General features: G+C 71.3%; 200 protein-coding genes, 13 tRNA genes, 1 riboswitch and 1 other annotated feature (1 of these 215 cut by a window edge). Of the genes, 90 read left to right on the top strand and 123 right to left on the bottom strand.

Annotated elements, in window-relative coordinates; all coding sequences use genetic code 11:
• From ACZ4A5_RS05550 to ACZ4A5_RS05535, 4 genes are all read left to right on the top strand, one after another.
• Positions 1–945, top strand: partial view of an MFS transporter gene (locus ACZ4A5_RS05550; RefSeq protein WP_467578662.1) — the 3' portion only. Its footprint begins 501 nt before the window's first position; only the last 945 of its 1,446 coding nucleotides appear in the window; the start codon falls outside the window, past its left edge; its stop codon occupies positions 943–945.
• A gap of 246 nt (positions 946–1,191) precedes the next feature.
• Positions 1,192–2,400: an L-2-hydroxyglutarate oxidase gene (gene lhgO, locus ACZ4A5_RS05545; protein WP_467578711.1), complete on the top strand. Its 1,209-nt coding sequence runs from the start codon at positions 1,192–1,194 to the stop codon at positions 2,398–2,400.
• 268 nt (positions 2,401–2,668) lie between these two features.
• Positions 2,669–3,481 (top strand): tRNA (guanosine(46)-N7)-methyltransferase TrmB, encoded by an 813-nt coding sequence (gene trmB, locus ACZ4A5_RS05540; protein ID WP_467578660.1) that lies wholly within the window; start codon positions 2,669–2,671, stop codon positions 3,479–3,481.
• Positions 3,482–3,585: 104 nt separating this feature from the next.
• Entirely contained in the window at positions 3,586–4,908 is a 1,323-nt protein-coding gene (locus ACZ4A5_RS05535) for a PrsW family intramembrane metalloprotease (RefSeq protein WP_467578658.1), read from the top strand.
• Between the two features lie 27 nt (positions 4,909–4,935).
• On the opposite strand, the gene ACZ4A5_RS05530 is transcribed toward ACZ4A5_RS05535, so the two are convergent.
• Positions 4,936–6,114: a DNA cytosine methyltransferase gene (locus ACZ4A5_RS05530; RefSeq protein ID WP_467578656.1), complete on the bottom strand. Its 1,179-nt coding sequence runs from the start codon at positions 6,112–6,114 to the stop codon at positions 4,936–4,938.
• A 182-nt stretch (positions 6,115–6,296) separates the two neighbouring features.
• Here ACZ4A5_RS05530 and ACZ4A5_RS05525 point away from each other — a divergent pair, with 182 nt between their 5' ends.
• The 6 genes from ACZ4A5_RS05525 (at position 6,297) to ACZ4A5_RS05500 (ending at position 14,630) form a co-directional block, all read left to right on the top strand.
• Positions 6,297–6,716, top strand: coding sequence for a very short patch repair endonuclease (locus ACZ4A5_RS05525; RefSeq protein WP_467578709.1), 420 nt, complete (start codon positions 6,297–6,299; stop codon positions 6,714–6,716).
• A 112-nt stretch (positions 6,717–6,828) separates the two neighbouring features.
• The gene (locus ACZ4A5_RS05520) at positions 6,829–8,367 is read left to right on the top strand and encodes an ATP-binding protein (RefSeq protein ID WP_467578654.1); all 1,539 of its coding nucleotides are present in this window, start codon (positions 6,829–6,831) and stop codon (positions 8,365–8,367) included.
• Complete coding sequence (locus tag ACZ4A5_RS05515) at positions 8,357–9,334, top strand: PD-(D/E)XK motif protein (RefSeq protein WP_467578652.1); 978 nt, start codon at positions 8,357–8,359, stop codon at positions 9,332–9,334. The genes ACZ4A5_RS05520 and ACZ4A5_RS05515 overlap by 11 nt, the downstream gene beginning before the upstream one ends.
• A gap of 49 nt (positions 9,335–9,383) precedes the next feature.
• Entirely contained in the window at positions 9,384–12,362 is a 2,979-nt protein-coding gene (locus tag ACZ4A5_RS05510) for a Z1 domain-containing protein (RefSeq protein ID WP_467578650.1), read from the top strand.
• A 56-nt stretch (positions 12,363–12,418) separates the two neighbouring features.
• On the top strand, positions 12,419–13,378 hold the full coding sequence (locus ACZ4A5_RS05505; RefSeq protein WP_467578647.1) for a DNA cytosine methyltransferase: 960 nt from the start codon (positions 12,419–12,421) through the stop codon (positions 13,376–13,378).
• A 4-nt stretch (positions 13,379–13,382) separates the two neighbouring features.
• On the top strand, positions 13,383–14,630 hold the full coding sequence (locus ACZ4A5_RS05500) for a DNA cytosine methyltransferase (RefSeq protein ID WP_467578645.1): 1,248 nt from the start codon (positions 13,383–13,385) through the stop codon (positions 14,628–14,630).
• Between the two features lie 4 nt (positions 14,631–14,634).
• Here the strand turns inward: ACZ4A5_RS05500 and ACZ4A5_RS05495 are convergent, their stop codons facing one another.
• The 3 genes from ACZ4A5_RS05495 to ACZ4A5_RS05485 are packed head-to-tail and all read right to left on the bottom strand — an operon-like array spanning position 14,635 to position 18,598.
• Positions 14,635–15,537 (bottom strand): DUF6339 family protein, encoded by a 903-nt coding sequence (locus ACZ4A5_RS05495; protein WP_467578643.1) that lies wholly within the window; start codon positions 15,535–15,537, stop codon positions 14,635–14,637.
• On the bottom strand, positions 15,534–16,505 hold the full coding sequence (locus tag ACZ4A5_RS05490) for a hypothetical protein (protein WP_467578641.1): 972 nt from the start codon (positions 16,503–16,505) through the stop codon (positions 15,534–15,536). Before ACZ4A5_RS05490 ends, ACZ4A5_RS05495 begins: the two co-directional genes overlap by 4 nt.
• Positions 16,502–18,598: a helix-turn-helix domain-containing protein gene (locus tag ACZ4A5_RS05485; RefSeq protein ID WP_467578639.1), complete on the bottom strand. Its 2,097-nt coding sequence runs from the start codon at positions 18,596–18,598 to the stop codon at positions 16,502–16,504. The genes ACZ4A5_RS05490 and ACZ4A5_RS05485 overlap by 4 nt, the downstream gene beginning before the upstream one ends.
• Before the next feature lie 253 nt (positions 18,599–18,851).
• On the opposite strand from ACZ4A5_RS05485, the gene ACZ4A5_RS05480 reads away from it, so the two are divergent.
• A complete protein-coding gene (locus tag ACZ4A5_RS05480; protein ID WP_467578637.1) occupies positions 18,852–19,001 on the top strand; it encodes a hypothetical protein in 150 nt (49 codons plus the stop codon).
• A gap of 429 nt (positions 19,002–19,430) precedes the next feature.
• Complete coding sequence (locus tag ACZ4A5_RS05475) at positions 19,431–19,730, top strand: hypothetical protein (protein ID WP_398869484.1); 300 nt, start codon at positions 19,431–19,433, stop codon at positions 19,728–19,730.
• A 127-nt stretch (positions 19,731–19,857) separates the two neighbouring features.
• Here the strand turns inward: ACZ4A5_RS05475 and ACZ4A5_RS05470 are convergent, their stop codons facing one another.
• From ACZ4A5_RS05470 to ACZ4A5_RS05445, 6 genes are all read right to left on the bottom strand, one after another.
• A complete protein-coding gene (locus ACZ4A5_RS05470; RefSeq protein WP_467578635.1) occupies positions 19,858–20,802 on the bottom strand; it encodes an aldo/keto reductase in 945 nt (314 codons plus the stop codon).
• Between the two features lie 37 nt (positions 20,803–20,839).
• Complete coding sequence (locus ACZ4A5_RS05465) at positions 20,840–22,300, bottom strand: MFS transporter (protein WP_467578633.1); 1,461 nt, start codon at positions 22,298–22,300, stop codon at positions 20,840–20,842.
• 51 nt (positions 22,301–22,351) lie between these two features.
• Entirely contained in the window at positions 22,352–23,638 is a 1,287-nt protein-coding gene (locus tag ACZ4A5_RS05460; RefSeq protein WP_467578631.1) for a M23 family metallopeptidase, read from the bottom strand.
• Between the two features lie 11 nt (positions 23,639–23,649).
• A riboswitch (cyclic di-AMP (ydaO/yuaA leader) is annotated at positions 23,650–23,784 on the bottom strand.
• Between the two features lie 1,250 nt (positions 23,785–25,034).
• Positions 25,035–26,645, bottom strand: a complete 1,611-nt coding sequence (locus ACZ4A5_RS05455; RefSeq protein ID WP_467578629.1) for a DEAD/DEAH box helicase — start codon at positions 26,643–26,645, stop codon at positions 25,035–25,037.
• Positions 26,646–26,886: 241 nt separating this feature from the next.
• Positions 26,887–27,090 (bottom strand): cold-shock protein, encoded by a 204-nt coding sequence (locus ACZ4A5_RS05450; RefSeq protein ID WP_116212685.1) that lies wholly within the window; start codon positions 27,088–27,090, stop codon positions 26,887–26,889.
• Between the two features lie 218 nt (positions 27,091–27,308).
• The gene (locus ACZ4A5_RS05445; RefSeq protein WP_467578627.1) at positions 27,309–28,172 is read right to left on the bottom strand and encodes a DUF6227 family protein; all 864 of its coding nucleotides are present in this window, start codon (positions 28,170–28,172) and stop codon (positions 27,309–27,311) included.
• 156 nt (positions 28,173–28,328) lie between these two features.
• Between ACZ4A5_RS05445 and ACZ4A5_RS05440 the strand changes: the two genes are divergently transcribed.
• Positions 28,329–29,057 carry an SDR family oxidoreductase gene (locus ACZ4A5_RS05440; protein ID WP_467578625.1) on the top strand — a complete coding sequence of 243 codons (729 nt, stop codon included), beginning with the start codon at positions 28,329–28,331 and terminating at the stop codon, positions 29,055–29,057.
• Positions 29,058–29,139: 82 nt separating this feature from the next.
• On the opposite strand, the gene ACZ4A5_RS05435 is transcribed toward ACZ4A5_RS05440, so the two are convergent.
• The 4 genes from ACZ4A5_RS05435 to ACZ4A5_RS05420 all read right to left on the bottom strand — a co-directional run bounded on the left by ACZ4A5_RS05435 (position 29,140) and on the right by ACZ4A5_RS05420 (position 32,960).
• A tRNA-Lys gene (locus ACZ4A5_RS05435) sits at positions 29,140–29,212 on the bottom strand.
• A 131-nt stretch (positions 29,213–29,343) separates the two neighbouring features.
• The gene (locus ACZ4A5_RS05430) at positions 29,344–31,578 is read right to left on the bottom strand and encodes a DEAD/DEAH box helicase (RefSeq protein WP_467578623.1); all 2,235 of its coding nucleotides are present in this window, start codon (positions 31,576–31,578) and stop codon (positions 29,344–29,346) included.
• Positions 31,579–31,954: 376 nt separating this feature from the next.
• Positions 31,955–32,470, bottom strand: a complete 516-nt coding sequence (locus ACZ4A5_RS05425; protein WP_467578621.1) for a hypothetical protein — start codon at positions 32,468–32,470, stop codon at positions 31,955–31,957.
• Between the two features lie 139 nt (positions 32,471–32,609).
• A complete protein-coding gene (locus ACZ4A5_RS05420; RefSeq protein ID WP_398869492.1) occupies positions 32,610–32,960 on the bottom strand; it encodes a metallopeptidase family protein in 351 nt (116 codons plus the stop codon).
• A 158-nt stretch (positions 32,961–33,118) separates the two neighbouring features.
• Between ACZ4A5_RS05420 and ACZ4A5_RS05415 the strand changes: the two genes are divergently transcribed.
• The 6 genes from ACZ4A5_RS05415 (at position 33,119) to ACZ4A5_RS05390 (ending at position 38,182) form a co-directional block, all read left to right on the top strand.
• A tRNA-Glu gene (locus tag ACZ4A5_RS05415) sits at positions 33,119–33,191 on the top strand.
• Positions 33,192–33,230: 39 nt separating this feature from the next.
• Positions 33,231–33,305 (top strand) — tRNA-Asp (locus tag ACZ4A5_RS05410).
• Positions 33,306–33,328: 23 nt separating this feature from the next.
• Positions 33,329–33,402 (top strand) — tRNA-Phe (locus ACZ4A5_RS05405).
• A 213-nt stretch (positions 33,403–33,615) separates the two neighbouring features.
• Entirely contained in the window at positions 33,616–37,563 is a 3,948-nt protein-coding gene (gene hrpA / locus ACZ4A5_RS05400; protein ID WP_467578619.1) for an ATP-dependent RNA helicase HrpA, read from the top strand.
• Between the two features lie 127 nt (positions 37,564–37,690).
• Positions 37,691–37,765, top strand: a tRNA-Asp gene (locus tag ACZ4A5_RS05395).
• Positions 37,766–37,963: 198 nt separating this feature from the next.
• The gene (locus ACZ4A5_RS05390; protein ID WP_398869494.1) at positions 37,964–38,182 is read left to right on the top strand and encodes a DUF6274 family protein; all 219 of its coding nucleotides are present in this window, start codon (positions 37,964–37,966) and stop codon (positions 38,180–38,182) included.
• A gap of 462 nt (positions 38,183–38,644) precedes the next feature.
• On the opposite strand, the gene bldC is transcribed toward ACZ4A5_RS05390, so the two are convergent.
• Together bldC and ACZ4A5_RS05380 are read right to left on the bottom strand one after the other, a co-directional pair.
• Positions 38,645–38,851, bottom strand: coding sequence for a developmental transcriptional regulator BldC (bldC, locus tag ACZ4A5_RS05385; RefSeq protein WP_003949541.1), 207 nt, complete (start codon positions 38,849–38,851; stop codon positions 38,645–38,647).
• Positions 38,852–39,349: 498 nt separating this feature from the next.
• The gene (locus tag ACZ4A5_RS05380) at positions 39,350–40,198 is read right to left on the bottom strand and encodes a DUF8083 family protein (RefSeq protein WP_467578617.1); all 849 of its coding nucleotides are present in this window, start codon (positions 40,196–40,198) and stop codon (positions 39,350–39,352) included.
• 203 nt (positions 40,199–40,401) lie between these two features.
• On the opposite strand from ACZ4A5_RS05380, the gene ACZ4A5_RS05375 reads away from it, so the two are divergent.
• Together ACZ4A5_RS05375 and ACZ4A5_RS05370 are read left to right on the top strand one after the other, a co-directional pair.
• On the top strand, positions 40,402–41,514 hold the full coding sequence (locus ACZ4A5_RS05375) for a Leu/Phe/Val dehydrogenase (RefSeq protein ID WP_467578615.1): 1,113 nt from the start codon (positions 40,402–40,404) through the stop codon (positions 41,512–41,514).
• A 376-nt stretch (positions 41,515–41,890) separates the two neighbouring features.
• Positions 41,891–42,151 carry a DUF3073 domain-containing protein gene (locus tag ACZ4A5_RS05370; protein WP_116212691.1) on the top strand — a complete coding sequence of 87 codons (261 nt, stop codon included), beginning with the start codon at positions 41,891–41,893 and terminating at the stop codon, positions 42,149–42,151.
• A 146-nt stretch (positions 42,152–42,297) separates the two neighbouring features.
• On the opposite strand, the gene purM is transcribed toward ACZ4A5_RS05370, so the two are convergent.
• The 6 genes from purM to purS form a co-directional block, all read right to left on the bottom strand.
• Positions 42,298–43,392 (bottom strand): phosphoribosylformylglycinamidine cyclo-ligase, encoded by a 1,095-nt coding sequence (gene purM, locus ACZ4A5_RS05365; RefSeq protein WP_467578613.1) that lies wholly within the window; start codon positions 43,390–43,392, stop codon positions 42,298–42,300.
• A 40-nt stretch (positions 43,393–43,432) separates the two neighbouring features.
• Positions 43,433–44,950 carry an amidophosphoribosyltransferase gene (gene purF / locus ACZ4A5_RS05360; RefSeq protein WP_398869498.1) on the bottom strand — a complete coding sequence of 506 codons (1,518 nt, stop codon included), beginning with the start codon at positions 44,948–44,950 and terminating at the stop codon, positions 43,433–43,435.
• A gap of 144 nt (positions 44,951–45,094) precedes the next feature.
• Positions 45,095–45,889, bottom strand: a complete 795-nt coding sequence (locus ACZ4A5_RS05355) for a maleylpyruvate isomerase family mycothiol-dependent enzyme (RefSeq protein WP_467578611.1) — start codon at positions 45,887–45,889, stop codon at positions 45,095–45,097.
• A 108-nt stretch (positions 45,890–45,997) separates the two neighbouring features.
• On the bottom strand, positions 45,998–48,247 hold the full coding sequence (purL, locus tag ACZ4A5_RS05350) for a phosphoribosylformylglycinamidine synthase subunit PurL (RefSeq protein ID WP_467578609.1): 2,250 nt from the start codon (positions 48,245–48,247) through the stop codon (positions 45,998–46,000).
• Positions 48,248–48,338: 91 nt separating this feature from the next.
• Positions 48,339–49,019, bottom strand: a complete 681-nt coding sequence (gene purQ, locus ACZ4A5_RS05345; RefSeq protein ID WP_398869501.1) for a phosphoribosylformylglycinamidine synthase subunit PurQ — start codon at positions 49,017–49,019, stop codon at positions 48,339–48,341.
• Positions 49,016–49,270: a phosphoribosylformylglycinamidine synthase subunit PurS gene (purS, locus tag ACZ4A5_RS05340; RefSeq protein WP_116212697.1), complete on the bottom strand. Its 255-nt coding sequence runs from the start codon at positions 49,268–49,270 to the stop codon at positions 49,016–49,018. Before purS ends, purQ begins: the two co-directional genes overlap by 4 nt.
• A gap of 304 nt (positions 49,271–49,574) precedes the next feature.
• Between purS and ACZ4A5_RS05335 the strand changes: the two genes are divergently transcribed.
• From ACZ4A5_RS05335 to ACZ4A5_RS05290, 10 genes are all read left to right on the top strand, one after another.
• Positions 49,575–49,892: an Lsr2 family protein gene (locus ACZ4A5_RS05335; RefSeq protein ID WP_398869502.1), complete on the top strand. Its 318-nt coding sequence runs from the start codon at positions 49,575–49,577 to the stop codon at positions 49,890–49,892.
• A gap of 88 nt (positions 49,893–49,980) precedes the next feature.
• A tRNA-Gly gene (locus ACZ4A5_RS05330) sits at positions 49,981–50,052 on the top strand.
• 56 nt (positions 50,053–50,108) lie between these two features.
• Positions 50,109–50,180: transfer RNA gene (locus ACZ4A5_RS05325), tRNA-Gly, on the top strand.
• Positions 50,181–50,236: 56 nt separating this feature from the next.
• Positions 50,237–50,308: transfer RNA gene (locus tag ACZ4A5_RS05320), tRNA-Gly, on the top strand.
• Between the two features lie 77 nt (positions 50,309–50,385).
• Positions 50,386–50,458: transfer RNA gene (locus tag ACZ4A5_RS05315), tRNA-Gly, on the top strand.
• A gap of 219 nt (positions 50,459–50,677) precedes the next feature.
• Positions 50,678–51,682 (top strand): ABC transporter ATP-binding protein, encoded by a 1,005-nt coding sequence (locus ACZ4A5_RS05310; RefSeq protein WP_467578606.1) that lies wholly within the window; start codon positions 50,678–50,680, stop codon positions 51,680–51,682.
• Positions 51,682–52,488, top strand: a complete 807-nt coding sequence (locus ACZ4A5_RS05305) for an ABC transporter permease (RefSeq protein WP_467578604.1) — start codon at positions 51,682–51,684, stop codon at positions 52,486–52,488. Before ACZ4A5_RS05310 ends, ACZ4A5_RS05305 begins: the two co-directional genes overlap by 1 nt.
• Positions 52,489–52,536: 48 nt before the next feature.
• Positions 52,537–53,964, top strand: a complete 1,428-nt coding sequence (locus ACZ4A5_RS05300) for a sensor histidine kinase (RefSeq protein ID WP_467578602.1) — start codon at positions 52,537–52,539, stop codon at positions 53,962–53,964.
• A gap of 8 nt (positions 53,965–53,972) precedes the next feature.
• Positions 53,973–54,638 (top strand): response regulator, encoded by a 666-nt coding sequence (locus ACZ4A5_RS05295; RefSeq protein WP_467578707.1) that lies wholly within the window; start codon positions 53,973–53,975, stop codon positions 54,636–54,638.
• Between the two features lie 34 nt (positions 54,639–54,672).
• Positions 54,673–54,745: transfer RNA gene (locus ACZ4A5_RS05290), tRNA-Gly, on the top strand.
• A 156-nt stretch (positions 54,746–54,901) separates the two neighbouring features.
• On the opposite strand, the gene ACZ4A5_RS05285 is transcribed toward ACZ4A5_RS05290, so the two are convergent.
• Both ACZ4A5_RS05285 and ACZ4A5_RS05280 read right to left on the bottom strand, forming a co-directional pair.
• Positions 54,902–56,284 carry a HAMP domain-containing sensor histidine kinase gene (locus ACZ4A5_RS05285; RefSeq protein WP_467578600.1) on the bottom strand — a complete coding sequence of 461 codons (1,383 nt, stop codon included), beginning with the start codon at positions 56,282–56,284 and terminating at the stop codon, positions 54,902–54,904.
• Positions 56,281–56,973 (bottom strand): response regulator transcription factor, encoded by a 693-nt coding sequence (locus ACZ4A5_RS05280; RefSeq protein WP_467578598.1) that lies wholly within the window; start codon positions 56,971–56,973, stop codon positions 56,281–56,283. Before ACZ4A5_RS05280 ends, ACZ4A5_RS05285 begins: the two co-directional genes overlap by 4 nt.
• A 150-nt stretch (positions 56,974–57,123) precedes the next feature.
• Here ACZ4A5_RS05280 and ACZ4A5_RS05275 point away from each other — a divergent pair, with 150 nt between their 5' ends.
• The gene (locus ACZ4A5_RS05275; protein ID WP_467578596.1) at positions 57,124–58,311 is read left to right on the top strand and encodes a UDP-N-acetylglucosamine--N-acetylmuramyl-(pentapeptide) pyrophosphoryl-undecaprenol N-acetylglucosamine transferase; all 1,188 of its coding nucleotides are present in this window, start codon (positions 57,124–57,126) and stop codon (positions 58,309–58,311) included.
• 36 nt (positions 58,312–58,347) lie between these two features.
• Positions 58,348–59,358, top strand: coding sequence for an SDR family NAD(P)-dependent oxidoreductase (locus tag ACZ4A5_RS05270; protein ID WP_467578594.1), 1,011 nt, complete (start codon positions 58,348–58,350; stop codon positions 59,356–59,358).
• Between the two features lie 241 nt (positions 59,359–59,599).
• Here ACZ4A5_RS05270 and ACZ4A5_RS05265 read toward each other — a convergent pair whose 3' ends face one another.
• The 4 genes from ACZ4A5_RS05265 to purD all read right to left on the bottom strand — a co-directional run bounded on the left by ACZ4A5_RS05265 (position 59,600) and on the right by purD (position 65,482).
• Positions 59,600–60,499, bottom strand: coding sequence for a phosphoribosylaminoimidazolesuccinocarboxamide synthase (locus ACZ4A5_RS05265; protein ID WP_467578592.1), 900 nt, complete (start codon positions 60,497–60,499; stop codon positions 59,600–59,602).
• Between the two features lie 69 nt (positions 60,500–60,568).
• Positions 60,569–62,038, bottom strand: a complete 1,470-nt coding sequence (locus tag ACZ4A5_RS05260; RefSeq protein WP_467578590.1) for a N,N-dimethylformamidase beta subunit family domain-containing protein — start codon at positions 62,036–62,038, stop codon at positions 60,569–60,571.
• Between the two features lie 197 nt (positions 62,039–62,235).
• A complete protein-coding gene (locus ACZ4A5_RS05255) occupies positions 62,236–63,960 on the bottom strand; it encodes a hypothetical protein (RefSeq protein WP_467578705.1) in 1,725 nt (574 codons plus the stop codon).
• Between the two features lie 262 nt (positions 63,961–64,222).
• Positions 64,223–65,482 carry a phosphoribosylamine--glycine ligase gene (gene purD / locus ACZ4A5_RS05250; protein ID WP_467578703.1) on the bottom strand — a complete coding sequence of 420 codons (1,260 nt, stop codon included), beginning with the start codon at positions 65,480–65,482 and terminating at the stop codon, positions 64,223–64,225.
• 272 nt (positions 65,483–65,754) lie between these two features.
• Here purD and ACZ4A5_RS05245 point away from each other — a divergent pair, with 272 nt between their 5' ends.
• Positions 65,755–66,486 (top strand): SLATT domain-containing protein, encoded by a 732-nt coding sequence (locus tag ACZ4A5_RS05245; RefSeq protein ID WP_467578588.1) that lies wholly within the window; start codon positions 65,755–65,757, stop codon positions 66,484–66,486.
• Positions 66,487–66,544: 58 nt separating this feature from the next.
• Here the strand turns inward: ACZ4A5_RS05245 and ACZ4A5_RS05240 are convergent, their stop codons facing one another.
• From ACZ4A5_RS05240 to ACZ4A5_RS05225, 4 genes are all read right to left on the bottom strand, one after another.
• Positions 66,545–67,195 (bottom strand): hypothetical protein, encoded by a 651-nt coding sequence (locus ACZ4A5_RS05240; RefSeq protein WP_467578586.1) that lies wholly within the window; start codon positions 67,193–67,195, stop codon positions 66,545–66,547.
• 365 nt (positions 67,196–67,560) lie between these two features.
• On the bottom strand, positions 67,561–70,044 hold the full coding sequence (locus tag ACZ4A5_RS05235) for a glycosyltransferase (RefSeq protein ID WP_467578584.1): 2,484 nt from the start codon (positions 70,042–70,044) through the stop codon (positions 67,561–67,563).
• 104 nt (positions 70,045–70,148) lie between these two features.
• On the bottom strand, positions 70,149–70,820 hold the full coding sequence (locus ACZ4A5_RS05230; RefSeq protein WP_467578582.1) for a GntR family transcriptional regulator: 672 nt from the start codon (positions 70,818–70,820) through the stop codon (positions 70,149–70,151).
• A 123-nt stretch (positions 70,821–70,943) separates the two neighbouring features.
• Positions 70,944–72,299 (bottom strand): aminotransferase class III-fold pyridoxal phosphate-dependent enzyme, encoded by a 1,356-nt coding sequence (locus ACZ4A5_RS05225; protein WP_467578580.1) that lies wholly within the window; start codon positions 72,297–72,299, stop codon positions 70,944–70,946.
• Between the two features lie 355 nt (positions 72,300–72,654).
• On the opposite strand from ACZ4A5_RS05225, the gene ACZ4A5_RS05220 reads away from it, so the two are divergent.
• On the top strand, positions 72,655–72,858 hold the full coding sequence (locus ACZ4A5_RS05220) for a cold-shock protein (RefSeq protein ID WP_366001993.1): 204 nt from the start codon (positions 72,655–72,657) through the stop codon (positions 72,856–72,858).
• 92 nt (positions 72,859–72,950) lie between these two features.
• Here the strand turns inward: ACZ4A5_RS05220 and ACZ4A5_RS05215 are convergent, their stop codons facing one another.
• Both ACZ4A5_RS05215 and ACZ4A5_RS05210 read right to left on the bottom strand, forming a co-directional pair.
• Positions 72,951–73,538, bottom strand: a complete 588-nt coding sequence (locus tag ACZ4A5_RS05215) for a Uma2 family endonuclease (RefSeq protein WP_467578577.1) — start codon at positions 73,536–73,538, stop codon at positions 72,951–72,953.
• A 174-nt stretch (positions 73,539–73,712) separates the two neighbouring features.
• On the bottom strand, positions 73,713–74,999 hold the full coding sequence (locus ACZ4A5_RS05210) for an adenylosuccinate synthase (protein ID WP_467578575.1): 1,287 nt from the start codon (positions 74,997–74,999) through the stop codon (positions 73,713–73,715).
• Positions 75,000–75,174: 175 nt separating this feature from the next.
• Here ACZ4A5_RS05210 and ACZ4A5_RS05205 point away from each other — a divergent pair, with 175 nt between their 5' ends.
• Positions 75,175–76,125 (top strand): diacylglycerol kinase, encoded by a 951-nt coding sequence (locus tag ACZ4A5_RS05205; RefSeq protein ID WP_467578573.1) that lies wholly within the window; start codon positions 75,175–75,177, stop codon positions 76,123–76,125.
• A gap of 326 nt (positions 76,126–76,451) precedes the next feature.
• Here the strand turns inward: ACZ4A5_RS05205 and ACZ4A5_RS05200 are convergent, their stop codons facing one another.
• From ACZ4A5_RS05200 to ACZ4A5_RS05140, 13 genes are all read right to left on the bottom strand, one after another.
• Positions 76,452–77,111 carry a response regulator gene (locus ACZ4A5_RS05200; RefSeq protein ID WP_398869525.1) on the bottom strand — a complete coding sequence of 220 codons (660 nt, stop codon included), beginning with the start codon at positions 77,109–77,111 and terminating at the stop codon, positions 76,452–76,454.
• Positions 77,108–78,436, bottom strand: a complete 1,329-nt coding sequence (locus ACZ4A5_RS05195) for a sensor histidine kinase (RefSeq protein ID WP_467578571.1) — start codon at positions 78,434–78,436, stop codon at positions 77,108–77,110. Before ACZ4A5_RS05195 ends, ACZ4A5_RS05200 begins: the two co-directional genes overlap by 4 nt.
• A gap of 75 nt (positions 78,437–78,511) precedes the next feature.
• Positions 78,512–79,291, bottom strand: a complete 780-nt coding sequence (locus ACZ4A5_RS05190) for an alpha/beta hydrolase (protein ID WP_467578569.1) — start codon at positions 79,289–79,291, stop codon at positions 78,512–78,514.
• Entirely contained in the window at positions 79,288–80,490 is a 1,203-nt protein-coding gene (gene kynU / locus ACZ4A5_RS05185; RefSeq protein ID WP_467578567.1) for a kynureninase, read from the bottom strand. Before kynU ends, ACZ4A5_RS05190 begins: the two co-directional genes overlap by 4 nt.
• Positions 80,491–80,506: 16 nt before the next feature.
• A complete protein-coding gene (locus ACZ4A5_RS05180) occupies positions 80,507–81,364 on the bottom strand; it encodes a tryptophan 2,3-dioxygenase (RefSeq protein WP_467578565.1) in 858 nt (285 codons plus the stop codon).
• 325 nt (positions 81,365–81,689) lie between these two features.
• A complete protein-coding gene (locus ACZ4A5_RS05175; protein ID WP_398869530.1) occupies positions 81,690–82,103 on the bottom strand; it encodes a DUF3151 domain-containing protein in 414 nt (137 codons plus the stop codon).
• A gap of 674 nt (positions 82,104–82,777) precedes the next feature.
• The gene (locus ACZ4A5_RS05170) at positions 82,778–84,295 is read right to left on the bottom strand and encodes an MFS transporter (protein WP_467578563.1); all 1,518 of its coding nucleotides are present in this window, start codon (positions 84,293–84,295) and stop codon (positions 82,778–82,780) included.
• 104 nt (positions 84,296–84,399) lie between these two features.
• Positions 84,400–85,422 carry a class II fructose-bisphosphate aldolase gene (gene fbaA / locus ACZ4A5_RS05165; protein ID WP_398869532.1) on the bottom strand — a complete coding sequence of 341 codons (1,023 nt, stop codon included), beginning with the start codon at positions 85,420–85,422 and terminating at the stop codon, positions 84,400–84,402.
• A 189-nt stretch (positions 85,423–85,611) separates the two neighbouring features.
• Positions 85,612–86,151, bottom strand: coding sequence for an orotate phosphoribosyltransferase (gene pyrE, locus ACZ4A5_RS05160; RefSeq protein ID WP_467578561.1), 540 nt, complete (start codon positions 86,149–86,151; stop codon positions 85,612–85,614).
• A gap of 154 nt (positions 86,152–86,305) precedes the next feature.
• Positions 86,306–87,109 (bottom strand): aldose epimerase family protein, encoded by an 804-nt coding sequence (locus tag ACZ4A5_RS05155; RefSeq protein WP_467578559.1) that lies wholly within the window; start codon positions 87,107–87,109, stop codon positions 86,306–86,308.
• A gap of 110 nt (positions 87,110–87,219) precedes the next feature.
• Positions 87,220–88,011, bottom strand: a complete 792-nt coding sequence (locus ACZ4A5_RS05150) for an SRPBCC domain-containing protein (RefSeq protein ID WP_467578557.1) — start codon at positions 88,009–88,011, stop codon at positions 87,220–87,222.
• A gap of 92 nt (positions 88,012–88,103) precedes the next feature.
• Positions 88,104–88,751 (bottom strand): NAD(P)-dependent oxidoreductase, encoded by a 648-nt coding sequence (locus tag ACZ4A5_RS05145; RefSeq protein WP_467578555.1) that lies wholly within the window; start codon positions 88,749–88,751, stop codon positions 88,104–88,106.
• 45 nt (positions 88,752–88,796) lie between these two features.
• Entirely contained in the window at positions 88,797–89,420 is a 624-nt protein-coding gene (locus tag ACZ4A5_RS05140; protein WP_467578553.1) for a DsbA family protein, read from the bottom strand.
• 127 nt (positions 89,421–89,547) lie between these two features.
• Between ACZ4A5_RS05140 and ACZ4A5_RS05135 the strand changes: the two genes are divergently transcribed.
• Positions 89,548–90,465, top strand: a complete 918-nt coding sequence (locus ACZ4A5_RS05135) for a helix-turn-helix domain-containing protein (protein WP_467578551.1) — start codon at positions 89,548–89,550, stop codon at positions 90,463–90,465.
• Here ACZ4A5_RS05135 and ACZ4A5_RS05130 read toward each other — a convergent pair.
• Positions 90,440–92,032 (bottom strand): polyamine aminopropyltransferase, encoded by a 1,593-nt coding sequence (locus ACZ4A5_RS05130; RefSeq protein WP_467578549.1) that lies wholly within the window; start codon positions 92,030–92,032, stop codon positions 90,440–90,442. The two genes, ACZ4A5_RS05135 and ACZ4A5_RS05130, sit on opposite strands and share 26 nt — an antisense overlap.
• A 98-nt stretch (positions 92,033–92,130) precedes the next feature.
• A complete protein-coding gene (locus ACZ4A5_RS05125) occupies positions 92,131–92,649 on the bottom strand; it encodes a DUF2617 family protein (protein ID WP_361521352.1) in 519 nt (172 codons plus the stop codon).
• A gap of 848 nt (positions 92,650–93,497) precedes the next feature.
• On the opposite strand from ACZ4A5_RS05125, the gene ACZ4A5_RS05120 reads away from it, so the two are divergent.
• Positions 93,498–94,706 carry a hypothetical protein gene (locus tag ACZ4A5_RS05120; RefSeq protein WP_467578546.1) on the top strand — a complete coding sequence of 403 codons (1,209 nt, stop codon included), beginning with the start codon at positions 93,498–93,500 and terminating at the stop codon, positions 94,704–94,706.
• Between the two features lie 121 nt (positions 94,707–94,827).
• Here the strand turns inward: ACZ4A5_RS05120 and ACZ4A5_RS05115 are convergent, their stop codons facing one another.
• Entirely contained in the window at positions 94,828–95,358 is a 531-nt protein-coding gene (locus tag ACZ4A5_RS05115) for a type III secretion system chaperone family protein (protein WP_467578544.1), read from the bottom strand.
• A 76-nt stretch (positions 95,359–95,434) separates the two neighbouring features.
• Positions 95,435–98,104, bottom strand: coding sequence for an ATP-dependent chaperone ClpB (gene clpB, locus ACZ4A5_RS05110; RefSeq protein ID WP_467578542.1), 2,670 nt, complete (start codon positions 98,102–98,104; stop codon positions 95,435–95,437).
• A gap of 253 nt (positions 98,105–98,357) precedes the next feature.
• Between clpB and ACZ4A5_RS05105 the strand changes: the two genes are divergently transcribed.
• The 3 genes from ACZ4A5_RS05105 to ACZ4A5_RS05095 all read left to right on the top strand — a co-directional run bounded on the left by ACZ4A5_RS05105 (position 98,358) and on the right by ACZ4A5_RS05095 (position 99,846).
• Positions 98,358–98,936 (top strand): Uma2 family endonuclease, encoded by a 579-nt coding sequence (locus tag ACZ4A5_RS05105; protein WP_467578701.1) that lies wholly within the window; start codon positions 98,358–98,360, stop codon positions 98,934–98,936.
• 24 nt (positions 98,937–98,960) lie between these two features.
• The gene (locus ACZ4A5_RS05100) at positions 98,961–99,365 is read left to right on the top strand and encodes a pyridoxamine 5'-phosphate oxidase family protein (protein WP_467578540.1); all 405 of its coding nucleotides are present in this window, start codon (positions 98,961–98,963) and stop codon (positions 99,363–99,365) included.
• 109 nt (positions 99,366–99,474) lie between these two features.
• The gene (locus ACZ4A5_RS05095) at positions 99,475–99,846 is read left to right on the top strand and encodes a hypothetical protein (RefSeq protein ID WP_467578538.1); all 372 of its coding nucleotides are present in this window, start codon (positions 99,475–99,477) and stop codon (positions 99,844–99,846) included.
• A gap of 67 nt (positions 99,847–99,913) precedes the next feature.
• On the opposite strand, the gene ACZ4A5_RS05090 is transcribed toward ACZ4A5_RS05095, so the two are convergent.
• The 4 genes from ACZ4A5_RS05090 to dnaK are packed head-to-tail and all read right to left on the bottom strand — an operon-like array spanning position 99,914 to position 104,083.
• Positions 99,914–100,375, bottom strand: a complete 462-nt coding sequence (locus ACZ4A5_RS05090) for a heat shock protein transcriptional repressor HspR (protein WP_361521335.1) — start codon at positions 100,373–100,375, stop codon at positions 99,914–99,916.
• 1 nt (position 100,376) lies between these two features.
• Positions 100,377–101,549, bottom strand: a complete 1,173-nt coding sequence (dnaJ, locus tag ACZ4A5_RS05085; protein ID WP_467578536.1) for a molecular chaperone DnaJ — start codon at positions 101,547–101,549, stop codon at positions 100,377–100,379.
• A gap of 42 nt (positions 101,550–101,591) precedes the next feature.
• Positions 101,592–102,233: a nucleotide exchange factor GrpE gene (grpE, locus tag ACZ4A5_RS05080; RefSeq protein WP_467578534.1), complete on the bottom strand. Its 642-nt coding sequence runs from the start codon at positions 102,231–102,233 to the stop codon at positions 101,592–101,594.
• Positions 102,230–104,083, bottom strand: a complete 1,854-nt coding sequence (gene dnaK / locus ACZ4A5_RS05075; RefSeq protein WP_467578532.1) for a molecular chaperone DnaK — start codon at positions 104,081–104,083, stop codon at positions 102,230–102,232. Before dnaK ends, grpE begins: the two co-directional genes overlap by 4 nt.
• A gap of 267 nt (positions 104,084–104,350) precedes the next feature.
• Between dnaK and ACZ4A5_RS05070 the strand changes: the two genes are divergently transcribed.
• Both ACZ4A5_RS05070 and ACZ4A5_RS05065 read left to right on the top strand, forming a co-directional pair.
• Positions 104,351–106,630 (top strand): (Fe-S)-binding protein, encoded by a 2,280-nt coding sequence (locus tag ACZ4A5_RS05070; RefSeq protein WP_467578530.1) that lies wholly within the window; start codon positions 104,351–104,353, stop codon positions 106,628–106,630.
• A 243-nt stretch (positions 106,631–106,873) separates the two neighbouring features.
• Positions 106,874–107,872, top strand: coding sequence for a Yip1 family protein (locus ACZ4A5_RS05065; protein WP_467578699.1), 999 nt, complete (start codon positions 106,874–106,876; stop codon positions 107,870–107,872).
• A gap of 119 nt (positions 107,873–107,991) precedes the next feature.
• On the opposite strand, the gene ACZ4A5_RS05060 is transcribed toward ACZ4A5_RS05065, so the two are convergent.
• The 3 genes from ACZ4A5_RS05060 to ACZ4A5_RS05050 form a co-directional block, all read right to left on the bottom strand.
• Positions 107,992–108,489, bottom strand: a complete 498-nt coding sequence (locus ACZ4A5_RS05060) for a phosphoribosyltransferase (RefSeq protein WP_467578528.1) — start codon at positions 108,487–108,489, stop codon at positions 107,992–107,994.
• Positions 108,490–108,513: 24 nt separating this feature from the next.
• Complete coding sequence (gene dcd / locus ACZ4A5_RS05055; RefSeq protein ID WP_071962992.1) at positions 108,514–109,089, bottom strand: dCTP deaminase; 576 nt, start codon at positions 109,087–109,089, stop codon at positions 108,514–108,516.
• An 82-nt stretch (positions 109,090–109,171) separates the two neighbouring features.
• On the bottom strand, positions 109,172–109,366 hold the full coding sequence (locus tag ACZ4A5_RS05050; RefSeq protein ID WP_390751892.1) for a hypothetical protein: 195 nt from the start codon (positions 109,364–109,366) through the stop codon (positions 109,172–109,174).
• A 255-nt stretch (positions 109,367–109,621) separates the two neighbouring features.
• Between ACZ4A5_RS05050 and ACZ4A5_RS05045 the strand changes: the two genes are divergently transcribed.
• A tRNA-Gly gene (locus ACZ4A5_RS05045) sits at positions 109,622–109,695 on the top strand.
• An 85-nt stretch (positions 109,696–109,780) separates the two neighbouring features.
• Here ACZ4A5_RS05045 and ACZ4A5_RS05040 read toward each other — a convergent pair.
• The 14 genes from ACZ4A5_RS05040 to ACZ4A5_RS04975 form a co-directional block, all read right to left on the bottom strand.
• Complete coding sequence (locus ACZ4A5_RS05040; RefSeq protein WP_467578524.1) at positions 109,781–110,491, bottom strand: hypothetical protein; 711 nt, start codon at positions 110,489–110,491, stop codon at positions 109,781–109,783.
• A gap of 58 nt (positions 110,492–110,549) precedes the next feature.
• On the bottom strand, positions 110,550–111,722 hold the full coding sequence (locus ACZ4A5_RS05035; RefSeq protein ID WP_467578522.1) for a peptidase M23: 1,173 nt from the start codon (positions 111,720–111,722) through the stop codon (positions 110,550–110,552).
• Positions 111,723–111,780: 58 nt separating this feature from the next.
• The gene (locus ACZ4A5_RS05030) at positions 111,781–112,566 is read right to left on the bottom strand and encodes a hypothetical protein (protein WP_467578520.1); all 786 of its coding nucleotides are present in this window, start codon (positions 112,564–112,566) and stop codon (positions 111,781–111,783) included.
• Positions 112,563–114,674: a TrbL/VirB6 family protein gene (locus ACZ4A5_RS05025; RefSeq protein ID WP_467578518.1), complete on the bottom strand. Its 2,112-nt coding sequence runs from the start codon at positions 114,672–114,674 to the stop codon at positions 112,563–112,565. Before ACZ4A5_RS05025 ends, ACZ4A5_RS05030 begins: the two co-directional genes overlap by 4 nt.
• Positions 114,671–115,243 carry a hypothetical protein gene (locus tag ACZ4A5_RS05020; protein WP_467578516.1) on the bottom strand — a complete coding sequence of 191 codons (573 nt, stop codon included), beginning with the start codon at positions 115,241–115,243 and terminating at the stop codon, positions 114,671–114,673. The genes ACZ4A5_RS05025 and ACZ4A5_RS05020 overlap by 4 nt, the downstream gene beginning before the upstream one ends.
• Entirely contained in the window at positions 115,240–117,795 is a 2,556-nt protein-coding gene (locus ACZ4A5_RS05015; RefSeq protein ID WP_467578514.1) for an ATP-binding protein, read from the bottom strand. The genes ACZ4A5_RS05020 and ACZ4A5_RS05015 overlap by 4 nt, the downstream gene beginning before the upstream one ends.
• A gap of 12 nt (positions 117,796–117,807) precedes the next feature.
• Complete coding sequence (locus ACZ4A5_RS05010) at positions 117,808–118,461, bottom strand: hypothetical protein (RefSeq protein WP_467578512.1); 654 nt, start codon at positions 118,459–118,461, stop codon at positions 117,808–117,810.
• Positions 118,458–118,691, bottom strand: a complete 234-nt coding sequence (locus ACZ4A5_RS05005) for a hypothetical protein (RefSeq protein WP_398869568.1) — start codon at positions 118,689–118,691, stop codon at positions 118,458–118,460. Before ACZ4A5_RS05005 ends, ACZ4A5_RS05010 begins: the two co-directional genes overlap by 4 nt.
• Before the next feature lie 93 nt (positions 118,692–118,784).
• Positions 118,785–119,900 carry a conjugal transfer protein gene (locus ACZ4A5_RS05000; protein ID WP_467578510.1) on the bottom strand — a complete coding sequence of 372 codons (1,116 nt, stop codon included), beginning with the start codon at positions 119,898–119,900 and terminating at the stop codon, positions 118,785–118,787.
• A 316-nt stretch (positions 119,901–120,216) separates the two neighbouring features.
• Positions 120,217–121,188 carry a hypothetical protein gene (locus tag ACZ4A5_RS04995; RefSeq protein ID WP_467578508.1) on the bottom strand — a complete coding sequence of 324 codons (972 nt, stop codon included), beginning with the start codon at positions 121,186–121,188 and terminating at the stop codon, positions 120,217–120,219.
• Complete coding sequence (locus ACZ4A5_RS04990) at positions 121,185–121,679, bottom strand: hypothetical protein (RefSeq protein WP_467578506.1); 495 nt, start codon at positions 121,677–121,679, stop codon at positions 121,185–121,187. Before ACZ4A5_RS04990 ends, ACZ4A5_RS04995 begins: the two co-directional genes overlap by 4 nt.
• Positions 121,676–122,350 (bottom strand): hypothetical protein, encoded by a 675-nt coding sequence (locus ACZ4A5_RS04985; RefSeq protein ID WP_467578504.1) that lies wholly within the window; start codon positions 122,348–122,350, stop codon positions 121,676–121,678. The genes ACZ4A5_RS04990 and ACZ4A5_RS04985 overlap by 4 nt, the downstream gene beginning before the upstream one ends.
• Positions 122,347–123,375 carry a hypothetical protein gene (locus tag ACZ4A5_RS04980; RefSeq protein ID WP_467578502.1) on the bottom strand — a complete coding sequence of 343 codons (1,029 nt, stop codon included), beginning with the start codon at positions 123,373–123,375 and terminating at the stop codon, positions 122,347–122,349. The genes ACZ4A5_RS04985 and ACZ4A5_RS04980 overlap by 4 nt, the downstream gene beginning before the upstream one ends.
• A gap of 9 nt (positions 123,376–123,384) precedes the next feature.
• On the bottom strand, positions 123,385–125,217 hold the full coding sequence (locus ACZ4A5_RS04975; protein ID WP_467578500.1) for a type IV secretory system conjugative DNA transfer family protein: 1,833 nt from the start codon (positions 125,215–125,217) through the stop codon (positions 123,385–123,387).
• Between the two features lie 338 nt (positions 125,218–125,555).
• On the opposite strand from ACZ4A5_RS04975, the gene ACZ4A5_RS04970 reads away from it, so the two are divergent.
• Positions 125,556–127,175, top strand: coding sequence for a translation initiation factor 2 (locus ACZ4A5_RS04970; protein WP_467578498.1), 1,620 nt, complete (start codon positions 125,556–125,558; stop codon positions 127,173–127,175).
• Here the strand turns inward: ACZ4A5_RS04970 and ACZ4A5_RS04965 are convergent.
• Positions 127,163–129,256 carry a hypothetical protein gene (locus tag ACZ4A5_RS04965; RefSeq protein WP_467578496.1) on the bottom strand — a complete coding sequence of 698 codons (2,094 nt, stop codon included), beginning with the start codon at positions 129,254–129,256 and terminating at the stop codon, positions 127,163–127,165. The genes ACZ4A5_RS04970 and ACZ4A5_RS04965 overlap by 13 nt on opposite strands.
• Positions 129,257–129,377: 121 nt before the next feature.
• Between ACZ4A5_RS04965 and ACZ4A5_RS04960 the strand changes: the two genes are divergently transcribed.
• Positions 129,378–129,797, top strand: coding sequence for a hypothetical protein (locus tag ACZ4A5_RS04960; protein ID WP_467578494.1), 420 nt, complete (start codon positions 129,378–129,380; stop codon positions 129,795–129,797).
• A gap of 45 nt (positions 129,798–129,842) precedes the next feature.
• On the opposite strand, the gene ACZ4A5_RS04955 is transcribed toward ACZ4A5_RS04960, so the two are convergent.
• The 5 genes from ACZ4A5_RS04955 to ACZ4A5_RS04935 form a co-directional block, all read right to left on the bottom strand.
• A complete protein-coding gene (locus ACZ4A5_RS04955) occupies positions 129,843–130,712 on the bottom strand; it encodes a methyltransferase domain-containing protein (RefSeq protein WP_467578492.1) in 870 nt (289 codons plus the stop codon).
• A gap of 158 nt (positions 130,713–130,870) precedes the next feature.
• Positions 130,871–131,566 (bottom strand): hypothetical protein, encoded by a 696-nt coding sequence (locus ACZ4A5_RS04950; protein ID WP_467578490.1) that lies wholly within the window; start codon positions 131,564–131,566, stop codon positions 130,871–130,873.
• A gap of 211 nt (positions 131,567–131,777) precedes the next feature.
• Positions 131,778–132,224 (bottom strand): rodlin, encoded by a 447-nt coding sequence (locus ACZ4A5_RS04945; protein ID WP_467578488.1) that lies wholly within the window; start codon positions 132,222–132,224, stop codon positions 131,778–131,780.
• Positions 132,225–132,450: 226 nt separating this feature from the next.
• On the bottom strand, positions 132,451–132,849 hold the full coding sequence (locus ACZ4A5_RS04940; RefSeq protein WP_467578486.1) for a rodlin: 399 nt from the start codon (positions 132,847–132,849) through the stop codon (positions 132,451–132,453).
• A gap of 115 nt (positions 132,850–132,964) precedes the next feature.
• Complete coding sequence (locus ACZ4A5_RS04935) at positions 132,965–133,678, bottom strand: DsbA family oxidoreductase (RefSeq protein ID WP_467578484.1); 714 nt, start codon at positions 133,676–133,678, stop codon at positions 132,965–132,967.
• A 272-nt stretch (positions 133,679–133,950) separates the two neighbouring features.
• Here ACZ4A5_RS04935 and ACZ4A5_RS04930 point away from each other — a divergent pair, with 272 nt between their 5' ends.
• Positions 133,951–134,133 (top strand): hypothetical protein, encoded by a 183-nt coding sequence (locus ACZ4A5_RS04930; RefSeq protein WP_467578482.1) that lies wholly within the window; start codon positions 133,951–133,953, stop codon positions 134,131–134,133.
• Between the two features lie 44 nt (positions 134,134–134,177).
• The gene (locus ACZ4A5_RS04925; RefSeq protein ID WP_467578480.1) at positions 134,178–134,747 is read left to right on the top strand and encodes a TetR/AcrR family transcriptional regulator; all 570 of its coding nucleotides are present in this window, start codon (positions 134,178–134,180) and stop codon (positions 134,745–134,747) included.
• Positions 134,748–134,752: 5 nt separating this feature from the next.
• Here the strand turns inward: ACZ4A5_RS04925 and ACZ4A5_RS04920 are convergent, their stop codons facing one another.
• Positions 134,753–135,427, bottom strand: a complete 675-nt coding sequence (locus ACZ4A5_RS04920) for a ScbR family autoregulator-binding transcription factor (RefSeq protein WP_467578478.1) — start codon at positions 135,425–135,427, stop codon at positions 134,753–134,755.
• A gap of 245 nt (positions 135,428–135,672) precedes the next feature.
• On the opposite strand from ACZ4A5_RS04920, the gene ACZ4A5_RS04915 reads away from it, so the two are divergent.
• Entirely contained in the window at positions 135,673–136,734 is a 1,062-nt protein-coding gene (locus tag ACZ4A5_RS04915; protein ID WP_467578476.1) for an alpha/beta hydrolase, read from the top strand.
• A gap of 73 nt (positions 136,735–136,807) precedes the next feature.
• On the opposite strand, the gene ACZ4A5_RS04910 is transcribed toward ACZ4A5_RS04915, so the two are convergent.
• The gene (locus ACZ4A5_RS04910; protein WP_467578474.1) at positions 136,808–137,983 is read right to left on the bottom strand and encodes an alpha/beta hydrolase; all 1,176 of its coding nucleotides are present in this window, start codon (positions 137,981–137,983) and stop codon (positions 136,808–136,810) included.
• A 214-nt stretch (positions 137,984–138,197) separates the two neighbouring features.
• Between ACZ4A5_RS04910 and ACZ4A5_RS04905 the strand changes: the two genes are divergently transcribed.
• From ACZ4A5_RS04905 to ACZ4A5_RS04895, 3 genes are all read left to right on the top strand, one after another.
• Complete coding sequence (locus ACZ4A5_RS04905; RefSeq protein ID WP_467578472.1) at positions 138,198–138,740, top strand: GNAT family N-acetyltransferase; 543 nt, start codon at positions 138,198–138,200, stop codon at positions 138,738–138,740.
• A 144-nt stretch (positions 138,741–138,884) separates the two neighbouring features.
• Positions 138,885–140,231 carry a carotenoid oxygenase family protein gene (locus tag ACZ4A5_RS04900; protein WP_467578470.1) on the top strand — a complete coding sequence of 449 codons (1,347 nt, stop codon included), beginning with the start codon at positions 138,885–138,887 and terminating at the stop codon, positions 140,229–140,231.
• A gap of 254 nt (positions 140,232–140,485) precedes the next feature.
• A complete protein-coding gene (locus ACZ4A5_RS04895; RefSeq protein ID WP_467578468.1) occupies positions 140,486–141,772 on the top strand; it encodes a vWA domain-containing protein in 1,287 nt (428 codons plus the stop codon).
• A gap of 208 nt (positions 141,773–141,980) precedes the next feature.
• Here ACZ4A5_RS04895 and ACZ4A5_RS04890 read toward each other — a convergent pair whose 3' ends face one another.
• The 3 genes from ACZ4A5_RS04890 to ACZ4A5_RS04880 form a co-directional block, all read right to left on the bottom strand.
• Positions 141,981–143,162, bottom strand: coding sequence for a sensor histidine kinase (locus ACZ4A5_RS04890; RefSeq protein ID WP_467578466.1), 1,182 nt, complete (start codon positions 143,160–143,162; stop codon positions 141,981–141,983).
• A complete protein-coding gene (locus ACZ4A5_RS04885; protein WP_467578697.1) occupies positions 143,159–143,812 on the bottom strand; it encodes a response regulator transcription factor in 654 nt (217 codons plus the stop codon). Before ACZ4A5_RS04885 ends, ACZ4A5_RS04890 begins: the two co-directional genes overlap by 4 nt.
• Positions 143,813–144,212: 400 nt before the next feature.
• A complete protein-coding gene (locus tag ACZ4A5_RS04880) occupies positions 144,213–145,418 on the bottom strand; it encodes an RICIN domain-containing protein (protein WP_467578464.1) in 1,206 nt (401 codons plus the stop codon).
• A 230-nt stretch (positions 145,419–145,648) separates the two neighbouring features.
• Between ACZ4A5_RS04880 and ACZ4A5_RS04875 the strand changes: the two genes are divergently transcribed.
• The 4 genes from ACZ4A5_RS04875 (at position 145,649) to ACZ4A5_RS04860 (ending at position 148,461) form a co-directional block, all read left to right on the top strand.
• Positions 145,649–145,846: a hypothetical protein gene (locus ACZ4A5_RS04875; RefSeq protein ID WP_398869596.1), complete on the top strand. Its 198-nt coding sequence runs from the start codon at positions 145,649–145,651 to the stop codon at positions 145,844–145,846.
• Positions 145,834–146,103 (top strand): DUF7848 domain-containing protein, encoded by a 270-nt coding sequence (locus ACZ4A5_RS04870; protein ID WP_467578461.1) that lies wholly within the window; start codon positions 145,834–145,836, stop codon positions 146,101–146,103. The genes ACZ4A5_RS04875 and ACZ4A5_RS04870 overlap by 13 nt, the downstream gene beginning before the upstream one ends.
• A gap of 122 nt (positions 146,104–146,225) precedes the next feature.
• Positions 146,226–147,941, top strand: a complete 1,716-nt coding sequence (gene metG / locus ACZ4A5_RS04865; protein WP_467578459.1) for a methionine--tRNA ligase — start codon at positions 146,226–146,228, stop codon at positions 147,939–147,941.
• Between the two features lie 151 nt (positions 147,942–148,092).
• Complete coding sequence (locus ACZ4A5_RS04860) at positions 148,093–148,461, top strand: DNA-binding response regulator (RefSeq protein ID WP_467578457.1); 369 nt, start codon at positions 148,093–148,095, stop codon at positions 148,459–148,461.
• Between the two features lie 155 nt (positions 148,462–148,616).
• On the opposite strand, the gene aspS is transcribed toward ACZ4A5_RS04860, so the two are convergent.
• Positions 148,617–150,380, bottom strand: a complete 1,764-nt coding sequence (gene aspS, locus ACZ4A5_RS04855) for an aspartate--tRNA ligase (RefSeq protein WP_467578455.1) — start codon at positions 150,378–150,380, stop codon at positions 148,617–148,619.
• A gap of 176 nt (positions 150,381–150,556) precedes the next feature.
• Here aspS and ACZ4A5_RS04850 point away from each other — a divergent pair, with 176 nt between their 5' ends.
• A complete protein-coding gene (locus tag ACZ4A5_RS04850) occupies positions 150,557–152,710 on the top strand; it encodes an ATP-binding SpoIIE family protein phosphatase (protein WP_467578453.1) in 2,154 nt (717 codons plus the stop codon).
• Here ACZ4A5_RS04850 and ACZ4A5_RS04845 read toward each other — a convergent pair.
• Positions 152,671–153,621, bottom strand: coding sequence for a pirin family protein (locus ACZ4A5_RS04845; RefSeq protein WP_467578451.1), 951 nt, complete (start codon positions 153,619–153,621; stop codon positions 152,671–152,673). The two genes, ACZ4A5_RS04850 and ACZ4A5_RS04845, sit on opposite strands and share 40 nt — an antisense overlap.
• Before the next feature lie 111 nt (positions 153,622–153,732).
• Between ACZ4A5_RS04845 and ACZ4A5_RS04840 the strand changes: the two genes are divergently transcribed.
• Entirely contained in the window at positions 153,733–154,665 is a 933-nt protein-coding gene (locus ACZ4A5_RS04840) for a trypsin-like serine peptidase (protein WP_467578449.1), read from the top strand.
• On the opposite strand, the gene ACZ4A5_RS04835 is transcribed toward ACZ4A5_RS04840, so the two are convergent.
• A complete protein-coding gene (locus ACZ4A5_RS04835) occupies positions 154,662–155,114 on the bottom strand; it encodes an SseB family protein (protein WP_116212775.1) in 453 nt (150 codons plus the stop codon). The two genes, ACZ4A5_RS04840 and ACZ4A5_RS04835, sit on opposite strands and share 4 nt — an antisense overlap.
• A 130-nt stretch (positions 155,115–155,244) precedes the next feature.
• Between ACZ4A5_RS04835 and ACZ4A5_RS04830 the strand changes: the two genes are divergently transcribed.
• From ACZ4A5_RS04830 to ACZ4A5_RS04815, 4 genes are all read left to right on the top strand, one after another.
• Positions 155,245–157,071, top strand: a complete 1,827-nt coding sequence (locus tag ACZ4A5_RS04830) for an acyl-CoA dehydrogenase (RefSeq protein WP_467578447.1) — start codon at positions 155,245–155,247, stop codon at positions 157,069–157,071.
• Positions 157,072–157,203: 132 nt separating this feature from the next.
• Entirely contained in the window at positions 157,204–158,490 is a 1,287-nt protein-coding gene (locus ACZ4A5_RS04825) for a M18 family aminopeptidase (protein WP_467578445.1), read from the top strand.
• 1 nt (position 158,491) lies between these two features.
• The gene (locus tag ACZ4A5_RS04820; protein ID WP_467578444.1) at positions 158,492–160,327 is read left to right on the top strand and encodes an AfsR/SARP family transcriptional regulator; all 1,836 of its coding nucleotides are present in this window, start codon (positions 158,492–158,494) and stop codon (positions 160,325–160,327) included.
• Between the two features lie 161 nt (positions 160,328–160,488).
• Positions 160,489–161,139, top strand: coding sequence for a DUF4232 domain-containing protein (locus tag ACZ4A5_RS04815; protein WP_467578443.1), 651 nt, complete (start codon positions 160,489–160,491; stop codon positions 161,137–161,139).
• A gap of 10 nt (positions 161,140–161,149) precedes the next feature.
• On the opposite strand, the gene ACZ4A5_RS04810 is transcribed toward ACZ4A5_RS04815, so the two are convergent.
• Complete coding sequence (locus tag ACZ4A5_RS04810) at positions 161,150–162,967, bottom strand: NHL domain-containing thioredoxin family protein (protein WP_467578440.1); 1,818 nt, start codon at positions 162,965–162,967, stop codon at positions 161,150–161,152.
• 606 nt (positions 162,968–163,573) lie between these two features.
• Between ACZ4A5_RS04810 and ACZ4A5_RS04805 the strand changes: the two genes are divergently transcribed.
• Entirely contained in the window at positions 163,574–163,900 is a 327-nt protein-coding gene (locus ACZ4A5_RS04805) for a transposase (protein WP_467578438.1), read from the top strand.
• Positions 163,858–163,971 (top strand) — a sequence feature (AL1L pseudoknot). (Overlaps the previous gene by 43 nt.)
• Positions 163,957–164,517: a hypothetical protein gene (locus tag ACZ4A5_RS04800; protein WP_467578436.1), complete on the top strand. Its 561-nt coding sequence runs from the start codon at positions 163,957–163,959 to the stop codon at positions 164,515–164,517. It overlaps the preceding feature by 15 nt.
• Here the strand turns inward: ACZ4A5_RS04800 and ACZ4A5_RS04795 are convergent.
• Complete coding sequence (locus ACZ4A5_RS04795; RefSeq protein WP_467578434.1) at positions 164,514–165,293, bottom strand: carbon-nitrogen family hydrolase; 780 nt, start codon at positions 165,291–165,293, stop codon at positions 164,514–164,516. The two genes, ACZ4A5_RS04800 and ACZ4A5_RS04795, sit on opposite strands and share 4 nt — an antisense overlap.
• 144 nt (positions 165,294–165,437) lie before the next feature.
• On the opposite strand from ACZ4A5_RS04795, the gene ACZ4A5_RS04790 reads away from it, so the two are divergent.
• Entirely contained in the window at positions 165,438–166,268 is an 831-nt protein-coding gene (locus ACZ4A5_RS04790) for a maleylpyruvate isomerase family mycothiol-dependent enzyme (RefSeq protein ID WP_467578432.1), read from the top strand.
• On the opposite strand, the gene ACZ4A5_RS04785 is transcribed toward ACZ4A5_RS04790, so the two are convergent.
• The 6 genes from ACZ4A5_RS04785 to pdhA (ACZ4A5_RS04760) all read right to left on the bottom strand — a co-directional run bounded on the left by ACZ4A5_RS04785 (position 166,258) and on the right by pdhA (ACZ4A5_RS04760) (position 173,053).
• Entirely contained in the window at positions 166,258–167,574 is a 1,317-nt protein-coding gene (locus tag ACZ4A5_RS04785; protein WP_467578429.1) for an MFS transporter, read from the bottom strand. The two genes, ACZ4A5_RS04790 and ACZ4A5_RS04785, sit on opposite strands and share 11 nt — an antisense overlap.
• Entirely contained in the window at positions 167,571–168,245 is a 675-nt protein-coding gene (locus ACZ4A5_RS04780; RefSeq protein ID WP_467578427.1) for a GntR family transcriptional regulator, read from the bottom strand. Before ACZ4A5_RS04780 ends, ACZ4A5_RS04785 begins: the two co-directional genes overlap by 4 nt.
• 130 nt (positions 168,246–168,375) lie before the next feature.
• Positions 168,376–169,194: a helix-turn-helix transcriptional regulator gene (locus tag ACZ4A5_RS04775; protein WP_467578425.1), complete on the bottom strand. Its 819-nt coding sequence runs from the start codon at positions 169,192–169,194 to the stop codon at positions 168,376–168,378.
• 258 nt (positions 169,195–169,452) lie between these two features.
• On the bottom strand, positions 169,453–170,895 hold the full coding sequence (locus tag ACZ4A5_RS04770; RefSeq protein WP_467578423.1) for a dihydrolipoamide acetyltransferase family protein: 1,443 nt from the start codon (positions 170,893–170,895) through the stop codon (positions 169,453–169,455).
• Between the two features lie 23 nt (positions 170,896–170,918).
• A complete protein-coding gene (locus ACZ4A5_RS04765) occupies positions 170,919–171,899 on the bottom strand; it encodes an alpha-ketoacid dehydrogenase subunit beta (protein ID WP_366002093.1) in 981 nt (326 codons plus the stop codon).
• Positions 171,899–173,053 carry a pyruvate dehydrogenase (acetyl-transferring) E1 component subunit alpha gene (pdhA, locus tag ACZ4A5_RS04760; protein WP_467578421.1) on the bottom strand — a complete coding sequence of 385 codons (1,155 nt, stop codon included), beginning with the start codon at positions 173,051–173,053 and terminating at the stop codon, positions 171,899–171,901. The genes ACZ4A5_RS04765 and pdhA (ACZ4A5_RS04760) overlap by 1 nt, the downstream gene beginning before the upstream one ends.
• A 361-nt stretch (positions 173,054–173,414) precedes the next feature.
• Here pdhA (ACZ4A5_RS04760) and ACZ4A5_RS04755 point away from each other — a divergent pair, with 361 nt between their 5' ends.
• The 3 genes from ACZ4A5_RS04755 (at position 173,415) to ACZ4A5_RS04745 (ending at position 175,815) form a co-directional block, all read left to right on the top strand.
• Positions 173,415–174,074, top strand: coding sequence for a response regulator (locus tag ACZ4A5_RS04755; RefSeq protein WP_467578419.1), 660 nt, complete (start codon positions 173,415–173,417; stop codon positions 174,072–174,074).
• Between the two features lie 103 nt (positions 174,075–174,177).
• A complete protein-coding gene (locus ACZ4A5_RS04750) occupies positions 174,178–174,630 on the top strand; it encodes a pyridoxamine 5'-phosphate oxidase family protein (RefSeq protein WP_467578417.1) in 453 nt (150 codons plus the stop codon).
• A gap of 108 nt (positions 174,631–174,738) precedes the next feature.
• Positions 174,739–175,815, top strand: a complete 1,077-nt coding sequence (locus ACZ4A5_RS04745) for a phosphotransferase (protein ID WP_467578695.1) — start codon at positions 174,739–174,741, stop codon at positions 175,813–175,815.
• A gap of 48 nt (positions 175,816–175,863) precedes the next feature.
• On the opposite strand, the gene ACZ4A5_RS04740 is transcribed toward ACZ4A5_RS04745, so the two are convergent.
• Positions 175,864–177,477 (bottom strand): protein kinase domain-containing protein, encoded by a 1,614-nt coding sequence (locus ACZ4A5_RS04740; protein WP_467578415.1) that lies wholly within the window; start codon positions 177,475–177,477, stop codon positions 175,864–175,866.
• Positions 177,478–177,776: 299 nt separating this feature from the next.
• Here ACZ4A5_RS04740 and ACZ4A5_RS04735 point away from each other — a divergent pair, with 299 nt between their 5' ends.
• Positions 177,777–179,465: a protein kinase domain-containing protein gene (locus tag ACZ4A5_RS04735; RefSeq protein ID WP_467578413.1), complete on the top strand. Its 1,689-nt coding sequence runs from the start codon at positions 177,777–177,779 to the stop codon at positions 179,463–179,465.
• Between the two features lie 84 nt (positions 179,466–179,549).
• On the opposite strand, the gene ACZ4A5_RS04730 is transcribed toward ACZ4A5_RS04735, so the two are convergent.
• The 3 genes from ACZ4A5_RS04730 to ACZ4A5_RS04720 form a co-directional block, all read right to left on the bottom strand.
• Positions 179,550–180,110, bottom strand: a complete 561-nt coding sequence (locus ACZ4A5_RS04730) for a bacterial proteasome activator family protein (protein ID WP_398869625.1) — start codon at positions 180,108–180,110, stop codon at positions 179,550–179,552.
• A gap of 215 nt (positions 180,111–180,325) precedes the next feature.
• Positions 180,326–181,066 carry a hypothetical protein gene (locus ACZ4A5_RS04725; protein WP_467578411.1) on the bottom strand — a complete coding sequence of 247 codons (741 nt, stop codon included), beginning with the start codon at positions 181,064–181,066 and terminating at the stop codon, positions 180,326–180,328.
• A gap of 257 nt (positions 181,067–181,323) precedes the next feature.
• Positions 181,324–182,301: an NAD(P)H-quinone oxidoreductase gene (locus tag ACZ4A5_RS04720; protein WP_467578409.1), complete on the bottom strand. Its 978-nt coding sequence runs from the start codon at positions 182,299–182,301 to the stop codon at positions 181,324–181,326.
• 51 nt (positions 182,302–182,352) lie between these two features.
• Here ACZ4A5_RS04720 and ACZ4A5_RS04715 point away from each other — a divergent pair, with 51 nt between their 5' ends.
• Positions 182,353–183,477, top strand: a complete 1,125-nt coding sequence (locus ACZ4A5_RS04715; RefSeq protein WP_467578407.1) for a potassium channel family protein — start codon at positions 182,353–182,355, stop codon at positions 183,475–183,477.
• A gap of 7 nt (positions 183,478–183,484) precedes the next feature.
• Here the strand turns inward: ACZ4A5_RS04715 and ACZ4A5_RS04710 are convergent, their stop codons facing one another.
• From ACZ4A5_RS04710 to pdhA (ACZ4A5_RS04690), 5 genes are all read right to left on the bottom strand, one after another.
• Positions 183,485–185,032 (bottom strand): molybdopterin molybdotransferase MoeA, encoded by a 1,548-nt coding sequence (locus ACZ4A5_RS04710; RefSeq protein WP_467578693.1) that lies wholly within the window; start codon positions 185,030–185,032, stop codon positions 183,485–183,487.
• Positions 185,033–185,196: 164 nt separating this feature from the next.
• Positions 185,197–186,156 carry an NTP transferase domain-containing protein gene (locus ACZ4A5_RS04705; protein ID WP_467578405.1) on the bottom strand — a complete coding sequence of 320 codons (960 nt, stop codon included), beginning with the start codon at positions 186,154–186,156 and terminating at the stop codon, positions 185,197–185,199.
• 46 nt (positions 186,157–186,202) lie between these two features.
• Positions 186,203–187,543, bottom strand: a complete 1,341-nt coding sequence (locus ACZ4A5_RS04700) for a dihydrolipoamide acetyltransferase family protein (protein ID WP_467578691.1) — start codon at positions 187,541–187,543, stop codon at positions 186,203–186,205.
• The gene (locus ACZ4A5_RS04695; protein ID WP_467578403.1) at positions 187,543–188,589 is read right to left on the bottom strand and encodes an alpha-ketoacid dehydrogenase subunit beta; all 1,047 of its coding nucleotides are present in this window, start codon (positions 188,587–188,589) and stop codon (positions 187,543–187,545) included. The genes ACZ4A5_RS04700 and ACZ4A5_RS04695 overlap by 1 nt, the downstream gene beginning before the upstream one ends.
• Positions 188,589–189,737 (bottom strand): pyruvate dehydrogenase (acetyl-transferring) E1 component subunit alpha, encoded by a 1,149-nt coding sequence (gene pdhA / locus ACZ4A5_RS04690; RefSeq protein WP_467578401.1) that lies wholly within the window; start codon positions 189,735–189,737, stop codon positions 188,589–188,591. Before pdhA (ACZ4A5_RS04690) ends, ACZ4A5_RS04695 begins: the two co-directional genes overlap by 1 nt.
• Before the next feature lie 180 nt (positions 189,738–189,917).
• Between pdhA (ACZ4A5_RS04690) and ACZ4A5_RS04685 the strand changes: the two genes are divergently transcribed.
• Positions 189,918–190,421, top strand: a complete 504-nt coding sequence (locus ACZ4A5_RS04685; RefSeq protein ID WP_467578399.1) for an Lrp/AsnC family transcriptional regulator — start codon at positions 189,918–189,920, stop codon at positions 190,419–190,421.
• Positions 190,422–190,442: 21 nt separating this feature from the next.
• Here ACZ4A5_RS04685 and ACZ4A5_RS04680 read toward each other — a convergent pair whose 3' ends face one another.
• Both ACZ4A5_RS04680 and ACZ4A5_RS04675 read right to left on the bottom strand, forming a co-directional pair.
• Entirely contained in the window at positions 190,443–191,033 is a 591-nt protein-coding gene (locus ACZ4A5_RS04680) for a TetR/AcrR family transcriptional regulator (RefSeq protein ID WP_467578397.1), read from the bottom strand.
• Between the two features lie 2 nt (positions 191,034–191,035).
• Positions 191,036–192,553 (bottom strand): 3-hydroxyacyl-CoA dehydrogenase, encoded by a 1,518-nt coding sequence (locus ACZ4A5_RS04675; RefSeq protein ID WP_467578395.1) that lies wholly within the window; start codon positions 192,551–192,553, stop codon positions 191,036–191,038.
• Positions 192,554–192,733: 180 nt separating this feature from the next.
• Between ACZ4A5_RS04675 and paaN the strand changes: the two genes are divergently transcribed.
• On the top strand, positions 192,734–194,437 hold the full coding sequence (gene paaN, locus ACZ4A5_RS04670) for a phenylacetic acid degradation protein PaaN (RefSeq protein WP_467578393.1): 1,704 nt from the start codon (positions 192,734–192,736) through the stop codon (positions 194,435–194,437).
• 45 nt (positions 194,438–194,482) lie between these two features.
• On the opposite strand, the gene ACZ4A5_RS04665 is transcribed toward paaN, so the two are convergent.
• The 3 genes from ACZ4A5_RS04665 to ACZ4A5_RS04655 are packed head-to-tail and all read right to left on the bottom strand — an operon-like array spanning position 194,483 to position 197,213.
• Positions 194,483–195,253, bottom strand: a complete 771-nt coding sequence (locus tag ACZ4A5_RS04665; RefSeq protein WP_467578391.1) for a TrmH family RNA methyltransferase — start codon at positions 195,251–195,253, stop codon at positions 194,483–194,485.
• Between the two features lie 41 nt (positions 195,254–195,294).
• Positions 195,295–196,545, bottom strand: a complete 1,251-nt coding sequence (locus ACZ4A5_RS04660) for an HTTM domain-containing protein (RefSeq protein ID WP_467578389.1) — start codon at positions 196,543–196,545, stop codon at positions 195,295–195,297.
• Positions 196,542–197,213, bottom strand: a complete 672-nt coding sequence (locus tag ACZ4A5_RS04655; RefSeq protein WP_467578387.1) for a DUF5819 family protein — start codon at positions 197,211–197,213, stop codon at positions 196,542–196,544. Before ACZ4A5_RS04655 ends, ACZ4A5_RS04660 begins: the two co-directional genes overlap by 4 nt.
• 177 nt (positions 197,214–197,390) lie before the next feature.
• Between ACZ4A5_RS04655 and paaA the strand changes: the two genes are divergently transcribed.
• The 6 genes from paaA (at position 197,391) to ACZ4A5_RS04625 (ending at position 202,463) form a co-directional block, all read left to right on the top strand.
• Positions 197,391–198,353 carry a 1,2-phenylacetyl-CoA epoxidase subunit PaaA gene (gene paaA, locus ACZ4A5_RS04650; protein ID WP_467578385.1) on the top strand — a complete coding sequence of 321 codons (963 nt, stop codon included), beginning with the start codon at positions 197,391–197,393 and terminating at the stop codon, positions 198,351–198,353.
• Positions 198,350–198,637, top strand: coding sequence for a 1,2-phenylacetyl-CoA epoxidase subunit PaaB (paaB, locus tag ACZ4A5_RS04645; protein WP_467578383.1), 288 nt, complete (start codon positions 198,350–198,352; stop codon positions 198,635–198,637). The genes paaA and paaB overlap by 4 nt, the downstream gene beginning before the upstream one ends.
• A gap of 59 nt (positions 198,638–198,696) precedes the next feature.
• Entirely contained in the window at positions 198,697–199,404 is a 708-nt protein-coding gene (paaC, locus tag ACZ4A5_RS04640; protein ID WP_467578689.1) for a 1,2-phenylacetyl-CoA epoxidase subunit PaaC, read from the top strand.
• A 140-nt stretch (positions 199,405–199,544) separates the two neighbouring features.
• A complete protein-coding gene (gene paaD / locus ACZ4A5_RS04635; RefSeq protein WP_467578687.1) occupies positions 199,545–200,021 on the top strand; it encodes a 1,2-phenylacetyl-CoA epoxidase subunit PaaD in 477 nt (158 codons plus the stop codon).
• Complete coding sequence (locus ACZ4A5_RS04630) at positions 200,022–201,122, top strand: 2Fe-2S iron-sulfur cluster-binding protein (protein ID WP_467578380.1); 1,101 nt, start codon at positions 200,022–200,024, stop codon at positions 201,120–201,122.
• Between the two features lie 192 nt (positions 201,123–201,314).
• Positions 201,315–202,463 (top strand): acyl-CoA dehydrogenase family protein, encoded by a 1,149-nt coding sequence (locus ACZ4A5_RS04625; protein ID WP_467578378.1) that lies wholly within the window; start codon positions 201,315–201,317, stop codon positions 202,461–202,463.
• A 44-nt stretch (positions 202,464–202,507) separates the two neighbouring features.
• On the opposite strand, the gene ACZ4A5_RS04620 is transcribed toward ACZ4A5_RS04625, so the two are convergent.
• The 4 genes from ACZ4A5_RS04620 to ACZ4A5_RS04605 all read right to left on the bottom strand — a co-directional run bounded on the left by ACZ4A5_RS04620 (position 202,508) and on the right by ACZ4A5_RS04605 (position 205,692).
• Positions 202,508–202,852 carry a rhodanese-like domain-containing protein gene (locus ACZ4A5_RS04620; RefSeq protein WP_398869647.1) on the bottom strand — a complete coding sequence of 115 codons (345 nt, stop codon included), beginning with the start codon at positions 202,850–202,852 and terminating at the stop codon, positions 202,508–202,510.
• Positions 202,853–202,862: 10 nt separating this feature from the next.
• The gene (locus ACZ4A5_RS04615) at positions 202,863–203,669 is read right to left on the bottom strand and encodes a hypothetical protein (RefSeq protein ID WP_398869734.1); all 807 of its coding nucleotides are present in this window, start codon (positions 203,667–203,669) and stop codon (positions 202,863–202,865) included.
• Between the two features lie 171 nt (positions 203,670–203,840).
• Positions 203,841–205,241 carry a DUF2252 domain-containing protein gene (locus ACZ4A5_RS04610; RefSeq protein WP_467578376.1) on the bottom strand — a complete coding sequence of 467 codons (1,401 nt, stop codon included), beginning with the start codon at positions 205,239–205,241 and terminating at the stop codon, positions 203,841–203,843.
• A gap of 88 nt (positions 205,242–205,329) precedes the next feature.
• Complete coding sequence (locus ACZ4A5_RS04605; protein ID WP_467578374.1) at positions 205,330–205,692, bottom strand: winged helix-turn-helix transcriptional regulator; 363 nt, start codon at positions 205,690–205,692, stop codon at positions 205,330–205,332.
• A gap of 130 nt (positions 205,693–205,822) precedes the next feature.
• On the opposite strand from ACZ4A5_RS04605, the gene ACZ4A5_RS04600 reads away from it, so the two are divergent.
• Together ACZ4A5_RS04600 and ACZ4A5_RS04595 are read left to right on the top strand one after the other, a co-directional pair.
• Positions 205,823–206,473, top strand: a complete 651-nt coding sequence (locus ACZ4A5_RS04600; RefSeq protein ID WP_467578372.1) for an FMN-dependent NADH-azoreductase — start codon at positions 205,823–205,825, stop codon at positions 206,471–206,473.
• Between the two features lie 264 nt (positions 206,474–206,737).
• Positions 206,738–207,082, top strand: coding sequence for a helix-turn-helix domain-containing protein (locus ACZ4A5_RS04595; protein WP_467578370.1), 345 nt, complete (start codon positions 206,738–206,740; stop codon positions 207,080–207,082).
• On the opposite strand, the gene ACZ4A5_RS04590 is transcribed toward ACZ4A5_RS04595, so the two are convergent.
• Positions 207,062–207,844 carry a hypothetical protein gene (locus ACZ4A5_RS04590; RefSeq protein ID WP_467578368.1) on the bottom strand — a complete coding sequence of 261 codons (783 nt, stop codon included), beginning with the start codon at positions 207,842–207,844 and terminating at the stop codon, positions 207,062–207,064. The genes ACZ4A5_RS04595 and ACZ4A5_RS04590 overlap by 21 nt on opposite strands.
• Positions 207,845–208,090: 246 nt before the next feature.
• Positions 208,091–208,177, bottom strand: a tRNA-Leu gene (locus tag ACZ4A5_RS04585).
• Between the two features lie 494 nt (positions 208,178–208,671).
• On the opposite strand from ACZ4A5_RS04585, the gene ACZ4A5_RS04580 reads away from it, so the two are divergent.
• The 6 genes from ACZ4A5_RS04580 (at position 208,672) to pknB (ending at position 216,766) form a co-directional block, all read left to right on the top strand.
• Complete coding sequence (locus ACZ4A5_RS04580) at positions 208,672–209,526, top strand: FhaA domain-containing protein (protein WP_467578366.1); 855 nt, start codon at positions 208,672–208,674, stop codon at positions 209,524–209,526.
• A 10-nt stretch (positions 209,527–209,536) separates the two neighbouring features.
• Complete coding sequence (locus ACZ4A5_RS04575) at positions 209,537–210,067, top strand: FHA domain-containing protein FhaB/FipA (RefSeq protein WP_361523977.1); 531 nt, start codon at positions 209,537–209,539, stop codon at positions 210,065–210,067.
• Positions 210,068–210,142: 75 nt separating this feature from the next.
• The gene (locus ACZ4A5_RS04570; protein WP_467578363.1) at positions 210,143–211,672 is read left to right on the top strand and encodes a PP2C family protein-serine/threonine phosphatase; all 1,530 of its coding nucleotides are present in this window, start codon (positions 210,143–210,145) and stop codon (positions 211,670–211,672) included.
• Positions 211,673–211,712: 40 nt separating this feature from the next.
• Positions 211,713–213,128 (top strand): FtsW/RodA/SpoVE family cell cycle protein, encoded by a 1,416-nt coding sequence (locus tag ACZ4A5_RS04565; protein ID WP_467578361.1) that lies wholly within the window; start codon positions 211,713–211,715, stop codon positions 213,126–213,128.
• Positions 213,125–214,579, top strand: a complete 1,455-nt coding sequence (locus tag ACZ4A5_RS04560) for a peptidoglycan D,D-transpeptidase FtsI family protein (protein ID WP_467578359.1) — start codon at positions 213,125–213,127, stop codon at positions 214,577–214,579. The genes ACZ4A5_RS04565 and ACZ4A5_RS04560 overlap by 4 nt, the downstream gene beginning before the upstream one ends.
• A gap of 162 nt (positions 214,580–214,741) precedes the next feature.
• Positions 214,742–216,766: a Stk1 family PASTA domain-containing Ser/Thr kinase gene (pknB, locus tag ACZ4A5_RS04555; protein WP_467578357.1), complete on the top strand. Its 2,025-nt coding sequence runs from the start codon at positions 214,742–214,744 to the stop codon at positions 216,764–216,766.
• A gap of 82 nt (positions 216,767–216,848) precedes the next feature.
• Here the strand turns inward: pknB and ACZ4A5_RS04550 are convergent, their stop codons facing one another.
• The 6 genes from ACZ4A5_RS04550 to ACZ4A5_RS04525 form a co-directional block, all read right to left on the bottom strand.
• Positions 216,849–217,523, bottom strand: coding sequence for a class E sortase (locus ACZ4A5_RS04550; protein ID WP_467578685.1), 675 nt, complete (start codon positions 217,521–217,523; stop codon positions 216,849–216,851).
• Positions 217,524–217,626: 103 nt separating this feature from the next.
• The gene (locus tag ACZ4A5_RS04545; protein ID WP_467578355.1) at positions 217,627–218,277 is read right to left on the bottom strand and encodes a class E sortase; all 651 of its coding nucleotides are present in this window, start codon (positions 218,275–218,277) and stop codon (positions 217,627–217,629) included.
• Positions 218,278–218,546: 269 nt separating this feature from the next.
• Complete coding sequence (locus tag ACZ4A5_RS04540; protein WP_467578353.1) at positions 218,547–219,185, bottom strand: aminodeoxychorismate/anthranilate synthase component II; 639 nt, start codon at positions 219,183–219,185, stop codon at positions 218,547–218,549.
• Positions 219,182–219,358 carry a hypothetical protein gene (locus ACZ4A5_RS04535; protein WP_366002130.1) on the bottom strand — a complete coding sequence of 59 codons (177 nt, stop codon included), beginning with the start codon at positions 219,356–219,358 and terminating at the stop codon, positions 219,182–219,184. Before ACZ4A5_RS04535 ends, ACZ4A5_RS04540 begins: the two co-directional genes overlap by 4 nt.
• A 92-nt stretch (positions 219,359–219,450) precedes the next feature.
• Complete coding sequence (locus ACZ4A5_RS04530) at positions 219,451–220,308, bottom strand: class E sortase (RefSeq protein WP_467578350.1); 858 nt, start codon at positions 220,306–220,308, stop codon at positions 219,451–219,453.
• A gap of 19 nt (positions 220,309–220,327) precedes the next feature.
• On the bottom strand, positions 220,328–221,092 hold the full coding sequence (locus tag ACZ4A5_RS04525) for a DUF881 domain-containing protein (protein WP_467578348.1): 765 nt from the start codon (positions 221,090–221,092) through the stop codon (positions 220,328–220,330).
• Positions 221,093–221,236: 144 nt separating this feature from the next.
• On the opposite strand from ACZ4A5_RS04525, the gene crgA reads away from it, so the two are divergent.
• On the top strand, positions 221,237–221,494 hold the full coding sequence (crgA, locus tag ACZ4A5_RS04520; RefSeq protein WP_361524004.1) for a cell division protein CrgA: 258 nt from the start codon (positions 221,237–221,239) through the stop codon (positions 221,492–221,494).
• Between the two features lie 285 nt (positions 221,495–221,779).
• On the opposite strand, the gene ACZ4A5_RS04515 is transcribed toward crgA, so the two are convergent.
• Together ACZ4A5_RS04515 and ACZ4A5_RS04510 are read right to left on the bottom strand one after the other, a co-directional pair.
• Positions 221,780–222,652: a rhomboid family intramembrane serine protease gene (locus ACZ4A5_RS04515; RefSeq protein ID WP_467578346.1), complete on the bottom strand. Its 873-nt coding sequence runs from the start codon at positions 222,650–222,652 to the stop codon at positions 221,780–221,782.
• Positions 222,653–222,785: 133 nt separating this feature from the next.
• Complete coding sequence (locus tag ACZ4A5_RS04510; protein WP_467578344.1) at positions 222,786–223,319, bottom strand: peptidylprolyl isomerase; 534 nt, start codon at positions 223,317–223,319, stop codon at positions 222,786–222,788.
• A 310-nt stretch (positions 223,320–223,629) separates the two neighbouring features.
• Here ACZ4A5_RS04510 and ACZ4A5_RS04505 point away from each other — a divergent pair, with 310 nt between their 5' ends.
• Positions 223,630–224,289, top strand: coding sequence for a DUF5324 family protein (locus ACZ4A5_RS04505; RefSeq protein WP_467578342.1), 660 nt, complete (start codon positions 223,630–223,632; stop codon positions 224,287–224,289).
• An 81-nt stretch (positions 224,290–224,370) separates the two neighbouring features.
• Here the strand turns inward: ACZ4A5_RS04505 and ACZ4A5_RS04500 are convergent.
• Positions 224,371–224,443 (bottom strand) — tRNA-Ala (locus ACZ4A5_RS04500).
• A 118-nt stretch (positions 224,444–224,561) separates the two neighbouring features.
• Between ACZ4A5_RS04500 and ACZ4A5_RS04495 the strand changes: the two genes are divergently transcribed.
• Positions 224,562–225,107 carry a helix-turn-helix domain-containing protein gene (locus tag ACZ4A5_RS04495; RefSeq protein WP_301894166.1) on the top strand — a complete coding sequence of 182 codons (546 nt, stop codon included), beginning with the start codon at positions 224,562–224,564 and terminating at the stop codon, positions 225,105–225,107.
• A gap of 14 nt (positions 225,108–225,121) precedes the next feature.
• Complete coding sequence (locus ACZ4A5_RS04490; RefSeq protein ID WP_467578339.1) at positions 225,122–226,312, top strand: serine/threonine-protein kinase; 1,191 nt, start codon at positions 225,122–225,124, stop codon at positions 226,310–226,312.
• The last annotated feature ends 52 nt before the right edge of the window (positions 226,313–226,364 follow it).

The following is a 226,364-nucleotide window of genomic DNA, read 5'->3' as shown; positions in this document are numbered from 1 at the left end:
AACGGCGGCTCCGAGGGCGGTCCGGTGCAGCGCGTGGGCCACAGCGATGTGACCAAGCTGCGGGAGGCGGCGGACGACGCCCGGCGATGGGACTCCAAGTACGGCGGGGGCGACTGGCGTTCGTCGATGGTCCCCGAGTGCCTGCGCGTCGACGCGGCCCCGCTGCTGCTCGGTTCGTACACCGACGAGGTCGGCCGGTCGCTGTTCGGTGCCACGGCCGAACTGACCCGGCTCGCCGGGTGGATGGCCTTCGACACCGGCCAGCAGGAGGCCGCGCAGCGCTACTACATCCAGGCGCTGCGGCTGGCCCGCGCGGCCGCCGACGTGCCGCTGGGCGGCTATGTGCTGGCCTCGATGAGCCTCCAGGCGACCTACCGCGGCTTCGCCGACGAGGGCGTGGACCTCGCGCAGGCCGCGCTGGAGCGCAACCGCGGCCTGGCCACCGCCCGCACGATGAGCTTCTTCCGCCTCGTCGAGGCACGGGCCCAGGCCAAGGCCGGCGACGCCCCCGCCTGCGGCGCCGCGCTCAAGGCCGCCGAGGGGTGGCTGGAGCGGGCGCGCACGGGCGACCCCGACCCCTCCTGGCTGGACTTCTACACCCAGGAGCGGTTCGCCGCCGACGCCGCCGAGTGCTACCGCGACCTGCGGATGCCGCGCCAGGTGCAGCGCTTCACGGAGCAGGCGCTGTCGCGTCCGACGGAGGAGTTCGTACGGTCGCACGGCCTGCGGCTGGTGGTGTCGGCGGTCGCCGAGCTCGAGTCGGGCAATCTGGACGCGGCATGCGCGGCCGGGACGCGCGCGGTGGAGGTCGCGGGGCGGATCTCCTCGGCGCGTACGACGGAATACGTACGTGATCTGCTGCACCGCCTGGAGCCGTACGGGGACGAGCCGCGGGTGGTCGAGCTCCGGGAGCGGGCGCGGCCGCTGCTGGTGGCGCACGGCTGAGGGACGGCTGACATCGACGTGACGGAGGCGACGGAAGCGGTACATCCCCTTCCGCGCCGGCTTCCGATCTTTCCGCCCAACTCGGCATGTTTTCCCCGGCTGTGATCATCTTGCCCCTGCCCCCTGGCTGACCTCGGGTTTCGACCCGTTGTCAGTGGCGCAGGTCATGATGGGGGCGTGGGTGAGGCGCTGAGGGTTGCCGGGTGCTCGGTCGCGGGTGTCCGGTCGGCGCGGGGAGGTGACGTGGTGAAGGCGTACGACTGCGATGTGCTGGTGGTCGGGGGCGGGATCGTGGGCCTGTCGACGGCGTATGCGATCACGCGCGCCGCACCGGGCACGCGCGTCATGGTGCTGGAGAAGGAGGCGGGGCCCGCGCTCCATCAGACCGGGCACAACAGCGGTGTGATCCACAGCGGGATCTATTACCGCCCGGGCTCGCTCAAGGCGCGGTTCGCGGTGCGGGGCGCGGCGGAGATGGTGAAGTTCTGCGCGGAGTACGGCCTGCCGTGCGAGGTCACCGGCAAGCTGATCGTCGCCACGGAGCGCGCGGAGCTGCCCCGGCTGCACGCCCTGGTCCAGCGCGGCCGGGAGAACGGCATCCCGGTGCGGGAGCTGGGCCCCGCCCAGATCGCGGAGTACGAACCGCGTGTGCGGGGCCTCGGCGCGATCCACGTCGGCACGACGGGCGTCTGTGACTACGGCGCGGTGACCCGCCGCCTGGCCGGTCTCGCGGAGGACGCCGGGGCTCACGTGCGGTACGGCGCCCGGGTCGAGGCCATCGGGCGGCGGGGCACGGCGGTCGCGGTCCGTACGGCGCGGGGCGAGGTGCTGCGCGCCCGCGCGCTGGTCAACTGCGCCGGGCTGCACAGCGACGCCGTCGCCCGGCTGGCGGGCGACGACCCGGGCATGCGGATCATCCCCTTCCGCGGGGAGTACTGGGAGCTGGCCCCGGCCCGCGCGGACCTGGTGCGCGGCCTCGTCTATCCGGTGCCGGACCCGGCGTTCCCCTTCCTCGGCGTCCACCTCACCCGGGGCATCGACGGCGGCGTCCACATCGGGCCGAACGCGGTGCCCGCCCTCGCCCGCGAGGGATACGGCCGCGCGACCGTACGGCCCGGCGAGCTGGCCGCGACCGTCGCGTATCCCGGCTCCTGGCACCTGGCCCGCCGCCACTGGCGCTACGGCGCGGGCGAGGTGCGCCGCTCCCTCTCCAAGCGCGCCTTCACGGAAGCGGTGCGCCGCCTGCTGCCCGAGGTGACCGCGGACGACCTGATACCGGCCCCCGCGGGCGTACGGGCCCAGGCGGTCCTGCGGGACGGCACGCTGGTGGACGACTTCCTCTTCGCGGAGTCACCCGGCATGGTCCACGTCCTGAACGCGCCGTCGCCGGCGGCGACGGCGTCCTTGCCGATCGGGAGGGAAGTGGCGAGGAGGGTGCTGGCGGGGTTGGGGTGAGGGGGGAGCGCTCGTTTCGGGGTGCGCGATTCAGCCCGTGTGGCGCTTGAGGACGCGGCCGCAGGCCGCTCCCGCCGCAGGCGGCAACGGATCCGAGGTTTCGGGGTCTGGGGCGGCAGTCCCCCACGCGGCGGAGCCGCACATCAGACGCGGCCGGGAAGGGGCGGAGCTGGGGAAAAAGCCCGCCGCAGGCGCAGCAAGCCGCTCCCAGGACCCCGATCCGTGGCCCGGGCCCACCCCAGAGCCACGCCCGTACTATGGAAGAACTGTGCCTGAGAACCTCGACCCCACCCCAGCCCCCACCGGGACCCCGGCCGCCACCACCGCAGAGCGGCCGACGGCCGCGCGCGAGCCGAAGTTCCCGGCCGGACCCGCCGCCGACCCGGCCGGCTCGCACCACGAGCGCCGGATCCGTTCCTTCCAGCCGCGCCGCAGCCGCGTCACCACCGGCCAGGGCGAGGCCCTGCGCCGCCTGTGGCCGAAGTGGGGCCTGGACATCGACGGTCTGAGCCGCCTCGACCTGGGCGAGCTGTTCGGCGATCCGAAGCTGCCCGTCGTCCTGGAGATCGGCTTCGGCATGGGCGAGGCCACGGCGCAGATGGCGGCCGCCGACCCCGGCACCGGCATCCTGGCCTGTGACGTGCACACCCCCGGCCAGGGCAATCTGCTCGCCCTCGCCGAGCGGAACGGCCTGACCAACGTCCGCGTGGCCAATGGCGACGCGATCATCCTGCTCCGCGAGATGCTCGCCCCCGACTCCCTCGCGGGCCTGCGCGTCTATTTCCCGGACCCGTGGCCCAAGAAGCGCCACCACAAGCGCCGGCTGATCCAGCCGGAGTTCCTGGCGCTGGCCGCCACCCGGCTCGCGCCCGGCGCCGTGCTGCACTGCGCGACGGACTGGGAGCCGTACGCGGAGCAGATGCTCGAGGTGCTCTCGGCCGCCCCGGACTTCGAGAACACCCAGCCCGACGGCGGCTACGCACCCCGCCCGGACTTCCGTCCGCTGACGCGGTTCGAGGGCCAGGGGCTGGACAAGGGGCACGTGGTGCACGACCTGATGTTCCGGCGGCGCGCGGTCTGATCCCCCGGCGGAAGTCCCGGCGGTGACGCGTGTCATGGCCGCCGGGCCGAAGCCGTCGCCGGAACCGCGGGTTACCCACTCCGGCCCTTCGTTAGGGTCATCGAGTGCATGAGTCCCCGTCCCACCAGCCGCCGACAGCCGGGCCCGCGCCCGCCCACGGCCAACAGCCGAGCTTCACCGCGATGCCGTCGCCGGAGGGCTGGCGCTACAGGCCGCGCCGCGCCCTGTGGGACAACAAGGCGGTGCGCGCGGGCGGGCTGATCCTGCTGCTGGCCCTCAGCGGCCTGGTCATCCTCGCGCTCGTCCGCGAACAGACCGGCACCGAGGGCTTCCTGGTGGGCCTGGGCCTGGCGGTGCTGCCCGTACCGCTGCTCGTCGCGGCGTTCCGATGGATGGACCGGGTCGAGCCGAAGCCCTGGCGGAACCTCGTCTTCGCCTTCGCCTGGGGCGCCTGCGCGGCCACCCTCGTGGCCATCATGGCCAACGGTTACGCCACGAAGTGGCTGCTGACCACCGTCGATGTCGCGCAGCGGGCCGACGCCGACAAGTGGGGTGCCACGTTCGTCGCCCCGGTGGTCGAGGAGAGCGCCAAGGCGGCCGCCGTGCTGCTGCTGTTCCTCTTCCGCCGCCGCGACTTCAACGGCATCGTCGACGGTGTGGTCATAGCCGGCATCACGGCCACCGGCTTCGCCTTCACCGAGAACATCCTCTACCTCGGCAACGCCTTCGCCTCCGACCAGAGCTTCGGCTACTCGGGGCTGCAGTCGACGACGGCCGCGACGTTCTTCGTCCGCGTGCTGATGTCGCCGTTCGCGCACCCGCTCTTCACCTCGATGACCGGCCTGGGCTTCGGCATAGCCGCGACCTTCGGCCCGCGGCGCCGTGTGGCCCGCGTCCTCGTACCGACCGCCGCGCTGCTGACCGCGATGGTCCTGCACGCCTGCTGGAACGGTTCGGCGTCGCTGTCGCCCCTCGGCTTCCTCGCCGTCTACAGCCTCTTCATGGTGCCGGTCTTCGGCGTGCTGACCTGGCTGACGATCTGGTCCCGCCAGAACGAACTCCGTACGATCCGCGCCCACCTCCCCGCCTACCAGGCCGCCGGCTGGCTCACCCCGCCCGAGCCGCTGGCCCTCTCCAACATGCGCGCCCGAGGCATAGCCCGAGACCTCGCCCGCCGCACCGCCGGCCCCACGGCGGCCCGCACGGTCGCGGAATACATCTCCTTCGCGACATCCCTGGCCTTCCTCCGCCAGCGCGCCTACAACGGCACGGCGGGCCCGGACTTCCCGGCGCGCGAGCAGGAACTCCTCCACCACTTGTGGCAACGGAGAGCCGTGGCCCAGCCGGCCCTGGCCCAGGCGTCGGCGGCGGTGCCGCGGGGGGTTGTGGCGGGGGCGGTACGGCCGGGGTGGGGGCCTCCGCGTTGACGGGGAGGATGACGGGAGTACGGCCCCTCAGGCGCTCGTGGCCTCGAGGTCCTCGAAGCCGTCCGAAGTCGGCTGGGCGGGCCCAACTATCCGCCGAGGGGACGAGATCAGCATGGGCTCGATCGGCTCGGCGGCCGACATCGACACGGCCTGGGCATCAGGGCGGAGAACCTCCGCTATGGACCTGCCCACGGCCTCCGCGACCGGCGGCGGGAAGGCGTTGCCCACCTGGCGGTAGCGAGCGGTCTTCCTGCCCGCGAACTTCCAGTGGCGCGGGAACCCTTGGATGATCGCGGCTTGTTCCACGGTGAGCATCGGGCCGTTTTCCCTGAAAAGGTCCCGATCCGGATCGTGCGCCTCAGGGTCGTTGGCGACACCCCATCCGTCGACGCCTAGAGCAGCCCATGCCTTCTTTGCCCGGCTGGGCCCAAGGTCGGCACCGCCGTGCTTCTTGGAGCCACCGACGATGGTGGGACCTTCGGTCCCACGCTCCGTCGCCTTGGCCAGCCACTTCTCGAAGGCGGCTTCGCCCTTGGTCCCATGAGGCTCGAACCGTTCCCGCATGGTCTCTTCGAGAGCCTCCGCGACAGTCACGACCTTCTCACTGCCGACAGGCCACCGGAAAGGGGCTTCGAGCAGGTATCCCTTCTGAATCATGACGAGGATGGCTCGGGGACGAAGCTGGGGAACGCCGTAGGAGCACGCCTCCATCAGCTCCCAGCCGCAGAACTCGTACCCATAGCCCTCGAGTTCCGCCACGATACGGTCACGGTAAGGCTTGAACTTGCTGTCAAGGAGCCCGCGGACGTTCTCGATCATCACGGCCTTGGGCCGGAGCTCGGCCACCAGCTCAACCACCCTCGGGAAGAGGTCGCGTTCGTCGTCCTCCCCGAGCTGCTTCCCGGCAACGGAGAACGGCGGGCAGGGCACCCCTCCGGCGAGGAGATCCAACTCGCCCGGCACAAGGCCGAACTTCGCGAGCTGTGGGTGCGCAAAGGGATCAACCTCGGTCACGTCACCCTCGACGACCTCACACCCAGCCCAGTCAGGGTGCTCGCGCACATTGAGCCGAAGCGTCTCGCAGGCATGCTTGTCGATCTCCAGGAGGGCGAGGTGCCGGAACCCGGCGTTGTGCAGACCGAGCGCCTGCCCGCCGGCCCCGGCGCAGATCTCGATCGAGGTCAGCGGATTACCGCTGGAGCTCATCAACCCTCCTGAGTTCGAACCAGAAACGGATGTTCCAGTCTCTCATCGGGGTATGACAACGCCAGGAAATCCGTTCGAGGCCGAGCTGGGCGGACAGCCAAGGCGGACCGCGCGGGAGCACGACGGCGCGGCAGAATGGACGCGTGCCCGTGACGCCCTCCTCGCCCGTCGTTTCCGCCCGCATGAGCCGTCAGGCCCGTCGGGACACCAATCCCGAAATGGCGGTGCGCCGCCTGCTGCACCACTCGGGACACCGCTACCGCCTCCAGCGCCCCGTTCCCGGCATACCGCGAAGGACCATCGACATCGCGTTCCCCGGCCCCCGCATCGCCGTCTTCCTCGACGGCTGCTTCTGGCACGGGTGCCCGGAGCACGCCACCAGCCCCAAGGCCAACGCCGACTGGTGGCGGCAGAAGCTTGATCGCAACATGTCCCGCGACCGGGAGACCACGGAGCATCTGCTCGACGCCGGGTGGACCGTGATGCGCTTCTGGGAGCACGAGGACCCGGTCGCCGTGGCCTCCGACATCGCTGCGGCCGTCGCCTTGGCACGAGCCGTCGACCGACGCCCCCCGGCGATGCCGGATCGGGATCGATCCTGATCGCACGATTTTCGTCTCGGAGTCGGATCTGTGCACTACGGTCACTATTGATCGTGCAAGTCTCGTAACAGCGGGTGAACCCGCCTCGGCGACCTGGACCACAAGGCTGAACATGACCGACTGGAAGTTCGACGTCCCCACCACGGGGAGCAAGCAGCTACCGCCCGACCCCCGTTACGTCGAGGCGTTGAGCAGCCAGGGGTACGGATTCGAGGTCGCCATCGCAGACCTTGTCGACAACTCGATAGACGCCGGCGCGAAGGATGTTGTCATCCACTTCCTCCGGGACAGCGATCGGTTGGTCTCCCTTCTGGTGGTTGACGACGGCCACGGGATGGACGAGGACGCACTCGACGTCGCGATGACCGTCGGCGGCCGCCGGGACTACGCAGCTGGCGCCCTCGGCATGTTCGGAACAGGTCTGAAGTCCGCCTCGCTCTCGCACGCCGACGCCGTCACCGTCGTCAGCACCACCAAACGGACACGAACGGTGGGGCGACGCTGGTTGATGGAGCACGCCCGGTCGGGCTTCCAATGCGACATCGTCGATCCCGCCTACGCGCAGAGCCTGATAGACCGCTACGACAACAACCGACCGATCCAGTGGCAAGGCACAGTCGTCCGATGGGACAGCGTCAAGGACTTCCCCAAGCACGGCGGAAGCGGTCAGACGGACCGCTATCTACAGCGGACCATCAACAAGCTGGGTCTCCATCTCGGCCTGTACCTGCACCGTTTCCTTGCCCGTGACGACTTCAACATCACGATCGCCGTCGAGGACGTCCGTACGCGCACGGTCTATCTGGACTTCGGTGTCGAACCGCTCGACCCGTTCGGCTATCCGGTGACCGGAAGTGCGGACTATCCGCGCCGCTTCACTACGAGCGTGCCAGGGCTCGGACCGGAGCTCGCACTCGATGCCCATATATGGCCGCCCAGATCCAATCTCGACGAATACCGGGCCGTCGGCACCGTACTCGATCGGCAGGGTTTCTACTTCTACCGCAATGACCGCCTGGTGCAGGCCGGCGGCTGGAACAACCTCCGACAGCCCGAGCAGCACCTCTCATTGGCCCGGGTCGCGATGGACCTGCCACCGGCACAGAACGATGTCTTCCGACTCACGGTGAAGAAGGCGGGCGTCGACACCTCCCCGGAGTTCATCACCGCGCTGGAGAAAGCCACCGACCCGACGGGGCGCTTGTTCACCGAATATCTCGCGGCCGCGGACTCTGTCTACCGGGAGGCGCGCAAGCGGTCCGGCACGGTACGCAAGCCGGTGATCGGACCTGGGCGGGGGATAGCTCCCGAGGTGAGATCCACCATCGAGGAGGAGTTGCCGCTGGTGCCCGGTGAGGACCCAATCTCCATCGTGTGGCGGAAGCTGGACAACGATCTCTTCTTCGAGCTCGACCGTGAGGACCGCGTCGTCGTTCTCAACCAGCACTACCGACGGGCCATCCTCGGTGGACGCGACGGCAGCTTCAACGACGCCCCCGTACTCAAATCCCTGATGTACCTGATACTGCATCCCCTCTTCGAGAAGGAGTACAGCGGCTCCAGGGAAAAGGACAATCTCCAGCTCTGGCAGGCGATCCTCGTGTCCGCTGCCCGAAGCGAGCTCGACCGGGTGACCGACCATGACAGCTGACGACAAGGCGGCCTGGTCCGAGATCGAGGAGTATCTGGCCGCCGGCCAAGGCGTCTCGTTCCCCCTGGCCGACCCCAGGTCACCCCGCGTGGATTACGTGGTGTCCGACGACCACGACATAGCCCTCCACCTCCAGCTGGGGCCGAGACAGCGATTGCCCAGATCCCCTCACCCGCTCATACGAGTGGAGGAGATCGCCTACCAAGGGCTCCGAATGGCCCGGTTGCGTACGACACAGAGGGCGTTGCTCCGTGACTTCCACGACCTGCTGTGTGCCGTCGCCGACCGGGTGACGGTCGAAGGCCGGACACCCGAGCAGGCGTTCGGCGAAACTGTACGTGCGTGGCGCGCGCTGCTCGAACGCCCCCGGGAACTCACCACGGAGAAGCGGATCGGTCTGATGGGTGAGCTGGCGGTTCTGGGCAACCTGGCCAAGGCCCACGGATGGGACAGGGCGATCGAGGCGTGGAAGGGCCCGATCGGCGAAGAACACGACTTCAGTGCCGAGGGGTACGACGTGGAAGTGAAGACCACCGCCTCCGAGGAACGTCGGCACACCGTCCACGGGTTCGGTCAACTCACCTCGACCCCTGGTCGCCCCTTGTGGTTCGTCTCCATACAGGCGACCCGCGCAGGCCCGAACGGAAGGACGCTCACCGAGTGCGTCCGGTCCGTACGGAACGCTGTCGCCGACGAGGCACCGGCCGCCTTCGACCACCTCGAAACACTGCTGAGCCGACTTGCACTGCCGCGCGGCCACGACGACGAGCGATGGCGGTTGCGTAACGCTCCGCTCGTCCTGGCGGTCGACGAGGGGTTTCCTGCCATGGACCGGTCGGTTCTGGACGGACTCTCTCGCGAGGTCGCCGCTCGGATCAAGGACATCGATTACCGGATCGACCTCACAGGTCTCCCGGCCTCGCCCGACCCCCCGGTGGCCCTGCGAGAGGTTTTCGATCTCGCATAGTCCGATGACTGGCACCCTCCGTCCCGCAGCCTCTTCCAGGAATGAGCAGATGACGCCCCCCGAGAACACCGACGCCCAGGCACTCCTGGACCTGCACCGGCCCGCCCTGGCCGCGATGAGTGCCGCTCGGCCGATGTCCCTTTCCGGAAGTGTCGCCTTCTACGCCCCACAGGGGCCCACGGACGTGTCCGAGGCCGCCTTCCGGGATGTGATCACCAGCAACAGCGAGGAAGCGGGCGCCCTGCTGCGGCTCTGGCGCAAGCACCTCACCGACTGGGACTACGCGGCCGACGCCGGCACGGACGCTTGGTGCGCGGGCACCGAAGCCCGGACCGACGAACGCCGTGCCAGGGTCTTCGACCTCCTTGGTCTGGAGCCCACGACCCGCAAGCTGCTCGAGGCCGAGATCCCGGTCGACAAACACGCGGGGCCGGTCGTCATCAGCCAGGAGTACGTGCCATGGCGGGGAATCGGGGCTCCACGGGGCGTCGACTGGTACTGGCCCGCGTACGAGCGCTACCTGCGCGAGACGAAGGGCTGGTCGGACGGGACCGTTGCAGACCTGGGCGAAGCAGCCGAGCGTGTGGTGGAACGACTGGCCGACCCGACGTCAGCCGAGGCGTACCAGTCGAAGGGCCTCGTCGTCGGGTATGTCCAGTCAGGGAAGACCGCCAACTTCACAGGCGTCATAGCGAAGGCAGTCGACGCAGGCTATCGACTGGTCATCGTCCTGGGCGGCACGCTCAACCTGCTGCGTGGCCAGACCCAGCGACGGCTGGACATGGAACTCGTCGGCCGGGAGAACATCCTCCGCGGGACCGCAGAAACCGAGTCGGACTACGCCGACGACCGCGACTGGTTGCGCGGCCGCTTCATCTCCCATTCCGGAATGCCTTCCGAACGGGGCGGCTTCGACATCGAGCGCCTGACCACCAGGGAGAACGACTACAAGTCCCTCGCCCAGGGGATCCGTGCTCTGCAGATCGAGAAGCGGGAGAAGTCACTCCCCCTGCACGACCCGCGCAATCTGGACCACGCCGCGGCCCGGCTGATGGTGGTCAAGAAGAACAAGACGGTACTGGCCAAGCTCGTCAAGGACCTCAAGAAGATCAGTGGACTGCTCGGGGAGATCCCCACGCTGATCATCGACGACGAGTCGGACGAGGCGTCGGTCAACACAGTCAACCCCCGTCGGGGCGGAAGCGCGGAACGCACCGCCATCAACGAGAAGCTCTCCGAGTTGCTCAGCTTGCTTCCCCGGGCCCAGTACGTCGGCTACACAGCGACGCCGTTCGCCAATGTGTTCATCGACCCCAGCGACTCCACGGACATCTTTCCCAAGGACTTCCTGATCTCCCTCACCCGCCCGAAGGGCTACATGGGCGTTCAGGACTTCCACGACCTCGACCCGCAGAGTCCCGAGGGCGAACGCACTGTCGCCCACTCGAACGAGTTGGCATACGTCCGCTCCATCGACACCACCGAGGAGGAGGACGACGACCTCTCCCTCCGGCGGGCCATGGACATGTTCGTCCTCACCGCTGCGGTCAAGATCTTCCGTGAGGCCGAGGACCCTCGGGTCCCACCGGAGACCTACCGGCATCACACCATGCTGGTGCACGAGTCCCGCCTCACCGCCGACCACCGTGAGCTCAAGGGCCGCATCCTCAGGCTCTGGGACGACTCGGGCTACACGAGCTCGACGGGACACAGCCGCTTGCGTGAGCTTTTCGAGTCCGATCTGCTCCCGGTGTCACGAGCACGTGCCGACGGCTACGCCGTCCCGGAGTCGTTCGAGAGACTCGCCCCCTACGTGGGCGCCGCGACAGCCCGTATCGGCGGCGACCTCAACCCCGTCATCGTCGTCAACGGCGACAAGGACATCGAGAGCGGCGAGGCCGACTTCGAGCGCCGGTCCATCTGGAAGATCCTGCTGGGTGGGCAAAAACTGTCCCGCGGCTTCACAGTCGAGGGTCTGACCGTCTCGTACTACCGCCGCCGCGCGGGAAACGCATCCACCATGATGCAGATGGGCCGCTGGTTCGGATTCCGCGAGGGCTACCGCGACTTGGTCCGCCTCTGGATCGGCCGCAACGAGACGGCGGGCAGCAAGGAGCTCGACCTCTACGAGGGGTTCGAGGCCATCTGCCAGGACGAGGAGTCCTTCAGGGCCCAACTCGCCCAGTACTCGCTCCTGGTCGACGGCCGCCCCCAGGTCACCCCCGCCCAGGTACCACCCCTGGTCTCCCAACGCCTTCCTTGGCTGAAGCCGACGAGCCCGAACAAGATGTACAACGCCCGCCTGGTCGAGGTGCGTTCTCCGGGTGACTGGCAGGAGCCCACGGCCTACCCGACACAACCGGCGGCGCTCGCGCACAACGCCCGCCTGTGGACACCGGTCCTGGAGAACCTGTCGGTGGAACCGACGACCTTCACCCATCGTGAGCATGCGAATGGCCGGCTTCACAGATTCAGCGCGCTCACGTCTCTCGTAGCCGCGCATGACCTCCTGGAACTGCTGTCGTCGTTGCAGTGGAGCCATGACCACCAGTTCGCCCCACACCTGGCGTACCTCAAAGCGATCACCAAAGCTGGTCAGGTCGACGACTGGCTCGTCCTGGCGCCTCAGCACACCTCGGGGGGGAAGCGTGCGGTTCTCGTCTCGGACCGCGCCTTCTCGTGGTTCGGCCGTGACCGGCGACGTGGACCGCTCTTCGGCGCCATCAGCGAGCCGAAGCACCGCCCGGTGGCCCATCGCATCGCCGGAGTATTTTCCTCCAGCGGTGATCGAGCCACGGAGCAGTTCGTCGGTGAACGCCGCGGAGTGGTCTCCGTGTACCCGGTGGTGGAGTCCGAACACCGAGCAGCGCTCACGGAGACCGGCCGCCTCGACCCCCGGAGGCTCGTGATGGCCTTCTCGTTCGTCGCCCCGGCCTCGGCAGTGGGAACAGATGGAAAGGTGGTCCGGTTCACCACTATCAACTCCTCGGACGAACCGATCATCGAGTTCCAGAACCGAGCCCGGTAGAGACACCGCCGATCCGCCTCAAGGCCGATCCGCTGAGCGACGAAAGTGAGAACAGAATGCCCGCCAGCCGCTTCACCTCCTTCGAGATCTGCGCCGGCGCAGGAGGCCAGGCCCTGGGGCTGGAGCGCGCGGGCTTCGACCCGGTTCTGCTCATCGATACCAACGAGCACTGTTGCCGGACGCTTCGACTGAATCGACCGAGCTGGGACGTGCTGCAGGCCGATGCGGTGGAATTCGATCCCGACGAGTACCGGCAGGTCTACGACGTGGATCTGCTCAGCGGTGGACTTCCGCGTGTGAAATCCGCCGCGACGGCGCAGCGACCGGACTCCGATGTCGAGTGGAAGCTGTTGCAAGCCGGGGTGTGGATGGCCCATTCCGTGCAGCCCCGTGCAGTGCTGTTGGAGAATGTTCCCGAACTGGTCGAATCCGCGAAGTATGCCCCGGAGCGCCGGTGGATCGAGGAGTGCTTGGACGAGCAGGGCTACCGCTGCTCGTGGCAGGCGCTCGACGCAGCCGACTTCGGAGTCCCGCAGCACCGCAGGCAGGGGTTCCTCGTGGCGCTCCGTGAGCCCCATCACTCGACGTTCCGCTGGCCCGAGCCGGTCGGTGTGACCCCACCGACCGTGGGTGAAACACTCAGCGCCTCCATGGCCTCCCGGGGCTGGCCCGGAGCGGAGGCCTGGGCTGCTGCCGCCGACAAGCCCGCACCGATGCTGATCGGAGGCTCGGACAAACGGGGAGGCGCGGATCTGGGCCCGACCGGCCAGAAAAGAGCATGGGCCCGGCTGGGGGTGAACGGAGCCAGCATCGACGACAGCGTCCCCGGGCCCGATGTCCCGATCGGCTTCGTACCAAAACTCAATGTGCGCCAGGTAGCCGCGCTCCAGGCGTTTCCCGACGAGTGGCTCTTCTACGGGCGCAAGACCTCGGTCTATCGCCAGATCGGCCACGCGTCCCCACCGCCGGTGGCCGAAGCGGTAGGCAGGCAGATCGCGCTGGCCCTGGCAGGGTGACCACATGACCAACACCGCTGCCAAGGTGGGTTCGTGCACCTCTCGCATCGCCGGCTACACTCATCGCATGACCGCCGACAGCTCCACCGATCCCATCAGCATTGTTGATCTCTTCGCTGGCTGCGGCGGTTTCACCCAAGGATTTCATTCCCTCACCGCTCCGGGTTCCACCCGTTCAGCTTTCCGCTCCGTCGCCGCTGTCGAGCACGATATCGCGGCGGCATCGACGTACGCACTTAATTTTGCTGAAGAAGCAGGCGGCATCGACCATATCCACGCCGGTGACATCGAGGAGTGGTTTCCCGAGACTCTCGGGATTCAGGCCGAAGTCATTCTCGGCGGGCCTCCTTGTCAAGGCTTTTCCGGCCTCGGTAAGGGGGATGTCGACGACCCGCGCAACAAACTGTGGCGCGAGTACATGCGAATCGTCAATACCATCAAGCCGAAGATTTTCGTCATCGAAAATGTGGATCGGTTCCTCAGGTCTCCCGAATTTGCCCTCCTGCACGCCGCGACGGAGAAGCCCGATGGCGACCTCCACGACTACCGGCTCGTGGAGTTCTCGGTCCTCAATTCGGCGGACTACGGAGTGCCACAGGCCCGGAGGCGAGCTATCGTCATCGCGGTTCGCCGCGACCTCAAGGAGCTGGGCGACCTCCGATATCCACAGCGCACCCACAGCAAGGCCGCAGTGTCGGAGGATTCACTCCTCGCCGATACAGACGCACTGCAACCGTGGGTGAGCGTAGGCCCTGAGGTCTTCGCCAAGACTCCCTACTGGGCCCTGAACACGTCACTTCCCGCTCGGCAGTGCACGCCACTCGGCAAGAGCCTTCCCGGGGTCTTCAGAACCACCGACCTTCATGTGGGGCGCCGCCCCGTCGAGCTGTCGGTCCGGCGCTACATGTCCATCCCGGCCGGCGGCAACAGGCACGATATTCCCGACGAGCTCTCGACACCCAACTGGATCGCCCACAAGACTGGTTCCCACGACGTCATGGGCCGCATGTACTGGGATCGGCCGTCCGTCACCATCCGCACGGAGTTCTACAAGCCGGAGAAAGGACGCTATCTGCACCCGAAGGCTCACCGGCCGATCACCCACTACGAGGCCGCTCTCATCCAGGGGTTCCCGCCCGAATTCAAGTGGTGCGGAAGTAAGGTGCAGATCGGCCGACAGATCGGCAACGCCGTACCTGTCGGCCTTTCACGGGCCATCGCCGGTGTCATCCACCGGGCTCTCCGGGGCTGACGTCCTACTGGTCTTCCCCCTGCGTGCGCTTGCGTTCCCGGAGCGGCGCGTCTGCCGCCAACTCCTCGAAGTAACGCGTCAATGTCTCCACCGAGCCGAGGGGAATGGCGCCGTCGTCCGGACCATCAGGCAACGACTCCTCGTCGACCCACATGCCATCGTCCGCAGCTGCGATCCACGCCAAGACGTCCTCCATGTCCAAACGGATATCCGGCGCAATCACCTCGTACATCAAGGTGCTGCCGGCCGCGTTGACCGCCGACGAGATGGCGTTCATTCTGTCGCCGAGGCGCGATGCCCCGGCCGCCGTGAGATTTTCGAGAACACGAACCAGAGCACGTGCTGTCGGCCGGTGATCGATGACCGAAAGCCGCAAAGTGGTGTTCACCATGTCCTGGTTGCCGCAAGCCACTTCGACCGGGCGGTAGTCCTCGCCGTCACGGAACATCTCAGCCGCCCACCACAGTCTGGCGAAGGCCTGTTTGTAATGAGGCCCGAAGAAGCGATCCGCCGTGGCAGTCGGGCCGCTGCCGTCCTTGCCTGCTGACCCCTTGTGCCGCCACACCACGTAGTCCGGGGCGACGATCATCGCCAGGAAAGCCCACAGCTCGGGTTCCGCTGCCTCGGCCCGTGTCATTCTCAGCGTGGCATGCAAGCGCGGCGCCAGCCATGCGTCGGCTCGCGTGGGTCGGTCCTCGAAGCGCTCCTTCGCTACATTCAAAAGGTGCCGGACAGGGGCGACGGCCCATCTGGCGCCCGTATCGGCCAGTGGTCTACTCGCCCGCCGCAGCGCCACTGTCGGCGGCACCTCGCTTCCATTACGCACGCCATCAGTGAGGTACCTACTCACGATTTGTTGGGGAAGCAGAGCGAGATGTCCTTGTTCAGCTACTTCTTCTCGGCTCATCGACGGCTCCCTTCACGGTGCAGAGCACGCACGGCGTCTTTCAAACCCTTCGGCACCTTGCTGTGACGCGAGGCCGCATATTGGATGGTCGACTGCAACTCGGCCCAGCCCTGGCCGTCGCTGCGCCGAACGTCGACCTCGCACAAGGCATCTTCCAAGGACATCGACGGCACGACGTCCGGAAGCATCGAGGTCAGTACCGTCCCCCTCCAGCCCGAAGGAAGTCGTGGGGTCCTGTTCTCATCGAAGTCGAGGTCCGTCACGGCCGCGTGGAACATCGCCGTCCAGGCTTCCTCGGCAATCTGCGCAGCTACCACCTCCCCCATGGCCTTCTCGACCGGATTGCCCGAGCCGTGCAGGAGCTCGACGAGCCCCTCGAATCCTGTGTTGAGCCACACCGTCGGCATGTCCCCGGTCGCATCCACCAGCCAGGGCGCGCCCTTGAACGGCCGGAGCCAGTCCTCGGGACCACGACGGAAGTCGATCTCGACGATGTTCAACTCACGTTCTCGAACGGGCTCGCGCGCCGTGAGGTCGATGTACCACGGTTTCTCCGTGCTACCGATCACGCGCCCTTCGATACCGTCCACTGTGGCAACCACACTGGCTGTCAGCACGGCCCGACTGCGGTACATGCCCCGCGGCAGGACGACGCTGCCGGTCCATGTCGCCTTCGGACCACGGTCCAGTTGGGTCACCGCTCGCGCGTTGGTCGCCCCCTCGGAAAGCACGACGACACACGTCACCTTCGTCCATTGGTCACTGTCGATCTCACTCTCCGGCAGCGCGACCCGAACGTCGAACCGTGCCTCTCGCCAGTCGGCCCGTCCGGTCCCATGCAGTGCGACCGTCTGTTGCTCCCTGGCAAACCTCTTGCGGTAGTCAAGAAGGTGGCCGTCGATCCTGCCGCTCGTGACATCGAGCTGCACATCGCCCAACAGCGTCGGGTACGGAACCCAGGACTTCATGCCACACCCCGGGGCGTCTGAAGGTCGACGACCAGCCGCGCCAGCGCAGCCTTGACAGGGTGGCTGCTCGCATCCGTCACACCGGAGAAGAAGGCATCCCTCACACCAGGGTTGATTATCAACACCCCATTCTCGATACGGCAGTTCTCTCCTGCGGAGAGTTCCGCCCATGCCAGCACAGGCCTCCCGCCGGAACGCACATCGAACTTCGCGACGGGAGTCACCAGCCAAGGATCGTCACGCTGCGGAACCCGTACTTCTGCCTTGACGTGCCACGCACCAGCCGCATCCACCCTGGCATCCAGCAGATGCACAGTGGGCGGGCTCTCGCTTCGCCGACGGACAGTCCGAACACCCAGTCTCAGCCTTTCCCTGAGAGCCGCCGGCCCCCTGTCGCCCCGGGCCTCCTTGCGGCCGACAACGCTTCGGACTGCGTCGTCCATCGCTACGCGGAACTCGTTGAGCCTGCTCAGGGCCCCACGGGCATACACAGCCGCCAGCTCATCGGTCCGATCCCATCGATCATGCTCAGGAGGTTCGGAAGCCCGTAGGAACGCCTCAGCGAGCTCGACATCTTTCCCCTCGCGCCCGGTGGCATAGCCGGCGAGGAGAACCGCTTGGAATGGATCCGTCCCGAGTGGGATCTCCCGCGGCCGGCGTGTCTGTACTGTCATGCGGCTGCCGCGCATGCACACGACCTTGTTGAATTCGCGGTCTTCACCATCGGCAGGAGTCACCAACAGGACGGCTTCATGCAGCGTGCCCTTCCCTGACGCGACACCCGCGCTACGCAGTGGCGGCACAGTGAGCGGCACTTTGACGAGAGCCACTTGGTCACTCGACGTCAGCACATCCACCGTGTTCTCGTCCAAGTACGCCTGGAGCGCACGGGTCTCGGACGGACGATGCTCACGAGGGTCGACCCGTTCCTCCGGGACCACCACCTGGTGGTTACGCAACGCTGTGACCGAAGCGTGCAGCATGGGCTGTGTGGCTCGGCCAGCCGTCATGGATGCCCAGAAATTCTTCGCCAGCGCGTTCATGAGCTTGGCGTGCATGTCCGCCAGGCTGAGCGAATCCTTCTCGGCGTCGTCCCCCGCGTCATGGGCTCCGACGATCAGAAAGGACGTGCCCGGCTCGGTGTTCTCGCGTTGCAGGTGCAGGCGCTCCGTCGTCTCCTCGTCCGCCCACCAGGATCGTGACACCCCTCTGTACTCGGGCTCCGAATCCGGCTCGCCGAACCAGGCCGGGCCTGCGTACGGCACACCGGCGACCTCACGCCATGGCAGGTCCAACCTTCCGACGACTCGCCGTTCGGACCGTCCCTTGTACGGCCTCGAGAGCGTGCTGTTCATCAGTACCAGCCCTAGTCGGCTCGTCGCCCACAGCGTCGCCTTGCCCAGGCCGTAGGAACCGCCGGCACGCCCCCCGTTCTCCTTGTGGCTGTCGAGCTGCCGACGGACGACAGCGGCATATCTGCCGTCCGCGTACTCGGAGCCGGTCAGCCCTGACGCGTTGTAGTCGTCGATGCGAAGCAGCAGTAGACGATTCGTCTCACGGAGCTGGCGGAGCCCCTCAGCCAGGACTCGTCCGACTTTCTGCGACTGCTGTGCAGCTGTGTCGTAGTGCGGTTCGAGATCACTCCAGTGCAGGGCGTCGAGGAAGTTGTTGAGCGTTTCCCCGCTGAGCTCGTGCAGCGTGAACTTCACCCGTACGGGACGGCTCTTGTCGAACCTCTCGTCCAGGCTGTTCTGGGTGGCTTCCCGCGCGAGGACGGCCAAGTCGGCGTCGAAGGCAAAGGCAGCCGCGTTGCCGTATTCACGGCCACCGTCAGCGTGCGCCTTGCGGTGGTACCACTGGACCTCGACCTCACTCGGCTCGGGCTCCTCCCTTGCCGTGGTGGCCCCTGGCACAAGCTCCAAATAGCGCTCGATAGCACTGAGCTTGTCCGCCCGAGGCATCGCCCGGTTGTTCACCCAGGCCGAGACCGCGGCACGGCTCACGTCGAGCGCGGCGGCCAACTGGCTCTGGCTGACCTCTCTCCGCGTGAGCTGCCGATCGAGCCAGGCCCCGAATGTATTGGTCTCGCTCATGGCGCCCTTCTGCCTCGCTCTGTACCCCACCAGCACCAAGAGGCTAACTTTGACGCCCGACAGGCGTCAATTTTTATTTGACACCCCTGCTCGTCCGCTTGAGGGCGAGAGCCCAGCTCAGCGGGTTTTACGCCGGCGTAACGTCAAACTGCAGTTGACGTTACGCCGGCGATCAAGGTAGCGTTTTCCTGACGTTGACTCAGGTCACCAACTCCAACCCCGCTAAGGGTTCCCGCCTGGAAGGGCTCAGCGCATGGCCGAGCAGAACCGCATGGAGTACACGTTCGAGGTCGACAGCGACGCCCCGGCGTCCGTGTCCATCCAGCACACGAAGGACAGCGCAGCCATCACCGTCGAGCACCCGGCGGGCCCCGTCCACATCTCCATCCACCGCATCAGCTGACCGACCCCGCGGTTGATCAACCAGTAACCGCACCTTCATGGATGCGCCGTCGGGGGGCGGATGCCCATACCTGACAGGTCCAGATCGTCGCTCCGCGCACGCCACGCGGTGCTCCCAAGGACTGCGGCGCCCCATCAACAGCGCCGCCTGCCCCACCGAAGCGGAGCGGGCAGCGCTGTTGATGCCGAAACTTATTCGATCTAACTAATCAATCAAGTTGACGTCGTCTCCCCGTCCCGGCCCCGCCGGCACCCGGACACCTGATCACGTCACAGCTCCTGTCCATGCTCAGACGATCAAGCCGCACTGCTCGCTATCGGGTCGGCCTCTTCGAGCCGCTCGCGCAGACGGGCCCGTAGCCGCCCCCCTCGCACCCCCGGCGTAGCCTCGGGAGGCAAGAGGTTTCTGATGCGTGCGGAGGTTGTGCAGATGGCTGGGATTCCGACATCCGTCGTGGCTGCCGGTGGGCTCGTCGGGGGGTATGGCGTCGCCCGGTGGACCAAGAAGCGGCCGCTCGGTGGGGTCGCGTTGGCCGCCGCCGGGGCCGTGGCCGCCCGGCAGTGGGCCGGGAAGGCCGGGGCCGGGAAGGCTGCCGCGCTGACGGGGCTGTACGTCGCCGCGTTCGCCGGGTCGCACCCGCTGTCGAAGAAGGTGGGCCCCTGGCCGTCCGTCTTCGCCGTCGCGGGCGGCGTCGCGCTGGCCTCCTGGGTCGTGGAGAGCCGCGCCTGAGAGCGTGCGGAATCACCGGGCTTCCGGCCCGGCGTGAGGGCGGCGGTCCTGCCGTGAGGAGCCGGACCACCGCGCCTGGGAGCGTGAGGGGCCGTACCACCGGCCCCTCTGCCTTCTCGGCTCCGCCCTACTCCGACGCCTCCGTCAGAAGCGAAAGCTCCGCCTCCGTGAGCTTCAGATCCGCCATCGCCAGCAGCGCCGGAAGCTGGGCGACCGTCCGCGCGCTCGCCAGCGGGGCCACGACCGTCGGGCGGGAAGCGAGCCACGCCAGGGCCACCGTCGAGAGTTCCGCGTCGTGTGCCGCGGCGACCTCGTCCAGGGCCGCCAGGACGCGGAGGCCGCGTTCCGTTTCGAGGTACTTGCCGGCGCCCTCGGCGCGGGCGCTGTCCACCACCGTGCCCGGGCGGTACTTGCCGGTGAGGAAGCCGGCTGCCAGCGCCCAGTACGGGACGGCGGCCAGGCCGTGGCGGGCCGCGACGTCCGCGAGCGGGCCCTCGTACGTGTCGCGGGAGACCAGGTTGTAGTGCGGCTGGATCGCCGCGTACTTCGCCAGGCCCGCCGAGTCGGAGAATTCCAGGGCCTCCGTCAGCCGCTCGGCCGTGATGTTGGAGGCCGCGATCTCGCGGACCTTCCCCTCCTTCACCAGGGCGTCGAGCGCGGTGAGGAATTCCTCCACCGGCACCGACGGGTCGTCGTAGTGCGTGTAGTAAAGGTCGATGTAATCCGTGCGCAGGCGGCGCAGGGAATCCTCGACGCCGGACTTGATGACGGCCGCCGACAGGCCGCGCGGTTCGGGGACGCCCGCACCGACCTTGGTGGCCAGGACGATGTCGGCGCGGTTGCCGCGGGCGGCGAACCAGTTGCCGATCACGGTCTCCGACTCGCCACCCGTATTGCCGGGCGCCCAGGCGGAGTAGACGTCGGCGGTGTCGATGAAATTGCCGCCGGCCTCCGCGTAGGCGTCGAGGACGGCGAAGGACTCCGCCTCGTCGGCCGTCCACCCGAACACATTGCCACCGAGGGCCAGCGGGTGGACGGACAGGTTGCCGATCTTCTTGTGAATGTCAGCCATGACTCTCTCCAACATCCTTACGGTGAAGGGTATTCCGCTACTTCGCCGTCGCGGGGAGCGGCGCCGCCCGCTCGGTGGACAGCGGGGCCGCGATCGCTTCGAGGGAACGCCCCTCCGCCGGTACGGCCAGGAAGGCCGCGACCAGCCCGGCGGCACACATCAGGGACGCGCCGATCTGGAATGCCAGCACCGTGTCACCGACGACGCCGCTGCTCGTCAGGTCGGAGAAGATCAGCGGACCGGTGATGCCGCCGGCCGCCGTGCCGAGCGCGTAGAAGAAAGCGATGGCCATCGCGCGGGTCTCCATGGGGAAGACTTCCGACACCGTGAGGTACGCGCTGCTCGCGCCCGCCGAGGCGAAGAAGAGGACGACGGCCCAGCAGGCGGTGAGGGTGTCGGCGCTCAGCCGCCCGGCGCCGAAGAGCCAGGCCGTGCCGAAGAGGAGCAGGCCGGACAGCAGATAGGTCGAGGAAATCATGACGCGCCGGCCGACGGTGTCGAAGAGCCGGCCGAGCAGGAGCGGACCGCAGAAGTTGCCCGCGGCGATGACCGCGAAGAAATAGCCGGTCCGGGAAGTGGAGACGCCGAAGAACGTGGTGAGAATGGCGCCGAAGCCGAAAGTGATCGCGTTGTAGAGAAACGCCTGGCCGATGAAGAGGGCGAGGCCGAGCACGGCACGCCGGCGGTACTGGCCGAACACCGTACGGGCGATTTCCCGGAAGGTGATCGCGGACCGCTGGTGAATGGTGATCTCACCTTCGGCGGGCGGCAGCTCGCGCCCCTTCTCCGCCGCGACGCGTTCCTCGATCGAGGTCACGAGTTCCTCGGCCTCGTCCCCTCTGCCGTGGATGAACAGCCAGCGCGGGCTTTCCGGCACATGGCGCCGTACGAGCAGGATGACCAGGCCCAGGACCACCCCCAGCGCGAATGTCAGCCGCCACCCCACGTCCACTGGGAAAACGGCCGTGTCGAGCATCAGGATCGACAGCAGTGAACCGCCGACCGCGCCGATCCAGAAGCTGCCGTTGATGATGAGGTCGACCCGGCCGCGGTAGGCCGCGGGGATCAGCTCGTCGATGGCGGAATTGATGGCCGCGTACTCGCCTCCGATGCCGAATCCGGTCAGGAAGCGGAAGGCGAAAAACCACCAGGAGGAGAACGACAGGGCGGTCAGCGCCGTCGCCGCCAGATAGACGGCGAGGGTGACGATGAACAGCTTCTTGCGGCCGAACCGGTCGGTGAGGCGGCCGAAGAAGAGCGCGCCGGAGCACGCCCCCGCCACATAGAGGGCCGCGGCCAGGCCCGTGATCTCGCCCGAGGTGACCGGCAGGCCGCTGCCCCGCTCGGAGAGGCGGCCGGCGATGTTGCCGACGACCGTGACCTCCAGGCCGTCCAGGATCCAGACCGTGCCGAGGCCGATCACCACCATCCAGTGCCAGCGGGACCAGGGGAGGCGGTCCAGACGGGCCGGTACGGAGGTGGTGATCGCGGCTGTCACGGCATCCGGGTGCCCCTGTCCGTGCCAGATATGCGTGACGGCTGCCGCGGGCTACGGCTCCAGGCCACGCTCGCGCAGCCAGGGCAGCGGGTCGACCGGGGCTCCGCCGTCCGGGCGGATCTCCAGGTGGAGGTGCGGGCCGGTGACATTGCCGGTGGCGCCCACGCGGCCGATCACGTCGCCGCTGTTCACCTTGCCCGAGGTGACCACCATCGACGACAGGTGGCAGAACCACACCTCCGTACCGTCGTCCAGCTTCAGCACGATGCGGTAGCCGTACGCGCCCGCCCACCCGGCGTGGGTGATCGTGCCGCTGCCGATCGCCTTGACGGGCGTGCCGGTCGGGGCGGCGAAGTCCTCGCCGGTGTGGTTCGCGGACCACATGTTGCCCGCCTGGCCGAAGCCGGCGGTCAGGGTGTACGAGCCGACGGGGAGGGTGTACGCGCCCGGGCTGTGCGCCGCGGGCGTGCGTGGCCCGGTGTCGGTGGGGTCGGCGGCGTCCGCCGGGGCCACCGGGTGGGCCTCGGCACGCGCCGCCTCGGCCTGCTCGGCCTCGGCCGCCTTCGCCGCCCTGTCCGCCTCGGCCGCTTCCGCCGCCTTCTTGGCCGCCGCCTCGGCCGCCTCGCGCTGCGCCGCCTCGCGCGTCCGGTCGTCGGCGGAGGTCTGCTGGTGCTCGGCCTGCTGGAGGATGCGGGCACGCAGGGCCTCGCCCGCGTTCGTGGTGCCCTGGGCCGCTTCCTCGGTGCTCAGGCCGGCCTGGGTGAGCGGCTGTTCGGCACCGGGCGCGGCGGGCGCGGCCTGCTCCTCGTGTGTCTGACCGCCGCCGAGGAGGGAGCCGGCCAGGTCGGGTACCGATATCGGTGCCGCCGGGCGGTCCTGCGCGCTCGCCATGCCGCCCGCGCCGACGGCCGCGATGACACCGACGCCGAGGACGGCGCCGCTGCGGGCCATCGTGCCGCCGCGCTGCTTGGCGACGCGGTGCCGGCCGCCGCTCCCGCCACGGGCCGGTACGGGGGCGGGGTGCGCGGCCTCGCCGACGGCCGGCTCCGGCGCCGTCGGCTCAGGCACCGCCCAGTGCGGGACGGTCGGCTGGGGCGCTGCCGGTCGCTGTGCGGCCGGCTGAGGGGGCATCGGCTGAGGCGCCACCGGCTGAGGATCAGTGGTGAAGCCCCGCGCGGGAGGCGCGATCGCCGGGGTGCCGCTTTCCATGGCCGCCGTCTGCGGCGAGGGCGTCGCCATATGGGCGGTCATATACGCGGGCACGATCGGAAGTTCGGGTGCGTAGTGCTCGTTCGACCCGTGCAGAGTGGGGTCGAGGGCAGGCTCGTTGGACGCCACGGGGGCGCACTCCTTTCCTTCCTTCTCGCCTACCGGGTTAGCTGTCGGGTTCGGAGCAGGAAGGTCTCCTACGAGCCGGGTGCGGCCCGATTCACCCCAGGGCGGGTGGTTCCCCGGTTCCCAGATGCTGCTGGTGTATCAGGTCTTGCTGTGCCCGCGGGATTCGGCGAAGGCGCACGGCGCCGCCTCTTGCGGCGGTGATGAGGACCGCACGTCGTTATCGAACGTTAATAGACAGACCGCGTGGTTTCCAAGCCGAAAGGCTGAATCGACCGGCTCCTTGGTCAGGACTTGGCGAGGAGGCCGACTTCTTAATGTGGTCCTTATTCCGACGGAATGCGGAACGATCAAGATCCACTACTGGGTGTGCGGGGGGATTTCGGTGCTGCGGGCCTCTCGGCGTGGCGGTCGATGGCGCCGTCCGCCCGCCGGACGCCCGCCGTACGGGCAGGCGGCTGTGTCGGGGCGGGCGTACCGGAAACGTCGTCGCCCTGGCGGGGACGTCCGTCGCCGGTCGGGTCGGGTCGCGAGCAGGGTCTTGTCGCCCGTGGTGCGGCTGCCCGCGCGTGCGTGGGGGCGCTGCCTCAGCCCCTCGATGTGCGGGTCGGTTGGCCTGCGGCGCTTTTCCCCAGCCCCGCCCCTTCCCGAAACTGGGGCGCTGCCCCAGACCCCGATCTGCGGGCCGGTTCGCCGCCTGCGGCGGGAGCGGCCTGCGGCCGCGTCCTCAAGCGCCGGACGGGCTGGAAAGAAACGCGTACCCGGGCCGGAACGAGCCCCGGACGAGCTGAAAAGAAAAGACGGGCGCGCCCGGCACGGCGACGATCACCCCGGACAGGCTGAAAAGACGGACGTGCCCGGAACGGCAACGAGCACTCCCATGCAGGCTGGGCGAACTGACGCGCCCGGACCAGCAACGAGCACTCCCATGCAGGACTGGGCGACAGCGAGCACCCCGGACGCGCTGAAAGGGAAGACCGGCCCACCCCCACAACCCGATGCCGCTCTCCGGCGGGAGGGGGTGGGGCTGGAGGGTGGGGTTCTGGAACGCGGTGCGAATCCGGGGCACTCAATGCGCCTGACCCGCACCGCACCGCGTTCCAGGTCCCAGCCCGGAAGACCCACCCCCGGCACCCACCACAACCCAAGCCCGGCCGGCGCTTGAGGCCGCCCGCCGCAGGCGCAGCGGACCCGCACCTAGCCAACGGCGAGCCCGCAGGGCGCTCCCGCCGCAGGCGGCAACGAAACCCGCACAAGGCAACGGCGAACCCGCAGGGCGCTCCCGCCGCAGGCGCAGACAACCCGCACCCGGCAACGGCGAGCCCGCAGGCCACCCGAACCGCAAGGCGCGAGCAACCCGCAGAACCCACACGGCAACCCCGAGCCCCCCGGCTACCGGTCAGACCTTCGGCGCCCGCCGAGAGCCCCCGCCCCCACCGCCACGGCGAACCGCGTTGCCCGGCCGCGTGCCGCCCGAGCGGCGGGACGCCCCGCCGCCCTGGCCCTGCCCCGTGCCGCTGCCGAAGCCGCGGTAGCCGCCGCCACCGTTGCCGGCGCTCGGCTCCGTACGCGTACGGCCGCGGCCGGACCCGGAGCCCGAGCCGCGCGAGCGGGACGGCTTCTTCGTGCCCTGCGGCTGCTGCGCGGCGGCCGGCGGCGCTATGACCACCGCGACACCACTGGGCTCACGCGCACCGGTGATCCGCTCCAGCTCGGGGTCGCGGGGGTGCGTCTTGATGACGTTGGGGGTGATCTTCGCCGTGACCATCATGCGGGTCATCTCGCGCCGCTGCTCGGGCAGGACGAGGGTGACGACCGTGCCGGACTCGCCCGCGCGGGCCGTGCGGCCGCCGCGGTGCAGGTAGTCCTTGTGGTCCATCGGCGGGTCGATGTTCACGACAAGGTCGAGGCCGTCGATGTGGATGCCGCGGGCGGCGACGTTGGTGGCGATCAGCGCGGTGACCTGGTCCGTACGGAACAGCTCCAGCGTGCGGTTGCGCTGCGGCTGGCTCTTGCCGCCGTGCAGCGCCCCGGCGCGCACGCCCTCGGAGAGCAGCTTCTTCACCAGGCGGTCGGCGCCGCGCTTGGTGTCCACGAACATGATCACGCGGCCCTCGCGGGCGGCGATGCGGGTGACCGCTTCCTTCTTGTCCGCGTCGGTCACGAAGAGCAGGTGGTGCTCCATCGTGGAGACCGCGCCGACCGAGGCATCGACGGAGTGCGTCACCGGGTCGGTGAGGAAGCGGCGCACGAGGCGGTCGACGTTGCGGTCCAGGGTCGCGGAGAACAGCATGCGCTGGCCGTCCGGGTCGACCTGGTCGAGCAGCTTGGTGACCTGGGGCAGGAAGCCCATGTCGGCCATCTGGTCGGCCTCGTCCAGGACCGTGATCCGCACGTCGCCGAGCTTGCAGTCGCCGCGCTGGATCAGGTCGGCGAGCCGGCCCGGGGTGGCGACCAGGACCTCGGCGCCGCGCGCGAGGGTCTGCGCCTGCCGGCCGATGGACATGCCGCCGACGACGGTGGCGATCCGCAGGTTGACCGCGGTGGCGTACGGGCTGAGCGAGTCGGTGACCTGCTGCGCCAGCTCGCGGGTGGGGACGAGCACGAGGGCGAGCGGACGGCCGGGCTCGGCGCGGCGGCCCGTCGTGCGGGCGAGCAGCGCCAGGCCGAAGGCCAGCGTCTTGCCGGAGCCCGTACGGCCGCGGCCGAGGACGTCACGGCCGCTCAGCGAGTTGGGGAGGGTCGCGGCCTGGATCGGGAACGGCTCGGTGACGCCTTCGCGGGTCAGCGTGGCGAGCAGGCCGTTCGGCATGTCCAGGTCGGCGAAGGAGGCCACCGGCGGCAGGGCCGGGGTGGTGGAGACCGGCGTCTCGAACTCCCCCTGGAGGGGAGCGGCGGTACGGCGGCGGGGCGCCTGGCCGCCGCGGGCGGACTGGCCGCCGCCACCGCGCTGGCGGGGCGGACGGGCGGAGCCGCCGTCGGCGGAGGAAGAACGGGCGTAGCGAGTCATGCGGGGACCTTCCCTCAATGGGGTGGCACGCCCGGAAGAGAGACTTCGCTTCGCGGGACCGGCCGGTACGGACGGACGGCGGAAAAGCCTGGGCGCGCTGGTGCGGGGGCAGCAATGGGGCCCGCACCCAGTGGTGCGGGCCCCATTACGTGGTGCTTCATGCGGTGCCCGGCGAGGACGTCGGACTCACGGCGCGAGGGCCGGAAGTCCCGTCACCCGGACCGGGCGGGCATGTGAATCGTCAGGCAGCGACGATGTTCTCGGCCTGCAGGCCCTTCTGGCCCTGCGTGACGTCGAAGGAAACCTTCTGACCCTCGAGCAGCTCACGGAAGCCGGAGGAGGCGATGTTCGAGTAGTGGGCGAAGACGTCCGGGCCGCCGCCGTCCTGCTCGATGAAGCCGAAGCCCTTTTCCGAGTTGAACCACTTCACGGTGCCAGTAGCCATGTCTATCTCCTTGTGAATGGGATGGGCCCCACACCGGAATAGACCGGCAAAAACAAAAATGCGCCTTCGGCTACATAACCGTCAGGCGCACACGAGTTCATGGGTACCACAACTGCAACTTCCGTCGACCATAGCACACGGGGGCGGCCCCCGTAACCCCCGTCTTTCCCGCCCCGCCGTCCGCCGGCCCCTGGGACCCGCCCGTACCCCGCCCCAGGCTACAGCTCGACGCCCTGGGCGCGGGCGTGCCGGTCCGCCGCCACCTCGGCCTCCGCCTCGTCGAGATAGACCTCGCAGACGAGCCTGCCGTCCGCCGTCATGTTGTGTTCCAGCTCCCACAGGCTGAGCTCGCCGCCGCCCTCCAGCAGGAAGGCGTGCTCGTAGAAGCGGCACCAGGTGGCGTCCCGGCCGGTGCCCCGCCGGCGCGGCTTGGTGATCAGCGCGATGTGGTGACCGAGCGCCTCCTGGAGGAGCTCACGCACGACCTCGCCGGGCCCGTCCTCGTTCTCCGCGCGGCGCAGCAGCCGCCGGGCGTGGTCGGGCGAGGCGTCGGAGACGTACTCCCGGCGGGGCTGGGTGGGGCCCATGGCGAGCAGCAGCTCCTCCGCCAGCCAGGCCGGCAGCTCCTCGGCCTCGCTGCCGGGGCCGATGCCACCGCCGATCCGCTCGTGGACCCGGCGCTCGGCCTGGTCGAGGGCGTCCTCCTGGGCATACAGCTCGTAGAGGAACCGCTCGTCGGGCCCGGTGTCGTGCTCCAGCTCGTACAGCAGCAGGCTGCTGCCGTCGGTGAGCAGGAAGATGTGCCGGTAGGTGTTGCACCGCAGCGGCCGCGTGTCGTCGTTGCGCTGGCGGTACGAGCGGAGCTCGGCCTGGTGCATCAGCGCGGTGCGCAGCCGGGCGAGCACGGCCTCGTCGATCTCGAAGCCGTTCTGCGCCCGGTCCAGCAGCCGCTCCACGTGCTCGGCGGGAGTGAGCTCGGCGCCCGCGCCCCCGCCGCGCCCCTCGCGCCCCCTGGCCTCCGCGCGCTCCGTGCCCTTGCCGCCGCTCCCGCTCCCGCTCTCACCCGCTCGCGAGTTCTCCATGCCGCTCGACCTCCCGACCTCGGCCACACCCCACCCCGCGCACTTACCGTAGCGGCGCGAACACGGCATCGGGGCCGGGTTCGGGCGAACTGGTCGGGTCACCCGACCGGACCCCACACCGGGCGCACCGCGCCCTACGCGCCTGGCGTCCCCGGCATGGACACCCCCTGCGCGCTCGCCGTGGTCACCGGGGCCCGTTCCGGCAGCGGGGCCGCTCGCGCCCGGCTGTTCGCACAGGACGGCCACCCCCTGCTGCTCCTGGGCAGACGGCTCGAACGGCTGGAGGCGCTCGGCCTGCCGCGCGCGCTGTGCCGGGCGGTGGACGTCACCGGCCGCGCCGCCCTCACCCTGGCGACCCGGGAGGCGGAGGACGCGTACGGACCCACGGACGTGCTCGTCAACAACGCCGGGGTGACGCTCACCGGCGATCCGGTGACGCGGGACCCCGCCGAGTGGGACCAGGTGATCGACATCAACCTCCGCGGGGTGTTCGACGGGACGCACGCCGTGCTGCCCGGGATGGCCGAGCGGCGCCGCGGCACCGTCGTCAACGTCAGTCCGATCGCGGGCCGCAAGTCCTTCGGGGCCAACGCCGTCTGCTGCGCGACCGAGTTCGCCGTCCACGCGGCGTCCGAGGCGATCCGCGAGACGGCCGCCCCGCACGGCGTACGCGTCACGGTGATCGCCCCGGGCCACGCGGCCACGGAACTCGGCTCGCCCATCACGGATCCCGGAGTGAAGGCGTCGTACCGGGCCGCGGAGGCCGCTCCGGAAGGCGGACTCGCCGCGGCCGATGTCGCCGAGGCCATTCGTTATGCGTGCCGCCAACGGCGGAATGTCCGCGTCCGCGAGATCGTCCTGGCGGACACCGCCCAGACGGCCTGAGCGCATGTCAGCCGCCCCGCCCCGAGAACGCCGAAACCCCCGCCGACCAGGTCGGCGGGGGTTTCGATACCAGTGGAACCGGTAGGCCGTGTGGGACTCGAACCCACAACCAATGGATTAAAAGTCCACTGCTCTGCCAATTGAGCTAACGGCCCGCACCCGCAGCATAGCCCGGCCGACCGCGTTATCCCGAGTCGTTATGGCCGACTCATCGGCCGGGGCCGCGAACGCGGCGGGGCCCGCACCGCACCGAAGTGCCGTACGGGCCCCAATTCACCTGCGGCGATCAGCCGTTGCGCTTCCAGCGCGGCTTGTCGTCACGGCGTCCGAAGGAGGAACCGGCGCCGCCACCGCGGTGGTCGTCACGACGACCGGCGGGACGGTCGCCACCGGAGCGGTAACCACCGGTGGAGGGGCGGTCGTCGCGGCGGTCGCGGTTGAACGGACGGTCGCCGCCACCGGAGCGGTAGCCGCCGGAGGCCGGGCGGTCGTCGCGGCGGAAGCCACCGGAGGACGGGCGGTCATCGCGGCGGAAACCACCGGACGGACGGTCGTCACGACGCTCGTCACGACGGAAGCCACCGGAGGGACGGTCGTCGCGGCGGAAACCGCCACCGGAGCGGTCGTCACGACGGTCATCGCGGCGGAAGCCACCGCCGGAGGACGGACGCTCGTCACGGCGGAAGCCACCGGAGGACGGGCGGTCGTCGCGACGGAAACCGCCGGAGGGACGCTCGTCGCGGCGGAAACCACCGGACGGACGGTCATCGCGACGCTCGTCACGACGGAAGCCACCGGAGGGACGGTCGTCCCGGCGGAAACCGCCACCGGAGCGGTCGTCACGACGGTCATCGCGGCGGAAGCCACCCGACGGGCGGTCGTCGCGACGGAAGCCACCGGAGCGCTCGTCGCGGCGGTCGTCCCGGCGGAAACCGCCACCGGAGCGGTCGTCACGACGGTCGAAGTTGCCACGGTCGTCACGGCGCTCGTGCGCCGGAGCGGTCTGGGCGGGGACGGCGGCGGCAGCCTCCTCCTCGGCCTTGACCTCGGCGGCGGCGGCCTCGGCAGCGGCGGCCACGGCCGCCTCCGGGTCCTCGCCGCGCTCGCGGGCGGCGCGCGCCAGGAGACGGTCGGCCTCCTCGCGGAACTCGGTCGCGCGGCGCTGGACGCGCTCCAGCTGGCGGGTGAGCTCCTGGACCTCGCGCTCGGCCTGCTTGGCGGAGTTGGCGGCCGAGTCGGCCTGGACCTCGGTCAGCGAACGGGCGCCCGTGATCTTGGCGACGTCCTCGTCGAAGGCGCCGGCACCACCGACGATGTGGCGCGAGGCGTCGACGCCCGCGTCCTCCATCAGGCGGAAGATCTGCTTGCGCTGGTGCGGCAGCGCCAGGGAGACGACCGTGCCGGACTGGCCGGCGCGGGCCGTACGGCCGGAGCGGTGCAGGTAGTCCTTGTGGTCACCGGCCGGGTCGACGTTCAGGACCAGGTCGATGCCGTCGACGTGGATGCCGCGGGCGGCGACGTCGGTGGCGACGAGGACGTTGACGTAACCGCCCTTGAAGTCCTCCAGCACCCGGGTGCGGGCGCCCTGCGTCATGCCGCCGTGCAGCGCGTCGGCGCGGACACCGGCGTCGAGCAGCTGCTCGGCGACGCGGTCGGCGCCCAGCTGGGTGCGGACGAAGATGATGGTGCGGCCCTTGCGGGCGGCGATGGCGGCCGTGACCGGCGCCTTGTCCTTCGGCTTCACGACGAGGACGTGGTGGGTCATGGTGGTGACGGCGCCCTGGGCGGCGTCGACCTCGTGCGTCACCGGGTTGACCAGGTAGCGCTTGACGAGGGTGTCGATCTCGTTCTCCAGCGTGGCGGAGAACAGCAGGCGCTGGCCGCCGGCCGGCACCTGGTCGAGGATCTCGGTGACCTCGGGCAGGAAGCCCATGTCGGCCATCTGGTCGGCCTCGTCGAGGACGGCGACCTGGACCTTGTCGAGCTGGGCGGCACCGCGGTTGAGGATGTCGCGCAGCCGGCCCGGGGTGGCGACGAGGATGTCGACACCGCGCTCCAGGGCGTAGATCTGGTTGCCCATCGACGTACCGCCGCAGACGACCTTCATCTTGAGGCCGAGCACGTCGCCGTACGGCTGGAGGGCGTCCGCGACCTGCATCGCGAGCTCACGGGTCGGGGTGAGGATCAGGCCGCGGGGGCGCTTCTTCTCGGTGTGGCCGCCGGCCAGCGTGGACAGCAGCGGCAGACCGAAGGAGAGGGTCTTGCCGGAGCCCGTGCGGCCACGGCCGAGGATGTCCTTGCCGGCCAGGGCGTCGGGGATGGTCGCGGCCTGGATCGGGAACGGGGTGGTGACACCGTTCTGCGCCAGCTTGCGGACGATCGCCTCGTCGAGGCCGAGGTCACCGAAGGTGATCGTCGGCTCGGCGGCCTCCTCGAGAGGAGTCTCGGTGGCCTCGAGCGCCTCGGTGACGACGATCTCGTCGCCCTCGGGCATGACGGTCTGCTCAGTGGAAATAGACATGCGAAATGCGAAACCTTCCGGAGTTTCGGCACGCGCCCAAGCTCCGTGTCGGCTTCACAAATGACCGCCTCGATGCGGTCAGCCACGGCAAGGTAAGGAACGCGCCACACGGCGCGCTTCTGTCAGGCGCCGGGCAAATGGGATCAAACGATCTACCACCATACGCACCCATCCCCCCTGCGCGCAACCCGCCCCCCGAATGGCCCAGGCCACTCCGGCGCGCCCTGCCGCGGCGGACCGTCAGGCGCAGGCCCGGTGCGGCCTGCGGCGAGGCACCCCCCGGGAGGGTCCCGAGGGCCGCACAGAACCGATTCCGCCGCTCCCGGCACCGCCCCCGCCGGTCCGCCACCACGGCGACGGCGCACGAGCACATGACCTAGGCCACAGGCCCGGCCTGCGGGCCCGGCTGGGGCGCGGGCGGGGGCGAGGAGACGGGCGGCGAGCTCGCCGGGGTCTGGGGCACGGAGCTGCTCGGCGGCTGCGGGGACGTCTGTGTGGGCGGGGGCGTCCTGCCCTGCGTGGGGCCCGTGCCGGAACCCTGCCCGGCCGGCGGCTTGGACTTGCCGCCCGGCTTGCCCGGCTTGGCGGGCGCCGCCGGCTCCTGCGCCTGATCGTCGGCGGGCGAGGCGGACGAGGCGCCGCCGGACGCGCCCTTCGCCGAGGGGCTGCCGCTCGCGCCCCGCGCGGCCTTCGCGTCCGTACGGCCGGGCCGGCTGCCCGGCATCCGCACCCCGCCGTCCGGCTCCGGCCGCGCGTCGCGCTGCTTGCCCGAGCCCGCCGACGGAGCGGGCCGCTCCGGGTCGCTCACGCTCATGCACCCCCCGAGGGCCAGGGCGGCGACGGCCACGGCCGCGATCCGGGTGGCGGCTGTCTGAGCGGGAGAGGGAGGCATGGAGGGGACCGCCTTAGGGTGCGTGGGACAGGCGCCCTGCCCAACTGGCCCCGCCCCGCGCAGGACACGCGCGGCGCGCCGCCACCCGCTCACTCCCGCCCCGGGCGCACCGCCGGGCACACCACCGGTCCCCCAGGGCTCACCCGTAACCCAGCACGTGCAGCCGCGCGTCGTCGATGCCGAAGTGGTGGGCCACCTCGTGAACCACCGTCACTTCCGTCTCGTGCACGGCCTCTTCCCGCGTGGCGCACATCCGGAGCGTCGGGCCGCGGTAGACGGTGATGCGGTCGGGCAGGACGCCCGCGTACCACTCGCCGCGCTCGGTCAGCGGCGTCCCCTCGTAGAGGCCGAGCAGCTCCGGGTCCTCCGCCGGGGGCTCGTCCTCCACGAACACCGCGACGTTGTCCATCAGCCGCGTCAGCTCCTGCGGGATCCGGTCCAGGGCCTCGGCGACCAGTTCCTCGAACTCCTCGCGCGTCATCTCCAGCACGCTCGCCATTGTCCGCCACGCGCGCGCTTCATGCCGTGGTCCCGGGGGCCGCGGGGCGCCGCGAGGGACGGTCGGCAAACCGTTTTGGCGTTATCTCCTTCCATCCCATATGCTTCTCACGTCCCCGAGGCGCTGCGAAGCGCCCAGGTGGGCCATCAGCCCTCATCGTCTAGTGGCCCAGGACGCCGCCCTTTCAAGGCGGTAGCACGGGTTCGAATCCCGTTGGGGGCACGCTTGATCATGTGCGAGACTAGTGCTCGCACATAGCAAGGTCCTGTGGAGCAGTTTGGAGTGCTCGCCACCCTGTCAAGGTGGAGGCCGCGGGTTCAAATCCCGTCAGGACCGCTGCGATTCCTCGCGAATCGCGTGGCTGGGTAGCTCAGTTGGTACGAGCGTCCGCCTGAAAAGCGGAAGGTCGCCGGTTCGACCCCGGCCCCAGCCACGGTGAGCCCCCCGTCTTCGGATGGGGGGCTCAGTGTTTTTCCGGCCCATCTTTTCCCGGCTCACTGTTTTCCCGGGGCGCGCCGGTGTCGCACGCCCCGTTCCTCCGCGAAGCCCGCCGCCCAGGCGTGCGCGCCCCCGTCCGCCCCCGCCCCCGCTCCCGGCGGAAATCGGTTCGCCGGTTTCGTGCGGCTGGTGCGATCCTGGGGTTCGTATGTCTACGCAGCCTGCCTCCGCCACCGCCGACCTCGCCGCGCGCCTGTCCGAGCTCTCCCTGCGCGACGCGCAGCGGCTCGGTCGCAGGCTGGAAGGCGCCCGCCGGATCCGTAAGCCCGAGGCCCGCTCGGCCGTGCACGCCGAGATCGCGGCCGAGATCGAGCAGGCCGAAGGGCGCATCGCGCGGCGGCGCGCCGCCGTGCCCGCGGTCACCTACCCCGATCAGCTGCCGGTCAGCCAGAAGAAGGACGACATCCTCGAGGCGATCCGCGACCACCAGGTCGTGATCGTCGCGGGCGAGACCGGCTCCGGCAAGACCACGCAGATCCCCAAGATCTGCCTGGAGCTCGGCCGTGGCGTCCGGGGCCTCATCGGCCACACCCAGCCGCGCCGGATCGCCGCCCGCACGGTCGCGGAGCGGGTCGCCGAGGAGCTGCGGACGCCGCTGGGCGAGGCGGTCGGCTGGAAGGTCCGCTTCACCGACCAGGTCGGCGGCGACACCCTCGTCAAGCTGATGACGGACGGCATCCTGCTCGCCGAGATCCAGACGGACCGCGAGCTGCGCCAGTACGACACGATCATCATCGACGAGGCGCACGAGCGCAGCCTCAACATCGACTTCATCCTCGGCTACCTCGCCCAGCTGCTGCCGCGCCGCCCCGACCTCAAGGTCGTCATCACCTCGGCGACCATCGACCCGGAGCGCTTCTCCCGGCACTTCGGCGACGCGCCGATCATCGAGGTCAGCGGCCGTACGTATCCGGTGGAGGTGCGCTACCGCCCGCTGCTGGAGGAGGACTCCACCGACGCCGACCGCGATCAGATCACCGCGATCTGCGACGCGGTGGACGAGCTCCAGCGGGAGGGCGACGGGGACATACTCGTCTTCCTCTCCGGCGAGCGGGAGATCCGCGACACGGCGGACGCGCTGGAGAAGAAGAAGCTGCGGTCCACGGAGATCCTCCCGCTGTACGCGCGGCTGTCGCACGCCGAGCAGCACCGGGTCTTCCAGCGCCACTCCGGCCGCCGTGTCGTCCTCGCGACGAACGTCGCCGAGACGTCACTGACCGTGCCGGGCATCCGCTATGTGATCGACCCCGGGTTCGCCCGCGTCTCCCGCTACAGCCACCGCACGAAGGTCCAGCGGCTGCCGATCGAGCCGGTCTCGCAGGCCAGCGCCAATCAGCGCAAGGGGCGCTGCGGCCGTACGAGCGACGGCATCTGCATCCGGCTGTACTCGGAGGACGACTTCCTCTCCCGGCCGGAATTCACGGACGCCGAGATCCTCCGCACGAACCTCGCCTCCGTCATCCTCCAGATGACCGCGGCCGGGCTCGGGGACATCGAGCGGTTCCCCTTCATCGACCCGCCGGACCGCCGCAACATCAAGGACGGCGTCGACCTGCTCCATGAGCTGGGGGCGCTCGATCCGAAGGAGAAGGACCACAAGAAGCGGCTGACCCCGCTCGGCCGCAAGCTCGCGCAGCTGCCGGTGGACCCGCGGCTGGCCCGCATGGTGCTGGAGGCCGACCGCAACGGCTGCGTCCGCGAGGTCATGGTGATCGCGGCCGCGCTGTCGATCCAGGACCCGCGGGAGCGGCCCTCGGAGAAGCAGCAGCAGGCCGATCAGCAGCACGCGCGGTTCAAGGACGAGACGAGCGACTTCCTCGCCTTCCTCAATCTGTGGCGCTATGTGCGCGAGCAGCAGAAGGCCCTGTCGTCGTCGGCCTTCCGGCGCATGTGCAAGTCGGAGTTCCTGAACTATCTGCGGATACGCGAATGGCAGGACATCTACTCCCAGCTGCGGACGGTCGCCAAGCAGATGGGCGTCCACCTCGCCGAGGAGGACGCGCCGGAGGACCGCGTACATCAGTCGCTGCTGGCCGGCCTGCTGTCGCACATCGGCCTGAAGGACACCGAGAAGAACGAATACCTCGGCGCCCGCAGCGCCAAGTTCGCGATTTTCCCGGGCTCGGCGCTCTTCAAGAAGCAGCCGCGCTGGATCATGTCGGCGGAGCTGGTGGAGACCTCGCGGCTGTGGGCGCGGGTCAACGCCAAGGTCGAGCCGGAGTGGATCGAGCCGCTCGCCGAGCACCTGGTGAAGCGCAATTACAGCGAGCCGCACTGGGAGCAGAAACAGGCCGCGGTCATGGCGTACGAGCGGGTCACGCTCTACGGCGTGCCGATCGTGGCACAGCGGAAGGTCAATTACGGGCGCATCGACCCGGAGACCAGCCGTGAGCTCTTCATCCGCAATGCCCTGGTGGAGGGCGACTGGCGCACCCACCATCAGTTCTTCCACGACAACCGCAAGCTGCTCGGCGAGGTCGAGGAGCTGGAGCACCGCGCCCGCCGCCGCGACATCCTGGTGGACGACGAGACGCTCTTCGACTTCTACGACCAGCGGCTGCCCGAACACGTCGTCTCGGGCGCGCATTTCGACTCCTGGTGGAAGCACAAGCGCCGGGACGAGCCCGAGTTGCTCAATTTCGAGCACTCCATGCTCATCAACGAGAACGCCGAGGCGGTCACCAAGGACGACTACCCGGACTCCTGGCGGCAGGGCCGGCTGAAGTTCAAGGTGACCTATCAGTTCGAGCCGGGCGCGGACGCGGACGGCGTGACCGTCCATATCCCGCTCCAGGTGCTCAACCAGGTCTCGGCCGAGGGCTTCGACTGGCAGATCCCGGGTCTGCGCGAGGACCTGGTGACCGAGCTGATCCGCTCGCTGCCCAAGCCGATCCGGCGGAACTACGTCCCGGCGCCGAACTACGCCAAGGCGTTCCTGGACCGCGCGGTGCCCCTCCAGGAGCCGCTGACCACCACGCTGACGCGCGAGCTCCAGCGGATGGTGGGCGTGCGGATGGAGGCGGAGGACTTCGACCTCGGCAAGGTCCCGGACCACCTGAAGATCACTTTCCGGATCGTCGACGAGCGCAAGCGCAAGATCGCGGAGGACAAGGACCTGGAGGCGCTGCGGATCCGCCTCAAGCCGAAGACCCAGGCCGCGATCACCAAGGCGTTCGAGAAGGCCGCCGAGGCCCCGCGCGAGGGCGGCGCGGCGCGCGCCCCGGAGCAGCGCTCGGGGATCACTCAGTGGACCATCGGGACGCTCCAGCGCACCTTCGAGACGCGCCGGGCCGGGCAGCCGGTCAAGGCGTACCCCGCGCTGGTGGACGAGGGCAGCTCGGTCGCGGTGCGGCTCTTCGACACCGAGGTTGAGCAGCAGGAGGCGATGTGGCGGGGCACCCGCCGTCTCATCCTGCTCAACCTCCCCTCCAATCCCGCGAAATTCGCCCAGGACAAGCTCAGCAACCAGCAGAAGCTCGCCCTGTCGCGGAATCCGCACGGCTCCATCCCGGCCCTCTTCGAGGACTGCGTGGCCGGCGCCGCGGACAAGCTGATCGCGCTGCGCGGCGGCCCGGCCTGGGACGAGGAGTCCTTCCGGAAGCTCTTCGACGCGGTGCGGGCCGACATCGTCGACGCGACGCTGGACACCATCCGCAAGGTGCAGGAGGTGCTGGCGGCCTGGCAGGCGTGCGAGCGGCGGCTGAAGGCGACGACGTCGCTGGTGCTCGTGCCGTCCCTCACGGACGTCAAGGAGCAGCTGGCGGCGCTGATCAAGCCGGGCTTCGTGACCGAGCACGGCGTGCGCAGGCTGCCGGACCTGCTGCGCTATCTGGTGGCCGCCGACCGCCGGCTGACGCAGATGCCCACCAACGCGGAGCGGGACCGCGCGCGGATGGCGAAGGTCAAGGACATGCAGGACGAGTACGCCTGGCTGCTGGAGCAGTTCCCCAAGGGGAGGCCGGTGCCGCGGGAGGCGCGCGAGGTGCGCTGGATGATCGAGGAGCTGCGGGTCAGCTATTTCGCCCACGCCCTCGGCACGGCGTATCCGGTCTCGGACAAGCGGATCGTGAAGGCCATCGATCAGCTGGCTCCCTGAGGCGCGCGGGGCGGTCCGGGCGCGCTCCCGGACCGTCCCGCGCGCTCCGCCGGAGAGCGGGTTCGACCACACCCCCTGACCTGCTGTAGAGTCTGTCTCGCAGCACCGCGAGAGCGGGAAAGCACAAGGTCCTGTGGAGCAGTTTGGAGTGCTCGCCACCCTGTCAAGGTGGAGGCCGCGGGTTCAAATCCCGTCAGGACCGCAGTAGAGTCGGAGCCCGCATCCTCGCCGGATGCGGGCTCCGCTGCTTGTGCGACAGCCCTCACGCCAGGGCCAAGTCCCCCTCGCGGCACGCCGTTCGAAGCCCGGATCCCGTCCCCGAGGATCCGGGCCTTTTCGCATCCGACCTTGACGGGGACACGTGCCAGGGGTACCCAGGGCAGTGGAGGTGCTGCGCTCCATGACGACGACCACCCGGACCGAGCCCAAGCGGACCGAGATCATCCGGCACGAGACGAGGGCACTGCTGCGCGCCCATCTGGCGGCCGCCTCGGGGTATCGCCATCTGACCCGGCACTGCGCCGTGTGCCACCGCCTCCTGCGGCTCGCCCAGGAGGCGGCCGGGGCGCCCCGGGGGGACGCCGGGGCCGGCGAGGACATAGGTCCCGCCGAGGAGTGACCAACGACGGCTGCACCGGGGGCAGTCGGATGCGAGGCTTGAGGCAGCACCTGGACCTCCGGCCCAATACCGCAGCAGCACGGTGAGTGACAAGCACGTTGCGCTGTGACGGGAGTCACCGAAAGACTTTCCGTAGTGACGGAACTTACCCCTCACCTACAACGGGTCAATTTAATATGTGCAATTGCACCTCACCCGAAAGGGGCCAGCGGACAACCGGAGTCCGCTCCGCGCCGCGCGCGGGAGGCCGGACGGAGAGCGCTCGGGGACGGTCCGGGGCCGGATACAAAAAGATCGCGCTGGACCCGGCGGAGTCCAGCGCGATCGACGACTCGCCCAAGTCGGTGGGCAAGGAACCTGTTGGGGCAGGTCCCCCTGTCGTGTGAAGCTCTGTGGTGCGTTGTGGGCGTCAGACCGGGTTGGGGGCCCCGGAAAACGCCCGGCAGTGCGCTATACGGTTGTTCAGGCCTCGCTGCGCTGCTGCGGAATGCCCGCCAGCAGTGCGCGGACCTCCGCTTCGCGATAGCGGCGGTGTCCTCCGAGCGTGCGGATGGACGTGAGCTTGCCTGCCTTGGCCCAGCGGGTCACGGTCTTCGGGTCCACGCGGAACATCGTGGCAACCTCAGCCGGGGTCAGCAGCGGCTCGGCATCAGGGGTGCGAGCGGTCATGAGCGGCCTCCTCGGGAGAACCGGACTTGGAGTCGGTTCTTTCCTCTAAATTCTGCACCTTGACCCGCGTTGCCCGAAATGGCAGACGCGGGCCGAGTCGGTTATAGGACGAACGGCTTGTCCTCGGCACTACAACTACACCATCTGTCCAGCCACGTCGGCCAAACCGATGGAATTGCCCTCTCAGGTGTTCAACCTCGACGGAAGCCGATGGACCATGCCATAGCGGACAGTCACGCCACCGTGACGATCAGTCACAGCGGGATCAGGGGTCATCAGACCCGCCAAGGAGCGCAATACCGATCTATCCGCCCTTAGTTGGACGGAAGGAGCCCTTCCCGGACTCCTTGTCCTATTTTGCCACGAGGGTGGGCGATGGGCGCAAGACCTGACGTAAGTGCGTTAGGTCACGGTTGCGGCAATGGCCCGGATCGGGACCTAGGTCCCCCGCACCCGCCTCAGGAGCCCCGGCCTTCCCTCAAGCCCCGGTATGGGACTTCAGTTCGCATACTGACGGTTCCGCACGGCGCTCCAACGCTCCGTCAGCCGTTCGTACGCCTCGCCCGCCCGGGCGCCGTCCCCCTCGCGCAGCGCCGCCAGCCCCTCGGCGGTGTCGCCGGCCGAGTGGTCCCCCGCGAGATCGGCCTCGGGCACCATGTGCACCAGCCCGCCGTAGTCCAGCTCCACCAGGGAGCGCGGGTGGAACTCCTCCAGCCAGCGCCCTACGTCCACCAGGCCGTCGATCAGCGGACCCTCGTCGATCGCGTCCTTCAGCGTCCGCAGGCCGCGCGCCACCCGCCGTCTGGCCTCCACCATGGGCGTGCGGTAGCGCAGGACGAGCCCGTCCCGGCCCGGCTCGCAGCCCTTGCCGTACTCCCGCTCCTCGTCCGCGAAGAGGACGAACCAGCGCAGCGGCACCTGCCAGGTCGCGGTGCGGATCCACGGCCGGGCGTCGGGGTTGCGCTGCTGCCAGCGCTCGTAGTCCGCCTCCGCCTGGCGGCGCACCACGGGCGGCAGCGCCGCGTCCAGGACCGGCGCGGGCAGGCTCTCGGCCAGCCCCTCCAGCGCCAGCCAGCCGCGCAGCCGGGTGCGCCAGGGGCAGACGCACAGGACCCCGTCCTGGAAGGCGACGAACGCGTCGCCGCTCTCGTGCACCGGCACCGGCACGGGAGGCGTGGGCAGCAGATCGGCGAGTGACCTGCGGAGTTCGTCCTGGACGCCCGGGAGCGACTCGCGGCGGGCGTAGCGCGCCCAGTGGCCGCGTTCGGGTTCCGGGAAGGCGCCCAGGGGCTCGTAGACCCGCAGATACGCCGCGTACGGGACGGTCACCGACGACGCCAACCCCACACCCGCTCCCTCGAACCGCCCGGACTCCCCGGGGAGTTGCCCAGCACTCCCCCGTGCTGTCCAGATCGTCCCATGGCGTCGCACCCCGGGAGAGTGATCCTCGGCACCGGACCCGTCCCGCGGCCCCCCAGGTCTTACCCTCGTCCCAACCGGCCCTCCACCACCCCCGGAGGGCGACCTCCGCGACATATGGAGTCACCACAGTGACTGACGTACGTCCCACCAATGGCGTTGATGACGTGCTCCACACTCTGTTCCGGTCCGACCAGGGCGGCCACGAGCAAGTCGTGCTCTGCCAGGACCGCGAGAGCGGCCTCAAGGCCGTGATCGCCCTGCACTCCACCGCCCTGGGCCCGGCCCTCGGCGGCACCCGCTTCTATCCGTACGCCTCCGACGAGGCGGCCGTGCGGGACGCGCTCAACCTCGCCCGCGGCATGTCGTACAAGAACGCCCTGGCCGGGCTCGACCACGGCGGCGGTAAGGCCGTGATCATAGGTGACCCCGAAACGGTGAAGAGCGAGCAATTGCTGCTCGCCTACGGTCGATTCGTTGCGTCTCTGGGCGGTCGCTATGTCACCGCGTGCGATGTCGGCACGTACGTGCAGGACATGGACGTCATCGCCCGCGAGTGCCGCTGGACCACCGGCCGCTCCCCCGAGAACGGCGGCGCGGGCGACTCCTCCGTGCTCACCGCCTACGGCGTCTTCCAGGGCATGCGCGCCGCCGCGCAGACCCAGTGGGGCGAGCCGACGCTGCGCGGCCGCCGGGTCGGCGTCGCCGGTGTCGGCAAGGTGGGACACCACCTCGTGGAGCACCTGATCGAGGACGGCGCCGAGGTCGTCATCACCGACGTGCGCGCCGAGGCCGTCGAGCGAATCACCGCCCGGCACCCGCGGGTCACCTCCGTCGCCACCGCCGACGTGCTCGTGCGCAGCCCCCTCGACGTCTACGCCCCCTGCGCCCTCGGCGGCGCGCTGAACGACGAGACCGTGGCCGCCCTGACCGCCACCGTGGTCTGCGGCGCGGCCAACAACCAGCTCGCCCACCCGGGCGTCGAGAAGGATCTCGCCGACCGCGGCATCCTCTACGCCCCGGACTACGTGGTGAACGCCGGCGGCGTGATCCAGGTGGCCGATGAGCTGCACGGCTTCGACTTCGACCGGGCGAAGGCCAAGGCGACCGAGATCTTCGCCACGACGCTGGCCATATTCGAGCGCGCCAAGGCGGACGGCATCCCGCCCGCCGCCGCGGCCGACCGGCTCGCCGAGCAGCGCATGGCGGAGGCCCGCGCCGCCGCTCCTGTGGGCACCCGCTGAATTACCGGCCGGTAGCCACGGGCCCGTCACGGCCCGTGGCCCGGCCGTGCGCCCGGTCCCCGCACAGCGGTCGGAGGGTTGCCACAGGGACCGCCCCGGCCGGCCACGGGGGGAGAAAGGGAGAGATCCCTCACCACCCATCGGCGGGTCGGCGCACAAGACACGTTAAAATCGCAGCTGACCAGCGGGGACAGGGCTCCCCACGGGTTGTGCGACGTGGCACGTCCTGCGGGCGACGTACCGTATGGCCGCGGAAGCAGGTACCGTTGAAGCCCTACAGGCCGGACACCTCACCGAGGGTCCGCTCTGACTCATGAACGTGAACGCGTGTCAAGACTCTGGGGCCGTCGAGCCCCGTCACTGAGGGGGTCGAGCCATGGGGCGCGGCCGGGCCAAGGCCAAGCAGACAAAGGTCGCCCGCCAGCTGAAGTACAACAGCGGCGGGACCGATCTCTCACGTCTGGCCAATGAGCTGGGCGCATCGCCGACGACGAAGCAGCCGCCGAACAGCGAGCCGCTCGACAAGGACGATGAGCTGGACGACGATCCGTACGCCCAGTATGCGGAGCGTTACAACCACGAGGACGAGGACGAGCAATCGCCCGATCACTCCTCGACATACCGTCGCCGCGCTTGACGCCGTAACACCCACCGACCCGGTCCGGGGCCTGCCCACGGACCGGGTTCTGTGCTGCCCGGCGCCGGATCTCCCGGCCCCGCGCGGGCAGTGACCCACCGGCCCCGGAGCGCCCTGCGGCCCCGGGACCCGTGGGTCCGTGCACGTCAGCTCGCGTACTCACCGGTCAGAGCCACGGCCTCGGTGTGGTCCCCGCGCTCGGTGATCTCGCCGGCGACCCAGGACTCCAGGCCCCGGTCGGCGAAGGTCGCGAGCGCGACGTCCACGGACTCCTGCGGCACGACCGCGATCATGCCGACGCCCATGTTGAGCGTCTTCTCCAGCTCCGGGCGCTCGACCTCGCCCAGTCGGCCGACCAGGTCGAAGACCGCGCCGGGCGCCCACGTGGAGCGGTCGACGGTGGCGTGCAGCCCGGCCGGGATGACCCGGGCCAGGTTGTTCGCGAGCCCGCCGCCGGTGATGTGCGAGAAGGCGTGCACCTCGGCCGTGCGGGTGAGGGCGAGGCAGTCGAGCGAATAGATCTTGGTGGGCTCCAGCAGCTCCTCGCCGAGGGTGCGGCCGAACTCCAAAACCTCGCGGTCCAGCTCCCAGCCCGCCCGGTCGAACAGCACATGGCGGACCAGTGAGTACCCGTTCGAGTGAAGTCCGGAGGAGGCCATCGCGATGACGGCGTCACCCGTACGGATGCGATCCGCGCCCAGCACCCGGTCGGCCTCGACCACACCGGTGCCCGCGCCCGCCACGTCGAAGTCGTCCGCGGCGAGCAGCCCGGGGTGCTCGGCGGTCTCGCCGCCGACCAGCGCGCAGCCCGCGAGGACGCAGCCCTCCGCGATGCCCTTGACGATCGCGGCGACCCGCTCCGGATAGACCTTGCCGACGCAGATGTAGTCGGTCATGAACAGCGGCTCGGCGCCGCAGACCACCAGGTCGTCCACGACCATGCCGACCAGGTCGTGGCCGATGGTGTCGTAGACCCCCATCCGGCGGGCGATGTCGACCTTCGTGCCGACGCCGTCGGTCGCGGAGGCGAGCAGCGGCCGCTCGTACCGCTTCAGCGCGCTCGCGTCGAAGAGCCCGGCGAAGCCGCCGAGGCCACCGACGACCTCCGGACGGGTGGCCTTCTTCACCCACTTCTTCATGAGCTCGACGGCGAGGTCACCGGCTTCGATGTCGACGCCCGCGCTCGCGTAGCTGGCACCGGTGCCCGGCTGCGTAGCGGCCTCAAAAGATTCAGCAGACATGACGTTGAGATCTTTCGTGTCGTTCGGTACTACGGGGGCGTTACGGGCGGCGGAGCGCGTCGGCGGCGTCCGTGCCGCCGGCCAGCTCGGTCTCCAGAAGCTGCTTGCCGAGAAGCTCGGGGTCGGGCAGCGGCATGGGGTATTCACCGTCGAAGCAGGCGCGGCACAGATCCGGCTTGGCGATGGTGGTCGCCTCGATCATGCCGTCGAGGGAGATGTAGGCGAGGGAGTCCGCGCCCAGCGACTTGCCGATCTCCTCGACCGTCATGCCGTTGGCGATCAGCTCGGCGCGGGTCGCGAAGTCGATTCCGAAGAAGCAGGGCCACTTCACCGGCGGCGAGGAGATCCGCACGTGCACCTCGGCGGCGCCCGCCTCGCGGAGCATCCGCACCAGGGCGCGCTGGGTGTTGCCGCGGACGATCGAGTCGTCGACGACCACCAGGCGCTTGCCCCGGATGACCTCCTTGAGGGGGTTGAGCTTGAGCCGGATGCCGAGCTGGCGAATGGTCTGGCTCGGCTGGATGAAGGTCCGGCCGACGTAGGAGTTCTTCACCAGGCCGGTGCCGTACGGGATGCCGCTGGCCTCGGCGTAACCGACGGCGGCCGGCGTGCCGGACTCCGGGGTCGGTATCACCAGATCGGCCTCGACGGGAGCCTCGGCGGCGAGCCTGCGGCCCATCTCCACCCGGGAGAGATAGACGTTGCGGCCCGCGATGTCGGTGTCGGGGCGCGCGAGATAGACGTACTCGAAGACGCAGCCCTTGGGCTTCGCCTCCGCGAAGCGGGAGCTCCGCAGGCCGTTCTCGTCGATGGCGATCAGCTCGCCGGGCTCCACCTCGCGGACGAAGGTGGCGCCGCAGATGTCGAGGGCGGCGGTCTCGGAGGCCACCACCCAGCCGCGCTCCAGGCGGCCGAGGACCAGCGGGCGGATGCCCTGCGGGTCGCGGGCGGCGTAGAGGGTGTGCTCGTTCATGAAGACGAGGCAGAAGGCGCCCTGGACGTCCGGGAGGACCTTGGTGGCCGCTTCCTCGATCGTCAGCGGCTTGCCGTCCGCGTCGGTCTGGCCCGCGAGCAGGGCCGTGACCAGGTCGGTGTCGTTGGTCGCGGCGACCTGGGTGGCCCGGCCGTTCTCCTTGGGGAGGGCGGCGACCATCTCGGCGAGCTGGGCGGTGTTGACCAGATTGCCGTTGTGGCCGAGCGCGATCGAGCCGTTGGCGGTCGCGCGGAACGTCGGCTGCGCGTTCTCCCACACCGAGGCTCCGGTGGTGGAGTAGCGGGCGTGACCGACCGCGATATGGCCCTGGAGGGAGCCGAGGGAGGTCTCGTCGAAGACCTGGGAGACAAGTCCCATGTCCTTGAAGACCAGGATCTGGGAGCCGTTGCTCACTGCGATGCCCGCGGACTCCTGTCCACGGTGCTGCAGGGCATACAGCCCGAAATAGGTGAGCTTGGCGACCTCTTCACCCGGAGCCCAGACACCGAAGACGCCGCAAGCGTCCTGGGGGCCCTTCTCGCCGGGGAGCAGGTCGTGGTTGAGTCGTCCATCACCACGAGGCACACCTCGAGTCTATGGCAGGTGCGAGGTTCATCCGAACCGGGGATGACCAGGGATGGCTCACACCACGGACAGCCACCCGGCGCGCACAGCGCATCACCTTTTCCGCTCAGGTGAGTTATCGCCCGGCCCTGCTCGGATGAGCACTCATGTGAGCAGCGGCAAGTGGTCGGTGAGATCGGCGCGTTCACCGCTCGCGGAGACCGTGGCGGCGTCCAGGGCGGTGGCCCAGTCCGTACGGCCGGTGGCGAGCCGGATCCAGGTGAGAGGGTCGGTCTCGACGACGTTGGGCGGCGTGCCGCGGGTGTGCTTGGGGCCTTCCACGCACTGCACGACCGCGAACGGCGGTACGCGGACCTCCACCGAGCCGCCGGGCGCCTTGAGGGCCAGCGCGTCGGCCAGCAGGCGGGTGGCGGCGGCCAGGGCCTGCCGGTCATAGGGGATGCCCACGCCGAGCGCGGCGGCCAGGTCGTCGCTGTGCACGACGAGTTCGACGCACCGGGTGACCAGCAGGTCGTCCAGGCGCATGGCGCCGGGGCGGGCGTTCAGGAGGCGCTCCGCGGGCACGCCGGAGCTCAGTTCGGCGAAACGGCCCGCCGCGCGGTCGAGGAGGCCCACGGGGTCCTCGGAGGCGGCCACTTCACGTACGGAGGCGTCGACGCGCGCCGCGTGGCCGGCCGTGACGAACGGCCACTCGGCGAGCGTGATCTCCCTTGCCGGGGGCGCGGGTTGCGCGAGCCCGTCACCGACGGAGCGGACGCCCAGGGCGATATGGGTGACCAGCTCCCGTACCGTCCAGTCGCCGAGCCGCGTGGGCAGCGCGAACCGGCCCTCGTCGAGAGCCCCGACGACGGCACGCACATGGTCGAGCTGCGCGAGGACGGCCGTGCGCGTCCTCGCGAGGTCATAGGTCCGGGCGCGCTTGCGCTGAGCGGTGGGCATGGGGGGATCTTTCCCCTGCCCGCCCCTCGGCCACAACCGGGCATCGCCCGGACGGGCTCCGCGGTCGCCGGACGGGCCGGAAAACCCGGCCCGCCCGGCGGCCGTCGGTCAGGCCAGCAGCGCCGGGATGGTCGCCTCGTGCGCCGCGCGCAGTTCGGCGAGCGGGAGCTCGAAGTGACCCTGGATGTCGATCACTTCGCCGTCCACCACACCGATGCGGGCGGCCGGGAGGCCGCGCGCGCCGCACATGTCGCTGAAGCGGAGCTCCTCGCTGCGCGGGACGGCGACGACCGCGCGGCCCGCCGACTCCGAGAACAGGAACACGAAGGGGTCCAGTCCGTCGGGGACGACGATCCGCGCGCCCTTGCCGCCACGCAGGCACGACTCGGCGATGGCCTGGATCAGACCGCCGTCGGAGAGGTCGTGCGCCGCGTCGACCATGCCGTCGCGCGAGGCGGCGATCAGGATCTCGGCGAGCAGCCGCTCGCGCTCCAGGTCCACGGCCGGCGGCAGCCCGCCGAGGTGCTCGTGGATCACCTGCGACCAGGCAGAACCGCCCAGCTCCTCCTTGGTGTCACCCAGGAGGTAGAGCAGGTGGCCCTCCTCCGAGAAGGCCATCGGCGTACGGCGGTTGACGTCGTCGATCACACCGAGCACCGCGACCACGGGGGTCGGGTGGATGGCCGTCTCGCCCGTCTGGTTGTAGAGCGAGACGTTGCCGCCGGTGACCGGCGTGCCCAGCGTGAGGCAGCCGTCCGCCAGGCCGCGGGTGGTCTCGGCGAACTGCCACATGACGGCCGGGTCCTCGGGCGAGCCGAAGTTCAGGCAGTCCGAGATGGCGAGCGGGCGGGCGCCGGTGGCGGCGACGTTGCGGTACGCCTCGGCGAGGGCGAGCTGCGCGCCCGTGTACGGGTCGAGCTTGGTGTAGCGGCCGTTGCCGTCGGTCGCCACCGCGACGCCGAGGCCGGTGTTCTCGTCGATGCGGACCATGCCCGAGTCCTCGGGCTGCGCCAGCACCGTGTTGCCCTGCACGAAGCGGTCGTACTGCTCCGTGATCCAGGACTTCGACGCCTGGTTCGGCGAGGAGACGACCTTGAGGACCTGCTCGCGCAGCTCGTCGGCGGTCGCCGGGCGGGCCAGCTTGTTCGCGTCGTCGGCCTGGAGGGCGTCCTGCCACTCCGGTCGCGCGTACGGCCGCTCGTAGACCGGCCCCTCGTGCGCCACCGTGCGCGGCGGCACATCCACGATCTGCTCGCCGTGCCAGAAGATCTCCAGCCGCTCGCCGTCGGTCACTTCACCGATGACGGTGGCGATGACGTCCCACTTCTCGCAGATCTCCATGAAGCGGGCGACCTTGCCGGGCTCCACGACGGCGCACATGCGCTCCTGCGACTCGCTCATGAGGATCTCCTCGGGCGAGAGGGAGGAGTCGCGCAGCGGCACGGTGTCCAGCTCGACGCGCATGCCACCGGAACCGGCGCTGGCCAGCTCACTGGTGGCGCAGGACAGACCGGCGCCGCCGAGGTCCTGGATGCCGTCGACCAGGTGCTCACGGAAGATCTCCAGGGTGCACTCGATGAGGAGCTTCTCCTGGAAGGGGTCGCCGACCTGGACGGCGGGGCGCTTGGCCGGTCCGGTGGAGTCGAAGGTCTCCGAGGCGAGCACGGAAACGCCGCCGATGCCGTCGCCGCCCGTGCGGGCGCCGTAGAGGATGACCTTGTTGCCCGCGCCGGACGCCTTGGCCAGGTGGATGTCCTCGTGCTTCATCACGCCCACGCAGAGGGCGTTGACCAGCGGGTTGCCCTGGTAGCAGGAGTCGAAGACGACCTCGCCGCCGATGTTGGGCAGGCCCAGGCAGTTGCCGTAGCCGCCGATGCCCGCGACGACGCCCGGCAGGACGCGCTTGGTGTCGGGGTGGTCGGCGGCGCCGAAGCGCAGCGGGTCCATGACGGCGACCGGGCGGGCGCCCATGGCGAGGATGTCGCGGACGATGCCGCCGATGCCGGTGGCCGCGCCCTGGTAGGGCTCGATGTACGAGGGATGGTTGTGCGACTCGACCTTGAAGGTGACCGCGTAGCCCTGGCCGACGTCGACGACACCGGCGTTCTCGCCGATGCCGACGAGCATGGCGTCGCTCTCGGGAGCCTTCTCGCCGAACTGCCTCAGGTGGACCTTGCTGCTCTTGTAGGAGCAGTGCTCGGACCACATCACGCTGTACATCGCCAGCTCGGCGCCGGTGGGCCGGCGGCCGAGGATCTCGCGGATGCGGGCGTACTCATCCGGCTTCAGCCCCAGCTCGGCCCACGGCTGTGCGGCGTCGGGGGTCTCACCGGCGTGCTTGACGGTGTCGAGAGTCATGCTGCGCGCCCTTCATTCGCTTCTCCGCCCGCGCGGCGCAGAGGCGCGGCTTTCGTGTACGTCTGCGGCTGAGCGGCCGCGCGCGCGTCGCTCATGAGTTGACCAGCTTCTTCAAGATCGAAGTGAAGAACCCGAGCCCATCCGTACGGCCGGTGCCGACGAGCGGCTCCACCGCGTGCTCCGGGTGCGGCATGAGGCCCACGACGTTGCCCGCGGCGTTGGTGATGCCGGCGATGTCGCGGAGCGAGCCGTTGGGGTTGACGTCGAGATAGCGGAAGGCGACGCGGCCCTCCGCCTCCAGCTCGTCGAGGGTGCGCTCGTCGGCCACGTAGCGGCCGTCGATGTTCTTCAGCGGGACGGAGATCTCCTGGCCCGCCTCGTAGTCGGAGGTCCAGGCGGTGTCCGCGTTCTCCACCCGCAGCTTCTGGTCGCGGCAGATGAAGTGCAGGTGGTTGTTGCGCAGCATCGCGCCGGGCAGCAGGTGGGACTCGGTGAGGACCTGAAAGCCGTTGCAGATACCGAGGACCGGCAGGCCCTCCCGGGCGCCCTCGACGACCTTCTCCATGACGGGCGAGAAGCGGGAAATGGCGCCCGCGCGCAGATAGTCGCCGTAGGAGAAGCCGCCGGGCAGGATCACGGCATCGACCTGTTTGAGGTCTTTGTCGCGATGCCACAGCGATACGGGTTCGAGCCCGGCGATACGGACGGCGCGCTGGGTGTCGCGGTCGTCCAGAGTGCCGGGGAAGGTGATGACTCCTACACGAGCAGTCATCGGGCTTCTCCGTCGACCTTCACGGTGAAGTCCTCGATCACGGTGTTGGCGAGAAACGTTTCCGCCATCTCGTGGATGCGGGCGAGGGCGGCATCGTCGACCGGACCCTCCACCTCGAGTTCAAAGCGCTTGCCCTGACGGACGTCGGCGATCCCCGCAAAACCCAGGCGTGGCAGCGCGCGCTGCACCGCCTGCCCCTGCGGGTCGAGGATCTCCGGCTTGAGCATGACGTCGACTACGACGCGTGCCACTGGCACTCCCGGTGGTGTGGTGCGTGAGCTGAAGCGGTGGTGCCAGAGTACAGTCCCAAAAAATCTACGCGCATAGATATGGCGGCCGCCCTGTCACGTTTACGCATCGACACAGGAAGAATCCGGGGAAAATCGCGGAAAAAATGTACGGTCCTGATTGCCGGGGCCACGCCGACCGAATTAAGTGGGCTTCCATTTTCAATGGCCTTCGTTGTACAAATGAATAATCATTGATCCGGAACAACCGGAACCCTCGCGTCACCGCAGAACGACGGGGTGACGCCCGCTGAAAGGACCGATATTCGTGGCACAGCGCGTAGTGGTCACGCTCTCCGATGACATCGACGGCGGGGAAGCCGCGGAGACGGTCTCCTTCGGCCTCGACGGCAAGTCGTACGAGATCGACCTCAACACTGCCAATGCGAAGAAACTGCGCGTCACCCTCGCGCGGTACGTGGAGGCCGGCCGCAAGCAGTCCCGCTCCGGCAAGGTCTACCGCCGCACCTCCGTGGCACCCGACCCCTCCGCGGTGCGCGCCTGGGCCCGCTCCCACGGCATGGACGTACCGCCGCGCGGCCGCATCCCCAAGCGGGTCTACGAAGCCTTCAACGCCGCCGACTGACCGAGTTGCCAAGCACCCCTGTTGATCAGCTAGAGTCTGGATCACGCCGAGGGGAACGGACGGGAAACCGCCGGGACTTCGGGGTCACGCGGGTGTAGCTCAGTAGTAGAGCGCCCCCTTTCCAAGGGGGAGGCGCAGTGTGCGATTCCTGTCACCCGCTCTGATCGTTCCGACGGTCGTTCCACATCTGTGGACCGGCCGCTCGTGACGACGCTTGCGGGTGTAGCTCAGTAGTAGAGCGCCCTCTTTCCAAGAGGGAGGCGCAGTGTGCGATTCCTGTCACCCGCTCTGATCGTTCCGACGGTCGTCCCACTTCCGTGGACCGGCCGCTCGTGACGACGCTTGCGGGTGTAGCTCAGTAGTAGAGCGCCCCCTTTCCAAGGGGGAGGCGCAGTGTGCGATTCCTGTCACCCGCTCTCATCACGTACCGACCACTCCTGTGGTTCCGGTACAGTGGTGTTCGCACCGCCCGGTGAGAGCCGGTCGGCAGCATGCGGACGTAGCTCAGTTGGTAGAGCACCACCTTGCCAAGGTGGATGTCGCGAGTTCGAGTCTCGTCGTCCGCTCAGTGAACGAAGGCCCTGGTTATGACAACCAGGGCCTTCGTCGTATCCATGCGCTTACGCCTCGCGGTGTTTGTCGTGCGCGCGTGGTGTCGCGTCTGCGGACGCCCCCCGTGTTCGCGCCCGCGCGCATGCGGCCCGCGGGCCGCCGATGACATTCGTCATCCGAGGTCATGACAGCTCGCACTGCCTCCGGCCCGGATCCGGGGGGAGCCTTGAGACATGGACATCGGGGACAGTGTGATCGAGGTCACGGGGCTGCGGCGGCGCTACGGCCCGGTCGGTGACAAGGGGTTCGAGGCGGTGCGGGGGGTTTCCTTCACCGTGGGGCGGGGCGAGTTGTTCGCGCTGCTCGGCACCAACGGCGCGGGCAAGACCTCCACGGTCGAGCTCCTGGAGGGGCTGGCCCGGCCGAGCGGCGGGCAGGTGCGGGTGCTGGGCCACGATCCGCATGAGGAGCGCGGCGCGGTCCGGCCGCGGGTCGGGGTGATGCTCCAGGAGGGCGGCTTCCCCTCCGACCTGACGGTGACGGAGACCGTGCGGATGTGGGCGGGCTGCACCAGCGGGGCGCGGCCGGTCGGGGAGGCGCTCGGCCTGGTCGGGCTGGTGGAGCGCGGCGGCGTGCGGATCAAGCAGCTGTCCGGCGGTGAGCGGCGGCGGCTCGATCTCGCGCTGGCCCTGCTCGGCCGCCCCGAGGTCCTCTTCCTCGACGAGCCGACCACCGGTCTGGACCCCGAGGCCCGGCACACCACCTGGGAGTTGGTGCGCCGGCTGCGCGAGGAGGGCACGACCGTGCTGCTGACCACCCACTATCTGGAGGAGGCCGAGGCGCTGGCGGACCGGCTCGCGATCATGCGGGAGGGCCGGATCGTGGCGTCCGGGGCGCCCGGTGAGGTCATCGGCGCCTATCCGTCCCGGATCCGCTTCGCGATGCCGGTGGGCTGGTTCGTCGGCGATCTGCCGCCCCTGGCCGAGCTGGGCGTGACGCGGCACGAGGAGGCCGCGGGGCGGATAGAGCTCCAGACACGGGAGTTGCAGCGCACCCTGACCGGGCTGCTGGTCTGGGCGCGCGAGAAGGACATAGAGCTGGAAGGGCTGGACGCGCGGACGGCCTCGCTGGAAGAGGCGTTCCTGGCGATAGCGGGCAGGGGCACGGCCGGCGCGGGTGCCGACGCGGAGCCGGGCGCGGTCATCGGTGCGGGCGCCGGTGCGGGGAGGGGCGAGTGATGGCGGCATCGACAGCGACATCCACAGCGGCATCGGGCACGGCGACCACGCCGGTCTCACGGGTGCTGGCACTGGGCCGGGCGGAGCTCACCCTGCTCGGGCGGAGCAAGACCGCGCTGTACATGGGCCTGCTGATGCCCGCCGTCATGGTCTACGCGATGCACAACGCGATCGCGGGTGTCGATCTCGGCAAGACGGGCATGTCGGTCGCCGCGGTGTCGGTCACCGGGGGCTTCGGCTTCGTCCTGATCTTCGCCGTCTATCAGAACCTGGTCACGGCCTATGTCTCACGGCGCGAGGAGCTGGTGCTCAAGCGGCTCCGTACGGGCGAGGCGAGTGACATGGAGATCCTCACGGGCACCGCGATACCGGCGGTGGTCATCGCGCTGGCCCAGTGCGTGCTGCTGGTGGTGGCCGGTGTCGCCTGGCTGAAGCTGGGCGCGGTGGCCAGGCCCGAACTGCTCCTGGCCGGGCTGGTGTCGGGCATCGCCCTGTGCATCACACTGGCGGCGGCCACGGCGGCCTGGGCCAAGTCGGTCGAGGGGGCGCAGTTCGTGACCACGCCCATGTTCCTGATCTCGATGGCGGGTTCGGGGCTGGTCTTCCCCTTGGAGGCGATGCCGGACGCGATGGCGCAGGTATGCCGGCTGCTGCCGCTGACCCCGGCGATGGAGCTGATACGCGGCGGCTGGCTGGGCGGGCTGGACGCGGGCGGGGTGCTGCGGGCCCTGGTCACGGCTTTGGTCTGGATCGCGCTGGCCGTGTTTGCTGTACGGCGGTGGTTCCGGTGGGAGCCCCGGCGGTGAGCGGGCCGCGAAGGCGGACCACGTAGGAGCAAGGAGGGGGACGGGCGCATGGGCATCTGGGCACGGGCGCGAGGCTGGCGGGGGCGTACCAGGGTCGCCAAGGTCGACAGCTTCACACGGTGGTTGCTGTACGTCCTGATATGCGTCTACCCCTTGTGCAACGGCGCGAAGGCGCTGTTCGGGAGCGAGCCGGTCGCGGCGCGGGCGCTGGGTGTCCTGAGCGTCGTCCAGGTGCTGCTGGGGGTCCGTGTCCTCCAGCGCTCGTTCGACCACTATCTGTGGAAGAAGGCCCCCCCTTGGTGGCCGCTGGCCGGGCAAGTGGCGCTGCTCCTCGGCACGATGGTCGCCATCGTGGCCGCCATCCGGGCCGACAGCGCGCCTCATCCCACGGTGTACGGCGTGCTGCTGATGCACGGCTGGCTGGCGACCTTCGGGCCGTACAGCCTGCTGGTCCGGTTCCGGCGCTATTCGGCGGTCTGCGGTGGTTGCGCGGTGCTGCTGGCGGCCGCGCTCGGCGCTCTCGGCGCGACGTGGGGCGCGATGGCGGTGCTGGCCGCGTCGGTGTTCGGCCTGGGCATGTGGGTCGCCCTGTGTGTGCGGGCCTCCGGCTGGATACTCTCGGTCATGTGGGAGCTGGACGAGGCGAAGAAGGCCCAGGCTCAGCTGGCCGTCGCGGAGGAGCGGCTGCGGTTCGGGCGGGATCTGCACGACGTCCTGGGGCGCAATCTGGCGGTGATCGCGCTCAAGAGTGAGCTCGCCGTGCAGCTGGCGCAGCGGGGTTCGGCGGCGGCGCTGGAGCAGATGACGGAGGTCCAGCGGCTGGCGCGGGATTCGCAGCGGGAGGTCCGCGAGGTGGTCCGTGGCTACCGCGAAGCGGATCTGCGCACGGAACTGGTGGGCGCCCGGGGGGTGTTGTCCGCCGCGGGCATCGACTGCCGCTTCGACGACACGCCGGGCCGCGAGCTGCCGCCGCCGGTGCAGTCGGCCCTGGCCTGGGTGGTCCGGGAGGCCACGACGAATGTGCTGCGGCACGCGGACGCGGGGCGGTGCGCGGTGCGGATGCGGATCGTCGACAACGCGGCGGTGCTCGTCATGGAGAACGACGGGGTGCGGCAGGAGGACCCGGGAGCGGGCACCGACAGGGGTTCAGGGCTGGCGGGGCTGCGGGAGCGACTGGGCGCCCTGGGCGGCACGATCACCACGGAGCGCCCGGGAGCGAGGATGTTCCGTGTGACGGCGGAGGTGCCGCTGACCGGCGGGGGGATGCCCGGGGGTGGCGACACGACGGGTGAGGGTGTGCCGGGAGCCGGCTCGTCCCCGGCGCCTGGTGACTCGGGCCCCTCCGTCCCGTCGGAGGGCGGTCACACCTCGGAGGGCGGCGGTGGCCTCACTTCGCGGGACGGGGGCAGGGGCGGGGACGGCAGCGGTGAGCGGCCGGCGGTGGGCGCCGGTTCGCGGCACGGAGGGGAAGCGTGACGGGCGGCATGGGGGCGAGTGCTGTGGACGGTGGGCCCGGAGTGAGGGACGTCAACGACGGGCCGCGCCCCGTACGGGTGATGCTGGCGGACGACGAGCACCTGATCCGGGGGGCGCTGGCGGCGCTGCTGGGGCTGGAGGACGATCTCCAGGTGGTCGCGGAGGCGGCTTCGGGGCCGGAGGCGTTGGCCATGGCCCGGGCGCACCGGCCGGACGTGGCCGTACTGGATCTCCAAATGCCAGGGGCGGACGGTGTGATGGTGGCCACATCCCTGCGGGCCGAGCTGCCCGGTTGCCGCACCATGATCGTCACCGGTCACGGGCGCCCGGGGCATCTGAAGCGGGCGCTGGAGGCGGGGGTGCGGGGGTTCGTGCCGAAGACCGTCTCGGCGCGGCGGCTCGCCGAGATCATCCGGTCCGTGCACGGCGGAAGCCGTTATGTGGACCCGGAGTTGGCGGCGGACGCGATAAGCGCCGGCGACTCCCCGCTGACCGCGCGGGAGGCGGAACTGCTGGAGCTGGCCGAGGACGGGGCGCCCGTCGCGGAGATCGCGGAGCGCGCCTCGCTGACGCCCGGGACGGTCCGGAACTACCTCTCGTCGGCCGTCGCGAAGCTCGGCGTCGAGAACCGTCACGCGGCCGCGCGCGTCGCACGTGCTCAGGGTTGGCTATAGTGGTGCACGCACCGCACGAGAGCGCGGCGCGAATGCGGACGTAGCTCAGTTGGTAGAGCACCACCTTGCCAAGGTGGATGTCGCGAGTTCGAGTCTCGTCGTCCGCTCAGAGAACGAAGGCCCCGGTCATGGCGACCGGGGCCTTCGTCGTGTGCGCCCCGTCAGGACCGCGGTTGCGGCCCGGACGGGGCGGGCCGCCCGTCCGGGCCGGTCATCCGGTCCGGTCATCCGGTCCGGTCATCCGGTCCGGTCATCCGGTCCGGTCATCCGGCGGGGAAGCGCAGGCGGAAGCGGGCGCCGCCCGTCTCCGCCCGTTCCGCCGTCAGCTCGGCGCCGTGCGCGCGGGCGATCTGGCGGGCCATGGCGAGGCCGAGACCGGAGCCGGGGAGGGCGCGGGCCTGCCGGGAGCGGTAGAAGCGGTCGAAGACGTAGGGCAGGTCCTCGGCGGCGATGCCGGGCCCGTGGTCGCGGACCGTGAGGTCGAGACCGTGGGCCGTGCGCTCCAGCCGCACCTCGACCATCGCGCCGGGCGGGCTGAACTTGGCGGCGTTGTCGAGCAGATTGGACAGCAGCCGCGCGAGGCGGGTGGGGATGCCCGGGACGGTCACGGCGCCGGCCGCGTCGAGGTCGGCGGTGAAGGGCGTGCCGGGCCAGTGGCCGCGCGCGGCGGCCACGCAGCGCGCGGCCAGCAGGTCCAGCCGGACCTGCTCGACGAGTTGCTGCGGCTCCTCGTCGCGGGCGAGCTCGATGAGGTCGTTGACCATGCCGGTGACCTCGCGGAGCTGGCGGCCCAGCGCCGCGGCGGCCCGGTCGCGCTGGGCGGGCGAGAGCCGGTCGGCGCGGGCGAGGAGCTCGGCGTTGGTGCGCAGCGCGGTCAGCGGGGTGCGCAGTTCGTGGGAGGCGTCGGCGACGAGGCGGCGCTGGGCGGCGACGGCCTCCTCCAGTTCGCCCAGCATGGTGTTGAAGCTGGTCGCCAGGCGGGTGATCTCGTCCTGGCGGCGCGCCTCGTAGGGCGGCAGGACGATGCGGTGGGCGGGGTCGCGGGTGGCGGCGATGCGTTCGGCGGTGGCCGTGAGCCGGGTCACGGGCCGCAGGGACGTACGGGACGCGAAGTAGCCCAGCGCCGCGGCGAGCAGCACCCCGGCGCCGCCGACACCGGCGAGGAGCAGCCCCGCCTGCCGTACGCCCTGGTCGACGGTGTCGGAGCGGACCGCGACCTGGAGCGCCCGGTCGTCCCTGAGGTGCGTGGTGAACATCCGCATGTCGCGGCCGCCGAGCTCGATGTCGCTGTAGAACTCCCCGAGCCTGCCGGCCGCGACGCGGCGCGTGGCCCCCGTCACCGGCAGCACGAGGCCGCCCTGGCCCGGCGCCGCGGGGTCGGAGCGGACGATCTGGGCGCAGGCGGGGGCGGCGAGCCAGTTGCACTCGCCGAAGAGGACTCCGGTGCTCTCCCGGTTCTGCTGGTTCATGATCCCGGCCTGCTGCTTCAGCTGGAGGTCGAGCTGGCGCACGAGCTCGTAGCGGATCACGACATACGCGGCGGCGAGCACCCCGAGCGCGACGACCGCGACGGCCGCGGAGGTCACGAGCGCCAGCCGGGCGCGCAGGGGCCTGCGGCCGAGGAGCCGCGCGCGCAGGGCTCTCACCGCTCCGCCAGCCGGTAGCCGATGCCGTGCACTGTGTGGACGAGACGGCAGGCGCCGCCCTCTTCCAGTTTCCGCCGGAGATAACCGACGTAGACGGCGAGGGAATTGGAATCCGGGCCGAAATCGGTGCCCCAGACCCTTTCCTGGATGACCTCGCGGGGCAGCACCTGGCCCGGGTGCCGCATCAGCACTTCGAGGAGGGCGAATTCGGTGCGGGTGAATTCGAGCGGGATTCCGCCGCGCCTGCCGGTGCGGGTCTGCGGATCCACGACGAGGTCGGCGAACGTCAACTCGTCGCTCTCCTCGGCGGGTTCGAGGGGAGCCGCGCGGCGGAGCAGGGCCCGGAGCCGGGCGAGGAGCTCGTCCAGGGCGAAGGGCTTGACGAGATAGTCGTCGGCCCCCGCGTCCAGGCCCGCGACCCGGTCGGAGACGGCGTCGCGCGCGGTGAGGACGAGCACGGGCGTACGGTCGCCGACGCCGCGCAGCCTGCGGCACACCGCCAGGCCGTCGAGCACGGGCATGGCGAGGTCGAGGACGATGGCGGCGGGTGGTTCGGCGGCGACGGCGGACAGGGCCTCCAGGCCGTCCGCGGCGGAGCGCACCGTGTAGCCCTCCACGGTGAGGCCGTCCACGACGGCCGCTCTCACTTCGGGGTCGTCGTCGACGACGAGGACGCTCGTCTCGGCCATTTCGCCTCCGGCGGGGTGCGCGTATCGATCACCTACCTTGTCAGAGGGTGTCTGAGAGGGCTCTTAGGACAGCTCCGTCCGCGCCCGCGAACGCGGGACGCGGCGGCCGGACTTAAAAGCCTCTTAGAGCGCGTCCGCACGCTGCCGGTCATGGCAAACGCATGCGACACCCTTTCCGTCGTCGTCGGTGCCGGTGGGACCGGGGGCCACATCTATCCGGGGCTCGCCGTCGCGGACGCGATCAAGCGGGCCGTGCCGGACGCGGTCATCAGCTTTGTCGGGACCGAGCGCGGGCTGGAGACCCGGCTGATCCCCCGGGCCGGCTATCGGCTGCACACGGTCGACATGATCCCCTTCGACCGCTCGCTCGGCTCGCGCCGCTTCCTGCTGCCCGCCGATCTGCTGCGCTCGGGCATGCAGGCGCGGCGCGTGATCGAGGAGCAGGGCGCGCATGTCGTCGTCGGCATGGGCGGCTATCCCAGCGCCCCCGCGGTGCTGGGCGCGCGGATGGCGGGGCGGCCCGCGCTCGTCCACGAGTCCAACGCGGTGCCGGGCCGCGCGAACCGGTTCGCCACCGCCCTGACCCCGCATGTGGCCCTCGCCTTCGACCGGACCCGCGACCACCTCGCGGCCCGCGCGGGCATCCGTGCCGAGACGGTGGGCATGCCGCTGGTCGGCGCGGTCGCCGGGCTGGACCGGGCGGCGCTGCGCGAGCGGGCCCGGCGGGTCTTCGGGGTGCCCGCCGGGGCGCGGATGGTGCTGTTCAACGGCGGCAGCCTGGGCGCCGCGCGGCTGACCGAGGCGGCGGTGCGGCTGGCCGCGCGGTGGCGCGGACGGCCCGACGTCCACCTCGTGATCAAGACCGGCCCGCAGGCCCTGGAGGCGACCCGGGCCCGGCTGGCCGCCGACGGCGGCGACCGCGTCGCCATCGCCGTCGGCTACCTCGACCGGATGGACCTCGCCTACGCCGCCGCCGACCTCGTGGTGTGCCGCGCGGGTTCCGCGACGGTCGCGGAGCTCGCGACCGTACGGGTGCCCGCGGTGCTGGTCCCGTATCCCCACGCGCCCCACGACCACCAGACCCACAACGCCCGCGTGCTGTCCGACGCCGGGGCCGGGCTGCTGCTCCCGGACGCCGAGACGGACGGCGACCGGCTCGCGGAGCTGATCGAGCCGCTGCTCATGGACCCGGCGCGGCTGGCCGCGATGAGCGCGGCGGCCGACCCGGGGACGCACGCCGTCGCCGCGGACCTGATGGCGGCCTGGGTGCTGCGCCTCGCCGGGCACTCCCCCGCACCGCCCGCCGCCGGGGGCCAGGCGGCCTTCCGGGCGGCGTGAAACCGCGTGAATCCGTTTCCACGAAAGGAATTCCCCATGACCACGACCCTCAACGCGCAGAGCTGGCACGGCCGTACCGTCCTCGTCACCGGGGCCGAGGGGTTCATCGGTTCCACGCTCGTCGACCTGCTGGTGGAGCGCGGCGCGCGGGTCCGCGTGCTCGTGCACTACAAGCCGTACGCCGAGCGCGGCCACCTCGCCCGCTACCTCGGGCCCGGCTCCCCCGTGGAGACGCTGGCCGGTGACGTCCGCGACGCCGGGCGCGTCATGGACGCCGTCGCCGGGTGCGACACGGTCTTCCACCTGGCGGCGCTGATCGGCATCCCGTACAGCTACGCGTCCCCGGAAGCGTACGTCCAGACCAATGTGGCCGGCACGGAGAACGTCGCCGCCGCCTGCCGCCGGCATGGCGTGCGGCGCATGGTGCACACGTCCACCAGTGAGGTGTACGGGACGGCGCTGACCGCCCCCATCGGCGAGGACCACCCGCTTCAGCCGCAGTCCCCGTACTCCGCGTCGAAGATCGGCGCGGACATGCTCGCGCTGTCCTACGCGCACTCCTTCGAGCTGCCGGTCACCGTCGTGCGGCCGTTCAACACGTACGGGCCCCGGCAGTCCGCGCGGGCCGTCATCCCCACGATCCTCGCGCAGCTGCACTCCGGTGCCGACGAGATCCGCCTCGGATCGACGTCCCCGACGCGGGACTTCACGTATGTGACGGACACGGCGGAGGGCTTCCTGGCCCTGGCCGACTGCGACCGCGCGATCGGGCACGCGGTCAATCTCGGGACGGGGCGCGAGATCTCCATCGGCGAGCTCGCGGAGTCCTTGATCCGGGCGTCGGGGCGCGACGCGAAGGTTGTCGTCGACGAGGCGCGGCTGCGGCCTTCGGGGAGTGAGGTGGAGCGGTTGCTCTCGGACAACTCCCGGGCGCGGGAGTGGGCGGGCTGGGTTCCTTCGGTGGACCTGGAGGAGGGGCTGGCCCGGACGTCGGACTGGGTCCGGGAGAATCTGCGGCTCTTCGCGGCGGATCGCTACCAGGTCTGAGGGCGGGGGATTTTCCCCAGCCCCGCCCCTTCCCGAAACCTGGGCTACGTGCTTCCGGCCTCCCGGCTGCGGGGTTCGTTGCCGCCTGCGGCGGGAGCGGCCTGCGGCCGCGTCCTCAATCTCCCCAGCTACCGCTGGGAGGTGCCCCCACGGGCTGGTTGTGCTGGCCATGGCCCGCACAACCAGCCCGTCCGGCGATTGAGGGCCGGGAAGGGACGGGATAGGGGAAAAAGCCCCGCCCCTACACCCAGCTCAGCCCCGTCAACCGCTCGTACGCCTCCACATACTTCGCCCGCGTCCGCTCCACGACCTCGGAAGGCAGCGGAGGCGGCGGCAGCTCGCCGTGGCGGTCCCAGCCCGACGCGTCGGACGTCAGCCAGTCGCGGACGAACTGCTTGTCGAAGGACGGCTGGGCGCGGCCCGGCTGCCATGCGTCGGCGGGCCAGAAGCGGGAGGAGTCGGGGGTGAGGACCTCGTCGGCGAGGACCAGTTCGCCGTTGTCGAAGCCGAATTCGAACTTCGTGTCGGCGAGGATGATGCCGCGGTCCCGGGCGATGTCGCGGGCCCGGCCGTAGACGGCGAGCGTCGTCTGGCGCAGCTGCGCGGCGGTCTCCGCGCCGACCTGCCGGGCGACCTCCTCGTAGGAGACGTTCTCGTCGTGCTCGCCGACCTCCGCCTTCGTCGCGGGTGTGAAGATCGGGGACGGCAGCTCGGAGCCGTCGGTGAGGCCCTCGGGGAGGGCGAGCCCGCAGACGGTGCGGGTCTGCCGGTACTCGGCGAGGCCGGAGCCCGTCAGATAGCCGCGGGCCACGCACTCGACGGGAACCATGTCCAGGGACCGGCAGATCAGCGTCCGGCCCTCCCAGTCGGCGGGGGCGCCGGCGGGCAGGTCGGTGGACAGGACGTGGTTCGGGACGAGATCGGTGAGCCGGTCGAACCACCACAGGGACAGCTGGGTGAGCACCCGGCCCTTGTCGGGGATCTCGGTGGGCAGCACCCAGTCGTAGGCCGACTGCCGGTCGGAAGCGACCATGACCAGCCGGCCGGCCTCGTCGCGGTAGAGGTCACGGACCTTGCCCGTGTGCAGGTGCACAAGGCCGGGCACCTCGACCGGTTCGGGCTTCTCTACGAATCCGGACACGCGTCCTCCTGGGGGTTTGTCCAAGCACCACGATTCTGCCGTACGGCCGGACGCGCGGTCCGACGAGGGTCAGCAGCGCTTGCAGATGCGATCGAGGAGGTTGGCCGTGGCCCGCTGGACGCGGGCGTCGACATGGCCGGGCCGGTCCAGCGCGGGGGACCAGGCGAAGGTGCCGGAGGCGAAGACCAAGGCGCCGCTGGGGGCGCGGTAGAGCGAGGTCTCCTGGTGCCGCACGGTGCCCTCGGCGTCCTCGTACGGCGAGTGGGCCAGCAGGATGCGGCGGGTGTGCTGCGGCAGGGCCGTACGGGGGAAATAGCGGTCGGCCTCCCCCGCGACCAGGCCCGGCAGTTCGTCGCCCTCGCCGGCGCCGGTGGCGTCCCACAGCCAGTGGCCGGCGTTGCGGACGACCATGGGGGACGGCTCGGGCACCCGGCCTCCGTACTGGATGCCCAGCAGTTGCTGTTCGGCGGGCGAGGCGTCGCGCCAGAGGGCGGAGCGGCCGGGCCCGCGACGTTTTCGGCAGGTGAGCAGGCGGTCGGAGCCGGCCGGCGAGGGGGCCAGCTCGCACTGCCAGTACATGGTGTTCGCGGACAGGAACACCAGTGAGGTGCCGGAGTCGCGGGCCAGTTCGGCGGCGCGGCGCATGGCGGGCGACCAGTATTCGTCGTGGCCGGGGAAGACCAGGCCGCGGTAGCGGGAGGGGTCGACGCGGCCCGCGTGCAGATCGCGGGTGTCGGCGTAGGCGAGGTCGTAGCCATAGCGCTCCGCCCAGCGGATGAAGTCGTAGGCGTGCCCCACGTGGAGCGGCAGGCCGGCGCCCGCGAAGGGGCGGTCGAAGGAGACCGTGGTGGCCGCCTCGTCCTCACCCAGCAGCCGCCCCTCCTCGTCCCACGCGTGGTAGAGGCTCGCGCCCGTGCGGCCGTCCTCGGGGTAGAGGTTGTACGCCTGCCAGGTGATGTCGGGCAGCACGAGCAGCAGGTCGGCGGGGCGGCTGTCGCGGACCAGGAAGGGGATGTGGCTGCGGTGCCCGTCGGCGGTGGTCAGGACGGCCACATAGGCGCCGAGGCTCCAGTAGCCGGGGATCTGGAGCCGCCAGGACAGCCACCAGTGGTGGCAGGAGACCGTGCGGTCGACGGTGAGCGGCGGGGGCTGGACGATGCCCGACAGCCGGGGGCTGGTGGTGATCTTCGCGGCGCCGTCGCCCGCGTAGTGACCGACGCGGTAGACGTCCACGCTGAACGGCTGCGGCGGATCCACCGTGATGCGGAAGTCCATGGCCTCGCCGGGGGCCACGGCGCTGTTCGACGCGAAGCCCTTGATCTGCCGGCGCACGTCGTCGGCGGTGCGCGGCACGGGGACGCGCGAGGCGCGCCGCTGGTCGGGGACGTGGCTCTCGGCGTACCAGGCGAGCGTGCGGCCCGACTCGTCGACGTAGGTCTCGCTGTCGCGCAGCCAGGGCAGCGGGCCCTGGCCGAAGGGGTCCGCGACGGCGTGTGCGAGCGCCCCCGACTCCCAGCGGCGGATCCGGTCCGTCCCCATCGCGCTCCCTCCCCGCGCTTCCGACGCGTGCGCGTTTCCGTCATCCGGCCCGGTGCGCCCGGGCCCGCGGCCGCGCCCTTCCACCCCCAGCACACCACATGGCGCACCCGCACCGTCACGGTCTGTCGCACTTTTCCGGCCGGGCGGCCCGGAACGCGGGGATCCGGTCGCACCGGCGAGCGGGGCGGCACGGGCCCTCACACCAGGCGGACCGGTTTCTCGGGTCGCACGCCGACCTCGCCCAGCCAGGCGCGCAGCGGTTCGGCGTCGCCGTCCTCGATCAGGCTCAGGACCGTGCGCGCCAGGTCGGCGCGGCGGGCGCCGCCGACGAGCAGGGCCGGGCCGTCCAGCCAGTCCAGGCCGGGGCGGGCCCCGGCGGTGTCGACGGCGGCACAGCACACCATGGCCGTCACATGGTCGGTGAGCAGCTCCCGGCCGCTGCGGGGCGGCTGGAGCGGGAACAGCGGGGTGAGGCCGTCGAGCCAGGGCTCGGCCGCCGAGCCGAACGCGGCGCGGTCCACGGAGCGCTCCTCCAGGGCGGCCTCCCGGGCCACCTCGGTGCTGAGCCGCGCCTCCAGCTCCTCCGCGACCTTGGTGGCCGCCGCTCCGGTGAGCCGCTCCAGGACCCGGGCCACGGTGGGCGCGGCGGCGGGGGCGAGATCCCGCCCCGGCAGGGCGGCCGGCCCGGCGGCGCGGGCGGGCACGGGCTCGGGGACGGCGTCCGGGACGGGCGGCCCGGTCACGGGGTCCGGATACGGGAGGGGGAGGTCGTCCAGGACGCGGTGCAGGCGGGCCGCCTCCAGCCGCCACTTACGGTCCACGACCTCCTCCGGATACTGGCTCCAGGCGACCGGGGACCAGTCGGGCCCCGCCATGGCGGGGCCGCCGTGGAAGAGGCGGGCGGCCAGCAGGGAGGCCGCCTCGTCCATCACGCCGGGCTCCTCCAGCAGATCGCACGCGGGGCGCTCGCCCAGCCGGGAGGTGAAGCCCTCGGCGAGGCGGTCGCGGCGGGAGAGCTCGGTGAGGGCGGAGACGACGCCGGCGTCGAGCCGGGAGGGCCAGCGGCCCATGCGCCAGGCGGGGAGCGCGACGCGGTTCAGCAGCCGGTCCCAGCCGGCGTAGGCGAGGCCCACCTGCTCCTGGGCGACGACCCGCAGGCCGTAGTCGACGGCCTGGGCGCGCTCCGAGGCGGCCGCCGCCACCCCGCGCTCCATCTCCGCGGCGTGGTTCCGGCAGGAGCGCAGCAGCAGCCGGGCGACGCCCCCGACGAAGGCGAGGGCCGGGCGCCCCGCGGCGACGGCCACGGCGGCATCCAGGCCCCGGACGAAGCGGCGGGCCGCGGCTATGTCGGGGTGCGCGGACGGGCCGGTGCCCGCGACGACCGGGGCCAGCAGGGCGCGCAGCTCGGCGACGCGCATCCACCACAGGAAGGGCGAGCCGATCACCAGCACCGGGGCGGCACCCGTGCGCCGCGAGACGCGCGGGATGCCGTGCGGGGGCCCGTGCGCGGGGTGCGTACGGTCCTCCAACCAGCTGTCGCAGTCCGGGGTGAGGGCCATGGCGGAGGGCGCCGGGACATCCAGCCGCTCGGCGAGGTCGCGGACCATCCGGTAGAGGTCGGGGGCCGTCTCCTCGGGGATCGGGACGGTGGGGCTCAGCGCGGGCCTGGCCCGGACGACCACGGTGCCGACGGCGGCCGCCAGCACCAGGGCCAGGACGGCCGCGCCGACGACGGCCCAGCGGGCCGTGCTCCAGCCGCCGCCGGCCGGGATGCGGCCCATGGCGACGCCCGCCAGCAGCACGACGGCCGCGGCGGCCGGCAGGAGGGCGACGGCCAGCGCCGTGCTGCGGATGCGCAGCACCGCCAGGGCTCGGGCGCGTGCGACCAGCACGCCTGCTTCCGGACCTGCCACGAGACCGATCACCCCCTGTTGCCTTGTCCGGGCTCCGCCGAGGAGTGCGACAGCGGACGCAACGCGGAGCGCGTTGCCTATCCCCCCACTGTGGCACCGGCCACTGACACCGCAATGCCGGTGGGCCAGTTGCCGGATGCACTTGGCTTGCGCCGCACCCTAGTTGGGGGCGCTGCGCGCGTCAGCCAGTTGGACAACTGGTCACCCGATGGAATGGCTTTGGTCAAAGCGGTGGCCGGGGGCGGACGATCTGTGAACCCGTGGCCCGCCCTTACCGCTCGGATGACCGCTCGGACACCCGCTTCGCGATGTCCGTGCGGTGGTGGGAGCCCGCCAGGCGGATCAGGCCGACGCCCTCGTAGGCGGCGGAGCGCGCCGCGGCCAGGTCCGGGCCCGTCGCCGTCACGGACAGGACGCGGCCGCCCGCGCTGACCACGGATCCGTCGGCGCCCTGGGCCGTGCCCGCATGGAGGACGTACGCGTTCTCCAGCGCCGCGACCTCCGGCAGCCCCTCGATCACATCGCCGGTGCGCGGGGTACCGGGGTAGTTGTGCGAGGCGACGACCACCGTGACGGCGGCGCCGTCGCTCCAGCGCAGCGGCGGCAGGGTCGCGAGGGTGCCGGTCGCGGCGGCGTGCAGCAGCCCGGCGAGCGGGGTCTTGAGGCGGGCGAGCACGACCTGCGTCTCGGGGTCGCCGAAGCGCGCGTTGAACTCGATCACGCGGACGCCGCGCGAGGTGATCGCCAGCCCCGCGTAGAGCAGGCCGGAGAAGGGCGTGCCCCGGCGGCGCAGCTCGTCGACGGTGGGCTGAAGGACACTCTCCATGACCTCGTCGACCAGCTTGGGGTCGGCCCACGGGAGCGGGGAGTAGGCGCCCATGCCGCCGGTGTTCGGGCCCTCGTCGCCGTCGAGGGCGCGCTTGAAGTCCTGGGCGGGCTGGAGCGGGACGACGGTCTCGCCGTCGGTGACGGCGAAGAGGGAGACCTCGGGGCCGTCGAGGAACTCCTCGATGACCACCCGGCCGCAGGCGAGCGCGTGCTCACGGGCGGCGGCCAGGTCGGAGGTGACGACGACGCCCTTGCCGGCGGCCAGCCCGTCGTCCTTGACGACATAGGGCGCGCCGAAGGCGTCGAGTGCCGCGTCGATCTCGGCGGGGCTGGTGCAGACGTAGGCGCGGGCGGTCGGGACGTTCGCGGCGGCCATGACGTCCTTGGCGAACGCCTTGGACCCCTCCAGCTGCGCCGCTTCGGCCGACGGCCCGAAGACGGGGATGCCGCGCTCGCGGACGGCGTCGGCGACGCCCGCGACGAGCGGGGCCTCCGGGCCGACGACCACGAGCTCCGCCTCCAAGGAGGCGGCGAGGCCGGCGACGGCCGTGCCGTCGAGGGCGTCGACTGCGTGCACCTCGGCGACCTCGGCGATGCCGGCGTTGCCGGGGGCACAGTGCAGCGCGGTGACGTCGGGATCGATGGAGAGTGAGCGGCACAGGGCGTGTTCGCGGGCGCCGCCGCCGATGACGAGGACCTTCACACCGGTCACCCTATTGCCTCGTCGACTGATCGACTCCCGGGGCCGGTGCGTGACCGTACAGAAACGTCACTTCTCCGGCACGGCGGGGCGGTGCGACGGCGGAGGTCCGGCGACCCCGTCCTGTCCACCCACTCTTTCGGGTGAGTGTGTTTGGCGCCTATACCGGATTCCTCAGCAATTACGGACGGAAAAGCATGGATCTTGTGTCCAAGACCGTCCGTTCGGCGGTAGGAAGGTGGCTCGCGATCCGTAGCGGCAGAGGGAGTGCACGGGTGAGCCAGCCGGAGATGCAGCCCGAGGGGCTCCCCCGCGAGCAGGGTGGGAGGCAGCGGGGCGACCTGCGCGGCCGCGCCTTCCCACTCGGTGACTGGGGGGAGCCCGCGGAGCGTCTCGATGAGCTGTACCGATGGGTGGAGAACGGCGCGCTGTATCTGGTCGACTGGTATCTCGCGGACCGTGCCTGGAAACGCCGCTGGGCACGGGCGCTGCGCATCTGCGCCGCGGTCTGCGCGACGGTGGGCGGGGCGCTTCCGCTGCTCCAGTTGACGAACGTGTTCCGCGCCGGCGCCGCTTGGGGATTCCTCGCGCTGCTCGGTGCGGTGGCCTGTGTGGCCGGTGACCGGTATTTCGGTCTGACGTCGGGCTGGATGCGGGCGGTGGCGACGGCGCAGGCCGTGCAACGGCGGCTGGAGGCCCTGCAGTTCGACTGGGCCTCCGAGTGCGTACGCGAGGTGCTCGGCCCGACCGAGGGGACGGCCAGTGAGGCGGCGGAGCGCTGCCTCACGGTGCTGAGGCGCTTCTCGGAGGACGTCTCGGAGCTCGTGAGGGCGGAGACGGCCGACTGGATGGTGGAGTTCCGGGCGGGCCCGACGCCGCTGGTGACGCAGTCACTGGTGTCGTGGGGGCCGCGCGGTGAGGGCGGCGGTCCGCTGCCGCGCTTCCCGCTGCCACCGGGCACCCGGCCGAACATGCCGAGGCAACGGCCGCCGGAATCACCACGCTGACCTGATACGGAAGAGCCCCGCGGCCGACCGCCGCGGGGCTCTTCGCCTGCCTCCACCGCTAACTGAAGACGATCATCGAGCCCTGGCCCAGGCTGCGGGTGGCCGCCGCGTGCAGCCCCAGCCAGACGTGGCGTTCCCGCGCGAACGGGCTGTCGTCGTGCGGGCCCGGCGCGGCCGGCTCCTCCAGCCCCGTCGGCCGCTCCGGTGCGGCGGGCGCGGCCGGGGGGTTGGCCGGATCGATCCCCAAGGCCGGCGCCACGGCGTGCAGTTCTCTCAGCAGCCCCTGACTGGAGCCCAAGGGGCCGCCGCCTTCGAGCAGTTCGTCGTTGGACAGCGGGTGCGCGAAATCCACCGGCACGTACGCCCCGGCGTGGTCGTAGTGCCAGACCAGGTGCGACTGCTGGGCCGTCGTCTCGAACATCTCCAGCAACTGCTCGTAGTCACCGCCCAGTTCGTCCACCGGCGTCACCGCGAGGCCGCACAGGTTCAGCAGGTGCGCACGGCGCAGGAAGTGCAGCGCGTCGTAGTCGAAGCCCGCGACGGGGGCCACGTCCCCCGCGAGCCCCGGCATGTACCCGAAAACGGGCACGGGCGGCAGTCCCGCCTCGTCGAGCGCCTTGTCATAGGCGGCGATCTCCTCGGCGAAGGGGTTGTCGGGGCTGTGGCACAGCACATCGACGAGCGGAACAAGCCAGAGGTCACAGGCCACGTGAGCTCACTCTCGTTGGGGTCGCGGGGCGGGGCGCTGCGCTGTGCGGGTTGTGCGGGGCGGTGCCGGATGTCGGGCCAGAGTAGTGCGGATGGGGCGGTTGTCATACTGGGCGGTCGCCGTTGTCAGGCGCGGGGTGTCTGTGCTTGCGGTTCGGGTGGCCTCGAGCGCCGGCCGGGCTTTGTTCGGTGGTGGCTGCCGGCGGCGAGTGCGGGGTGTGTTCCAGCCCGTCCGGCGTGTGAGGACGGGCCCCCAGACTTCGTCCGGGGACCCCCAAGGGCGCTCCCGCCGCAGGCGGCGAACCCGCCCGCGGCCGGAGGGCTGGAGCACGCGCCCCGTGCGGGGCCGGGAGGGCTGGAAAGCCCTCAGCGGACCGCCACGTCCCAGACCCACACCCCGCCCCTCTTCACCGGCTCGCGGCCCGTCAAGGACGTCACCGCCTGACGCAGCGCCGCCCCGTTCACCCCCGGGTCCAGAATCAGCGCGTCCGCCTTCCAGAAGCGGAGATCCGCCCGGAATTCGCGGCGCTGCTGGTCCCCGATGGCGGGCAGCGTCCCCGTTTCGTGGACCTTGCGGAGGAGTTCGGACGTGGCGCGCGGCTCCGGACCGTAGATGCCGATGCGGTCCGGGCCCCAGGGGCCGTTGAAATAGCCGCCGGGGAAGGGGAAGCCGAGGCCCGCGCGGACCTGCCAGTGCAGCGCGTCCGCGTCGGAGGGGCTCGGCACGGGGACGGGCACCAGCGAGCGGCCGGGGCGTACGTGCTCGCGCCACGTGCCGTCCGCGACGAACGCGGGGACCGGCGGCCGTTCGACCGTGCGGTACGGCGTGGGGACGAGCGGCAGGAGGGCCACGGCGAGGGCCGCCCAGCCCAGCAGCCGGTGCGAGCGTTCGCGTTCGCTGCGCATCCTGCGCACGGCCAGCCGGTCGCAGGCGAGGGCGAGGAGGATGCCCAGGGCGGGCACGCAGACCATCGCCACGCGGGACTCGATGACCGACTCGAAGAACGGCAGCTTGCCGACGAGCCGCCAGGGGCCGGGCAGCGTCCTGTCCGTACCGAGCAGCGGGATGTCGCGGCCGAGGGAGAGCACGGCGGCGGCGAGCGCGGTGAAGCCGAGGGCGCGGACGCGCGGCTGGTGCCACATCCGTACGACGAGGACGACGGCCAGCACGACGAGGGGCCAGCCGAAGAAGGCGTTCTCCTCGGTCCTGTTGACCGACAGCGAGGCGGCGGTGCGCGCGTCGCCGCCCAGCGACCGGGTGGCGTACTCCAGCAGCGCCATCGGGTTGTTGCCGACGTCGCCGTGCAGCACGCTGTGGTAGCTCTGCGGGCCGAGGAACTGCCAGCCCACCGGGAAGGCGACCAGCGGCACCGCGACGAGGGCGGCGACGCCGAGGCCGCGGAGCAGGCGCCCGGAGACGGCGCGGGCCGCGTCGGGGTCGGCGACCGCGTAGCCGAAGGCGAAGAGCACGAGGCCGGTCACGGCCAGCAGCAGCGCTTCCTCACCGAGGAAGATCTGGTAGGCGAGGAACAGGCCGAGCAGCACCGCGTCACGCGTCGGCCGGGTGCCCTCGCACAGCCGCAGCATCCGGTCGACGATCAGCGGGATCATGAACAGGACGAGGAAGTTGGGGTGCGCGTTGCCGTGCGAGATCATCGGCGGCGCGAAGGCGCAGAACGCGCCGCCCAGCGCGGCCGCCCAGCGGGAGCGGACGAAGCGCCTGGCGATCAGCCAGTACCAGGAGCAGGCGGTGGCGGCCAGGCCGCCGGTCAGCACGATCGCCCAGGTGACGTGGGCGCCGAAGGCGAGCGTCACGGGGGCGAGCGGCACGGAAAGCCCGAGCATGGCGGTGTTGGCCATGAGGTTCACGCCGAGCGGGAAGTTCTGCAGCTCGGTGAAGAGCGGGTTGTGGAGGTGGGCGACGTTGTCGGCGGTGACGGCGAAGAACCACTCCCACTGCGTCTGGTCGGAGCCGGAGTCCGCGAGGTAGCTGTGGCCGAGGCCGCCCCACAGCCCGCCGTAGAGCACGAAGGAGACGAGCAGGAAGAGCGCGGGCACGGCGAGCCGCACGGGGTCGGCCGCGCGCCAGCGCAGGCGCACGAGGTCGGCGAGCACGACGGGGTACGCCAGCGGCCGGATCTTGGAGCCGGGCTGGTGGGACCAGCGGACGGGCACCTCGTCGACCTCCCAGCCCCGCTGGTGGAAGAAGCGCAGCAGCTCGACGTCGTAGCTCCAGCCGTCGAGCCGGGAGCTCGCGAAGGCGGTACGGGCCTTGTCGCCGTCGAAGAGCTTGAAGCCGCACTGGGTGTCCCGTATCCCCGGCACGGCGGCGGCCCGTATCAGCCGGGAGCCGGCCCGGCCCATGAGCTCGCGCACCGCGTGCTGGCGGACGGCTATCCGGGAGCCGGGGAGCGCGCGGGAGCCGATGGCCGCGGTGGCGCCCGCGTCCAGGCTGCGTCCGAGGAGGCCGAGCTCCTCGATGGGGGTGGCCAGATCGGCGTCGGTGACCAGGACGCGGCGGCCGCGCGAGGCGAGCACGCCGGTGCGCACGGCGTGGCCCTTGCCGCGGTTCTCGGGGGTGCGCAGCAGCCGGATGCGGGGCTCGGTGGCGGCGGCGGCCTCGGTGATGGCGGCGGTGGCGTCCGTCGACCCGTCGTCGACGACGATCAGCTCCCAGCGGGCCACGTCGTCCGCGGCGGTGAGATGGGCGCGGATCGCCTCCAGCGTGGGGCCGAGGCGGTCCTCCTCGTCGTACGCGGGGACGATCACCGTCAGGTCGACGACCGCGGTGGTCTCGGGCCGGGAAGCGGTGGGGGCCGGTGGACGGGCGGACGGCTGGGAAGGCGGCATCACGGGGTTTGGACGTCCTCAAACACGTGCCGGTTGCGGGTTCGCGATTGTTTTCATTCCTGATTCCGTCCCCTCAACCGATGGCCATGACCTGGCCTTCGACCCTATTCGGTCAGCTCGCTGATCAATGCCAGGGAATGTTCGTTGTATGCCGCAATGATGCTTTCCGCGGTCGCCGCGTCCTGGGCCGCCACGGCCTCGACGAGCTCGCCGTGCCCGTGCCACAGGCGGCCGCGGAGGCACGGCACGCGGCGCAGCAGCGGCACCATGAAGATCCAGCTCTGCACCCGGATCCGATCGAAGAAGTCCGATATGTAGGGGTTGCCTACCAGTCCGCCCAGCTCGCGCCAGAAGCGCAGGTCGTAGCCGATGAGGATGTCGAGGTCGCCCGCGAGCGCCGCCCGGCTCGCCTCCTCGGCCCGCCGCCGCACGGACGCGAGGGCGGCCGGGGTGGCCTCGCACAGCGCGCGCTCGGCGGAGCGCCGGAAGATGCCCTCGACGATCAGGGCGCGGGCCTCGACCATGCCGCGGAAGTCGGCGTCGGTGAACTCACGCACGCGGTAGCCCTTGTGCAGCTCCACGTCGAGCAGCCCCTGCGAGCAGAGGTCGAGCAGCGCCTCGCGCACCGGGGTCGCCGAGACGCCGTACTGCTCGGCGATCTCCTTGACCGTGAACTGGCGGCCCGCCGGGAGCCGCGCCGCTATCACCTCGTCGCGCAGGGCGTCGGCGATCTGCGAGCGCAGCGTCGTACGTCTGACAGCCTCGCTGCCGGGCATCGTCGTCCGTCTCCCCTTCCGTGACCGCGCGCCCGCATGCGAACGGCCCCCGACCAAGATAGGCGAGGGCCGTCGCGGTGCGTACGGGCGTGCGCGCGGGAAGGAAGAACGCTACCTCCCGCGTCAGGCGGTGTGCGCGTCGGCCACCGTGAGCGCGGCGTCGAGGAGGGCGAGCCCCTCCTTGGCCTCCGCCTCCGTGACGGTGCACGGCGGGACGACGTGAGTGCGGTTCATGTTCACGAAGGGCCACAGGCCGGACTTCTTGCAGGCCGCGGCGAAGGCGGCCATGGGGGCGTTCGCCTCGCCGGAGGCGTTGTAGGGCACCAGGGGCTCGCGGGTGGCGCGGTCCTTGACGAGTTCGAGCGCCCAGAAGGCGCCCAGGCCCCGGACCTCGCCGACGCTCGGGTGGCGCTCGGCGAGCTCGCGCAGGCCGGGTCCGAGCACGGTCTCGCCGAGGCGCGCGGCGTTCTCCACGATGCCCTCCTCGGCCATCGCGTTGATCGTCGCCACGGCCGAGGCGCAGGCCAGCGGGTGGCCGGAATAGGTGAGTCCGCCGGGGTAGGGGCGCTGGTCGAAGGTGGCGGCGATCTCGGCGGAGATGGCGACGCCGCCGAGCGGCACATAGCCGGAGTTGACGCCCTTGGCGAAGGTCAGCAGGTCGGGGGTGACGCCGAAGCGGTCGGCGGCGAACCAGTGGCCCGTACGCCCGAAACCGGCCATGACCTCGTCCAGCACGAAGACGATGCCGTGCCGGTCGCAGATCTCGCGGACGCCCGGGAGATAGCCGGGCGGCGGGACCATGATCCCGGCCGTGCCGGGCACGGTCTCCAGGACGATCGCGGCGATCGTCTGCGGCCCCTCGAACGCGAGGGTGTCCTCGAGGTGGCGCAGCGCGCGCTCGCACTCCTGCTCCTCGCTCTCCGCGTGGAAGGGCGAGCGGTAGAGGAAGGGCGCCCAGAAGTGCACGACGCCGGCCGAGGCGGTGTCGGAGGGCCAGCGGCGCGGGTCGCCGGTGAGGTTGATGGCCGCTGCGGTCGCGCCGTGGTACGAGCGGTAGGCGCTGAGCACCTTGGGGCGGCCGGTGTGCAGGCGGGCCATGCGGACGGCGTTCTCGACGGCCTCGGCGCCGCCGTTGGTGAAGAAGATCTTGTCGAGGTCGCCGGGGGTGCGCTCGGCGATCAGCCGCGCCGCCTCGGAGCGCACGTCCACGGCGAAGCCCGGCGCGATGGTGCACAGCTTCGCCGCCTGCTCCTGGATCGCGGCGACGACCTTGGGGTGCTGGTGGCCGATGTTGGTGTTGACCAGCTGGGAGGAGAAGTCGAGGTAGCGGTTGCCGTCGTGGTCCCAGAAGTACGAGCCCTCGGCCCCGGCCACGGCCAGCGGGTCGATGAGGCCCTGCGCGGACCAGGAGTGGAAGACGTGCGCGCGGTCGGCGGCCTTGACGGCGGCGCCCCGGCGGGGGTCGGGCTGCGTGCTCACGGTCGTTACCTCGGATCGGTGGTGTGCGTCGGAGGGGTGTACGTCAGTGGGGTATGTCGTCGGTGGGGTGCGCGGAAACGTCAGCGTAGGGAGCGCGGCACCGCCGGGGTACCGGCACTGTGTATGGCGCTGGCCACGCCCGCAGACACAGTGCCGGGTGGCCGCGGGCGGCGCCTCGAAAAATAGACCCGGAGAAATTCACCGAAGTTCCCGCTGCGCGTGCTACGGTCATTTTCCGTTGCGGTTTTGGATCCGTTTTCCCCTGTGCGCCTGACGGTCTGTGACCTTCGGGCGCACTTGCATTATTCCGTTGCAGTACGGAATTTCGGCACCGCTCTCTTGTAGGAGATCTGTCTTGGCTACCGGCACCGTTAAGTGGTTCAACTCGGAAAAGGGCTTCGGCTTCATCGAGCAGGACGGCGGCGGCGCCGACGTCTTCGCCCACTACTCGAACATCGCGACGCAGGGCTTCCGTGAGCTCCAGGAGGGCCAGAAGGTCTCCTTCGAGGTCACGCAGGGCCAGAAGGGCCCGCAGGCGGAGAACATCGTTCCCGCCTGACGCGCTCCTGCGCCGAAAACGGCCGGGCCCCCGCACTGTGAAGAGTGCGGGGCCCGGCCGTTCGGCGTTCCGGCCGCGCTCGGCGCGAGCCTTCAGCGCACGTAGTTCTTCAGGATCCCGGTGTCCAGAGTGATGTTCACCGGATCGGGCAGGGTGACCTCTTCGCCGAAGGGGGCCCGGTGGGTGTCCACGTAGTAGCCGCGTTCCGGGTCGGGGTTGGCATGCACGACCACGGTGCCCGCGTCACGGTCGATCAGCAGATAGACGGGAATGCCCGCTGCCGCGTAGGCGGCCGGCTTCTCCTTCCGGTCCCGGCGCTCGGTGTCGCCGTCGTACGAGGTGACCTCGACGGTCATCAGCACGCCCTCGGGGGCCGACCACTCACCGTGGCCGGCGAAGTGCGCCCTCGGCGCCAGTACGCCGTCGGGTCGCGCACGGCCGTTGCGGTAGACCTCGACCTTCAAACCGCGCCCGCCCGCGTACAGCCAGAGGTCGGGGCGGTGCTGCATGCAACGCTCCTGCAGCCACCTGATGATCTCCCCGTGATCCCCGTCCGGCACCGGCTTCTCCTCGATCCGTCCGTCGATGAACTCCAACGTGACGGTCTCGGGTGCGGTGGAGGCGACCTGCTCGAACTCTTCCACCAGCATGTGAGACGTGTGCTCGGCCATAACCGTCATGTTGCCCTCCTTTCCAGGCGAAGGCCAGCCTTTCCGAACTCTGACGGACACCGGCCCTCTTCCCGCACAGCCCCGCCGAACGAGTGAGCGTGGGAACGCGTGCCGGAAACGTGACGGCGCCCCGGTGGTCGGTGACCACCGGGGCGCCGTCACGCGTCGCGTGCCGCTGACGGACTACGACAGGAACGAGTTGATCTCGATCGTCTCCGTGCGGCCCGGGCCCACGCCGATCGCGGAGATCGGGGCGCCGGACATCTCCTCCAGGGCCTTCACGTACGCCTGCGCGTTCTTCGGCAGGTCGGAGAAGGTCTTGGCCTTGGTGATGTCCTCGGACCAGCCCGGCAGCATCTCGTAGACCGGCTTCGCGTGGTGGAAGTCGCTCTGGCTGTAGGGCAGCTCCTCGACGCGCTTGCCGTCGATCTCGTACGCGACGCAGACCGGGATCTGCTCCCAGCCGGTGAGCACGTCGAGCTTGGTGAGGAAGAAGTCCGTCAGGCCGTTCACGCGGGTCGCGTAGCGGGCGATGACGGCGTCGAACCAGCCGCAGCGGCGGTCACGGCCGGTGGTCACACCGCGCTCGCCACCGATGGTGCGCAGCGCCTCGCCGTCCTTGTCGAACAGCTCGGTCGGGAACGGGCCGGCGCCCACGCGCGTCGTGTACGCCTTGAGGATGCCGATCACGCGGCTGATCTTCGTCGGGCCCACGCCGGCGCCCGTGCAGGCGCCGCCCGCGGTCGGGTTGGACGAGGTGACGAAGGGGTACGTGCCGTGGTCCACGTCGAGCAGCGTGCCCTGGCCGCCCTCGAAGAGGACGACCTTGCCCTCGTCGATGGCGTTGTTGAGGACCAGTGTCGTGTCGGCCACGTACGGCTTGATCTGCTCGGCGTAGGTGAGCAGCTCCTCGACGATCGCGCCGGCCTCGATGGCGCGGCGGTTGTAGAGCTTCGCCAGGATCTGGTTCTTGAAGTCGAGAGCGGCCTCGACCTTCTGCGTCAGGATCGACTCGTCGTAGAGGTCCTGGACGCGGATGCCCACGCGGTTGATCTTGTCCGCGTAGGTCGGGCCGATACCGCGGCCCGTGGTGCCGATCTTCCGCGAGCCGAGGAAGCGTTCCGTCACCTTGTCGACCGTGGTGTGGTACGGCGTGATCAGGTGCGCGTTACCGCTGACCAGCAGCTTGGACGTGTCGACGCCGCGCTCGTTGAGTCCGCTCAGCTCGGAGAGCAGGACCGCCGGGTCGACGACGACTCCGTTGCCGATCACCGGGGTGCACCCCGGCGAGAGGATTCCGGAAGGGAGGAGATGCAGCGCGTATTTCTGGTCGCCGACGACCACCGTGTGGCCGGCGTTGTTGCCACCTTGGTAGCGCACCACATAGTCCACGGATCCACCGAGGAGGTCGGTGGCCTTTCCCTTGCCCTCGTCACCCCACTGAGCACCGAGCAGCACAAGTGCGGGCACAGGCGTACACCCCTTCCGGGCGGGGCATGTCCAACGTGCGTGGTGGTGTTCACCCGCTTGCTCAGGGCGTACACCACCGCTAGAGCCGTCGAACCGGTGCCCCGGATAGACGAAGCCCCTGGCGCAACAGCGACAGGGGCTCTTGCACCGAGAGATTACCTGAGGAAGGACCGAGGTGTCGGCTCCAGACTCCACCGAGCAGCCTCTGCTCGTGGTCATCGACCCGGTCGCCCGCCGCGTTGACGGCGAGTCCGTACGGATCGCGAGGGATGTCCTCTGCGGCGGCGCGGTGGCCAAAATCTGTTTCCCCGAGGGGCCGCAGGACGTCGAGCGCGCCCTGGCCCGCAGGGGCCGCAGACGGCCCGTCGTCATTGGCGACGACCGGGCGCTGCTGCGTGTCGTCCAGCTGCTGCACCAGCGCCGTGACCTGCCGGAAGTCCCCGTTTCCCTGGTTCCGGTCGGGGCGCTGCCCGCCGTGGCCCTGGCCCGCTCGCTGGGGGTGCCGCTGGGCACGGTCGCGGCCTCCCGGGCCGTGCTGGACGGCGCCGAGCGGCGGCTGGACGCACTGGTCGACGACGCCGGCGGGATGGTCCTGGGCGAGCTGTGGATCCCGGGCCCGGGAGGTGGCCTGAACCCGCCGCCGGACCCGGTGGAAACCGCTGAGCTGAACGGGTCGCCCGTGGCCCCCGTGCCGGCGGTCGCGGACGGCATAGCCGACGTGGCTGATGTCACTGAGGCCGCCGAGGGCGGCGGCAGTGCTCATCAGTCGTGGTGGTCACCGGCGGCGCGCACCGCGCGTTCGGCCCTGACGCTGCTGACGGGCCCGGCGGCCCGCCACCAGCTGCCGTCCTGCACGCGGCTGCGGGTGGAGGCGGACGGGGTGCTGCTGGTCGATCTGGACGAGCCGGTGGCGCGGGTCGCGGTCCGCGCGGTGGACGGTCATGCGGAGGTGACCGTCCACGCGTACGGCGACGCGGGCGCTCCCCGCTCGGCCCTGGCCGAGCGGGTCTCGGTCTCGGGGCCTTCGTTCCGCTACCGCGCGGACAACGTCCTGGCGGGGCCGGTACGCACGCGGACGTGGTCGGCGCGGGAGGGGGCGTGGGGGCTGGTGCTGCCGCGGGGGTGAGCGGCGGGGTTCGTTCCCCGGCCCGTCCGCTTCCCGGCTGCGTCTGATGTTGCGGCTCCGCCGCAGGGGCGTGCCCCGGCCCCCCGGCTCCGAGTGCACTGCCGCCCGCGGCGGTGCGGCCCGCGGCCGCGTCCTCGAGCTCCCCCGGACTCCGTTGCCCCCGGCGATGCCCCTAAAGGGCTGAATCTCGCGGACCATAGTCAGCGGATTCAGCCCGTCCGGCGGTTGAGGACGCTCCCGAAGCGCGGTGGGGGGCTGGGGGTCTCCCCCAGTTTCGGGAAGGGGCGGGGCTAGGGAAAAAGCCCGCCGCCGGCGACCGCCGAGGGTCATCCGCCCGGCGTCACCAGACCCGCCTCGTACGCGAACACCGCCGCCTGCGTCCGGTCACGAAGACCGAGCTTCACCAGGATCCGGCTCACATGCGTCTTCACCGTGGACTCGGCCACGACCAGACCCGCCGCGATCTCGGAGTTGGAGCAGCCCTGGGCCACCAGGACCAGGACCTCCGTCTCCCGCTCGGTGAGGTCGCCGATCCGCTCCTGCGTGGGCACCTTCGGCGTGCCGAGCCGCGAGAACTCCTGGATGAGCCGCTTGGTGACCGTCGGGGCGAGCAGCGCCTCGCCGGATGCCACGATCCGCACGCCGTCCGCGAGCTGGCGGGCGGACGCGTCCTTGAGCAGGAAGCCGCTCGCCCCGGCCCGCAGCGCTTGGTAGACATACTCGTCGAGGTCGAAGGTGGTCAGCACCAGCACCTTCGCGTCGGCGTCGGCCGCGACGATCTCCCGGGTCGCCTCCAGACCGTTGAGGACGGGCATCCGGATGTCCATCAGGACGACGTCGGGGCGCAGCTCGGCGACCCGCTCCACGGCCTGCCTGCCGTCCAGCGCCTCGCCGACGACCTCGATGTCGGGCTGGGCGTTCAGCAGGACGGAGAACCCCTCGCGGACCATCATCTGGTCGTCGACGATCAGCACGCGGATGGTCATGCGGCGGTCTCCCCCAGGGCCACGGGCAGGAACGCGACGACCTCGTAGCCGCCCTCCGGCGTGGCCTCCGCGGTCATCTCGCCACCGAGCATCGTGACCCGCTCCCGCATGCCGAGCACGCCGTGCCCGGCGCCGGGCGAGGGCTTGGCCAGGCGGTCCGCCGGGCCGTTGGCGACGCGCAGGCCGAGCCCGCCGAGCACGTAGCTGACCTCCACGCGGACGTGGGCGCCGGGCGCGTGCCGCAGCGCGTTGCTCAGCGCCTCCTGCACGATGCGGTACGCCGACAGCTCCACGCCCTGCGGCAGCGGCCGCACCGCGCCCGTGGTGATGTGCTCGACGGCGGGACCGGCCGCGCGGACGTTGTCGATCAGCGCGCCGATGTCGGCGAGGGTGGGCTGCGGCGCCTCGGGCCCGGCGAAGGCGTCGGGGTTCTCCGACCGTACGACGCCGAGGACGCGGCGCAGCTCGGTCAGGGCCGCCACGGCGTTCTCCCGGATCGTCTGGAACGCGGCGGCGAGCTCCGGTGGGGTGTCCTGGACGCGGTACGGGGCGGCCTCGGCCTGGATCGCGACGACCGACATGTGGTGGGCGACGACGTCGTGCAGTTCGCGGGCGATCGTGGTGCGCTCCTCCAGGACCGTGCGCCGGGACCGCTCCACCTCGGTGACGGCCGCCTGCGCGGCGACCTGCTGCTTGGACTCGCGCAGCCCGCGTACGGCCAGGACGACGAAGAGCACGATCCCGGAGAGGGCCATCGTCTCGAACAGGTCGGAGACGAAGAAGCCCTCGCCGTACGGGCGGAACGTCCTGAGGAACAGCTCGACGAAGACGCCGAGCGCGCCGGTGAGCAGCCACATCTCGGCCGCCACGCGGGGGCGGGTCCGCAGGGCCACGAGCAGCATGACGCAGAGGTGGGAGAAGAAGCCGCCGGTGGACGACGGCCCGAGGCCGTAGCCGCTCAGGAGCACCCCCGAGAACAGCAGCGCGGCCACCGACAGCCACCAGGCGCCGACGGGCCGGAAGAGCGTCATGATGATCGGCAGGCCGATGATCAGCGAGATGAACAGCCCGTAGAGACCACCCCAGTGCCCGGCGGCCGCGAGCATGACGACGCAGGTGAAGCCGGCGACGACGGCGTGCGGGAACCACCGGGCGTAGCGCGCGGCGCGCTCCGGCACCCTGCGGACGAGCCAGTGGTCGGCGCGCAGCGGGGGCAGCGGCCGGAAGGCGAAGGCGTCGGTGAAGAGGTCCTTGCGAAGCCCGCCGATGGCGCTCTTCACCAGGCGCGTCTCGCTGCGCAGACTGGGCTCATAGGTGTCGGTCACGCCATCAAAGGTAGGCAAAGGCGCGGGTGCGCCGCGTCCGCACGAATGGGGATCTCCGAGGGTCCGTCTCAAGGACTACGCACGGCTCCACCTGGGGTGACACCCGCGGCCGGGGCTCGCGGCCCGGCCCCGCCAGGGCCCGTCGATCGCCGCGAGAACCTCGTCACACGCCGCCGCTCCCGGTGTCACCACCGCGTAGTGCCCGGCCCCCGGCAGGAGCCGGAGATCCACCGGGCCGCCCACCGCCGCCGCGTACCTCCGGGAGAAGTCCACCGGCACCTCCTCGTCCGCCTCGCCGTGCACCAGCACCGTCGGGACCGGGGGCCGCCCGAGCCGCACCGGGTCCGCCTCCGGGCGGTCCTCGCCGCCCAGCAGTTCGTCGGCCGCCCCGCCGCTCAGGCGGAGGACCCGCGCCCGCCCGAGGTCCGTGACCGCCGCCACGGCGACGACACGGACCACCGTGCCCGGCTCCGTGCTCGCCGCCCACAGCGCGAGGTGGCCGCCTGCCGAGTGCCCGGCGAGGACGTGCCGAGTGCCCGGCACGTCGCGGGCGAGGACCGTGGCCACGTCGTCGAACGTCTCCGGCCAGCCGCCGCCCCCGCCCACCCGGCGGTACTCCGCGAGGGCGACCTCCGCCCCGCGCGCCGCCAGCGCCGCGGCCAGGGGCGCGAGATGGCGCCGGTCGTACGCCTCCCGCCAGAAACCGCCGTGCAGGAGGGTCACGCGGGTGCCGGACGGCTCGGCCGGCCGGTAGAGGTCGATCACCTGGCTGGGGTGGCCGCCGTACGCGACGGTCTCGTCCGGCGGGACGTACTCCAGGGCCAGCAGCGCGTGTGCCTCGGCCGCCCCGGTCATGGGGCCGGCACCTCCGCCAGCACCCGCGCGGCGCGCTCGGCGTCCGCGAAGGATGTGTACAGCGGGGTGAAGCCGAAGCGCAGGACGTCCGGGGGCCGGAAGTCCCCGACGACTCCCCGGCGTATGAGCTCCTCCATCACCGCCCCGGCTCCGGAACAGCGCAGCGCCACCTGGCTGCCGCGCTCCGCGTGCGCGGCGGGCGTGACGCTCTCGACGCGGCCTTGGGGGACGTACTCCCCGACGCAGCGCAGGAAGAAGTCCGTCAGGGCGAGGCTCTTGGCCCGGACGTCCGCGAGCGCCACCCCGTCCCACACGTCGAGCGCGGTGTCGAGCGCGAGGAGGGAAAGGATCTCCGGCGTGCCGACCCGGCCGCGCGCCGCGCCCTCGGCGGGGGCGTAGGCGGGGGACATCGCGAAGGGGTCGGCATGGGAATTCCAGCCGGGCAGCGGCGAGTCGAAGCGGGGCTGGAGCTCGCGGCGGACGTACAGGCAAGCGGGCGAGCCGGGGCCGCCGTTGAGGTATTTGTACGTGCAGCCCACCGCGAAGTCCACGCCCCAGGCGTCGAGTTCGACCGGCAGGGCGCCCGCGCTGTGGCACAGGTCCGCCACGAGGCGGGCCCCCGCCGCGTGCGCGGCGGCGGTCAGGGCGGGCAGGTCGTGAAGGCGGCCCGTGCGGTAGTCGACGTGGTTGACCAGCACGGCGGCGGTGCGCGGCCCGGCCGCCCCGGCCAGCTCCACCGCGGGCACGGCCCGGACGCGGCAGCCCGTCATCCGGGCGGCCGACTCCGCGACATAGCCGTCGGTGGGGAACGTGGCCTTGTCGACGAGCACTTCGTCACGGCCCGGCGCCTCCTCCCGGGCGATGCGGACGGCCGCCACGACCGCCTTGAAGACATTCACGCTCGTGGAGTCGCCGACCACGACCTGGCCGGGCGCGGCCCCGACGAGCGCGCCGATCCGGTCACCGATCCGCTCGGGCGCGGACCACCAGCCGGACTCGGTCCAGGACCGGATCCCCAGCTGCCCCCACTCCCGCCCGATGACATCCGCGATCCGGGCGGACACCGCGCCGGGCAGGGCACCCAGGGAATTGCCGTCGAGATACACGACCTCGTCGGCGAGCGCGAACTCGGCGCGCTTGGCGCGCAGTACATCCGCGGCGTCGAGCTCGGCGGCCTCCCGGCCGAGTGCTCCGCTCATGCCCGCTCCCTTCACGTCAGACATGGCTGCGCGCCGTCCACAGCTCGGGGAAGACGTTCTTCGCGGCCCGCTTCTCCAGCCAGGCCACTCCCGAGGAGCCGCCCGTGCCGGCCTTCGCGCCCATCGCCCGGCGGGTGGCCACGAGATGGTCGTTGCGCCAGCGCCAGACCAGCTCGGCGACCTCGGTCAGGCTCTCGCCCAGACGGCACTCGTCGCTGTGCCGCGGGCCCTCGTAGATCCGCTGCCAGACCCGCTCGACACCCGGATCGGGGGCATACCGCTCGGAGACGTCGCGGTCGAGCACGGACCGGGGTATCTCATGGCCGAGCCGTGCCAGATAGCGCAGCACCTCGTCGTACAGACTCGGCTCGCGCAGCGCCTTCTCCAGCTCGGCGCCCTCGCGGGGCGCGCCGCGATAGGGCGTCAGCATGGCCGCGGACTTCTCGCCGAGCAGGAACTCCAGGCGGCGGTACGTGGCGGACTGGAAGCCGGACGCGTCGCCGAGCGCGCCCCGGTACGCGTTGAATTGACCAGGCGTCAGGTGGGCGATGGGCTTCCAGGAGGCGTTGAGCGACTCCAGCTCGTAGGCCGACCTCTTGAGCGCGGCCAGCGCGGCCTCCAGGTCGTCCCGCCGGAGGGCGTGCCGGGCCGTGCTCCACTCATGCACGAGGACGGTGAACCACAGCTCCATCACCTGGGTGGTGACCAGGAAGGCCATCTCCCCGGGGTCGTCGGAGAGCGGCTCCTGGAGCCTGCTGAGCACCGAGGCCCGGACGTAGTCCTCGTACGGCGTGGTGCCCTCGAAGTCGAGATTCGGGGCGGCCGGACCGGCGGCCTCCGGGCTGGGCGGACAGGGTGACTGCGGCTGCGACATCGCGCTCTCCTCGGCATGACGTGCTTCCGGGTAGCGGTCCGCCCCTTCCCGTCGGCATCGGAGCCCCGGTCCCCTGCCACGCATCATCCGTCCCTGCCGCCGCCTGCGGCAAGGGCTGTGGATAACCCTGCGGACGACCCGCCGACGTCGCCCGTCGACCCGCGGGAACGCCCGCCGGCCTCGCCAACCGACCTTCCGGCCCGCCTGCGGGCCGGCCCGCCTACCGGCCCGCCGACAGCCGGAACGCCCCGCGTGGAGCGGGGCGTTCCGGTCGGTTCCGCCCGGTGCTGCCAGGGGCTGCCCGGGGCGCGAAGGTCGCGCCGGGTCAGCCCAGCGTGCTGGCGGCCGTCGGGGAGCTGTCGCGCAGGAACGCCGAGCAGCGTTCGTACTCCTCCTGCTCCCCGATCGCCTGCGCGGCCCGCGCGAGCGCGTGCAGCGCGCGCAGGAAGCCGCGGTTCGGCTCGTGCTCGAACGGCACCGGGCCGTGGCCCTTCCAGCCGCTGCGGCGCAGGGCGTCGAGCCCGCGGTGGTAGCCGGTGCGCGCGTAGGCGTAGGACTCGACGACCCGGCCGCCCTCGAACGCCTCGTCGGCGAGCTGCGCCCAGGCGAGCGAGGACGCCGGGTATTTGGCCGCCACCTCGGCCGGGGCGGCACCGGAGGCGAGCAGCTCGCGCGGCTCGGGGTCGTCGGGCAGGTGGGTCGGGGGCGGTCCCCCGAGCAGGTTCTCGTGAATGGACATGGGCTCCAGTCTGCCTTGTCGCTGCGCTGGCTGGGCGGGTGTGGGTGGGTGCGGATTCGTCGCCTTGGTTCCGTTGCCGCCTGCGGCGGGGCGCCTCTGCGGGCGGCGGCTTCAATCGCCGGCCGGGATGGGTTGTGGTGGGTTCGCCGTTGTCCGGTGCGGGGCACGCCCTGCGGGCGTGGCCTCAATCGCCGGCCGGGCTTGGGTGTGTGGTGGGTGCCGGGGGTGGGACTTCCGGGCTGAGGGCCTGGAACGCGGTGCGGGCACCGTCACGCGCATTGAGTGCCCCGAACTCGCACCGCGTTCCGGAACCCCACCCTCCAGCGCCACCACCTCCCACCGGAGGGCGACATTCGGTTTCGGGGTGCCCCCGTCTTTTTGTTTTCAGCCCGTCCGGCGCTTGAGGACAACGCGCGAAGCGTGTTGCGGGGTCTGGGGCGGCAGCCCCAGTTTCGGGAAGGGGCGGGGCTGGGGAACAAACAGCCCGTGGGGGCACCTCCCAGCGGTAGCTGGGGGAGATTGAGGACGCGGCCGCAGGCCGCTCCCGCCACAGGCGGCAACGCACCCGCAGCCGGGAAGCCTGGGGCACGCCCCCGGGGGGACCCGCACGTCAGACGCAGCCGGGAAGGGGCGGGCAGGGGAAAAGCCCGCCGCAGGCGCCCCACCCCGGAGATCTACTCCGCATCCCCCGGATCCAGCGGCGGCGCCGAAACCCCGCAGTGATACGCCGCCTCCGGCCGGCACCGCCCACCCGGAGCCCGCACCGTCGACCAGCCGAGGAGCGCCCCCACCACGAGCGCCCCCGCGCACAGAAGCATCGAGCGGTGGAACGCCCCCGTGAACGCGCCGGGATCGCGGTACGTCTCCGGGCCCATGCCCGCGAGCAGCGGCAGCGCGGCCACGGCGATCAGGCCCGCCGCGCGGGCCGCCGCGTTGTTGATGCCGCTGGCGAGCCCCGCGCGGCCGACGTCCACGGAGGCCAGGACCGTCGAGGTGAGCGGGGCGACGAGCGCCACCATGCCCATGCCGAGCACGACGAGGGCGGGCAGGACGTCCCGCCAGTACACCGCGCCCGGTCCGACCCGGGTCATCAGCAGCATCCCCGCCGCGCACAGCAGCGGTCCGACCGTCAGCGGGATCCGCGGGCCGATGCCCTGCGCGAGGCGGCCGGAGCGCGCGGACAGCAGCAGCATCAGCACCGTCGTGGGCAGCAGCGCGGTGCCCGCCTCCAGCGCCGACCAGCCGACCACGATCTGGAGCTGGAGCACCGACAGGAAGAAGAAGCCGCTGAAGGCGGCGTAGACGCAGACGGTGACGGCGTTGACCGAGGTGAACATCCGGTTCGCGAAGATCACGGGCGGCAGCATCGGTTCGGCCCGCCGCTTCTCCACCCGCCAGAACGCCACGCCCAGCAGCACCCCGACGGCCGCCGGCCCGATCACCCAGGGTGACGCGCCCTTCCCGGGGGCGGCGATCAGGGCGTACGTCACCGCGCCGAGCGCCAGCGCCCCCAGCGTCGCGCCCAGGACGTCGAACCGCCCGTGTGCCCTCGGGTCGCGGGTCTCCGGCACGTGCCGGAGGGCCACCGGCACGCACACGGCCGCCAGGGGCAGGTTGATCAGGAACACCCAGCGCCAGCCCGGCCCGTCCACCAGCCAGCCGCCCACGAAGGGCCCGACCGCCGACGCCACCCCGCCGAGCCCGGACCACGCCCCCACGGCCCCGGCCCGGTCGTCCGGGTGGAAGACCGCCTGGATCAGGGCGAGCGAACCGGGCGTGAGCAGCGCCCCGCCGATGCCCTGCAGCGCCCGCGCGGCGATGAGCACCCCGGCGTCCGGCGCCATCCCGCACAGCAGCGACGCGAGCGCGAACCACACGACGCCCACCACGAACACCCGCCGCCGCCCGAACCGGTCCCCCAGCGCCCCGCCCAGCAGGATCAGCCCGGCGAGGGTGAGCATGTACGCGTTGACGGTCCACTGGAGCACGGCCAGGTCGGCGTTGAGGTCGGCGCCGATGTGCGGCAGCGCCACATTGACGACCGTGCTGTCGAGCATCGCCATGCCGGAGCCGAGCACGGCCGTCAGCAGCACGGCCCGCCCCGTGCCCGTGCCCAGCCGGACGCCGCCGGGCTCCTTCGACGACGGCCGCGTGCCGGAGGGACTCAGCGCCTCCCGCGAAGGGTCGCTCATAGCGGAAATCATCCCCGTGCGGCGCGCGGCCGGCCAGCGCAACAGCCGAAAGGGCCCGGCCCCCACTGCGCGAGTGGAGGCCGGGCCCTTGAGCGCGGTGCGGGTTACTTCAGCTTCGTGCCCGTGGCGCGCAGGTCCGCGCACGCCTTGGTGACGCGCTGGGCCATGCCCGCCTCGGCCAGCTTGCCCCAGGTGCGCGGGTCGTACGTCTTCTTCTCGCCGACCTCGCCGTCGACCTTCAGGACGCCGTCGTAGTTCTTGAACATGTGGGCCGCGACCGGACGGGTGAAGGCGTACTGCGTGTCCGTGTCGAGGTTCATCTTCACGACGCCGTTCTCCAGCGCGGTGCGGATCTCCTGCTCGGTGGAGCCGGAACCGCCGTGGAAGACGAAGTCGAAGGGGCTGGCCTTGCCGTACTTGGCGGCCACACCCTCCTGGAGGTCCTTCAGCAGCTCGGGACGGAGGACGACGTTGCCCGGCTTGTAGACGCCGTGGACGTTGCCGAAGGAGGCGGCCAGCAGGTAGCGGCCCTTCTCGCCCAGGCCCAGGGCCTCGGCGGTGCGTAGCGCGTCGTCGACGGTGGTGTACAGCTCGTCGTTGATCTCGTGGCTGACGCCGTCCTCCTCGCCACCGGTCGGGGTGATCTCGACCTCAAGGATGATCTTGGCGGCGGCGGCCTTGGCCAGCAGCTCCTGGCCGATGGCCAGGTTGTCGGCCAGGGACTCGGCGGAGCCGTCCCACATGTGCGACTGGAACAGCGGGTTCTGGCCGGCCGCGACGCGCTCGGCGGAGATGTCCAGCAGCGGGCGGACGTAGCCGTCCAGCTTGTCCTTCGGGCAGTGGTCGGTGTGCAGCGCGATGTTCACCGGGTACTTCTTGGCGACGACGTGCGCGAACTCGGCGAGCGCGACGGCGCCCGAGACCATGTCCTTGCTGTACTGGCCGCCCAGGAACTCCGCACCACCGGTGGAGATCTGGATGATGCCGTCGCTCTCCGCCTCGGCGAAACCGCGCAGCGCGGCGTGCAGCGTCTGCGTCGAGGTCACATTGATGGCCGGGTAGGCGAACTTGCCTGCCTTCGCCCGGTCGAGCATCTCGTTGTAGACCTCGGGGGTTGCGATGGGCATCTGTCCGCTCCTTGTGATGTGCGGGTGGGCGAGGGGGCCCTGACCTAGGGGGCGACGTTCATCGTCGCCCCCATCTTCCCAGACTCGCCGAATTGCTCCACATGGGTCCTCGGCCGGGGAAGCGCGAAGGGCGGGCTGGTTTCACGTGAAACCAGCCCGCCCTTCGGGATGCTTTGAAAAAACCGCAGGTCAGGACAGATCGAGGTCGCCCAGGGAGTAGCCCGTCACATAGCGCAGGCCCGCGCCCTCGATGGCGGAAGCGGCACCGCGGTCGACGATCGTCGCCACGGCGACGACCTCCGCGCCCGCCTCGCGCGCCGCCTCGACGGCGGTCAGCGGCGAGCCGCCGGTGGTCGAGGTGTCCTCGACCACCAGGACGCGGCGGCCCTTGATGTCCGGACCCTCGATGCGGCGCTGCATGCCGTGCGTCTTCTGCGCCTTGCGCACGACGAACGCGTCGAGCTTGCGGCCGCGCGCGGCGGCGGCGTGCAGCATCGAGGTGGCGACCGGGTCGGCGCCGAGGGTGAGACCGCCGACGGCGTCGTACTCCAGGTCGGCCGTGGCGTCCAGCATCACCTGACCGACCAGGGGAGCCGCCTCGGCGTCCAGGGTGATCCGGCGCAGGTCGATGTAGTAGTCGGCCTCCTTGCCGGAGGAGAGGGTCACCTTGCCGTGGACCACGGCCTTGTCCTTGATCTGCTGCAGCAGGGCGTCACGCGCTTCGCTCATACCGACGAGCTTAGGCCGTGTCCGGCGGACCTCGTCCCAGTGCGGGCCGTCCGCCGTCCGCGGCCGGAACGCCCTGCGGGCGCGTCCTCACGCGTCGGACGGGCTTGATGTGGCCGGCCTGGGTGCGTATTTCCGCGGTCCCGCCGGATACGGATCACGCCAACGTCCGCCACGTCCACGTCGTGGAGATCTCCAGAGGGTCGATCGGAGTGACGAGGCGCGGCAGGGTGTTGAGGCCGTTCGGGGGGCCGGACTGCGGTTCGACGCAGACCGCCTCCTTCTCCTCGTCGTAGATCACGACCCACTCGGCCCGGCTGGCCACCTTCAGCTCCAGCAGACCGGGCCAGGTGAGGGTGACGTCCACGCCGTCCGGCATGCCGAAGCAGTCGTCCCAGGGGCCGGGCTGCGGCGCGATGCGGCGGCCCGTCGGCAGATGGTCGTCGCCACGCTCCTCCTGCCACTCCGCGTCGAACGCGAGCTCCGCCTCACCGCCGGAGCCGAGGTCGCGCAGGAACCACGGGTGCCAGCCGGCCTGCGCAGGAAAGGAGTTGTCGTACGTCTCGACGCCCATGGTCAGCGTGAGGGAGTCCGCCGCCAGCTCCACCAGCTGGGTGACCCGGCCGGAGTACGGCCACGGCTCGGCGAGGTCGTACATGAACGCGGCGGAGGTGTCGTCCGCGCGCACCGTGCTCCAGGCGGTGTCGCGGCCGGTGCCGTGAATCGCGTGCGGGGGATGGTTGACGGGCATCTGGTGGCGCTCGCCGCCGTTGCGGAACTGCCCCAGCTCGATGCGACCGCACCAGGGGACCATGGGGAAGGCGCCGTATTTGGCACCCTGCCGCAGGAGTTCGGTGCCGCGGATACGCAGGCTGGTGAGCCTGCACCCGTTCCGGGGATCCACGGTCAGCTCGGCGTCGCCCGCCTTCAGGTGGACCTGATTCGTCTTGTCGGTGCTCACGAAACGACCTTATGGGCCGGACACCGGGATTCGGGGCTCCGCCCCGAACCCGGACCCTCGATCGCCGGTCCGGGCTCTTCGCCGGGCAGCCCGGCTCCGGGCCGCACGGCTCAGCGCCTGCGGCGGAGCGCCCGGCTCACCACGACCGCCGAGGCCAGGGCCACCGCCGCCGCGGGTGCCGCCCAGCGCAGCGCGGCCGCCGTCGCCGAGGCCGCCTCCGGCGCCGGGACGGGCGCGTAACGGCCGCGCGGCGGCGCGTGGTCGACCTCTTCCGCGCTGCGCCCGATCATCGTGCGGCGCGCGTGCGCGGCCTCCGCGGGCGGCTCGTCGTCGACGTCGTCCTCGTCGTCAACGTCGAGTTCGTCGTCCGCCGACGGGTCGAGGGACGGCGGCGGGACCTCCGTGTCGAAGACGCTGCCGCCCTCCAGCCGGGGACCCTCACCCGCGGCGCCCGCCTCCTCCTCCGCGTCCTCCCGCAGCTCCTCCACGAGCGCGGCGGCGAAACGGTCGAGCAGGCGGCGGGCCGTGGCCTCCACGGCCTTCTCGTCGAACTCCGCCAGCCGGCCGGTGCTGCCGACCGTTCCCGTGCAGGTCAGCCGGGAGCCGTCGGCGGTGGGCGCCAGCACGCCGCGCAGCGCGAGCGTCACCGTGCCGGAGCCGCGCACCTCGCTGCCCTCGCCCGACAGTTCGTAGGAGCCGTCGCGCTCGGTCAGGTGCAGCGAGCCCCGGTAGGTGATGGTCGAGCCACCTATGCGCAGCCGGAGGCGTCCGGCCACGAGCGCGCCGGAGGCATCCGCGACGTCCTGCTGGAGGCCGGGGACGCAGCGCACCACGCGGGCGGGGTCGGCGAGGACCCGGCGGACGGAGTCGACGGAAAACGGAACGAACACCTCATGCTCCATAGCAAGCGAGCCTACCCATCAGGCCCCTCACCAGTGCCTCTCAGGCCGAACTTTCCGTCGCGCCCCGCCCGCGGAACCCCGAAGGGCGAATGTCAGTCGCCGACCGTGAAGCGCTCGCCCACGTGCTGCGGACGCTCGATCTCGTCCACGAGCGCGACCGCGTAGTCCTCGGCGGAGATGCGGCTCTTGCCGTCGGCACCGATGACGAGGTCCTCCAGGGCCGTGCGGTACGTGCCCGTGCGCTCGCCCGGCTCGATCAGCCCGGCCGGGCTGATGTTGGTCCAGCGGACGTCGTCGACGGTGCGGTAGTAGTCCAGCGCGTCGCCGTGCGCGTGCATGATCTGGAGCAGGAACTCGGGGAGCCCCTCGGTGTCCCAGACCTGCTTGCCCTCGGGCGTGCGCAGCGAACCGGCGCCACCGACCGCGATGATGCGCGGGGCCGCGTCACCGAGCGTACGGACGCCCGCCACCAGCGACTTGGCCGCGGGCTCGATGGTCGCGATGTGGCCGGGGCCGTCGCCGCCGCCGACCGCGCTGACGACGACGTCCTGGCCCTCGGCGACCGCGGCCACCGACTTCGGGTCGAGGACGTCACCGGTGACGACGGTCAGGCCGGGCGCCTCGGAGAGCTTCGAGGGGTCACGGACGACGGCGGTGACCTGGTGACCGCGGTCGAGCGCCTCGCGCAGGACGCGGCTGCCGATGGTGCCGTTGGCACCGAAGAGAGCGATCTTTGCCATGGGGGCTCCTCAGAGAGAGATAAGGATGGGAAGGGGGGAGAGGGGTCAGTGCTGGTCGAGGGCCCGGGTGAGGGCCGCTGCGGACGAGGTCGGCCCGCCGAGGCGCCGTACGCCGCCGGGGGTGTGCAGCAGCAGCGTGGGGAAGCTGTCGACGCCCAGGCGGCGCACCTCGCGGAAGTCCGCCTCCGCCTCGCGGCGGGCGTCCGGGTCCGCCGCGGCGGCCACGACGGCCTCGCCGTCGACGCCGTCGAGCCCGGCCGCGACCGCGCGCAGGGTGTCCGGGTCGGAGAGGCTCAGCCCGTCGACGTACCAGGCGCGTTGCAGTGCGCCGGCGAACTCCAGTGTCCTCTCGGGCGCCTGTCGGCGCAGCGCGACCAGGGCCGTCGCGGCGTCGGCCGAGTCGAGCACGGCGGTGCCGTCGGCGAACGCCTTGGCGTAGCCGGGGCCGAAGACGGCGCCGGTCAGCTCGCCGATGCGGGCGTCGGCCTGCGGGATGTAGGAGTACGCGGAGACGGGCTGCGCCCGGGGGCCGGTGAAGAGGCCGCCGCTGCGCACGGTCAGCTCGACGCGCCCGGCGTTCGCCGCGGCGAATTCCCGGACGGCCGGTCCGAAGCCGTAGCACCAGCCGCAGTAGGCGTCGAATGCGTAAGTGAGCTTGTGCCGTGCCATGTCTTTCCCTGAAACGGGCAGCCTGTCCCGGCCGGGACGACTGCTGTGGGCCACGCACTCCTTGTGGTGCGTTACGACCAAGCTATGGCCGTTTCCGGGGGCCGACCAGGTACGCTCAGGTCTCCTCATGGTGAAAAATCGACACGCCCGCGAGGAAGAGATCGTCGAGCTCACCTACCGGGCCCCGCCGGGCACGCCCGAGGGGGTCGAGGTGATGACGCTCGCCCAGCTGCGCGCCCGCTCGCCCGAGGGCCTGCTCGCCAAGCCGCAGCGGCTGGACTTCCACCAGATCATCGCCGTCCGCTCCGGGTCCGCGGGACACACCGTCGACTTCACCGGTTACTCCCTGGAGGAGGGGTCGGTGCTGTGGGTGCGGCCCGGACAGGTGCAGCAGTACGGCGCGGTGGAGGGCATCGACGGCGCGGTCGTCCTGGTGCAGCCCGGCTTCCTCTCCCCCGGCACGGCCGTCGCGGCGGTGGCCGACGACCCCTTCCGGCCGGTGCTGTGGCAGCCGGTCGGACAGGACCGGGAGGCCGTCTTCTGCGCGGTGCACCACTTGGAGGCCGATTTCCGCACCAGTCGCGGACTGCCCGCCGACGTGCACTCCGCCGTCCTGCGGCACCTGCTGTCCGTGCTGGTGCTGCGCCTCGCGCACCTCACGGCCCCGGTCGGCAGCAACGTGCCGGCGCCGGGGGACGCCTTCGTGCGCTTCCGGGCGGCCGTCGAACGGGACTTCGCGACCAGCCACCGGGTCGCCGACTACGCCCGCACGCTCGGCTACTCCCCCCGCACCCTCTCGCGCGCGGCCCTCACGGGCGCGGGGGTGGGCGCCAAGGAGTTCATCGACCGCCGGGTGATGCTGGAGGCCAAGCGGCTGCTCGCGCACAGCGAGCTGCCCGCCGCCCGGATCGCCGAGCGGATCGGCTTCGACGACGCGGCGAACTTCTCCAAGTTCTTCCACCACCGCGCCGGTTGCTCCCCGGGCGCCTTCCGCGCCACGTTCCGCCGGCAGCCGGATGTCACTCCCCATAGCGGGGGTGCATGAGGGTCGACGGCAGCAGCCCGGGCTCACGGCTGCGCTCGGCGGCACGGGCGGCCGCGGCCAGCTCGCCGGGCGTCAGGGACTGCAAGGAGGGGCGCACCGGCGGGAGTTGCAGGGATATGGACTCCCGGGACGCCAGGACGAAGCTCCAGTCGTCCCCCTCCTCCGCGCGCTCGACGGCCCGCCGTCCGGCCGCCCGCCCGGGCCCGCCGGGCGCGCCACCCACCCGGTAGGCCCGGGTGCGCAGGCCCAGCGAGCGGATCGTGGCCTCCACCGTCCAGAAGACGCGCGGGCGGGCGTCGACCGTGCCGGCGTGCACGGCGAGCCGCCCGGCGGAAGACAGGCGGCGCTCCGCCAGGCCGTAGAACTCCTGCGAATACAGCTTGGTGCTGGGCGTGATGCCCGGGTCGGGCAGATCGCAGATCACCACGTCGTACGGAGGGTCGTCGGCGGGGCGGCCGCGCAGCCAGTCGAAGGCGTCGCCGACGACCGTGCGCACCCGCGGATCCCGGAAGGCGTCGTGGTTGAGCGCGGTCAGATCGCGGTCGGTGCGGGCCAACCTCAGCAGTGCGCGGTCGAGTTCGACGACGGTGACCGAGGCGACGTCCCCGTAGCGCAGCACTTCGCGCAGGGCGAGGCCGTCGCCCCCGCCGAGCACCAGGACCCTGCGGCGCGGCCCGGACATCGCGGGGTGGACCAGCGCCTCGTGATAGCGGAACTCGTCGTCCCCGCTGACCTTCAGCCGCCCGTCGAGGAAGAGCGAGAGCGGCTTCCCGCTGCCGCCTCCGCCGGTGAGCACGACCTCCTGCACATCCGACTGCACGGCCACCCGCACATCCGAGCCGTAGACCGCCTGGCGCGCGGCCCGCTCGAAGGGGCCGGTGAGGACCGTGCCCGCGGCCAGCAGCGCCAGCACCAGCGCGTTGGCGGCGAGGAGCGCCCAGCGCGAGCGCGCGCTCAGATCGCCGCGGAAGAGCCAGAGCACCAGCGCCCCGCCCGCCGCCGCGTTGACCGCGCCGGTGAACAGCGCGCCCGTCAACTGCCCGAGCACGGGCAGCAGCAGGAAGGGGAAGGCGAGTCCGCCGACCAGGGCGCCCACATAGTCGGCGGCGAAGAGGTCGGCGACCGCGCCGCCCGCGTCCTGCCGCCGGATGCGCTGGATGAGGGTCATCAGCAGCGGCACCTCGGCACCGATCAGCACCCCGATGGTCAGGGAGAACGCCACCAGGGCCGGCCGCGCCTGGCCGAACCAGGCGAAGCAGGCGTAGAGCGCCATGGCCGACAGGCCGCCGGCCAGCGCCAGCACCGCCTCGACGGCGGCGAAGCCCAGGGCGGCCCTGGCTCTCAGCCTCTTGGCGAGCAGCGAGCCGATGCCCATCGCGAAGACCATCACCGACAGCACGACCGACGCCTGGGTGACGGAATCGCCGATCAGATACGAGGCCAGGGCGACCAGCTCCAGCTCGTACACCAGCCCGCAGGCGGCGCAGATGAAGACGGTGGTCAGGACCACGAAGCGGCCGAGCCCGGCCGGTACGGGCAGCCGCGCCGGTACCGGGCGGTAGATCATGATGGGAACGCTACGTCACGATCCGACAACCTTTTGTCACCCACAAGGGTTTATTACAGGTGTTCCATGGCGCGTTTCCGGGCGCCTCGCGGGGTCGCTCAGAGGGTCGCGGCGGCCCGCACGGCCACTCTCGTGCGGGTGGCGACCAACCGCCCCTCCTGCGGATACGCGTGCCAGGTACGCCAGCTGACCTGGCCCTCGCGCCGCTGCGCGAGCAGCGCGGTGAAGGCGTGCGGGCTACCCGGGAACGTGCCGGCCAGTCCGTACGGATGCTCGGCGACCAGCGCCAGCAGCTCCTGCGCCCGGCCCGCGAAGGAGCCGTGCGACAGGGTCTCTATCCGGGCCGCGAACTCGTACTCCCAGGCGCCGACGCGGCGGGCCACGCCCAGCGGCAGCGGGGTGGCGCTGCCCGGCAGACAGGCCACGGTCTCCGAGCAGACACCGCCCTCCTCCTCCAGCAGCACCTGGTGGGAGGCGCCGAGCAGCCGCAGTTGGACGAGGGAGTCGGCGAGCCGCAGGTCGAGGACGGCCAGGGCGGGGAGAGGGTCCTTCCCCAGACACCAGGCGAGGTCGGCGGCACGGGTGTCGGTGTAGGTGGTCTTGAGGGTGGTGAGCATGGGTCGGCTCCGCAAGCACGCAGTGGAGGGTGGGCCGGCCCGCCGAGGAGGACCAGAGTCTTCGAGTGCGCCGGCTCATGCCCACATATGAGTGTTCCGTGGGGTCCGATGACAGTGATGCCGAGGATTCCGTGAGGAGTCGTCTCCGACACGTGTCTCTGAATGAGAGGGAATCATGAATTGACCGGCGCTCACAGCGTTTTTACCCATCTCATCGTGCTTTCCATCCACGCGAGGGCCAGGCAGTTCAACTGTTCAGAATCATTGCGCACGACAGGCCCAGGACAAGCGGCCGGACGCATATGCGATCAGGCCTGAGCCATCTGCAAATCCCCTGCTCAAACAGCCTTTCCGGGCGCTGCCGATGCCATGGACACGGGTTCTTCACCAATACGGAACGAGAAATGCACGACACTGGAGGGCGCATTGGGGCGCGTTACGAAGGCGGGCGCGCGAATGCCCACCACCCCGGCGCGCGAAGGGAGTTCACAGGGAAATCGCACGCCGTCCGGACGCGTCCACGCGCGGACGGCCGGTGGCGGTGCCGGGCGCCTGCCGCGCGCACCGCGGTGACGCGCGCGGCACTCGGCGGCCCGCGCCCCCGGTGGAGGGCGCACACCTCCCTCGGCCCGCCCCTCTGCACACCCGCGCCCCCGTCCCGCGCAGACACTCCGCCGTGCCCGCCGAGCGGGTGGAAGGCGCACCGCTAACGGGCGTTCCGTGTCGCGCGCGTGACGCGCGAGACGCATGGTCGGTATGCCGAACCGCCACCCGTCCGTACCCGTGCCCCGGCCCCCGCACCGCCCCCGCGGCGGACACCGGGCCGCGCCCGCACCGGAGGTGCCCCCGTGTCAGCCGACACCGCCGTGCCCGTACGAGCGCCGGAACCGCACCCCGCGGCCCCGAGCGCCCGTGCCCGCCGCCTCGACCGGGTGCGCGACGCCCTGCGCAGGGCCGGCCCCGCGCTCGCGCTCTACGCCGCCGTCCGGCTCACCGGGATGTCGGTCATGGCGGGCTGGGCCTGGTGGATCGGCCGCCATCCGCGCACGCTGCTCGGCCACTCCTGGGACGGCATCTGGTACGCCGACATCGCCCGGCACGGCTACGGCCTGATCATCCCCTCGCCCACCACCCGCGGGGTGGTCTTCAACGACCTGGCGTTCTTCCCGCTGTTCCCCGGTCTGGTGCGCGCGGTGATGACCGTGCTGCCGTTCACCGCGGTCACCGCCGGGCTGCTCGTCGCCTGGTCCTCGGCCGGCATGGCCGCCTGGGGCATCTACGCGATCGGCGAGCGGCTGCACGGCCGCAAAGTGGCCACCGCGCTCGTCGTCCTGTGGGGGCTGCTGCCGCACGCGATCGTGCAGACCATGGCCTACACCGAGCCGCTGATGACCGCCCTCGCCGCCTGGGCGCTCTACGCGGCGATCACCGGGCGGCGGCTGTGGGCCGGGGCGCTCGCGCTGCTCGCGGGGCTGTCGCGGCCCAACGCCGTCGCGGTGGCCGCGGCCGTCTGCGTCGGCGCCGCCCTCACCCTGGCCCGGGACCGGCCGGCCCGTACGGACTGGCGGGTCTGGGCGGGCGCGGCGCTCGCGCCGCTCGGCTGGACCGCCTATGTGCTGTGGGCCGGTTTCCGCTCCGGCGGCGGGGTGCTCGGCTATTTCGACGTACAGCGGCTGTGGGGTTCGCGGTTCGACTTCGGGCGGGACGCGTTCCGGTTCATCCGGCACCTCTTCATCGGCCGGGACGCCATGGCCTACTACGTCACCCTGGCGATCCTGGGCGTCGCGCTGGTCGCGCTCGTCCTGCTCTTCCTCGACCGGCCGCCCGCGGTGCTGGCGGTCTACGCGCTGGTCCTCTTCGTCATCGCGGTCGGCGGCTCCAGCTATTTCGCGTCCAAGCCGCGCTTCCTGCTGCCGGCCTTCCCGCTGCTGCTACCGGCGGCCCTGGCGATGGCGAGAGCCCGGCAGCGCACCGTCGTCGTGACGGTCGGCGCGCTGGCCGGGCTCTCGTTCCTCTACGGGACGTACCTGCTGACGGTCGCCCGCATGCCGATGTGAGACCGGCCGCGCATGGGCTCCGCCGGTCTCCGGCCGTGGGTCGTTCCGTCCCGCGAGCGACGGGTGGGCTGTGAGCGGCCGAGCTCAGCCGTTCGCAGCCCACCCGTCGAAGCCGGAATCCTCAGGCTTCCTCGTCCGGCTTGTCGTCGCCCGACTCGGCGTCGGCCTCCAGGCCGAGCTGCTCGATGAGCCACTTGTCGAACTCGATCGAGGCGCGCACCCAGCTGACCGTGCTGGAGACGAAGTGCTCCAGGGAGACGCCGACGCCGATCAGCATCTGCGCCTCACCGATCAGACGGACGGTGCCGTCGTCGTTGGTGTGGGTGTAGACCTTCGGCCACAGGGTCCGGCGGTTCCAGTCGTCGACGACCTCCAGGAGCTGTGCCTTCTCCTCGATGCCGTGCGGACGGTCGTAGAACGTCCGCACGGAGAAGACCTGCTGCTCTTCCTCGCCGCGGAACATGAAGTACGTACGGAACTGCTCCCACGGTGCGGCGAGGTCTCCCTCGTCGTCCACGACGTACTTCAGCTCCATCTGCTCGAGGAGCTGCTTGACCAGGTCCTGGTCGGGGATGACGGGGCCGGCCGGGCCCGTCTCCTGCGGTTCGGGCTGGCCCCCGAAATTCGGAATCGAGGACGGGTCGATGCTCACCGTGAATTTCCCTTCGTACGGTTCCCGCCATCCTCCCCCATGCCGGGCGGGGGCTGGCAACCCCCGCCCCTCGGGATCACGCCGCCGATGACGGACCCGCGAGCGCTTCCCGCCGCTCCGGCCCCACCGTCAGGCCGTCCCCGGCCGGATCGACGTCCACCTTCACAGTGTCGCCCTCCCGGATCCCGCCGGCCAGGATCGCCCGCGCGAGGCGGTCGCCGATGGCCGTCTGCACCAGGCGGCGCAGCGGGCGCGCGCCGTAGGTGAGGTCGGGCGTGGCCCCGTCCGGGGCGTCCGGGCTCTGGCCGAGGGTGGCCAGCCAGCGCAGGGCGGGCTCGGTGACGTCGAGGGTGAGGCGGCGGTCGGCGAGACGCCGCTGGAGGTGGGCGATCTGGATCCCGGCGATCCGCTCCAGCTGGCTCACGCCGAGGGCGTGGAAGACCACCAGGTCGTCGAGGCGGTTGAGGAATTCGGGCCGGAAGGAGGCGCGGACGGTCTCCAGCACCCTTTCCTTCTTCTGGTCCTCCTTGAGCAGCGGATCCACCAGATAGGTGGAACCGAGGTTGGAGGTCAGGATCAGGATGGTGTTGCGGAAGTCGACCGTGCGCCCCTGGCCGTCGGTCAGCCGCCCGTCGTCGAGGACCTGGAGCAGGATGTCGAAGACCTCGTGGTGGGCCTTCTCGACCTCGTCCAGGAGCACGACGGTGTAGGGGCGGCGGCGGACGGCCTCGGTGAGCTGGCCGCCCTCCTCGTAGCCGACGTAGCCGGGCGGGGCGCCGACGAGGCGGGCCACCGAGTGCTTCTCGCTGTACTCGCTCATGTCGATGCGGACCATGGCCCGCTCGTCGTCGAAGAGGAAGTCCGCGAGCGCCTTGGCCAGCTCGGTCTTGCCGACGCCCGTCGGGCCGAGGAAGAGGAAGGAGCCGGTGGGCCGGTCGGGGTCGGCGATGCCCGCGCGGGAGCGGCGCACGGCGTCGGAGACGGCGGTGACGGCCTCCTCCTGGCCGATCAGCCGCTTGCCGAGCTCCTCCTCCATGCGCAGCAGCTTCTGCGTCTCGCCCTCCAGCAGGCGGCCGGCCGGGATGCCGGTCCAGGAGGCCACGACGTCGGCGATGTCGTCCGGGCCGACCTCCTCCTTGACCATGAGGTCGCGGGTGGCGGCCTCCTGCTCGGCCTCGGCCTCCGCCTCCGCGGCGGCCGCGAGCTCGCGCTCCAGGCCGGGGATCTCGCCGTAGAGCAGCTTGGAGGCGGTGTCGAAGTCGCCGTCGCGCTGGGCGCGCTCGGCCTGGCCGCGCAGGTCGTCGAGGCGCTCCTTGAGCTCACCCACCCGGTTGAGGGACTGCTTCTCCTTCTCCCAGCGGGCGGTCAGCCCGCGCAGTTCCTCCTCCTTGTCGGCGAGGTCGCGGCGCAGCTTCTCCAGGCGCTGCTTGCTGGCCTCGTCCGACTCCTTGGAGAGCGCGAGCTCCTCCATCTTGAGCCGGTCGACGGCGCGCTGGAGCTCGTCGATCTCCACGGGGGAGGAGTCGATCTCCATGCGCAGCCGGGAGGCCGCCTCGTCCACGAGGTCGATGGCCTTGTCGGGCAGGAAGCGGGAGGTGATGTAGCGGTCGGAGAGGGTGGCGGCGGCGACCAGGGCGGAGTCGGCGATCTGGACCTTGTGATGCGCCTCGTAGCGGCCCTTGAGGCCGCGCAGGATCGCGATGGAGTCCTCCACGGAGGGCTCGGCGACCAGCACCTGCTGGAAGCGGCGCTCCAGCGCGGGGTCCTTCTCGATCCGCTCGCGGTACTCGTCCAGCGTCGTCGCGCCGACCATGCGCAGCTCGCCGCGGGCCAGCATCGGCTTGAGCATGTTGCCCGCGTCCATGGCGGAGTCGCCCCCGGCGCCCGCGCCGACGACCGTGTGCAGCTCGTCGATGAACGTGATGATCTGGCCCTCGCTGGACCTGATCTCGGCCAGGACGGTCTTGAGCCGCTCCTCGAACTCACCGCGGTACTTCGCGCCCGCGACCATCGCGCCGAGGTCGAGCGAGACGAGCCGCTTGTTGCGCAGCGACTCCGGGACGTCGCCCTTGACTATCCGCTGCGCCAGCCCCTCCACGACGGCGGTCTTGCCGACGCCCGGCTCACCGATGAGGACCGGGTTGTTCTTCGTGCGCCGGGAGAGCACCTGCACCACGCGGCGGATCTCGGCGTCCCGGCCGATGACCGGGTCGAGCCTGCCCTCGCGGGCCGCCGCGGTGAGGTCCTGGCCGAACTTCTCCAGGGCCTTGTACGTGCCCTCCGGGTCAGGCGAGGTCACGCGCTGCCCGCCGCGGGCCGCCTCGAAGGCCGCCAGCAGCTTCTTCGCGGACGCGCCCTGCCGCTCCAGCAGCTCACCGGTGCGGCCACCCTTGGCGGCAAGCCCGATGAGCAGGTGCTCGGTGGAGATGTAGGTGTCGCCCAGCTCGCGGGCGCGCTGCGAGGCGTCGGCGATGACGGCCAGCAGCTCGCGGTTGGGCTGCGGCGGCGCGACCGTCGACCCCTGCACGCTCGGCAGCCCGCCCAGCTCCCGCTCGGCACCCGACCGCAGCGCCGCGGCGTCGGCCTCGACGGCGGCGAGCAGGTCCATCACGTTCTCGTTGTCCTGGCCGGCGAGGAGGGCGAGCAGCAGGTGCGCGGGGGTCATGTCGGCGTGCCCCGCCGACACGGCCCGCTCACTGGCACCGCTCAGCGCCTCACGGCTCTTGTTCGTCAGCTCCGCATCCACGACTGTGCACTCCTCCTCTGTCCCGCTCCGATGGCTGCCCTGCTGAAGCCAACGTGCGATAAGTTGAGCGTAGTCCACTCAACCTTGGATTGGCCAGCAGATCCGCCCGGTTCCATGCTCCGCCTGCGGGCCGCCGTCCGCACACGCGTGCCTGGCGCGCTCCTTCGAGTGACATCGCCACGATCACCGCCCACCCCGCCGGTCCGCGGGCATCACTGGCCTTCAACCGCATTGGGGGTGCAGCATGACTGCTATGGCATACGAGCCGACGGCTACGCAGGAAGAACTCCTCCTGGAGAGCTTTCTGGCCCTGGAGACCCCTGAAGGCTTCAAGGCCGAGCTCATCGAGGGGGAGATTGTCGTGTCACCGGCACCGGATGGCGAGCACGAGGACTACCTGAGCACAGTCATCCGTCAGGTGCTGCGCATGTCACGCACCGACATGGACTGCTCCGGCAACAAGGGCCTGCTCATGCCCAGCGGAGGGCGGTGCCCGAAGAACCACGTGATCCCCGACGCCACATTCGCCCCGCGCGAGCTGCGTCTCTTCCGCGGCGCTCCCTCGTGGATGCCCTGCGACGGTGTGGCCATGGTCGTCGAGGTCACCAGCAACAAACCGGACGGCGACCGCATCACCAAGCGCCACTGCTACGCCCGTGGCGGGATCCCGCTCTACGTCCTCGTCGACCGTGAGCAGGGCACCGTCACGCTGCACAGCGACCCCGACCCCGCGATCGACGACTACGCGGAGGTCCACTCCACGGCCTTCGGCAAGCCGCTTCCCCTCCCCGAGCCGTTCGCCTTCGACCTGGAGACGTCCGACCTCGCCTGAGCGGGCCACGACTACGCTTCCGGCATGGCTCACGATCTGCGCAACCTCTCCCCCGCCTACGTCGAGTTCTGGCGGGAGCGGCACATCTGCACCCTGACCACCACCCGGCCCGACGGCAGCCCGCACCTGGTGCCCGTGGGGGTCACCTTCGATCCCGCGGCCGGGATCGCCCGGGTCATCACCAACAAGGACAGCCGCAAGATCGCGAACATCCTGGCCGCCGGAGCGGACGGCGCCCGGGTCGCGGTGTGCCAGATAGGCGAGCGGCGCTGGGCCACCCTGGAGGGCGTCGCCGTCGTGCGCACCGAGCCGGAGGCCGTCGCGGACGCCGTCGCGCGCTACGCCGAGCGGTACGGCCGGACGCCCGCCCCCAACCCCGACCGCGTCCTCGTCGAGATCACCGTCACCAAGGCGCTGGGGCTGGTCTGAACCGACCCCGGTTGGCCCTGTGCTGATGCCGCGCGGCGCGGGCACTCGTACCGTCGGGATGACGGTCGTCCCGACGGCAAGACTCGACGGCAAGAGGAGTACCCACGTCATGAGCGGCGCCGAGAGCGCGGATCACGTCAGCGTCCACCTGACCGGCTGCGGACACCAGGACGCGGGCGCGGTGTTCCGCGCCCTGGAGGCCGCGTTCCCCGAGGGCGCCGGGCCCCCGCGCAGCGAGACGAAGGCGGCGGGCCCCGGGCACCCCATGGTGTGGTGCATGGTCGTCGACGCCCGCACCCGCCGCACGCCCGCGAAGGGCGCGCCGGTGCCGCTGTCCGGCCCGGTCGACGTCGATCTCTTCGGTGCCGCGGACCCCGTGCGCCAGGTCGGCGAGGAACTGGCCACGGCCTTCACCGTGGAGAGCCGCGGCACGGTCCCCGGCGAGCACGAGCTGGAGGTCCGCCTCCGCCTCACCGGCTGAGGCCGTCGGCGAGGAGACACGGAGGGGCCCGGAGAGCATGCCGCTCCCCGGGCCCCTCCGGACCGGCTCAGCCCTGGTCGCGCCTGGGGCGCCAGACCACGAGCGCGCTCGTCTGCTGCACGTCCTGATACGGGACCAGGTCGCGGCGGTACGAAGCGTGCACCGCGGCCTCACGCTGCTGCATGGCCGTGGCGGCGCCCTCGACCGCGCCCTGGAGCTCCGCGATGCGCGCCTTGAGCGCGGACACCTGGTTCTCCAGCTCGATGATGCGCTTGATGCCGGCGAGGTTGATGCCCTCGTCCTGGCTCAGCTGCTGGACCTGCCGCAGCAGCTCGATGTCGCGCGCCGAATAGCGCCGGCCGCGCCCGGCCGTGCGGTCCGGGGAGACCAGGCCGAGCCGGTCGTACTGCCGCAGCGTCTGCGGGTGCAGGCCCGACAGCTGCGCGGCCACGGAGATGACATAGACCGGCGACTCGTCGGTCAGCTGGAAAGGCTGTGCTGGTTCGAAACGCCGTCGTCGGCCGTCCATCTCATGCTCCCTTCGCGGCCTGGAACAGCTCGGCCCTAGGGTCCTGGCCCGCCGTCGCCTCGCGGTACGCCTGGAGGGCGTCCCGCGCCTTGTCGTCGAGCTCCTTCGGCACGGCCACCTCGACGGTGACGAGGAGGTCGCCGCGGGTGCCGTCCTTGCGCACCGCGCCCTTGCCCCGGGCGCGCATCGTACGGCCGTTGGGCGTGCCCGCCGGCAGCTTGAGGGTGACCGGGGGGCCGCCGAGCGTCGGCACCTTCACCTCGCCGCCCAGCGCCGCCTCCGCGAAGGAGACCGGCACGGTGACGGTGAGGTTGTCGTCCTTGCGCCCGAAGACCGGGTGGGTGTCAACGTGGACGACGACATACAGATCGCCGTTCGGCCCGCCGCGCTCGCCCGGGGCGCCCTTGCCGCGCAGCCGGATCCGCTGGCCGTCGGAGACGCCCGGCGGGATGCGGACCTGCATGGTGCGCGAGGACGTGGCCCGGCCGCTGCCCTTGCAGACGTCGCAGGGGTTCTCGGGGATCAGCCCGCGGCCCTTGCAGTCGGGACAGGGGTCGGTCAGCGAGAAGCCGCCGCCCGAGCCGTGCGACACCTGACCGGTGCCGACGCAGGTCGGGCAGACCCGCGGCGTGCCGTTCTTGTCGCCCGTGCCGGAGCACGTCTTGCACGCCGCCGAGGAGGACATCCGCAGCGGGACCGTGGCCCCGTCGACCGCCTCGGTGAAGCTGAGCGACACCTCGGACTCGATGTCCTGGCCCCGCCGGGGCTGCGTACGCGTGCCGCCGCCGCGGTTGAACAGGCCGCCGAAGACATCGCCGAGACCGCCGCCGAACCCGCCGGCGCCCGCCCCGCCCTGGGCGCCCCCGAAGAGGTCGCCCAGGTCGAAGTTGAAGGAGCCGCCGCCCGCGCCGCCCGGCCCGGGACGGAAGCCGCCGCTGCCGAAGAGGGCGCGTGCCTCGTCGTACTCCTTGCGGCGCTTGGGATCGGCGAGGACGTCATTCGCCTCGGAGATCTCCTTGAAGCGCTCCTCGGCCTTGGTGTCGCCCTTGTTGGCGTCCGGGTGGTTCTCGCGTGCGAGCTTCCGGTACGCCTTCTTGATCTCGGCCTCGGTGGCGTCCTTGGGCACGCCGAGGACCTTGTAGTAGTCCTTCTCGACGAAGTCCTTGGTGCTCATCCCCGGCGTCCCTCCTTCCGGTCACTGCGGTCGGTCATAGCGTCAGCCCTTGTCCGGGCCACCGCTCTCGTCGGCCTCGTCGCCCTCGCCGTCGCCCTTCTGCGCGCCCGGCTGGGGCTCGGCGACCGCGACCCGCGCGGGGCGGATCGTCCGCTCGCCGATCCGATACCCCGGCTGCAGAATCTGCACGCACGTGGTCTCGGTGACGTCCGGCGCGTAGCTGTGCATCAGCGCCTCGTGCACCAGCGGGTCGAAGGGCTCGCCCTCCTTGCCGAACTGCTGCAGGCCCATCTTGGCGACGACCGTCTCCAGCGACTCGGCGACGGACTTGAAGCCGCCGACCAGCTCGCCGTGATCACGGGCGCGGCCGATGTCGTCGAGCGTGGGGAGGAGCTCGGACAGGAGGTTCGCGACGGCGATCTCCTTGACCGTGACCCGGTCCCGCTCCACACGGCGACGGTAGTTCTGGTACTCGGCCTGGAGCCGCTGGAGGTCAGCCGTGCGCTCACTGAGCGCCGACTGGGCCTGGTCCAGCTGTGCCTGGAGCCCTACCTCGACCAGTTCTTCCCCGGCCGGGGCCGGGCCCGCCTGGTCGGCGGACCCGGCGCCCTGCGCCGCGTCTTCGGGGGGGGCGTCGGAGGGGACTTCAGGCTTCTCGTCGAAACCCGGGGTCTCCTCGGTCACGCCGCACCGCCCTTGGGCTTCTCGTCGTCGACGATCTCGGCGTCCACGACGTCGTCCTCGGGCTTGGCCTGGCCGGCGCCGGCAGCGCCCTCGGCACCGGCGGCGCCCTGGGCGGCCTGCGCGTCGGCGTACATCGCCTGGCCGAGCTTCTGGCTGACCGCGGCGACCTTCTCGGTCGCGGTGCGGATCTCGGCCGTGTCCTCGCCCTTGAGCTTCTCCTTCAGCTCACCGACAGCGGTCTCGACCTCGGTCTTGACCTCGGCCGGGACCTTGTCCTCGTTGTCCTTGAGGAACTTCTCGGTCTGGTAGACGAGCTGCTCGCCCTGGTTGCGGGTCTCGGCGGCCTCGCGGCGGCGGTGGTCCTCCTCCGCGTACTGCTCGGCCTCCTGGCGCATGCGGTCGACCTCGTCCTTGGCGAGCGAGGAGCCGCCGGTGACGGTCATCTTCTGCTCCTTGCCCGTGCCCAGGTCCTTCGCGGTCACGTGCATGATGCCGTTGGCGTCGATGTCGAAGGAGACCTCGATCTGCGGGACGCCACGCGGGGCCGGCGGCAGACCGGTCAGCTCGAACATGCCGAGCTTCTTGTTGTACGCCGCGATCTCGCGCTCGCCCTGGTAGACCTGGATCTGCACGGACGGCTGGTTGTCCTCGGCCGTCGTGAAGATCTCGGAGCGCTTCGTCGGGATCGTGGTGTTGCGCTCGATCAGCTTGGTCATGATGCCGCCCTTGGTCTCGATACCGAGGGACAGCGGGGTGACGTCGAGCAGCAGGACGTCCTTGACCTCACCCTTGAGGACACCGGCCTGGAGCGAGGCGCCGATGGCGACGACCTCGTCCGGGTTCACACCCTTGTTGGCCTCCTTGCCGCCGGTCAGCTCCTTGACGAGCTCGGCGACGGCGGGCATACGGGTGGAACCGCCGACCAGGACCACGTGGTCGATCTCGGACAGGTTGATGCCCGCGTCCTTGATGACGTTGTGGAACGGCGTCTTGCAGCGCTCCAGCAGGTCCGCGGTCAGCTGCTGGAACTGGGCGCGCGTGAGCTTCTCGTCCAGGTGCAGCGGGCCCTCGGCGGACGCCGTGATGTAGGGCAGGTTGATCGTGGTCTCGGTGGACGAGGACAGCTCGATCTTCGCCTTCTCAGCGGCCTCGCGGAGGCGCTGGAGGGCCATCTTGTCCTTGGACAGGTCGACGCCGTGGCCGTTCTGGAACTGCTTGACCAGGTAGTCGACGACGCGCTGGTCCCAGTCGTCACCACCGAGGTGGTTGTCACCGTTGGTCGCCTTGACCTCGACGACGCCGTCGCCGATCTCGAGCAGCGAGACGTCGAAGGTGCCGCCACCGAGGTCGAAGACCAGAATGGTCTGGTCGTCCTTGTCGAGGCCGTACGCCAGGGCGGCCGCGGTCGGCTCGTTGACGATGCGCAGGACGTTGAGGCCCGCGATCTCACCGGCCTCCTTGGTGGCCTGGCGCTCGGAGTCGTTGAAGTACGCCGGGACGGTGATGACCGCGTCGACGACCTTCTCGCCCAGGTAGGCCTCGGCATCCCGCTTGAGCTTCTGCAGGATGAAGGCGCTCATCTGCTGCGGGTTGAAGTCCTTGCCGTCGATGTTGATCTTCCAGTCGGTGCCCATGTGGCGCTTGACCGACCGGATGGTCCTGTCGACGTTGGTGACGGCCTGGCGCTTGGCGACCTCGCCGACCAGGACCTCACCGTTCTTCGCGAAGGCGACGACGGACGGCGTGGTCCTGGCGCCCTCGGCGTTGGTGATGACGGTGGGCTCACCGCCTTCGAGAACACTGACGACGGAGTTCGTCGTACCCAGGTCGATGCCGACCGCACGTGCCATGTCGATTCCTCCAGCTGACTTGAGTGGAACAGACTCAAGCGTGCAACACAGATCTCCCGCTGTCAACGGAGATGAGTCGAGGGCGCTCAACTCTTATGCGGGTCTTATGCGCAGGGCGGGTCCGGGGAAGGGGCGCCGAGGGGGGTCCGAGCGACACAGATCACCGGCGGTGCGCCTATATCGGGGGCGCGGGAGTGAGTAGTCTCGTACGGACTGGATAAGTTACCCATTAGTAATCCCGCTCGCGCAGGTCCGAGGAGCCCCTCCATGCAACTCGCCGCGATCATCGTGTCGCTGGTAACCATCGCGGTCGGCGTCGCGCTGCTCGGCCGTGCCGTCCTGCAGATCTACCGCCAGCTGCGGCTCGGTCAGCCCATCCCCGCCGGCACCCGCACCGACGAGCCCGTGCGGCGCACGGTCACGGTGGCCAAGGAGTTCCTCGGCCACACCCGGATGAACCGCTGGGGCGTGGTCGGCGTCGCGCACTGGGGCGTGGCCCTGGGCTTCTTCTCGCTGCTGATCACGATCGTCAACGCGATCGGCCAGCTCTTCAAGGCCGAGTGGCTGCTGCCGGTCATCGGGGACTGGCTGCCGTACGAGCTCTGGGTCGAGTTCTTCGCCCTGGTGACGACGCTCGGCATCCTCACTCTGATCGTCATCCGGCAGCTGAGCAAGCCGGGCAAGGCGGGCCGCAAGTCCCGCTTCGCGGGCTCCAACTTCGGCCAGGCGTACTTCGTCGAGGCCGTCATCCTGATCGTCGGCGCCTGCATCATGACGCTGCGCGGCCTGGAGGGCGCCCTCCACGGCGTCGACCACTACGAGGTCGGGTACTTCGCCTCGTACCCGCTGGTCGCGGCCTTCAGGGGGCTCAGCCTCGAGACGCTGCAGAACGTCACCTACCTGGTGGCGATGATCAAGATCGCGACGTCCTTCATCTGGATGATCACGATCTCCCTCAAGACCGACATGGGCGTCGCCTGGCACCGCTTCCTCGCCTTCCCCAACATCTGGTTCAAGCGCGAGTCCGACGGCGGCGTCGCCCTGGGCGCGCTCCTGCCGATGGTCAGCGAGGGCAAGCCGATCAACTTCGAGGACCCGGGCGAGGACGACCAGTTCGGCGTCTCCCAGATCGAGCACTTCTCCTGGAAGGGCCTCCTCGACTTCGACACCTGCACCGAGTGCGGCCGCTGCCAGTCGCAGTGCCCCGCCTGGAACACCGGCAAGCCGCTCTCCCCGAAGCTGCTGATCATGTCGCTGCGCGACCACGCGCACGCCAAGGCCCCCTACCTCCTGGCCGGCGGCGGCAAGGACATGGAGGGCACCGAGAAGGCCACCGCCGAGCAGCTGAAGGACGTCCCCGCGGCGGCCCTGGCCGAGGCGGAGCGGCCGCTGATCGGGACGCTGGAGGAGAACGGCGTCATCGACCCCGACGTGCTGTGGTCGTGCACCACCTGCGGCGCCTGCGTCGAGCAGTGCCCCGTCGACATCGAGCACGTCGACCACATCGTCGACATGCGCCGCTACCAGGTCATGATCGAGTCCTCCTTCCCCTCCGAGGCGGGCACGATGCTCAAGAACCTCGAGAAGAAGGGCAACCCCTGGGGCCTGGCCAAGAAGCAGCGCCTGCAGTGGACCAAGGAGGTCGACTTCGAGGTCCCCGTCGTCGGCAAGGACATCGAGGACCTCACCGAGGTCGACTACCTCTACTGGGTGGGCTGCGCCGGCGCCCTGGAGGACCGGGCGAAGAAGACCACCAAGGCGTTCGCCGAGCTCCTGCACATCGCCGGCGTGAAGTTTGCCATCATGGGCGGCGACGAGAACTGCACCGGTGACTCCGCCCGCCGCCTGGGCAACGAATTCCTCTTCCAGCAGCTCGGCCAGCAGAACGTCGAGATGCTCAACATGGCGTTCGGCGAGTCCGCCGAAGGTGAAGAGGGTGAGGAAGGCGTCAAGGTCGAGAAGGCGAAGAAGAAGATCGTCGCGACCTGCCCGCACTGCTTCAACACCATCGCCAACGAATACCCGCAGCTCGGCGGCGACTACGAGGTCATCCACCACACCCAGCTGCTCCAGCACCTCGTCGACGAGGGCAAGCTGATCCCCGTCACCCCGGTCGAGGGCCTGATCACGTATCACGACCCCTGCTACCTGGGCCGCCACAACAAGGTCTACACGCCGCCGCGCGAGATCATCGCGAAGGTGCCGGGCCTGCGCAACGAGGAGATGCACCGCCACAAGGAGCGCGGTTTCTGCTGCGGCGCCGGCGGCGCGCGCATGTGGATGGAGGAGCGCATCGGCAAGCGCATCAACAACGAGCGCGTGGACGAGGCCCTGTCCCTCAACCCGGACATCGTCTCCACCGCCTGCCCCTTCTGCCTCGTCATGCTGACCGACTCGGTCAACGGCAAGAAGAACGAGGGCAAGGCCAAGGAATCCATCCAGGTCGTCGACGTCTCCCAGCTCCTCCTCGAATCGGTCAAGGCACCGGTCGAGCCCGAGGGCGACGGGGAAACCGCCGACGCACCCGAGCCCGAACCGGTGAAGTAGCCGACTGGCAGGCATCGCGCATTCCTGACGAAGGCCGGTCCCCGCGTGACATCGCGGGGACCGGCCTTCGTCGTCCGGTGTGACGCGCTCTCCATTTGCCGGCGCCGCCGCTTCACACCTCGCCGGGCCCTGAGTTTTCCCCTAAGGGATGTCACAGGACGGCAGCAATGGCGGGGCCGATTCCCCGCCCCCGGCTCCGCACTTCCCAGGAGCGGGTACGTTCGAAGCGTGGCTGGATTCAGGATGGGACGCGGACGGGACTCACACGACCCCGGCCCCGCGCAGCAAGGACAGCGCCCGGGGCAGCGGTACCAGGCCCCGTACGGCGGTCAGACCGGTGCTCAGGGCGGCGGTCAGCAGTGGCAGCAGCCACCGGGGCACGACGAGCCGGAGTACTTCGGCGGTGGCCCGCAGCAGGGCTACGGTCAGTACGACCCCGGCCGCCCCGCCCCGCACCACGGGCGGAGCGCCGACGATCCGGGCCACACACAGCAGTTCAGCGTCGGCGAGGCGCCGGACGCCTACGGCGCGTACAACGGCGGCCCGGCGGGCGGCCCGTACGGCCACGGCCCGCACAACGACGGCTACGGCGACGGCTCCTACAGCGGCGGCACGTACGGCGGTGGCTCCTACGGCGACGGTTCGTACGGCGGCGGCGACACCTACCGCGCGGGGCAGCAGATGCCCGCGCCGCCCGCCGGGCCGCGTCTGCCGTGGAAGGAGCTGCTGAAGGGCATCGTCCTGCGCCCGTCGGCCACCTTCTGGCAGACGCGCGACCACGCGGTGTGGGTCCCGGCCGTGATCGTCACCTTCGTCTACGGCCTGCTCGCCGTCTTCGGCTTCGACAAGGCCCGTGACGACGTCCTGCACGCCACGCTCGCGAACAGCATCCCGTGGGTGCTGATGACCGGCGTGATCGTCGTGATCTCCGGCCTGATCCTCGGGGCCGTCACCCACACCCTCGCCCGGCAGCTCGGCGGCGACGGCATATGGCAGCCGACGGTCGGTCTGTCGATGCTGATCATGTCGATCACGGACGCGCCGAGGCTGCTCTTCGCGATGTTCCTGGGCGGGGACAGCACGATCGTCCAGGTGCTCGGCTGGGCGACCTGGCTGGCGGCCGCCGCGCTGTTCACCTCGATGGTGAGCAAGTCGCACGACCTGCCGTGGCCGAAGGCGCTGGGCGCGTCCGCGATCCAGCTGGTCGCGCTGCTGTCGATCATCAAGCTGGGCACGCTGTAGCGGTCGCCCGTATGTCATGGGGAAGGGCCCCGGTCGCACCACTTCGCGACCGGGGCCCTTCCCTATGCGCTGCTGCCTCTACGCATTTACGCGCACTCGCATTTATGCGCGTAGCAGGCTTACGCGTCGAGGACCTGACCCTCACGCCGGACGACCGGCGGTTCCACGCTCCACGGGAAGTTGATCCACTCGTCGGTGCGCTTCCAGACGTACTCGCAGTCCACCAGGGAGTGCGACTTCTGGTAGATCACGGCGCTGCGCACCTCGGCCACCGTGCCGAGGCAGAAGTCGTGGACGAGCTTGAGCGTCTTGCCCGTGTCGGCGACGTCGTCGACGATCAGGACCTTCTTCTCGGAGAAGTCGATCGCGTTGGGCACCGGCGCGAGCATCACCGGCATCTCCAGCGTGGTGCCCACACCGGTGTAGAACTCCACGTTGACCAGGTGGATGTTCTTGCAGTCCAGCGCGTACGCCAGGCCACCCGCGACGAAGACGCCGCCACGTGCGATGGAGAGGATGATGTCCGGCTCGTAGCCGTCGTCCGCGACGGTCTGCGCCAGCTCACGGATGGCCTGCCCGAAGAGGGGGTAGGTCAGATTCTCGCGCTTGTCACTCACTGTTGCTGTTCGCCTTGTCCCTGCTCAGACCTGTGTGCGGTGAAAGTTCTGGAAGGACCGCGAGGGCGTCGGCCCGCGCTGGCCCTGATAGCGGGAGCCGTGCTTCGCGGACCCGTAAGGATGCTCGACGGGTGAGGTCAGCCGGAACATGCACAGCTGCCCGATCTTCATTCCCGGCCACAGCTTGATCGGCAGCGTGGCCATGTTCGACAGCTCCAGCGTCACATGACCGGAGAAGCCGGGGTCGATGAAGCCGGCCGTCGAGTGCGTCAGCAGGCCGAGCCGGCCGAGGCTGGACTTGCCCTCCAGACGGGAGGCCACATCGTCGGGGAGCGTGATGACCTCGTACGTCGAGGCGAGCACGAACTCACCGGGGTGCAGGATGAACGCCTCGTCACCCTCCGGCACCACCTCACGCGTGAGGTCCGCCTGCTCGACCGCCGGGTCGATGTGGGGGTACCGGTGGTTCTCGAACACCCGGAAGTAGCGGTCCAGCCGCACATCGATGCTCGAGGGCTGCACCATCGATTCGTCGAACGGGTCGATGCGCACCCGGCCGGCGTCGATCTCGGCCCGGATGTCCTTGTCTGAGAGAAGCACGGGTCGAGGATACGCGGAGAAGACGGACAACGCGGGCCCGGTCCGATCGGACCGGGCCCGCGAGGCACTCAGGACTCCTTGATCACCGCTTCTGGACCGCCACCGGCACGGAATGCCGCAGCCGGGCGCAGCGCGGGCAGCGGAGCAGCCGCCCCGGGCCGAGCCGGCCGGGACCGAGGTTCTGCATCGGGAACGAAGCGGTGCTGAACACGTGCCCTTCGGCACAACGAACGACGGTGCGCTCCATCGAGCTCCCTTTCCCCATGGTGTTGCTCATGCGCGCCTCCGGCACGACATGAAAGACAAAAGCCACATTAGGGGATGTATCGCAGCGACCCGCACCCGGCACTCCCGGCCGCCCCCGCCGACTTGTCACCCCCCACCGTACGCCCCAACTCCCGCCCCCCGAGGCCGTGTCCCCACCCCCTTCACCAACCCCGCAAAAGCCGTGAAGACCCTCACGGCACGTGCGCCGGGGGTCTTCGATGGGGTAGAGTGTGCGACGATACGACGCTCCGAAACGGGCGTCCGCGCGGGTGTAGTTTAATGGTAGAACATGAGCTTCCCAAGCTCAGAGCGCGAGTTCGATTCTCGTCACCCGCTCCAATGAGAAAGCCCCAGGCCGTCGGCCCGGGGCTTCTTTGTTGTGCGGATCCCCCGGTCTTGCGGGCCGCGGGCGCGGCACCGCCGGTCATGCCGTCAGGTGCGCGATCCGGCCGAGCTCCGGGCGGAGGGCCGCCGCCGACGCCGGGTCGACCGCGCGCAACAGGGCCCAGGCGGCATGGGCGTTGCGGGCCGCGCGGCGCGTCTCCACGTCCGGGGCCCCGGCCTGGCGGCGGCGCTCGGCGGCGAGGACGTGCAGCCGGGTGGCGGCGGCCCAGTCGTCGCGCAGCAGCAGGGACAGCCAGGCGCGGGTGGCCAGCGCGCCGAGGGTGTGCGGGTGGAGGGGGCCGAGGTCGGCGGTCAGCGCGGTCTCCAGGTCCGCTGCCGCGGCCGCCGCGCCCGCCAGGTCGCCCCGCAGCTCGGCGGTGACGACCCGGCCGAGCAGGGCCGCGTGGCGGGGTTCGAGCGGCCCGGTCCGCTCGGTGAGGGACGCGAGTGGGGCGGCGGGTGCAGGAGGGGCCACCGGCGCGGGGTGCGGAGCGTCCAGCGGTGTCACCGCGCCATCGTGGTCGACTATCAAAGGCCAGACCGAGCCGTCGGGCTCCTTGGCGTTGATCCGCACCGGATGCCCGCGGCGTGCGGCCCGGACGCGGATGTCGGCCAGGGCCGACGTGCGCGCGTCCTGCCCCGGCAGGTTCTCGACCGGCTCCCCGTCGACGGTGGTTTCTCCCGTGGCGCTGATCACGATCGTGTACACGGGTGTCAGCGGGACCGAGTCGAGGTCCGTCACAACAGGCATGGCCAATCCTTACTTCCCGCCGGTCCCCTTCGGTTCGGCGGCACCATCATCACCCGGGTCATCCCGCGTTGGGGTAGTAGGGGGGTGACCAGCCCAGGTACTTCGCACCCCACTTCGTCTCGATGTCGGTGGCGGGCACGATGGATATCTCGCCCGGCGTCACGATGTCGTTGGACGCGACCTTGCCGTCCCCGACATAGATCGCGACATGTCCGGCACGGTGTCCGGTGTCCCAGAACATCAGGGCGCCCGGCGGCGGGTTGCGGTCGCCGTCGTGGCGCATGTCCTTGGGCATGACGTCCGTGTAGTGGTCGATGGCGTAATTGGTGCCGGAGGAGTTCCAGCCGTACGCGATCGAGGTGAAGGCCAGGCACTTCTGGTACCAGTCCGAACGGTGGCTGTCCGCCTCGGCGCGCGCCCACTTGATCGCGTCCTCGGTGGAGTGGCGGTTCTTGACGACGTCGGGCCAGGACGACTTGCCGTCGTGGAACGGCTCACCCGGCTTGCCGGGTTCGCCCGTACCGGACGTGTCGCATGTCTCCGGCGGCTCGTCGGGGTCCTTGCTGCCCTTGCCGTTGTCCGCGGGCTTGCCGCTCGATCCGCTGCTGTCGGACTTGCCGGGGTGGTTCTCGCCCGAGCGCTCCAGGTCGATGCCCGCTTCCTTGGCGATGCTGCGGGCCTGGGTCTCCTTCGGTCCGTAGGCGTCGGCGAAACCGGAGCGCTGCACCTTCTGGGCAGCGTCGTTCAGCGAGAGGTTCTCCCACGGGACGTCGTCGAGCCCCGGCGGGTCGCCGCTGTCACCGCCGAAGAAGAACATGTGGGCCGCGTATTTGGGGTCCAGGATCTGCTCCCTCGTGCCCCAGCCCGACGAAGGCCGCTGCTGGAAGAGACCGAGGGAGTCCCGGTCCCCGTAGTTGATGTTGTCCAGCTGGGACTCGGCGAGCGCCGTCATCAGCGCGATGAGCGTGGCCCGGCCGGGCAGCTTGCCGTCCTTGGCGACCTGGTCGATGATCTTCGCGTTCGCCACCTGGCGCGCGCGCAGCTCCTTGCCCGCCCCGCCCGTCGCGTCCCCCTTGCTGCCGTTGCCCGACGCGCCGTCGTCGGCGGGCTGGCCCGGCTTGCCGCAGCCCATGGCGTACGCACCGCCACTGCCGCCGAGGCCACCGAGCGCTCCGAACAGGATCAGGAAGGCCATGAACAGGGCCGCGACCGGCAGGCCCAGCTTGATCATCAGGGCACGTCGGGCTCCCCCCGCCGCCAGGGCGAGGGCCTCACGTCCGTCCAACGACTCAGACCCCCAGGATCCTGCCCACGCGCCAGCCGTCGTCGCCGCGCATGATCTCGGTCAGCAAGACCTTGGTCTCGGTGTATTTGCGATAGCCCGCGACCGTCGTGTCCACGGTCACCTTGCGCCACACGCGCGTCGGCGTGTCCGCCTGCCGGCTCACCCGGTCGTCGTCGGCCGGGCCTACGGTGACCTTGTCCACCGTGGACACGCCCCCGTTGGAGACCAGTTCGCCCCACGCCTTGTCGTCGAACTGCCGGAGGTTGTCCCGCAGAGCGGAGGTCATCCACGGCGCCGCACGGTCCACCGCCGCCTTGTGTGTCTTGTCCACCGGCGGGTTACGGGCCCAGTAGGCCCGTGCCCAGTCCTCCGCCGTCTTCTCCGGCTTGCCGAGATCCGGCTTGGCGGAGCCGGAGGGGGAGGGCGAGGCGGCCGGGTCGGCGCCGGGCGCCCGGGACGGGGCCTCCGCGGTGTGCGTGTCCGCCTCGGTGCCCGGCTGTACGACCCGCGCCGGAGCGTCGTGAGCCGGCCACCAGTGCGTGGCGGCCGCCCCGAGGGCCAGGAACCCGGCGATCACCAGGATGGCACCGCCCGCGGTGACCGGCTCCCGGCGCCGCTCCTCCGCGAGACGGCGCTTGACCTCCACCTTCTGGCCCTGCCGGTAGACCTTGCGGGCCCGGCGGCGCAGGGACCGCTTGGGCGCCGTCTCGATCTCCTCCGGGTATTCGTACGGAGCCTTGAGCAACTCCCGCCACTCGGCAGGGTTCCTGGGCCCCTTGTCCTTGCTCACTTGGTCCTCCTGCGGCGGCGGGCGGGGGCACTTGCGGAGGCGTTCCGCCGCACGGTGACCGTCGCGCTGCTGGGCGGGGCCACGCGCGGCTGCCGGGGCTTGCTGCCGAGTTTCGGCCCCCGGCGGAACTCGTGGGCGCCCTGGCCCTTGGCGGGCTTCGACGACGCCGCGTTGCGTCGGCTGTGGGCACTCTGCGCACGTGGCGCCTGCTCGGAGCCGTTCCGTGCCTTCGGGTTGTTCTGGGCGCCCTGGTCGTTCTGGGCGCGCCCCCGCCCTCGGTGAGCGGCGACCGTCGCCGTCGCGGACTTCGGGTGCACGCTGGCCACGCTGGTGGTACGCCGCTCCGGCAGGTCCACGCTGGTGCCCGCGCCCCTGCGGTACGCGCCCGCCCGGGTCGCCCCACCGGCAGCGCGCGGGCCGTCCGAGCCCGTGCTCCGCCCGTCCGCGCCCGGCCGGTCCGATCCGGCCGGGGACTTGGCGCCTCCGCGCACACCGAGCGGGACGGTGCTGTTGGTCGCGGCCCAGGAACTCATGGCCATGGCCTTACCGACATGGGAGACCTTCTCGTCGAAGGCCTTCGCGCCCTTCCGCGCTCCCGTGGCCGCGAACCTGCCGGCCTGCTTGCCGGCCCGGCCGGTACCGCGCGCGGCCTTCCCGGCCGTCCAGCCAGTCGCCTTTCCGGCCATGCGGCTGGCCCCGCGTCCCATCGCCATGCCCAGTGCCGAGCCGCCGGGAGTCAGCGTGCCGGAGACACCGACGATGCTCTCCATCACGGAACGGAACTTGAACGCCACGATCGCGCTGGTGATGCTGACACCGGCGGAGGCGAAGTAGCCGTACGTGCCCAGCATCGTGATGCTGACGGTGTTCAGGACCAGGACGACGCCCAGCACCATCGTGCTCACGAACGACTGCATGGCGAAGCCCAGAAGGGCGTCGAACCAGCGCATGCCCCATTGCCGCGGTCTGCCGGGGATCACCCACAGACAGGCGAAGACCACTCCCGCGAGCAGCAGCATCAGCGCGCCGATCAGCGAGGCGAGGGAGGCGAAGGCCAGGGCGATGGCGAGGACGGCGAAGAGCGCGGCGCAGACGAAGGCGGCGATCGCGACCGTGACGCGGCCGGCGTTCTTGCCCTGCCGCCACTTCATGGCCGGTGTGCCGATCTTCTTGTCACTGAGGGATTTGCTCAGGTACTCCTTGCGGGCGTCATCGAAATCGTCGTCGTCCGTCGGCTTGTCCGTCTTCCTGAGGGTTTCCTCGCCGAACTGCTTGCAGGTGTTGAGGTTGCCGAATTCGGCGATGCACCAGGGAGTGACGACATACGAGCGCCAGATCGCGTCGGTGGACTTGCGGACCAGCTTGTTCTTCTTCGACTCCTCGGCTTTCTTCTGCTCCTTGGGGTCCGTCTTCGGCTTGTTGTCGTCCTCCGTCTGGCCGAGGTTCGCGTCCCCCTTGACCTCGAAGGGCTCCTTCACATCGCGGTCCAGGCCGGCGCTGGTGGCCTCCGCGGCGATGCTGGCACCGACCTCGCGCACGCTGTCGATGCCGTCGACCCACACCTGGGGGGTCGAGATAAGCGAGACCGCCAGAATGCCGGAGGCCGCCACCCAGCCGAGCTGGCTGAGCCCGCTGCCGCTCGCCTTGCGGTGGTTGGCCCAGGCCACCATGGCGCCCACGGCCAGGGCCGAGGGCAGCAAGGTCGCGGAAACCGTCCCGGCCGCGCCGGATATGGACTTGATGATCGCGTCGTGGATGTCCTGGACCTTGGTGAGGTCCATCGTCCACTGGACGGCGACCACGGCCGACTGGGTGACGAAGACCGTCAGTCCCATGAAGAGTTCGGCCATGCCGTTGAGCATCGACCAGCCGATGTCCTTCCAGCCCAGCTCGCTGTCCAGCCGGTAGTAGAGCGCGGCGCCGAACTGCTCGTAGAGGGTCTGGCCGCCGCCCTGCCCGATGCGGGGGGTGCGCAGGAGGTCGCCGATGCCCGCCGGCTTGTACTTGTCGAACTTGTCGTCGGCCGCCGCGGCCCCGGCTGTCGCCATCAGCGTGGTGAGCGCACCGAGGAGGGGTATCGCGAGGTTCCGGAAGCGGGGAATCCTCATCCCGAGGACCTCATCAGGGCGCTGCGGACGGGACTGGCGGCCGACATGTCTTCGTCACGCATGTGCGTGAACTGGTCGACCAGCCACGTGCCGTCGTTCTTGACCATGCGAACGGCCCACCGGTAGGCGGAGATCCGCGCGCCGTCGGCGGTCTTCTCCGTGACCATCAGACCCGTCCCCTCGGGATGGTCCTTGACCGGCGGGACGGTCAGCGGCCCGCCCTCGGTGGCCACGGTGCCGACGGCATCGGGCTTCTCGCCGTCCCGGTCCTGGAAGTTCTTCACACAGCCTTCGAGGCCGCCGTCCCCCTGCTTGTTCGGGGTCATCAGGCCGCACATCGTCCGTACGTCGTTGCCGACGCTCGCCTTCGTGTACCGGACGGCGGCGTCCTTCATGGCCGCCTCGTCCTTCGCCCTCGCCTGGGCCTCCGCGTCCGCCCGGGCGCGCTCCTCCTTGTCGGCGCCCGGATTACCGCCGGCCTGCCCGCCCTTGCTGTCCGAGGACGACGAACACCCCGTCACCACCAGGATCGACGCCACCACGGCGGCCATCGCTGTCATCCGCTTCACGCGTTCGCCCCCTGAGGCTCGGGCTTGCTCATCGACATCGGGTCCGCCCCGACGCCCGTCGTCTTCGGCGTCGTACTCAGCAGCTCCAGCACCTCCAGCGACGGCACGTCGAACTGCACCGTCGCGCTGTTGAAGCGGCGGTCGCGCATGATGCAGTGGCCGTGCCGGATCTCCTGCGTCACGTCGACGCCGATCGCCTGGATGAGCTGGCGTGTGTGGTCGCCCTTCGGGAGGTCGAGCAGGGCCGCCATCGCGTCCTGCTGTTCCGGCGTCGTGAGCTGGAAGCCGAAGACGGTCGTCATCTGCTCGACCAGGCCGGTGAGGCTGGCCAGCGACTCCGGGTCCTGGGTGTCGACGACCAGGGCCGTGTGCAGCGCGCGGCCGACGCGGGCGATGTACTGGAGGAACGAGCTGCCCTCCCGGGTCGCCGTCAGCACGTGCACCTCCGGCACCGCGACGACCTTGCGCAGGCCGCGCAGGTCCTTCCGGCCGGCCATGCTGATGCCGTACGCCAGCAGCGAGTGGACGAGGGCGACCGAGAGCCGCTGGTGGACCGACCAGTCGTCGCGGTCGTCGTCGGGGGACGGCAGCGTGATGCCGGGGACCTGGACGACCCAGATGCCCGGTGTGGGCATGAGCAGCGACGAGCCGTCCGGCTTGCCCATGAAGGGCGCGCCGAGGCCGGTCAGCGACAGTTCGTAGAGGGCGTTGCCCGCCTCGCGGGACAGCTCGTCCTCGGAGCGCCGCAGCCGCTCGATGACCTTCCAGGTCGCGGGGTCGCCCGCGGCGATGGTCTCGTTGACCGCACTCTGGATCGGGGTCTCCGCGCCCCGCATGCGCAGGTGCTGCGGCAGGGCGATGCCGAGCTGCGCCGGGACCTCGGTCTGCGCGCGCTCGGCGCTCTCGCCGGAGAGCAGGGTGAAGAGGTCGGCGACGCCCGCGAACTGCGCCCCGGTCTCGATCAGATGGGCGTTGAGCCCGAAGCGCTGCCCGGCCGACACGAGGCCGCCCATGTCGCCCTTGAAGTCCAGGGCCAGCACGAACGAGCCGCGGAAGCCGGAGTCCAGCAGGGACAGCATCATCGCGGTCGTCTTGCCGCGGCCGCTTCGCCCGATGAACGCCGTGGTCGTGGCGTCACCGCGCTCGGAGCCACCGGTCAGGTCGTTGCGCACGACACCGGGCGTCGAGCCGGTCAGGTAGCCGATCGCCGGGCCCGTGTCGTCACCGACCGAGGCGCCGCCCCAGAACCAGGAGCCGGCGAACGCGCCGACCGTGCGCGTGTGCACCAGGTCCGGCACCCGCAGCATGTCGCCGGGCTGGGACTCCAGCCACAGCTCGCGCTGTTCCTCGGCGGCGACGCTGACCTCGATACCCAGGCCGCCGTAGTAGCCGATGACGGCGTCGCAGCGGGCGCGCAGATCGTCCAGCGAGACATCGCTGCTGACGATCAGGCGGGGGTGGTCCTCCATCAGCGTGACGTCCTCGCGCTTCATGTCGCGCGAGAGGCCCGTCATCGTCTCCTCGGTCTCCTCGATCTCCTGCGCGGTCTCGCCGGCGGAGTGCTTGGCGGCGCTCTGCCGCTGCTCCTTGGCGAGCCTGCGCACCTCGTCGATCGCCTTCAGGGCGTCCCGCTTGTGCAGGACCTTGAAGCGGACGGAGGGCTCGGGGTTGACCGGCTTGACCTGGATGTCGGCGTCGTGGTCGTCATCGGCGTACTCGGGTACGTAGGTGATCTCCGCGACGGCGCGCAGCCACTCGCCCGCGCCCGGGGACTCCATCTCCTCCGGGAAGCCGTCCATGGTGAGGATCGCGGTCCAGGAGGTGGTCTCGCCCTGCTGGTCGACGAAGCGCAGGTGGTCGGGGTAGGGCAGGACGCGGCCGCGGGTGAGCTGGGCCAGCTTGGCACCGGATATGAGGCCGTCGCCACCCGGCGTCGGCAGCACGGTGCCGCGGCGCTGCTCGCGGGCGACCATCCAGGCCAGCATCTCGACCGTGGCCGGCTGCGCCTTCCACGGCGTCGTCTCCAGCTGCCGGCCCAGGCGCCGGGTGAGCGCGTCGAGACGGGCTATCTCCTTCTGGGAGACGGAGGTCGAGCTGATGCCCAGGGCCTCCTGCACGCCCCGGCTGCCCCGGGCCTTGGCCTGGGTGGAGCGCTCGGAGATGCGCACGCCGAGCAGCAGCAGCCGGGTCGGCAGCTCCAGGTCGTCGAGGCGCTCGACACGGATGTCGGCCCACTCCGCGTAGTTGCCGGCCGAGAAGAGGGTGTCCGCCTCGTTCCGGTACTCGGCGGCGTTCAGCGGCGCCCACAGCACCTTCAGGTGGCAGTCGTGGCCGGAGAGCGTACGGGCCAGCGCGCTGCTCGCCTGGTCGTGCTCGGCGTCCCGGGCGCTCTCCGACATCAGGTCGGTGTTGGAGCCCGAGAGGACGAACCACGCCTCGGCGTGCGTCTCGGTGACGACCAGGCCGTCCGCGAGGGCGACGTAGCGGGGCGGCGGGGCGGAACGGTCACCCTCGACGCCGAGAAAACGGGCGATGCCCTTGAACAACTTCAATGTCGGCTACCTTTACGTGCCATTCGGGCCGGGCCGGTGCGCCGCACTGCCCGTCCATGCCTGCTGGGCCGCGCTCTGCGCCTGCTGCTGGGCCGCCGCCTGCTCGGCGGCCTTGCGCTCCTTGCCGGAGAGGCCGCGCATCCGCGCGCGGTAGACGTGGTCCGGGCCGTAGAGCCGGGGCCTGGCGTCGAGCTTCGCCTGGCGGCCCGCCGTCGGCTTGGGCTCCTCGCCACCGAGGACGCCCTCGAAGACCCCCATGCCCGGGAGGTCCAGGAGCGTTTCCGTCCGGTCGCCCAGGCGGGCCCGGAGCGGCAGCCACTCGCTGCGGTCGGCGGCGCGCCGGCCGCCGTTGACGACCGGCCGGTGCCCGACCGTCAGATAGCGGACCGCCAGGGCCCACTGCGTGAGGTTCCACCGTCGCTCGTTACGCCGGGAGCGCTGCGCGCCGTAGAACGTGATGAGCGCGGGCGGGGCGAAGTAGAGCGTGAAGAGGAACTGCGACGGGAAGCCGAAGACGAGCAGCAAGCCGCCCACCCAGACCGCGTAGATCGCGGCACCGGTCACCAGGACCCGGCGGGAGGGACCCTCGCCGAGGTCCATGCCGAACAGCTCGTGCTGCCGTGTCTCCAGGTCGAAGTGGCGGGTGAACGTGTGCCCCACCCTCATGCGCCGGCCACTTTGTTCCAGACCTCGGTCAGCATGTTCTTCGAGGCGTCCGGCGCGAAGACGAAGCCGGCCACGACCACACCGGCCAGGAAGTGGCCGAGGAGCTCGCCCCATTCGCGCTTCGCGTAGTGGCCGATGGCCCTGACCGCGAGGACGATCAGGAAGATGTTCCCCGCGATCAGGAACACCCAGTTCTTGAGGTCGGCGCCACTGGTCAGCGCAAGTTGCATCGTATTTCCCTCGTGGTGAGACGGGCAGCGGTGAATCGATGAATGCCGGGGGACCGGCGGAAAAGGTGGAGGAGTGACGGCCGCGCGGGCCGGCTACGGCGTGAGTCCGCCGTGGACCTCGGCGACCTGCCAGCGCTCGGCCTGGGCGGACGACACGCGGGTCACCTTGACGCGGTAGGTCTGCTCGATCGCGGCACCGCCGACATTCCAGCTGACGACCGCGGTGCCGACGCGGTCGGTGCCGCTTCCCTCGTCCACGGTCCAGTTGCGGACCGAGTCGAGGGCCATGCCGGACGGCAGGGCGGGAATGGAAGCGCCGGGCGCGGCCACCGAGTCGGACTCGCCGGTGGCGTACTTCGAGAAGAACTCCTCGATCACACCACGGGTCTTGCCGCCGAAGTCCATGTCGTTGCTCTTGCTGTCCGCCGCCGGGACGGACGGGCCGCTGTTCGGCACACCGACGATGCCGGGCTGGCCGGTGACGACGACGCGGCCGGACGCCTGGACGACGGGGACCTCCAGGCCCATCCACCGGGTGGCGGACTTGGCGTCCTTCTTGCCGTCGTCCTTTTTGCTGTCGTCCTTCTTGCCGTCGTCCTTCTTGTCGCCCTTGTCGGCGGGCGCGGGGGCGGCGTCGGGAGTGTTCACGAGGACGTCCACCCGGACGCGGGCGCGCTTGTCACCGAGCACGGAGACGGTGCTCGGCTGGACGACGAGCACCTGCTGGTGCCCCTTGGAGTTCCAGCCGTCGCTGGTGTCGGCTCCCCTCGGCATGTCCCGCGCGAGGGCGGCGGCCCGCGCCTGCGGGTCGCCCTCGTCCCAGGTCAGATACGAGCGCGCGAACCGCGCGGCGACCGCCTGCGCCTCCTCGACCGGATACCGCGGCCCGCTGTCGGCCTTGGCCGGGGCGGGCTTGGCCGGGGCCGGCGCCCAGATCCACGACCGGACACCGGTGATCACGGCCAGCGCGACGACGCCCCAGAGCACACCGCGGCCGACCTTCACCGCGAACTTGGCGCCGCTCTTCTCGTCCTCGATCCGCCACGGAACCTGGCTGTCGGACGCGGCCTTGGCCCCCGCTTCCGGCGGCACCGGCTCGGTGCGGGCGGGGCCGGACGTCTGGGCCTGGAGCCGCGCCGCGGCGTCGGTCCACTGCTGAAGGCCGGCGGGTACGGAAGCGGCGGGAGCCGTGGGGGCGGCGGGCGTCAAAGGCTTGTCCGCAATGGGAGTTGCTGTGGCCTTATCGCCTTTCGGCTCCGGCAGATTCAGTATCCGCCGCATGACCGTCTTGAACGTGCTCAACCTTGGTGACCCTTCCCCCGTACAAGGCCTGAGTGCCTGGACAGTACGTGGGCCTATTACTGATCGTCAAACAGCTTGATTTGTCCAATGAGTGACCAGGAGTGAGCGAACTCTTACCGGTTCTGCATCCGGAATTCCCGACAAGGCGGGCCTTTCAGGAACGCCGCCCCGCGATCGCGTGGCCCCCATCACGCCCATTCGGACCGCCCGGCCTCTTCACCCCTTACATCAGCGCCGGCCCGCGGCCTCGGGACTGGGCCGGGAGAGGGTCGGCGATGGGGGCCGCGGTGCGTGACTGTTGCTTTGGCTCGGTTTTTGTAGCCAATCTGTTGCGTAGGCCGGGGCCTTCTTTCTGCAGCGATTCCTCCAAGGCTGTGCCGAGGAGTGCCGATTGCTGCTGCTCATTCCTTTGGGCAGCAGCGGCCTCGTGGGTGGCGCGGAGGTCGGCTTCCATGACCCGGACCTCCTGGACGATCTCAGGATCGACATCGGGGTTGAGCTTGGCCCGGACCAATGGCTCACGCAGTTCTTCCGCGCCCGGCGGGATGCGTACGTTCGCGTACCGCTCGTTCTGCAGGAGATCCGCGGCTTCTTTGTACGACTTGGCGAGCTCCTTGTCGCCCGCGCCGATCTGTTCGAACTTTCCCGACCGCGTCAGTTCATAGAGTTCGTGGTTCTCGGACTTGGCCGCGAAGCTCTCCGGGGTGTGGAACTGAAGCTCGAACTTCTCCTCGGTTTCCGGGTGCTGCCAGGTGGTGTTGACCCCCTTGTAGACCGGGTCTTCCCAGGTGTTCGTCTCGGAGAGGGTCTCGTATCCGCGCGACCGCAGCTCCGCATAAGCCTGATTCGTCCCCTCGACGTAGGCGTCCGCCTCGAAGGTCAGCGTGTAGCGGTTGAGGTCGTCGACGTCCTCACAGACTTCCTGGGCGTCGCCACCGTTTCGCTTGACCTCGACCGCGGCCTTGCGCCGGAAGGAATCGAGCCCCTTGAGGGAGTTCTCGAGACCCTCCAGCTTTCCGCCGCGCGAGACCGATCGGTCCTCGATTCCCCGCATGATGCCGTCGAGACGGCCACGCGCCTCCTGGGCCGCCTCCCAGCGGGCGGTGACCAGACGATTCTGTTCGGGGGTCAGCTTGAGATGGTCCTCGGACTTCTCCTTGGCCCCCTGCCAAGCACCGACATCCGATCCGCTCACAGTTCGGTGGCCCCCATCACGCCACGGAGCTCCTGAAGAAGCCGCTCGGCCTCATCGGCAGTGAGCTCGATCAGATGCGGCGGAGTCGTCTGGCGCGCGTCGAAGAATTCGAAGATGGCGCTGTCGGGCTCCCACACGTTGTCCGACATGAACGTCTCGTCGTAAATGCGCTCAGGACTCCTGCGCCGCCGCACCACGGTCTTGGGACCCTGGCCGGCCCGCCACCTGCGCTCGTTCGAGTAATAGGCCCAGTACCGCACCCAGCCCTGCCGGTCGGCTTCGAGCTCGGCGGCCCGTTCGGCCGTGACCTCGTGCAGAATCTTCGCCGCCGGCGGGTGTGTGACGTTCGTGTCCTTGATGTTGTGCCACTGCCAGTCGAGCAGCGACAGGTACTCCCATTCCTCCCCGGAACGCCGCCACAGCCCGTCCGGCCGCTCCGGGGTGTAGCCCTCCGGCACCTCGACGAAGTACTCGTACTGTTCGCTCATCATCGGCCTTCCTCTCCCGACTTCATGCCGTACCGCCCGCTCTGCACCAGCTCGGCCGCCTGCTCGCGCGCTTTCGAGAACTCGGCGCCGTCAGCCGCCGCATCGCGCACCCGGCCGGAGCGGTAGAGATCGTAAAGGAGATGGTTCTCCGACTGGACCGCATAACTCGCGTCCGTGTGGAACCTGATCTCGAATCGGTCCTCTCCGCCCGGCCGCTGCCAGGCCGCCCGGAATCCCTTGTAGAGGGGGTCCTCCCAGGTGTTCCGTTCCGAGCCGGGTACGAGCTCGAAGCCCTGCTCGTGCAGGAAGGCGTACGCCTGTCGGACGCCCGCCGTGTAGTGATCGGTTGCGAGTACGACGGTGTAGCGATTGAGGTCACTGATCTTGCGCGCGAATGCCCCCACATCGACACGGAGGCGCTTTCGCGCGGCGGCCTGGCGGCGGAAGGCGAGAAGGCCCTTCAGCCGGTACCGCTTTCCTTCCAGCCGGGCGCCGATCGCTTCTCCCGAACGGGCAACGAAGGCGTCCAGGACGGCGTCGAGTTGTCCGTGGGCCGCGCGGGCCTTTTCCCAGCGGGCCGTGACGAGGCGGTTCTCCTCCGCCGTCAGCTCCAGCGGGCGGGCGTCGTCGGAGCGGCTCTCGCGCCAGGCGCCGGCCGGCTTGTCCGTACTCACAGCTCCGTGTCCCCGTTCGCCAGCCGTGCCGCCTCCGCCGCGTCGATCTCCACCAGGTGCGGCGGGTCGGAGGGCCGGGCGCTGAGGAAGTCGTGGACGGCGTCGGTCGGCTCCCAGCCGTCCGGGCCGTACGCCTCGTCGAGGATGCGCTCCGGGCTGCGCCGCCGCCGGACCACCGTGGTCGGCGGCGCCCCGGCTTGCCAGTCGGCCTCGTCGGTGAAGTGGGCCCAGTACGTGACCCACGCCTGCCGGTCCGCGGCCAGCTCCAGCGCGCGTTCGGCGGCGAGCGGACGCAGGATCTCCCGTTCCACCGGCAGCTCCGCCGCGGCGTGCCACTCCCAGTCGAGCAGGGAGAGGTACTCCCAGCCGTCGTCGGCGCTGCGCCACAGGCCGTCCGGCCGCTCGGCGGTCCACCCCCGCGGGACCTCGGCGAAGAAGGCGTACCGCGCGTTCTCCAGACGGCGGCGCTCGGCCTCCGCCTCGGCGACGCGGGCGCTGAGGGCGGCCGTGTCGGTGGGGCGGCCGGGGCGGTCCGGGGAGTGGTCGGTCTCGCACTCGGCGAACATGTAGTTCTGCCGGATGCGCTCGACCGTGGGCCACAGCCACATCTGGTGCCAGTACGCGAGCTCGGAGCCGCTCCGGGTGGGGTCGGCGTCGGCCTCGACGGCCGCGCACCAGGCCGCGCGGAGGGCGGCGAGCTCCTCGACGACACCGCCGTGCTTCGGCCAGCAGGGCCAGATGCGCAGGTGGAGCTGAGGCGCGTAGTGCCGCCCGAACCAGTCGAGCCAGTCGGCCAGGTCCTGCCAGTCCCGCTCCGTGGCCCGCAGCGACCACGGAAGATGGCCACCGGCCCCGGCACCGCCGGAGGCGGTGGCCTCCAGGGCGTTCAGGCGGCCGAGGATCTCGCCCAGGATCTCCTCGACCTCGCCCTGTTCGCGCTTGACGCCCAGGGCGAACGTCTTGATCTGCTCCTCCAGGCCCGCGCGGTAGGCGGCGAAGTCCGAGACCTTCAGTACGTCGTCCACGGTGTGCTCCTAGAGCTGTTCGAGCGGCGTCGGGCCGATGCGCGCCGCGCGGGTCGCCAGCTCACCTGCGCGCAGCGCCTGCCCGTCGCGGCTCTGGTCCCACGGCTCCAGCTCGACGATGACGCCCGGCGCGCCGCGGAAGAGGAGCAGGGCCTGGCCGTGCGGGAGCTGGCGGATCTCCTCGGGGCGCAGGATGCGGCGTTCGCGCTTGACCTCGGACGTGGTGTAGCCGAAGAGGCGCTGGGTGTCCCGGGAGGTGGAGAGCTCGGCCAGCTCGGTCTCGCCGATCAGCTCGGAGAAGCGGCGCAGGGCCTCGATGTCCTTGAGGCCGCCCATCACCAGGGACGCGGCGGCGTTGTCGAGGAGGGTGGCGGCCTCCTTGTCGCCCCAGCGCAGTCCGGCCTGGGCGAGGGACTGGAGGGCGTAGACGAGGTGGATGCCGTAGCCGCGCGCGTCGGAGGCGAGCGAGGGGAGCTTGGGGAGCGGGGCGACGTTCGCGACCTCGTCCAGCACCAGGCGCAGGAAGGGGTCGAGCCGGCCCGAAGGCGTCCGCGGCGCGCGGCGCTTGGCCGCGTCGACGACCTCGCCGAGCAGCATGGTGGTCAGCGGCGAGACATTGGTCGAGGCGTTGGAGTCGCTGATGAGGACGAGCGTGTCGCGGGAGGCGACGAAGCGGTCCGCGTCGAAGACCGGCACGCCTTCCTGAGGGGTCACGCAGCGCAGCACCTTGCGCAGCGCGAGGGGCTCGATCTGCGCGGCGAGGGTCTGCCGGGTGGAGGCGACGGTCTCGTCGGCGCCCGTCGAGACGGACCGCAGCAGGACGTCCCAGCCGGGTTCGGCGCCGGGGTGGTCGGTGAGGATGGCGCGGGGCTCGCTCGCCTTCTCCAGGTTGGTGGCCCAGCGCAGCACATGCTCGATGGTGCGCCCCTCCAGCGCGGCCGCGTGCAGCAGGCGGGTCAGCGCGGAGGAGGCCGTCTGCTGGAAGAAGCCGGCGTTGGTGGACGAACCGTCGTCCGCGCCCATGCCGACGGAGAAGGACAGCGCGCGCGACGTGGCGGTCTCGCCGTCCTGGCAGCCGGCCACCGGGTCCCACACCATGCGCTCCGGCCAGCCGACCGTGTCGAGCGGGTCGAAGACCCACACCTTGCCCTGCCGGGAGCGCGGCTGGGCGATGACGTCGAGGACGTCGGCGCGCGTCGAGGTGACGACGAGCGGGCCGGGCGCGTCGAGGCAGGCCGGGATGACGACGTTGCGGGACTTACCGCCGCCGGAGGGCGCGATGACCGCGATCGAGTCCTCAGGCGTGGCGACGAGCGGCTGTCTGCTGCCGAGCTGCCGGCCCATCCGCCAGCCGAACTCGCGCAGTTCGGCGCGGGCGACGGCCTTCGGGTCGTAGCGGCCGTCCTTGCCGGAGAAGCTGGTGGCGCGGGTCTGCGCGGCGGCGGCCCGGGCGCGTGCCTCGCCGAGGTTGTGGCGGGCCTCGACGGCGGAGGCCAGGCCCTCGCCGCCGGCGCCGCGGGCGCGCCGCCGACGGGCGCGTACGGCCAGCGTGATCAGGGCGATGGGTACGGCGATGAAGACCAGCCAGACGCAGACGGTGACGGCGGGCGAGGCGGCGTGGATGCCGTCCTCGCCCAGGCCGTCCAACGGCCGGTGCAGGGCGAGTGCCTTGACGGTCGAGGCGACGTCCGACACGGCCATGCCGTCGGCGGTGGCCACCAGGGCCAGATGCCAGGTGGCGAAGAGCCCCACCACGAGGGCGACGCCCTTCGCCAGGGCTATCTCGCCCTGGGGCCCCGCTCCTTTTTCCCGCTTCCGCCCCGATTCCCGTGCGTTCGCCACGCGCGGCCCCCGTTCTCACCTGCGTTCAAGGTCCCTGACGGTAACACCCCCGTATCGCGCGAAAGCCCCAGGTCAAAGGTCTGGGCCTGGCCTACGGGAGCGGACGGCCGGACGCCCCGGGGGCCCGCGTTCCCCCGCCGGTACGATCGGCTGCATGCCGCAGGAGGCCCTCGACGAATTCGCCCGGTCCAGCAAGGACAACACCGGCCCCAACAGCGGCATTTCAGGTAGAATCCACAGTTTCCGGACAGCCGGACAGCCGGACAGCCGGACAGCCGGACAGCCGGACAGCCGGACAGCCGGACAGCCGGACAGCCGGACAGCCGGACAGCCGGACAGTGCTCATCGCCGTGCGTTCGGCGGGCGCCCTGCACCGGCTTCTCGACGCGCTCCCCGTCTTCGAGGGTGACGAGCGCATCGCCGTCCGGTTCACGCTCGTACCGGGGTCGGCGTTCGACGTGGACGCCCTCGCGGCCCTGGAGCGGTCCGGCGCTCGGACGGTCGGCTGGGAGCAGGCTCGCGCCCGCGAGCACGACCTCATACTGACCGCGAGCCCGAAGGGCGCGCTGCGGGTCCTGTCCGGCCCCCGGGTGGTGATGCCGCACGGCGCGGGCTTCAACAAGGCCCTCAGGGACGAGGGTTCGCCCCACCTCCCCTCCGGCCTGGACCCCCATTACCTGCTCGCCGACGGCGAACCCTGGGCCGATCTGCACGCGCTGGCGCACGGCGAGCAGCTCGACCGCCTCACCGAGCACTGCCCCGCGGCCGCCGCGCGGGCCTCCGTGGTGGGCGATCCGACCCTGGACCGGCTGCTCGGCTCGCTCGCCCACCGGGAGGGCTACCGCGCCGCCCTCGGTACGGGCGAACGGCGGCTCATCGTGCTCACCTCCACCTGGGGCCCGGAGTCACTGCTGGCCCGCCGGCCGGACCTGCCGCGCGAACTCCTCGGCCGGCTGCCGCACGACGCCTATCAGCTGGGCCTGATCCTCCACCCCAACGAACACAGCCGCACCGGCCCCTTCGACATCGCCCGCCGGCTGGCCCCGGCCCTCGCGGCGGGCCTGGTCCTGGCCGGTCCGCACGAGGAGTGGGCCGCGCTCCTCGTCGCGGCCGACGCGGTGGTCACCGACCACGGCTCCACCGCCCTCTACGCGGCCGCTCTCGGCCGCCCCGTCATCGGTGCCTACGACGGCGGGAGCGAGCTGATCCCCGGCAGCCCCATGGCGGACATGCTGGCGTCGGCGCCCCCGCTCGCGGAGAGCCTGCCGGCCGCACTCCGGGCGGCGGTAGCGCGGGACACCCGGCGTTTCGCGGACGCGGCCTTCGCCCGGCAGGGCCAGTCCCTGCGCCGGCTCCGGAGCGAGCTCTACCGACTGCTGGGCATCCGGCCGCCGACGGCCCCCGTGGCCCCGCACCCGCTCCCCCGCCCGGCCACCGCGCCCCGCCGTCCCGCGGCCTTCGCCGTACGCACCCAGGTCTCCGGGCGCCGGATCGGCGTCGAGCGCTTCCCCCCGTACACCTCCGAGGCCGTACGCCATCTGGCCGCCGAACTCCCGGAAGCGGACACCCGCCACACGCAGACCGCCGCGGTGCTGTGGCGCCGGGCCCGGAGCGCCGCACCGGCACCGCACAGCAGCGCGTGGACAGCGGCCGGGTGGACCGAGCGGATCCTGGACGACGCCCCGGCGTGCCGGACCGCGGCCGCGCTCCTCACCCCGGAGCGGGTCCTGGTCCGGCACCGCTCGGCCGGTCCGCTCAGCGTCCGCGTCGAACCGCGCGTGGCCGCCGGCCGCGTCCTGCGCGCCGACCCGGCCGCCGTCGTCTCCGCGGTCCACGCCTGGCTGGCCGAGGCGCCGCAGGTGACGCCCCCGGTGACGCTCCTCTGCGACACCGGCCCGCTCACGGTCCGGGCGCACCTGGCCCCGGCGGACGAGGCGGACCTCGCCTACGAGCTCTGACCACCGCCGGTCAGGCCGCCCGCGCGGTCGGCCAACAGCTCTGCCAGCGCACGCTGTTCGGCCGCCTCGGCCGTCGCACCGCGCTCGTCGGCCAGCCCCGCGAGTTCCTCCAGGACGCGCGCCTCGTCGGAGGTGGAACCCCGCTCGCGGGCGCTCTCCAGCGCCGCGCGTGCCAGGGCCTCGGCTTCCGCCGCCCGCCCCGCGCACCTCAGCGCCCGGCCGAGCTCGAATCCGGTGCGGGCGGTCATCCGCTCCCGCTCCTGCTCGCGCGCCATCCGGTGCGCTTCCTCCAGCAAGCCGACCGCCCGCCCGACCTCGCCCTGACGCAGGGCGGTACGGCCCAGCAGGTGCGTCTGGAGGAGCACGCCGTAGGCGTTGCCGATCGCCGTGTGGATCCGCCGGGAAGCCTCGAAGTCCGCCGTCGCGCCCGCGAGGTCGCCCTCGGCGAGCTTCAGCAGGCCGCTGAACTCCACGGCCGAGGCCCTCAGTTTGCGCTCCGGACCGGAATCGCCCAGCGCCTCGGACGCGCTCAAGGCGCGGCGCAGGCGATCGGCGGCTTCCTCGTACCGCTGCTGTTCCCACAGGGGACGGGCCAGCTGGCAGCGCATCCGGACCATCGCCGGCAGGTGTTCCAGGCGATCGGCGGCCGCGACGCCGGTCGCGAAGGCGTCCGTGACGTCCGCGTAGTGCGGGTGGTCGAGGAAGTGGGTCCACAGCGGTTCGCACAGCGCCCACGCGTCCTCGTACAGCCCGCTGTCGAAGGCCAGCCGGACGCAGCCGTACAGCGCGAGCCGCTGCGACTCCAGCCATCTGAGCGCTTCCGGCTTGGTGGCGAACGCGACGTCGGGGACACCGGCGACAGGACCCGGCAGCTCCGCGAGAGTCATGCGCGGACCGGCCGCCGTCCGGTCCGCCCGCGCGGCCTGGCGGCGGTACCAGCGGATCAACGCGCGCCGCGCCTCGGCCCGTTCCGCTCCCTCGGGGTCGGCCTCGCGCGCACGGCGGTCGGCGTGGCCACGCAGCAGGTCGTGCATCCGGCAGCCCTCCGGCCGGTGCTCCAGCAGCCCCGCCGACTCCAGCTCCTCCAGCGCGTCGACGGCCCGCCGCTCTCCGGCGCCGAGCAGCGCGGCGGCCGCCGGCGGGGTGATGACCGGCGCGGGGTGGAGCGACAGCAGGCGGTAGAGCCGCGCGGCCTCCTGACCCAGCCCCGCGTACGCCGCGTCCCACACCGCCTCGACCATGGGGACGCCCTTCTCGCGCAGCTCCGCCGTCAGCTCCTCGACCAGCCGGGACAGGCTGCGTCTGCGGTACTTGCGGATCCACTGCCCGGCCACCTTCAGCGCCGCGGGCAGTCCACCGCAGCCGCGGACGAGCGCGGCCGCCGCCTCCGGCTCCGCGGGCAGCCGGTGGTCGTCCACGATGTGCGCGAGGAGCCGTGCCGCGTCCTGTGGGGCGAGCGGGTGCACGGGCACCTCGACCGGCGCCGTGCCGTCGAGGTCGTAGAGCGTCCCGTGGCTGGTCACGATCGCCAGGGCGCCCGCGGACGCCGGGAGCAGCGGTACGGCTTCGCTGCCGTACCGCGCGTTGTCGATGATCACGACGAGCCGCTTGGCGCGGGTGAGCGACCAATACTGCTTCCGACGGCCGGAGAAGGACCGCTCCAGCCACTCCGCGCTGACGCCCAGGCCGGTCAGCAGCTCCGCGAGGGCATCGGCGACCTCCACCACGCCGTCCCGGCGCAGATCGTCCAGATCGACGTACAGCACACCGTCCGGATAGCGCGGGCCCAGCTGACGGGCCACATGGAATCCCAGCGCGGTCTTGCCGATCCCGCCGATGCCACTCAGGGCCACGACCAGCGGGGCGCCGTCGCCCGTGTGGCTCTCGGCGGCCCGCGCGATGCGCTCCTGCTCGGCCCGCCGGTCCGCGAAGTACGCGAGCGCGGGCGGCAGCTGGAAGGGCACCGGCCGCTCCGGCGCCGCCGCCACACCGTGCAGATGCTGATGCAGCGCTTCGATGCGCCCGGCCTGGACCACCACGTCCGCGCGCCCGTCCAGGCTGTTGTGCGTCTCCTCGGCCATCCGCCAACTCTACGGTGGGTCAGTCGGCCTGACGGGCCGACGGATCGTCGGAACAGCCGCGTCCGGTGCGTCGCACGCTTCTATGGTGGCTACAACCGACGACCACCCAGGGAGCGTATCCATGGACCCGATCACGGCGGCGGCCCTCACCGCACTGGCCGGAGGGCTGGGCGGGGAAGCCGCCCGGCAGGCATGGCAGGGCCTCTCCGCCCTCGTGCGGCGCCCGTTCGGGCGGGGAGGGGCACTCGACACACCCCCCGGTGTGAGCACGGGCGAGCCGGAGCTCACCTCCCTGGAGGGTGCCCCGGCCGATCCGGTGCGGGCCCAGGCGCTGGCCACCGCGCTGGGCGTCCGGGCCGCGCTGGACGGCGAGTTCCGGGCGCTGCTGGAGGAGTGGTGGCAGCGGACGCGGGCGACGACGGCCGGAGACGTGCACAACCACATCAGCGGCGGGACGCAGGGCGAGGTGTTCCAGGGCAGGGACTTCTCCGGCATCACCCTTCACGTGCACCGGGGCCCGGGGCAGGCGGACCGGCGCTGAACCGCGTGCGGGCCCCGGCCGCGCAGGCCCGGGGCCCACACGGGCCTACGCGGCAGGCTTGCGGACGAGAGCCAGGAAGAAGCGGGTCTTGCGGACGAGGATGTCGCGTACCGCCGGGAGGCTCGCGATCAAGTGGTCGGTGAACTCCGCGCCGAAGCGCTCGGTGAACTCCTCCCGCTTGTCGTAGCAGGCCAGCGCCATCACGTTCATGGTCATGGCGAGGTTGGCCGACAGGTCCTTGAACTCCAGCGTGTGGAAGCCGGCCTTGCCGATCAGGTCGAAGAACTCGGGCAGGCGGGGCGGGAGATTGCTGGCGAACACCGTCTCGAAGAGGGCGACATCCGCCTCGGTGAGCTCGTCGGTCACCACCGACTCCAGCACCATGAGCTCACCGCCGGGGCGCAGCACCCGCCACGCCTCGCCGAGTGCCTTGGCGCGGTCCATGTGACAGATGCTCTCGACCGCCCAGGCGCGGTCGAAGGTCTCGTCGGCGTACGGGAGCCGCATGGCGTCGGCGTGCTCGAAGGTGAGGCGGTCGGTCAGGCCGTGCGCCGCCGCGAGCCGGTTGGCGCGGTCGATCTGTTCCTTGCTCACGGAGACGCCGGTCACCTTGGCCTCGCGCTGCTGGGTCAGGCGCAGCGCGGAGCGGCCGGTGCCGCAGCCTATGTCCAGGACGTGCTCGCCGGGGCGCGGGTCGAGGGTCCTGATGAGGTAGTCGGTGTAGCGGTCCTGCGCCTGTGAGGAGAGGGCGACCAGGTCCATGCTCGCGGGGTGGGGCTCGTCCGGCGGGAACCACAGGCCGCAGTGCACGCTCTCGCCGAGGGTCATGTGGTACACCTCGCCGAACTTGTCGTACCAGTCGCCGACCTCGTCGGCGGTGACCTTCAGCTGGGGGGTCGTCGTCTCCTGCGGCACGGTGCGTTCCTTTCGAGTGCGGCATCGATGGATCGCCGGGCCGGACATGACGGTGCTCGGTCACGGATCACCGGCCCTCGCCCGGAGATCCTTCAGCACCCGCCGGAAGCCGGACAAGGCCGCCTGCCCGCGTGAACGGACGGTTCAGGCCACCGGTCTCACTCGTCCTCGAACGCCGCTTCCTCCATGAGCCGCTCCGCGATGTCGTCGGCCCACGCCTGGGCCCAGTGGCGGAGTTCGCCGACGGCGGCCTCGTCCAGGCCCTGGGCGGTGAACTCGCTGTCGTCGATCCACTCGGCCCCGGCGAGACGGGCCTGGAGGTCGGTGAGGTCGAAGTCGGCGTCGCGGGCGTGACGCCGGCCGAGCTCCTCCAGTTCGACGGGGGACCAGCGGGCGGCCGCGGCACGCACGTCGACGAGGCTGCGGGCGAGCCCGAGGTCGGCCAGGGCGCGCACCTCCAGGCCCACGACGTCCGGGGCGGCGGGCACGGGCCCGTACTCCGTGGGGACGGGCGGCCGCCACAGGGTCTCCTTGCGGAGGTCGACGGCGCACTCCTCGCCGGTCGTGGGGTCGGCCACGGTGAGCCGCACCGCGAGGGGACCGGCCGAGACCGGCCGCACCTCCCAGCCCCGCTCCGCCAGCCCGGCCCGCAGCGCGGCGGCGATCGCGTCCATGGGCCGGGGCGCGTCGGTGACGAACTCCAGGTCCCGGCCGGGCCGGCCCCCGAGCCCGTGCGCGCGCACCGCGTGGGCCCCGGCGAGCACGACCGGCGCCGGGGCGCAGGCTGCCACCACATCGGCCGACAGCCGCCGGTGCAGCCCTTCCGGAGGGGGCGGGGGCATCTCGGGCAGCATGATCGCGATTATGGCGCACGGGCGGCCCGGAACAGCGGTGCCGCCTCTCGCGGCCCGGCCGTCACCGCGCGGCAGTCCTGGGCACCGGCCGCCGGGCATCGCCCGCGCGCGGCGTGGCCGGCCCGCGCTTTCGACGCGGACACCGACCCGTACACGCCGAAAGCCGCCCCCGGGTCGGCCCGGGGGCGGCTTCGATCAGGTGGTGGCCGGGTCAGTGACCGTGGTGACCGCCGTGACCTTCGTGGCCGTGGCCATGGCCTTCGTGGTCACCGTTGAAAGAACCGTTGTCGGACAGGATCGGGATCTCGTCCAGGATGTGCGACAGCGGGTCGTCCCCGTCCTGGATCGTGGAGTTCTCGGTGCACTGCTGCTGCTGCTGCGAGGACAGGATCGGGATGTCCTGGAGGCCGATGTTGAGCAGGCCGATGAGCGACTGTGCGCCGAGCTTGCCGATGCCGAGGCAGGGCTTGTTGAGCGAGCCGTTGATCAGCCCCATCTGGGGGCTCATATAGCCGCCGGTCCAGGTGTTGCCGTACATCTGGCCCGCGCCGTTCGCGTTGGAGACGTCGTGTCCATTGCCCACCGCCATCGCCGGGGCGGTGGAGACGCCGGCCGCGGAAGCCACGAGCACCGTGGTGGCCACTACTTTCTTGATCACGCTATTCCTTCGCTCTGGTCGACGACTTACGGGAGCGCCCTGGCTAACTCGAAATTCCTGCGGAGGTTATTCGGCTTCACTCCTTCAGCCCACCACGCGGCCCTATCAGAATAAAAGCGCGTGGTGCCGCGCATCGGGAACCGCAACGAAAAGCCCCCCTGCCGCGGGGCCCGCACACCCGCGACAGAGAGGGCTTTTCTCCTGCGTCCGGTGCCGTCCGGGGGGCCTACAGGCCGCCGTTGCCGGAGCCGTTGCCCGACAGGACCGGGATCTCGTCGAGGATGTGCGACAGCGGGTCGTCCCCGTCGTTGATCGTGGAGTTGTCGGTGCACTGCTGCTGCTGCTGCGAGGTCAGGATCGGAACGTCCTGGACGCCGATGTTGATGAGGGCCAGTACGGACTGGATACCCAGCTTGCCGATACCCAGGCAGGGCTTGTTGAGCGTGCCCTGGATCAGGCTCATCTGCGGGCTTTCGACGCCCCCGGTCTTGGTGTTCCCATAGCCGGTCCTGGCTGCGTTGCCGTTCGCGACGTCCTGGTCGTTGCCGATCGCCAGCGCGGGGCCGGCGAGGGAGCCGACCGCGGAAGCCGTCATCGCGGCCGTGGCCATTACCTTCTTGAGCACGTCTATGCCTTTCGATCGTGTAGCGCCCCCACTGGGAAAGCGTTCTGAATAACTCCGGCCTATTGGAGAGGTTCCGGGCTTTCACTCATTCGCGCCAGTGGGCTCGCCGCACGTATTACTGGCACATCGCGGGACGTATTACCGGCACTTTTATGACCGGCCGGGCCGCCGACAGGGCTTCGTAGAGCGCGCGTTCCGTCTGCGGGCCGCACAGCACGCGGTCACGGATGCGGAAGAGCGGCACCCCGGTGACGCCATGGCGGCGCAGCCGGTCCAGCTCCTCGCGCAGGGCCTCGGCGTCCGGCTCCTCGTACGGCGTCGTACCGCCGCCCGGAAACCGACGGAGAAAACCGTCCGGTCCGGATGTGCCTCCGGTCGTCTCCAGGCCGCACTCCTCGGCCAGGGCGCGCAGCACTCCGGGGTCGCCGATGTGGAGCCCGTCGGTGAAGTGCGCGCGGAAGAGCCGCTCCACCATCGCCTCGGCGCGGCCCCGCGCCTGCGCGCGGGCGATGAGCAGATGGGCGGCGAAGGTGTTGCCGACGACCGCCCGGCCGTAGTCCAACTCCAGCCCCTCACGGGCCGCTTGGCTCCGCGCGCGGGCCATCTCGGTCTCGGCGTACGGCCCGAAGAGGCGCTGGAGCACCGGCACCAGCGGCTGCGCCACATTGGGCGCGGCCGGCGCGAGCTCGTACGGACGGAACGTCAGCTCGACCTCCCGGCCCGTGGCGCGCAGCCGCCCGGCCGCCCGGCGAAGGCGGGTAAAGCCGATGTAGGAGTGGACGCAGATGACGTCCAGGACCATGTCCGCCTTCACCACCGGGACCCCCAAGCGCCAATTTTCCATACCGCCGAGCCATTGAACAGGAACGTAGATCAGTAACTTGCCGGGCGTCAAGTATGGTTTTGAGGGCCTCGTCGCCCGGCCCGGACGCCCGTTGGGACCCTTCCCGGAGCCCCGGCGGTCACGAGCGCCGCTCCGGCCACCGGTCCGCCCGCCGCGTCACCTGCGCGCCGCACCGTGCCCGCGCGCACCAGGTCGGGCAAGTGCGGAGCGGCGGCGGGGGATTGAGGGAAGGGGCGGAGACCACGGAGCCGACGACAATGTACGCATTGCGTGCCGGTGGTGTCGCGGTCGCCGTCACCGACCCCGTCGCGGAGCTTTCCTGCGGCATGATCTCCACGCCCGCCCAGCGTGTGCGACGGCGGCCCGGCCCGGTCGGCCATGTGCGGACGGGCGCGGTGGGACCGCGAGGACAGGCTGCCGACTTGCCGGGCGTCAAGTAGGTTCGGCTGAGGGCGGCAGCTTCACGACAACAGCAGGAGAGACCATGGGCAGCACCCCTCAGGCGCGCAGGAGCGACACCCGTGAGCGCATCCAGAAAACGGCCCTGGACCTCTTCGTCTCACGTGGTTACGAGAAGACGTCGCTGCGGGAGATCGCCGAGGAGCTCGGCGTCACCAAGGCAGCGCTGTACTACCACTTCAAGACGAAGGAGGACATCCTCACCGCGATCTCCGAAGACCTCGGCCGCCCGGTCGACGAACTCATCGCCTGGGCCGCGGAACAGCCGCCCACGCCCGAGACCCGGCGGGAGCTGATGACCCGCTACAGCGCGGCCCTGAAGTCGGCCAAGCCGATCTACCACATCCTCCAGGAGAACCAGGCGACCCTGCGCGACCTGGCCGTCGGGCGCACGCTGAACGACCGCGTGGAGGCCATCTGCCGGCTGATGCACGCCGGGGACATCGACTTCGACACCCACGTCCGCGTCGCCAGCGCCCTGCTGACCGTCCACTTCGGGGCCTTCACGCTGGACCAGCTCGGCGGCACGGACGAGGAGAAGCGGCAGGCGCTCCTCAAGGTCGCGCTGGACACCCTCGGCACCCCCACCGATTGACACTTTCAGGCGACCCCGGCCGGGGCGGCCGTGCGCTGCCGCTCCAGCTCCGCCAGCGCGCGGGCGCCCCGGCCGGGGGCGATGTCGAGCCGGGCGAGCACCGCGGGCACGGCCACGCCGGGCATCAGGTGCTCATAGAGCACGATGGCCCGCCGCTCCAGGTCGGCGCGGCCGCAGACCGTCTGCGAGAGGGCGTTGATGCCGCCGTACGCGGCGACGATCAGCTCGGCGACCTCCGACGGCAGGACGTGCGGCAGCACCTCGCCGCGCTCCTTGCCCTCCATCAGGGTGCGGGTGTGCAGCTGGGTCCAGTCGTCGAAGCGGGCGTCGCGGTCCGGCGCCGTCGCGCTGTGCTCGATGGACAGCCGCACGCAGCCCCGCAGCACCGGGTCCACCAGCAGCCGGTGGGTGAAGATCAGCCCGATGTCGACCAGCTCCTGCATCTTGGAGGAGCGCGGCAGTTCGGGGCGCAGCGCCGTGACGGACATCCGGGTCTGGACGACGGCGCGGGCCAGGTCCTCCTTGGAGGCGAAGTGGAAGTAGAGCGCGCCCTTGGTCACTTCGGCGCGGGCGAGGATCTCGCTGATCGTGGCGGCGTCATAGCCCCGCTCGTCGAACACCACCGCGGCCGCTTCCAGGATGGTCCGCCGCGTTCTTATCGCACGGTCCTGCTTTGCCACGGTACGCCTCCGCATCGCTGAGGGACCCGCGTGCCGCGTCCTGAGCGGCAGGGCGGATCACTGACCGCTGTCGCTGCCGCCGGGTTCCCGCGCGCAGCCGCGGCGTAGAGCGTATGCAGGACACCCGCGTCAAGGGAGGGGAGCGAACCAGCCATCGTGACCGGCGCCGTGGCCCGGAAGGGGGTTGACTAGGGTCGGATGCCACCGGCCGCGGCCGGTCCGACGAGCCGAGGGAGCCCGCAGGGATGAGCCTCACCGGGACCGCGTTCTTCGCTGTGCTCATCGCGGCTACCGCGGTCGCCGTGCTGGCGACGCTGCTGCTGTGGACGAGGATCCCCGGTCCGCGCCCCCTCGCCTGGCTGGCGCGCGTCGTTCTCATCGGGCTGTGCCAGGTGACCGCGATCTGTGTGGTCGCCACCTGGATCAACAGCAGCTACGGGCTCTACGCCTCCTGGGACGACCTGCTGGGCCGGCCGGGCGGCGCGGGCCCGGTGGCGATGCCCGGCCCGCCCCCGGAGCGGGCCCGCTTCATCCGCGGGGACGCCGGGATACAGGAGACGTATGTCCGCGGGCGCGCCTCGTCGCTGTCCGGGCAGGTGATGATCTGGACCCCGCCGCAGTACGACGACCCGCGCTACCGCAAGACCGCCTTTCCCGTCGTTCTGCTGCTGCACGGCGTCCCCGGTTCGCCGCAGTCGTGGATGGAGCAGGGCCACATGCCCGGCGACTTCCAGAAGCTGCTGCGGGACGGGACGAGCCGGCCGTTCATCCTCGCCGTGCCGATCATCAATCCCGGCGGTGTCGACACGGACTGCTCGGACACCACCGGGCACAAGGTGGCGACCTGGCTCTCCTCCGACGTCCCGGACCTGATCAGGCACCACTTCAGGACGGGGAAGGGCCCGCGCTACTGGGGGCTGCTGGGCATCTCCACGGGCGGCTACTGCGCGGCCAAGCTGCCCTTGCAGTACCCCAAGGTCTTCGGCGCGGGCGCGGCCCTGGACCCGGATCCGCTGACGGGTGACCGGGGCGTCCTCGCGGACGAGCAGCTGCGGCTGCGCAACAGCCCCATGTGGCTGGTGGCCCACACCCAGGCCGACGTCGGCCTCTTCCTCGCGACCTCGCGCCAGGACCGGGACAGCCCGCCCTCGTACATCGAGGAGTTCCAGCGGGCGGCGGCCGGTAGCAAGGTCCGGCTGAAGACGATGCTGACGCAGCGGGGCGGGCACAACTACAACACGTGGATCTCGATGTATCCGGCGGCGTTCGACTGGCTGGGCGAGGAGCTCGACAAGGGGCCGGCGTAGAGGGAGAGGCGTAACGGGAAAAGGGCCCTGGCGGGCCCCTTTCCGCGTAGCCGTCTCCTCTGTCCGGCGGAGGTCAGCTGTTGACGTCCTGCGGGAAGACCAGCTGCTTGCTCATCCACTCAAGGCTCGGCGCGATCTCCCGCCGCCAGGTGGTGAAGTTGTGGCTGCCCTCGTCCAGGATCATCTTGGAGGCGAGCATCGGCTCCTTCACGGCCTTGAGGAACTTCTCCGTCTCCTTGTAGTTCTTCTCGCCCTTCTTGCTGCTGGTGACGAGCACGGAGACCTTCGGCGCCGGCAGGTTGCCCAGCCGCCAGATCAGGTCGTGCTCGCGCTCCCGCTGCTTGCCCTCCTCGCCGCCGCCGAAGAGGTTTCCGGTGGTCAGATCATTCTTGATCTTGTAGTCGGCGGAGAGGGCGGCGGCCGCGGGATAGACGGAGGGCTGGCGCATCGCGAGCTCCAGGGCGCAGGTGCCGCCGGAGGAATAGCCCAGGGCGCCCCAGGCGCTCGCCTCGTGCCCGACGCGATAGGCGCTGCGCATGGCCTCGGGCACGTCCTTGGTGAAGTACGTCTCCGACTGCGGGCCGCCCGGGACGTCCACGCACTCGGTGTCGCGCGGCGGCGCGATCGTCGGCCGGAGCATCACGATCACGGTCGGCTGCATCTTCTTCGCGGCCACCAGCTCGCTCGCGGTCTTCGGGATCTGGAGGTACTTGGAGAGGTTGTCGATGCCGCCCGGATATCCGCTGATGGCCACGATCACGGGAAAGCGCTGGCGCTCGTACTGCTTCTGGAAATACTGCGGCGGGAGATAGACGAACGCCGGCTCGACGACATTGGCGCGGCGGCCGACCAGGCGCACCGACTCGACCGTGCCGACCTGGTCCTTCGGGCCGTCCGGCAGGCCCATGCGGTCGCCGCTCTGCGAGCTCGCGGGCCGGATCAGGCCGCCGCCCTTGGCCGTGTCCACCGTGCCGTTGGCGGCCTCGGTGATCGCCGTGACCTGGCCGGGCGACCGGTCGTAGCGGCCGAGCAGCTGGCCCCAGGTGCCGTAGAAGCTGTTGGCGGAGTTCACCGCGAGCAGCACCACGGACATGATCGCCAGCTGGGTCACCAGGATCGACCCGAGCCGCCCCAGCACGGGCAGCGCGCCGCGCCCGGAGAGCCGGGGCCACAGCCATACGGTGAGGCCGACGCACAGCACGGCGACGAAGACCACCGTGTACAAGAGTGACCGGCTGGTCAGACCCATGCGTCTCTCAACTCCCTGCCCCGTGGTGGGTACTCGTGTTCGGCAAAACGATGCTCACCGATGAAGAGGCCGGATTGGGCGGAGAGGGTTGCCCTGCACCCATTTCTTACCCTGCTCTTGGCCTGCCCGTGTCCTGGACGTACGGCACCGTTACCGCGCCGGAAACCGCCCGCCCGGGGGGTGGGTGGCGGCCTCACTGGGCAGGAAAGGGCGCATGGGCGACGTCTTCTTGCGCAGGTTGAGCCGCTGGCAGTCCGACCAGTACCGCGAGCAGCTCGCGGATGTGCACACAGCGGCGTACGGGGGTGCGTCCGGCGAGCCCGCCCGCTCCCGCTTCCGGGACCGCCTCTCCGAGGACTCCGCGCGGCCCGGCTTCGACCTGGTGATCGCCGAGAGCCGGGGGCCGGTCGGCTGCGCGTACGGCTATCCGCTGGCCCGCGACAGCGACCGCTGGCACGGCTTCGACGGGCCCGTGCCCGCGGACCTCGAGGAGCTGACGGCCGCCGGGCGGGTCTTCCTCGTCGCCGAGCTGATGGTCCTGCCGCGCCACCGCCGCCAGGGCATCGGCCGCCGCCTGCACGACCGGCTGCTCGCCGGCAGCGGGGCCGGGCTCGCCGCGATGCTCCTCTCCCCGGCGGACGCGCACGGGGACGGCGCGCACGCGGCCCGGCTGGCGTGGGGGTGGACGACCGCGGGCAAGCTTTCGCCGGGCGGCCGGCCGGTGCTGGAGGTCTTCACCCGGCCGCTGCACCGGTGAGTCCGCCGGTTCCCGGTCCGTCACGCCCGAGGCGGGTGGCCTCGGATGCCGGCCGGGACGGATGTGGCCGATGCCGGGTGCGCGCGCGGCCCCGAGGCCGCACGGCCCTGGCCGGGCGGGGCGTTCCTCCAGGATGGTGGACGCATGACGGAAACCACCGCGAATCCCTACCTCAGCGGACTCTTCGCGCCCGTCCACGAGGAGATCACCGCGATCGACCTCCCGGTCACCGGCCGCCTTCCCGACTCCCTGCGCGGCCGCTATCTGCGCAACGGCCCCAACCCGCTCGGCGCCCCGGACCCGGCCACGTACACCTGGTTCAGCGGGGCGGGCATGGTGCACGGCGTGCGGCTGCGCGACGGCCAGGCCGAGTGGTACCGCAACCGCTGGGTGCGCTCCGACGAGGTCGCCGGGCGGCTGGGGGAGAAGCTGCTGCACGGCCCGCGCCACCTGGGCATGGACGCCGCGCCCAACACCCACGTGCAGAGCTTCGCCGGGCACCTCCTCGCGCTGGTCGAGGCCGGCTCGCTGCCGTACGAGCTGGACGAGGACCTCTTCACGATCGGCCCCTTCGACTTCCACGGCACGCTGCCCGGCGGGCTGGCCGCGCACACCGTCGTCGACCCGCGGAGCGGCGAGCTGCACGCCGTCGCGTACTGTCCGGCGCTGCCGTACGTGCAGTACCTCGTCGCCGGGACCGACGGGCGGATCCGCCGCTGTGTCGACATCCCGGTCGACGGCCGCCCCGTGATGCACGACTTCTCGCTGACGCGACGGCACGTCCTGCTGTACGACCTGCCGGTGGTCGCCGGGGATCCGGCCCAGCCGGGCGGCGCGCCCGCCCGCTGGGACGACGGGCGGCCCGCCCGGCTCGGGGTGCTGCCCCGGGACGGACGCGCGCGGGACGTCCGCTGGCTGGAGATCGACCCGTGCTACGTCTTCCACCCCATGAACGCCTACGAGCGCGACGGCGTCATCACCGTCCATCTCGTCCGCTACGAGCGGGTCTTCGACGGGCGGCCCGCGTCCGCCGTGCGGCACCCGCCGCTGCTGGAGCGCTGGACGGTGGACCCCGCGGCCGGGACCGTGCGGCGCACGCGGCTGGACGACCGCGAGGTGGAGTTCCCCCGGGTGGACCCGCGGCGGCTGACGGAGGCGCACCGCTTCGGGTACGCGATGGCCGCCGCCGGGGAGGACCGGCGGCGGCTGGGGGCGGGGCTGCTGAAGTACGACCTGGAGCGCGGGACGAGCGAGGAGTTCCGCGCGCACCCGCGCGGCGACGTCGGCGAGGGCGTGTTCGTCCCCTCCGCCCCCGGCGCGGCCGAGGACGACGGCTGGGTGATGGCGTACGCGTACGACCCCGATCGCGGGGCCTCGGACCTGGTGGTGCTGGCGGCCCAGGACTTCGCGGCGGGACCGGTGGCGCGGGTGCACCTGCCGGTGCGGGTGCCGTTGGGCTTCCACGGCAACTGGATCCCTGACGGTGTGTGAGGACGCGGCGTGGGTAGGCGTCCTGGGAAGCACGGCCGCTCACGGGTGCTCAGGAGTACTCACGGGTGAGCCCAGCTGGCGCAACCGGACGCGGGGGCCGTCCCCCGACGGTGTCGGGCGCGGGCCGGCTTACGAGGGTCTGAGCACGCCGGGAGGGGCGTGACGGCTAGCCTTACGTAGCCATCCGGACCAGGGATATTCCCCGACACTCCGGACATTTCATAGCTCCCGAGACACGTGAAGGACTGCTCCCCATGGGCATTCGGAGTCTGCTGCGGAACGCGTTCGGCCGGTCCAGGACAGCGACAGCCGAGCGCGACGAACCCAGCCTGCCCCAGCAGAACGCGGGACCGCAGGCCACCACCGACGGCGCGGAGCCGGCCGCCGGCGCCACCCCCGCCCCGGAGAAGGAGCCCGCGGCGGTCGTCCCTGGGCCGTCGGCGGAGCCGACGACCGCGCCCGCGCCGGGCTCTGACACCGCGTCGGCCACCGTCCCCGCCCCCGCCTCGGAGCCCGCCCCGGCCGAGCCCTTCCGCGCGCCGCTGCCCGCGCAGCCCACCACGGGCCGCGTGCCCGACCCCGGGCCGCTCGGCCCCACCCCCGGACCCACGCCCAAGCCGGACCCGCTCCCCCAGCCGGAGCCCGAGCCGACGCCGATGCCCTCCCCCAAGCCCGTCCCGGAGCCGGACCCGGTGCCCACGCCGCTCCCCTCCCCGCCGGTGGAGCCCGAGCCGACGCCGCGCCCGGTCCCCAAGCCCGAGCCCGCGCCGGGCCCTTCGCCGGAGCCCCAGCCCGCGATGCCGCCCCGCGACGCGGAGGCCGGGCCCGCCGTGAGCCTGGAGAAGGTGAAGGAGACCGCTCCCGCGCTGGTCAGCCTCTACAAGAGCGCGGCGGTCTCGCTGCGGAAGCAGGGGCTCACCGGGCAGCGGGCGGCCGTCTATCTGGTCCTCGACCGCTCGGGTTCGATGCGCGAGTTCTACAAGAACGGCACCGTCCAGCACCTCGCCGAGCAGGCGCTCGGCCTCTCCGCCCACCTCGACGACGACGGCACCGTCCCGGTCGTCTTCTTCTCCACCGACGTCGACGGCACGGCCGAGCTGGATCTCGGCGACTACGAGGGCCGCATCGAGGAACTCCACAACTCCATGGGCCACATGGGCCGCACCAACTACCACTGGGCCATGGAAGCGGTCATCGAGCACTACGAGAAGTCGGGCGCCACGGACCCGGCGTTCGTCATCTTCCAGACCGACGGCGGCCCCTACAGCAAGCCGGCCGCGGAGCGCGCCCTGTGCGAGGCGGCGAAGCTCCCCATCTTCTGGCAGTTCGTGGGCTTCGGCGACCCGGACAGCAAGGGCTTCGACTTCCTGCGCAAGCTGGACAACCTCGCCGTCCCCCAGAAGCGCGTCATCGACAACGCGGGCTTCTTCCACGCGGGCCGCGACCCGCGCGCGCTGACGGACGCGCGCCTCTACGAAGAGCTGATGGTCGAGTTCCCCGAGTGGCTGGCGGAGGCCCGCGCGGCGGGCATCGTGAAGTAGCCCCACGCGGCGGACTTCCTCACCACCCGCGGCGGACGCCCTCGTAAACCCCCGGACGAAGTCCGGGGGAGCACTCCGCGAACGCCGGGCGGGGCCGGTGGTGCGGGCCAGGGCGTCGGTCGCGGAGGGGATCACGGCCGCGCCGGCCGCATCCAGCCCGTCCGGGGCTCAAGGACCGCGGCGCGTGGTGGTACGGACAGGCACGCCGTCAGCCCGCCACGGCACCCGCGGGGAACCGCACCGTCACGCGCAGCCCGCCGCCCCGCCGCGGTACCGCGTCCACCGTGCCGCCGTGCGCCCGCGCGATGGAGCGGACGATCGACAGGCCCAGGCCCGCGCCGCCCCCGAGCCGCTCCCGCCCGGCGCCCCGCCGGAAGGGCTCGAAGAGTCCGCCGGCCTCCTCCGCGGCGACCTGCGGGCCGGTGTTCGCCACGGTCAACAGGCCCGGCCGGACGCGCACTTCCACGCGCCCTCCCGGGTGGTTGTAGCCCACCGCGTTGCGCAGCAGATTGCCGGTCAGCTGCGCGAGCAGGACACGGTTGCCGGTGAGCGGGCAGGGCACGGCGCGCGTCTCGACGCGTACGCCCTCCCGTGCCGCGCGGTCCGTGACGGCGGCGGTCTCCTCCGCCACGACCTCCGCGAGGTCGAGCGGCTCCCGGCGCTCCAGGCCGCGTTCACTGCGGGCCAGCACGAGCAGGCCGTCGATCAGGTGCTCCGAGCGCCGGTTGGTCTCCAGCAACAGCTCCTTCGTGCGCGCCAGTTCCTCGGGCGAGACGTCGCCGTCCAGGCCGACCTGGATGGCGGCGCGCTGGGTGGCCAGCGGGGTGCGCAGCTCGTGGGAGGCGTTGGAGACGAAGCGGCGCTGGCTGTCGAAGGCGCCCTCCAGCCGGCCGAGGAGCGCGTCGATGGTGTCGGCCAGCTCCTTCAGCTCGTCGCGCGGGCCGCGCTGCGCGATGCGCTCGTGGAGATTGCGCTCGGAGATGCGGCGAGCGGTCGCGGTCATGGCGTGGACGGGCCGCAGCACGCGCCCCGCCGTCCACCAGCCGACACCCACCGCCAGCAGCGCGGTGAGCAGGAGGGCGAGCGCGGACCACAGCACGAGCTGGTGCGAGGCCGCCGCGCTGACATCCCCACTGACCTGGTAGATCGTGGACGACGTCAGCCCCGGGACCGCCTGCCCCCGGAAGGGGACGGCCGTCTCGTCCGGCCGCAGCGCCTCCACCGGCAGGGCGGTACGGGCGATGACGGTGGCCTGCTCGCGCGTGCCGGCCCGGGAGAGGACGTTGACCGTGGCCAGCAGCACCGCGCCGAGCACGAGGAAGACCGCGCCGTAGGCGGCGGCGATGCGCGTACGGGCGGTGAGCGCGGGCCCGCGGAAGCGGAGCCTCACAGCGCGTACCCCACGCCCTGGACCGTGCGGATCAGCGGCGGCTCGCCGAGCTTGCCGCGCAGCTTGCTCATCGCCACGCGGACGGCCCCGGTGAAGGGGTCGGCGTGCGCGTCCCAGGCGCGCTCCAGCAGTTCCTCCGCGCTGACCACCGCGCCCTCCGCCTCCAGCAGGATCTGGAGCAGGGCGAACTCCTTGGGGGAGAGGTCCAGGTCCCGCTCGTCGCGGGACGCCGTGCGGCGCACGGTGTCCAGCCGCAGCCCGGAGCGCTCCAGCACCGGCGGCGCCGGGCGGGCGCTGCGGCGGCGCAGCGCCCGGACGCGCGAGACGAGCTCGGGGAACTCGAACGGCTTGGGGAGATAGTCGTCGGCCCCCAGGTCGAGACCGGCGACGCGGTCCTCCATGCTGCCGGCGGCGGTGAGCATCAGGATGCGGGTGCGGGAGCCGGAGGCGACGAGGCGGCGGGTGACGTCGTCGCCGTGCACCCGGGGCAGGTCGCGGTCGAGGACGACGACGTCGTAGTCGTGCAGGTCCAGATAGGCGATCGCGGCGTCGCCGCTGTAGACCGTGTCCACGGCGAACCCGGCCCGGCGCAGCCCGGTGGCGACCAGCTCGGCCAGCGTTTCCTCGTCCTCGGCGACCAGCACCCGCATGACGTTGTCCATCCTTGTCGGCATTCACCCCCTTTCCAGCATGCCTGTGGGTCTACCGCACGGGATGTTTCGCGGATGTCTCCATGCCGCCGGACGCCCCCGCGGCGGGCCGGTGCGTGCCGCGGCGGAACGCATGCCTCGCGCGCCCCCTCGGTCACCTCCGGGCGCCCCTGTGCGGTGGTGACGCCGATGCGATCGAGTGACTACCTTTGGTAGTCGTAGGATCACTCTTCGGATCCACCGGTCATCCAACGGGCCCCGCGCGACGGCACCGCCGGGGCACGACCGAGGTCTTGAGGCCGACGGGAGCCGACGAGAGCCGATGAGAGGGGGAGGGGAGCTCGGGTGGCGGGAGAGGTTCGCGCCTCCCGCCACCCGGGCAGACGTCTCCCGCCCGCACCTACAGCCAGGCCCCCAGCAGGAAGGGGCAGGCGTCGAGGATCTCCGACGGCCCCTGGATGACCTCGCGCAGCGTGAAGACGACGTACTGCTCGCCCTTCGTCGCGAAGAAGTGCGTCTCCTCCCCCACGCCGGCCGAGGTCACCGCGTCCGGCACGCCCGTGAACGCCTTCGGCAGATGCCCCAGTTCGACGTCGTGCACCTCGCGCTCGTATGCGGTCCCCGGCCGGTCGACGATCACGATCCCGCGCTCCCCGAACACCAGATAGGACGAGCCGTCCGGCGCCGCGGACACCGCCTTGAAGCGCCGGCCGACCCGCGGCTGGAGCTCCTGCGCGGGGAAGTACTCATCGGCGGGCAGCAGGTCCTCGCCCTCACGGTCGGAGAATTCGACGGCGAGGTCGCCCTTGACGCCGAGGTAGGGGTGCCGGTGGCCCCGCGGGGTGCGCGTCACGAAGTCGAAGCCGCCGTGGAATTCCTTGGCCAGGTGCGGGAACGCCTCGCTGATCTTCTGCCGGTCGGCCTCCACCCGGTTCCGCCGGGAGAACCGCACGACCTCGTCGTCCCGGAACCCGGCGAAGCGGATGTACGGCGTGCGGTCGGCCCCCGGCACCCACGTGGAGACCCTGCCGAAGACGCCGCCGGTCGCCTCCAGCGTCGTCTTGAGCACACTGGTGGCCGTGGAGACGATGCCCCCGGTGGCCGGCTCCACGAGCAGAGCGGCCAGCGCGTCGAACGCCCGTTTCTCCCCGGCCGGTTCGACGGCATCGAAGTGCCACCGCCGGTCCCCGGCCGGGGCGATCGCGCTCTCCGCCGTCTGCTCGATCACCGCGCCCTCGGCGGCGGAACCACCGCGCACGGCCAGCCGCAGGTCACTGCGGACGTTGACGACGGACGACCCCTTGCCGTCGTCATCGGAGATCCGCCAGGTCTGGCTCCGGTACGCGGGCGCCCTCTCCTCCAGGGGCGCCTGCCCGACGGCGGCGCCCTTGCCGTTGCGGCGGACCTGGAGATACCGGCCGCTGCGCAGATTCCGCACCCGGTAGGTGTCCCCGCCCCCTTGCCCGGCCTCCAGCCGCCATGCCTGCCCCGCCCGCGCCGGCCACTCGTGCAGCCGCTCCTGCACCACCGCCGCGCCCTTCGCCGTCAGATACAGCCCGGTCTCGTCGTTCCTGATCAGGTACGTGGTCTTGGCGCTGACGCTCATGGACCCTCCTGTGAACGGCCGGAATCACTGCCTTGCTCCGGCGCCCCACGTTAGGAGCGCTCGGGAAGGGGTGCGACAGGAAACCCGGCCATCCGCACGGCGGTCGGCCAAGCCTCGTTCAAGTGGCCTGATCAGGCTCCCGCATCAGTGGGCATCCTCCATGCGTGAGCAATGAAAATCCCCCCTCGCTCCCTGCCCCCACTCCCCCGCCTCCCGCGCCTCCCGCGCCCGTGAGCTATGCCGTGGACACCCGCACCGACCGCCTCGGCCAAGTCATGGACCGGCACGCCGGATACGTACAGCTACGTCCTCCCCAGGGCGGCGTCGAGTGGGACTGCCCGCCCGAGTACGCCCGGCCCGCCTCCGAGGCGGAGGCGCTGCGCGCCCGCGTGGCACGGCTGAATGCCGAGAGCCGGTGGGGGCTTTGACCGCGCGCACCGTCTTCCTGTTCGGGAACTGGACGCTCGAGCCCGACCTGGAGCCGGACGCGGAGCCGATCACGTACGCGATGCAGTGCGCGGTGTGCGAGGCGTGCTCGGACGCGGTGGAGGACGTCGCGGAGGCCCAGGGCTGGACGTTCCGGCACGCGGGGCGCCACCCGTCCCACCACACCTACCGGGAGGTGATCACCAGGCCGTGGCGGGCGTGGATGGCCGGACCGCCGCCGGCCGCGGGCGGGGCCTGAGACCCACGGGGCCGCAGCGCACGGGTGACCCCCGCGCGGACGCCGAAATCGCCGCGCGGGCACCCCTCGGCCCTCGGATACGCTAAAGGCCTCTGTACACCGCGACCAGGGAGCAGCCGGAAATGGCTCGACACCTCATCACCAGCGCCCTTCCGTACATCAACGGGATCAAGCACCTGGGCAACATGGTGGGGTCCATGCTCCCGGCGGACGTCTACGCGCGCTTCCTCCGCCAGACCGGCCGCGAGACGCTCTACATCTGCGCCACCGACGAGCACGGCACCCCCGCCGAGCTCGGCGCCAAGGAGCTCGGCCTGCCGGTCGACACGTTCTGCGCCCAGCAGCACGACGCGCAGAAGGCGGTCTACGACGGCTTCGGGCTGTCCTTCGACTACTTCGGCCGCAGTTCCTCCCCCGAGAACCGCGAGATCACCCAGCACTTCGCACGGCAGCTCAAGGCGAACGGCTTCATCGAGGAGCGGGCGATCCGCCAGGTCTTCTCGATCACCGACGACCGCTTCCTGCCGGACCGCTACATCGTCGGCACCTGCCCGCACTGCGGCTACGACAAGGCGCGCGGCGACCAGTGCGAGAACTGCACCCGCGTGCTCGACCCGACGGACCTGATCGACGCCCGCTCGGCGATCAGCGGCAGCAGCGACCTCGAGGTGCGCGAGACCAAGCACCTCTTCCTGCTCCAGTCGAAGCTCCAGGGCGAGGTCGAGGCGTGGATCGACGAGCACGGCAAGGACTGGCCGGTGCTGGCCTCCTCCATCGCCCGCAAGTGGCTGACCGAGGGCCTCAACGACCGCGCCATCACCCGTGACCTGGAATGGGGCGTGCCCGTCCCGGCCGACACCTGGCCGGAGCTGGCGGCCGAGGGCAAGGTCTTCTACGTCTGGTTCGACGCGCCCGTCGAATACATCGGCGCCACCAAGGAGTGGGCCGCCGAGGACCCGGAGAACCGCGACTGGAAGTCGTGGTGGTACGAGGCCGACGACGTCCGCTACACCCAGTTCATGGGCAAGGACAACGTCCCCTTCCACACGGTGATGTTCCCGGCCACGCAGCTCGGCACCCGGGAGCCGTGGAAGAAGGTCGACTACGTCAAGGCCTTCAACTGGCTCAACTACTACGGCGGCAAGTTCTCCACCTCCCAGAAGCGCGGCGTCTTCACGCACGACGCCCTGGAGCTGCTGCCCGCCGACTACTGGCGCTATTTCATGATGGCCAACGCCCCCGAGTCGGACGACACGTCCTTCACGTGGGAGCTGTTCTCCGCCACGGTGAACAAGGACCTCGCCGACGTCCTCGGCAACTTCGTCAACCGCGTGCTCTCGTTCTCCAGGAAGCGCTTCGGTGACGAGGTCCCCGCGGGCAGCGAGGCGGGCGAGGCGGAGGCGGCGCTCGGCCGCGAGGTCGCGGAGCTGCTCGCGGAGTACGAGCGGCACATGGAGGAGCTCCAGTTCCGCAAGGCCGCGCAGGCGCTGCGCGCGCTGTGGAGCGCGGGCAACTCCTACCTGGAGACCAAGGCCCCCTGGCTGGAGATCAAGACCGACCCCGAGGCCGCGGCGCTCACGCTGCGCACGGCGATGAACCTCATCCACCTCTACTCCGTGGTCTCCGAGCCCTTCATCCCGGCGTCCGCCGCCGCGATGCGGTCCGCGTTCGCGCTGACCGACGACAACGCCACGTGGATCACGCCGGACCAGGCCATGTCCCTGTCCTTCGTCCCCGCGGGCACGGCCTTCACCGTGCCGCCGGTGCTCTTCGCGAAGATCACCGAGGACGACCTGGCGGCGTACCGCGAGCGCTTCGGCGGTGGCGAAGAGGCGTGATCGCGCCCTTCCCAAGGCGAAGGCGGGCCCGGAACCATGACGGTTCCGGGCCCGCTTCTCTGTATTGATCGATCGGCAATCGTTCGTTGACAGCGGCCTTGCAAGGTGGGACGCGCAGATACCTGGGGGAAGACGAAGACGAGGAAGAGAAGTGTCCGACAAACGCATCACCGTGACCGTGCACGCGACCGACGAGCTCAACAGGGCGAGATTCGTCCGCCGGCTGCGGGAGCTGCCCGAGGTGCGCGTGGTCCGCGAGGACGGGGATGTGTCCTTCGTCCTCATGGGCGAGGACGACGCCCCGGCCGCCGCGGAACTGCGCCGCCGGGCCCGGGACAGCGACGAACGCGTCATCCTCGTGGCCGAGGAACTCGGCGAGACGGAGCTGATGGCGGTGGCGGAATACGGGGTGCGGTCCGTCCTCTACCGGAGCCGCCTCACGGCATGGCGCCTGATCCGCGCGGTCCACACGGCGGTGGGCTGCTGCACGAGGGCTCCGCTGGTGACGGCGCTGGTGTAGGGGTTCGTTCCACGGCTGAGCTCAGCCGTATCCAGCCCGTCCGGCGTTTGAGGACTACGCGCGAAGTGTGTCGCTGGGGGCTGGGGGAAAGCGCCCCCGGATACGCCGAACGCCGGGCGGGACCGAAGCCCACCCGGCGCCCGGAACAACGGCCGTTACTTCACCGGCGGCTTGCGCAGCGAAAGGTGAAGCTCCTTCAGCCGCGACTCGTCCACCTCGCTCGGCGCGCCCATCAGCAGATCCTGCGCGTTGCCGTTCAGCGGGAACGCGATCGTCTCGCGGATGTTCGGCTCGTCCGCCAGCAGCATCACGATGCGGTCGACACCCGGCGCGATGCCGCCGTGCGGCGGGGCGCCGAACTTGAACGCGCGCAGCATGCCGCCGAACTCGCGCTCCACGTCCTCGTTCGAGTAACCGGCGATCTCGAACGCGCGGTACATGACCTCGGGCTCGTGGTTGCGGATGGCGCCGGAGGACAGCTCGGTGCCGTTGCAGACGATGTCGTACTGCCAGGCCAGGATGTCCAGCGGGTCCATCGTGTTCAGCGCCTCCAGGCCGCCCTGCGGCATGGAGAAGGGGTTGTGCGAGAACTCGATCTTGCCGGTCTCCTCGTCCTTCTCGAACATCGGGAAGTCGACGATCCAGCAGAAGCGGAAGACGTTCTCCTCGAAGTGGCCGGCGCGCTTCGCGGCCTCGACGCGGACCGCGCCCATGATCTTGGAGACCTCGTCGAACTCACCGGCGCCGAAGAAGACGGCGTGGCCGGGGGCCAGGCCGAGGGCCTCGGTCAGGGCCTTGACGTCCTGCTCGGTGAGGAACTTCGCGATCGGGCCGGACAGCTCGCCGCCCTCGCCCACGCGGACCCAGGCCAGGCCCTTCGCGCCCTGCTCGACCGCGTACTCGCCGAGGCCGTCGAAGAACTTGCGGCTCTGGCCGGCGGTGTCCGGCACGGCCAGCGCGCGCACGTGCTTGCCGGCGAACGCCTTGAAGCCGCTGTCGGCGAAGACGCCGGAGACGTCGACCAGCTCCAGCTTGGCGCGGAGGTCCGGCTTGTCGGAGCCGTACTTCAGCATCGCCTCGCGGAAGGGGATCCGCGGGAACGGCGAGGTGACGTGGCGGCCGTTGCCGAACTCCTCGAAGAGCTCGGTCATGACCTTCTCGATGACCTGGAAGACGTCCTCCTGCTCGACGAAGGACATCTCCATGTCGAGCTGGTAGAACTCGCCCGGCGAGCGGTCCGCGCGGGCGTCCTCGTCGCGGAAGCAGGGCGCGATCTGGAAGTAGCGGTCGAAGCCCGCGATCATCAGCAGCTGCTTGAACTGCTGGGGGGCCTGCGGCAGCGCGTAGAACTTGCCGGCGTGCAGCCGGGAGGGCACCAGGAAGTCGCGCGCGCCCTCGGGGGAGGTGGCGGACAGGATCGGGGTGGCCAGCTCGTTGAAGCCCTGCGCGACCATCTTCTGCCGGATGGCGGAGATGACCGCCGAGCGCAGCATGATGTTGCGGTGCATGCGCTCGCGGCGCAGGTCGAGGAAGCGGTACTCCAGGCGCCGCTCCTCGTTGACGCCGTCGTCGGCGTTGATGGTGAAGGGGATCTGCTCGGCGGCGCCGAGCACCTCGACCTCGGTGACCTCGATCTCGATCTCACCGGTGGGCAGCTCGGGGTTGACGTTGTCCGCGCCGCGGCTCATGACCTTGCCGTCCACGCGGACGACGGTCTCCTTGGTGAGGTGGCTCAGGGCCTCGTTCGCGGCGGTGCCGGGACGGGCGACGAGCTGGACCAGACCGTGGTGGTCGCGGAGATCGATGAAGAGGATGCCGCCCAGGTCGCGCCGATTGTGCAGCCAGCCACTCAGTCGCACGTCGGTGTCGACGTCAGCCGCACGGAGCTCGCCGCAAGTGTGGGACCGGTACCGATGCATCGTTCATCCAAGTCGTTGGTCGAGGTGTGATCGAGGTCGTCGATCGAGGGCCTTGATCGAGGTCGTTGATCGGGCGGGGCGCCGGGTCAGCGACGTAGCAGCCCCTGTGCAAGCCTACCTACTGCCGCGAGCGGCCTCGGTGGTGTCCGGCGCCGATACCCGCATAAAGTGGGGCAATGCGCACCGAGGACGTACTGGCCGCTGTCGCGACCGGCCTGTGGCAGTGGGACAACGCCACTCGCGTCGTCGCCTTCGATGCCGAGGCGGCCCGCCTCATCGGCCTCCCCGCCGCGCACGTGGAGCTGACGGAGTCCGAGACCCGCGGCCGTTTCCACGCCGTCGACTGGGTGGAGATCCAGGGGATCATCAGCCTAGCGGTGGCCGAGGGCACCCTCGCCGAGGCCCGGCTCCGGGTGGTCGACGAGGAGGGGCACGTGCTGCGGACGCTGCGCAGCCGCACCCGGCCCTTCACCCGCGACGGCGAGTACGTCCTGGTGGGGACCCTGGAGGAGGTCCCGCAGCCGCTCCAGGGCACCTCGGCGGTGCGCACGTCCGTCACGGGCGACTGGCGCCGCAACAGAGAAGCGTTTCTGCTGGACGCCGGGCGGGCCCTCGCGGAGGCCCGCTCGACGGCCGAGGTGCTGCGGGTGGCGGCGGGTCTGTCGATGCCGGGCTTCGTGCCCTCGGGCCTGGCCGTCTTCAGCGCGGAGGCGTCCCGGGTCAAGGTCATCGGCCACCAGGGCTACGGTCCGGGCGAGGCCGCGCCCTTCCTCGACCTGCCGCTGGACGCCGGCTATCCGGCCGCGGAGGTCATCCGCACCGGCCGCGCGATCTACTTCCCCTCCCCCGAGGACTACGAGCGCCGCTTCCCCGAAGCCTGGAAGCAGGTGGCGCACTTCGGCCGCAAGGCGTGGGCCTTCCTGCCGCTGATCAACGCGGGGCAGACCATCGGCGCCTGGATGGCGGGCTTCAGCGTCCCGGTGGCCTTCACCCCCGACGAGCGGTCCGTGCTCACCACCGTGGCCCGGATGCTCGCGCAGGCGCTGAGCCGGGCCAGCGTCCACGAGTCCGAGCGCGAGCTGACCGTGGGCCTCCAGCGCTCGATGATGCCGACGCTCCAGCCGGACATCCCGGGGATGTCGGTGGCCGCGCGGTACGTCCCGACCGGCGGCGGCCTCGACGTCGGCGGCGACTGGTACGACATGATCCCGCTGCCCAACGGCAAGATCGCCCTGGTCATCGGGGACGTGCAGGGGCACGACGTCCGGGCCGCGGGGCTGATGGGGCAGCTGCGGATCGCCCTGCGCGCGTACGCCTCCGAGGGGCACCACCCCGACGCGGTCCTCTCCCGCGCCTCGCGCTTCCTCGCGGGGATCAACGCCAGCGAGACCGAGGGCGACGACACGGAACCGCGCTTCGCCACCTGCCTCTACACCGAGGTCGACCCCGCCACCGGGCGGCTCACCATCGCCCGCGCCGGGCACCCCGACCCCGCGATCCGGCTCACCGACGGCACGATGCTCCTGCGGCCCACGGCCGGCGGCCTGCCGCTCGGCATCGACCCCGACACCGACTACCCCACCACCCGGCTCGTCCTTGAACCCGGCGAGACGATGCTCGTGTGCACCGACGGCCTCATCGAGACCGGCGGCCACGACCTGGAGACCGGCTGGGAACGGCTGCGCGGGATCATCGAGGGGCACGTCTGCGACGAGGAGGGCGTCCGGGCCACCGAGTGCCTGGAGGCGCTCGCCGACGCGCTCGTGCAGGGCGTGCACGGGCCGTCCTCCCACTACACGACCGGCCCGCTCGCCGACCGGCGCGAGGACGACATCGCCGTCCTCCTGCTCGCCCGCGAGAGCGCGGCCCGCACCGGCGCCCCGGCCGCGCGGCGTACGGTCCTGACCATCGCCCAGGCCGAACCGGAGCGCATCGCCGAGGCACGGCGGCAGCTGCGCCTCCTGCTGCACGACTGGCCGGACCCGGACCAGGTCGACTCGGCCGTCCTGATGGTCTCCGAGATGGTCACCAACGTCCTCGTGCACACCGACGGGGACGCGCTGCTCAGCGCCCAGATCTCCGGCGAGCACGGCGCGCGCTGCGTGCGCGTGGACGTGGCGGACGGCAGCGACGAGCTCCCGCACCGACGGCACCCCGGGGAGATGGCCTCCTCGGGGCGCGGCCTGGTGCTGATGGAACTGCTCGCCGGCGCCTGGGGAGTCGACCCCCGCGGCGAGGGCAAGAACATCTGGTTCGAGCTCTACGAGACGGACGGCGCAGCCCCGCCGGCTCAGGAGTCGGCCGGGATCACACCGAGCTTGCCGGACTGATAGTCCTCGAACGCCTGCGCGAGCTCGGCGTGGGTGTTCATCACGAACGGCCCGTAGTGCATCATCGGCTCCCGGATCGGCCGCCCGCCGAGGAGCACGACCTCGAAGTTCGGGCTCCGGGACTCCTGCGACGCGTCCGCCCGGAGGGTGATCGAGTCGCCGTTGCCGAAGACGACCGACTGACCCGTGCGGAAGGGCCGCCCGTCCGTGCCCGCCGTGCCGCGCCCGGCCAGCGCGTACGCCAGCGCGTTGAAGTCGGCCCGCCACGGGAGGGTCAGCTCGGCCCCCGGGTTCAGGGACACGTGCAGCATCGTGATGGGCGTGTGGGTGATGCCCGGCCCCTCGTGCCCGTCGATGTCGCCCGCGATCAGCCGCAGCAGCGCACCGCCGTCGGCCGATGTCAGCAGCTTGACCTGGCCGCCCCCGATGTCCTGGTAGCGCGGGGACATCATCTTGTCGCTCTTCGGGAGGTTGACCCACAGCTGGAGACCGTGGAACAGTCCGCCGGTCATCACCAGTTCCTCCGGCGGCGCCTCGATGTGGAGGATGCCGGAGCCGGCGGTCATCCACTGGGTGTCGCCGTCGGTGATGGTGCCACCGCCGCCATGCGAGTCCTTGTGGTTCATGGTGCCGTCGATGATGTACGTGACGGTCTCGAAGCCGCGGTGCGGGTGCCAGGGGGTGCCCTTGGGCTCGCCCGGCGCGTACTCCACCTCGCCCATCTGGTCCATCATGATGAACGGGTCGAGGTACTTGTAGTTGATCCCCGCGAAGGCCCTGCGGACGGGGAATCCCTCGCCCTCGAAGCCCGACGGCGCGGTCGCGACGTGCAGCACCGGCCGCTGCTTCGCGTCTACCGGAGCGGCGACGCGTGGCAGGGTCAGCGGGTTCTCAACGGTCACAGCCGGCATGACAGCCTCCTCGGTTGTTCTGCCTCCAAGTTAGTTGAAGGATGAACAACTGGCAAGGGGTTCCGCATTCCCGCGCACCGGACGCCACCGCCGACCATGGACACTGGATCAATGCGCCTGAACGTCCGTGGACCCGGCCCGGCCGCCCTCTCCGCCCTGATCGCCGCAGTCCTGGCCCTGGGCGCCCTCGCGCTGATGATGGCCAAGCACGGGATCGCCACGGACGCGCCCGTCGCGGAGGGCGACGCCGCGGGGCACTACGCGCAGCCGGAGGCGGCGGGCGACGCCGCGTCGAAGGCGCTGCTCGCGGCGGTGCGCAGCGAACCGGCCGCCCCGGCGCACCCGGAGGCCGCGCTCGCGGAAGGCCCGGACCCGCTGCCCGCCTCGGAGCCGCTGGAGGCGTCCGGGATCAAGCCGTCACCCGCGGTCGGGCCGCTCTTCTACACCGGCGAGGGCACGCCGGGCCACGGCTGCACCGCGAGCGTCGTGCACAGCCCCAAGGGCGATCTCGTGCTCACCGCCGCGCACTGCGTCCACCAGGACGGCTTCCGTACGGACATCGCCTTCGCCCCGGGCTATCACGACGGGGTCGCGCCGTACGGCGTGTGGGTGCCGGTCTCCATCGACATCGACCCGGAGTGGTCGGCGGACCGCGACCCGGACCACGACGTCGCCTTCCTGCGCGTCCGCAAGGTCGGCGACCGGACACCGATCGAGCGCGTCACCGGCGCGGAGAAGCTCGGCCTGAAACCGGCCGTGGGGCGGCCGGCACGGCTGATCGGCTACCCGGCGGAGGCGGAGACCCCGGTCGCCTGCCAGAACGCGACCGCCAGTTACAGCCCCACCCAGCTCCGCTTCGACTGCCGCGGCCTGACGAACGGCACGAGCGGCGGCCCGATCCTCACGGACGTCGACCCCAGGACGGGCCTGGGCACGGTCGACGGCGTCGTGGGCGGCCACCAGGAGGGCGGCGACGACGAGACGTCGTACAGCTCGTACTTCGGCGACGACGTGGCGGCGCTCTACCGCAGGGCCACGGCCTAGCCGTACATCCGGCGCATCGCGAAGTCGACCATCTGCTCGACCGCCTTCGCGTCGAAGACCATGCGGTGGTCGCCCTCCATGTCGAGGACGAAGCCGTAGCCGGTCGGCAGGAGGTCTATGACCTCGGCACCGGTGATCACGAAGTACTTCGACTCCTTGCCCGCGTACCGCCGCAGCTCCTTGAGCGAGGTGAACATCGGGATCACCGGCTGCTGGGTGTTGTGCAGGGCGAGGAAGCCGGGGTTGTCACCGCGCGGGCAGTAGACCTTCGAGCTCGAGAAGACGACCTGGAAGTCCTCCGCGGACATCGACCCCGTGGTGAAGGCCCGGACCGCGTCGGCGAGCGACGGCGGGGACGGCTCGGGGTAGAGCGGCTGCTCGCCGTAGCCCCCGGGCTGCTGCGGCGGTGCGTAGCCCTGCGTTCCCGCGTTCTGGTCGTAGCCGTACATGCGCCAAAGCGTACTCAGTCACAGTTGGACGATCAGGGGTTGCGTCTTATTACCGGTGGGTAGCATCATGGAAATTACTGCCCGGTACGTATTTGAGGTCTACCTCTCCCAGTCTTACGGAGCCGTTGTCATGGGCCACTACAAGTCGAATCTCCGCGACATCGAGTTCAACCTCTTCGAGGTGCTCGGCCGCGACAAGCTGTACGGCTCCGGCCCGTTCGCGGAGATGGACGTCGAGACCGCCAAGGACATCCTCTCGGAGATCACGCGCCTCTCCGAGAACGAGCTCGCGGAGTCCTACGCCGACACCGACCGCAACCCGCCGGTGTTCGACCCCGAGACCAACACCGCCCCGATTCCGGACACCTTCAAGAAGAGCTACCAGGCGTACATGGACGCCGAGTGGTGGCGTCTGGGCATCCCGGAGGAGATCGGCGGCACGACCGCGCCGCGTTCGCTCCTGTGGGGCTTCGCGGAGACGATCCTCGGCTCGAACCCGGCCGTGTGGATGTACTCCTCCGGTCCCGCCTTCGCGGGCGTGCTCTTCGAGGAGGGCACCGAGCAGCAGAAGCACATCGCGAAGATCGCGGTGGAGAAGCAGTGGGGCTCCACCATGGTGCTGACCGAGCCGGACGCCGGCTCGGACGTGGGCGCCGGCCGCACCAAGGCGGTCAAGCAGGAGGACGGCTCCTGGCACATCGAGGGCGTGAAGCGCTTCATCACCTCCGGTGAGCACGACATGGCGGACAACATCCTCCACTACGTCCTCGCCCGCCCCGAGGGCCACGGCCCGGGCACCAAGGGCCTGTCGCTCTTCCTCGTGCCGAAGTACGAGTTCGACTTCGAGACCGGCGAGCTGGGCGAGCGCAACGGCGTCTACGCCACCAACGTCGAGCACAAGATGGGCCTCAAGGCGTCCAACACCTGCGAGATGACCTTCGGCGACAAGCACCCCGCCAAGGGCTGGCTCATCGGCGAGAAGCACGACGGCATCCGCCAGATGTTCATGATCATCGAGTTCGCCCGGATGATGGTCGGCACGAAGGCCATCGCCACCCTCTCCACCGGCTACCTCAACGCGCTGGAGTACGCCAAGGAGCGCGTGCAGGGCCCGGACCTGGCCAACTTCATGGACAAGACCGCGCCCAAGGTCACCATCACGCACCACCCCGACGTGCGCCGCTCCCTGATGACGCAGAAGGCGTACGCGGAGGGCATGCGCGCCCTCGTCCTGCACACCGCCGCCGTCCAGGACGACATCCTGGTCAAGGAGCACGCGGGCGAGGACACCAAGGCGCTGCACGGCCTCAACGACCTGCTCCTGCCGATCGTGAAGGGCTACGGCTCGGAGAAGTCCTACGAGCTGCTCGCGCAGTCGCTGCAGACCTTCGGCGGCTCCGGGTACCTCCAGGAGTACCCGATCGAGCAGTACATCCGTGACTCGAAGATCGACACGCTCTACGAGGGCACGACCGCCATCCAGGGCCAGGACTTCTTCTTCCGGAAGATCGTCCGCGACCAGGGCCAGTCCCTGAACACCCTGGCCGAGGAGATCAAGAAGTTCCTGGCCTCCGAGGCCGGCGGCGAGGAGCTGGCCGCCGCGCGCGGCTCGCTCGCCAAGGCCGCGGTGGACCTGGAGGCGATCGTCGGCAAGATGATCACCGACCTCACCGCCACCGGCGAGGACGTCAAGAACATCTACAAGGTCGGCCTCAACACCACCCGCCTGCTGATGGCCTCCGGCGACGTCGTCGTCGGCTACCTCCTGCTGCGCGGCGCGGCCGTGGCCGCCGAGAAGCTGCCGACCGCCTCCTCCAAGGACAAGGCGTTCTACGAGGGCAAGATCGCGGCGGCGAAGTTCTTCGCCCACAACATCCTGCCGGGCGTCTCCCTGGAGCGCGGCCTCGCCGAGTCCATCGACAACTCCCTGATGGAGCTGGACGAGTCCGCCTTCTGAGGCACCCCGCGCGCGGCACGCGACCGGACCGTAAGGTTCCGCTGACCGTCACGGCGCACCGCTTCCGCGCACCGGCCACGGGCCCGCTCTCCCTCCCGGGGGCAGCGGGCCCGTTGTCCTTATCCTGAGGCCATGAGCCCTGCGCACCGCTTCGACCGCGGCCACACCGACGACCTGATCTCCTTCCTCGCCGCCAGCCCCTCCCCGTACCACGCGGTGGCCAACACGGCCGCACGACTGGAGAAAGCGGGCTTCCGCCAGATCGCGGAGACCGACGCGTGGGACGCGTCGACAGGTGGGAAGTTCGTGCTGCGCGGGGGCGCCCTCATCGCCTGGTACGTACCTGAGGGCGCGACAGCCGCCACCCCCTTCCGCATCATCGGCGCGCACACCGACTCGCCCAACCTCCGCGTCAAGCCGCTGCCCGACACCGGTGCGCACGGCTGGCGCCAGGTCGCCGTCGAGATCTACGGCGGCACGCTGCTCAACACCTGGCTCGACCGCGACCTCGGCCTCTCCGGCCGGGTGACCCTGCGCGACGGCAGCCACCACCTCGTCAACGTGGACCGCCCGCTGCTGCGCGTGCCGCAGCTCGCCATCCACCTCGACCGGGGTGTCAACGACAGCCTCAAGCTCGACAGGCAGCGGCACATGACGCCGGTCTGGGGCCTGGGCGAGCCGCGCGAGGGCGACCTCATCCGCTTCGTCGCCGACGAGGCCGACCTGGCCGCCGAGGAGATCGCCGGCTGGGACCTGATGGTCCACAGTGTGGAGCCGCCCGCCTACCTCGGCCACGACCGCGAACTCCTCGCCGCGCCGCGCCTGGACAACCTGCTGTCCGTGCACGCGGGCGCGGCCGCGCTGGCCGCCGCGGCCGGCGAGCACCTGGCGTACATCCCGGTGCTGGCCGCCTTCGACCACGAGGAGAACGGCAGCCAGTCCGACACCGGCGCGGACGGCCCGCTGCTGGGCACGGTGCTGGAGCGGTCCGTCTTCGCCCGCGGCGGCTCGTACGAGGACAAGGCGCGCGCCTTCGCCGGCACCGTCTGCCTCTCCTCCGACACCGGCCACGCGGTGCACCCCAACTACGCGGAGCACCACGACCCGGGCCACCACCCGGTGCCCAACGGCGGGCCGATCCTGAAGACCAACGTCAATCAGCGGTACGCGACCGACGGCGGCGGCCGGGCCGTCTTCGCCGCCGCGTGCGAGCGGGCCGGCGTGCCGTGGCAGCACTTCGTCTCCAACAACTCCATGCCCTGCGGCACCACCATCGGTCCCATCACCGCCGCCCGCCACGGCATCTCCACCGTCGACATCGGCATCGCCTGCCTGTCCATGCACTCCGCGCGCGAGCTGTGCGGCGCGGACGACCCGCACCTGCTGGCCGCCGCGCTGACGGCCTTCCTGGAGGGCTGATTTGGAGTTCTCCCTGCTGGGTCCGGTCACCGCCACCGCCGCCTGCGGTGAGCTCCCGCTGGGCCCCGCCAAACGGCGCAGCGTGCTCGCCATGCTGCTGTTGCAGCCCAACACGACGGTCTCCGTGGCGCAGTTGATCGACTCGGTCTGGGAGGACGCGCCGCCCGCCCACGCCCGCACGGTGGTCCAGGGCCATGTCTCGCGGCTCCGGGCGACCCTGGCGGAGGCGGGCGCCGACGCGTACGGGGTGTCGCTGGCCACGCACGGTTCGGCGTATCTGCTGCGGCTGCCGGAGCCGGCCGTCGACACGTACCGCTTCGGCGAACTCATCGCCCGCGCGCGCCCGGAGGAGGCGCCGGAGGAGGCGGTGGGGCTGCTCCGGGAGGCGCTGGGCCTGTGGCACGGCCCGGCGCTGACCGGCACGGTCCTCACGCCGCCGCTCGCCGCCGCCGCGCACGCCCTGGACGAGCGGCGGCTGACGGCCGTCGAGGCGCTCGCGCGCGCGTACGGCGCGCTGGGCGCGCACGACCACGCGGCCGCCGCCCTGCTGCCGGAGGCCGTCGGCCATCCTCTGCGGGAGTCCCTCGTCGCCACGCTGATGCTCGCGCTGTACGGCGCGGGCCGTCAGTCCGAGGCGATCGAGTGGTTCCACCGCACGCGGCGCCTGCTCGCGGACGATCTGGGGGTGGGCCCGGGCGAGGCGCTGCGCGCGGCCTACGCGCGCATGCTCGCGCCCGCGGCGGGCGGCGGGGACGCGCGCGGCGGGCGGTGGCCGGCCGACGGCGCCGGCCGGCCGCAAGCGTCACCGGGGCCCTGGGCGACTCCGCAGCTGCTGCCCCGGCGGCCCGCGGGGTTCCTCGGCCGCGACCTCGAACTCGCCGGGCTGACGCGGCTCCTGAGCGGGCCCGGCGCGGCGCCCGTGCCCGCGGCCGGTGAGGTCGCGCTCGTCACCGGGCCCGCGGGGGTGGGGAAGAGCGCGTTCGCCGCGCACTGGGCACATGTCCACGGCGACGCGTTCCCCGGCGGCCGGCTCTTCGCCGATCTGCGGGGGTTCAGCGGCGGCGAGGAGGCGCAGCCCTGCGAGGTGCTGCGGGAGTTCCTGCTGGCGCTCGGCACACCGGGTGACCGCATACCCGCCTCGCCGCAGGCCGCGTCCGCGCTCTACCGCTCGCTCGTGGCCGGGCGTCAGTTGCTCGTCGTGCTCGACAACGCGCGCAGCTCCGCCCAGGTGCGGCCGCTGCTGCCGGCCGGTGCGCGGTGCGCGACGATCGTCACCAGCCGCAGCCGGCTCGACGGCCTGGTGGCGACGGACTCGGCCCGGCCGCTGCGGCTGCGCTCGCTCGGCACGGAGGACGGGGTGGCCCTGCTGGGCACGGTCCTCGGGCCCGACCGGGTCGCCGAGGATCCGGACGCGGCGGCCGAACTGGTCGCGCTCTGCGACGGGCTGCCGCTCGCGCTGCGGGCCGCGGCCGCCCAGCTGACGGCCCGTCCGCGCTGGCGGCTGGGCCGGCTCGCCGCGGCGCTGCGGGACGAGCGCCAGCGGCTGGCCCTGCTGTCCGCCGAGGACACGGGCGTGGCGGCGGCCCTGCGCGCCTCCGCGGCCCGCCTGTCGGAGGACGACGCCCGGCTCCTGAGCGCGCTGGGCACGGGCTTCACGCGCGTCGTGGACGCCTCCGCCGTCGCCGCGCTCGCGGGCGCCGACCCCGATGTGACGCGCTACGGCCTGGACCGGCTGGCGGAGATGCACCTGGTGGACGAGGAGGCGACGGGCCGGTACGTCATGAGCGACCTGGTCAAGCTCTTCGCGCAGCGGCCCGCGCAGGAGCCGGGCGACTGATTCCGGCGCGGGTTCGAACAGGGCGCGGGCAAGCCCGGGGCAAGACCACACATTCGGGGCACCCAATGCCGAAACGTTAGCGGAGCGTTAGCGGTTCGCCAATGCGCTGCGGAATGATCCATGCCGTACCGACCGGCCGACATCCCATCGGGGGATCCACCATGACTCGTACCCGCTCCCTGCGCCTTGCCGCGGCCGCCCTCACCGCGGCGGCGGCCCTCACCCTCACCGCCTGCGGCGGCAGCGACGGTTCGGGTGCCAAGACCAGCGGGAAGGCCGACACCTCGGCGGCCGACGGGCAGGAGCAGGGTCAGTCGGCGGACGACTCGGGCCAGGCGGACTCGGCACAGGCGGCCACGGCCTCCAAGGACGGCAAGAACGGGGCCAAGGGCACCTGCACGGCCGCGAACGTCAAGGTGGAGGCGAAGGCCGTCCAGACGCCGGTCAACCACCTGCTCATCGTGGCCACCAACACCTCGAAGAGCCCCTGCCACGCGTACAACTTCCCGTTCATCCGCTTCGACGCCGACCAGGCGACCGCGGGCGCCGTGGAGGAGAGCCGCCCGCAGGGCGTCATCACGCTGGCGCCGGGCAAGGCGGCCTACGCGGGCGTCATCACCTCGGCCGCGGACGGCTCGGGCGGTGCCGGCCGGGACGCCAAGAAGCTGGGCGTCTCCTTCCAGGGCTCGGACGGGAACGGCAGCGTCGGCGACCAGGCGTCGGTGGACCTGCCCGGAGGCAAGGTCCACGTCGACGACTCGGCGCGCGTCACGTACTGGCAGAGCGGTTCGCCCGCGGCGCTGAAGTGGTAGCCGGACGGCCTCAGCCGTCCAGTCCGGCCAGCACCAGCGGCAGCCGGGAGACCCCGCCCTCCACCACGCTCAGAGGCACGCCCCAGTCCTGCTGATGCATATGGCACGCCGGGTACTCGTTGTCCGGGTCGTCGTCGCAGGAGGCGGCCATCGCCGACACGTGCAGGACGCCCCCGGTCACGCCGTCCGCCAGGACGAGGTCGCGGCCCAGGTCGGTGCCCGCGCCCGCGCCCTCCGCCAGGAGCTCCGGCGGGGTGGAGCTGACGAGCAGGCGGGTGGACGGGCCGTAGCGGGTGTCGAGCTTCTGGCCGGCCGGGGCCTGGAAGACGACGTCGAGCCGCAGCCGTCCGGGGGCGACCTCCGTGGCGGCGCGCCGCGTGCGGTGGGCGACGGCCTCGACCCGTACGGCCTCCTCGGGCAGCCGCAGCCGCGTCAGGCGGTGCCGGGCGGACTCCACGACCACGATGTCGTCGTCGGCGAGCACGGCGGCGGACGGCTCGCGCAGGTCGGTCGCGAGCGTCGTCACCTCGCCCGTGGCCGGGTCGAAGCGGCGCAGCGCGTGGTTGTAGGTGTCGCAGACGGCGACGGAGCCGTCGGGGAGCGCGGTCACGCCCAGGGGGTGCTGGAAGAGCGCCTGCGCGGCGGCGCCGTCGCGGTGCCCGAAGTCGAAGAGGCCGGTGCCGACGGCGGTGCGGACGGCGAAGCCGTCGCCGTCCCGCTCGACCCAGCGCAGGGCGGAGGTCTCGGAGTCGGCCACCCACAGCCGGTCGCCGGCCGCGGCGAGCCCGGACGGCTGCGCGAACCACGCCTCGGCCGCCGGCCCGTCGACCAGGCCCTCGTTGGTCGTGCCCGCCGCGACCTCGACGGTGCCGGTCTCCGGGTCGTACGTCCACAGCTGGTGGACGCCCGCCATGGCGATCCAGACGCGGCCGGCGAACCAGGCCACGTCCCAGGGCGAGGAGAGGCTGATCTCCGTCGCGGGTCCCGAGGTGGGCTGCCCCTGCATCCACTGCCTGCCCGTCCCGGCGAGGGTGGTGAGCGCGCCGGTCAGCGGGTCGTACGCCCGCAGCGCGTGGTTCACGGTGTCGGCGACGACGACCGTGCCCCCGGGCAGCAGCGCGAGGCCCTGGGGCTCGCTGAGGCTCTCGGGCCCGAAGCCGCGCTCGCCGGTGCCGACGCGGCGCACGACGGTCTCGGCGTCGGCCGCGAGCTCCACGAGCTGGTGGCGGGTGGAGTCCGAGACGAGGAAGGTGCCGCCGGGCAGCCGCACGGCCTTGCCGGGGAAGCGGAGATCGGTGGCGACGGGCTCGGGCGCGACATACGGCCCCTCACCGCGCCGCAGCGTCCCCTTGGCCCCGTGCTCCGCCTCCAGCTCGCCCACCAGTGCCTCGAGGGCGTGCGCGTGCCCCTCGCCGGCGTGCTGGGCGACGACATAGCCCTCCGGGTCGATCACGACGAGCGTGGGCCAGGCGCGCACGGCGTACTGCTTCCACGTCGCGAGCTCGGGGTCGTCCAGGACGGGGTGGTGCACCTCGTACCGCTCGACGGCGTCGACCACGGCCTGGTGCTCGGCCTCGTGCACGAACTTCGGCGAGTGCACGCCGATGATCACCACGGTGTCGCGGTGCTTCTCCTCCAGCTCGCGCAGCTCGTCGAGGACGTGCAGGCAGTTCACGCAGCAGAACGTCCAGAAATCGAGGATCACGATGCGTCCTCGCAGGTCGGCGAGGGTGAGTTCGGTTCCGCCGGTGTTGAGCCAGCCGCCCTTGCCGATGAGTTCGGGGGCGCGGACCCGGGCGCTGCGGGGAGCGGGCGAGGCATTGTTCATGGTTCAAGGGTGCCATCCCGGTGTGAACGCGCGACCACAAGCGCTTGACCTGGCGGACGGTAAGGGGACACGGCACGGACAGTCCGGGCCGTTGCCCTGTTTTCCGCTCCGCGGGCCTGCAGGAGCACCTAGAGTTGACGTGTTCCGGAGCCGGGCTCCAGGAACAGGGCCGGGGAGCCGCACAGCAGTACGACTCCCCGGGATTTCGCGAGGAGACCCCGTCAGGATCCGCTGTGGTGTCCGACCAGCTCGAGTACCAGTCGAGCGATGTTGGTCAGGAACGACACCACGGCGAGCAGGATCCCGAGCGGGGTCTTTCGCCATCCGCATGGTTGCCGTCGGTCAGCTGCCATGCATGTCACCTCCGTGCGTGCGAGCGAATGGATACGGCACGGGTGGACAGCGCATGTTCCGCGGACGTCGACAACTCCGCGCTGGAACCTTATGCAGGCGCCTCAGGGGCACACGCCACATCCAGAAGTTCGCCACCGCTTCGCCAGGGGTCGCAAGATACCCGCCGCCCAACTGAGCGGGGCAGACTGGTTTTTCGTAGTGATTGCAGATTGGAATGAGGCTCCCCGGAGACTCCCAAAGCTGGAATGGGGTATGTCCATGCCCGCCCGCAGGAAATATCCGCCCGAGCTGCGGCAGGAGGCCATGCGCATGGTCCACGACCTGCGCCGCCGCAACGGCACGCCCTACGGCTCGGTCTCCGAGGTCTCCCGGGCGCTCGGCGTCGGCCGCGAGACGCTCCGCGCGTGGATACGCCAGGGCGAGGTCGACTCCGGGATCCGGCCGGGCAGGTCCACCTCGCACGCCCAGCGCATCACGGCGCTGGAGAAGGAGCTCGCCGAGGTGAAGCGGGCCAACAAGATCCTGCTGGAGGCAGGGGGTTTTATCGCCCGGGAGCTCGACCCGCGCGCGGGACGCTGACCGCGTTCGTCGACCACCGCCGGGAGGAGTTCGGGGTCGAGCCGATCTGCCGCACCTTGGGGATCGCCCCGTCCACCTACTACGCGCACAGCGCCCGGCGCGCGGCGCGGAGGAAACGTCCGCCGGCGGAGTCCGCACGGCCGCCCGGCTCCGTCAGGACCCTGGCTGTCGACTACACCCTGCTGGACTCCCCGAGGGCCGGCAGCCCCTCCGGCACGCTCTACGCGATCTTCGTGCTGGACCTCTCCTCGTCCGCCGTCCTCGCCTGGTGCATCAAGGAGGACATCCGCCCCGAGTTCGTCTTCGCCGCACTGGAGCTGGCCCTGGAGAACCCCTTCGGCCGACGGCTCGGCGCGGGCGTCCCGCTCAGGGCGGAGATCCGCTGCACGCACCGGCTCCAGCGGACCGACGCGGTGCGCGCCGTCGCCACCGCCGGTGACGTCGCCCTGGAGCGCACGATGCACGCGCACAGCAGCGACTACCGGGAATTCCTGCGCCGGCAGCAGGACGTGTACTCCCCGGAGGCGGTGGCCGGGAAGACGTGGGCGTGGGTCTCGCAGCACAACGACGAAGTGGCCAAGAGGCTGCTGGAAGCGGAGCGGTCGCCTGACGGCTAGCGCCCCAGCACGCGGTCCTTCAGCGCCGGGAAGGACTCCCGCGTCTTCGCGACCTTCGCCATGTCCAGCTCCGCCGTGAGGACTTCCTCGGCCGGACCCGCCTGCGCCAGCGTCTCGCCCCAGGGGTCGACGATCAGGCTGTGGCCGGCCTGGGGGACGCCCGCGTGGGTGCCCGCCGTGCCGCAGGCGAGGACGTACGACTGGTTCTCCACCGCCCTGGCGCGGGCCAGCAGCGTCCAGTGGTCGCGGCGGCGCTCCGGCCAGCCGGCCGGGACGACGAGGGTCTGGGCACCGGCGTCGACCAGCGCGCGGAAAAGCTCGGGGAAACGCAGGTCGTAGCAGGTGGCCAGGCCCAGCGTGGTCTCCGGCAGGGAGACGGTGACGAGCTCCGTGCCCGCCCCCATCAGGACGGCCTCGCCCTGGTCGAAGCCGAAGCGGTGGATCTTGCGGTAGGTGCGGACGAGCTCGCCCTCGGGCGAGAAGACCAGGGAGGTGTTGAAGACCGTGCCGGACTCCGCCAGTTCGGCGATCGAACCGGCGTGCAGCCAGACACGCGCGTCGCGCGCGGCGTCGGCCATCGCACGCGTGGTGGGTCCGTCCAGGGCCTCGGCGCCGGTGGCGAAGGACTCGTAGGCGAAGGCGCCCACGTGCCACAGTTCGGGCAGCACCACGAGGTCACTGCCCCGCTGTTCGCGTACGAGCCCGGCCACGCGCGAGCGCCGCGCGCCGGCCAGCTCCGCGTCGGAGACGTCCACCTGGATCAACGAGACGCGCACGGTACCACCAATCTCAGCGTCCGAAACCACTGCCAGCCTGCCCGTGCGCAGCGTAACTTAACTGCTGAACACCCGAAGAGCACTTGCCCCGCAGCCGACGCAGCACGAGCAGCCAATCCGCGCACGCACCGCCCGAGGGATTCCGTGACCGTCCACCCCAGTCTGCAGCCCGTCATCGACGCCTGGACCCACTCCATCGAAGCGATCCACGAGTTGGTGAGACCGCTTGCCGAGAGCGACTGGAACAGGCCCACCGAGTGCCCCGGGTGGTCGGTGCGCGATGTGGTCTCCCACGTCATCGGCGTGGAAACCGAATTCCTGGGCGAACCACGGCCGATCCACACGCTGCCGCGCGATCTCTACCACGTCACCGACGAGTTCTCGCGCTATATCGAGGTGCAGGTCGACGTGCGGCGCTGTCACACCGCCCTGGAGATGACCTCCGAGCTGGACCTCATCATCCTGCGGCGCTGCCGGCAGCTGCGGAACGAGCACCGGGGGCCGCAGACGCCGGTGCGCTGGCCGCTGGGCTCGGGCAACGACCAGCCGCTCGAACGCGCCCTGACCGTACGGGCCTTCGACGTGTGGACGCACGAGCAGGACCTGCGGCGCGCGCTCGGGATGCCCGGCAATCTCGACTCGCCGGCCGCTGTCCTCAGCCGTGACTTCCTGCTGGCCTCGCTGCCGAAGGTCGTCGCCAAGGACGCCGCCGCCCCGCCGGGCTCGGCGGTGGTCTTCGATGTGCACGGCCCGCTGGAGTTCCTGCGGACCGTGCGGGTCGACGCCCAGGGCCGGGGGAAGATCGACAGCAGTGTGTCGCTCGGCCCCACGGTGACCCTGGGCATGGACTGGGAGACCTACGCCCGGCTGGCGTGCGGGCGTCTGAGGCCGGACGCGGCGGCGGATCTCGTCAAGGTCGAGGGCGAGCCGCGCCTGGCCCGGGCGATCCTGCGGGAGTTCTCGATCACCCCGTGAGCCGCCCCGTGACCGGGACGTGCACCGTCGCCACCCTCGACGCCACGATCCGCTCCTCCTCGCGGCGCCGCGCGGGCGTCCGCAGGCGCAGGATCTGGGACAGTCCCAGCGCCTCCAGGACGAAGACGGAGCAGAACGCGACGCGGTAGTTCTGGCCGGTCGCGTCCAGCAGGAGGCCGACGGCGAGCAGGGTGGTGATCGAGGCGACGAAGCCGCCCATGTTGACGATGCCGGACGCGGTACCCTGGCACTCGGGCGGGTTCGCCGGGCGCGCGAAGTCGAAGCCGATCATCGAGGCGGGGCCGCAGGCGCCGAGGACGACGCACTCCACGATCAGCAGCCACGTGGGCGCGTGCGCGGGCCAGACGGCGACCGTCGCCCACAGCAGGGCGGTCGCCGCGACCGTGCCGAGGGCGAGCGGCAGCCGGGCGGCGTGGTGGCGGCCGATGATCTGCCCGTAGACCAGCCCGACGGCCATGTTCGACAGCACCACGAGGGTGAGCAGCAGTCCGGCGGTGCCGCGGGAGCGGCCCTGCGCCTCGACCAGGAACGGCATGCCCCACAGCAGCAGGAAGACCATCGCGGGGAACTGCGTGGTGAAGTGCACCCACATGCCCAGCCGGGTGCCGGGTTCGCGCCAGGCCCGCTGGATCTGCTGCCGTACGAATCCCTTGCCGGCGTGCGGGGCGGCGACCGGTTCGTGGCCCTCGGGGTGGTCCTTGAGGAAGACCAGCAGCAGGACGAGGACGAGCACTCCGGCGGACGCGCTGCCCGCGAAGGTCTTCGTCCAGCCCTCGCTGTGCAGCAGGCGGGCGAGGACGACGGTGGAGACGAGGTTGCCCGCCATCCCGAACAGCGCGGCGATCTGCGCGATCATCGGGCCGCGGCGGGCGGGGAACCAGCGGGCGCCGAGGCGCAGCACGCTGATGAACGTCATGGCGTCACCGCAGCCGAGCAGGGCGCGGCTCGCCAGGGCCGTGCCGTAGGAGTGGGAGAGCGCGAAGGAGAGCTGTCCCGCGGTGAAGAGGACGACGCCGAGGCCGAGGACCTTCTTCGTGCCCAGCCGGTCGACCATCAGGCCGACGGGTATCTGCATGCCCGCGTAGACGAGCAGTTGGAGTATGGAGAAGGTGGACAGCGCGGAGGCGTTGATGTGGAAGCGCTCCGCGGCGTCGATCCCGGCCACGCCGAGGCTCGTGCGGAAGATGATCGCGACGAAGTAGACGCCGACGCCGAGGCCCCAGACCGCGACGGCCCGCCGGCCGCCCGGCGGGTCGCCGGGCAGCGCGGCGGCCGGCTGGCTCATCGGACGTCTCCCTGCGCGAGGTTGCGCACCCAGCTGACGTGCTGGTCGACGACGTCGACGGCGGCGCGGGCGTCCCCCGCGCGCAGGGCCTCGAGGATCTCGCTGTGCTCGGCGTGGTTCTTGGCGATGCGGTCGGGGTGGGCGTGCATGACGGCCACGCCCATCCGCAACTGCCGGTCGCGGAGCTGGTCGTAGAGGCGGGAGAGGATCTGGTTGCCCGCGTTGCGGACGATCTCGGCGTGGAAGGCGCGGTCGCTGACGGAGACGGCGGCCAGGTCGCCCGCGGCCGCCTGCCGCCGCATGTCGTCGAGGAGTTCCTCCAGGCGCGTGATGAGGCGCTCGGGGGCGGGGACGGCCTTGGCCGCGGCGTGCTTCTCGACGAGCAGGCGGGTCTCGACGACGTCCGCGATCTCCTGCGCGGACACGGCGAGCACCAGCGCGCCCTTCTTCGGATAGAGCTTGATCAGCCCTTCCGCCTCCAGCCGCAGCAGCGCTTCCCGCACGGGCGTCCGGGACACCCCGACCGCCTCGGCCAGGTCTCCTTCGGTGAGCAGCGTCCCGCCTTCGTAGCGGCGGTGGAGTACGGCTTCTTTGATGTGGACGTAGACGCGGTCGGCGGCTGGGGGCTGCTTGGTGGGGAGGGGCAGGTCGGCGGGGGGAGCGGTCGGCATGCGCACAGCTTAGATACAACACGTATGCGCGACGAGGGGGCGTCCGCGATCCGGACGAGGAAGATGTCCACGGGCGTCCAGGCGACGGGACGGACGGGGTGAAACAGGGACGGCCGGGGCGGCCAGGGGCCTAGACGCCCGGCCAGCCGTCCAGCGGCGTGATGAAGACGAAGCGGAGGTCCGGGCGCTGTATCGGCAGCAGCACGTGCGTCGTCACGCGGACCTCCGCGTGCCCGTGGTACGGCAGCCGCAGCCGGAAGACGTGGCCGTCGCGGTGCTCGACGACGTCGTGTTCCTCGGCCCAGATCCGCCGGCAGTCCGCGTCCGCGTCGAGGATGTCCTCGACGAGCCCCCGCAGTTCCGCGTTGGCCGGATCGCTGTTGGCGGCGACGCGCAGCATCGCGAGATAGGTGCGCGCGCAGCTGTCCTCCCAGTCGAGCATCTGCTCGCGCGCCTCGGGGGCGAGCAGGGCCCACCGCATGAGATTCGCCCCGGGGCGCAGGGCCCAGGGAAACCACTCGCCCATGAGGGAATTCGTGGCGACGACATTCCAGGCGACGTCGGAGAGATATGCGGGATAGGAAACCTGCTGTTCCAGCAGCGCTTTGACGCCGTTGGGCAATTCTCGGTGGTCACGGGAGAGTTCGGGCGGGCGGCGGCCGCAGACGGCGAGGAAGAGGGTGAGGGTCTCGGCGTCGCTCAGCCGCAGGGCCTGGGCCACGCGCAGCAGGAAGCTCTCCGAGAAGTCCTGGCGGCGCCCGGCCTCCAGCGCGCGGTACCACCCCTCGCTCACCCCGGTCAGCCTGGCCACATGGGCCTGGGAAAGGCGCTTGCCGGGGGGCGGGACGATGCCGCGGAGCTCGCTGACGGCGCGGGCGTCGACGCGCGCCCGCCAGGCCCGGAGAAGCCGGCTGATGGATTCGCCGTCCACCCGGTCGACGCCTTCCACAGGCCCTCCAAATCCGACACTGCAAGTGTTGGTCAATGTTAGGTAATTTGCCCAGCACGGGCTATTCCACCCCCTGCCAGGGTGGTGACCCGAGGCCGCTCCGTAGCAGGACAGAGGGCCCGGACGCTGCTCTCTCCGCACTGGAGGGGGGTGAGGAGAGAAGCGGCCGGGCCCTCTGTCTTTCCGCTTTTCAACGGTTTTCTTTTCAACCGCTTTTGCCCGGGGCGGCCTCTTCTCCATCGGCCGCCCGGCCGGAGATCAGCCCCAGGTGATGAGGCGCTGCGGGTTCTCCAGCACGGCCGCGATGTCGGCGAGCACCTTCGAGCCGAGCTCGCCGTCGACCAGGCGGTGGTCGAAGGACAGCGCCAGGGTCGTCACATGACGCGGCTTGACCTTGCCCTTGTGGACCCACGGCTGGAGCTTGATCGCGCCGAAGGCCAGGATCGCGGCCTCGCCCGGGTTGAGGATGGGCGTGCCGGTGTCGATACCGAAGACGCCGACGTTGGTGATGGTGACCGTGCCGCCGGACATCGCGGCCGGAGCGGTCTTCCCCTCCCGCGCCGTGGAGACCAGCTCGCTCAGGGCCGCCGACAGCTCGGGCAGGGTCTTGGCGTCCGCGTCCTTGATGTTCGGCACGATCAGGCCGCGCGGCGTGGCGGCCGCGATGCCCAGATTCACGTAGTGCTTGCGGACGATCTCCTGGCTGTCCTCGTCCCAGGCCGCGTTGACGTCCGGGTTCCGCTTGATCGCCACGAGCAGCGCCTTGGCGACCAGCAGCAGCGGGTTGACCCGCAGCCCGGCCATGTCCGGGTCGTCCTTGAGCTTCTGCACGAGCTTCATCGTGCGGGTGACGTCGACGGTGACGAACTCCGTGACGTGCGGCGCGGTGAAGGCGCTCGCGACCATCGCCTGGGCGGTGGCCTTGCGGACGCCCTTGACCGGGATCCGCGTCTCGCGGGCACCGGCGGCCGGGGCCTGCGCGACCTCCGTGACCGCCGCCGGCTCCTCCGCGGCCGGGGCGGGCGCGGTGCGCGCGGTGGCGGCGGCGTGCACGTCTTCCCGGGTGACGACGCCGTCGGCCCCGGTCGGGACGACGGCCGCCAGATCGATGCCGAGGTCCTTGGCGAGCTTGCGTACGGGCGGCTTGGCCAGCGGGCGGCCCGCGGAGGCGGCCTGGGCGGCCGGCTCGGGCGCTATGGGCGCGGGGGCCGCCGCCGGGGCCGTGGCGGCGGCCGTGTGGCCGTTCAGCTCCGCCTGCACGGCGGCCGTCACCGAGGACGGCTGCGCGGCGGCCTTGCGCGGCCGGCGCTTGGTGGACGACGGCGCGGCGCCGTACCCCACGAGCACGGCCTGGCGCTCCGGCGCGGCCGGGGCCTCGGGCTCCGCGGGCGCGGCGGCGGGCGCGGCGGTCTCCTCCGCCACCGGACCGGAGCCCGGGGCGGTGTCGACGGCGATGATCACCTGGCCGACGTCGACGGTCGTGCCCTCGGGGAAGCGCAGCTCGTGCACCACGCCGTCGAAGGGGATGGGCAGTTCGACGGCGGCCTTGGCGGTCTCCACCTCACAGACCACCTGGCCGTCGGAGACGGTGTCCCCGACGTTCACGTACCACTTGAGGATCTCGGCCTCCGTGAGTCCCTCGCCCACGTCGGGCATCTTGAACTCGCGGAAACGCTGGCCGTTGGCGGTGCTTGCAGTCATGGTCACGACTCTCCTCGAACCCCTCAGTACGCCAGCGCGCGGTCGACGGCGTCGAGCACCCGGTCCAGTCCCGGAAGGTACTCGTCCTCCAGCCGGGACGGCGGGTACGGCGCGTGATATCCGCCGACCCGGAGCACCGGTGCCTCCAGGTGGTAGAAGCAGCGCTCGGTGATCCGCGCGGCGATCTCCGCGCCCGTGCCCAGGAAGACCGGTGCCTCGTGCACGACGACCAGCCGGCGGGTCCTCTCGACGGACGCCTGGATCCCGTCGAAGTCGATGGGCGACATCGACCGGAGGTCCAGGACCTCCAGGGACTTGCCCTCCTCGGCGGCCGCCGAAGCGGCCTCCAGACAGGTCTTCACCATAGGGCCGTAGGCGGCGAGGGTGAGGTCCGTGCCGGAGCGGACGGTGCGCGCGGTGTGCAGCGGCCCGGGGATCGCCTCGGTGTCGACCTCGGACTTGTCGTGGTAGCGGCGCTTGGGCTCGAAGTAGATGACCGGGTCGTCGCTCTGGATGGCCTGCTGGAGCATCCAGTAGGCGTCGGAGGCGTTCGACGGGGAGACCACCTTCAGGCCCGCCACGTGCGCGAAGAGCGCCTCCGGCGACTCGCTGTGGTGCTCCACCGCGCCGATCGCGCCGCCGTAGGGGATGCGGATGACGACCGGCAGCTTGATCTTGCCGAGCGCGCGGGCGTGCATCTTGGCGAGCTGGGTGACGATCTGGTCGTACGCGGGGAAGACGAAACCGTCGAACTGGATCTCCACGACCGGGCGGTAGCCGCGCAGGGCCAGGCCGATCGCGGTGCCCACGATGCCGGACTCGGCGAGCGGGGTGTCGATGACCCGGTCCTCGCCGAAGTCCTTCTGCAGGCCGTCGGTGACGCGGAAGACGCCGCCGAGCTTGCCGACGTCCTCACCCATGACCAGGACCTTGGGGTCGGACTCCAGGGCGGTGCGCAGGGAGGCGTTGATCGCCTTGACGATGGAGAGCTTCTCGGCGGACATCAGTGGCTCTCCTCGGCGAACGAAGCCTGGTAGGCGGCGAACTGGGCGCGCTCCTCGTCGACCAGCGCGTGGCCGTCGGCGTAGATGTTCTCGAAGATCGCCATGTTGTCGGGGTCCGGCATCGTCCGGACGACGTCGCGCACCCGCTTGGCGAGCGCGTCGGACTCGGTCTCCAGGGCGGCGAAGAACGCCTCGTCCGCGTGGCCCTCGCGGTCCAGGTAGGTCCGCAGGCGCAGGATCGGGTCCTTCGCCTCCCACAGCTCGCGCTCCTCGTCCCGGCGGTACTTCGTCGGGTCGTCGGAGGTGGTGTGGGCGCCCATGCGGTACGTGAACGCCTCGACCAGCGTGGGTCCCTGGCCGGTGCGGGCGCGCTCCAGGGCGGCCTTGGTGACGGCGAGGACGGCGAGGACGTCGTTGCCGTCGACCCGCACGCCCGGGAAGCCGTAGCCCTGCGCGCGCTGGTAGAGCGGGACGCGGGTCTGCTTCTCGGTGGGCTCGGAGATGGCCCACTGGTTGTTCTGGCAGAAGAAGACGACCGGGGCGTTGTAGACGGCGGAGAAGGTGAACGCCTCCGCCACGTCGCCCTGGCTGGACGCGCCGTCGCCGAAGTAGGCGATCACGGCGGAGTCCACGCCGTCCTTGGCCACCCCCATGGCGTAACCGGTCGCGTGCAGTGCCTGCGAGCCGATGACGATCGTGTAGAGGTGGAAATTGTTCTCGTTGGGGTCCCAGCCGCCGTGGTTCACACCGCGGAACATGCCGAGCAGGTTCGTGGGGTCGACCCCGCGGCACCAGGCGACGCCGTGCTCGCGGTAGGTCGGGAAGACGTAGTCGTCCGGGCGGGTGGCCCGGCCGGAACCGATCTGGGCGGCCTCCTGGCCGAGCAGCGAGGCCCACAGGCCCAGTTCGCCCTGGCGCTGAAGGGTGGTCGCCTCGGCGTCGAACCGCCGGGTCAGCACCATGTCCCGGTACAGGCCGCGCAGTTCCTCGGGCGTCAGGTCGATGGAGTAGTCGGGGTGCTCGACCCGCTCGCCCTCCGGCGTCAGCAGCTGTACGAGCTCGGGCTCGCCGGCCCGCGCGGCGCTCGTCCTGGCGCCGGCGCGCTTGCTGCTGCCCCGGCGCGGCTTGCGCGCGGCAGTGCTGTCCACAGTCACGTGTGCTCCTCCGTCTGTCCGGCCCCCGGGGTCGCCGGCGGCCGGAAGGGGTCCCCCGCCGTGAGGCAGGGAAATGCTCGCCCGGTCCCCGACGGCACACGGGGTGGGTGTGCCGAGGCCGGAACCGGGCGTGACAGGCGCCCCGGCGAATGGCCTGCAATAAGCACGTTACCCAGAAGGCCGCATTCCCGCGAAACCCCGCCTGACCTGCAATTTTGCTTGGATTTCCAAGTAAATCGAGAAAGCGGGACAACGCTCCTGGTCACGTCCTTGTGAGCACAGCCCTGCGGACTGCCGGAACGACCGCACGTTATCCCGGAGGACAAGAGCAGGGGAAGAGTTGGTGTGTGAGACTGTGACTGTGCCCGAACAAGGAAAAATCACGGTATTTCTGCTCGATGACCATGAAGTGGTCCGTCGCGGGGTGCACGAGATGCTCTCCGTGGAGGAGGACATCGAGGTCGTGGGTGAGGCCGGTACGGCCGCGGACGCCTTGGTGCGCATTCCCGCGACCCGGCCGGATGTCGCCGTTCTGGACGTTCGCCTTCCGGATGGCAGCGGAGTGGAAGTCTGCCGGGAAATCCGTTCTCAGGACCAGAACATCAAATGTCTGATGCTCACCTCCTTCGCGGATGACGAGGCACTCTTCGACGCCATCATGGCGGGCGCGTCCGGTTACGTACTGAAAGCGATCCGTGGCAATGAGCTCCTCTCGGCCGTACGGGACGTGGCGGCCGGGAAATCCCTGCTCGACCCCGTGGCGACCGCGCGGGTGCTGGAGCGGCTGCGCGACGGCAAGGACCCCAAGGGCGACGACCGGATGGCGAGCCTGACCGACCAGGAACGCCGCATCCTCGACCTGATCGGCGAGGGGATGACCAACCGCGCCATCGGCGAACAGCTGCACCTGGCCGAGAAGACCATCAAGAACTACGTCTCCAGCCTGCTGTCCAAACTGGGCATGGAGCGGCGTTCCCAGGCGGCCGCCTATGTGGCCCGCATGCAGGCCCAGAAGCGCTGAAACCGCCGGTTTTCCCCTTTCTTTCCCCTTTCGGGACCAACGTCCCCGGCCCCAGGGCCGGGTGCCCCTACGGGCGGGCGGCACCACCGGGCACAGTGGTGCCATGCTCACCGCGCCTCCGGGGCCCCACGACGACTGCGACGAATACCGCGCGCTCGAACTGCTCGCCGGCCTGCCCTACGGCAGGCTGTCCGTGAGCATGCGCGCGCTGCCCTTCGTCACCGTCGCCCGGCACATCGTGTCCGGCCGCTCGGTCGTGCTGCGGATGCACGCGGGCTTCGGCTACGCGCAGGCGTGCGACGGCAACGTCGTCGCGTACGGCGCCGACAACCTCAGCAACCGCCGCGAGGGCGACGAGGACGTCCGGACCGTGCAATTCGTCGGCACCGCGCGGCTCTTCACGCCGTCGCCCGCCGAGCTGGAGCTCTTCGGCCGGGCGCCGCGCACCGCGGACGACGCCCCCTTCGTGCCCGAATACCTGTGCATCGAACCGCAGTTCATCACGCTGCATCGCCTCGAAGGCGTCCCCGCGCGACAGGTCGCGCACTTCGCCTGATCTAACATTTGGAGCGTGCCGCGCTCACTTGTCTCCCCGCTCGTCGCCACCACTGTTCACAGCGGAACCGGCGGGGACGGCGGACTTCAGGCACCGGGCAGCGGCACGCTGCACGCCCTGCTCCGGCGGTACGGCAACGCCGGCACGCCCCTGGCCTGCGTCCCGCTGACCGAGGGCCTGCTCAACCGCGGTTACCGCCTCACCACGACGCGCGGGGCCTTCTTCCTCAAGCACCACCTCGACGGCGACCACGCGGCCATCGCCCGCCAGCACAGCGTCACCCTGCGGCTGGCCGCCCTGGGCCTGCCCGTCGCCCCACCGGTCGCCGACGCCGAGGGCTCCACCGTGACCGTCCTCGACGGCCGCTGCTACGCCCTGCACCCCTGGGTCGAGGGCCGCCACCACGACGGCGGCGAGCTGACCCGCGCCCAGTCCCGCCGCCTCGGCACGCTCCTGGGCCAGGTGCACACCTGCCTGGCGCAGGTCTGCCCGCAGGAGACCTCCGCGTCACCGGATGCCCCCGAGGAGGGCCCTGGAGGGCCCTCTGCGGGCCCGGGAGAGCCCGAGCGGAATCCTGGGGACCCGCGGGCCTTCGAGGGGCCCCAGGGGGCGGTCCAGGACGCCGCGGCGGACCCCCAGGACACCTACGCCCTCATCGAGGAGCTCCTGGTGCTCGTACGGCGCCGCCCCCGCGACTCCTTCGACGAGCTCGCCGAGCACCGGCTCGTCGAGCGCCGTGCCCTGCTGGAGCGGCACGCGCACCGCCGTCCCGCCGCCGCCCCCGCCCGCGGGTGGGTGCACGGCGACTTCCACCCGCTCAACCTCCTCTACCGGGGCGGCGAGCCCGCGGCGATCATCGACTGGGACCGCCTGGGCGTCCAGCCCCGCGCCGAGGAGGCCGTACGGGCCGCGGTGATCTTCTTCCTGCGGCCCGACGGCACGCTGGACCTGGCGAAAATACGCCCCTACGCGCGCGCGTACCGACGCGCGTGCGGCGCCGGGACGGCCGAACTGGCCGCGGCCGTGCACCGCGTGTGGTGGGAGCGGCTCAACGACTTCTGGATGCTGCGCTGGCGCTATCAGCTGGGCGACCACCGCGCCGACCCCGGCTTCCCCGCGTCCGCGGCGCTGGCCGTGTGGTGGACGCGGGCGTACGGCTCCGTGCGCGACGCCTTCACGGACTGAGCCCGCCTCCCGGTGCGGGAGACGGGCTCAGGGCCGTGCGTCGCGCGGTCAGCCGCCCAGGCCGCCCTGGAGGGTGTTGCCGGTGGTCGTACCCGGCGGCGTCGGGTGCTCGGTCGGCGGCTTCGGGTCGTCCGTCGGCGGCTTGTTCGTCGGGTCGGTGGGCCCCGTCGGACCGGTCGTGCCACCGTCCGTCGGATTGTCCGTCGGCCCCTTCGAGTGGTGGCCCCGCGACGGCACGGTGGACGGCTCGTCGTTGCCGCCGCCCGTCTGGTCGGTGTCCCGGCTGTGGCCGCCGGGGTACTCCCCGCCGGTCTGCGGGCTGCGCGGCCGCTCGCTGGGCGACTCCGCCGTGGACGGCGTGCCGGGGGACGACGGGCCGGTCGAGGTCTTGTCGGTCGTCTTGTGGTTGTCGGCGCCGGTGGACTTGGTCTGGTTCAGCGCGTAGACCACGCCCACCGCGATGGCGAGCACCGCGAGCACGGCGACCAGCACCATCTTGCCCTTGCCGCCACCGCGGTTGTCGCGGCCCCGGCCACCGTGGCCGCCGTTGTAGCCGTCAAAACCGCCGTCGTCGCCGTGGCGGGACGGGATGAGCGGCTGCTGCGAGGTGTCGCCGTGCAGCGGGTGGGGCATGGCGGTGGTGCCCGCCATGCCGCCGCCCATGCCGAGGGCCTGCGTCGCGGCGGTGGCGTGCGCGACCGGTCCGGTGTCCCAGGAGCCCGTGTGGGCACCCGCGTCGTGCAGCATCTGGAGCGCGTACTGCACCAGCCCGCGCATCTCCTCCGCGCTCTGGAACCGGTCGTCCGGATCCTTCGCGAGGGAGCGCATGACCAGCCCGTCGAGCTCCGGCGGCACGCTGCTGAGCACCTGCGAGGGCGGCACGGGGTTGTCCTGGACGTGCTGATAGACCACCGACAGCGGGGTCTCACCGGTGAACGGCGGGCGGAGCGCCAGCAGTTCGTACAGCAGACAGCCGGTGGCGTAGAGGTCCGAGCGCGCGTCGACCGTCTTGCCGAGCGCCTGCTCGGGCGAGAGGTACTGCGGGGTGCCCATGACCATGCCGGTCTGCGTCATGGTGGACGCCGCGCCGTGCAGGGCGCGGGCGATGCCGAAGTCCATGACCTTGACGGCGCCGTTGTTGGTGATGATCACGTTGGCGGGCTTGATGTCGCGGTGCACGATGCCGTGCTGGTGGCTGTAGGCCAGCGCCTCCAGCACGCCCGAGACGATGATCAGCGCCTGCTCCGGCGGCGGGGCCTCGGCGTTCAGCAACAGGTCGCGGATGGTGCGGCCTTCAACCAACTCCATGACGATGTACGGCACGACGTTGCGGCCGACGGTGTCCTCGCCGGAGTCGTAAACCGCGACCACCGCGTGGTGGTTGAGCCCGGCCACGGACTGTGCCTCGCGGGTGAAGCGCGCCTTGGAGACCGGGTCCTCGGCGAGGTCGGCGCGGAGCAGCTTCACCGCGACCGTGCGGCCGAGACGTACGTCCTCGGCGGCGAACACCTCCGCCATGCCACCGCGCCCGAGCCGGTGGGTCAGGCGGTAGCGGCCGTCGCCGACCAGTCCGCCGTTACCCCACATTTCAGGCACATCGGGCATACCGCCCCCGTTGGCGTCAGGGTCCGGTGGACCCTGGGCGCTCTGCGTCTGTGCCATCAGTCCTCGCCGTCGTGTCTGGCCGCTGCGCGTGGGAGGCGCTGCGCGGGGAAAACGGTCTTCCGCTAAGGCACGCTACAGGCTCCAGGCCGCGCGCCGGTCCGAGATGGACGCGCTATCAAACCCGCACGGGCCTGAGCAAGGCAAATCTCGTGACGGCTTGTCGCTCATCCCGTCACGGAACGGGCACGCGGCTTGACGTGCCCGCGCCCTCGGGCAGACTTGGCCGAGATATATCGACGGACCGGCCCGATCCGGACCAGTACAGCAGGCAGTGCGCCCAAGGGGGAAGTGGAACGATGAGCCAGGACGGCGCACAAGGCCGCTATGCGGGCCGTTCGGTCGGCGGTGGCCGGTATCAGCTGCGCGACCTCCTCGGTGAGGGCGGCATGGCCTCCGTGCACCTGGCCTACGACAGCGTGCTGGACCGCCAGGTCGCCATCAAGACCCTGCACACGGAGCTCGGGCGCGAGGCGTCCTTCCGCGAGCGCTTCCGGCGCGAGGCGCAGGCCGTCGCCAAGCTCACACACACCAACATCGTCTCGGTATTCGATACGGGCGAGGACGACCTGGACGGGTCGACCATGCCGTACATCGTCATGGAGTACGTCGAAGGCCAGCCGCTGCGCTCCGTGCTCGACTCGGACGTCCGGCAGTACGGCGCGATGCCCACCGAGAAGGCGCTGAAGATCACCGCCGATGTGCTGGCCGCCCTCGAGGTCAGCCACGAGATGGGGCTGGTCCACCGCGACATCAAGCCCGGCAACGTGATGATGACCAAGCGCAACGTGGTCAAGGTCATGGACTTCGGCATCGCGCGGGCCATGCAGTCCGGCGTCACCTCCATGACGCAGACCGGCATGGTCGTGGGCACCCCGCAGTACCTCTCGCCCGAGCAGGCGCTCGGCCGCGGCGTGGACGCCCGCTCCGACCTCTATTCGGTCGGCATCATGCTCTTCGAGCTGCTGACCGGGCGGCTGCCCTTCGACGCGGACTCCCCGCTGGCCATCGCGTACGCGCACGTCCAGGAGGAGCCGGTCGCGCCCTCCACGATCAACCGCTCGATCCCGCCGGCCGTCGACGCGCTCGTCGCCCGCGCGCTGAAGAAGAACCCGAACGAGCGCTTCCCGAGCGCCGAGTCCATGCGCGACGAGTGCGCGCGCGTGGTGGGCACCGCCCAGTCCGCGGCCTCGCCGGTGATCATCACGGGCGGCGCTCCGCCCCGCAGCGGCGCGGGCGTGGGCTCCGCGGTCTTCCCGCCGGTCGACCAGCAGGCGCAGGTGCCGGGCCCGCAGGGCGTCCAGATGCCGTACCAGCCGCCCGCCCAGAGCGCGTACAACGGCGGCTACGGCCCTTCCACGCCCCCGCCGGGCCCTCCGGGCTACCCGACCCCCGCCCAGTCCTTCCAGGGCGGCCCGAGCGGCCCCGGGACCCCTCCGCCGTACGCGACGCCCGCTCCGATGCCGGGCAGCGGCGGCGGCAAGAGCAACAAGCCGGTGCTGATCGGCTCCGCCGTGGTCGCGGTGCTCGCGGTCATCGGCGTGATCGCGGCGATCTCGCTGAACGGCGGCGGCGGTGACTCCGGCAACCAGGCGAAGGAGTCCCAGTCGGCCGCCCCGGTGGCCGGCTCCGGCGGCGGGTCCGCCGGGGGAGCCACCTCGGGCGGCGACACCGGCGGCACGAAGTCGCAGCACAAAGAGGGCGACAAGACGAAGACCATCGACAAGCAGAAGTGCACCAACGCCTACGACTACTTCAACGACAAGACGAAGAAGACGGCGCCCAACTTCAGCTACTTCTACGTCGACTCGGTCAAGGCGTGCCTGCAGGCGGCGGGCTGGAAGTACCGCGTCGACGTGCAGCCCGAGAACACCTGGGGCAAGGGGACGGTGCTCAGCCAGACCCCCAAGGAGGGCGACCCCTTCGACCCGAAGTCGCCGAGCGACGAGTTCGTGCTGACCGTGTCGACGGGCGACCCGGCCTCGTAGGGGCCTGACCGCGGCGGACGCGCGTGTGCCCGGTACGTCCTCGGGGGACTTACCGGGCACACGCGCGTCCGTGCCGCTGACGGACTAGAGATACGGGCCGGAGCGCGCGCCGCCGTGCTGGTGGCCGCCCTCCTCGTCGTCCCCCAGGATGCCGGGCGGGAGCGCCCGGCGCATCTGCTCCAACTGCGCCCGCGCCGCCATCTGCTGGGCGAACAGCGTGGTCTGGATGCCGTGGAAGAGCCCCTCCAGCCAGCCGACCAACTGTGCCTGCGCGATCCGCAGTTCGGCCTCGGTGGGGATCGTCTCGTCGGTGAAGGGGAGCGACAGCCGCTCCAGCTCCTCCACCAGCTCGGGCGCGAGGCCGTCCTCCAACTCCCTGACGGAGCTGTGGTGGATCTCCTTGAGGCGCACGCGGCTCGCCTCGTCCAGAGGGGCGGCCCGGACCTCCTCCAGCAATTGCTTGATCATGCTGCCGATGCGCATGACCTTGGCGGGCTGTTCCACCATCTCCGTCACCGGGACCTCGCGCGACTCGTCGTCACCCTCCCCGACGCCGGGGCTGGCGCTGCCGAGAGCCATGCCGTCCGGACCCACGACCAGGACCTGCGGGCTCTCTTGCGACCGTTCGTTCCTCGGCATATCCATGCCGCCATTCTCTCGCACAGGTGATTTCCCCCTGTTGATGCCCCCGTACACGCCTGATCCACCGTGTCACACACCCCGCCGCGCGCCCCTTTTCCACTCCGCGCGCCGCTGGTCTTTCGCACGTGTCGGCGTTCACCTTCCGCACGCGCCGGCCGGATCGGGGCGCGCACGGTCAGGAGGAGCCGCGCGGGCCGGCCCCTGTCCAGGCCACACCCTCACCCGGTCCGCCGCAACCGCAGCGCGATGAAGCCGAGGCCCAGGCCGGTGAGCATCATCCCGGTCCCCAGCGGCAGTACGCGCATGACGCGGTCCCCGTACGCGGCCTGCTCGCCGCCTCGCCCGTCCGCTCCGGAACCCCGCCCGTCGTCCGGCACCGGACGCGGACCCGGGTGCCGCGGCCGCGCCGCGTCCGCCTGTCCGCGCGTCCGCTGCGTCGCGGACGGGGACTCACCGGGCACGGGCTCGCCGGACGCCGTCTCGTCGTCCGCCTCGGATTCCGCGTCGTCAGGCTCCTCCGAGGGGGCCGGGTCGGTGGCCCGCCCCGGGTGCGTACGCCCCTCGCCGGCGGCGTTTCCCGCGAGCCGGCCATCACCGCCCGGAGGAGCGGGCGTGGGTCCGGAGGGGAAAGCGAACGGCGGTGAGGGCGCGAGGTTCGCCCTGCCGTGCCGCCCGTTCGCGGGCGCCCTGGGCGGCGGTGCTCCGGCCACGCCGCGCGGTGCGCGTCCGGCGGCCGGTGGCACGGACGACGCGGCGAGCGGCGGGGAAGGGACGGAGGCAGGCGCGGCGGAGGAAGCAGAGGAAGCCGAGGAAGGGCCCGCGGGCGGGGCGAAGGGGCGTACGGGTGGTGCCGGGGCGGGGCGCCCGGCACAGTGCGCACCGGGCGCGGTCGCCATGAGCGCTGCCATGACCACCGCCGCCGAGGCGGCGCGGGAGGCCGCCCGTATTCCACCGTTCACGCCGCCGCCCTCCGCCCGAGCCGCCGCCCCCACGCCAACAGCCCCACCCTCACACGCACTCCGCCGTCCGGCGCGGGCGAGGGGCCAAGCGGGTGACGGGCGGCGACGGCGGGCGGCTGACGCGGGCGGCAGCGCGGGCGGCTGACGGCGGTGGCCACGGCGGGCGGCCGACGCGAGCGGCAGCGCGGGCGGTCGCGGTTCATGCGCGACCGGCATGTTTGACCGCGCCCTCGCGCTTAATGCCGACGGCTCACGCGTCAGGTGGTCAGCAGCACCTTCCCGACGTGCGTGCTCTCCTCCAGCACGCGATGGGCCTCCGCGGCCTCCCGGAGCGGCAACGTCCGGTCGACCACGGGCCGTACGCGCCCTCCGGCGATCAGCGGCCAGACGTGTTCGCGCACGGCGGCCACGATCGTCGCCTTCTCCGCGAGCGGGCGGCCCCGCAGCGAGGTGGCCATCACGGCGGCCCGCTTGGTGAGCAGCGCGCCGATGTCCAACTCGGCCTTGCGGCCGCCCTGGAGGCCGATGATGACGAGCCGTCCGTTGACGGCGAGGGCGTCCACATTGCGCGCGAGGTACTTCGCGCCGACGATGTCGAGGATGACGTCCGCGCCGACGCCTCCGGTGACCTTGCCGAGCTCCTCGACGAAGTCCTGTTCGCGGTAGTCGATGAGGATGTCCGCGCCCAGCTCCCGGCAGCGTTCCAGCTTGTCCCGGCTGCCCGCCGTGACGGCGACACGCGCGCCGACGGCCTTCGCCAGCTGCACGGCCATCGTCCCGATGCCGCTGCCGCCGCCGTGGACGAGCAGGGTCTCACCGGGGCGCAGGTGCGCGACCATGAAGACGTTGGACCAGACGGTGGCCGTCACCTCGGGCAGACCGGCCGCGGTGACCAGGTCCATGCCCTCGGGCACGGGCAGCAGCTGACCGGCCGGCACACAGACCTTCTCGGCGTACCCGCCGCCCGCGAGCAGCGCGCAGACCTCGTCGCCGACCGCCCATCCGCTCACCCCGGGGCCGAGCGCGGCGATCCGGCCGGAGCACTCCAGGCCGGGGTAGGGGGAGGCGCCGGGCGGCGGGTCGTAGAAACCCTGTCGCTGCACGACGTCAGCGCGGTTGACGGCGCTGGCCACGACATCGACCAGGACCTCTCCGCTGCCGGGAACGGGATCGGGGACCTCGGCCCAGACGAGGGCCTCCGGCCCGCCGGGCTGGGGGATGGTGATCGCATGCATGCTCGCGAGGCTACTCCCGCCTCCCCCCGCCGATCCCGGAACATGGGACGCATGGCAACAAACCCGCGGCGCCCGGACTCCCGGAAGGCGCCCACCCGGCTCTCGCTCTTCCGCTCGCTCTGGCACCGCACCCGCGGCGAGGCCGAGGACGACGCGGAGGCCGGGCGCTCCATCGTGATGCCCGTCCAGAACGTGGCGGCTCCGCTGCGGCAGGTGCTGCGCCGGCTGATCATGGCGCTGCTGGTGCTCGGCGTCACGACGCTGCTGGTCTACGCCGACCGCGAGGGCTACCACGACAACGCGGACGGCGCCGTCGGCTTCCTGGACTCCGCCTATTACGCGACCGTCACCCTCTCGACGACGGGCTACGGCGACATCACACCCGTGAGCGACGGGGCGCGGCTGACGAATATCTTCGTGGTCACGCCGTTGCGCGTGTTGTTCCTGATCATTCTGGTCGGTACGACCCTGGAAGTCTTGACCGAACGGACGCGCCAGCAAGTGCGCATCCACCGCTGGAGGTCGCGGATGCGAGATCACACCGTCGTCGTCGGATACGGCACCAAGGGCCGCCACGCGATCGAGACCCTGATCGGGCAGGGCAAGCCGAAGGACAAGATCGTGGTGGTCGACCCGCAGAAGAAGGTCGTGGACGCGGCGTCCAGCGACGGCCTGGTGGGTGTCCTGGGCGACGCGACCCGTTCCGACACCCTGCAGCGCGCCGAGCTGCCGCGGGCCGCGCAGGTCGTGATCTGCACCGAGCGGGACGACACGGCGGCCCTGGTGACCCTGACGGCACGCCAGCTCAACAAGCAGGCCACGATCGTGGTGGCCGTCCGGGAGGACGAGAACGTGCCGCTGCTGCGGCAGAGCGGTGCCAACACGGTGGTGACCAGTTCCAGCTCGGCGGGCCGGCTGCTCGGCATGTCGATGGTGAGCCCGAACGTCGGCACGGTCCTGGAGGACCTGTTGACGTACGGCAACGGCCTGGACGTCGTCGAGCGCCCGGTCACCAAGCGCGAGGCGGGCAACTCGCCGCGCGACTGCGAGGACTTGGTGGTGGCGGTCGTACGCGGCCACCGGCTCCTGCACTTCACCGACCCGGAAGCGGCGACGCTCCACCTCTCCGACCGGGTGATCACCATCCAGACGGCGGGCGTGAGCGAGGCGGGCTGAGCCCCGGTCACGTCCCTGCCGGTGCCGCCCAGGGGAGGCCCAGCAGGCCCACCGTGTCGCCGTCTGCCGCACCCCCGGGCGGGACGACGGCCAGCGCGTCCGCCGCCGCGAGACCGCGCAGCATGGCGGGTCCGTGGAAGGCCAGGGGCCGTACGCGGTCACCGGGCAGCCGCAGCACCGGCATCAGCCGAGTGTCCGTGGGGTGCCCCTGCGCGGCCTCGGCGAGCGCCGCCCGGGTGCGGCCCGGCGCGGGGCTGCCGGAGAGCGTGCGCAGCAGCGGCTCCGCGAGGGTCAGCAGGCCCGCGACGGCGGCCAGCGGGTTGCCGGGGAGGCCGACCAGGTGCCGACCGGGCGCGAGCCGGGCCAGCAGCATGGGGTGACCCGGCCGGACGGCGACACCGTCGACCAGGAGCTCGGCGCCGACGCGGCGCAGGGTGGGGTGCACGTGGTCGACGGGCCCGGCGGCCGTGCCGCCCGTGGTGAGCACCAGATCGGCGTCCGAGGAGGTGACGGCGTCGTGCAGGACGTCCGCGTCGTCGCCGAGGCGCCGGGTCGCGATCACCTCGGTGCCGAGCGCGGCGAGCCAGGGGGCGAGCATGGGCCCCAGGGCGTCCCGGATCCGGCCGCCCTGGGGCAGGCCCTCCCGGAGCAGCTCGTCGCCGAGCACCAGGATCTCCACGCGGGGCCGCCGGGTGACGCGCAGCCGGTCGTAGCCCGCGGCGGCGGCCAGGCCCGCCACGGCCGGGCTGACGGTGGTGCCCTCGGGCAGCAGGTGGTCGCCGTGGCGGCACTCCTGGCCGCGGGGGCGGATGTCCTGTCCGTGCGTGACGCGGCGGGTGGCGTGCAGTTCGCCCTGGCCGGTCACCTTGCCGTGCTCGCTGCGCAGGACGGCGGTGGCGCCCGGGGGGACGCGGGCGCCGGTGGCGATGCGGACGGCGTGCCCGTCGCGGAGCGGCGTGGCACCGGAATGGTCGGCTCCGGCCAGGACGTCACTGTCGGCCTGGGGTGGCGGCAGCCGCCAGGGGCCGGGGCCGGAGACCGCCCAGCCGTCCATGGCCGAGGTGTCGAAGGACGGGAGGTCGGTGAGGGCGTCCAGGGGTTCCGCCAGCACCTGTCCCAGGGCTTCGCCGAGGGGCCGTTCCTCGGTGGGCAGCGCCTCGGCCGCCCGCGCGGCGGTCAGGTGGGCGCGCGGCCAGGGCGTGGCGGAGTGGGGCCGCGGGGGCAGGTCAGCCATGGGGGTGCCGGACGGGGAGTGGGACGACGGGTGGGTCGGTTCGCCGGAGTGCCCGGATGGTCCGCCGGAGCGCCCGGTTGCTGGAGCGGAGGCGCGCTCCGAGGCGGGCTCGGCGCGGGAAGCGGGCTCGGGGGAAGGGGCGGAAGCGGAAGGGCCGGGAGAGCAGGAGGCGGGCGGGCAAGAAGCGGGGGAGGCGGATTCACCGAAGGGGTCGTCGGCGAACAGGAACTCGTAATCCCGTGCCGGGGAACTGTTGCCGCGAACCCCGCCCGTGGAAGTGCCCGCGCGACCACCGCCGACCACGCCACTTCCTATCGGCATCTCTCCGAAGGGGAAATATGCGGTGGGAGTTTCGTCGTCGTGCACGGTCGCGGCCGGTGGCCCGGCAGGGCCGTCGTCGTGACCTTCGGTACGTCGGTCACGGGCGAACAACGCCAGCGCCTCCGCGGCGGCCCGGTCGAGCGCGGAATCCGCTTCCTTGTCGGTCATTCCGACTCTTCGGCCTTGTCATCGGACCGAGGGTTCCTGTCGCCGGAGCGGTGTCCCTGACCGGCGGCGGGCTTGCCCGGCGCCGTCGCGGGCCGCCCGGCCGGCGCGGCCGCTCCGGGGCCGTCCGCCTCCTCGGCCCAGCGCTGGGCCAGCGCGACGGCCTTGCGCGTGAGTTCGGCGACGGCCTCGGGGCCGCCGCCCCGCTGCGCGGCCGCGTAACCGACCAGGAAGGTCGTCAGGGGCGCGGCGGGGCGGGCCACGCCGTGCGCGGCGTCGCGCGCGAGATCCAGAAGGGCGACCGTGTCGACATCGAGATCGATGCCGAGCTCGGCCTTGGCAGCGGTGATCCATTCATCCAGCACCCACCCATCGTCCCTGATGCGCGCGCGGGCGGCGGCGACGTCCTCCCAGGTGTCACAGTCGAACGAGGCGTCCGGGTGCGGAAGGCGGCCGAGCGACAGCTCAGCGGTGAGCAGCCGCAGCGGGAGCCCGGACAGCGAGCCGTACTCGGTGGCGAGCAGCGCCAGTTCACGGCGGAGCGACTCTGTGCGGTAGGCCGCTACCAGCGGCTGGTCACGGCCGCCGGGGTCGGCGAGCAGGATGCCTTCCACCGCGGCGCCCCCATGGGTGACCTCGCGGAGCAGCGCCCGTACGGTCTCGGCGCGCAGGAACGGCAGGTCGGCGGAGAGCACGAGCGTGGTGGCGGCGGCCGTGTGCCGGAGCCCCGCGTCGAGCGCGGCGAGCGGCCCGCCGCCGGGAGGCTGCTCGCGCGCCCACCGCACGGCCCGTACGGTCGGACGGCGCGGCCCGACGACGACGGTGTCACCGGCGTCGGCGCACGCGCTCAGCACCCGGTCGAGCAGCGTGCGACCGCCCACACTCAGGGCGGGCTTGTCCGCACCGCCCAGTCGGCCGGCCGCACCTCCGGCAAGCACTACGGCGTCATAAGCAGTCACCCGTCGAGTATGGCCGCTCGCGCACGGCCGTCCGCTGTCCTCCCCCTCACAGGGAGCGCAGCAGCACCGCCGGGCGCTCGACGCAGTCGGCCACGTACCGCAGGAACCCGCCCGCCGTGCCTCCGTCGCAGACCCGGTGGTCGAAGGTGAGGGACAGCTGCACCACCTGCCGTACCGCCAGCTCGCCCTCCCGCACCCAGGGCTTCGGCGCAATCCGGCCCACACCGAGCATCGCGGCCTCCGGGTAGTTGATGATCGGCGTGGAGCCGTCCACTCCGAACACCCCGTAGTTGTTCAGCGTGAACGTGCCTCCGGTCAGCTCGGCCGGGCTGAGCGTGCCCGTCCGCGCCGCTTCGGTGAGCCGGGCCATCTCCGCCGACAGCGCGACGGCGTTACGGGTGTGGGCCTCCCGCACGACGGGGACGACGAGCCCGCGGTCCGTCTGCGCGGCGAAGCCGAGGTGCACACCCGGCAGCCGCACGATCTCCTGGGCCTCGGTGTCCACGGTGGCGTTCAGCTCGGGGAACTCCGCCAGCGCCGAGGTGCAGATCCGGGCCAGCAGGGCGAGCAGCGAGACCTTGGGCGCGCCGGTGGCGTTCATCGTCCGGCGGGCGGCGAGCAGTTCGGTGGCGTCGGCGTCCACCCAGCAGGTGGCGTCAGGGATCTCCCGGCGGCTCCTGCCGAGCTTCTCCGCGACCACGCCGCGCACTCCGCGCAGCGGTATGCGCAGCGCCTCGGGTCGCGGGGATGCCGTATCCGCGCTCCGGAGGGCCGTCTCCCGCCCGTCCCGACGCTCTGCCGCCGCCCGTTCGACATCAGCGCGCAGGATCAGGCCCTCGGGGCCGCTGCCGCGCACCTGGGCGAGGTCGAGTCCGCGCTCCCGGGCGATCCTCCGGACGAGCGGGGAGATCACCGCCCTGGCCACCGGAGCCGTCCTCCCGGGCACCTCGGGTGCCGCATCCCCTGCGCCCCCTGCGTCCCCTGCCGTCCGCCGCCGGTCGCCGACCGGTGCCCGGACCCGGCGCCGCCGGGCCGCGGGAGCCTGGGTGCCGTAGCCGACCAGCACGTTTCCCGAGCCCTCCGGCGTGCTGCTCCCGGCTCCCCCGGTGTGCCCGTCGCCTTCCGGCCCCACCGGCACCGGCTCGCCGACCGCCACCGTCAACAGCGGTGCCCCCACGGGGAGCTCGGACCCCTCCTCCCCGAACCGGGCGGTCACCACGCCTCCGTAGGGGCACGGCACCTCGACCATGGCCTTGGCCGTCTCGACCTCCACCACGGGCTGGTCGACGGCGACCACGTCACCCACCTTCACCAGCCAGCGGACGACCTCCGCCTCGGTGAGCCCCTCGCCCAGGTCCGGCAGCCGGAATTCGCGCACCACGGCCATCAGCGCCCGCTCCTCTCGTGCCCCGCGGGCGTCCATTCCGACTCCCACTGCAGACGCGCGACAGCGTCCAGCACCCGGTCCACGCCGGGCAGATGGTGCTGCTCCAGCATCGGCGGCGGGTAGGGGATGTCGAAGCCGGCGACGCGCAGCACCGGCGCCTCCAGGTGGTGGAAGCAGCGCTCCGTGACCCGTGCGGCGATCTCCCCTCCAGGACCGCCGAAACCGGCCGACTCGTGCACGACAACGGCCCTGCCGGTGCGCCGTACGGACGCGCAGACGGTCTCCTCGTCGAACGGCACCAGGGACCTCAGGTCGACGACCTCCAGGTCCCATCCCTCCGCGAGCCCCGCCTCGGCCGCCTCCATGCAGACCGGCAGGGACGGTCCGTAGGTGATGAGGGTCGCGGACGAGCCCGGGCGCCGGACGACCGCGCGCCCGATGCCGGGCACCGTCTCCGGGTGCGCGGCGTCCCAGTGGTCCTTCGCCCAGTAGAGCCGCTTGGGCTCCAGGAAGATCACGGGGTCGTCGGAGGCGATCGCGGCGCGGAGCAGTCCGTACGCGTCGGCGACCGTCGCCGGGGCGACCACATGAAGGCCCGGTGTGGCCATGTAATACGCCTCGGAGGAGTCGCTGTGGTGCTCGACCCCGCCGATTCCGCCGCCGTACGGCACCCGCACCGTGAGCGGCATCGGTACCGCCCCGCGCGTGCGGTTGCGCATCCGCGAGACGTGGCTGATCAGTTGCTCGAACGCGGGGTAGGCGAAGGCGTCGAACTGCATCTCCACGACGGGCCGCAGCCCGTACATGGCCATCCCGACCGCCGCCCCCAGGATGCCGGCCTCGGCCAGCGGGGTGTCCGTGCAGCGGTCCTCGCCGAATTCCTTGGCCAGCCCGTCGGTGACCCGGAAGACGCCTCCCAGGGTGCCCACGTCCTCGCCGAGGACATGGACGGACGGATCGTCGGCCATGGCGTCACGCAGCGCCCGGCCGAGCGCCTGCGCCATGGTGGCGGGCTTGTGGCCGGCCCTGACAGCCGCTGTGGTCATCACCGCGCCCCTTCCTGAGCGCCGGACTCCCCGGCGGCGGCGAGCTCGGCCCGCAACCGGTCGGCCTGCTCGCGCAGTTGGGCGGTCTGCTCGGCGTAGACATGGGTGAAGAGCTCCATCGGGTCCAGGACGGGGTCCTGGTTCATCCGGTCGCGCAGATCGGCGGCCAGCCGCTCAGCGGCCTCCCGCTCGGCCTCGACCACGGCCGCGTCGATCAGCTTCCTGCTGGTCAGCTCCCGCTCCAGCAGGTCGATGGGGTCGTGCGCGCGCCAGGTCTCGACCTCCGCGTCGGAGCGATAGCGCGTGGCGTCGTCCGCGTTCGTATGGGCGTCGACGCGATAGGTGACGGCCTCGACCAGCGTGGGGCCCGCGCCGCCGCGGGCACGGCGGACGGCCTCGGCGAGCACCTGGTGGACGGCCGCGACGTCATTGCCGTCGACCAGCCGGCCGGGCATGCCGTAACCGACGGCCTTGTGCGCGAAGGAGGGTGCGGCGGTCTGCTTCGCCAGGGGCACCGAGATCGCGAAGCCGTTGTTCTGCACGAAGAAGACGACCGGGGCCTTCCAGACGGCGGCGAAGTTCAGGGCCTCGTGGAAGTCGCCCTCGCTGGTGCCACCGTCACCGACCATGGCGAGCGCGACGACGTCGTCCCCCTTGAGCCGCGCGGCGTGCGCGAGCCCGACCGCGTGCGGCAGCTGGGTGGCCAGCGGGGTGCACAGGGGCGCCACCCTGTGCTCGCGCGGGTCGTATCCGGTGTGCCAGTCACCGCGCAGCAGCGTCAGCGCCCGCACGGGGTCGATCCCGCGGACCACGGCCGCGAGGGTGTCGCGATAGCTGGGGAACAGCCAGTCCCGCTCCTCCAGGACGAGCCCGGCGGCGACCTGGCACGCCTCCTGCCCGGTGGAGGAGGGATACACCGCCAGCCGGCCCTGGCGGGTGAGGGCGGTGGCCTGGCCGTTGTACCGCCGGCCGCGCACCAGCTGGCCGTAGAGCCGCTTCAGCAGCCCGGGATCCAGCCCGGCGGCCGCGGCGGTGCCCAGCAGGCGGTACGGCTCCGTGTCGGGCAGCAGCGGCGCGGGGTCGGTGCGGGGCTGCCAGGCAGGGGGCGGGACGGGCCGGTACGAGCCGGGCTGCTCCAGAACCGTCATGACGAGCACCTCCTTTGGGGCGGGCTTGACCGGCCGCACGGCTCAGCGCGCCGCACGCCCTCCCTACCGATTGTTCGGTCGCCGGCACATTTTGGCTACAGGCGACCCCACCCTGTGGACAAACGGTTCTCCACAACCTGAGATATGGACAGGACGTCCACGAAGGGGAGGCGGGGCGGTATGCCGGACGAACAGATGGCCTTCTCGGGCGGCAAGCCACCCGCCCGGCCGCTCGACGAGATCGACCGCGCGATCCTGCGGATGCTCCGGTCCGACGGCCGCGCCTCGATACGGTCCGTATCGGAGCGGGTGCACGTCTCGCGCGCCAATGCCTACGCCCGGATCAACCGCCTCATCGACGACGGGGTGATACGCGGCTTCAGCGCCCGGATCGACCAGGAGCGCGCGGGGCAGAGCGCCTCGGCGTACATCACGCTGAAGATCGTCCAGAACTCCTGGCGCACCGTCCGCGAAAAGCTCCGGGCGCTGCCGGGAGCCGCCCATATCGCGCTGGTCAGCGGGGATTTCGATGTCCTGCTGCTCGTCCACACCAAGGACAACCACGCGCTGCGGGAGCTCGTCCTCACCCGCATCCAGGCCATGGAAGAGGTGCTCAGCACCCGCACCCTGCTGGTCTTCGAGGAGACGGACCTGGAGGAGGGGCGGGTGCCGGGGGAGCCCTGACCGGGGCCGCGTCCGCCCGGGTCAGCCGGTGGTGCGCAGCCCGGCGAAGGCCGTGCGGACCACCGCGTCGGCCACCTCGTCACTCGTGGCCCCGCCTCGCTCCGGCCGGTACCACTCCACGACGGAGTTGATCATTCCGAAGAGCAGCCGGGTCGCCAGCCGGACGTCGACGTCGGCCCGCAGGTCACCGTCGGCCGCGGCGCGCTTCAGCAGCTCGGCGACCTGGTGGTCGAACTCGCGGCGCCGCTCCATGGCCCAGCGCTCGGTGTCCGTGTTGCCCCGCACCCGCAGCAGCAGCGTCACGTAGGGCAGCTCGTCCATCAGGACTTCCACGGTCCGCCGGGTGACGTACTCCAGCCGCTCGATCGCCCGCCCCTCGACGGCGCGCGGCTCGTCCAGGACGGCGAAGAGCCCGTCCAGAGCGCGGCTTATCGCGAGCCGGAGGAGCTCTTCCTTGCTCTTCACGTGGTGATAGATGGAGGACTTGGAGATCCCGGCCGCCTTGGAGAGGTGCTCCATGGACGTGCCGTCGTAGCCCCGCTCGTTGAACACCTGGACGGCGACCGCGAGCAGCGATTCGGGCGTGTAGGTGTCGCGCTTGGCCATGGTCATGATTACAGCAGGCTCTCTTCGACGGCTGCACGGCGGAGCAGCGGCTGGGACGGCGCGTAGCGGCCGTCGGGGTACTGGGAGTGCAGGTTCCGCAGCATCCGGCTCACTCGCGCCGGGCCGAGGATCCGGCCCCACTCCAGCGGACCGCGCGGATGGTTCACGCCGAGCCGCATGGCGGTGTCGATGTCCTCCGGGCTCGCGACGCCCCGGCCGGCGGCGTCCTCGGCGAAGTCGACGAGCATGGCGACCGTACGGGCCACGATCATGCCCGGTGCGTCACCGATGACGCTGACCTGCTTGCCGAGCGCCTGGAACAGGCCGGTGGCCGCCCGGACGTCCGCCGGGGAGGCTGCCGCGGAGGGCGCGAGGGCGACGCGGGCGCAGGTGCGGTAGTCGAGGGCCAGGTCGAAGTGGATCCGGGCGCCGGCGGGCTCCGTGGTGGCCGGGCGGCCCTGGGTGAGGGAGAGCTCCGTGCCGCCGGGGAGGACGAGATATCCCTCGTCCTCGGGCCCGGGGACCTCGGTGACCGTGATGCCGGCTTCGCGGATCAGCTCGGCCAGTGCGGCGCAGACACCGGGAAGCCGTCCGTGGACGGTGACTTCCGCGGGGGCGCCGCACGGTTCCTCGGTGCGCGGCGACGGCCGCTCGGCTCCGGCCGTGTGGTCGTACCAGCCGCGGCCGCTCTTGCGGCCGAGCAGCCCGGCCTCCACGAGGCGCCGCTGCGCGAGCGAGGGCCTGAACTTCGGGTCGTGGAAGAACGCCTCATGGACCGAACGGGTGACGGCTTCGTTCACATCCTGGCCGATGAGGTCGGTGAGCTCGAAGGGGCCCATCGGGAAGCCGCCGCTCTCACGCAGCACGGCGTCGAGGGTCGCGGGGCCGGCGGCCCGCTCCTCGTGGAGGCGGAACGCCTCGGCGTAGAAGGGCCTGGCGACGCGGTTGACGATGAAGCCCGGGGCGTCGGCACAGCGCACCGGCTTCTTTCCCCAGGCGGCCACGGTGTCGTACGCCCGCTCCGCCACAGCCGCGTCGGTGGCGAAGCCCCGGACGACCTCCACGAGCGGCAGCAGCGGCGCGGGGTTGAAGAAGTGCAGGCCGACGAGACGGCCGGGCAGCCGGAGGGCACCCGCGACGGCGGTCACCGACAGGGACGAGGTGTTGGTGGCCAGCAGGCAGTCGTCAGGAACGACCGATTCCAGCTCCGCGAACAGCTTCTGCTTGGCGGGCAGTTGTTCCAGAATCGCCTCGATGACGAGCGCCGAGTCAGCGAGATCTTCCAGTCGCGCGGCGGGGTGCAGACGGGCCAGCGCCGCGTCGCGGCCGGCGGCCGTGAGCCTGCCCTTCTCCACGAGGCGGTCGAGGCGGGCGCCGATGGCCCGGGCGGCCTCCACGGCCCGCCCCTCGACCGTGTCGTACAGCCGCACACCATGGCCCGCCACCAGGGCGACCTGGGCGATTCCCTGGCCCATGGTGCCGGTGCCGACGACTGCGACGGTCGCGTTCGGCTCGATTGCGGTCATGCCGGTGATCCTCCCCGATGAGTTGTCCACAGGTTCGCCGGGCCCTCTTGTCCCGACCGATCGTTCGGTTACTGTATCCATCGGGGGGAGTTCCCGGCCTCCCGAAGCGTCCCGCCCGCGTTCTGTCGCCCGAAGCCTGTCGCCCCATCCGAGCCCAGCTCGACGAGGAGTTGGTCAGCCGTGACCGCCGGATCCAGCACCGCCCAGTTGATCGAGAAGCACCTCCCGACGCTCGACCAGGCCCTGGACGCCATCCGCACGCGCGTCTATTGGTCCCCCTTCCCCGAGCACCCGAAGGCGTACGGCCCGGAGGGCGCCGTGCCCGGCAGCCTGAGTGCCGCCGAGGGCCAGGCCGCCTTCGAGGCGCTGCGCGGCAAGCGCTTCGAGCTGGACCAGCCGGGCTCGGACGGCTGGGCGGGCTCCGAAGTCTCCCCGTACGGACCGGAGCTGGGCATCGAGTATCCGCACCCCGGCGTCGAGGCGCTGCTCCCCGCGATGCGCGCGGCGATGCCGCAGTGGCGCGAGGCGGGCCCCCAGGCGCGGGCCGCGGTCTGTCTGGAGATCCTCGCCCGGATCAACGCCCGTACGCACGAGTTCGCCCACGCGGTCATGCACACCAGTGGCCAGGCGTTCATGATGGCCTTCCAGGCCGGTGGCCCGCACGCCCAGGACCGCGGCCTGGAGGCCGTCGCCTATGCCTTCGCCGAGCAGGTCCGCACCCCGGAGTCGGCCGACTGGTCCAAGCCGCAGGGAAAGCGCCCGCCGCTGGAGCTGCGCAAGGAGTTCACCGCCGTGCCGCGCGGCATCTCGCTGCTGATCGGCTGCAACACCTTCCCCACCTGGAACGGCTACCCCGGCCTGTTCGCCTCCCTGGCCACGGGCAACGCGGTTCTGGTCAAGCCGCATCCGCGCGCCGTGCTGCCGCTGGCCCTGACGGTGCGCGTCGCGCGCGAGGTCCTCCGCGAGGCGGGCTTCTCCCCCGACCTGGTCACGCTGGCCGCCGAGCGCGACGGCGAGGGCATCGCCAAGTCCCTGGCCGTGCGCCCGGAGATCCGCATCATCGACTACACCGGCTCCAGCGCCTTCGGCGACTGGCTGGAGGCCAATGCCCGCCAGGCACAGGTCTTCACGGAGAAGGCCGGGGTGAACACGGTCGTCATCGACTCCACCGACGACTACAAGGGCCTGCTGAGCAACCTCGCCTTCTCGCTGTCCCTCTACAGCGGCCAGATGTGCACCACCCCGCAGAACCTCCTCATCCCGCGTGAGGGGATCACCACGGACGCGGGGCCCAAGTCCTACGACGAGGTGGTGACCGACCTCGCCGCCGCCGTGGACGGCCTGCTGGGCGACGACGCCCGGGCGAACGCCCTGCTGGGCGCGATCGTCAACGACCAGGTCAAGGAGCGCCTCGCCGCCGCCGGGCAGCTCGGCGAAGTCGCCCTCGCCTCACGGGAGGTGACCAACCCCGACTTCCCCGACGCCACGGTCCGCACGCCCGTGATCGTCAAGCTGGACGGCGCCAAGCCGGATTCCGAGGCGGCCTATCTGTCGGAGTGCTTCGGCCCGGTGTCCTTCGCCGTGGCGGTGGACTCGGCCGCGGACGCCGTCGAGCTGCTGCGCCGCACGGTGCGGGAGAAGGGCGCGATGACCGTCGGGGCGTACACCACCTCGCCGGAGGTCGAACGGCTGGTGGAGGACGCCTGCCTGGAGGAGTGCGCCCAGCTCTCCCTCAACCTCACCGGCGGGGTGTACGTGAACCAGACCGCCGCCTTCTCCGACTTCCACGGTTCCGGCGGCAATCCGTCGGCCAACGCGGTGCTGTGCGACAGCGCGTTCGTCGCGAGCCGTTTCCGCACGGTGGAGGTGCGGCGTCCGCTCTAGGCCGTGCGGGCCGGGGCGGCTCCCGCCGCGAGCGGCGGGCGCCCCTCAGCCCAGAGGCCGTTCCAAGCCCGGCCCGCCCCAGTGGAAGAGGGCCATGGCGACGCTCGTGGCGAGGTTGTAGCTGGACACCTGCGGCCGCATGGGAAGGGCGACCAGCCGGGTCGCCCTCTCCCGCAGGTCGGGCGAGATGCCGTGCCGCTCGGAGCCGAAGGCGATGAGCGCGTCGTCGGGGAAGTCGACGGACCGGATGTCGTCGCCCTCCGGATCCAGCGCGAAGACCGGGCCGGGCGGCAATTCGGGCAGCGGCAGCCGCTCGACCGCGGTCGCGTAGTGCAGGCCCGCGCCGGCCCGTACGGCGTTGGGGTGCCACGGGTCCATGTCACCGGTCGTGACCACACCCGTGACGCCGAAGCCCGCGGCGAGGCGGATGACGGCGCCGACGTTCCCGAGGTTGCGCGGGTTGTCCAGCACGACGACGGGTGCGAGCCGCGGTGCCCGCGACAGGGTGTCGAGGTTCTTCCGGCGGCTCGGCCTGGCCGCCAGCGCGGCCACCCCCGTGGGGTGGACCCGGGGCAGCAGCTCCCGCAGGCTCGGCGCGGGGATCGCGACGAGCCGCTCGGCGAGTTCCTCGGTGAGGTCGTCGGCCAGCTCGGCGGCGAGCGCCAGCGTGGCCTCCTTGTCGGCGCAGACGGCCAGCCGCACGTCCGCGCCGAAGCGGAGCGCGTGCTTCAAGGCGTGGAAGCCGTCGAGCAGTACGGCGTCAGGGGCGAGCTCGCCCCACTGGCGTACGGCGGCCACGGCTTCGTCCTCGGTCATGCCCTCAGCCTACGGTCCCGCCCCGGGCGGGCCGCCCCCGCTCAGCCCACCAGGCTGCGGCGGCTCCCCTCGTCCTCCCGCTGCGACGGGATCGAGGCCGCGTGCGCGGGCAGCAGCCGGTCGCGGGCCCGTCCGGCGAGAGCGCCGACGCGTCGCAGGAAGGACGTGGGCAGGAAGACGGCGTCCGCCACGATCATCGCCAGCGAGAAGAAGGGCAGTCCGAGAGTGACGGCGATGCCGAGGTGCTCGCACATCATCACGGCCAGCAGGACGTTCTTGGCCCGCCGGTTCAGCAGGGTGAACGGGAACGCGACCTGCACCGCCACCGTGCCGTAGCTGAGCAGCAGCACGATGACGCTGTTGCCCCCGAGGACGCCGGAAAGCTCGGGCCAGGGCGAGAAGTAGTCGAGGTGCAGCGGGTAGTAGAGCGCCGTGCCGTCCTGCCAGCGGGACCCCTGGATCTTGTACCAGCCGGCCGTGGAGTAGATCAGGCAGACCTCGGCCATGATGACCAGCAGCGTCGCGTTGTGCGCCAGGTTGGCGAACGCGTCCAGGACCGTGCGCGGCTCCCCGGGGGCGTAGCGCCGTACGCACCACCACAGGCCCTGGACGAGCCAGAGCCCCCAGAAGACGGAGGCCCAGCCGAGGCCGGGGAGCGGCCCGTCGGCCGTCCAGGACATCCGGCTGTCGCCGAGGGCCTGTGCGGCGGCCAGCGCGAGTCCGCAGGCGGCCCACAGCAGGATGCCGGTGACGTCCAGATCGGCGCCGGGGCTCGTTCCGCCGGTCCGTTCCGCGTCGTCCGCCGCTCCGGTCCTGCGGCGGCGGGCGCGCCGGGCGTCGAGGGACCACACCAGTCCGCAGCGGGTGAGGACGGTGTAGAGGGCCAGCAGGTGGATGACGTTGTCGCCGCCGTCGCCGAGGAAGACGCTGCGGTTCTGGAGCGACAGCACGCCGATCATGAACAGCACGGACATGGTCCGCGTCCGCCACCCGAGCATCAGCAGGGCGCTGGACACGATGGCGAGTGCGTAGAGGGTCTCGAACCACAGAGTGCTGTCGGACCAGACGAGCGCGGTGAAGGCGTGGTTGTCGGCGGTCAGCCGACGGGCCATGTCCCAGCTCCACGGGCCGTCGGGCCCGTACATCTCATGGCGGTTGGGCCACTCGCGGAGCAGGAAGCACAGCCAGGCGAAGGAGATGCCGATCCGGATCACGGCCGTCTGGTAGCGGCCGAGGGCGCGGCGGGTGACGCGGTCGATGCCCCGGGCGAGCGGGGCGAGGGGGACACTCACCGGTTCTTCGCCTCCGGGAGGTCGGCGGTGGTGACCGGCCACCAGTTCAGCACGCGGTACGAGGGTTTGGTCCCCACCTTCTCGTCGCTCCATGGCGGCGGCGCCACGGAACGGGTCATCGACCGCACCTGGACGCGGTCGACCGGCCGGCCGTCGCGCTCGCCGCCGAGCCGGAGCAGGACGATGCGCCGGATGTACTGCTCGGAAAGGTTTCCGCGCAGGCCGTTGGGCTGCTCACGGGCGTCGTGCGTGCTCACGTAGAAGTCCCAGGCGCGCCGCACCTCGTTCTGCTGGGTGTGGCTCGGGAAGAGGTTGTGATGTATCTCGGCACCGTCCTGGGCGGAGAGGTCGACCCACGGGGTGAGCACCGACCGGCCGTCCTGGCCGCGCAGCTCGGCGCGGGCCTGGACGGCGATGTTCTGCTGGAGGGGGTTGGGAGCGAAGAGCTTCCAGTTCTGTTCGAACTCCGGATAGATGTAGTCGCCAATGGCCGCGGCGTGCTGCTTACTGACCGCGTTCGGCGGTGCCACGTGCAGGAACACCATCGCCAGGTGCACGGCGGTGGCCACCGTCACGACGGCGACGCCCAGGGCGACGGCGACGCGCGCGGGCAGGGACAGCCCCGCGACGGAGCCGGCCCGCTCGTCGTGCTCGTCATCCGTCTCCATGTCCCGCCCCGATCCCGCGTGCTGCCTGTATTCGTGCACCCGAACCGTACCCAGGACGTCCCACGGGGCCCAGCGCGCAGGGGTTATCCACAGGCTTGACACCTCACGATCCGGCGGCCCACCATTGAACCGAACGATCGGTCGGTCGGGAGCTCAGGGAAGGGCAGGGGGCATGCCATGACGACGACGGCGCCGGACGCAGGGACCTACGAGGCGGTCTTCGACGCCGCGGTGGCAGCCGACGAGCGCATCGAGCCACGCGACTGGATGCCCGACGCCTATCGCGCCTCGCTCGTCCGCCAGATAGCGCAGCATGCCCATTCGGAGATCATCGGCATGCAGCCCGAGGCCAACTGGATCACCCGCGCGCCCTCGCTGCGCCGCAAGGCCATCCTGATGGCCAAGGTGCAGGACGAGGCGGGCCACGGCCTCTATCTCTACAGCGCCGCGGAAACCCTGGGCACCGGGCGCGACGAGCTGCTCGACAAGCTGCACTCCGGCCGCCAGAAGTATTCGTCGATCTTCAACTACCCCACGCTGACCTGGGCGGACGTGGGCGCCATCGGCTGGCTCGTGGACGGCGCGGCCATCACCAACCAGGTCCCGCTGTGCCGCTGTTCCTACGGTCCCTACGCCCGCGCCATGGTCCGCATCTGCAAGGAGGAGTCCTTCCACCAGCGCCAGGGCTACGAGCTGCTGCTGGCCCTCAGCCGCGGCACCGAGGCCCAGCACGCCATGGCACAGGACGCGGTGGACCGCTGGTGGTGGCCGTCCCTGATGATGTTCGGCCCCCCGGACGACGAATCCGACCATTCGGCCCAGTCCATGGCCTGGAAGATCAAGCGCCATTCGAACGACGAGCTGCGCCAGCGGTTCGTGGACATCTGCGTCCCCCAGGCCGAATCGCTCGGCCTGACCCTCCCCGACCCGGACCTCCGGTGGAACGAGGAGCGTGGCCACCACGACTTCGGCGCCATCGACTGGGACGAGTTCCACGAGGTGCTGCGTGGCAACGGCCCGTGCAACGAACAGCGGATCAGCCGGCGGAAGCAGGCACACGAGGAAGGCGCGTGGGTGCGCGAGGCCGCCGCCGCCCATGCCCGCAAGCACGGCGGCACACCAGGGGAGGCAGGGGCATGACGAGCGCTGAGTGGCCACTGTGGGAGGTGTTCGTGCGCAGCAGGCGCGGGCTGGCGCACACCCACGCCGGAAGCCTGCACGCACCGGACGCGGCGATGGCGCTGCGCAATGCCCGGGATCTCTACACCCGGCGCTCCGAAGGCGTCTCCATCTGGGTCGTGCCCTCCGCCGAGGTCACCGCCTCCTCGCCGGACGAGAAGGACCCCTTCTTCGAACCGGCCGCGGACAAGCCCTATCGCCACCCGACCTTCTACGACATCCCGGAGGGGGTGCGGCACCTGTGAAGCCCCCCATCCCGGGCGCCTCCCCGCAGGCCCCCGGCCGTGCCCCCGGCGACCCCGGCGTGCCTCTCGGCGCGGCGCTGGCGCTCGGTGACGACGCCCTCGTGCTCTCCCACCGGCTGGGGGAGTGGGCCGGCCGCGCGCCCGTCCTGGAGGAAGAGGTGGCCCTCGCCAATATCGCGCTGGACCTGCTCGGCCAGGCCCGCTTCCTCCTCTCTCTCGCCGGCGACGAGGACGAGCTGGCCTATCTGCGGGAGGAGCGCGCCTTCCGCAATGTCCAGCTGGTCGAGCAGCCCAACGGCGACTTCGCCCACACCATCGCCCGCCAGCTGTACTTCTCCACCTACCAGGAGCTGCTGTACGGGCAGTTGGCCGCAGGGGACGGCCCCTTCGCGCCCCTGGCCGGCAAGGCCGTCAAGGAGGTCGCCTATCACCGGGACCACGCCGAGCACTGGACGCTGCGGCTCGGCGACGGCACAGCGGAGAGCCACCGGCGGACGCAGGCCGCGATCGACGCGCTGTGGCGGTATACGGGAGAGCTGTTCGACCCGGTCGACGGTCTCGACGTCGATATGGCCGCCCTGCGTGACGGCTGGCTGGCACTGATCACCAGGACGCTCGAGGAGGCCACTCTGGCCCTCCCCACCGGCCCGCCGACCGGCGCCTGGAAGGCCGGAGCGGGCCGGCAGGGCCTGCACACCGAGCCGTTCGGGCGGATGCTCGCGGAGATGCAGCATCTGCACCGCAGCCACCCGGGGGCGAGGTGGTGACCGTGCCGACCCCTCTGGATCCGCAGGCGGCGGCCCCATCGGCACCTCGCCCGCCGGGCCCGGAGCACACGACGCCCGCCCGCGGTCCGGCCGCTCAGGACGCCTCCGCCCCTGGTGCCGCCGCCCCGGCGCCCACCGCGCTGGAGCGGCGCCTCCTGGAGCTGGCCGGTGCCGTGCCCGATCCGGAGCTGCCCGTGCTGACACTGGCCGAGCTGGGCGTGCTGCGCGGCCTGCACCTGACCGGCCCCGGACGGGTGGAGGTGGAGCTGACGCCCACCTACACCGGCTGCCCTGCGATCGAGGCGATGTCCGCGGACATCGAGCGGGTGCTGCACGATCAGGGCATACCGGAGGTCGAGGTGCGCAAGGTCCTCGCACCGGCCTGGTCCACGGACGACATCACGGCCGAAGGGCGCCGCAAGCTCACCGAGTTCGGCGTGGCACCGCCGCGGAGCACCGGCCCGGAAGGCCCGGTCCCGGTGACGCTCGGCATCCGCTGCCCGCACTGCGGGTCCACGGACACCACACTGCTGAGCCGCTTCTCGTCGACCGCCTGCAAGGCCCTGCGGCGCTGCGAGGCGTGCCGCGAACCGTTCGATCACTTCAAGGAGTTGTAGATGCCAGCAGTGGCCCGCCACGGCGCCTTCCACCCCTTGCGAGTGACGGCCGTCGACCCGCTCACGGACGACTCGGTCGCCCTGACCTTCGCCGTGCCTCCGGAGCTGCGGGACGTCTATCGCTACGCGGCGGGTCAGCACATTACCCTCCGCAGGAGCACGGAGGACGGCGAGGCCCGGCGCACCTACTCCCTCTGCGGCCCCGCCCCAGCACCGGGCACCGGAGAAGTGGCCGAACTGCGCGTGGGGGTGCGGCTGGTGGACGGAGGGGTGTTCTCCACATACGCGCTGAAGGAGCTGGCCGCGGGGGACACGGTGGAGGTGATGGCACCCGCCGGACGGTTCGTGCTGGAGCCCCGCCCCGGGCACTTCGCCGCGATCGTCGGCGGCAGCGGGATCACCCCCGTCCTGTCCATCGCCTCGACCCTGCTCGCCCGGGAACCCGACGCCCGGTTCTGCCTGATACGCAGCGACCGGACCACCGCCTCCGCGATGTTCCTGGAGGAGGTCGCCGACCTCAAGGACCGCTGGCCGGACCGCTTCCAGCTGGTGCACGTCCTCTCCCGCGAGGAGCAGCAGGCGGGGCTGCCCTCCGGGCGGCTGGACGAGGAGCGGCTGACCCGGCTGCTGCCCGCGCTGCTCCCGGTGGAGGAGATGGACGGCTGGTTCCTGTGCGGCCCTCACGGTCTGGTGCGGGAGGCCGAGCGGGCGTTGCGCGCCCTGGGGGTCGGCCGTGACCGTGTCCACCAGGAGATATTCCACGTCGACACCGCCTCGGACGCGACCCCGGCCGGCTCCCCCGGCGCCGCCGTCCCCGCCCCGGCGCACAGCACCGTGACCGCGACGCTGGACGGGCGCAGCGGCAGCTGGCCAGTGCGGGAGGGCGAGCCGCTGCTGGACGCGGTGCTGCGCAGCCGTGCCGACGCCCCGTACGCCTGCAAGGGCGGGGTGTGCGGGACCTGCCGGGCCTTCCTGGTCAGGGGAGAGGTGCGGATGGACCGGAATTTCGCGTTGGAGCCGGAGGAGCTGGCGGCCGGATATGTGCTGGCCTGCCAGTCGCATCCGGTCACGGAGGAGGTGGAGTTGGACTTCGACCGCTGAGCGGGAGCGGAGCGGACGGTAGCGTCGTGAGGGCGTCAGAACGATCGCAGCGCCCCCTGCCTGCGCCCCGGACCGCTTCCCCGAACACGTCCATGTGTTCCCAATTCCTGCAACCTGTTCTACCTTGACGCACCATCAGCTCCGGGCGTCAGTGGCAGCAGCGGGCAGTGCCGGTGTGCGGGAGGACGGACAGTGGACTTCACCTTCACCGAGGAACAGCAGGCCGCCGAGGAAGCGGCCAGGGCGGTCTTCGCCGGGGTCTCCCCCGACGGCGTGCCCAGCCCGGCCCTGACCAGGGGAGCCGTGGCCGAGGACTTCGACCGGCCGCTGTGGGCGAAGCTCGCGGGCGCGGATCTGCTGAGCCTGCTCATCGCCCCCGAGCAGGGCGGCGCGGGGCTCGGGCCCCTCGCGCTGTGCCTGGTGCTGCGCGAAGCCGGGCAGGTCCTGGCCCGCGTACCGCTGCTGGAGACCGGCGCGGCCGCAGCCGTGCTGAGCAGCCACGGCGGGCCGGCCGCCGGCAAATTGCTGCCCCAGGTGGGGCGGGGCGAGCTCGTCATCACTACCGCGTCCAGCGGCCGCACCGGTCATGACCGGGCCGAACTCGCCGTCGCCGTACGCAAGGTGGACACGTCCGGCACGGAAGGCACTCGCTGGGTGCTCGACGGGGCGCAGACGGCCGTGCCCTGGGCCCGGAGCGCGGACCGCGTCCTGCTGCCCGCTCGTACGGAGGAGGGGCACACCGTGCTCGCGCTCGTCCCGCCCGATCGCCCCGGGGTCACCCTGGCCGGGCAGGTCTCCACCAACGGCGAGCGGTACGCGGAAGTGCGTCTCGACTCCGTGCGGGCCGGTGACGACGAGTTGATCACCGCGGAGGGGGCATGGGAGCGGCTGCGGCGGCTGCTCACCCTCGGCACGAGCGCGCTCGCTCTCGGGGTGGGTACGGCGGTGGCCCGGATGACCAGCGCGTACGCCACGAAGCGCGAGCAGTTCGGCCATCCGATCGCCACGTTCCAGGCCGTCGCCGTCCAGGCCGCCGACCGGTACATCGACCTGCGCGCGATGGAGGCCACCCTCTGGCAGGCGGCCTGGCGGCTGGAGTCGGGAGCCGCCGGGGAGTTGCCGGTCGACGCGGACATCGCCGTCGCGAAGATCTGGGCCTCCGAAGGCGTGCGCCGCGTCGTCCAGACCGCGCAGCACCTGCACGGCGGCTTCGGCGCGGACACCGGCTATGCCCTGCACCGGTACCACGCGTGGGCCAAGCAACTGGAGCTCTCGCTCGGCCCCGCGGCGGCGCATGAGGAGGCGCTCGGCGATCTGCTGGCCGCCTGTCCGGCCGACTGACCGCCGCAGCGGCCCCGCCGAGCGGGGCCCTCGGACGACCGGAGCTAGATCACGGCGCCGGGCGCGCCGTTGCCGTCGACGACCGGGCGGCCCGCGGCCTCCCAGACCTGCATGCCGCCGTCGACGTTCGCCGCGTCCAGGCCCTGCTGGACGAGGTAGGCGGTGACCTGGGCGGAACGTCCGCCCGAGCGGCAGATGACATTGATCCTGGCGCCGTCGGGGGCCTTCTCCGTCAACTCACCGAAGCGGGCGACGAAGTCGCTCATCGGGATGTGGAGCGCGCCTTCGGCGTGCCCCGCCGCCCACTCGTCGTCCTCACGGACGTCCAGCAGGAAGTCTTCGGGTGCAAGAGCGTCGACGCCGACCGTGGGTACACCGGAAAAATGCATGTCCCCGACGCTACCCGACCAGCGACGCGAGCTGTGCCCTGCGCTCGGCGACCTGGGCGACGAGGCCCTCGGCGATCTCCTCCAGCAGCCGGTCCGGGTCGTCGGCCGCCATCTTGATCATCGAGCCGATCGCGGAGCCCTCCAGCTCCGCCGCCACCGCCGCCAGCATCTCCTTGCGCCGGGCCAGCCACTCCAGGCGGGCGTAGAGCTCCTCGGCAGGGCTCGGCCGCGGCTCCTCGGGCGCGGGGCCCGCGGCCCACTCCTCGGCCAGTTCCCGCAGCAGGGCCTCGGCCCCGTCCGCGTAAGCGGCGTTGACCCGCACGATGAACTCCTCGCGCCGTACGCGCTCCGCCTCGTCCTGCGCCAGGTCCGGGTGGGCCTTGCGGACGAGCTCGCGGAAGATCCGCCGGGCCTCGTCGCTCGGGCGCACCCGCTCCGGGGGCCGTACCGGCCGCTCCGTGAGCATCGCCGACGCCTCGGGCGACAGGCCCTCCGAGTCCATCCAGCCGCCGAGCAGCTCCTCCACCCCCGGCAGCGGCTGCACGAGGGCGCGCGCCTCGCGGGCCCGCCGGAGGTCCTCGGCGTCGCCGCTGCGGGCCGCCAGGGCCTCCGCGATCTGCGCGTCCAGCTCGTCGAGCTGTGCGTACACCGGGCCGAGCCGCTGGTGGTGCAGCCGGGAGAAGTTCTCCACTTCCACCCGGAAGGTCTCCACCGCGATCTCGAACTCGATCAGCGCTTGTTCCGCGGCGCGGACGGCTTGGGCCAGGCGCTGGGTGCCCGGCTCCTCGGCGTGGAGATTCTCGGCTTCCGGATTCATCACCCGCCCAGCGTACGAGCTCCCGCGCCCTGCGGATCCCCCCGAGCCACACCGGCCCCTCCGTCCTCAGCCACCGGACGGGCGCGGACCGCCACCGGCCAGGCGCGGAAGCCCGCCGCGAGCACGCCCTTGAAAAGCCCCGGAACGTGTCCGGACACACACCCCGCCCGGCTACACCCCCATCTCGGCCGGCACCCGGCCGCTCCGGACGGCCGCCACGAGCTCCGCGTGGTCCGCCTCCGTGCGGTCCGCGTAGGCCACCGCGAAATCGGCCAGCGCCTCGTCCAGCTCGGCCGCCTTCCCGCAGTAGCCCGCTATGAGCCGGGGGTCCGCGGTGTGCGCGTGGGCCCGCGCGAGGAGCGCGCCCGTCATCCGGCCGTAGTCGTCGAGCTCGCCGGGGGCGAGGGCGGCCGGGTCGACGCTGCCCTTGCGATTGCGAAACTGCCGCACCTGATACGGCCTGCCGTCGACCGTCGCCCACCCGAGCAGCACATCGCTGACCACCTGCATCCGCTTCTGCCCCAGCACCACCCGGCGGCCCTCGTGCCCCTCCGGGGAACGGCCGGGCGCGAAGCCGGCCTTCTTGGCGTACGGCAGCAGGACCGAGGGCCGGGCCTCCTTGACCTGGAGCACGAGCGGCTCACCGCGGTGGTCGAGCAGCAGCACCACGTAGGACCGCAGCCCCACACTCCCCGTGCCCACCACGCGGAACGCCACGTCCTGCACCTCGTACCGCGCGAGCAACGGCAGCAGTTCCTCCGGCAGAGTGCCCAGATACTCGCCCAGCGACAGGGCGACCGCCGCCGCCTCACCGGCCGGCACCCGCCTCAGCACGGGCGGGGCGTCCACGAAGCGCCGGCCCCCGCCCCCGGCCTTCTCGGTCGCCCTCGCCGCGAAGCGGGCGCTGGTGTTCCGCCGGGCCTTCGCCGCGACCCGCTCCAGCGTGCCCAGCAGCGCCCGCGCGTCGGCGTGCGCGACAAGCTCCTCGTCGGCGATGGCGTTCCAGGCGTCGGCGGCGGGCAGCTTGGCCAGCAGCCGCATCGTGTGCCGGTAGGCGCCCGCGGCGTCGCGCGCGGCGGCCCGGCAGGTGTCCTCGTCGGCGCCCGCCTCCCGCCCGGCCAGCACCAGGGAGGCGGCGAGGCGCTTGACGTCCCACTCCCACGGCCCGTGCAGGGTCTCGTCGAAGTCGTTGAGGTCGATGACGAGTTCACCGCGCGCGTCGCCGTAGAGGCCGAAGTTGGCGGCGTGGGCGTCGCCGCAGATCTGCGCGCCGACACCCGTCACGGGCGTACGCACCAGGTCGTGCCCCATCAGAGCGGCCGAGCCGCGCAGGAAGGCGAAGGGCGAGGCGGCCATCCGGCCGACCCGTATCGGTGTGAGCTCGGGAAGCCGGCCGGCGTTCGCCGCCTCGACCGTCTCCACGGCCCCGGGGCGCCCCGCGTCGGCGGCCCACCCTGCGTGCGACGCCCTGGGCACACGCGCCCGCAGCGCCTTGCCCTCGGCCTTCGGCGAGCCCGGCTTCCCGGCCCCGCCAGGCCGCGCGAATCCTGGTACGTACGGCAGTCGCGACACAGCGCACCCCTCCCCCTCGACGCCCAACTACCCCGAATCTAACGGGCACCACTGACAACGGCCGGGCGCGGCCGATGCGGCACGGGCCTCAGCTGAACTGCTTCGGGCACCCCGCGCCGCTCTCCGGGAGGTATTTCCCGGCCCATCGCCCCAGCTCCTTGAGCGCCGGCTCCAGCGCCGCGCCCGCCTCCGTCAGCCGGTACGCCACGCGCAGCGGCGGGCCCGCGTGCACCTCCCGTACGAGCAGCCCGGCCGCGGCGAGCTGGGTGAGCCGGTCCGACAGCATGCGCTCGCTGATGCCCGGGATCGCCCGCCGCAGGTCCGCGAAGTGGACCGGGCCCTGCAGGAGCGTGGCGACGATCAGCCCCGTCCAGCGCTTGCCGAACAACTCGAAGACCCGCGTCATGCCCTCGTCGACGCTCTTGCACGCCTCTTCACCACGGTCCGCCATGCGTCCAGGGTACTGCGTTCCCCATCGTCCCTATAGAAAAGTAAGTCCCTGTGTTATTAATAGTTGCATACGGAACTACACCCCGTGGCTCCGCCCCGTCGGCGTCACGCCCGTCATCAGGAGAAACCCCATGGCCACGCTGCTGCACCTCGACTCCTCCGCCCTCCCGCAGGGCTCCCACTCCCGCGACGTCACCGCCGCCTTCCGCAAGGCGTGGGAGGAGCAGCACCCCGACGGCACGGTCATCTACCGCGACCTCTCCGCGAACCCGCTGCCGCACATCACCGCCGACGGCATCCAGGCCCTCTTCGCCGCCCCGGAGGCGCGCACCGAGGAGCAGGCGGCCGCCTTCGCGCTGCGCACCGAACTGGCCGAGGAGCTGGAGCGCGCCGACGCCGTGCTGATCGGCGCCCCCATGTACAACTTCTCGATCCCCTCCAGCCTCAAGGCATGGCTGGACCACGTGATCATCATGGGCCGCACGGCCGGTGTGGAGACGCCCTCGGCCGCCGGTACGCCGACCACCGTCGTCGCCTCCCGCGGCGGTTCCTACGCGCCGGGCACCCCGCGCGAGGACGCCGAGTTCGTGACGACCTACCTGGGCAAGGTCCTGGGTGACATGCTCGGCCTGGACGTCGACTTCATCGTCCCCGAGCTGACCCTGGCCCGCTCCGTGCCCGCCATGGCCGCACTCGTCGACAAGGCCGACGCCTCCCGTGCCCAGGCACACGAGGACGCCGCCCTCAAGGGCAAGGCGACAGCCGCGCGCTTCACGGCCTGACACCCCGGGCATATGCCGGGAGTCCCCCGGACGCCCGCCCCGACAACATCTGGCCGAAATCGACCGTTCGCCGCGTCATGCCTGGTCATGAGTGACCAGGCAGACGCAATCCCTCCGCACTGACGGAATCTTTAGCCGAATCCAGGCTTTTAGCTAAGCCTAAAGGTGGCATTCTCTTCCTCAGAGGACTTCATGAGCCGCCGACGGCGGCCGAGGAAGTGGCCGTCGGCACCTCGGTCGGCGCCACGATTCTGGGGGGTAGCCATGGCCTGGCGCCACGGTACGGAGCGCAGCCGCTATGCCGATCTGGCGGGGGCCCGCGCGGCACGGCACGCCACAGCCTCGCTCGCGGGCCTCGTCGCGGAACGGGGCATGTCCCGCAAGGAGTTGGCCGACCGCATGGGCGTCTCGCCCGGGAGAGTCAGCCAAATCCTGTCGGGTGACGAGAATCTGACACTCCGTTCCCTGGCGGCGGTCGCCGAAGCCCTGGACGTGAGCATGGAGATCTCGTTCTGCGAGCGGCCCGCCGCCGAGCACCGAGAGCCGCTGGAGACCGTGCGACCGGAGACCACGGACCGGCTGCGCCCCTTAACTCCGTCCCACCACTGAACCGCACACCTCGTGCCGCAGAGCGAGAAGCACCTTGTCGTCGCTGCGCTTGCCGTACGCGTGTGCCAGATCGAGCAGATACGTGCAGAGGTGCTCGGCCTCGCCGAACGCCCTCCGCGCCTGCCGGATCTCCTCCCGCGTGCGTTCACGCCGCTGTTGCTCGCACAGCTTCTCGATCTTCGTCTCGATGGTGATCCACTTCTGCGCCGCGGTGCGCACGTCCCGATGGCGCTCGCAGATCTCCCGCTTGAGGTGGGTGCGCCCCCTGGCCGTACGCCCCGGGATGTCCACCCGTGTCATCAGGTGCACCTTGACCCGGTCCGCGAAGGCGTCGAGATCCCAGCCGTCGGGAAAGCCGGCCACCATCGCGTGACACCACTCCGCGCGGTCCGTCCGCAGGCGCAGGGCCAGGCTGTTGAGCAGCAGCGAGTCCCCGAGGGTCACGATCGCCATCAGCGGGTGCTCACCGGATTCCCCCGCCTTGCGCTTGGGCACCAGCCCCAGTCCGGCCACGGCGCCCACCGCCGCCGGCGGCACGCTCGACGCGTGCGGCAGCAGCAGCCCGCTGGCCAGGGCCGCCATGCCGGAGGTCCAGATCAGCACGGCGAGCGCCGCCGCGGCCGACCGCGCGGTGCCCAGCAGCCGCCCCTCAGCGCGGAAGCGCCAGATCAGACAAACCCAGGTCACAGGCGCGCAGACAGCGGCGGGCAGCACCCACTCCGACAGCACGGACGACTGGCCCCACGCCACAGCGTCCCCCATTCCGGTTGCAGACGAGGCTCCCCGCGACACCGGACTCGACGCCCTTCACACAGAGCCCCAGCGCGATCACGGAATGATGTTCCCACTGCCATCGCTACCGTGTGCAGCGATTCCGGCCAAGACTTCGCTCAGGACCCCACAAATCCAGCCATGGTCCGAACAACGACTGGACAAGAGCGCAACAAAACGAAACGGACCCCTCCGTGTGACTTACGTCACTTCGGAGAGGTCCGTTTCGCTACCTCATGGTGCGCGAGGGGGGAGTTGAACCCCCACGCCCTTTCGGGCACTGGAACCTGAATCCAGCGCGTCTGCCTATTCCGCCACCCGCGCATGGGTGTTGTCTTCAACCTTCCCGCACCGCCCTCGGACTTTCCGTCCGGTTCTTGCGCGTTCGCCTTCCGACATCGAGAACATTAGCACGGTGTGGCGGGTGTCTTCACACTCGTTCCTGGTGGGCGGCCGGGGGCGGCCCCGGAGCAGCCCCGGACCCCGCGTGACCTGCCGGGGGCACGGAACGTGCGCGAAGGGGAGGAGCGGGACGGAACCGGAGGTCGCCGACGCCGCCGGAAGGTCATCCGGAAGGTCATCCGAACCCCGCCGGACCGGCGGGACGGCGGGCACCCCACCGGTTGCGGGACACTGGCTCGCGGCCGCCTCTACGATCCCTAGTGAAGGCGGCACCGGAGCACCGGGTGAAGGCGACACTCGTCACTCCTGGCGCCGAAGGGGAACCAGCCGTTTTCCCGACGCGTGGATACGATCAGTAAGCAGTATCAGGAACGACACTGAGCATCAGGAACGTCACTGAGGGAAGGAGGTGCCCCGTGGGAGTACTGAAGCGCTTCGAGCAGCGACTCGAGGGTCTCGTGAACGGCACCTTCGCCAAGGTGTTCAAGTCCGAGGTGCAGCCGGTGGAGATCGCGGGCGCGCTCCAGCGCGAGTGCGACAACAACGCCACCATCTGGAACCGCGACCGCACCGTCGTCCCCAACGACTTCATCGTGGAGCTGAGCGCTCCGGACTTCGAGCGCCTCAGCCCGTACTCCGGCCAGCTGGGCGACGAGCTCTCCGGCATGGTCCGCGACTACGCCAAGCAGCAGCGCTACACCTTCATGGGGACCATCAAGGTCCACCTGGAGAAGGCCGACGACCTCGACACCGGGCTGTACCGGGTGCGCAGCCGCACCCTCGCCGCCAGTGAGTCGCAGGACCCGCAGGCCCAGCGCCCGGCCGCGCCCCGCTCCGGCGGCGGCAGCGGTCCCGTCACCCACGGTGCCGGCTATCCGGCGCCGCCCTCGGGGCTGCCGCCCATGCCCGCGGGCCCGCCGCCCGGCGGCGCCGGGCGGGCACCGCGCACCGCCGCGCCCGGCCCCTCGGCCGCCCCGGCGTCCGGCGGCCAGACCCGGCGCTGGATCGAGATCAACGGCACGCGGCACCAGATCTCACGCCCCACCCTCGTGCTGGGCCGCAGTACCGAAGCGGACGTACGGATCGACGACCCCGGCGTCTCCCGCCGGCACTGCGAGATCCGGGTCGGCACCCCCGCGACGATCCAGGATCTGGGGTCGACCAACGGCATCGTGGTGGACGGACAACACACCACGCGCGCTACGCTCCGCGACGGCTCACGCATCGTCGTGGGCAGCACCACCATCGTTTATCGGCAAGCCGAAGGGTGAAGCGGGGGCAATGTCAGAGCTGACCCTCACGGTCATGCGGTTGGGTTTCCTCGCCGTCTTGTGGCTGTTCGTCATCGTGGCCGTCCAGGTCATCCGCAGTGACCTCTTCGGCACGCGGGTCACCCAGCGCGGCTCCCGCCGCGGCGGCCCGGAGCGGCAGACTCAGCGCGCGCAGCAGCAGACCGCACCGCCGCAGCAGCGCCAGCAGCAGGGCGGCGGCCGGCGTGCCGACCGCGGCCGCCGCGGCGCGCCCACCAAGCTCGTGGTCTCGGAAGGCTCCCTGACCGGCACCACGGTGGCCCTCCAGGGCCAGACCATCTCGCTCGGCCGCGCCCACGACTCCACGATCGTGCTGGACGACGACTACGCCTCCAGCAGGCATGCCAGGATCTATCCGGACCGCGACGGCCAGTGGATCGTCGAGGACCTCGGTTCGACCAACGGCACCTATCTCGACCGGACCAGACTGACCACCCCGACCCCGATCCCGCTCGGCGCGCCGATCCGCATCGGCAAGACCGTCATCGAGCTGCGGAAGTAGTAGGACCATGACGACCGGAGGGTGGGCAGCGTGTCTGGGAAGGGGCTGTACCCGGAGCCGACGGGCGAGGTGCGCATGAGTCTGTCACTGCGTTTCGCCGCCGGATCGCACAAGGGCATGATCCGGGAGGGCAACGAGGACTCCGGTTACGCCGGCCCCCGCCTGCTCGCCATCGCCGACGGCATGGGCGGCCAGGCCGCGGGCGAGGTCGCCTCCTCCGAGGTGATCTCCACCCTGGTCACGCTCGACGACGACGTCCCGGGCCCCGACATCCTCACCTCCCTCGGCACGGCCGTGCAGCGCGCCAACGACCAGCTGCGGCTCATGGTCGAGGAGGACCCGCAGCTGGAGGGCATGGGCACCACGCTCACCGCCCTGCTGTGGACCGGGCAGCGGCTCGGCCTCGTCCACGTCGGCGACTCCCGCGCGTATCTCCTGCGCGACGGCGTGCTCACCCAGATCACCCAGGACCACACCTGGGTGCAGCGGCTCGTCGACGAGGGCCGGATCACCGAGGAAGAGGCCACCACCCACCCGCAGCGCTCCCTGCTGATGCGCGCGCTGGGCAGCGGCGACCACGTGGAGCCCGACCTCTCCATCCGGGAGGTCCGGGCCGGGGACCGCTATCTCATCTGCTCCGACGGTCTGTCCGGCGTCGTCAGCCACCAGACGATGGAGGAGACGCTCGCCAGCTACCAGGGCCCGCACGAGACCATCCAGGAGCTGATCCAGCTCGCGCTGCGCGGCGGCGGTCCGGACAACATCACCTGCATCGTCGCCGACGTCCTCGACGTCGACGGCGGTGACACCCTGGCCGGCCAGCTCAACGACACCCCGGTGATCGTCGGCGCGGTGGCCGAGAACCAGCTCCAGCTGGGCGACGACGGCGCCCTGCACACCCCGGCCGGGCGGGCCGCCGAGCACGCCCGCGCCAACCGTCCCGTGCCTCCGCAGGGCGGCGGCTTCGGCCCGCCAGGCAGCGGCGAGGCGGACATGGGCGGGACGCCGGACGGCTCCTTCGGCGCCTTCATGGACGAGGAGTACGTCAAGCCCGTCCGCCGCGGCAGGTGGATCAAGCGGTCCCTGATCGTGGCGGTGGTGCTCGGCGTCGTCGCCGGTGGCCTCTACGGCGGCTACGGCTGGACCCAGACGCAGTACTTCGTGGGTGCCAAGGACAACGACCACGTGGCCGTCTACCAGGGCATCAACCAGAAGCTGGCCTGGGTCAGCCTGAGCAAGCTCTATCAGGACCACCCCGAGATCGAACTCAAGTACCTCCCGGTCGACCAGCGCGGCCGTGTCCAGGACACCATCGCGCTCGACGGCCGCGACAAGGCCGTGCAGAAGGTCAAGGACCTCGGCCTGCTCGCCGGCGCGTGCAAGAAGGAAGACGAGCGGCACAAGGCCGAGGAGCAGGCGCGGGAGAAGGAGAAGCAGAGCGGCGAGCGGGCCGGCGGCGCGGTGGGCGAGACCCCCAAGGACCCGAAGGCCGACGCCAAGCCGGGCTCCCAGACCACCCCCACGACGGCGCCCACACCCGCCCCGGGCCCCACCCTCAGCGAGGAAGAGCAGAAGTTGGTCCCGCAGTGCAGCACGCAGCAGTGAAGCCGTAGGGGGCCATCAACTCATGTCAGCCATGTCATCCATGCCGGGTACCAGCAACACCACCACGATCAGCACGGTCGGCCCGCCCAGCAGGCGCAACACCGAACTGGCGCTGCTCGCCTTCGCGGTGCTCATCCCCTGCTTCGCGTACGCCAACGTGGGCCTCGCCCTCAGCGGTGAGATGCCCTCGGGCATGCTCGGCTACGGCCTGGGCCTCGGCCTGCTCGCCGGCGTCGGCCACCTCGTCATCCGCAAGTACGCCAAGTACGCGGACCCGCTGCTGCTGCCGATGGCCACCCTGCTCAACGGGCTCGGCCTCGTCCTGATCTGGCGGCTCGACCAGTCGCCGCGACTGGCCAACCTCGCCAAGAACCAGGGGTTCAAGTACGCGGCGTCGGCGCCCAACCAGCTGATGTACTCGGCGCTGGGCATCGCGTTCTTCGTCGCCGTGGTGATCTTCCTCAAGGACCACCGCATCCTCCAGCGCTACACCTACATCTCGATGGCGGCCGCGCTGGCCCTGCTGATCGCCCCGATCTTCTTCCCCGCCAAGTTCGGCGCGCGGATCTGGATCACGCTGCCGGGTCTGGGCTCGCTCCAGCCCGGTGAGTTCGCGAAGATCATCCTGGCGATCTTCTTCGCCGGCTATCTGATGGTGAAGCGCGACGCCCTGGCCCTGGCCAGCCGCCGCTTCATGGGGCTCTATCTGCCACGCGGCCGTGACCTCGGCCCGATCCTGGCCGTCTGGGCGTTCAGCATCCTGATCCTCGTCTTCGAGACGGACCTCGGTACCTCGCTGCTGTTCTTCGGCATGTTCGTCGTGATGCTCTACGTCGCGACCGAGCGCACCAGCTGGATCGTCTTCGGCCTGCTGATGTCCGCGGCCGGCGCCGTCGGCGTCGCCTCCTTCGAACCGCACGTCCAGGCCCGTGTGAACGCCTGGCTGGATCCGTTCGGCGGCTGGGGCAAGTCCGCGGCCAGTGAGCAGATCTCGCAGGCGCTGATGGCCTTCGGCTCCGGCGGCGTCTTCGGCTCGGGCTGGGGCCAGGGCTACTCCGACCTCATCGGCTTCGCCGCCAACTCCGACTTCATCCTCGGCACCGTCGGCGAGGAGCTCGGCCTCGCGGGCACCATGGCGATCCTGATGATCTACGCGATCATCGTGGAGCGCGGTGTGCGCACGGCCCTGGCCGCGCGTGACCCCTTCGGCAAGCTGCTCGCGTGCGGCCTGTCGGCGGCCTTCGGCATCCAGGTCTTCGTCGTCGCGGGCGGTGTCATGGGCCTCATCCCGCTGACCGGTATGACCATGCCGTTCATGGCCTACGGCGGCTCCTCCGTGCTCGCCAACTGGGCTCTGATCGCCATCCTCATCAAGATCAGCGACACCGCGCGCCGCCCCGCGCCGGCGCCCGCTCCCTCCCCCGACGCCGAGATGACCCAGGTGGTCCGACCGTGAACAAGCCCGTGCGCCGGATCGCGATCTTCTGCGGGCTGCTCGTGCTGGCCCTGCTGCTGCGCGACAACTGGCTCCAGTTCGTCCAGGCGGACGAGCTCAAGACCAACAAGCACAACCACCGCGTCGCGATCGCCCGCTACAGCCAGCCGCGCGGCAACATCATCGTCGACGGCCAGGAAGTGACCGGCTCGGTCGAGACCAACGGCATCGACTACAAGTACAAGCGGACCTACAAGAACGGCGAGATGTGGGCGCCGGTCACCGGCTACACCTCGCAGGTCTTCGGCGCCTCGCAGCTGGAGAACCTCTACGACAAGGTCCTGACCGGCGACGACGACAAGCTGTTCTTCAACCGCACCGTCGACATGATCACGGGCAAGGGCCAGAAGGGCGGCGACGTGATCACCACCCTCAACGCCAAGGCCCAGGAGGCCGCCTTCAAGGGCCTCGACGGCAAGCGCGGCGCCGTCGCCGCCCTCGACCCGCGCACGGGCAAGATCCTGGCCCTGGCGTCCACCCCGTCGTACGACCCGTCGAAGATCGCGGGCGCGAACGACAGCGCGACGTGGACGGCGCTGGAGAAGGACAAGAACCAGCCGATGCTCAACCGGGCGCTGCGGGCCACCTACCCGCCCGGTTCGACGTTCAAGGTCGTCACCGCGGCCGCGGCGCTGGAGAACGGGCTCTACACGGACCCGGACCAGAAGACCCAGACGCCGAACAAGTACATCCTTCCGGACTCCACCACTCCGCTGTCGAACGAGGGCAGCATCCAGTGTGAGAACGCCACGATGCGCGAGGCCCTGCGGATCTCCTGCAACACCGTCTTCGGCAAGATGAGCGCCGACCTCGGCAACGACAAGATGAAGAAGGAAGCGGAGAAGTTCGGCTTCAACAGCGAGACTCTCACGCCCGTGCGCGCCGAGAAGAGCGTCTACCCCAAGGACAACCGGCCGCAGAACGCCATGGACGGCATCGGCCAGGCGTCCAACCGCGCCACCCCGCTCCAGATGGCCATGGTCGTCTCCGCGATCGCCAACAACGGCAAGCTCATGGAGCCGTACATGGTCGACAAGGTGCGCGCCCCGAACCTCAACGTGATCGAGACGCACCAGCCCAAGGAGATGTCGCAGCCGCTCTCCGCGCAGAACGCGCAGAAGATCCAGTCGATGATGGAGACCGTGGTCGAGAAGGGCACCGGCACGAGCGCCCAGATCGACAACGTCACGGTCGGCGGCAAGACCGGCACCGCGCAGCACGGTGTCGACAACAGCGGCAAGCCCTACGCCTGGTTCATCTCCTACGCCAAGACCGACAACGGCTCGCCCGTCGCGGTCGCCGTGGTGGTCGAGGGCGACGACCAGACCGCGCGTGACGACGTCGCCGGTGGCGCGCTCGCCGCGCCGATCGCCAAGAACGTCATGGAGGCCGTACTCAAGACGTCGAAGTGACGCCGCTCACCCCAGCAGCCGTGCGCCGTAGCTGACGGTACCGGTCGTGTATCAGGTGACGGTGGCGCCCGGAAGGGGCGCAGCGTGCCGGGTACGGTAAGCCCGGACAGCACACCGCCGGACCCACGCCGGTGCGGTCAGGAAAACGGAAGGGCTGGAGCTATGGAAGAGCCGCGTCGCCTCGGCGGCCGGTACGAGCTGGGCTCGGTGCTCGGCCGCGGTGGTATGGCCGAGGTCTATCTCGCCCACGACACCCGGCTCGGCCGCACCGTCGCCGTGAAGACGCTGCGGGTGGACCTCGCCCGCGACCCGTCCTTCCAGGCCCGGTTCCGCCGTGAGGCCCAGTCGGCCGCCTCGCTCAACCACCCGTCGATCGTCGCCGTCTACGACACCGGCGAGGACTACGTGGACGGGGTCTCGATCCCGTACATCGTCATGGAGTACGTCGACGGGTCCACCCTGCGCGAGCTGCTGCACTCGGGCCGGAAGCTGCTGCCCGAGCGCTCGCTGGAGATGACCATCGGCGTCCTCCAGGCGCTGGAGTACTCGCACCGGGCCGGCATCGTCCACCGCGACATCAAGCCCGCGAACGTCATGCTGACGCGCACCGGCCAGGTCAAGGTCATGGACTTCGGCATCGCCCGCGCCATGGGTGACTCCGGCATGACGATGACGCAGACCGCGGCCGTCATCGGCACCGCCCAGTACCTCTCCCCGGAGCAGGCCAAGGGCGAGCAGGTCGACGCGCGCTCGGACCTCTACTCCACCGGCTGCCTGCTCTACGAGCTGCTGACCGTGCGGCCCCCGTTCATCGGCGACTCCCCCGTGGCGGTCGCCTATCAGCACGTGCGGGAGGACCCGAACCCGCCGAGCGTCCACGACCCCGAGATCACGCCCGAGATGGACGCGATCGTCCTCAAGGCGCTGACCAAGGACCCGGACTACCGCTATCAGTCGGCCGACGAGATGCGGGCCGACATCGAGGCCGCGCTGGAGGGCCAGCCGGTGGCGGCCGCCGCGGCCGCGTACCGGCCCGCCGGCTACGGCGAGGACCAGCCGACCACCATGCTCCGCCCGCAGGACCACGGCGCCGGACAGACGTCCATGCTGCCGCCGGTGCGCGACGACGACGGGGGCTTCGGCGGTTACGACGACGGCAACGGCCGCCGTCGTGGCGGGGGCGGGAAGAAGAGCAGCCTCTCCACGATCCTGCTGATCATCGCGGGCATCCTGGTGCTCGTCGGCGCGATCTTCATCGGCAAGTCGCTCTTCGGCGGCAACTCCAACAGCTCGCAGGTCAGCGTGCCCAACCTGGTCGGGCAGACGCTCAAGGACGCCCAGCAGCAGGGCGTCAACGGCGACTTCAAGGTCGTCCAGAGCGACTCGAAGCCGTGTGACCAGGACAAGGGCAAGATCTGCGCCCAGGACCCCAAGGACGGCGGCAAGATCGACCGCGGCGGTGAGGTCAAGGTGACCGTCTCGACGGGCGCCGAGCAGGTCGAGGTCCCGGACGTCACGGAGAAGCAGGCCGACAAGGCCCGCCAGATCCTGGAGGACAAGGGCTTCACCGTCGACGTGAAGACGAACGTCACCGACAGCGCTCCCGCGGGCAGTGTCACGGACCAGGACCCCAAGGGCCTCACCAAGGCCGACAAGGGCTCCAAGGTCACGCTCACGGTCGCCGCGGCCCAGCAGGCCAAGCAGGTGCCGTCCGTGGTCGGCCAGGCGTTCGACGCGGCGAGCAAGCAGCTGTCGGACCTCGGCTTCGTGGTGAACAAGCAGGAGGAGGAGTCGGACCAGCCTCCGGGCACCGTCCTCCGGCAGAGCCCCGACGGCAACACCAACGCCAAGCCCGGCTCCACGGTCACCCTGACCGTCGCCAAGGCCAAGGCGAACCAGAAGGCGACCGTGCCCCCGCTGAGCAACCAGAAGCTCAAGGACGCGAAGAAGGCGCTGACGGACGCGGGCCTGAAGGTCGGCAACATCTCCGGCCCGCAGGACGACAACGCGACCGTCATCGCGTCGGCCCCGGCCGCCGGCACCCAGCTCGACAAGAACACCCCGGTGAACCTCTTCACGCTGGCGGGAGTGCCGGGCGGGGCGAACGGTGACACGGGTACGCCGGGCGGCGACACCGGCGGTGACACCGGCTTCATCGGCGGGTTCACCGGCGGACGCCGCCACTGACCTTCTGCGAGAGGTCGCTTTCAAACGCCGGAGGGGCTGGAGATTTTCCAGCCCCTCCGGCGTCTGTGCGGGCGCGGTCGTGTCAGCGCAGTTCCTTCGGCTTCGTCCGCGCGCTGTCGACCTTCTCCGTGCGGTCGAGCTCCGCCCAGACGATGTAGCGGTAGTCCGAGGTGTAGACCGGGGTGCAGGTCGTCAGGGTCAGATAGCGGCCCGGCTTCGTCTTCCCGGACTCCTTCGGCACGGCGTCGAGGACGTCGACGTCGTACTTCGAGGTCTGCTTCAGCTCGGCGTAGACCTTGTAGACGTACCAGACGTCGCGCGTCTCGAAGACGACCGCGTCACCGGTCTTGATCTTGTCGATGTTGTGGAACTTCGCGCCGTGGCCGTCGCGGTGCGCCGCCAGCGTGAAGTTGCCCTGCTTGTCCCAGGGCATCGCGGCCTTCACGGGGTCGCGGTAGAAGCCGGCGACGCCCTCGTTGAGGACGCCGGTGCCGGTGCCGCCCTTGACCAGCACCTCGCCGTTCTTCATCGACGGCACGTGCAGGAAGCCGATGCCGTCCTTGGTGTCGAGGGCGCCCGGCCCCGGCTTGGCCCAGGTGTCGCGCACGTGGTTGCTCTGCCGCTTCGCCTCGCGGTCGGCGAGGACGTTCGTCCACCACAGGGAGTAGACGACGAAGAGGGCCATGAGCACGCCCGCGGTGATCAGCAGTTCGCCGGTCACTCCGACGATGGCGGCGATCCGCCTCCGGGCGGGCATCCGCCGCTGTGGCTCACCGTCATCGTTCCGTGCCACCGCGCCGTACCCCGTTTCGTTCCGCTGTGCCGCTGTTCCGCTGTTCCGCTGTGTGCCGCCGACTCGTTCACTCGACGAGGGCGTCCGGCTTGCCCTTGCTCCGGGGCCGCTCGTCGACCATCTTGCCCCAGACGATCATGCGGTACGTACTGGTGAATTCCGGCGTGCAGGTCGTGAGCGTGAGGTAGCGGCCGGGCCCCGTGAACCCCGAACCCTTGGGTACGGGTGCGATGACCGTGACATTCTCCGGAGACGTCTGCTCCAGGCGGCTGGTCATCTCATAGGTGTAGAAGGTGCTCCGCGTCTCCACGACGATCTTGTCGCCGGGCTTCAGCCGGTTGACGTACCGGAACGGCTCGCCATGGGTGTTGCGATGGCCCGCCAGCGCGAAGTTCCCCTGTTTGTCCCAGGGCATCGCGGTCTTCAGCGGCTTCTCGCCGTAATGGCCGACCATGCCCCGGTCCAGGACCTGGTGCTTGCCGGTGCCCTCGGCGATCGGGGCCTTCACGTCCAGCGTGGGGATGTAGATGATCGCGAAGCCCTCGCCGGGCGAGAACGCCCCCGCGTCCCGGTCCACCCCGGCGCCCTTGTCCCAGGTCTTCTGGAGGTGCTTGGCAGCGCCGCCCGCCTGCTGGTGGGCTATCACGTTCGTCCACCACAGCTGATACGCGACGAACAGCAGCATCAGCGCGCCGGCGGTGATGAACAGCTCGCCCATCAGGCGGCACAGCAGAACGCCGAGGCTCTCCCTGGGCGCCACCCGGGCCGCGGCCGCCGTCCCGGGACTCCGCTGCGCCTTGAGTGATCTGTGCGTCCTACGGGCCTTCTGAGCCTTGTGTGCCGCCTTCCGCCGCTCGGCCCGGCCGCCGGGTCGTACCGCCTGCGCCGGAACCACGGCGTCCACCCTGCGCAACTGAACGGTCGCGTGATCCTCGGGCGGCAGCGGCCGCGATACGGCCCTGGGGGCCGGTTCGGGGCGGAGCGTGGTCACGCCCCGGCCTTGCCCACCACCGGGGCGAGCCCCACGGAGCGCTCCACCGCGTCCTTGTCACCGCACGTCACCAGCCAGTTGGCGAGCATCCGGTGGCCCCACTCGGTGAGCACCGACTCGGGGTGGAACTGGACGCCCTCGACCGGCAGGTCACGGTGGCGCAGGCCCATCGCGATGCCCGACTCCGTCCAGGCCGTGATCTCCAGCTCGTCCGGCCAGTTCTCGCGCTCGACGGCGAGCGAGTGGTAGCGGGTGGCCGTGAAGGGCGAGGGCAGGCCCTGGAAGACGCCGGAGCCGCCGTGCGTCACCAGCGAGGTCTTGCCGTGCAGCAGCTCGGGAGCCCGGCCGACGACACCGCCGTACGCGACGGCCATCGACTGCATGCCCAGGCACACGCCGAAGACCGGTACGCCCGTCGCGGCGCAGTGCCGCACCATGTCGACGCAGACGCCGGCCTGCTCGGGCGCGCCCGGACCGGGCGACAGGAGCACACCGTCGAAGCCGTCCTGGGCGTGGCTCAGTTCGACCTCGTCGTTGCGCAGGACCTCGCATTCGGCGCCGAGTTGATAGAGGTACTGCACGAGGTTGAAGACGAAGCTGTCGTAGTTGTCCACGACGAGGATGCGCGCACTCACCGGTTGACCGCCATTCCGTTGTCGACCGTCACATCGTTGAACGGCAGCAGCGGTTCCGCCCAGGGGAAGACGTACTGGAACAGGACGTAGACGATCGCCAGCACGAGCAGCAGCGAGATCAGTGCCCGCACCCATGCGTTGCCCGGCAGATGCCGCCAGATCCAGCCGTACATGCTGTCCCCACTTGCCGATGACGTAGTCGATACAGGTCGATGGAGTATCGATTTGCAGCACCAGGGTAAGGGTCGCGGGAGAGCCGGGTGGGTCAGCTGAGCAAAGCCTTCGGCTTGCCCTCGGCGACCGGGCGGGTGGCATCCAGGTGGGCCCAGACGATCAGCCGGTGGCTGTGGCCCCACTCGGGTTCGCAGGTGGTAAGGGTGAGATAGCGGCCGGGCTCGCGGTAGCCGGACTCGGCGGGCACGGGGGCGATGACGCCGATGTCGTCGGGGCGGGTCTTGTAGGGGGCGCCGTCGACGAGATAGGTGAACCAGGTCGTGCCGTCGGTCAGCACCACCGCGTCTCCGGAGCGCAGTTCGGGCAGGTCTTTGAAGGGGTCCCCGTAGGTGCGGCGGTGCCCGGCGACCGCGAAGTTGCCCGTCTCGCCGAGCCCGGTGGTCCGGTCGTAGTGCCCGAGGCCCTTCTTGAGGGTCGCGGTGGAGGTGCCCTGGAGGACGGGCTTGGCCCAGCCGGGGCCGAGGCGTGGGATGTACATGACGGCGAAGGCGTCCCCGGGGACGTAGGCGGACGGCCGCCGCGGAACCGTTTCGCCGACACCGCCGCCGCTCTGCCCGCTGTCCGGGGGCTGCGCCGCCGGCCCCGTCGCCCCTCCCGCCGGCTGCTGCCCCGTCGGCCGGCCCGGCTGCCCCGCCGCTGGTCCTGGCTCCTGCCCTGGTGCCTGCCCCGGGGCCTGTCCCGGTGCCCGCGTGCCCGGCCCGCCCGTCGGCCGCTCCGTCGGCGGTGCGGCGGTCGACCAGCGTTCGTGGAGGCGGTCCAGCTCGCCGTCCATCGCGCTGTCCGCCCGCACGCCGGTCCAGTAGAGGACGTACACCACCAGCAGGACGATCAGGGTGCCGATGGTGACGCACAGCTCGCTGAGTGTCCGGACGACGAGTCTCGCGCTCATCGGCCGACCCCCTCCCGGGTTACCCCATGGGCTTGGCGTAGTGGAGATCCACTGTGCCCGAGTAGCCGGGAAGAGTCACCGCGTCGTGCTGGTCGACTTTCCAGCCGAGGCCGTACGCCGTCACGTACTGCAGGTAGTTCTGGATCGCGGGCGAACTGTCCAGGGCCTTGCGCAGGGCGCCGCGGTCGCCGACGGCGGTCACCTTGTACGGCGGGGAGTAGACGCGGCCCTGGAGGATGAGGGTGTTGCCGACGCAGCGGACCGCGCTGGTGGAGATCAGCCGCTGGTCCATGACCTGGATGCCCTTGGCGCCGCCCTGCCACAGGGCGTTGACCACGGCCTGGAGGTCCTGCTGATGGATGACCAGGTCGTTCGGCTGCGGGTCGGGGACGCCGGGGATCCGCGGGGTGGCGTTGGGCGGCGCGTCGGTGAGGGTGACCGAGAGGCCCGCGCCCTGGATCTTGCTGGTGCCCGCGTCCGCTTCCAGATCGGCGAGCTTCTTGTTCTCGGCGGCGCTGTTGCCGTTGTCGCGCCGGGCGAGGGCGTCGACCTGCGAGCGCATGCCCGCGGCGCTGTCGTCCAGGTCGGCGTTCTTGCGGCTGCGTTCCTGGATGAGGTCGGACAGCCGGAGCATCGAGTCGTCGGTGCGGATGTTGGTGCCGTGCGCGGTGTTGAAGCTTGTCCAGAAGATGAGGCCAGCGAGCGCGAAGACCCCGCCGGTCAGCAGCCGCGCCGGCCGGAATCGCCGGGAAGGCGTGCTGGTGGAGTCCGCAGAATTGCTCAACGTACCCTTATCCTCTCCGACGCCGCGGAAGCACTACGCTAACGGACGCCCGGGGGAAGGGAGCGTTCCCGGCGCTTCCCGACTCGGCGGCCAGCCCTTGTATCCCCAGCGCGGTCACGCAGCGCATCGACAGGAGAGTTCCTCGTGCCGAAGTCACGGATCCGCAAGAAGGACGACTTCACGCCACCGCCGGCGAAGCAGCAACAGAACATCAAGCTGAGCAGCGGCCGCGGCTGGGTCGCCCCGCTGATGCTGGCGATGTTCCTGATCGGTCTGGCGTGGATCGTCATCTTCTATGTGACCAGTGGCGATATGCCGGTCGAGTCGCTGCACAACTGGAACATCGTGGTCGGCTTCGGCTTCATCGCCGCGGGATTCGTCGTCTCCACGCAGTGGAAGTAGCGGTCCGACCGGGCTTCGCGCAAGCCCTGCGGTCGACCTTCCGGGGAGTTATCCACAGCCTCGTCCACAGTGGGGAAAAACTCAGAAGATCTGTGGATAACTTCCCTGGCGTTGACACCGGTGTGACTGATCACCAAGGCGGTGTAGCACGGGTCACAGGGCCCCATCCAGCGGAAACGTAGCTCTGTGCGATGCCGGACAGCTGTTCCCCACGGCATGCACAAGATCCCGCACGCTCTGTGGACAACCCGGCTCACCGGCGCCCCGGCGCCTCCGAGGAAAAGATCACCCGGTGAGCTGAAGCGTCCGGACGGCCACGGCCCCGGCGATCACCAGCAGCGCCAGCCCGCAGGTCGCCCGCTGCACCAGCACGCGCTTGTCCCTCGGGGCGTGCACCAGGCCGTACGCCACGGCGGTGCCCACCACCAGGCCGCCGATGTGCGCCTGCCAGGCGATGTTCGCCCAGGCGAAGGTGAAGATCAGATTGAGCACGAGCAGCGCGACGACGGGCCGCATGTCGTAGTTCAGCCGCCGCATCAGCACGGCCGTCGCGCCCAGCAGGCCGAAGATCGCGCCGGAGGCGCCGAGCGAGGGCTGGGCCGGATCGGCGACCAGATAGGTCAGCGCGGAGCCGCCCAGGCCGGCCAGCAGATAGAGCGTCAGATAGCGGGCGCGGCCGAGCGCCGCCTCCAGCGGGGGGCCGAGCCACCACAGCGAGAGCATGTTGAACGCGATGTGCATCGGCGCCTGATGCAGGAACATCGAGGTCAGCAGGCGGTACCACTGGCCTTCCGCGACACCCTCGACCGGACCGTCGAAGGTCAGCCGGGCTCTGCCGAACAGCTCCAGCGCCTCCACGAGCCGGTCGCCCGCGATCATCACCGCGATCCACAGGGCCACATTGAGGCCGAGGAGGATCTTGGTCACCAGGCGGGGATCGGACGCGTGGGCGCCGCCCGCGATCGTGCGCGGGGCGCCGGCCCGCGGCGGCGCCTCCTGGCCCGCGCTCCCGGCATGGCCGCTCACACACTCCGGGCACTGGAAACCGACCGATGCGCTGACCATGCACTGCGGGCAGATCGGCCGCTCACAGCGGGTGCAGCGGATGCCTGTCTCCCGGTCCGGGTGCCGGTAGCAGCCGAGAGCCTGGTCGTTCATGCGTTCCCCTTGCGCCTGTCACGGGCGGGCCTCGTCGGTGACGTGAGGCCCCGCCCGTCATACGGACGGGCGGGGCACCGGGTTCCCGGAAGCCACGCCTCGTAAGGGTGAGGCCACGACTCGGAAGGTGACGTCAGCCCTTGCGGGACTCGACGACGACCGACTCGATGACGACATCCTCCACCGGGCGGTCGGTGCGCGCGTTGGTCTCGGTGTTGGCGATCGCGTCGACGACCTTGCGCCCGGCGTCGCCGCTGACCTCGCCGAAGATCGTGTGCTTGCCGGTGAGCCAGGTGGTGGGCGAGACCGTGATGAAGAACTGCGAGCCGTTGGTGCCCGGGCCCGCGTTGGCCATGGCCAGCAGATAGGGCTTGGTGAAGGCGAGGTCGGGGTGGAACTCGTCCGTGAAGGTGTAGCCCGGGCCGCCGGTGCCGTTGCCCAGCGGGTCGCCGCCCTGGATCATGAAGCCCTGGATGACGCGGTGGAAGACCGTGCCGTCGTAGAGCTTGTCCGTGGACTTCTGGCCGGTCTGCGGGTTGACCCACTCCCGCTCGCCCTTGGCGAGCTCGACGAAGTTCCGCACCGTCTTGGGCGCGTGGTCCGGCAGCAGCCGGATCTCGATGTCGCCCTGGGTGGTCTTCAGGGTGGCGTACAGCTGCTCGGCCACGTTCTACCTTCCATAAGTCTTCGCCGGACGGCTACCGATCCTTGCACGGACGGCTTCGCGCCGAGTAGCGGACAAACGCCCTCGCGCGGCACGAAATCGTGGCATGGTCGATCGAAGCTCTTCGTGTAACCCGCTGATGCCCTCTCGGTGCTCATTGATGCCTACGGGCGTTCACCGGTGTGCCCGGTGCCGGAGCCCCGCTCGATGACCCGGATGCCCGCTCGCAGGTGCCGGACCGCCCACCGGCAGGCATGATTTTCCACTGGGTGGAAAGGCGACAAAACATAACGCCACCGAGGAGGAGGTTCTCGTGACCCGCAAAGACAGCGTGCGCGCCGCGACCTGCACGGCGAAGGACAGCGTGCGGCACGCCGCGGAAGTGGTGGCGCCCTACGCCGGCACGGCAAGGGACGCCGCCGTGCACTACGCGCACGAAACCCGCACCCGGCTCGCTCCCAAGGTCTCGGCCGCCACGCGGCAGGCGCGCAGCAGCGCGGGCGAGCAGTACCACGCGCACCTGGCCCCGCGCCTGGAGCACGTCCGCGAGTCCCTGCCCCCGAAGGTCGACCAGGCCGCCGCCCGGGCCCGCGCCGCCGCCGAGCCGGTGCGCGACGAGGCCGTCGCCCGGGGCGCCGCGGCCATCGCCGCGCTGCGTGGCCAGGTGTCCGCCGCCGACATCGAGAAGCTGATGGCCAAGCGCGGCCGCCGCGGTCGCGCGGGCCGGGTCGCCAAGCGCTTCGTCCTGCTGGGGCTGCTGGCCACAGGGGCGTACGCCGCCTGGAAGTGGTGGGACAAGCAGGCCAACCCGGACTGGCTGGTGGAGCCGCCCGCCCCGACGGAGGTCTCCGACCGGCACCCGCTGAGCACGGTGGACGGCAGCTCCGGCTCCCTCGACCCCGACGTGCAGGCCAAGCAGGACCGCGAAGACCTCGCGGAGGACGGCATGGAGGAGCGCGACGACCGCCTCTGACCTGGGCCGGTGTCGGCAGCACAGCAGAAAAAGCCGCGAGGCGGGAGACCGATCGGTCTCCCGCCTCGCGGCTTTTTCCCGTGGAGCCTAGGAGAGTCGAACTCCTGACATCCGCCATGCAAAGACGGCGCTCTACCAACTGAGCTAAGGCCCCTTCGCCGCTCAGGATACCCGGTGACGGCCCCCTTTCCCGACCGGGTATCGCCGCGACCCACCACTCTCCGTAGGATGCACCGCAAGATTCGCGGCAGCGAAGCGAAGGGGAGAGCGAGATGGACGCAGCACAGCAGGAAGCCACCGCCCGCGCACGGGAGCTCCAGCGGAGCTGGTACGGAGAGCCCCTGGGGGCGCTGTTCCGCCGTCTCATCGACGATCTCGGCCTCAACCAGGCCCGTCTCGCCTCCGTTCTCGGCCTCTCCGCGCCCATGCTCTCGCAGCTGATGAGCGGTCAGCGGGCGAAGATCGGCAACCCCGCGGTGGTGCAGCGGGTCCAGGCCCTCCAGGAGCTCTCCAGCCAGGTCGCCGACGGCAGCGTGAGCGCCGCCGAGGCCGCCGACCGGATGGAGGAGGTCAAGAAGAGCTCGGGCGGCTCGGTCCTCAACTCCACCCAGACCACGGCCAGCAGCGGCGCCCCGACCGTGCGGCGCGTGGTGCGCGAGATCCAGTCGCTGCTGCGCTCGGTGGCCGGCGCCGGCGACATCATCGACGCCGCGCAGACCCTCGCCCCCACCCACCCCGAACTCGCCGAGTTCCTGCGGGTGTACGGCGCCGGGCGCACCGCCGAGGCGGTCGCCCACTACGAGGCGCACCAGAGCTGACCGACGCGAACGCGATGGGTGAGGTCTTCGCGGGGCGGTACGAGCTGGTCGACCCGATCGGGCGGGGCGGGGTGGGAGCCGTCTGGCGGGCCTGGGACCACCGCAGGCGGCGCTATGTGGCGGCGAAGGTGCTTCAGCAGAGCGATGCCCACACCCTGCTGAGATTCGTCCGCGAGCAGGGTCTGCGCATCGACCACCCCCATGTGCTGGCACCGATGAGCTGGGCGGCGGACGACGACAAGGTGCTGTTCACCATGGACGTGGTGCGCGGCGGCTCGCTGGCCCATCTCATCGGCGACTACGGCCCATTACCGCCGTATTTCGTGTGTCTCGTACTCGACCAGCTGCTGTCCGGCCTGTCGGCGGTGCATACGGAGGGGGTGGTGCACCGGGACATCAAACCGGCCAACGTCCTTTTGGAGGCGACCGGTAGGGGCCGCCCCCATGTGCGGCTCTCCGACTTCGGCATCGCCATGCGCAAGGGCGAGCCGAGGCTGACGGACACCAACTATGTGATGGGCACGCCCGGTTATTTCGCGCCCGAGCAAATGCTGGGTGACGACCCCGACTTCCCCGCGGACCTTTTCGCCGTCGGGCTGATGGCCCTCTACCTCCTCAACGGCCGCAAGCCCGACGCGGAAGCGCTGGTGCGGCGATTCCTGGAACACGGCACACCGACCGCGCCGGAGGGCGTCCCCGAACCGCTCTGGCACGTGCTCGCGGGCCTGCTGCAGCCCGATCCGTGCATGCGGTTCCGTACGGCCACGGGCGCCCGGAAGGCACTGGCCGAGGCCGTTGAGCTGATGGACGGGCCGGGGCCCGACGAGGAACCGATCGAGGTCTTCGACCATCTCGGGCCCCTGCCACCGGGGTTCGGCCCCGAGGGGCCCGAGCCGCGTGGGACGCCCGAGGCACCCGGCCCCCCGGCGACGCCCGGGCTGCCGCCCCGTCAGGCACCCCTTCGAGCACCCGGAACGCCTCCTGAACCGCCCTTCGCGCCCGCCTCTGCCACCACACGGCGTCCCGCGCCCCCGACTGCCCCCGTGGCCCCGCCGACGCCTCCCGTGCCCGTACACCCGCCCGCGCCGGCCTCACGTACGCGCTCCCGGACGGTCGGGCCGCCGCCGGTGAAGGTGGCGGTGCCGGTGCTGGTCGTGGCGCTGCTCTGCCTCGCGGTGGGCATCTGGGCACTGACCGCGGGCTGATTCGCGTTCGCAACCATTTCATTCACTGCCGCAAACACAACAGGGCCCCGGC

It is taken from the genome of Streptomyces sp. NPDC025618 (assembly GCF_055558795.1).
This window is presented reverse-complemented; position numbering and strand designations above follow the sequence as displayed.

What these genes read in the sequence shown, in the direction of transcription:
- ACZ4A5_RS05370 (WP_116212691.1), top strand. Translation starts at nt 41,891, where the DNA reads ATGGGGCGCGGCCGGGCCAAGGCCAAGCAGACAAAGGTCGCCCGCCAG.
- ACZ4A5_RS05215 (WP_467578577.1), bottom strand. Translation starts at nt 73,538, where the DNA reads ATGACGGTTATGGCCGAGCACACGTCTCACATGCTGGTGGAAGAGTTC.
- ACZ4A5_RS04930 (WP_467578482.1), top strand. Translation starts at nt 133,951, where the DNA reads ATGTACGCATTGCGTGCCGGTGGTGTCGCGGTCGCCGTCACCGACCCC.
- ACZ4A5_RS04805 (WP_467578438.1), top strand. Translation starts at nt 163,574, where the DNA reads ATGTCCATGCCCGCCCGCAGGAAATATCCGCCCGAGCTGCGGCAGGAG.
- ACZ4A5_RS04825 (WP_467578445.1), top strand. Translation starts at nt 157,204, where the DNA reads ATGAGCCCTGCGCACCGCTTCGACCGCGGCCACACCGACGACCTGATC.
- ACZ4A5_RS05480 (WP_467578637.1), top strand. Translation starts at nt 18,852, where the DNA reads ATGGCCGAGCAGAACCGCATGGAGTACACGTTCGAGGTCGACAGCGAC.
- bldC (WP_003949541.1), bottom strand. Translation starts at nt 38,851, where the DNA reads ATGACCGCTCGCACCCCTGATGCCGAGCCGCTGCTGACCCCGGCTGAG.
- ACZ4A5_RS04910 (WP_467578474.1), bottom strand. Translation starts at nt 137,983, where the DNA reads ATGGGTCTGACCAGCCGGTCACTCTTGTACACGGTGGTCTTCGTCGCC.
- ACZ4A5_RS05485 (WP_467578639.1), bottom strand. Translation starts at nt 18,598, where the DNA reads ATGAGCGAGACCAATACATTCGGGGCCTGGCTCGATCGGCAGCTCACG.
- ACZ4A5_RS05125 (WP_361521352.1), bottom strand. Translation starts at nt 92,649, where the DNA reads ATGCTCACCACCCTCAAGACCACCTACACCGACACCCGTGCCGCCGAC.
- ACZ4A5_RS04720 (WP_467578409.1), bottom strand. Translation starts at nt 182,301, where the DNA reads ATGCATGCGATCACCATCCCCCAGCCCGGCGGGCCGGAGGCCCTCGTC.
- paaB (WP_467578383.1), top strand. Translation starts at nt 198,350, where the DNA reads ATGACGAGCGCTGAGTGGCCACTGTGGGAGGTGTTCGTGCGCAGCAGG.
- ACZ4A5_RS04570 (WP_467578363.1), top strand. Translation starts at nt 210,143, where the DNA reads ATGAGTCTGTCACTGCGTTTCGCCGCCGGATCGCACAAGGGCATGATC.
- ACZ4A5_RS04780 (WP_467578427.1), bottom strand. Translation starts at nt 168,245, where the DNA reads ATGCCGACCGCTCCCCCCGCCGACCTGCCCCTCCCCACCAAGCAGCCC.
- ACZ4A5_RS04950 (WP_467578490.1), bottom strand. Translation starts at nt 131,566, where the DNA reads ATGCTGCCCGAGATGCCCCCGCCCCCTCCGGAAGGGCTGCACCGGCGG.
- ACZ4A5_RS05180 (WP_467578565.1), bottom strand. Translation starts at nt 81,364, where the DNA reads ATGTCGCAGCCGCAGTCACCCTGTCCGCCCAGCCCGGAGGCCGCCGGT.
- ACZ4A5_RS04880 (WP_467578464.1), bottom strand. Translation starts at nt 145,418, where the DNA reads ATGAGCGTCAGCGCCAAGACCACGTACCTGATCAGGAACGACGAGACC.
- ACZ4A5_RS04770 (WP_467578423.1), bottom strand. Translation starts at nt 170,895, where the DNA reads ATGACTGCAAGCACCGCCAACGGCCAGCGTTTCCGCGAGTTCAAGATG.
- ACZ4A5_RS04730 (WP_398869625.1), bottom strand. Translation starts at nt 180,110, where the DNA reads ATGGATATGCCGAGGAACGAACGGTCGCAAGAGAGCCCGCAGGTCCTG.
- ACZ4A5_RS04960 (WP_467578494.1), top strand. Translation starts at nt 129,378, where the DNA reads ATGGACCCGATCACGGCGGCGGCCCTCACCGCACTGGCCGGAGGGCTG.
- ACZ4A5_RS05105 (WP_467578701.1), top strand. Translation starts at nt 98,358, where the DNA reads ATGGCATACGAGCCGACGGCTACGCAGGAAGAACTCCTCCTGGAGAGC.
- ACZ4A5_RS05170 (WP_467578563.1), bottom strand. Translation starts at nt 84,295, where the DNA reads ATGAGCGACCCTTCGCGGGAGGCGCTGAGTCCCTCCGGCACGCGGCCG.
- ACZ4A5_RS05145 (WP_467578555.1), bottom strand. Translation starts at nt 88,751, where the DNA reads ATGGCAAAGATCGCTCTCTTCGGTGCCAACGGCACCATCGGCAGCCGC.
- ACZ4A5_RS05495 (WP_467578643.1), bottom strand. Translation starts at nt 15,537, where the DNA reads ATGAGCCGAGAAGAAGTAGCTGAACAAGGACATCTCGCTCTGCTTCCC.
- ACZ4A5_RS05430 (WP_467578623.1), bottom strand. Translation starts at nt 31,578, where the DNA reads ATGTCTATTTCCACTGAGCAGACCGTCATGCCCGAGGGCGACGAGATC.
- ACZ4A5_RS04765 (WP_366002093.1), bottom strand. Translation starts at nt 171,899, where the DNA reads ATGTCCGCCGAGAAGCTCTCCATCGTCAAGGCGATCAACGCCTCCCTG.
- ACZ4A5_RS04850 (WP_467578453.1), top strand. Translation starts at nt 150,557, where the DNA reads ATGCGCACCGAGGACGTACTGGCCGCTGTCGCGACCGGCCTGTGGCAG.
- ACZ4A5_RS05230 (WP_467578582.1), bottom strand. Translation starts at nt 70,820, where the DNA reads ATGCCCGGCAGCGAGGCTGTCAGACGTACGACGCTGCGCTCGCAGATC.
- ACZ4A5_RS04495 (WP_301894166.1), top strand. Translation starts at nt 224,562, where the DNA reads ATGGACGCAGCACAGCAGGAAGCCACCGCCCGCGCACGGGAGCTCCAG.
- ACZ4A5_RS04895 (WP_467578468.1), top strand. Translation starts at nt 140,486, where the DNA reads ATGGGCATTCGGAGTCTGCTGCGGAACGCGTTCGGCCGGTCCAGGACA.
- ACZ4A5_RS04665 (WP_467578391.1), bottom strand. Translation starts at nt 195,253, where the DNA reads ATGACCGAGGACGAAGCCGTGGCCGCCGTACGCCAGTGGGGCGAGCTC.
- ACZ4A5_RS04615 (WP_398869734.1), bottom strand. Translation starts at nt 203,669, where the DNA reads ATGAATCCGGAAGCCGAGAATCTCCACGCCGAGGAGCCGGGCACCCAG.
- ACZ4A5_RS05295 (WP_467578707.1), top strand. Translation starts at nt 53,973, where the DNA reads ATGGGGGCGAGTGCTGTGGACGGTGGGCCCGGAGTGAGGGACGTCAAC.
- ACZ4A5_RS05140 (WP_467578553.1), bottom strand. Translation starts at nt 89,420, where the DNA reads ATGGCACGGCACAAGCTCACTTACGCATTCGACGCCTACTGCGGCTGG.
- ACZ4A5_RS04810 (WP_467578440.1), bottom strand. Translation starts at nt 162,967, where the DNA reads ATGAACAATGCCTCGCCCGCTCCCCGCAGCGCCCGGGTCCGCGCCCCC.
- ACZ4A5_RS04590 (WP_467578368.1), bottom strand. Translation starts at nt 207,844, where the DNA reads ATGGGGGACGCTGTGGCGTGGGGCCAGTCGTCCGTGCTGTCGGAGTGG.
- ACZ4A5_RS04845 (WP_467578451.1), bottom strand. Translation starts at nt 153,621, where the DNA reads ATGCCGGCTGTGACCGTTGAGAACCCGCTGACCCTGCCACGCGTCGCC.
- ACZ4A5_RS04750 (WP_467578417.1), top strand. Translation starts at nt 174,178, where the DNA reads ATGCTCACCGCGCCTCCGGGGCCCCACGACGACTGCGACGAATACCGC.
- ACZ4A5_RS05475 (WP_398869484.1), top strand. Translation starts at nt 19,431, where the DNA reads ATGGCTGGGATTCCGACATCCGTCGTGGCTGCCGGTGGGCTCGTCGGG.
- ACZ4A5_RS05425 (WP_467578621.1), bottom strand. Translation starts at nt 32,470, where the DNA reads ATGCCTCCCTCTCCCGCTCAGACAGCCGCCACCCGGATCGCGGCCGTG.
- dnaK (WP_467578532.1), bottom strand. Translation starts at nt 104,083, where the DNA reads ATGGCACGTGCGGTCGGCATCGACCTGGGTACGACGAACTCCGTCGTC.
- ACZ4A5_RS04965 (WP_467578496.1), bottom strand. Translation starts at nt 129,256, where the DNA reads ATGGCCGAGGAGACGCACAACAGCCTGGACGGGCGCGCGGACGTGGTG.
- kynU (WP_467578567.1), bottom strand. Translation starts at nt 80,490, where the DNA reads ATGAGCGGAGCACTCGGCCGGGAGGCCGCCGAGCTCGACGCCGCGGAT.
- ACZ4A5_RS05300 (WP_467578602.1), top strand. Translation starts at nt 52,537, where the DNA reads ATGGGCATCTGGGCACGGGCGCGAGGCTGGCGGGGGCGTACCAGGGTC.
- ACZ4A5_RS05530 (WP_467578656.1), bottom strand. Translation starts at nt 6,114, where the DNA reads ATGAGCTCCAGCGGTAATCCGCTGACCTCGATCGAGATCTGCGCCGGG.
- ACZ4A5_RS05310 (WP_467578606.1), top strand. Translation starts at nt 50,678, where the DNA reads ATGGACATCGGGGACAGTGTGATCGAGGTCACGGGGCTGCGGCGGCGC.
- pyrE (WP_467578561.1), bottom strand. Translation starts at nt 86,151, where the DNA reads ATGAGCGAAGCGCGTGACGCCCTGCTGCAGCAGATCAAGGACAAGGCC.
- ACZ4A5_RS05050 (WP_390751892.1), bottom strand. Translation starts at nt 109,366, where the DNA reads ATGAGCAACACCATGGGGAAAGGGAGCTCGATGGAGCGCACCGTCGTT.
- ACZ4A5_RS05455 (WP_467578629.1), bottom strand. Translation starts at nt 26,645, where the DNA reads ATGACTCGCTACGCCCGTTCTTCCTCCGCCGACGGCGGCTCCGCCCGT.
- ACZ4A5_RS05515 (WP_467578652.1), top strand. Translation starts at nt 8,357, where the DNA reads ATGACAGCTGACGACAAGGCGGCCTGGTCCGAGATCGAGGAGTATCTG.
- ACZ4A5_RS04675 (WP_467578395.1), bottom strand. Translation starts at nt 192,553, where the DNA reads ATGACCGCAATCGAGCCGAACGCGACCGTCGCAGTCGTCGGCACCGGC.
- ACZ4A5_RS04605 (WP_467578374.1), bottom strand. Translation starts at nt 205,692, where the DNA reads ATGGCGGACCGTGGTGAAGAGGCGTGCAAGAGCGTCGACGAGGGCATG.
- ACZ4A5_RS04835 (WP_116212775.1), bottom strand. Translation starts at nt 155,114, where the DNA reads ATGTACGGCTACGACCAGAACGCGGGAACGCAGGGCTACGCACCGCCG.
- hrpA (WP_467578619.1), top strand. Translation starts at nt 33,616, where the DNA reads ATGTCTACGCAGCCTGCCTCCGCCACCGCCGACCTCGCCGCGCGCCTG.
- ACZ4A5_RS05505 (WP_467578647.1), top strand. Translation starts at nt 12,419, where the DNA reads ATGCCCGCCAGCCGCTTCACCTCCTTCGAGATCTGCGCCGGCGCAGGA.
- fbaA (WP_398869532.1), bottom strand. Translation starts at nt 85,422, where the DNA reads ATGCCCATCGCAACCCCCGAGGTCTACAACGAGATGCTCGACCGGGCG.
- ACZ4A5_RS05095 (WP_467578538.1), top strand. Translation starts at nt 99,475, where the DNA reads ATGAGCGGCGCCGAGAGCGCGGATCACGTCAGCGTCCACCTGACCGGC.
- paaA (WP_467578385.1), top strand. Translation starts at nt 197,391, where the DNA reads ATGACGACGACGGCGCCGGACGCAGGGACCTACGAGGCGGTCTTCGAC.
- ACZ4A5_RS05450 (WP_116212685.1), bottom strand. Translation starts at nt 27,090, where the DNA reads ATGGCTACTGGCACCGTGAAGTGGTTCAACTCGGAAAAGGGCTTCGGC.
- ACZ4A5_RS04925 (WP_467578480.1), top strand. Translation starts at nt 134,178, where the DNA reads ATGGGCAGCACCCCTCAGGCGCGCAGGAGCGACACCCGTGAGCGCATC.
- pknB (WP_467578357.1), top strand. Translation starts at nt 214,742, where the DNA reads ATGGAAGAGCCGCGTCGCCTCGGCGGCCGGTACGAGCTGGGCTCGGTG.
- ACZ4A5_RS04710 (WP_467578693.1), bottom strand. Translation starts at nt 185,032, where the DNA reads ATGCCGATAGGAAGTGGCGTGGTCGGCGGTGGTCGCGCGGGCACTTCC.
- ACZ4A5_RS05500 (WP_467578645.1), top strand. Translation starts at nt 13,383, where the DNA reads ATGACCAACACCGCTGCCAAGGTGGGTTCGTGCACCTCTCGCATCGCC.
- ACZ4A5_RS04545 (WP_467578355.1), bottom strand. Translation starts at nt 218,277, where the DNA reads ATGGGCGAGCTGTTCATCACCGCCGGCGCGCTGATGCTGCTGTTCGTC.
- ACZ4A5_RS04550 (WP_467578685.1), bottom strand. Translation starts at nt 217,523, where the DNA reads ATGCCCGCCCGGAGGCGGATCGCCGCCATCGTCGGAGTGACCGGCGAA.
- ACZ4A5_RS04685 (WP_467578399.1), top strand. Translation starts at nt 189,918, where the DNA reads ATGCCGGACGAACAGATGGCCTTCTCGGGCGGCAAGCCACCCGCCCGG.
- ACZ4A5_RS04915 (WP_467578476.1), top strand. Translation starts at nt 135,673, where the DNA reads ATGAGCCTCACCGGGACCGCGTTCTTCGCTGTGCTCATCGCGGCTACC.
- metG (WP_467578459.1), top strand. Translation starts at nt 146,226, where the DNA reads ATGGCTCGACACCTCATCACCAGCGCCCTTCCGTACATCAACGGGATC.
- ACZ4A5_RS04490 (WP_467578339.1), top strand. Translation starts at nt 225,122, where the DNA reads ATGGGTGAGGTCTTCGCGGGGCGGTACGAGCTGGTCGACCCGATCGGG.
- ACZ4A5_RS04905 (WP_467578472.1), top strand. Translation starts at nt 138,198, where the DNA reads ATGGGCGACGTCTTCTTGCGCAGGTTGAGCCGCTGGCAGTCCGACCAG.
- ACZ4A5_RS05150 (WP_467578557.1), bottom strand. Translation starts at nt 88,011, where the DNA reads ATGGAGCATGAGGTGTTCGTTCCGTTTTCCGTCGACTCCGTCCGCCGG.
- ACZ4A5_RS04740 (WP_467578415.1), bottom strand. Translation starts at nt 177,477, where the DNA reads ATGGCACAGACGCAGAGCGCCCAGGGTCCACCGGACCCTGACGCCAAC.
- ACZ4A5_RS04565 (WP_467578361.1), top strand. Translation starts at nt 211,713, where the DNA reads ATGCCGGGTACCAGCAACACCACCACGATCAGCACGGTCGGCCCGCCC.
- ACZ4A5_RS05035 (WP_467578522.1), bottom strand. Translation starts at nt 111,722, where the DNA reads ATGATCAAGCTGGGCCTGCCGGTCGCGGCCCTGTTCATGGCCTTCCTG.
- ACZ4A5_RS05390 (WP_398869494.1), top strand. Translation starts at nt 37,964, where the DNA reads ATGACGACGACCACCCGGACCGAGCCCAAGCGGACCGAGATCATCCGG.
- ACZ4A5_RS05440 (WP_467578625.1), top strand. Translation starts at nt 28,329, where the DNA reads ATGGACACCCCCTGCGCGCTCGCCGTGGTCACCGGGGCCCGTTCCGGC.
- ACZ4A5_RS04990 (WP_467578506.1), bottom strand. Translation starts at nt 121,679, where the DNA reads ATGATGAGCGAACAGTACGAGTACTTCGTCGAGGTGCCGGAGGGCTAC.
- pdhA (WP_467578401.1), bottom strand. Translation starts at nt 189,737, where the DNA reads ATGACGGTTCTGGAGCAGCCCGGCTCGTACCGGCCCGTCCCGCCCCCT.
- ACZ4A5_RS04600 (WP_467578372.1), top strand. Translation starts at nt 205,823, where the DNA reads ATGGCCACGCTGCTGCACCTCGACTCCTCCGCCCTCCCGCAGGGCTCC.
- ACZ4A5_RS04900 (WP_467578470.1), top strand. Translation starts at nt 138,885, where the DNA reads ATGACGGAAACCACCGCGAATCCCTACCTCAGCGGACTCTTCGCGCCC.
- ACZ4A5_RS05280 (WP_467578598.1), bottom strand. Translation starts at nt 56,973, where the DNA reads ATGGCCGAGACGAGCGTCCTCGTCGTCGACGACGACCCCGAAGTGAGA.
- aspS (WP_467578455.1), bottom strand. Translation starts at nt 150,380, where the DNA reads ATGCATCGGTACCGGTCCCACACTTGCGGCGAGCTCCGTGCGGCTGAC.
- ACZ4A5_RS05235 (WP_467578584.1), bottom strand. Translation starts at nt 70,044, where the DNA reads ATGCCGCCTTCCCAGCCGTCCGCCCGTCCACCGGCCCCCACCGCTTCC.
- ACZ4A5_RS04655 (WP_467578387.1), bottom strand. Translation starts at nt 197,213, where the DNA reads ATGGAGACGGATGACGAGCACGACGAGCGGGCCGGCTCCGTCGCGGGG.
- ACZ4A5_RS04620 (WP_398869647.1), bottom strand. Translation starts at nt 202,852, where the DNA reads ATGCATTTTTCCGGTGTACCCACGGTCGGCGTCGACGCTCTTGCACCC.
- purL (WP_467578609.1), bottom strand. Translation starts at nt 48,247, where the DNA reads ATGACTCTCGACACCGTCAAGCACGCCGGTGAGACCCCCGACGCCGCA.
- ACZ4A5_RS05090 (WP_361521335.1), bottom strand. Translation starts at nt 100,375, where the DNA reads ATGGACGGCCGACGACGGCGTTTCGAACCAGCACAGCCTTTCCAGCTG.
- ACZ4A5_RS05005 (WP_398869568.1), bottom strand. Translation starts at nt 118,691, where the DNA reads ATGCAACTTGCGCTGACCAGTGGCGCCGACCTCAAGAACTGGGTGTTC.
- ACZ4A5_RS05200 (WP_398869525.1), bottom strand. Translation starts at nt 77,111, where the DNA reads ATGACCATCCGCGTGCTGATCGTCGACGACCAGATGATGGTCCGCGAG.
- ACZ4A5_RS05025 (WP_467578518.1), bottom strand. Translation starts at nt 114,674, where the DNA reads ATGAGGATTCCCCGCTTCCGGAACCTCGCGATACCCCTCCTCGGTGCG.
- purQ (WP_398869501.1), bottom strand. Translation starts at nt 49,019, where the DNA reads ATGACTGCTCGTGTAGGAGTCATCACCTTCCCCGGCACTCTGGACGAC.
- ACZ4A5_RS04785 (WP_467578429.1), bottom strand. Translation starts at nt 167,574, where the DNA reads ATGAGCCAGCCGGCCGCCGCGCTGCCCGGCGACCCGCCGGGCGGCCGG.
- ACZ4A5_RS05445 (WP_467578627.1), bottom strand. Translation starts at nt 28,172, where the DNA reads ATGGAGAACTCGCGAGCGGGTGAGAGCGGGAGCGGGAGCGGCGGCAAG.
- ACZ4A5_RS05175 (WP_398869530.1), bottom strand. Translation starts at nt 82,103, where the DNA reads ATGTCCATTCACGAGAACCTGCTCGGGGGACCGCCCCCGACCCACCTG.
- ACZ4A5_RS05470 (WP_467578635.1), bottom strand. Translation starts at nt 20,802, where the DNA reads ATGGCTGACATTCACAAGAAGATCGGCAACCTGTCCGTCCACCCGCTG.
- ACZ4A5_RS04735 (WP_467578413.1), top strand. Translation starts at nt 177,777, where the DNA reads ATGAGCCAGGACGGCGCACAAGGCCGCTATGCGGGCCGTTCGGTCGGC.
- ACZ4A5_RS04630 (WP_467578380.1), top strand. Translation starts at nt 200,022, where the DNA reads ATGCCAGCAGTGGCCCGCCACGGCGCCTTCCACCCCTTGCGAGTGACG.
- ACZ4A5_RS04695 (WP_467578403.1), bottom strand. Translation starts at nt 188,589, where the DNA reads ATGACCACAGCGGCTGTCAGGGCCGGCCACAAGCCCGCCACCATGGCG.
- ACZ4A5_RS04575 (WP_361523977.1), top strand. Translation starts at nt 209,537, where the DNA reads ATGTCAGAGCTGACCCTCACGGTCATGCGGTTGGGTTTCCTCGCCGTC.
- ACZ4A5_RS05305 (WP_467578604.1), top strand. Translation starts at nt 51,682, where the DNA reads ATGGCGGCATCGACAGCGACATCCACAGCGGCATCGGGCACGGCGACC.
- ACZ4A5_RS05100 (WP_467578540.1), top strand. Translation starts at nt 98,961, where the DNA reads ATGGCTCACGATCTGCGCAACCTCTCCCCCGCCTACGTCGAGTTCTGG.
- ACZ4A5_RS04595 (WP_467578370.1), top strand. Translation starts at nt 206,738, where the DNA reads ATGGCCTGGCGCCACGGTACGGAGCGCAGCCGCTATGCCGATCTGGCG.
- ACZ4A5_RS05525 (WP_467578709.1), top strand. Translation starts at nt 6,297, where the DNA reads ATGAGCCGTCAGGCCCGTCGGGACACCAATCCCGAAATGGCGGTGCGC.
- ACZ4A5_RS04700 (WP_467578691.1), bottom strand. Translation starts at nt 187,543, where the DNA reads ATGGCCGTGGTGCGCGAATTCCGGCTGCCGGACCTGGGCGAGGGGCTC.
- ACZ4A5_RS04535 (WP_366002130.1), bottom strand. Translation starts at nt 219,358, where the DNA reads ATGTACGGCTGGATCTGGCGGCATCTGCCGGGCAACGCATGGGTGCGG.
- ACZ4A5_RS04830 (WP_467578447.1), top strand. Translation starts at nt 155,245, where the DNA reads ATGGGCCACTACAAGTCGAATCTCCGCGACATCGAGTTCAACCTCTTC.
- ACZ4A5_RS05260 (WP_467578590.1), bottom strand. Translation starts at nt 62,038, where the DNA reads ATGGGGACGGACCGGATCCGCCGCTGGGAGTCGGGGGCGCTCGCACAC.
- ACZ4A5_RS05065 (WP_467578699.1), top strand. Translation starts at nt 106,874, where the DNA reads ATGGGACGCGGACGGGACTCACACGACCCCGGCCCCGCGCAGCAAGGA.
- ACZ4A5_RS05040 (WP_467578524.1), bottom strand. Translation starts at nt 110,491, where the DNA reads ATGCCTGTTGTGACGGACCTCGACTCGGTCCCGCTGACACCCGTGTAC.
- ACZ4A5_RS05190 (WP_467578569.1), bottom strand. Translation starts at nt 79,291, where the DNA reads ATGACCGGGGCGGCCGAGGCACACGCGCTGCTGGCCCTGGAGTACGTC.
- ACZ4A5_RS04515 (WP_467578346.1), bottom strand. Translation starts at nt 222,652, where the DNA reads ATGAACGACCAGGCTCTCGGCTGCTACCGGCACCCGGACCGGGAGACA.
- ACZ4A5_RS05135 (WP_467578551.1), top strand. Translation starts at nt 89,548, where the DNA reads ATGGTGAAAAATCGACACGCCCGCGAGGAAGAGATCGTCGAGCTCACC.
- ACZ4A5_RS05130 (WP_467578549.1), bottom strand. Translation starts at nt 92,032, where the DNA reads ATGATCTACCGCCCGGTACCGGCGCGGCTGCCCGTACCGGCCGGGCTC.
- purM (WP_467578613.1), bottom strand. Translation starts at nt 43,392, where the DNA reads ATGTCTGCTGAATCTTTTGAGGCCGCTACGCAGCCGGGCACCGGTGCC.
- ACZ4A5_RS04680 (WP_467578397.1), bottom strand. Translation starts at nt 191,033, where the DNA reads ATGACCATGGCCAAGCGCGACACCTACACGCCCGAATCGCTGCTCGCG.
- dnaJ (WP_467578536.1), bottom strand. Translation starts at nt 101,549, where the DNA reads ATGAGCACCAAGGACTTCGTCGAGAAGGACTACTACAAGGTCCTCGGC.
- ACZ4A5_RS05270 (WP_467578594.1), top strand. Translation starts at nt 58,348, where the DNA reads ATGACCACGACCCTCAACGCGCAGAGCTGGCACGGCCGTACCGTCCTC.
- ACZ4A5_RS04885 (WP_467578697.1), bottom strand. Translation starts at nt 143,812, where the DNA reads ATGCGGGTGCTGGTCGCCGAGGACGAGGAAACGCTGGCCGAGCTGGTC.
- ACZ4A5_RS05355 (WP_467578611.1), bottom strand. Translation starts at nt 45,889, where the DNA reads ATGCCCACCGCTCAGCGCAAGCGCGCCCGGACCTATGACCTCGCGAGG.
- ACZ4A5_RS05520 (WP_467578654.1), top strand. Translation starts at nt 6,829, where the DNA reads ATGACCGACTGGAAGTTCGACGTCCCCACCACGGGGAGCAAGCAGCTA.
- ACZ4A5_RS05070 (WP_467578530.1), top strand. Translation starts at nt 104,351, where the DNA reads ATGCAACTCGCCGCGATCATCGTGTCGCTGGTAACCATCGCGGTCGGC.
- ACZ4A5_RS04530 (WP_467578350.1), bottom strand. Translation starts at nt 220,308, where the DNA reads ATGAGCGCGAGACTCGTCGTCCGGACACTCAGCGAGCTGTGCGTCACC.
- ACZ4A5_RS04815 (WP_467578443.1), top strand. Translation starts at nt 160,489, where the DNA reads ATGACTCGTACCCGCTCCCTGCGCCTTGCCGCGGCCGCCCTCACCGCG.
- ACZ4A5_RS05510 (WP_467578650.1), top strand. Translation starts at nt 9,384, where the DNA reads ATGACGCCCCCCGAGAACACCGACGCCCAGGCACTCCTGGACCTGCAC.
- ACZ4A5_RS04715 (WP_467578407.1), top strand. Translation starts at nt 182,353, where the DNA reads ATGGCAACAAACCCGCGGCGCCCGGACTCCCGGAAGGCGCCCACCCGG.
- ACZ4A5_RS05275 (WP_467578596.1), top strand. Translation starts at nt 57,124, where the DNA reads ATGGCAAACGCATGCGACACCCTTTCCGTCGTCGTCGGTGCCGGTGGG.
- ACZ4A5_RS05490 (WP_467578641.1), bottom strand. Translation starts at nt 16,505, where the DNA reads ATGAAGTCCTGGGTTCCGTACCCGACGCTGTTGGGCGATGTGCAGCTC.
- ACZ4A5_RS04840 (WP_467578449.1), top strand. Translation starts at nt 153,733, where the DNA reads ATGCGCCTGAACGTCCGTGGACCCGGCCCGGCCGCCCTCTCCGCCCTG.
- ACZ4A5_RS05010 (WP_467578512.1), bottom strand. Translation starts at nt 118,461, where the DNA reads ATGAGGGTGGGGCACACGTTCACCCGCCACTTCGACCTGGAGACACGG.